At 72.0% G+C, this 227,669-nt stretch carries 207 protein-coding genes, 2 tRNA genes, 2 pseudogenes and 2 riboswitches (2 of these 213 running past the window's edge); of the genes and pseudogenes, 122 read left to right on the top strand and 89 right to left on the bottom strand.

Features of this window, described 5'->3' with window-relative positions; all coding sequences use genetic code 11:
• Positions 1–14, top strand: partial view of a hypothetical protein gene (locus ASC58_RS16275; RefSeq protein WP_056920034.1) — the end only. 445 nt of this gene lie to the left of the window's left edge; the window shows 14 of its 459 coding nt (coding positions 446–459); its start codon lies off the left edge, out of view; the stop codon is at positions 12–14.
• Positions 15–168: 154 nt separating this feature from the next.
• On the opposite strand, the gene ASC58_RS16270 is transcribed toward ASC58_RS16275, so the two are convergent.
• Entirely contained in the window at positions 169–1,248 is a 1,080-nt protein-coding gene (locus ASC58_RS16270) for a LacI family DNA-binding transcriptional regulator (protein WP_056920033.1), read from the bottom strand.
• Between the two features lie 79 nt (positions 1,249–1,327).
• Here ASC58_RS16270 and ASC58_RS16265 point away from each other — a divergent pair, with 79 nt between their 5' ends.
• The 4 genes from ASC58_RS16265 to ASC58_RS16250 all read left to right on the top strand — a co-directional run bounded on the left by ASC58_RS16265 (position 1,328) and on the right by ASC58_RS16250 (position 4,745).
• Positions 1,328–2,560 (top strand): MFS transporter, encoded by a 1,233-nt coding sequence (locus ASC58_RS16265; RefSeq protein WP_056920032.1) that lies wholly within the window; start codon positions 1,328–1,330, stop codon positions 2,558–2,560.
• A gap of 138 nt (positions 2,561–2,698) precedes the next feature.
• Positions 2,699–3,343 (top strand): ATP-dependent Clp protease proteolytic subunit, encoded by a 645-nt coding sequence (locus ASC58_RS16260; protein ID WP_056917765.1) that lies wholly within the window; start codon positions 2,699–2,701, stop codon positions 3,341–3,343.
• Between the two features lie 11 nt (positions 3,344–3,354).
• Complete coding sequence (locus tag ASC58_RS16255) at positions 3,355–4,020, top strand: ATP-dependent Clp protease proteolytic subunit (RefSeq protein ID WP_056917764.1); 666 nt, start codon at positions 3,355–3,357, stop codon at positions 4,018–4,020.
• 122 nt (positions 4,021–4,142) lie between these two features.
• On the top strand, positions 4,143–4,745 hold the full coding sequence (locus tag ASC58_RS16250; protein ID WP_056920031.1) for a hypothetical protein: 603 nt from the start codon (positions 4,143–4,145) through the stop codon (positions 4,743–4,745).
• Between the two features lie 10 nt (positions 4,746–4,755).
• On the opposite strand, the gene ASC58_RS16245 is transcribed toward ASC58_RS16250, so the two are convergent.
• Complete coding sequence (locus ASC58_RS16245) at positions 4,756–5,829, bottom strand: TerC family protein (protein ID WP_056920030.1); 1,074 nt, start codon at positions 5,827–5,829, stop codon at positions 4,756–4,758.
• Between the two features lie 306 nt (positions 5,830–6,135).
• Here ASC58_RS16245 and clpX point away from each other — a divergent pair, with 306 nt between their 5' ends.
• Positions 6,136–7,410, top strand: a complete 1,275-nt coding sequence (gene clpX / locus ASC58_RS16240) for an ATP-dependent Clp protease ATP-binding subunit ClpX (RefSeq protein ID WP_056917761.1) — start codon at positions 6,136–6,138, stop codon at positions 7,408–7,410.
• A gap of 69 nt (positions 7,411–7,479) precedes the next feature.
• On the opposite strand, the gene ASC58_RS16235 is transcribed toward clpX, so the two are convergent.
• The 5 genes from ASC58_RS16235 to ASC58_RS16215 are packed head-to-tail and all read right to left on the bottom strand — an operon-like array spanning position 7,480 to position 11,688.
• Positions 7,480–8,058 carry a hypothetical protein gene (locus tag ASC58_RS16235; RefSeq protein WP_056917760.1) on the bottom strand — a complete coding sequence of 193 codons (579 nt, stop codon included), beginning with the start codon at positions 8,056–8,058 and terminating at the stop codon, positions 7,480–7,482.
• Positions 8,055–9,440: a DUF58 domain-containing protein gene (locus ASC58_RS16230; protein WP_056920029.1), complete on the bottom strand. Its 1,386-nt coding sequence runs from the start codon at positions 9,438–9,440 to the stop codon at positions 8,055–8,057. The genes ASC58_RS16235 and ASC58_RS16230 overlap by 4 nt, the downstream gene beginning before the upstream one ends.
• Positions 9,437–10,453, bottom strand: coding sequence for a MoxR family ATPase (locus ASC58_RS16225; RefSeq protein WP_056920028.1), 1,017 nt, complete (start codon positions 10,451–10,453; stop codon positions 9,437–9,439). The genes ASC58_RS16230 and ASC58_RS16225 overlap by 4 nt, the downstream gene beginning before the upstream one ends.
• Complete coding sequence (locus ASC58_RS16220) at positions 10,454–10,942, bottom strand: hypothetical protein (RefSeq protein ID WP_056920027.1); 489 nt, start codon at positions 10,940–10,942, stop codon at positions 10,454–10,456.
• Positions 10,943–10,953: 11 nt separating this feature from the next.
• A complete protein-coding gene (locus tag ASC58_RS16215; protein WP_056920026.1) occupies positions 10,954–11,688 on the bottom strand; it encodes a DUF4129 domain-containing protein in 735 nt (244 codons plus the stop codon).
• 169 nt (positions 11,689–11,857) lie between these two features.
• Here ASC58_RS16215 and ASC58_RS16210 point away from each other — a divergent pair, with 169 nt between their 5' ends.
• Genes ASC58_RS16210 through ASC58_RS16200 form a run of 3 tightly spaced genes read left to right on the top strand, consistent with a single transcriptional unit; the run spans position 11,858 to position 14,234 of the window.
• The gene (locus tag ASC58_RS16210; protein ID WP_056920025.1) at positions 11,858–12,880 is read left to right on the top strand and encodes a sigma-70 family RNA polymerase sigma factor; all 1,023 of its coding nucleotides are present in this window, start codon (positions 11,858–11,860) and stop codon (positions 12,878–12,880) included.
• Between the two features lie 5 nt (positions 12,881–12,885).
• The gene (locus ASC58_RS16205) at positions 12,886–13,476 is read left to right on the top strand and encodes a TIGR03086 family metal-binding protein (RefSeq protein WP_056920024.1); all 591 of its coding nucleotides are present in this window, start codon (positions 12,886–12,888) and stop codon (positions 13,474–13,476) included.
• A gap of 56 nt (positions 13,477–13,532) precedes the next feature.
• Positions 13,533–14,234, top strand: coding sequence for a hypothetical protein (locus ASC58_RS16200; protein ID WP_235529279.1), 702 nt, complete (start codon positions 13,533–13,535; stop codon positions 14,232–14,234).
• On the opposite strand, the gene valS is transcribed toward ASC58_RS16200, so the two are convergent.
• The 5 genes from valS to eccD all read right to left on the bottom strand — a co-directional run bounded on the left by valS (position 14,165) and on the right by eccD (position 21,946).
• Positions 14,165–16,786, bottom strand: coding sequence for a valine--tRNA ligase (gene valS / locus ASC58_RS16195; protein ID WP_056920023.1), 2,622 nt, complete (start codon positions 16,784–16,786; stop codon positions 14,165–14,167). The two genes, ASC58_RS16200 and valS, sit on opposite strands and share 70 nt — an antisense overlap.
• A 71-nt stretch (positions 16,787–16,857) precedes the next feature.
• Positions 16,858–18,075: a S8 family serine peptidase gene (locus ASC58_RS16190; RefSeq protein ID WP_056920022.1), complete on the bottom strand. Its 1,218-nt coding sequence runs from the start codon at positions 18,073–18,075 to the stop codon at positions 16,858–16,860.
• Entirely contained in the window at positions 18,072–19,412 is a 1,341-nt protein-coding gene (eccB, locus tag ASC58_RS16185; protein ID WP_056920021.1) for a type VII secretion protein EccB, read from the bottom strand. Before eccB ends, ASC58_RS16190 begins: the two co-directional genes overlap by 4 nt.
• Positions 19,413–19,566: 154 nt before the next feature.
• Entirely contained in the window at positions 19,567–20,400 is an 834-nt protein-coding gene (locus ASC58_RS16180; protein ID WP_056920020.1) for a hypothetical protein, read from the bottom strand.
• A 202-nt stretch (positions 20,401–20,602) separates the two neighbouring features.
• Entirely contained in the window at positions 20,603–21,946 is a 1,344-nt protein-coding gene (gene eccD, locus ASC58_RS16175) for a type VII secretion integral membrane protein EccD (RefSeq protein ID WP_162246864.1), read from the bottom strand.
• 216 nt (positions 21,947–22,162) lie between these two features.
• Between eccD and ASC58_RS21160 the strand changes: the two genes are divergently transcribed.
• The 8 genes from ASC58_RS21160 (at position 22,163) to ASC58_RS16140 (ending at position 28,717) form a co-directional block, all read left to right on the top strand.
• Complete coding sequence (locus ASC58_RS21160) at positions 22,163–22,462, top strand: WXG100 family type VII secretion target (protein ID WP_235529278.1); 300 nt, start codon at positions 22,163–22,165, stop codon at positions 22,460–22,462.
• 3 nt (positions 22,463–22,465) lie between these two features.
• Positions 22,466–22,744, top strand: a complete 279-nt coding sequence (locus ASC58_RS21155; RefSeq protein ID WP_235529277.1) for a WXG100 family type VII secretion target — start codon at positions 22,466–22,468, stop codon at positions 22,742–22,744.
• Between the two features lie 97 nt (positions 22,745–22,841).
• Positions 22,842–23,465, top strand: coding sequence for a hypothetical protein (locus tag ASC58_RS16165; protein WP_056920018.1), 624 nt, complete (start codon positions 22,842–22,844; stop codon positions 23,463–23,465).
• A gap of 61 nt (positions 23,466–23,526) precedes the next feature.
• Positions 23,527–24,957, top strand: a complete 1,431-nt coding sequence (locus ASC58_RS16160; protein WP_056920017.1) for a S8 family serine peptidase — start codon at positions 23,527–23,529, stop codon at positions 24,955–24,957.
• Position 24,958: 1 nt separating this feature from the next.
• Positions 24,959–26,530 carry a WXG100 family type VII secretion target gene (locus tag ASC58_RS16155; RefSeq protein WP_056920016.1) on the top strand — a complete coding sequence of 524 codons (1,572 nt, stop codon included), beginning with the start codon at positions 24,959–24,961 and terminating at the stop codon, positions 26,528–26,530.
• A gap of 27 nt (positions 26,531–26,557) precedes the next feature.
• A complete protein-coding gene (locus ASC58_RS16150; protein WP_056920015.1) occupies positions 26,558–27,511 on the top strand; it encodes a hypothetical protein in 954 nt (317 codons plus the stop codon).
• Positions 27,508–28,254 carry a hypothetical protein gene (locus ASC58_RS16145; protein WP_157598549.1) on the top strand — a complete coding sequence of 249 codons (747 nt, stop codon included), beginning with the start codon at positions 27,508–27,510 and terminating at the stop codon, positions 28,252–28,254. Before ASC58_RS16150 ends, ASC58_RS16145 begins: the two co-directional genes overlap by 4 nt.
• A 4-nt stretch (positions 28,255–28,258) precedes the next feature.
• The gene (locus ASC58_RS16140; RefSeq protein WP_056917743.1) at positions 28,259–28,717 is read left to right on the top strand and encodes a hypothetical protein; all 459 of its coding nucleotides are present in this window, start codon (positions 28,259–28,261) and stop codon (positions 28,715–28,717) included.
• A gap of 6 nt (positions 28,718–28,723) precedes the next feature.
• On the opposite strand, the gene ASC58_RS16135 is transcribed toward ASC58_RS16140, so the two are convergent.
• Both ASC58_RS16135 and ASC58_RS16130 read right to left on the bottom strand, forming a co-directional pair.
• Positions 28,724–29,488 carry a hypothetical protein gene (locus ASC58_RS16135; protein WP_157598548.1) on the bottom strand — a complete coding sequence of 255 codons (765 nt, stop codon included), beginning with the start codon at positions 29,486–29,488 and terminating at the stop codon, positions 28,724–28,726.
• A 10-nt stretch (positions 29,489–29,498) separates the two neighbouring features.
• Positions 29,499–31,034, bottom strand: a complete 1,536-nt coding sequence (locus ASC58_RS16130; protein WP_056920012.1) for a hypothetical protein — start codon at positions 31,032–31,034, stop codon at positions 29,499–29,501.
• 225 nt (positions 31,035–31,259) lie between these two features.
• Here ASC58_RS16130 and eccCa point away from each other — a divergent pair, with 225 nt between their 5' ends.
• Together eccCa and ASC58_RS16120 are read left to right on the top strand one after the other, a co-directional pair.
• Positions 31,260–35,228 carry a type VII secretion protein EccCa gene (eccCa, locus tag ASC58_RS16125; RefSeq protein WP_056920011.1) on the top strand — a complete coding sequence of 1,323 codons (3,969 nt, stop codon included), beginning with the start codon at positions 31,260–31,262 and terminating at the stop codon, positions 35,226–35,228.
• Between the two features lie 37 nt (positions 35,229–35,265).
• Positions 35,266–36,027 carry a 1-acyl-sn-glycerol-3-phosphate acyltransferase gene (locus ASC58_RS16120; RefSeq protein WP_056917739.1) on the top strand — a complete coding sequence of 254 codons (762 nt, stop codon included), beginning with the start codon at positions 35,266–35,268 and terminating at the stop codon, positions 36,025–36,027.
• A gap of 6 nt (positions 36,028–36,033) precedes the next feature.
• Here ASC58_RS16120 and ASC58_RS16115 read toward each other — a convergent pair whose 3' ends face one another.
• The 7 genes from ASC58_RS16115 to ASC58_RS16085 are packed head-to-tail and all read right to left on the bottom strand — an operon-like array spanning position 36,034 to position 44,307.
• Positions 36,034–36,570 carry an NUDIX hydrolase family protein gene (locus tag ASC58_RS16115; protein WP_056917738.1) on the bottom strand — a complete coding sequence of 179 codons (537 nt, stop codon included), beginning with the start codon at positions 36,568–36,570 and terminating at the stop codon, positions 36,034–36,036.
• 58 nt (positions 36,571–36,628) lie between these two features.
• Positions 36,629–37,984: an FAD-binding oxidoreductase gene (locus ASC58_RS16110; RefSeq protein ID WP_056920010.1), complete on the bottom strand. Its 1,356-nt coding sequence runs from the start codon at positions 37,982–37,984 to the stop codon at positions 36,629–36,631.
• Positions 37,981–38,892 carry an ECF transporter S component gene (locus ASC58_RS16105; protein WP_082553381.1) on the bottom strand — a complete coding sequence of 304 codons (912 nt, stop codon included), beginning with the start codon at positions 38,890–38,892 and terminating at the stop codon, positions 37,981–37,983. Before ASC58_RS16105 ends, ASC58_RS16110 begins: the two co-directional genes overlap by 4 nt.
• On the bottom strand, positions 38,889–40,622 hold the full coding sequence (locus tag ASC58_RS16100) for an ABC transporter ATP-binding protein (protein WP_056920009.1): 1,734 nt from the start codon (positions 40,620–40,622) through the stop codon (positions 38,889–38,891). The genes ASC58_RS16105 and ASC58_RS16100 overlap by 4 nt, the downstream gene beginning before the upstream one ends.
• The gene (locus ASC58_RS16095) at positions 40,619–41,713 is read right to left on the bottom strand and encodes an energy-coupling factor transporter transmembrane component T (RefSeq protein ID WP_056917735.1); all 1,095 of its coding nucleotides are present in this window, start codon (positions 41,711–41,713) and stop codon (positions 40,619–40,621) included. The genes ASC58_RS16100 and ASC58_RS16095 overlap by 4 nt, the downstream gene beginning before the upstream one ends.
• A 3-nt stretch (positions 41,714–41,716) precedes the next feature.
• Positions 41,717–42,649: a hypothetical protein gene (locus ASC58_RS16090; RefSeq protein ID WP_056920008.1), complete on the bottom strand. Its 933-nt coding sequence runs from the start codon at positions 42,647–42,649 to the stop codon at positions 41,717–41,719.
• Positions 42,649–44,307, bottom strand: a complete 1,659-nt coding sequence (locus tag ASC58_RS16085; RefSeq protein WP_056920007.1) for a hypothetical protein — start codon at positions 44,305–44,307, stop codon at positions 42,649–42,651. Before ASC58_RS16085 ends, ASC58_RS16090 begins: the two co-directional genes overlap by 1 nt.
• 170 nt (positions 44,308–44,477) lie before the next feature.
• A riboswitch (cobalamin riboswitch) is annotated at positions 44,478–44,551 on the bottom strand.
• 348 nt (positions 44,552–44,899) lie between these two features.
• Here ASC58_RS16085 and ileS point away from each other — a divergent pair.
• The gene (gene ileS / locus ASC58_RS16080) at positions 44,900–48,220 is read left to right on the top strand and encodes an isoleucine--tRNA ligase (protein ID WP_056920006.1); all 3,321 of its coding nucleotides are present in this window, start codon (positions 44,900–44,902) and stop codon (positions 48,218–48,220) included.
• 120 nt (positions 48,221–48,340) lie between these two features.
• A complete protein-coding gene (locus ASC58_RS16075) occupies positions 48,341–49,726 on the top strand; it encodes a folylpolyglutamate synthase/dihydrofolate synthase family protein (protein ID WP_056920126.1) in 1,386 nt (461 codons plus the stop codon).
• Positions 49,727–49,790: 64 nt separating this feature from the next.
• On the opposite strand, the gene ASC58_RS21830 is transcribed toward ASC58_RS16075, so the two are convergent.
• Complete coding sequence (locus ASC58_RS21830) at positions 49,791–49,922, bottom strand: hypothetical protein (protein ID WP_255353307.1); 132 nt, start codon at positions 49,920–49,922, stop codon at positions 49,791–49,793.
• Between the two features lie 176 nt (positions 49,923–50,098).
• Here ASC58_RS21830 and ASC58_RS16070 point away from each other — a divergent pair, with 176 nt between their 5' ends.
• Positions 50,099–50,491 carry a DUF4233 domain-containing protein gene (locus tag ASC58_RS16070; RefSeq protein WP_235529276.1) on the top strand — a complete coding sequence of 131 codons (393 nt, stop codon included), beginning with the start codon at positions 50,099–50,101 and terminating at the stop codon, positions 50,489–50,491.
• Here ASC58_RS16070 and ASC58_RS16065 read toward each other — a convergent pair.
• Entirely contained in the window at positions 50,488–51,108 is a 621-nt protein-coding gene (locus ASC58_RS16065) for a DUF998 domain-containing protein (protein WP_056920005.1), read from the bottom strand. The genes ASC58_RS16070 and ASC58_RS16065 overlap by 4 nt on opposite strands.
• Before the next feature lie 43 nt (positions 51,109–51,151).
• On the opposite strand from ASC58_RS16065, the gene ndk reads away from it, so the two are divergent.
• Positions 51,152–51,580, top strand: a complete 429-nt coding sequence (gene ndk / locus ASC58_RS16060) for a nucleoside-diphosphate kinase (RefSeq protein WP_056917729.1) — start codon at positions 51,152–51,154, stop codon at positions 51,578–51,580.
• 42 nt (positions 51,581–51,622) lie between these two features.
• Here ndk and ASC58_RS16055 read toward each other — a convergent pair whose 3' ends face one another.
• Complete coding sequence (locus ASC58_RS16055) at positions 51,623–52,144, bottom strand: MarR family winged helix-turn-helix transcriptional regulator (protein ID WP_056917728.1); 522 nt, start codon at positions 52,142–52,144, stop codon at positions 51,623–51,625.
• Positions 52,145–52,226: 82 nt separating this feature from the next.
• Between ASC58_RS16055 and ASC58_RS16050 the strand changes: the two genes are divergently transcribed.
• The 15 genes from ASC58_RS16050 (at position 52,227) to ASC58_RS15980 (ending at position 69,413) form a co-directional block, all read left to right on the top strand.
• A complete protein-coding gene (locus ASC58_RS16050) occupies positions 52,227–53,492 on the top strand; it encodes an MFS transporter (protein ID WP_056920004.1) in 1,266 nt (421 codons plus the stop codon).
• Positions 53,493–53,569: 77 nt separating this feature from the next.
• On the top strand, positions 53,570–54,616 hold the full coding sequence (locus ASC58_RS16045) for a rod shape-determining protein (RefSeq protein ID WP_056920124.1): 1,047 nt from the start codon (positions 53,570–53,572) through the stop codon (positions 54,614–54,616).
• Between the two features lie 3 nt (positions 54,617–54,619).
• Positions 54,620–55,477, top strand: a complete 858-nt coding sequence (gene mreC, locus ASC58_RS16040) for a rod shape-determining protein MreC (protein ID WP_056920003.1) — start codon at positions 54,620–54,622, stop codon at positions 55,475–55,477.
• Entirely contained in the window at positions 55,478–55,987 is a 510-nt protein-coding gene (locus ASC58_RS16035; RefSeq protein ID WP_056920002.1) for a hypothetical protein, read from the top strand.
• The gene (mrdA, locus tag ASC58_RS16030; protein WP_056920001.1) at positions 55,984–57,978 is read left to right on the top strand and encodes a penicillin-binding protein 2; all 1,995 of its coding nucleotides are present in this window, start codon (positions 55,984–55,986) and stop codon (positions 57,976–57,978) included. Before ASC58_RS16035 ends, mrdA begins: the two co-directional genes overlap by 4 nt.
• Positions 57,979–58,044: 66 nt before the next feature.
• Positions 58,045–59,439: a dihydrolipoyl dehydrogenase gene (gene lpdA / locus ASC58_RS16025; protein WP_056920000.1), complete on the top strand. Its 1,395-nt coding sequence runs from the start codon at positions 58,045–58,047 to the stop codon at positions 59,437–59,439.
• A gap of 22 nt (positions 59,440–59,461) precedes the next feature.
• Complete coding sequence (locus tag ASC58_RS16020; protein ID WP_200947847.1) at positions 59,462–60,031, top strand: GNAT family N-acetyltransferase; 570 nt, start codon at positions 59,462–59,464, stop codon at positions 60,029–60,031.
• 260 nt (positions 60,032–60,291) lie between these two features.
• On the top strand, positions 60,292–60,828 hold the full coding sequence (locus ASC58_RS16015; protein ID WP_056919998.1) for a helix-turn-helix transcriptional regulator: 537 nt from the start codon (positions 60,292–60,294) through the stop codon (positions 60,826–60,828).
• Between the two features lie 121 nt (positions 60,829–60,949).
• Complete coding sequence (gene rpsO / locus ASC58_RS16010; RefSeq protein WP_056917719.1) at positions 60,950–61,219, top strand: 30S ribosomal protein S15; 270 nt, start codon at positions 60,950–60,952, stop codon at positions 61,217–61,219.
• A 166-nt stretch (positions 61,220–61,385) separates the two neighbouring features.
• The gene (locus tag ASC58_RS16005) at positions 61,386–63,791 is read left to right on the top strand and encodes a polyribonucleotide nucleotidyltransferase (RefSeq protein WP_056917718.1); all 2,406 of its coding nucleotides are present in this window, start codon (positions 61,386–61,388) and stop codon (positions 63,789–63,791) included.
• A 113-nt stretch (positions 63,792–63,904) separates the two neighbouring features.
• Positions 63,905–65,128 carry an NAD(P)/FAD-dependent oxidoreductase gene (locus ASC58_RS16000; protein ID WP_056917717.1) on the top strand — a complete coding sequence of 408 codons (1,224 nt, stop codon included), beginning with the start codon at positions 63,905–63,907 and terminating at the stop codon, positions 65,126–65,128.
• Between the two features lie 132 nt (positions 65,129–65,260).
• Positions 65,261–67,807, top strand: coding sequence for an ExeM/NucH family extracellular endonuclease (locus tag ASC58_RS15995; RefSeq protein ID WP_235529275.1), 2,547 nt, complete (start codon positions 65,261–65,263; stop codon positions 67,805–67,807).
• Positions 67,808–67,896: 89 nt separating this feature from the next.
• Positions 67,897–68,649, top strand: a complete 753-nt coding sequence (dapB, locus tag ASC58_RS15990; RefSeq protein ID WP_056917715.1) for a 4-hydroxy-tetrahydrodipicolinate reductase — start codon at positions 67,897–67,899, stop codon at positions 68,647–68,649.
• A complete protein-coding gene (locus tag ASC58_RS15985; protein ID WP_056919996.1) occupies positions 68,650–68,997 on the top strand; it encodes a hypothetical protein in 348 nt (115 codons plus the stop codon).
• 47 nt (positions 68,998–69,044) lie between these two features.
• Positions 69,045–69,413 carry a VOC family protein gene (locus tag ASC58_RS15980; protein ID WP_056919995.1) on the top strand — a complete coding sequence of 123 codons (369 nt, stop codon included), beginning with the start codon at positions 69,045–69,047 and terminating at the stop codon, positions 69,411–69,413.
• 19 nt (positions 69,414–69,432) lie between these two features.
• On the opposite strand, the gene ASC58_RS15975 is transcribed toward ASC58_RS15980, so the two are convergent.
• Genes ASC58_RS15975 through ASC58_RS15955 form a run of 5 tightly spaced genes read right to left on the bottom strand, consistent with a single transcriptional unit; the run spans position 69,433 to position 72,400 of the window.
• Complete coding sequence (locus tag ASC58_RS15975; RefSeq protein WP_056917712.1) at positions 69,433–69,747, bottom strand: AzlD domain-containing protein; 315 nt, start codon at positions 69,745–69,747, stop codon at positions 69,433–69,435.
• Positions 69,744–70,475, bottom strand: a complete 732-nt coding sequence (locus ASC58_RS15970) for an AzlC family ABC transporter permease (protein WP_056919994.1) — start codon at positions 70,473–70,475, stop codon at positions 69,744–69,746. The genes ASC58_RS15975 and ASC58_RS15970 overlap by 4 nt, the downstream gene beginning before the upstream one ends.
• Positions 70,472–71,077, bottom strand: coding sequence for a GNAT family N-acetyltransferase (locus ASC58_RS15965; RefSeq protein ID WP_056917710.1), 606 nt, complete (start codon positions 71,075–71,077; stop codon positions 70,472–70,474). Before ASC58_RS15965 ends, ASC58_RS15970 begins: the two co-directional genes overlap by 4 nt.
• A gap of 34 nt (positions 71,078–71,111) precedes the next feature.
• Complete coding sequence (locus ASC58_RS15960) at positions 71,112–71,579, bottom strand: dihydrofolate reductase (protein ID WP_056919993.1); 468 nt, start codon at positions 71,577–71,579, stop codon at positions 71,112–71,114.
• 29 nt (positions 71,580–71,608) lie between these two features.
• Positions 71,609–72,400, bottom strand: coding sequence for a thymidylate synthase (locus tag ASC58_RS15955; RefSeq protein WP_056917708.1), 792 nt, complete (start codon positions 72,398–72,400; stop codon positions 71,609–71,611).
• 157 nt (positions 72,401–72,557) lie between these two features.
• Here ASC58_RS15955 and dapA point away from each other — a divergent pair, with 157 nt between their 5' ends.
• Together dapA and ASC58_RS15945 are read left to right on the top strand one after the other, a co-directional pair.
• Entirely contained in the window at positions 72,558–73,448 is an 891-nt protein-coding gene (dapA, locus tag ASC58_RS15950) for a 4-hydroxy-tetrahydrodipicolinate synthase (RefSeq protein WP_056919992.1), read from the top strand.
• Positions 73,445–75,130, top strand: coding sequence for a ribonuclease J (locus tag ASC58_RS15945; RefSeq protein WP_056919991.1), 1,686 nt, complete (start codon positions 73,445–73,447; stop codon positions 75,128–75,130). Before dapA ends, ASC58_RS15945 begins: the two co-directional genes overlap by 4 nt.
• Before the next feature lie 60 nt (positions 75,131–75,190).
• Here ASC58_RS15945 and ASC58_RS15940 read toward each other — a convergent pair whose 3' ends face one another.
• Positions 75,191–76,684, bottom strand: coding sequence for an aminotransferase class V-fold PLP-dependent enzyme (locus ASC58_RS15940; RefSeq protein WP_082553379.1), 1,494 nt, complete (start codon positions 76,682–76,684; stop codon positions 75,191–75,193).
• A 42-nt stretch (positions 76,685–76,726) separates the two neighbouring features.
• Positions 76,727–76,839, bottom strand: a riboswitch (SAM riboswitch).
• A gap of 431 nt (positions 76,840–77,270) precedes the next feature.
• Here ASC58_RS15940 and ASC58_RS15935 point away from each other — a divergent pair.
• Both ASC58_RS15935 and ASC58_RS15930 read left to right on the top strand, forming a co-directional pair.
• Complete coding sequence (locus ASC58_RS15935; protein WP_082553378.1) at positions 77,271–80,042, top strand: DNA translocase FtsK; 2,772 nt, start codon at positions 77,271–77,273, stop codon at positions 80,040–80,042.
• 11 nt (positions 80,043–80,053) lie between these two features.
• On the top strand, positions 80,054–81,394 hold the full coding sequence (locus tag ASC58_RS15930; protein ID WP_235529274.1) for a multidrug effflux MFS transporter: 1,341 nt from the start codon (positions 80,054–80,056) through the stop codon (positions 81,392–81,394).
• Between the two features lie 66 nt (positions 81,395–81,460).
• Here the strand turns inward: ASC58_RS15930 and ASC58_RS15925 are convergent, their stop codons facing one another.
• From ASC58_RS15925 to kdpF, 7 genes are all read right to left on the bottom strand, one after another.
• Entirely contained in the window at positions 81,461–82,102 is a 642-nt protein-coding gene (locus ASC58_RS15925; RefSeq protein ID WP_157598547.1) for a hypothetical protein, read from the bottom strand.
• Positions 82,103–82,211: 109 nt separating this feature from the next.
• Positions 82,212–82,889, bottom strand: a complete 678-nt coding sequence (locus tag ASC58_RS15920) for a response regulator (RefSeq protein WP_056917704.1) — start codon at positions 82,887–82,889, stop codon at positions 82,212–82,214.
• Positions 82,886–85,396 (bottom strand): ATP-binding protein, encoded by a 2,511-nt coding sequence (locus tag ASC58_RS15915; RefSeq protein WP_056919989.1) that lies wholly within the window; start codon positions 85,394–85,396, stop codon positions 82,886–82,888. Before ASC58_RS15915 ends, ASC58_RS15920 begins: the two co-directional genes overlap by 4 nt.
• Positions 85,397–85,447: 51 nt before the next feature.
• The gene (gene kdpC / locus ASC58_RS15910; RefSeq protein WP_157581638.1) at positions 85,448–86,038 is read right to left on the bottom strand and encodes a potassium-transporting ATPase subunit KdpC; all 591 of its coding nucleotides are present in this window, start codon (positions 86,036–86,038) and stop codon (positions 85,448–85,450) included.
• A 5-nt stretch (positions 86,039–86,043) separates the two neighbouring features.
• Positions 86,044–88,071, bottom strand: coding sequence for a potassium-transporting ATPase subunit KdpB (gene kdpB / locus ASC58_RS15905; protein ID WP_056919988.1), 2,028 nt, complete (start codon positions 88,069–88,071; stop codon positions 86,044–86,046).
• A complete protein-coding gene (gene kdpA / locus ASC58_RS15900) occupies positions 88,068–89,717 on the bottom strand; it encodes a potassium-transporting ATPase subunit KdpA (RefSeq protein ID WP_056919987.1) in 1,650 nt (549 codons plus the stop codon). Before kdpA ends, kdpB begins: the two co-directional genes overlap by 4 nt.
• Complete coding sequence (kdpF, locus tag ASC58_RS21725; RefSeq protein WP_235529273.1) at positions 89,717–89,815, bottom strand: K(+)-transporting ATPase subunit F; 99 nt, start codon at positions 89,813–89,815, stop codon at positions 89,717–89,719. Before kdpF ends, kdpA begins: the two co-directional genes overlap by 1 nt.
• 88 nt (positions 89,816–89,903) lie before the next feature.
• On the opposite strand from kdpF, the gene ASC58_RS15890 reads away from it, so the two are divergent.
• Entirely contained in the window at positions 89,904–90,566 is a 663-nt protein-coding gene (locus ASC58_RS15890) for an ion channel (RefSeq protein ID WP_056920122.1), read from the top strand.
• Here the strand turns inward: ASC58_RS15890 and ASC58_RS15885 are convergent.
• Entirely contained in the window at positions 90,563–91,765 is a 1,203-nt protein-coding gene (locus tag ASC58_RS15885; RefSeq protein ID WP_056919986.1) for a dipeptidase, read from the bottom strand. The genes ASC58_RS15890 and ASC58_RS15885 overlap by 4 nt on opposite strands.
• Before the next feature lie 33 nt (positions 91,766–91,798).
• Between ASC58_RS15885 and rimO the strand changes: the two genes are divergently transcribed.
• From rimO to ASC58_RS21720, 5 genes and pseudogenes are all read left to right on the top strand, one after another.
• Positions 91,799–93,358, top strand: a complete 1,560-nt coding sequence (gene rimO, locus ASC58_RS15880; protein WP_056920121.1) for a 30S ribosomal protein S12 methylthiotransferase RimO — start codon at positions 91,799–91,801, stop codon at positions 93,356–93,358.
• Positions 93,355–94,017, top strand: coding sequence for a CDP-diacylglycerol--glycerol-3-phosphate 3-phosphatidyltransferase (pgsA, locus tag ASC58_RS15875; protein ID WP_235529272.1), 663 nt, complete (start codon positions 93,355–93,357; stop codon positions 94,015–94,017). The genes rimO and pgsA overlap by 4 nt, the downstream gene beginning before the upstream one ends.
• Before the next feature lie 8 nt (positions 94,018–94,025).
• On the top strand, positions 94,026–94,577 hold the full coding sequence (locus ASC58_RS15870; protein ID WP_369796246.1) for a CinA family protein: 552 nt from the start codon (positions 94,026–94,028) through the stop codon (positions 94,575–94,577).
• Positions 94,578–94,682: 105 nt separating this feature from the next.
• Positions 94,683–94,982 carry a helix-turn-helix domain-containing protein gene (locus ASC58_RS15865; protein WP_056917698.1) on the top strand — a complete coding sequence of 100 codons (300 nt, stop codon included), beginning with the start codon at positions 94,683–94,685 and terminating at the stop codon, positions 94,980–94,982.
• A 43-nt stretch (positions 94,983–95,025) separates the two neighbouring features.
• A pseudogene (locus ASC58_RS21720) lies at positions 95,026–95,397 on the top strand (GrpB family protein).
• A gap of 101 nt (positions 95,398–95,498) precedes the next feature.
• Here the strand turns inward: ASC58_RS21720 and ASC58_RS15855 are convergent.
• Both ASC58_RS15855 and ASC58_RS15850 read right to left on the bottom strand, forming a co-directional pair.
• Positions 95,499–96,365 carry an Fpg/Nei family DNA glycosylase gene (locus ASC58_RS15855; protein WP_056919984.1) on the bottom strand — a complete coding sequence of 289 codons (867 nt, stop codon included), beginning with the start codon at positions 96,363–96,365 and terminating at the stop codon, positions 95,499–95,501.
• 69 nt (positions 96,366–96,434) lie between these two features.
• A complete protein-coding gene (locus ASC58_RS15850; protein WP_056919983.1) occupies positions 96,435–101,222 on the bottom strand; it encodes an ATP-dependent helicase in 4,788 nt (1,595 codons plus the stop codon).
• Positions 101,223–101,331: 109 nt separating this feature from the next.
• Between ASC58_RS15850 and ASC58_RS20740 the strand changes: the two genes are divergently transcribed.
• Genes ASC58_RS20740 through ASC58_RS15815 form a run of 7 tightly spaced genes read left to right on the top strand, consistent with a single transcriptional unit; the run spans position 101,332 to position 107,753 of the window.
• Positions 101,332–103,281, top strand: coding sequence for a glycoside hydrolase family 3 N-terminal domain-containing protein (locus tag ASC58_RS20740; protein ID WP_082553374.1), 1,950 nt, complete (start codon positions 101,332–101,334; stop codon positions 103,279–103,281).
• Positions 103,282–103,306: 25 nt separating this feature from the next.
• Complete coding sequence (locus ASC58_RS15840) at positions 103,307–103,528, top strand: DUF3046 domain-containing protein (RefSeq protein WP_056917694.1); 222 nt, start codon at positions 103,307–103,309, stop codon at positions 103,526–103,528.
• Positions 103,525–104,565: a nitronate monooxygenase family protein gene (locus tag ASC58_RS15835; protein ID WP_235529271.1), complete on the top strand. Its 1,041-nt coding sequence runs from the start codon at positions 103,525–103,527 to the stop codon at positions 104,563–104,565. The genes ASC58_RS15840 and ASC58_RS15835 overlap by 4 nt, the downstream gene beginning before the upstream one ends.
• A 33-nt stretch (positions 104,566–104,598) precedes the next feature.
• Positions 104,599–105,534, top strand: coding sequence for an ABC transporter ATP-binding protein (locus tag ASC58_RS15830; RefSeq protein WP_056919982.1), 936 nt, complete (start codon positions 104,599–104,601; stop codon positions 105,532–105,534).
• Entirely contained in the window at positions 105,534–106,379 is an 846-nt protein-coding gene (locus ASC58_RS15825; protein ID WP_056919981.1) for an ABC transporter permease, read from the top strand. Before ASC58_RS15830 ends, ASC58_RS15825 begins: the two co-directional genes overlap by 1 nt.
• Positions 106,376–107,230 carry an ABC transporter permease gene (locus tag ASC58_RS15820; protein WP_056917691.1) on the top strand — a complete coding sequence of 285 codons (855 nt, stop codon included), beginning with the start codon at positions 106,376–106,378 and terminating at the stop codon, positions 107,228–107,230. The genes ASC58_RS15825 and ASC58_RS15820 overlap by 4 nt, the downstream gene beginning before the upstream one ends.
• Positions 107,231–107,285: 55 nt before the next feature.
• Positions 107,286–107,753 (top strand): GNAT family N-acetyltransferase, encoded by a 468-nt coding sequence (locus ASC58_RS15815; protein WP_056919980.1) that lies wholly within the window; start codon positions 107,286–107,288, stop codon positions 107,751–107,753.
• Here ASC58_RS15815 and ASC58_RS21415 read toward each other — a convergent pair.
• Both ASC58_RS21415 and ASC58_RS15805 read right to left on the bottom strand, forming a co-directional pair.
• Positions 107,750–110,209, bottom strand: coding sequence for a caspase family protein (locus ASC58_RS21415; RefSeq protein WP_056919979.1), 2,460 nt, complete (start codon positions 110,207–110,209; stop codon positions 107,750–107,752). The genes ASC58_RS15815 and ASC58_RS21415 overlap by 4 nt on opposite strands.
• Positions 110,185–110,592: a hypothetical protein gene (locus ASC58_RS15805; protein ID WP_056917688.1), complete on the bottom strand. Its 408-nt coding sequence runs from the start codon at positions 110,590–110,592 to the stop codon at positions 110,185–110,187. The genes ASC58_RS21415 and ASC58_RS15805 overlap by 25 nt, the downstream gene beginning before the upstream one ends.
• A gap of 271 nt (positions 110,593–110,863) precedes the next feature.
• On the opposite strand from ASC58_RS15805, the gene recA reads away from it, so the two are divergent.
• The 7 genes from recA to dapF all read left to right on the top strand — a co-directional run bounded on the left by recA (position 110,864) and on the right by dapF (position 117,498).
• Positions 110,864–111,925: a recombinase RecA gene (gene recA, locus ASC58_RS15800; protein WP_056917884.1), complete on the top strand. Its 1,062-nt coding sequence runs from the start codon at positions 110,864–110,866 to the stop codon at positions 111,923–111,925.
• A gap of 33 nt (positions 111,926–111,958) precedes the next feature.
• Entirely contained in the window at positions 111,959–112,606 is a 648-nt protein-coding gene (locus ASC58_RS15795) for a regulatory protein RecX (RefSeq protein WP_056919978.1), read from the top strand.
• 56 nt (positions 112,607–112,662) lie between these two features.
• Positions 112,663–113,451, top strand: coding sequence for a YoaK family protein (locus ASC58_RS15790; protein WP_235529270.1), 789 nt, complete (start codon positions 112,663–112,665; stop codon positions 113,449–113,451).
• 97 nt (positions 113,452–113,548) lie between these two features.
• Positions 113,549–115,072: a tRNA (N6-isopentenyl adenosine(37)-C2)-methylthiotransferase MiaB gene (gene miaB / locus ASC58_RS15785; protein ID WP_056919977.1), complete on the top strand. Its 1,524-nt coding sequence runs from the start codon at positions 113,549–113,551 to the stop codon at positions 115,070–115,072.
• 21 nt (positions 115,073–115,093) lie between these two features.
• Positions 115,094–115,690 carry a peptide deformylase gene (def, locus tag ASC58_RS15780; protein ID WP_056917685.1) on the top strand — a complete coding sequence of 199 codons (597 nt, stop codon included), beginning with the start codon at positions 115,094–115,096 and terminating at the stop codon, positions 115,688–115,690.
• Between the two features lie 10 nt (positions 115,691–115,700).
• Positions 115,701–116,642, top strand: coding sequence for a tRNA (adenosine(37)-N6)-dimethylallyltransferase MiaA (miaA, locus tag ASC58_RS15775; RefSeq protein ID WP_056919976.1), 942 nt, complete (start codon positions 115,701–115,703; stop codon positions 116,640–116,642).
• Positions 116,635–117,498 carry a diaminopimelate epimerase gene (dapF, locus tag ASC58_RS15770; protein WP_056920120.1) on the top strand — a complete coding sequence of 288 codons (864 nt, stop codon included), beginning with the start codon at positions 116,635–116,637 and terminating at the stop codon, positions 117,496–117,498. The genes miaA and dapF overlap by 8 nt, the downstream gene beginning before the upstream one ends.
• Positions 117,499–117,549: 51 nt before the next feature.
• Here dapF and ASC58_RS15765 read toward each other — a convergent pair whose 3' ends face one another.
• Positions 117,550–118,167: a class I SAM-dependent methyltransferase gene (locus ASC58_RS15765; protein WP_056919975.1), complete on the bottom strand. Its 618-nt coding sequence runs from the start codon at positions 118,165–118,167 to the stop codon at positions 117,550–117,552.
• A gap of 84 nt (positions 118,168–118,251) precedes the next feature.
• Here ASC58_RS15765 and hflX point away from each other — a divergent pair, with 84 nt between their 5' ends.
• Genes hflX through ASC58_RS15750 form a run of 3 tightly spaced genes read left to right on the top strand, consistent with a single transcriptional unit; the run spans position 118,252 to position 121,103 of the window.
• Positions 118,252–119,703, top strand: coding sequence for a GTPase HflX (gene hflX, locus ASC58_RS15760; protein ID WP_056917682.1), 1,452 nt, complete (start codon positions 118,252–118,254; stop codon positions 119,701–119,703).
• 13 nt (positions 119,704–119,716) lie between these two features.
• Entirely contained in the window at positions 119,717–120,205 is a 489-nt protein-coding gene (locus ASC58_RS15755) for a GNAT family N-acetyltransferase (RefSeq protein ID WP_056919974.1), read from the top strand.
• Positions 120,206–120,227: 22 nt separating this feature from the next.
• Complete coding sequence (locus tag ASC58_RS15750; RefSeq protein ID WP_056917680.1) at positions 120,228–121,103, top strand: SDR family oxidoreductase; 876 nt, start codon at positions 120,228–120,230, stop codon at positions 121,101–121,103.
• A gap of 96 nt (positions 121,104–121,199) precedes the next feature.
• Here ASC58_RS15750 and ASC58_RS15745 read toward each other — a convergent pair whose 3' ends face one another.
• Positions 121,200–123,827, bottom strand: coding sequence for an RNA helicase (locus ASC58_RS15745; protein ID WP_082553373.1), 2,628 nt, complete (start codon positions 123,825–123,827; stop codon positions 121,200–121,202).
• A 70-nt stretch (positions 123,828–123,897) separates the two neighbouring features.
• Between ASC58_RS15745 and ASC58_RS15740 the strand changes: the two genes are divergently transcribed.
• Positions 123,898–124,947, top strand: a complete 1,050-nt coding sequence (locus tag ASC58_RS15740; RefSeq protein WP_056919973.1) for a GNAT family N-acetyltransferase — start codon at positions 123,898–123,900, stop codon at positions 124,945–124,947.
• 57 nt (positions 124,948–125,004) lie between these two features.
• Positions 125,005–127,287, top strand: coding sequence for an ATP-dependent DNA helicase (locus tag ASC58_RS15735; RefSeq protein ID WP_056919972.1), 2,283 nt, complete (start codon positions 125,005–125,007; stop codon positions 127,285–127,287).
• Positions 127,288–127,311: 24 nt separating this feature from the next.
• Here ASC58_RS15735 and ASC58_RS15730 read toward each other — a convergent pair whose 3' ends face one another.
• A complete protein-coding gene (locus ASC58_RS15730; protein ID WP_056919971.1) occupies positions 127,312–127,662 on the bottom strand; it encodes a hypothetical protein in 351 nt (116 codons plus the stop codon).
• Positions 127,663–127,680: 18 nt separating this feature from the next.
• On the opposite strand from ASC58_RS15730, the gene ASC58_RS15725 reads away from it, so the two are divergent.
• From ASC58_RS15725 to rpsT, 3 genes are all read left to right on the top strand, one after another.
• The gene (locus ASC58_RS15725) at positions 127,681–128,160 is read left to right on the top strand and encodes an XdhC family protein (protein WP_056917677.1); all 480 of its coding nucleotides are present in this window, start codon (positions 127,681–127,683) and stop codon (positions 128,158–128,160) included.
• A gap of 31 nt (positions 128,161–128,191) precedes the next feature.
• Positions 128,192–129,163, top strand: coding sequence for a DNA polymerase III subunit delta (gene holA / locus ASC58_RS15720; RefSeq protein WP_082553372.1), 972 nt, complete (start codon positions 128,192–128,194; stop codon positions 129,161–129,163).
• Positions 129,164–129,361: 198 nt separating this feature from the next.
• The gene (gene rpsT / locus ASC58_RS15715) at positions 129,362–129,622 is read left to right on the top strand and encodes a 30S ribosomal protein S20 (RefSeq protein WP_056917676.1); all 261 of its coding nucleotides are present in this window, start codon (positions 129,362–129,364) and stop codon (positions 129,620–129,622) included.
• A 125-nt stretch (positions 129,623–129,747) separates the two neighbouring features.
• Here rpsT and ASC58_RS15710 read toward each other — a convergent pair whose 3' ends face one another.
• From ASC58_RS15710 to ASC58_RS15695, 4 genes are all read right to left on the bottom strand, one after another.
• The gene (locus ASC58_RS15710) at positions 129,748–130,614 is read right to left on the bottom strand and encodes a lysozyme (RefSeq protein WP_056919970.1); all 867 of its coding nucleotides are present in this window, start codon (positions 130,612–130,614) and stop codon (positions 129,748–129,750) included.
• 215 nt (positions 130,615–130,829) lie between these two features.
• Entirely contained in the window at positions 130,830–131,429 is a 600-nt protein-coding gene (locus ASC58_RS15705) for a type II toxin-antitoxin system PemK/MazF family toxin (protein WP_056919969.1), read from the bottom strand.
• A 30-nt stretch (positions 131,430–131,459) separates the two neighbouring features.
• A complete protein-coding gene (locus tag ASC58_RS15700; RefSeq protein WP_056919968.1) occupies positions 131,460–132,449 on the bottom strand; it encodes a phosphotransferase family protein in 990 nt (329 codons plus the stop codon).
• Complete coding sequence (locus ASC58_RS15695) at positions 132,446–133,381, bottom strand: M48 family metallopeptidase (RefSeq protein ID WP_056917672.1); 936 nt, start codon at positions 133,379–133,381, stop codon at positions 132,446–132,448. The genes ASC58_RS15700 and ASC58_RS15695 overlap by 4 nt, the downstream gene beginning before the upstream one ends.
• Positions 133,382–133,543: 162 nt before the next feature.
• Here ASC58_RS15695 and ASC58_RS15690 point away from each other — a divergent pair, with 162 nt between their 5' ends.
• The 3 genes from ASC58_RS15690 to ASC58_RS15680 all read left to right on the top strand — a co-directional run bounded on the left by ASC58_RS15690 (position 133,544) and on the right by ASC58_RS15680 (position 137,345).
• The gene (locus ASC58_RS15690) at positions 133,544–134,788 is read left to right on the top strand and encodes an MFS transporter (protein WP_056919967.1); all 1,245 of its coding nucleotides are present in this window, start codon (positions 133,544–133,546) and stop codon (positions 134,786–134,788) included.
• Positions 134,789–134,892: 104 nt separating this feature from the next.
• Positions 134,893–136,734, top strand: coding sequence for a translation elongation factor 4 (gene lepA, locus ASC58_RS15685; protein ID WP_056917671.1), 1,842 nt, complete (start codon positions 134,893–134,895; stop codon positions 136,732–136,734).
• 140 nt (positions 136,735–136,874) lie between these two features.
• Complete coding sequence (locus ASC58_RS15680; protein WP_056919966.1) at positions 136,875–137,345, top strand: hotdog fold domain-containing protein; 471 nt, start codon at positions 136,875–136,877, stop codon at positions 137,343–137,345.
• 166 nt (positions 137,346–137,511) lie between these two features.
• Here the strand turns inward: ASC58_RS15680 and ASC58_RS21990 are convergent.
• The 4 genes and pseudogenes from ASC58_RS21990 to ASC58_RS15660 all read right to left on the bottom strand — a co-directional run.
• Positions 137,512–137,676 (bottom strand): annotated as a pseudogene (locus ASC58_RS21990) (PH domain-containing protein); the annotation flags it as partial.
• Positions 137,677–138,028: 352 nt separating this feature from the next.
• Positions 138,029–138,574, bottom strand: coding sequence for an NUDIX hydrolase (locus ASC58_RS15670; RefSeq protein WP_056919964.1), 546 nt, complete (start codon positions 138,572–138,574; stop codon positions 138,029–138,031).
• The gene (locus ASC58_RS15665) at positions 138,571–139,368 is read right to left on the bottom strand and encodes a tyrosine-protein phosphatase (RefSeq protein ID WP_235529269.1); all 798 of its coding nucleotides are present in this window, start codon (positions 139,366–139,368) and stop codon (positions 138,571–138,573) included. The genes ASC58_RS15670 and ASC58_RS15665 overlap by 4 nt, the downstream gene beginning before the upstream one ends.
• A gap of 9 nt (positions 139,369–139,377) precedes the next feature.
• The gene (locus ASC58_RS15660) at positions 139,378–140,322 is read right to left on the bottom strand and encodes an ornithine cyclodeaminase (protein WP_056919963.1); all 945 of its coding nucleotides are present in this window, start codon (positions 140,320–140,322) and stop codon (positions 139,378–139,380) included.
• A gap of 41 nt (positions 140,323–140,363) precedes the next feature.
• On the opposite strand from ASC58_RS15660, the gene hemW reads away from it, so the two are divergent.
• Positions 140,364–141,596, top strand: coding sequence for a radical SAM family heme chaperone HemW (hemW, locus tag ASC58_RS15655; RefSeq protein ID WP_056919962.1), 1,233 nt, complete (start codon positions 140,364–140,366; stop codon positions 141,594–141,596).
• A gap of 7 nt (positions 141,597–141,603) precedes the next feature.
• On the opposite strand, the gene ASC58_RS15650 is transcribed toward hemW, so the two are convergent.
• A complete protein-coding gene (locus tag ASC58_RS15650; RefSeq protein WP_235529268.1) occupies positions 141,604–142,044 on the bottom strand; it encodes a DUF4870 domain-containing protein in 441 nt (146 codons plus the stop codon).
• 138 nt (positions 142,045–142,182) lie between these two features.
• Positions 142,183–143,058, bottom strand: coding sequence for a DUF3097 domain-containing protein (locus tag ASC58_RS15645; protein WP_056920117.1), 876 nt, complete (start codon positions 143,056–143,058; stop codon positions 142,183–142,185).
• Positions 143,059–143,267: 209 nt separating this feature from the next.
• On the opposite strand from ASC58_RS15645, the gene hrcA reads away from it, so the two are divergent.
• From hrcA to ASC58_RS15630, 3 genes are read left to right on the top strand one after another with little or no spacing between them, the layout of a single operon-like run.
• Positions 143,268–144,299: a heat-inducible transcriptional repressor HrcA gene (gene hrcA, locus ASC58_RS15640; protein ID WP_056917665.1), complete on the top strand. Its 1,032-nt coding sequence runs from the start codon at positions 143,268–143,270 to the stop codon at positions 144,297–144,299.
• A gap of 58 nt (positions 144,300–144,357) precedes the next feature.
• Positions 144,358–145,482 carry a molecular chaperone DnaJ gene (gene dnaJ, locus ASC58_RS15635; protein ID WP_056919961.1) on the top strand — a complete coding sequence of 375 codons (1,125 nt, stop codon included), beginning with the start codon at positions 144,358–144,360 and terminating at the stop codon, positions 145,480–145,482.
• A 33-nt stretch (positions 145,483–145,515) separates the two neighbouring features.
• Positions 145,516–146,259, top strand: coding sequence for a 16S rRNA (uracil(1498)-N(3))-methyltransferase (locus ASC58_RS15630; RefSeq protein WP_056919960.1), 744 nt, complete (start codon positions 145,516–145,518; stop codon positions 146,257–146,259).
• A gap of 15 nt (positions 146,260–146,274) precedes the next feature.
• Here the strand turns inward: ASC58_RS15630 and ASC58_RS21875 are convergent, their stop codons facing one another.
• Together ASC58_RS21875 and ASC58_RS15620 are read right to left on the bottom strand one after the other, a co-directional pair.
• The gene (locus ASC58_RS21875) at positions 146,275–147,435 is read right to left on the bottom strand and encodes a Gmad2 immunoglobulin-like domain-containing protein (protein ID WP_056919959.1); all 1,161 of its coding nucleotides are present in this window, start codon (positions 147,433–147,435) and stop codon (positions 146,275–146,277) included.
• Positions 147,432–148,040: a SigE family RNA polymerase sigma factor gene (locus ASC58_RS15620; RefSeq protein WP_235529267.1), complete on the bottom strand. Its 609-nt coding sequence runs from the start codon at positions 148,038–148,040 to the stop codon at positions 147,432–147,434. The genes ASC58_RS21875 and ASC58_RS15620 overlap by 4 nt, the downstream gene beginning before the upstream one ends.
• Before the next feature lie 70 nt (positions 148,041–148,110).
• Here ASC58_RS15620 and ASC58_RS15615 point away from each other — a divergent pair, with 70 nt between their 5' ends.
• From ASC58_RS15615 to ASC58_RS15585, 7 genes are all read left to right on the top strand, one after another.
• On the top strand, positions 148,111–148,491 hold the full coding sequence (locus tag ASC58_RS15615; protein ID WP_056919958.1) for a histidine triad nucleotide-binding protein: 381 nt from the start codon (positions 148,111–148,113) through the stop codon (positions 148,489–148,491).
• 24 nt (positions 148,492–148,515) lie between these two features.
• A complete protein-coding gene (locus tag ASC58_RS15610; RefSeq protein ID WP_082553370.1) occupies positions 148,516–149,589 on the top strand; it encodes a PhoH family protein in 1,074 nt (357 codons plus the stop codon).
• The gene (gene ybeY, locus ASC58_RS15605) at positions 149,567–150,034 is read left to right on the top strand and encodes an rRNA maturation RNase YbeY (RefSeq protein WP_056919957.1); all 468 of its coding nucleotides are present in this window, start codon (positions 149,567–149,569) and stop codon (positions 150,032–150,034) included. The genes ASC58_RS15610 and ybeY overlap by 23 nt, the downstream gene beginning before the upstream one ends.
• A 10-nt stretch (positions 150,035–150,044) precedes the next feature.
• The gene (locus tag ASC58_RS15600) at positions 150,045–151,367 is read left to right on the top strand and encodes a hemolysin family protein (RefSeq protein WP_056919956.1); all 1,323 of its coding nucleotides are present in this window, start codon (positions 150,045–150,047) and stop codon (positions 151,365–151,367) included.
• Complete coding sequence (gene era / locus ASC58_RS15595; RefSeq protein ID WP_056919955.1) at positions 151,364–152,335, top strand: GTPase Era; 972 nt, start codon at positions 151,364–151,366, stop codon at positions 152,333–152,335. Before ASC58_RS15600 ends, era begins: the two co-directional genes overlap by 4 nt.
• 227 nt (positions 152,336–152,562) lie before the next feature.
• Positions 152,563–154,392 (top strand): BCCT family transporter, encoded by a 1,830-nt coding sequence (locus ASC58_RS15590; RefSeq protein WP_056919954.1) that lies wholly within the window; start codon positions 152,563–152,565, stop codon positions 154,390–154,392.
• A 44-nt stretch (positions 154,393–154,436) separates the two neighbouring features.
• On the top strand, positions 154,437–155,471 hold the full coding sequence (locus ASC58_RS15585) for an aspartate-semialdehyde dehydrogenase (RefSeq protein WP_056917655.1): 1,035 nt from the start codon (positions 154,437–154,439) through the stop codon (positions 155,469–155,471).
• A 101-nt stretch (positions 155,472–155,572) separates the two neighbouring features.
• Here ASC58_RS15585 and ASC58_RS15580 read toward each other — a convergent pair whose 3' ends face one another.
• Positions 155,573–156,469 (bottom strand): GNAT family N-acetyltransferase, encoded by an 897-nt coding sequence (locus ASC58_RS15580; RefSeq protein WP_056919953.1) that lies wholly within the window; start codon positions 156,467–156,469, stop codon positions 155,573–155,575.
• Positions 156,470–156,574: 105 nt separating this feature from the next.
• Between ASC58_RS15580 and ASC58_RS15575 the strand changes: the two genes are divergently transcribed.
• From ASC58_RS15575 to leuA, 5 genes are all read left to right on the top strand, one after another.
• Positions 156,575–157,174 (top strand): helix-turn-helix transcriptional regulator, encoded by a 600-nt coding sequence (locus ASC58_RS15575; RefSeq protein ID WP_235529266.1) that lies wholly within the window; start codon positions 156,575–156,577, stop codon positions 157,172–157,174.
• Positions 157,171–158,433 carry an MFS transporter gene (locus ASC58_RS15570; protein WP_056919952.1) on the top strand — a complete coding sequence of 421 codons (1,263 nt, stop codon included), beginning with the start codon at positions 157,171–157,173 and terminating at the stop codon, positions 158,431–158,433. Before ASC58_RS15575 ends, ASC58_RS15570 begins: the two co-directional genes overlap by 4 nt.
• 32 nt (positions 158,434–158,465) lie before the next feature.
• Entirely contained in the window at positions 158,466–159,155 is a 690-nt protein-coding gene (locus ASC58_RS15565; protein WP_056919951.1) for a GntR family transcriptional regulator, read from the top strand.
• Positions 159,156–159,157: 2 nt separating this feature from the next.
• Positions 159,158–160,195: a 1-aminocyclopropane-1-carboxylate deaminase gene (locus ASC58_RS15560; protein WP_056919950.1), complete on the top strand. Its 1,038-nt coding sequence runs from the start codon at positions 159,158–159,160 to the stop codon at positions 160,193–160,195.
• A gap of 204 nt (positions 160,196–160,399) precedes the next feature.
• Positions 160,400–162,139, top strand: coding sequence for a 2-isopropylmalate synthase (leuA, locus tag ASC58_RS15555; RefSeq protein ID WP_056917650.1), 1,740 nt, complete (start codon positions 160,400–160,402; stop codon positions 162,137–162,139).
• Between the two features lie 119 nt (positions 162,140–162,258).
• On the opposite strand, the gene ASC58_RS15550 is transcribed toward leuA, so the two are convergent.
• The 3 genes from ASC58_RS15550 to ASC58_RS15540 form a co-directional block, all read right to left on the bottom strand.
• Positions 162,259–163,452, bottom strand: a complete 1,194-nt coding sequence (locus ASC58_RS15550) for a hypothetical protein (RefSeq protein WP_056919949.1) — start codon at positions 163,450–163,452, stop codon at positions 162,259–162,261.
• A 77-nt stretch (positions 163,453–163,529) separates the two neighbouring features.
• Positions 163,530–164,159: an alpha-ketoglutarate-dependent dioxygenase AlkB gene (locus ASC58_RS15545; RefSeq protein WP_056919948.1), complete on the bottom strand. Its 630-nt coding sequence runs from the start codon at positions 164,157–164,159 to the stop codon at positions 163,530–163,532.
• A 33-nt stretch (positions 164,160–164,192) separates the two neighbouring features.
• Complete coding sequence (locus ASC58_RS15540; protein ID WP_056919947.1) at positions 164,193–164,678, bottom strand: HIT family protein; 486 nt, start codon at positions 164,676–164,678, stop codon at positions 164,193–164,195.
• Positions 164,679–164,755: 77 nt separating this feature from the next.
• On the opposite strand from ASC58_RS15540, the gene recO reads away from it, so the two are divergent.
• A complete protein-coding gene (recO, locus tag ASC58_RS15535) occupies positions 164,756–165,637 on the top strand; it encodes a DNA repair protein RecO (protein ID WP_082553369.1) in 882 nt (293 codons plus the stop codon).
• Positions 165,634–166,416 carry an isoprenyl transferase gene (locus ASC58_RS15530; RefSeq protein ID WP_056919946.1) on the top strand — a complete coding sequence of 261 codons (783 nt, stop codon included), beginning with the start codon at positions 165,634–165,636 and terminating at the stop codon, positions 166,414–166,416. The genes recO and ASC58_RS15530 overlap by 4 nt, the downstream gene beginning before the upstream one ends.
• 46 nt (positions 166,417–166,462) lie before the next feature.
• On the opposite strand, the gene ASC58_RS15525 is transcribed toward ASC58_RS15530, so the two are convergent.
• The 5 genes from ASC58_RS15525 to ASC58_RS15505 all read right to left on the bottom strand — a co-directional run bounded on the left by ASC58_RS15525 (position 166,463) and on the right by ASC58_RS15505 (position 170,052).
• Entirely contained in the window at positions 166,463–166,894 is a 432-nt protein-coding gene (locus tag ASC58_RS15525) for a Fur family transcriptional regulator (RefSeq protein ID WP_056917645.1), read from the bottom strand.
• A complete protein-coding gene (locus ASC58_RS15520) occupies positions 166,891–167,931 on the bottom strand; it encodes a metal ABC transporter permease (protein WP_056919945.1) in 1,041 nt (346 codons plus the stop codon). Before ASC58_RS15520 ends, ASC58_RS15525 begins: the two co-directional genes overlap by 4 nt.
• Positions 167,928–168,752 (bottom strand): metal ABC transporter ATP-binding protein, encoded by an 825-nt coding sequence (locus ASC58_RS15515; RefSeq protein ID WP_082553399.1) that lies wholly within the window; start codon positions 168,750–168,752, stop codon positions 167,928–167,930. Before ASC58_RS15515 ends, ASC58_RS15520 begins: the two co-directional genes overlap by 4 nt.
• Positions 168,749–169,696, bottom strand: coding sequence for a metal ABC transporter substrate-binding protein (locus ASC58_RS15510; RefSeq protein ID WP_157598546.1), 948 nt, complete (start codon positions 169,694–169,696; stop codon positions 168,749–168,751). The genes ASC58_RS15515 and ASC58_RS15510 overlap by 4 nt, the downstream gene beginning before the upstream one ends.
• Before the next feature lie 71 nt (positions 169,697–169,767).
• A complete protein-coding gene (locus ASC58_RS15505) occupies positions 169,768–170,052 on the bottom strand; it encodes a DUF6703 family protein (protein WP_056917641.1) in 285 nt (94 codons plus the stop codon).
• Between the two features lie 96 nt (positions 170,053–170,148).
• On the opposite strand from ASC58_RS15505, the gene ASC58_RS15500 reads away from it, so the two are divergent.
• The 3 genes from ASC58_RS15500 (at position 170,149) to ASC58_RS15490 (ending at position 173,702) form a co-directional block, all read left to right on the top strand.
• Positions 170,149–171,540: a glycine--tRNA ligase gene (locus ASC58_RS15500; RefSeq protein WP_056917640.1), complete on the top strand. Its 1,392-nt coding sequence runs from the start codon at positions 170,149–170,151 to the stop codon at positions 171,538–171,540.
• A gap of 134 nt (positions 171,541–171,674) precedes the next feature.
• Complete coding sequence (locus ASC58_RS15495) at positions 171,675–173,345, top strand: sigma factor-like helix-turn-helix DNA-binding protein (protein WP_056919942.1); 1,671 nt, start codon at positions 171,675–171,677, stop codon at positions 173,343–173,345.
• 15 nt (positions 173,346–173,360) lie between these two features.
• The gene (locus tag ASC58_RS15490) at positions 173,361–173,702 is read left to right on the top strand and encodes a DUF2200 domain-containing protein (protein WP_056917638.1); all 342 of its coding nucleotides are present in this window, start codon (positions 173,361–173,363) and stop codon (positions 173,700–173,702) included.
• Positions 173,703–173,786: 84 nt separating this feature from the next.
• Here the strand turns inward: ASC58_RS15490 and ASC58_RS15485 are convergent, their stop codons facing one another.
• Positions 173,787–174,374, bottom strand: a complete 588-nt coding sequence (locus ASC58_RS15485) for a dihydrofolate reductase family protein (RefSeq protein WP_056919941.1) — start codon at positions 174,372–174,374, stop codon at positions 173,787–173,789.
• Positions 174,375–174,404: 30 nt separating this feature from the next.
• Entirely contained in the window at positions 174,405–175,634 is a 1,230-nt protein-coding gene (locus ASC58_RS15480) for a threonine synthase (protein WP_056919940.1), read from the bottom strand.
• Between the two features lie 377 nt (positions 175,635–176,011).
• Between ASC58_RS15480 and ASC58_RS15475 the strand changes: the two genes are divergently transcribed.
• From ASC58_RS15475 to ASC58_RS15460, 4 genes are read left to right on the top strand one after another with little or no spacing between them, the layout of a single operon-like run.
• Complete coding sequence (locus ASC58_RS15475; protein ID WP_056919939.1) at positions 176,012–176,962, top strand: ABC transporter ATP-binding protein; 951 nt, start codon at positions 176,012–176,014, stop codon at positions 176,960–176,962.
• On the top strand, positions 176,959–177,765 hold the full coding sequence (locus ASC58_RS15470) for an ABC transporter permease (RefSeq protein WP_056917633.1): 807 nt from the start codon (positions 176,959–176,961) through the stop codon (positions 177,763–177,765). Before ASC58_RS15475 ends, ASC58_RS15470 begins: the two co-directional genes overlap by 4 nt.
• A 50-nt stretch (positions 177,766–177,815) precedes the next feature.
• Positions 177,816–179,066 (top strand): sensor histidine kinase, encoded by a 1,251-nt coding sequence (locus tag ASC58_RS21710; protein WP_056919938.1) that lies wholly within the window; start codon positions 177,816–177,818, stop codon positions 179,064–179,066.
• On the top strand, positions 179,063–179,671 hold the full coding sequence (locus ASC58_RS15460; protein WP_056917631.1) for a response regulator transcription factor: 609 nt from the start codon (positions 179,063–179,065) through the stop codon (positions 179,669–179,671). Before ASC58_RS21710 ends, ASC58_RS15460 begins: the two co-directional genes overlap by 4 nt.
• A gap of 21 nt (positions 179,672–179,692) precedes the next feature.
• Here ASC58_RS15460 and ASC58_RS15455 read toward each other — a convergent pair whose 3' ends face one another.
• The gene (locus ASC58_RS15455; protein ID WP_056919937.1) at positions 179,693–180,538 is read right to left on the bottom strand and encodes a sulfurtransferase; all 846 of its coding nucleotides are present in this window, start codon (positions 180,536–180,538) and stop codon (positions 179,693–179,695) included.
• Between the two features lie 38 nt (positions 180,539–180,576).
• Between ASC58_RS15455 and dusB the strand changes: the two genes are divergently transcribed.
• Positions 180,577–181,815, top strand: coding sequence for a tRNA dihydrouridine synthase DusB (dusB, locus tag ASC58_RS15450; RefSeq protein WP_056919936.1), 1,239 nt, complete (start codon positions 180,577–180,579; stop codon positions 181,813–181,815).
• A 170-nt stretch (positions 181,816–181,985) separates the two neighbouring features.
• The gene (locus ASC58_RS15445) at positions 181,986–183,746 is read left to right on the top strand and encodes a S8 family serine peptidase (protein ID WP_200947843.1); all 1,761 of its coding nucleotides are present in this window, start codon (positions 181,986–181,988) and stop codon (positions 183,744–183,746) included.
• A gap of 94 nt (positions 183,747–183,840) precedes the next feature.
• Here the strand turns inward: ASC58_RS15445 and ASC58_RS15440 are convergent, their stop codons facing one another.
• Positions 183,841–184,401 (bottom strand): type 1 glutamine amidotransferase domain-containing protein, encoded by a 561-nt coding sequence (locus ASC58_RS15440; protein ID WP_056919934.1) that lies wholly within the window; start codon positions 184,399–184,401, stop codon positions 183,841–183,843.
• A gap of 133 nt (positions 184,402–184,534) precedes the next feature.
• Between ASC58_RS15440 and ASC58_RS15435 the strand changes: the two genes are divergently transcribed.
• Positions 184,535–185,236 (top strand): YdeI family protein, encoded by a 702-nt coding sequence (locus ASC58_RS15435; RefSeq protein WP_056919933.1) that lies wholly within the window; start codon positions 184,535–184,537, stop codon positions 185,234–185,236.
• A gap of 10 nt (positions 185,237–185,246) precedes the next feature.
• Positions 185,247–186,485, top strand: coding sequence for a deoxyguanosinetriphosphate triphosphohydrolase (locus ASC58_RS15430; RefSeq protein ID WP_056919932.1), 1,239 nt, complete (start codon positions 185,247–185,249; stop codon positions 186,483–186,485).
• A gap of 3 nt (positions 186,486–186,488) precedes the next feature.
• On the opposite strand, the gene ASC58_RS15425 is transcribed toward ASC58_RS15430, so the two are convergent.
• From ASC58_RS15425 to ASC58_RS15415, 3 genes are read right to left on the bottom strand one after another with little or no spacing between them, the layout of a single operon-like run.
• Positions 186,489–187,526 carry an ABC transporter ATP-binding protein gene (locus ASC58_RS15425; protein ID WP_056919931.1) on the bottom strand — a complete coding sequence of 346 codons (1,038 nt, stop codon included), beginning with the start codon at positions 187,524–187,526 and terminating at the stop codon, positions 186,489–186,491.
• Complete coding sequence (locus ASC58_RS15420; RefSeq protein ID WP_056919930.1) at positions 187,523–189,061, bottom strand: iron ABC transporter permease; 1,539 nt, start codon at positions 189,059–189,061, stop codon at positions 187,523–187,525. The genes ASC58_RS15425 and ASC58_RS15420 overlap by 4 nt, the downstream gene beginning before the upstream one ends.
• Positions 189,062–190,096 (bottom strand): iron ABC transporter substrate-binding protein, encoded by a 1,035-nt coding sequence (locus ASC58_RS15415; protein WP_056920115.1) that lies wholly within the window; start codon positions 190,094–190,096, stop codon positions 189,062–189,064.
• 214 nt (positions 190,097–190,310) lie between these two features.
• On the opposite strand from ASC58_RS15415, the gene dnaG reads away from it, so the two are divergent.
• The 3 genes from dnaG to ASC58_RS15400 all read left to right on the top strand — a co-directional run bounded on the left by dnaG (position 190,311) and on the right by ASC58_RS15400 (position 193,007).
• Positions 190,311–192,269 (top strand): DNA primase, encoded by a 1,959-nt coding sequence (dnaG, locus tag ASC58_RS15410; protein WP_056919929.1) that lies wholly within the window; start codon positions 190,311–190,313, stop codon positions 192,267–192,269.
• A complete protein-coding gene (locus ASC58_RS15405) occupies positions 192,269–192,817 on the top strand; it encodes a hypothetical protein (protein WP_056919928.1) in 549 nt (182 codons plus the stop codon). The genes dnaG and ASC58_RS15405 overlap by 1 nt, the downstream gene beginning before the upstream one ends.
• Positions 192,818–192,934: 117 nt before the next feature.
• Positions 192,935–193,007 (top strand) — tRNA-Asn (locus ASC58_RS15400).
• Positions 193,008–193,066: 59 nt separating this feature from the next.
• On the opposite strand, the gene ASC58_RS15395 is transcribed toward ASC58_RS15400, so the two are convergent.
• Positions 193,067–194,455 carry a flavin monoamine oxidase family protein gene (locus ASC58_RS15395; RefSeq protein WP_056919927.1) on the bottom strand — a complete coding sequence of 463 codons (1,389 nt, stop codon included), beginning with the start codon at positions 194,453–194,455 and terminating at the stop codon, positions 193,067–193,069.
• A gap of 272 nt (positions 194,456–194,727) precedes the next feature.
• Between ASC58_RS15395 and ASC58_RS15390 the strand changes: the two genes are divergently transcribed.
• Positions 194,728–195,567, top strand: a complete 840-nt coding sequence (locus ASC58_RS15390; RefSeq protein ID WP_056919926.1) for a hypothetical protein — start codon at positions 194,728–194,730, stop codon at positions 195,565–195,567.
• A 64-nt stretch (positions 195,568–195,631) separates the two neighbouring features.
• Here the strand turns inward: ASC58_RS15390 and ASC58_RS15385 are convergent, their stop codons facing one another.
• The 5 genes from ASC58_RS15385 to ASC58_RS15365 form a co-directional block, all read right to left on the bottom strand.
• Complete coding sequence (locus ASC58_RS15385; RefSeq protein WP_056919925.1) at positions 195,632–196,552, bottom strand: amino acid ABC transporter permease; 921 nt, start codon at positions 196,550–196,552, stop codon at positions 195,632–195,634.
• Positions 196,549–197,214 carry an amino acid ABC transporter permease gene (locus ASC58_RS15380; protein WP_056917615.1) on the bottom strand — a complete coding sequence of 222 codons (666 nt, stop codon included), beginning with the start codon at positions 197,212–197,214 and terminating at the stop codon, positions 196,549–196,551. The genes ASC58_RS15385 and ASC58_RS15380 overlap by 4 nt, the downstream gene beginning before the upstream one ends.
• Positions 197,215–197,334: 120 nt before the next feature.
• Entirely contained in the window at positions 197,335–198,177 is an 843-nt protein-coding gene (locus tag ASC58_RS15375) for a glutamate ABC transporter substrate-binding protein (protein WP_056917614.1), read from the bottom strand.
• 59 nt (positions 198,178–198,236) lie between these two features.
• Positions 198,237–198,977 (bottom strand): amino acid ABC transporter ATP-binding protein, encoded by a 741-nt coding sequence (locus ASC58_RS15370; RefSeq protein ID WP_157581634.1) that lies wholly within the window; start codon positions 198,975–198,977, stop codon positions 198,237–198,239.
• 53 nt (positions 198,978–199,030) lie between these two features.
• Entirely contained in the window at positions 199,031–199,975 is a 945-nt protein-coding gene (locus ASC58_RS15365) for a glycosyltransferase (protein ID WP_200947842.1), read from the bottom strand.
• A gap of 168 nt (positions 199,976–200,143) precedes the next feature.
• Between ASC58_RS15365 and ASC58_RS15360 the strand changes: the two genes are divergently transcribed.
• The 8 genes from ASC58_RS15360 (at position 200,144) to ASC58_RS15325 (ending at position 209,895) form a co-directional block, all read left to right on the top strand.
• Positions 200,144–201,058 (top strand): glycosyltransferase, encoded by a 915-nt coding sequence (locus ASC58_RS15360; protein ID WP_082553367.1) that lies wholly within the window; start codon positions 200,144–200,146, stop codon positions 201,056–201,058.
• Positions 201,055–202,302 carry a UDP-galactopyranose mutase gene (gene glf / locus ASC58_RS15355; RefSeq protein WP_082553366.1) on the top strand — a complete coding sequence of 416 codons (1,248 nt, stop codon included), beginning with the start codon at positions 201,055–201,057 and terminating at the stop codon, positions 202,300–202,302. The genes ASC58_RS15360 and glf overlap by 4 nt, the downstream gene beginning before the upstream one ends.
• Complete coding sequence (locus ASC58_RS15350; protein ID WP_056919924.1) at positions 202,299–204,254, top strand: glycosyltransferase; 1,956 nt, start codon at positions 202,299–202,301, stop codon at positions 204,252–204,254. The genes glf and ASC58_RS15350 overlap by 4 nt, the downstream gene beginning before the upstream one ends.
• A 2-nt stretch (positions 204,255–204,256) precedes the next feature.
• Positions 204,257–205,129, top strand: coding sequence for an ABC transporter permease (locus tag ASC58_RS15345; protein ID WP_235529264.1), 873 nt, complete (start codon positions 204,257–204,259; stop codon positions 205,127–205,129).
• On the top strand, positions 205,129–205,863 hold the full coding sequence (locus ASC58_RS15340) for an ABC transporter ATP-binding protein (protein ID WP_056919923.1): 735 nt from the start codon (positions 205,129–205,131) through the stop codon (positions 205,861–205,863). Before ASC58_RS15345 ends, ASC58_RS15340 begins: the two co-directional genes overlap by 1 nt.
• Positions 205,860–207,854 (top strand): DUF6541 family protein, encoded by a 1,995-nt coding sequence (locus ASC58_RS15335; RefSeq protein WP_056919922.1) that lies wholly within the window; start codon positions 205,860–205,862, stop codon positions 207,852–207,854. Before ASC58_RS15340 ends, ASC58_RS15335 begins: the two co-directional genes overlap by 4 nt.
• A 480-nt stretch (positions 207,855–208,334) precedes the next feature.
• Positions 208,335–209,108 (top strand): GAF and ANTAR domain-containing protein, encoded by a 774-nt coding sequence (locus ASC58_RS15330; protein ID WP_056919921.1) that lies wholly within the window; start codon positions 208,335–208,337, stop codon positions 209,106–209,108.
• Positions 209,109–209,154: 46 nt separating this feature from the next.
• Positions 209,155–209,895, top strand: coding sequence for a GAF and ANTAR domain-containing protein (locus ASC58_RS15325; protein ID WP_056919920.1), 741 nt, complete (start codon positions 209,155–209,157; stop codon positions 209,893–209,895).
• Positions 209,896–210,172: 277 nt separating this feature from the next.
• Here the strand turns inward: ASC58_RS15325 and ASC58_RS15320 are convergent.
• Positions 210,173–210,246, bottom strand: a tRNA-Ile gene (locus tag ASC58_RS15320).
• Between the two features lie 153 nt (positions 210,247–210,399).
• Here ASC58_RS15320 and ASC58_RS15315 point away from each other — a divergent pair.
• From ASC58_RS15315 to ASC58_RS15305, 3 genes are all read left to right on the top strand, one after another.
• The gene (locus ASC58_RS15315; protein WP_056919919.1) at positions 210,400–210,888 is read left to right on the top strand and encodes a hypothetical protein; all 489 of its coding nucleotides are present in this window, start codon (positions 210,400–210,402) and stop codon (positions 210,886–210,888) included.
• Between the two features lie 276 nt (positions 210,889–211,164).
• Positions 211,165–211,680 carry a DUF3145 domain-containing protein gene (locus tag ASC58_RS15310; RefSeq protein WP_082553364.1) on the top strand — a complete coding sequence of 172 codons (516 nt, stop codon included), beginning with the start codon at positions 211,165–211,167 and terminating at the stop codon, positions 211,678–211,680.
• A 176-nt stretch (positions 211,681–211,856) separates the two neighbouring features.
• The gene (locus ASC58_RS15305; protein WP_056919918.1) at positions 211,857–212,375 is read left to right on the top strand and encodes a hypothetical protein; all 519 of its coding nucleotides are present in this window, start codon (positions 211,857–211,859) and stop codon (positions 212,373–212,375) included.
• 57 nt (positions 212,376–212,432) lie between these two features.
• Here ASC58_RS15305 and ASC58_RS15300 read toward each other — a convergent pair whose 3' ends face one another.
• The 6 genes from ASC58_RS15300 to ASC58_RS15275 all read right to left on the bottom strand — a co-directional run bounded on the left by ASC58_RS15300 (position 212,433) and on the right by ASC58_RS15275 (position 218,173).
• Complete coding sequence (locus tag ASC58_RS15300; protein ID WP_056919917.1) at positions 212,433–213,059, bottom strand: hypothetical protein; 627 nt, start codon at positions 213,057–213,059, stop codon at positions 212,433–212,435.
• A gap of 122 nt (positions 213,060–213,181) precedes the next feature.
• Complete coding sequence (gene fabF / locus ASC58_RS15295; RefSeq protein ID WP_056919916.1) at positions 213,182–214,426, bottom strand: beta-ketoacyl-ACP synthase II; 1,245 nt, start codon at positions 214,424–214,426, stop codon at positions 213,182–213,184.
• Positions 214,427–214,561: 135 nt separating this feature from the next.
• Positions 214,562–214,810: an acyl carrier protein gene (locus ASC58_RS15290; protein ID WP_056919915.1), complete on the bottom strand. Its 249-nt coding sequence runs from the start codon at positions 214,808–214,810 to the stop codon at positions 214,562–214,564.
• A gap of 98 nt (positions 214,811–214,908) precedes the next feature.
• Entirely contained in the window at positions 214,909–215,928 is a 1,020-nt protein-coding gene (locus tag ASC58_RS15285) for a beta-ketoacyl-ACP synthase III (protein ID WP_056917601.1), read from the bottom strand.
• A gap of 1 nt (position 215,929) precedes the next feature.
• Positions 215,930–216,859 carry an ACP S-malonyltransferase gene (locus ASC58_RS15280; RefSeq protein ID WP_056917600.1) on the bottom strand — a complete coding sequence of 310 codons (930 nt, stop codon included), beginning with the start codon at positions 216,857–216,859 and terminating at the stop codon, positions 215,930–215,932.
• A 117-nt stretch (positions 216,860–216,976) separates the two neighbouring features.
• On the bottom strand, positions 216,977–218,173 hold the full coding sequence (locus ASC58_RS15275) for a CdaR family transcriptional regulator (RefSeq protein ID WP_056919914.1): 1,197 nt from the start codon (positions 218,171–218,173) through the stop codon (positions 216,977–216,979).
• Between the two features lie 126 nt (positions 218,174–218,299).
• Between ASC58_RS15275 and ASC58_RS15270 the strand changes: the two genes are divergently transcribed.
• Positions 218,300–219,481 carry a glycerophosphodiester phosphodiesterase gene (locus ASC58_RS15270; protein WP_056917598.1) on the top strand — a complete coding sequence of 394 codons (1,182 nt, stop codon included), beginning with the start codon at positions 218,300–218,302 and terminating at the stop codon, positions 219,479–219,481.
• 73 nt (positions 219,482–219,554) lie between these two features.
• On the opposite strand, the gene ASC58_RS15265 is transcribed toward ASC58_RS15270, so the two are convergent.
• The 3 genes from ASC58_RS15265 to fdhD form a co-directional block, all read right to left on the bottom strand.
• A complete protein-coding gene (locus ASC58_RS15265) occupies positions 219,555–220,439 on the bottom strand; it encodes an NAD(P)-dependent oxidoreductase (protein WP_056919913.1) in 885 nt (294 codons plus the stop codon).
• A gap of 102 nt (positions 220,440–220,541) precedes the next feature.
• Positions 220,542–223,307 carry a pyruvate dehydrogenase (acetyl-transferring), homodimeric type gene (gene aceE, locus ASC58_RS15260; protein WP_056919912.1) on the bottom strand — a complete coding sequence of 922 codons (2,766 nt, stop codon included), beginning with the start codon at positions 223,305–223,307 and terminating at the stop codon, positions 220,542–220,544.
• Between the two features lie 223 nt (positions 223,308–223,530).
• On the bottom strand, positions 223,531–224,370 hold the full coding sequence (gene fdhD / locus ASC58_RS15255) for a formate dehydrogenase accessory sulfurtransferase FdhD (RefSeq protein WP_056917595.1): 840 nt from the start codon (positions 224,368–224,370) through the stop codon (positions 223,531–223,533).
• Between the two features lie 201 nt (positions 224,371–224,571).
• Here fdhD and ASC58_RS15250 point away from each other — a divergent pair, with 201 nt between their 5' ends.
• The 4 genes in view from ASC58_RS15250 to ASC58_RS15240 are tightly spaced (at most 9 nt apart) and all read left to right on the top strand, a layout consistent with a single transcriptional unit that may run on beyond the window.
• Positions 224,572–225,987, top strand: a complete 1,416-nt coding sequence (locus tag ASC58_RS15250) for an OFA family MFS transporter (RefSeq protein ID WP_200947841.1) — start codon at positions 224,572–224,574, stop codon at positions 225,985–225,987.
• A complete protein-coding gene (locus tag ASC58_RS21135; protein ID WP_157598545.1) occupies positions 225,984–226,127 on the top strand; it encodes an oxalate:formate antiporter in 144 nt (47 codons plus the stop codon). The genes ASC58_RS15250 and ASC58_RS21135 overlap by 4 nt, the downstream gene beginning before the upstream one ends.
• A gap of 9 nt (positions 226,128–226,136) precedes the next feature.
• A complete protein-coding gene (locus ASC58_RS15245; RefSeq protein WP_235529263.1) occupies positions 226,137–226,679 on the top strand; it encodes a PH domain-containing protein in 543 nt (180 codons plus the stop codon).
• Positions 226,676–227,669, top strand: partial view of a PH domain-containing protein gene (locus ASC58_RS15240; RefSeq protein WP_056919910.1) — the 5' portion only. Its footprint extends 395 nt past the window's final position; the window shows 994 of its 1,389 coding nt (coding positions 1–994); its start codon is at positions 226,676–226,678; its stop codon lies beyond the right edge, outside the window. Before ASC58_RS15245 ends, ASC58_RS15240 begins: the two co-directional genes overlap by 4 nt.

Here is a 227,669-nt window from a genome sequence, read left to right as displayed (position 1 = left end):
CGATCGACGCCTGACCGACTGGCACGAGGGCGCCTCCCCGGCGCAGGTCGACCCCGGCCGTGCAGCGGTGCGTTCCTGCGAGCCGCCCGGCGCGGTCCTCGTGGCCGCCCCAGATCGCCGACCGGTCCATCCCCCCTGGACCGGTTCGTGCCCCCGCCCCCGTCCGCCTCAGGCGGGCGGGGGCGTCGTGGTGGTGCCCACGCGCAGCGTCACCGGGGCCACCTGGTCGTCGGGGCGTTCGCCGTCGAGCAGGCGGCGCAGCAGCTCGCCGAGGCTGCGTCCCTTGCGCTCGCCGTGCTGGTCCATCGTGGTGAGCGTGCCGGCGAACCAGGGGAGCTCCACCCCGTCGAAGCCGGTGACGCTCAGGTCCTCGGGGACGCGCAGGCCCAGCTCGTCGGCGGCGCGCACGGCGCCCATCGCCAGGAGGTCGGACTGGGCGACGACGGCCGTGGGACGCTGACCGACCGGCCGGTCGAGGAGCAGCCGGGCGGCGGCGGCCCCCTGCTCGACATCGGGCAGCGACGTGGCGGCGAGGAGGCCGGGTCGGCCGGCGAGGTCGTACACGTCGAGGAAGCCCAGGGCCCGGTCCCGGCTGTCGGTGAAGGTCGCCTCGCGCAGGGCGGACACGTCCACGAGGCCGGTCGTGGAGTCGGGGCGCAGGGGCATCATCAGGTGGGCCACCCGCTGGTGGCCGAGGTCGCGCACGTGTCGGGTGATGGTGGCGCTGGCCCCCCGGTTGTCGAGCGCGAGCTGGACCACGCGCGGGTCCGCCGGCGAGCCGTCCCCGAGCATGGGGATGCCGCGGGCCGCCAGGTGGTCGACCGCCGGGTTGTCGTCGGGGCCGCAGAGCGAGAAGACGACGGCGTCGAGCGCGGTCGCCCCGAGCTGGGGGACGGCCTTCTCCGGGTGCCCCGCGTGCTGGGCGATGAGGAGCATCCCGGCCGGGATCTCGTCCAGCACCTGGGACAGGCCGTCCAGCACGCTCACCGCGAACGGGTCGCGGAAGGCGTGCAGGAGCCGGCCCTCGACGATGACACCGACGACCCCGGAGCGACCGTTGCGCAGCGAGGAGGCGAGGGGGTCGGGTCCGGTGTAGCCCAGCTCGACCGCCGCGGCCCGCACCCGCTCCGCCGTCTCGGGCGCCACGGGTCCCTTGCCGCTGAAGGCGAGCGACGCCGTGGAGGTGGACACTCCGGCGGCCTGGGCCACGGCGCGGAGCGTCGCCCGAGGTTGACGGGGAGTGGTCATGCGGGACAGACTATCGAAACGATTCGATCGAATCGATTCGACCTCCGTACCAGACCCGCGCGTCGCGCAGGAAGCCACCGTGAACCACACCTCCCTCGACCGTGCCCGGGTCGTCTCCGCCCGCAACGCCGTCTTCATCGTCTTCGCCCTCGCCGGCGTCACCTTCGCGTCCTTCGCGTCCCGCATCGCCGACAGCAAGGCCGAGCTCGGCCTCAGCGCCGGCCAGCTCGGTCTCACCCTGTTCGCGGCGTCCGCGGGGTCGCTCACGGCGCTGCCGTCCGCAGGGCGGGTCGCCGGTCGGATCGGGGCCGCGCGCACGATCGTCGTCGGCATGGTGCTCGGGTTCGCCGGGCTGCTCGTCGTGGCCCTCGCGGTCGACGTCGCCCAGTCGCGCTGGCTGATGGCCGCCGGCCTGTACTTCGTCGGGATGGGTGTCGGTCTCTGGGACGTCGCCATGAACCTCGAGGGCGCCGCGGTGGAGCGGCTGCTCGGCAAGACGGTCATGCCGCACTTCCACGCGGCCTTCTCCGGGGGCACGGTGCTCAGCGCCCTCATCGGCGCCGGTATGTCGTGGGGGAGCGTGCCGCTGCTGGTGCACTTCGTCGCAGCCATCGTCGTCTCGGCCGCCCTGGGCCTGTGGGCCTTGAAGTCCTTCCTCCCCCGTGAGGTCGAGGTGAGCGACGAGTCGTCGACCGCCGAGGGCGGCGCCGTCGCGACCAAGCCGCGCTCGGCGTGGCTGGAGCCGCGCACCCTGATGATCGGGCTGGTCGTGCTGGCCGCGGCCTTCACCGAGGGCACCGCCAACGACTGGATCGCGGTCGGCTTCGTGGAGGGCCACGACCTCCCCGCCTGGGCCGGCGTGCTGGCCTTCGCCTCCTTCCTGTCCTTCATGACCGTCGGGCGCCTCGTCGGCACCCGCTTGCTCGACCAGTACGGCCGCGTCCCGGTGCTCCAGGTCACCTTCGCCATGGCTGCCGTCGGCTCGATCATGGTGATCTTCGGCAACGTCTGGGTGGCCTACCTCGGCACCGCCGTCTGGGGTGTGGGCGCCTCGCTGGGCTTCCCCGTCGGCATGAGCGCCTCGGCCGACGACCCGGCCCGCGCAGCCGCCCGCATGTCGGTCGTCGCCACCATCGGCTACACCGCCTTCATCGCCGGGCCCCCGCTGCTCGGATTCCTCGGCGACCACTTCACGGTGCTCAAGGCCCTCATGGCCGTCACGGTCATGGTCGCCGCCGCGATGCTCGTCATCCCGGCGACGCGCGAGCCCGAGGCCGCGGTCGTCGAGCGGGAGCCCGCAACCCGCTCCTGACGCAGGCGTGCGGCGCCCGGCGGCCGGGCGCCACACGCACGGCTGTGCGCTCAGGGCGAACATGCGGTGGATCGGGGACTTCCGCCCGCCACCTCCGCGTTAGGGTCACTGACAAGCACAACCCCGAGCGATGGAGACATGGTGAGCACACCACACGAGATCGTCGCCGCTGCCGAGCGGCCGCAGGGTGGTCTGGACGACCACATCTACAACCGTCTGCTCAAGGAGCGGATCATCTTCCTCGGCTCGGACGTCCGCGACGACAACGCGAACGCGATCTGCGCGCAGCTCCTGCTGCTCGCCGCCGAGGACCCCAGCAAGGACATCTGGCTGTACATCAACAGCCCCGGCGGATCGATCTCCGCGGGCATGGCGATCTACGACACGATGAAGTGGATCCCCAACGACGTGGCGACCGTGGCCATGGGCATGGCGGCCTCGATGGGCCAGTTCCTGCTCTCCGCCGGCACCCACGGCAAGCGCTACGCCACCCCGCACGCCCGCGTGATGATGCACCAGCCCTCGGGTGGCATCGGCGGCACCGCGTCGGACATCAAGATCCAGGCCGAGCAGATGCTCTACGTCAAGAAGCAGATGGCCGAGCTGATCGCCGAGCACACCGGCCAGTCGAAGGAACAGATCGAGAAGGACTCCGACCGCGACCGCTGGTTCAGTGCCGACGAGGCCAAGGAGTACGGCTTCGTCGACCACGTGTTCAGCAGTGCCGCCCAGGCCGGTGGTCGGGGCGCCAGCGACGACAACCCGGTCACCGGGGACAAGTGAGGGACGGACAGATGAACTACAACACCAACCCCGCCATGCACGGTGGGCTCCACGTCCCGGCTCCGTCGAGCCGCTACATCCTGCCGCAGTTCGAGGAGCGCACCTCCTACGGCATGAAGCGCCTCGACCCCTACACGAAGCTGTTCGAGGACCGCATCATCTTCCTCGGCGTGCAGGTCGACGACGCGTCCGCGGACGACGTCATCGCCCAGCTCATCGTGCTGGAGTCCCAGGACCCCGACCGCGACATCCTCATGTACATCAACAGCCCCGGTGGCTCGTTCACCGCGATGGCCGCGATCTACGACACGATGCAGTACATCCGCCCCGACGTGCAGACGTTCGTCATCGGGCAGGCGGCCTCGGCCGCCGCGGTGCTGCTGTCGGCCGGTGCCAAGGGCAAGCGGTTCGCCCTGCCGAACGCCCGGATCCTCATCCACCAGCCCGCCCTCGAGGGTGGCATGGGTGGCCAGGCGTCCGACATCGAGATCCAGGCCAACGAGGTGCTGCGCATGCGCACCTGGCTCGAGGAGACGTGGGCCCAGCACTCCGGTCGCACGCCGGAGCAGGTCCGCAACGACATCGAGCGCGACAAGATCCTGTCCGCGCAGGAGGCCAAGGAGTACGGCCTGATCGACGAGGTCCTCGCCTCGCGCAAGGGCACCTTGGACGACTGAGTCGCCCCGCACGTCCGGTATGCCGTCCGCTCACCGCCCACGCACCGCGTGGGACCCGGAGCGGGCGGCATACCTGTGCGTGGTGGCGGGAACGCCGATGGTGGCCGTCCCGTCCCAGCGTCATGAAACGCGCAGCGCTGCTCGTCCTGGTCCTCGCGGCTGCCCTGGTCGTCGTCCCCGGGACGGCCGCGTTCGCCTGCTCCTGTGCCGCTCCACCGGTGGCCGACCAGGTCACCAGAGCCGACCTCGTCGTCCGCGGGACGGTGGGAGAGCCGGCAGGCGACGGCACGGTCGTGACCTACCCTGTCGAGGTCACCGTGGCGTTCAAGGGGACGCCGCCGCGCACCGTCGAGGTGCGCAGCCCTCGTGACGGCGCGTCGTGCGGCCTCGAGGTGGTGCCGGGGCGCGAGTACCTGCTCTTCGCGACCGATCGGGGCGGCGCCCTCGAGGCCGGGCTCTGCGGCGGAACCGCGCCCGCGAGCGCCGAGCTCCAGGCCGGGGTGGTCGCCGTGACGGGGGCGGGGCACCCACCGGTGCGCACCCCGGGACCGCCGGCGTCGGGCACCGCGCCCTCGGCGAGGTCGAGCGGCCGGTCGGTGGGGGCCGCTCGTGCCCCGGGGCCTCTCAGGCAGCGCCTGGGCGCGGGGGTCCTTTCCCTCGCGGGGATCGGCACCCTGGCGGCTGCCGCCGCCGCGGTCCTGCTGGTGCGGCGGCGGCGGCTCTGACGGGTGGGGCTCAGCGCAGGGCGGCGCGCTCCGGCTCGGGGTCGGCCTGACCCCTCGAGCCGTCGTCCCCGTGGTCGGCCTGGTCGCCCCGCGTGGCGGCCAGGCTGGTGGCCGTCACCACGGCGAGGATGCCGACGATCACGCCCAACGAGGCCAGGGTGGGGATCTCCGGCGTCGAGGGCCACACGCCGTGCGCCCAGTGCAGGACGAGCTTGACGCCGATGAAGCCGAGGATGGCGGCGAGGCCGTAGCCCAGGTGCACCAGCCGCGACAACGCCCCCTCGAGGACGAAGTACAGGGCGCGCAGGCCCAGCAGCGCGAAGGCGTTGGTCGCGAACACGAGGTACGGGTCTCCGGTGATGCCGTAGACCGCGGGCACGGAGTCGACCGCGAACACGATGTCGGTGGCGAGGATGGCGACGGTCACGAGAGCCAGCGGGGTGAGGGCGCGACGGCCGTTCTCGCGGATCGTCATGGCGGTGGAGTGGTACTCGTCCTTGACGGGCATGACCTTCCGGAGCAGGCGGACCGTGCGCATCCGGTCGATGTCGATCTCGTGGTCGTTGCCCTGGACGGCGTCCTTGAGCAGCTTGAGCCCGGTGACCAGCAGCACCGCCCCGAAGAGCAGGAACGTCCAGTCGAACGTCTTGAGCATCTGGGCGCCCAGGGCGATGAACACCCCGCGCAGGGCCAGGGCCCCGACGACGCCGATGAGCAGCACCCGCTGCTGCAGCTCCTTGGGCACGGCGAAAGCCGCGAGCAGGAGCATGAAGACGAACAGGTTGTCGACCGACAGCGACTTCTCGACGAGGTAGCCGGTGTAGTACTCGACACCGATCGTGCTGCCGTGCTGCGACCAGATGTAGCCACCGAAGGCGACCGGGAGGCCGATGTAGAACGCCGACCAGCCGAGCGCCTCCTTCATGGAGACCTCGTGCGGGCGTCGGGTGAGCAGGAAGTCCATCACCACGAGGGCGACGACGGCGCCGATGCTGACCGCCCACAGGAGCGGGGTGCCGATGGAGTCACCGGTGGCGGGATCGGCCGCGGCGGTGAGGAGGGACGGGGAGGAGAACGAAGACATGGATGACCTCATGGCTAGTCGTCCGAGGTCTCCTTCACCGCCTGGGAAATGCGGCGCCGCCCGGAAGCACCATGGGGTGCTCGTACTGACCGGACGGACTGTGGGAAGTACTCCCCTCGTGCTCAAAGGATACCGGGGGTGCGGGAAGGTCACCAACTCGGAGGCTTGTCCGCCCTCAGCGGACAAGGGCGACGGGAGCCCGACTCGGCGGTTTCAATGGAGCCACGGAGGTATGCGGCGTTGTAGCGTCGGACCGTTGCTGCCCGCACTGGGCAGTGTTCGCACGGACAGACCGGAGGACCGCGAGTGGCACGCATGGGAGAGAGCGGCGACCTGCTGAAGTGCTCGTTCTGCGGCAAGAGCCAGAAGCAGGTCAAGAAGCTCATCGCCGGCCCCGGTGTCTACATCTGCGACGAGTGCATCGACCTCTGCAACGAGATCATCGAGGAGGAGCTCGCCGAGTCCTCCGAGCTGGGTCTGGACGAGCTGCCCAAGCCGAGGGAGATCTTCGACTTCCTGGAGAACTACGTCGTGGGACAGGACGTCGCCAAGAAGGCGCTGGCCGTCGCGGTCTACAACCACTACAAGCGCATCCAGGCCAGTGAGGCGACCGCGAAGAAGGACGTCGAGTCGGTCGACATCGCGAAGTCGAACATCCTGCTCATCGGCCCCACCGGGTCCGGCAAGACCTACCTCGCCCAGACCCTGGCCCGCATGCTCAACGTGCCCTTCGCCATCGCCGACGCGACGGCCCTGACCGAGGCCGGCTACGTCGGCGAGGACGTCGAGAACATCCTCCTCAAGCTCATCCAGGCCGCCGACTACGACGTCAAGAAGGCCGAGACGGGCATCATCTACATCGACGAGGTCGACAAGATCGCCCGCAAGAGCGAGAACCCCAGCATCACCCGCGACGTCTCCGGCGAGGGGGTCCAGCAGGCGCTGCTCAAGATCATCGAGGGCACGACCGCCTCGGTCCCGCCACAGGGCGGTCGCAAGCACCCGCACCAGGAGTTCATCCAGATCGACACGACGAACGTGCTGTTCATCGTCGGTGGCGCCTTTGCGGGCCTGGACAAGATCATCGAGGCGCGCTCGGGCACCAAGGGGCTCGGCTTCGGTGCGGCCCTGCACCTCCCGAAGGACGACGCGCAGAGCTTCGCCGACGTCATGCCCGAGGACCTGCTGAAGTACGGGCTCATCCCGGAGTTCATCGGCCGTGTCCCGGTCATCACCGCGCTCGAGGGACTCGACAAGCACGCGCTCGTCAAGATCCTCACCGAGCCCCGGAACGCGCTGGTGAAGCAGTACAAGAAGATGTTTGAGATCGACGGGGTCGAGCTCGAGTTCACCGAGGACGCCCTGACGGCCATCGCCGAGAAGGCCAACGAGCGCCGTACCGGTGCCCGCGGCCTGCGCGCGATCATGGAGGAGGTGCTCATGCCGGTCATGTTCGACGTGCCCAGCGATGACGGCATCGCCCGCGTGGTCGTCACCCGGGAGGTCGTCCAGGACAACGTCCTGCCGACGATCGTCCGCCGCGACGAGGAGCCCAAGCGCGCGCGCAAGCGTTCCGCCTGATCACGAACCACCCGTGAGGGGCCGCCCGGACTGTCCGGGCGGCCCCTCACGTCGTTGGCGAGTCCCCGGTCAGGGGCGCGGGTCGCGCGACAGCAGCCACACGGCCAGGGCGAGGATCGCCACGGCGGCGATCGCGGCATACGTCAGGGAGACCTGGCCGGCGACCACCTCGCGACCGGCCGTGGAGGACAGCGCCCACAGGGGCACGGTGCCCGCGGCGACGACCGCGGTCCGACGGGACCAGCGACGCAGGGATCGTGCCGGGACCGGGGCGCCCGGGGGCAGGCTCGCCGCGAGCGCGGCGGCGAGGTGGACCAGCAGGAGGAGCCACGCGGCGACGAGCAGCAGCAGCCACCCCTGCGTCGTGGCGGGGACGGGGACGGTGCCCACCCAGAACAGGGCCAGGGCGGCGACGAGCGCGGACGCCGCGGCGGACTCCGGGCGCCAGGCGGCCCACGACGCGAGGGCGACGAGCAGGATCGCGGCGGGGAGCAGTCCGTCCGGCGCGGCGACGAGCGTCGTCGCCACCAGTGCCACGGACGCGCCGAGCAGCACGCCGCGGACGGCGGCCTGCGACGCGGAGAGGCCAAGGATGCTGGTGCGGGAACCGGCCCGGGGCTGGTGCGGGGTGCCGGCTGACGCACTCATCGGCTGACCACCCGTGGCGACCGCGAACGTCGCCCGAGGTCGCGCAGCACGAGGTCGAGGGTGCCGGGACCGGCCCAGGGGACGATCGGCACACCCGCCTCACGGGCGCGGGCCATCTCTCGGTTGCGTTCGAGCAGCCGCAACCGCCATGCGAGACGGCTCTCCGCCGGGTGGTCGGCGCTCGTCGCGACGACCTCGGCCAGGCGTTCGAGCGGGATGTCGCCGGTGGCGAGGTGCGCCGGCAGCGTGTCGACCGTGACGACCGAGATGCCGCGTCGCGACAGCCCGACGGCGTGGGCGAGGACGTCGGGGGAGACGGCGGGCGTGAGGATGACGGCGAGGGTCCCGGCCGGGACGTGGTGCCGCAGCTGGGAGCGCAGGCGCTTCTCGTCGCTGACCGTGCCGTCGGCCACGGTGGTGCGCGCGAGGGCGTCGAGCAGGCGGCGCAGGTGGTGCGGTCCGGCCGCCGCCGTGACGGGTGGAAGGTCGCGGGCGCCCAGGACGATGAGGCCCACCCGGTCGCCGGCTCGCAGGTAGTGCTCGGCGATCGCGCCCGCGGCACGGACGGCGTTGTCGAGGCTGCTGCTGGACCCACCGAGACCCTCGCTCTGCCCGAGGTCGTTCATGGCGTCGACGAGCAGGAGGATCTCGCTGTCCTGGTCGGCGTGGGTGGCGGTGACGTGCAGCTCGCCGGTGCGGACCGAGACGGGCCAGTGGACCCGGCGCAGCCGGTCACCGAACCGGAAGGGCCTGACCTGGTCGAGCTCCCCGCCGTCACCGGGGTGGTGGGACCGGTTCTGGCCGACCAGCCCGTCGGGGCGGGGAACAGCGACCCGCGCGGTGAAGCTGTCCGGCAGCGGCACCGTCGGGATGGGCGCCAGCGAGACGGGCTCGGGCTCCCAGCGGAACGCCCCCAGGGGGCTGGTCAGCGCCACCGTGGCCGGACCGAGGGGCCTGCGTCCCCAACGGGTGCTGCGGCAGACCAGGGAGACCGTGGTCGGCTCCGTCCCGTCGGTGGTGGCCGACAGGGAGCGGGACGAAGGGGAGTAGGCGGTGTATGGCGTGGGGAGCAGGGTCAGGCCCACCTCCTCGACGTCCGGGTGCGGCTCCACCGTGGCCCGCCAGGTGGTGGCCTGCCCCTCGCGCAGGAGCGGGTGGCCGACCCGGGCGTGCACGGCGGGGTCGGTCGTCGGCCGCCGCGTGGTGGCCCACAGCGCCACGAGCAGCAGCGGCCCCCCGAGCACCACCGCGTCGGGACGGCGCAGGACGACCCCCGCGGCCACCAGCACCAGGCCGAGAGCCAGGGAGCGGACGTGCGCCGGGGTCGCCCGCCACCGGCCGGCCAGCACCCGGCCGCCGACCCCGGCCCGCAGGTCGCTCACGGGCGCTCGAAGCCCGTCCGGGCCGATCCGGCCACCGTGGCCGACGGTGTCGGCACCGAGGAGAGGACGGCCTCGACGACGCTCGCCGCCGACACGTCGTTCATCCACAGCTCTGGGCGCACGGTGACGCGGTGGTCGAGGCAGGCGTGGGCGACGGCCTTGACGTCCTCGGGGGTGACGTAGTCGCGGCCGCGCAGCACGGCATACGCCCGTGACGTCAGCAGCAGCGCGAGCGAGCCTCGCGGTGAGGCGCCCATGAGCAGGTTCTGGTGGGTGCGGGTCGCGGCGGCGAGGCGCACGCAGTACTGGCCCACGCCCTCGTCGACGGCGACGGTCTCGACGGCCGCCTGCATCTGCAGCAGGCCGGCCGCGTCGGTGACGCGGGTGACCTCCTGGGCCTCCTGCCGGCGGGCCATCCGGCGCTGCAGGACGTCCCACTCCTCGGCGGCCGTGGGGTAGCCGAAGCTGACCCGGAGCAGGAACCGGTCGAGCTGGGCCTCGGGCAACGGATAGGTGCCCTCGTACTCCACCGGGTTGGCCGTGGCCAGGACGTGGAAGGGGCGCGGGAGGGCGAACGTCTCGCCCTCGACGGTCACCTGCCCCTCCTGCATCGCCTCGAGCAGCGCCGACTGCGTCTTGGGGGGAGTGCGGTTGATCTCGTCGGCAAGCAGCAGCCCGGTGAACAGCGGCCCCTTGCGGAAGGCGAACTCGTGGGTGCGCTGGTCGTAGAGGAACGACCCGGTGAGGTCGCTCGGCAGCAGGTCCGGCGTGAACTGGGCCCGGGCGAAGTCGAGCCCCAGCGACTGCGCGAACGACCGCGCCGCCAGGGTCTTGCCCAGCCCGGGGAAGTCCTCCATGAGGACGTGGCCACCGGCCAGCACGCCCGCGAGGACGATCTCCAGGCTGCGGCGTTTGCCGACGACGGCACGCTCCACCTCGCTGAGGATGGCTTCGGCACGGGCCGAGACCTGGTCGAGGGTCAGGGTCACCGTTGGGGTCACGGGCTGGGTCACTTAGAGCTCCTCCAGGGTGGTGGTGAACGCCTCGAGGCGCGCGCCGGTCAGGCGCGACGGAGGCGGTTGGGTCAGGTATGCCGTGAGGTCGGGTCCGAGCGCCGCGTGGGCCTCGTCCGGGGCGTCGGCGAGCGAGATCCCCCGGCGCAGGCGCAGCTGGTCGGACGCGAGGGAGGTCAAGGTGTCGTGGAGGTGCTGCGCGGCGACGGGGTCGCTCCCCGAGGTCGTGGCCCGGATGTCGCCGGCGATGCGGGCGATGCGCAGGTCGGTGCCCCGGGCCGGCGTCGTGGAGGTGAACGTGTGCGTCCAGTCGGTCGACCCGCGGGACTGCCAGAGCCACTGCGCCAGCACGGCGATGGCCGCGACGAGGGAGGCGCAGGCGAGCAGCAGCCCGGGGCTGGCCAGGACCGGGACGGCGACCGTGACGGTCCCCACGGCCAGCGCCACCACGAGCGCGAGGACGAGCTGGCGGACAGGGCCCAGGGCCACGAGGCGCGCCCTCATCGTCTCCCGCCCGGACCGGCCGACGTCGAGGCGCCCGGGCGCTGGCCCTTGGGGACGGCGTTGCGCAGCTCCACCTGGACCTGCTGCAGCGCCTCGCGGGCGCTGGTACGCATCTCCTCGCCCACGGGGTGGGTCGAGAAGCGGGCTTCGCGGTACAGGGCCGCCAGCACGTCGAGCGGGGCACGGTCGACCGACCAGGAGCGCAGGACGGCGGTGACCAGCTCCTCCGAGGTGCGGGTCGTGTCGTCGCGCACGCCGATCGAGCGCGCTGCCGCCTCCAGCGCCACCCAGGCGGCGATCACGGCGTTCGCGGGCGTGCCGGTGGTCAGCAGCTCCTCGCCCTCGCGGGCACCGCGCAGGAGCACCTCGGGGACGACGACGTCGTCGGGGACCTGGGGCTCGGCACCGGTCCGGGTGTCCCACCACTGCCGCAGCTCGCGGACCGCCGCGACCAGGAGGGCCAGGACGATGACGGCGAGGACGATCTTGGCCGCCCAGGTCACGAGCCCCACCAGGAAGGGCTGGTCGGGGCCGGGCAGGACGTTCGAGCTCCGGCGCCCCTCGGACCCTGCGCTGCCGTCCACGCCGTAGTCGATGCCGGGGACCGGGACGGGCGCACGGGTGAGGTCCCGGCGCGCGAAGATGGCCACCGGGCCGGTGGCCGACACCCAGGCAGCGAGCAGGAGCGTCAGCCCGCCCCCGCCCAGCAGCACCCGCCCGCGTCCGGTCACGGTCCACGACCCTAGACAGCGGGGTGGCCCGTCGACGGGTACGGCGACAAATCGAGGGCGATTTGTTACCCGGGCGATGAGTTCTGGTCGGCGTGCGGGTCTGTCCCGGTACGACCCCCCTGTGCCTAGGGTGGGGCGAGCACCGCAGTGGCCGACCAGGAGGATCCCGATGACCCAGCTGAGCGACACCCAGGCCGGCACCGAGGTGCCGCAGACCGAGGCGTTCCCGGCGCTCGCCGACGGCTACCGGCGCGAGCTCACCGCCCACTGCTACCGGATGACCGGGTCGATCCACGACGCCGAGGACCTGGTCCAGGAGACCTACCTCCGTGCGTGGCGCGCCTACGGTGGCTTCGAGGGGAGGTCGTCGGTGCGGACGTGGCTCTACCGCATCGCGACGAACGTCTGCCTCACCGCGCTCGAGGGCAAGGACCGCAGGCCGCTGCCGACGGGGCTGGGGGCCCCGGCCAGCGAGCCCGGCGACGCCCTCGCGTCCTCGAACGAGATCTCCTGGCTGGAGCCGGCGCCGGACCCCTTGGTCGCCGGGGAGTCGAGCGACCCGGCGAGCATCGTCGGCCAGCGTGAGAGCATCCGCCTCGCCTTCATCGCCGCCCTCCAGCACCTCCCGGCCCGGCAGCGCGCGGTCCTCATCCTGCGCGACGTCCTGCGCTGGAAGGCCTCCGAGGTGGCAGCAGCCCTCGACACCACCGAGGCCGCCGTGAACAGCGCCCTCCAGCGCGCGCACGCCCAGCTGTCCAAGGCCGACCTCAGCCAGGACACCCTCGACACGACCCTCGACGCCGAGAAGCAGGCGATGCTCGACCGCTACGTGAAGGCGTTCTGGGACAAGGACATCACCGCGATCGTCGGCATGCTCACCGCCGACGCGGTGTGGGAGATGCCTCCGTTCACCGGGTGGTACTCGGGGGCCGAGGCGATCGGCCGGCTCATCGACACCCAGTGCCCCGGCGGGACCAACGACATGCCGATGGTGGCGACGATGGCGAACGGTCAGCCGGCGTTCGGCCTCTACATGCGCCAGCCCGACGGCACGTTCGCCCCGTTCCACCTGCAGGTGCTGACCCTGCGCGGCACGCAGGTGGAGCACGTCGCGGCCTTCTTCGACCTCGAGCTGTTCGCGAAGTTCGGCCTGCCGGCGACGCTGCCGGCCGACCACCTCGTCACCCGCTGACCACCATGTCCTTGCCAGGCTCCTCCCCACCGACCCCGAGCGCCGTCGAGCTGCTGGACCGGGCCGTCGGCTACACCCGCGGCTGCCTGGCCCACGTGACGCCCGAGTCCCTGCACCGGCCAACGCCCTGCGCGCGGTGGTCGTTGCTGGACCTGCTCCTGCACATGGACGACTCGCTGGCAGCGATGGCGGAGGCGGCCCGGTCCTCCTCGTTGGCCCTCGCCCCCGAGCCCGGCCCTGTGGATGCCGGGGCCCTGCTCGCCAGCATCCGGCAGCGGGCCTGCGGGCTCGTCGCCGCCTGGATCCCTCCCGCGGAGCCGATGGTGGTGCTCGGTCCGCTCGAGCTCGCCCGCGAGACGCTCGGTGCGGTCGGGGCGTTGGAGATCACGCTGCACGGCTGGGACGTGGCCACGGCCCTCGGGCTCGACCGGCCCATCCCCTCGACCCTGGCGATGGACCTGTGGCCCTGGGCGAGGGACCACATCACCGACGAAGACCGTCCCAGCCGGTTCGCGCCACCGCCCCAGGTCCCCGACTTCGCACCCCCGGCGACCCTGCTCCTGGCTCAGGCGGGTCGGCGCGCCACCGTGCGCTGAGGTCCGGTCCCCCGGGCGTGGTGGACGGGACCGGGCCGAGCGGACAGGATGGGCCCATGGCCATGGGGTACCGGTTGGGCAGCGGCGACGTGGGACCGGTGCAGCAGAGTCCGGTCACCTGCGGGTCGGCCTGTCTCACCGTGGCCCGGATGCTCGTCAACCCCGCCTTCGCGCGGTGGATCACCACGGGCCAGGAGCCGCGGGGTGACGCCCCTGCGGGCGCGACCGAGAAGGAGCGCTTCGCGGCATACGAGCGGGTGGTCATGGCACGCACCAACCGGTTGTTCGCCGGGGGACGCCGACTGAACCTCCCGTGGCCCCGGGCCCTCGGCACGCCCCCGTGGGGCGCCCGCAAGGAGCTGGAGTTCGGGGCCGCCCGCAAGGGCGCGAGCTACGAGCTGCGGGTGGTGCGCCCGCTCACCACCGCCGGGCTCCGCACCGCCCACGCCAGGTTGCTCGAGGTGGTGGCCGAGGGGGAGCCGGCACTGCTCTACATCGGCAGCACCACCCTGCCCCGGCACGTGACCCTCGTGCTGCCGGGTGATGGCGACCGGGTGCTCGACGTCTACGACCCGGCGACCGGGCAGGTCACCCTGCTCGACGAGGACCGGTTCGCGGGCCGGGCCCTGCGCCTGTCGGGCTGGGACGTCCCGTGGGTCGCCGTCCAGCCCGACGGGCTGCGCAGGGTTCAGGCCTTCGGCTTCTCCACCGGGATGAGCTCGGCGTCCCGGACCTCCGGGGTCTCTGCCTCGGCATAGGTCGGCGTCGCCGTGATGCGGCCGGCGGCGCGCAGGTCGGTCTCGGCGAGCTGGACCCGGGCCACCCACTCCGCGGGGCCGGCGAGGACGAGCGAGGCGACCTCGGCACGCATGCCGACCTTGGCCTCGGACTTGGCCTTCCGGACGCCGGCGAGGGCCTCGCCCACCGCGGTGAGGACGGCCGGGTCGCCACCGGCACCGACGGCCACGTCGTAGGTGGTCGGCCACGCGGCACGGTGGACCGAGCCCTCGTGCCACCAGGACCAGACCTCCTCGGTGACGTAGGGGAGGAACGGCGCGAGCAGCCGCAGCAGCACGTCGAGGGCGATGCGCAGGGCAGCGCGGGCCGACGCAGCGGCCTCGTCGCCCTGGCCGCCGTAGGCGCGGTCCTTGACCAGCTCGAGGTAGTCGTCGCAGAACGTCCAGAAGAACGTCTCGGTCGTCTCGAGCGCGCGGGTGTGGTCCCACGACTCGAACCCGGCCGTCGCCTTGCCCACGACGTCACGCAGCTCCGCGAGCATGGCGACGTCGAGCGGGTTCGTCACTGCCGCAGCAAGATCGCCCTCGACCTCCCCGAAGCTCAGGGCGAACTTGGTGGCGTTGAGGACCTTGATCGCCAGGCGCCTGCCGACCTTCATCTGCCCGGTGTCGTAGGCCGCGTCGGCCCCTAGTCGGCCGCTGGCCGCCCAGTAGCGGACCGCGTCGGCCGAGTGCTCCTTGACGACGTCCTCCGGCGTGACGACGTTGCCCTTGGACTTGCTCATCTTCTTGCGGTCGGGGTCGAGGATCCAGCCCGAGAGCGCGGCGTTGTGCCACGGCACCGAGTCGAACTCGAGGTGCGAGCGGACCATCGTCGAGAACAGCCAGGTCCGGATGATGTCGTGGCCCTGGGGGCGGACGTCCATGGGGAAGACGTCCGCGAACAGCTCCGGGTCGTCGCGCCAGCGACCGGCGATCTGCGGCGTGAGCGACGACGTCGCCCAGGTGTCCATGATGTCGGGGTCGCCGACGAACCCACCGGGCACGCCACGCTGCGACTCGTCGTACCCCGAGGGCGCCTGCGCCGCCGGGTCGACCGGCAGCTCGTCCTCAGAGGGCACCAGGGGCTTGTCGTATACCGGGTCGCCGGCGTCGTCGAGCGGGAACCAGACGGGGATCGGGACGCCGAAGAACCGTTGACGCGAGACGAGCCAGTCGCCGTTGAGACCGCTGACCCAGTTCTCGTACCGGGCGCGCATGAACGCCGGGTGGAACTCGACCTGGCGCCCACGCTCGATGAACTCGGCGTTGAGCTCGCGGTCGCGTCCACCGTTGCGGATGTACCACTGGCGGGAGGTGACGATCTCGAGCGGCTTCTCGCCGCGCTCGTAGAAGTTGGCCTTGCGCTGGGTGGCCTTGGGCTCGCCGTCGAGGTCACCGGACTCGCGCAGCGCGGCCACGATCGCCTCGCGGGCGCTGAAGGTCGTCTTGCCCGCGACGTCGTCGGCGAACAGTGCCTCGCCGGGACCGCCCGCGACCCAGTCGGGGACCTCGGCCTGGATCCGGCCGGAGCGGGTGATGATCGAGCGGGTCGGCAGCTGGAGCTCACGCCACCACAGCACGTCGGTGAGGTCGCCGAAGGTGCAGCACATGGCGATGCCGGCGCCCTTGTCGGGCTCGGCCGCCGGGTGGGCGACGACGGGGATCTCGACCCCGAACAACGGTGACGTGACCGTGGTGCCGAACAGCGCGGCATACCGCTCGTCGTCGGGGTGGGCGATCAGCGCCACCACGGCCGGGATCAGCTCGGGGCGGGTGGTCTCGATGTGGATCGGGCCGTCGGCGCCGTGGAAGGCGACGCGGTGGTAGGCGCCGGGGTAGTCACGGGCCTCGAGCTCGGCCTGGGCCACGGCGGTCTGGAAGGTGACGTCCCACAGGCCGGGAGCCTCGGACTGGTAGGCCTCGCCGCGGGCGAGGTTGCGCAGGAACGCCTGCTGGGCCGTGGCTCGGGAGTGGTCGTCGATGGTGCGGTAGGAGATGTCCCAGTCGAGCGAGAAGCCCATCCGGCGGAACAGGCTCTCGAACGCCTCCTCGTCCTTGACGGTCAGCTCGTCGCACAGCTCGATGAAGTTCTGCCGCGAGATCGGCATCGTGTCGGCGGCCTTGAGGCTCTTGGCGTCACCGCGGTGCGGCGGCTCGAAGTCCGGCGCGTAGGGGAGCGTCGCGTCGCCGCGGACGCCGTAGTAGTTCTGCACGCGCTTCTCGGTGGGCAGGCCGTTGTCGTCCCAGCCGATCGGGTAGAAGACCTCGAACCCGGCCATCCGCTTGTAGCGCGCCATGCAGTCGGTGTGCGTGTAGGAGAACACGTGCCCCATGTGCAGCGAACCCGACGCGGTCGGCGGCGGGGTGTCGATGGAGAAGACCGAGGACCGGCCGCGCTCGTGGGCGGACGCCCGGTCGAACGCGTAGGTGCCCTGCTCGCGCCATACCTGCGACCACGTGTCCTCGAGCCCGTCGATGGAGGGCCGGTCGGGGATGGTGGCAGCGCGGGGCGTGGAGGGTGCGTCGGTCATGGCGTGATCTTCCCATCCCGGCTCGTGCGCTGACCAACCGGTTGCCGCGGGGCAGTGCCCGCCGCGGACCCTCAGGTGGCGGCGCGGCGCCGGCCCGGGCGCAGGGCGCCACCCAGCGCGAGGGCGACCAGTGCACTGACCCCGAGCAGGGACCACCACGTGGCGGCGGTGCGTTCCGGTGCGCGGGGGTCCGACGCCGGGGTGAGGTCGAGCCGGGTGGCCGGCGCGGCGACCACGGGCGGCCTGGTGGCACCCGGTGCGACGGGACCGCTGACGCTCCCGTCGGTCAGCGCGGTGAGGGCCTCGTAGGGCTGGATCAGTCCCCAGCCCGCGGAGTCGTCGCGGGTGTCGCGCTGGTCGCGGGAGGCGGTGGCCTCGAGGCGGTGCTTCCACCCGGCCGGCCCCTCGCCCGGGAACCGTTCGGCGAGCATCGCCGCCGCGGCGCTCACGTATGCCGTCGCGAAGCTGGTCGACTCCGCCTCCTCCTCGAGGAGGCAGTCCCCGGCGGCGTAGAACGTGGTGAGGATGCGGGTGCCCGGTGCCGCGACGTCGACGTGGGGTCCGTGGATCGACCCCTCGCCGACCTGGTCCGCGGTGTCGACCGCGGCGACGGCGACGGCCTGGGGGTAGGCCGCGGGGTAGCGGGGCCCGTCGGACTTGTTCTCCGAGACGTTCCGGTTGCCGGCGGAGGCGACGACGAGCGAGCCCTTCTTCGTGGCGTACGCGACGCTGTCCCGCAACCGGCTGTCGTCCGAGGGGGTGCTCATCGAGACGTTGATGACCTTGGCGCCCTGGTCGGCGGCGTACCGGATGCCGGCCGCGATCCGGTCGGGTCGCGGCCCGACCCCGGCGCTGCGGGACTGTTCGTCGTCGGCGTAGAAGACGCGGACCGGCAGGATGCGTGCGTCGGGGGCGAGCCCGATGACCCCGGACCCCTTGACCGGCCGGGCCGCGATCTGCCCGGCGATGGCCGTGCCGTGGCCGACGGCGTCACCGCGGGCCCCGAGGTCAGGCACGAACGACCTGCCACCGACCAGGACCGGTCCGAGGTGGGCGTTCTTCGCCTCCACGCCGGAGTCGACCACGGCCACCGTGACTCCACGGCCGGTGGCCAGGGTCCAGGCGAAGCGCGCGTTGAGGCGTTGCAGTGCCTGCGGCTCCTCGTTGACATAGGTCGTCTTGTCCTTGTCGCAGCTCGCTGCGGCGGCCGGTGCCGCCGAGGTGGCCACCAGCCCCGCACCGCCGAGCAGGCCGGCGACCACACCGGCGGCCAGCCGGGCGCGGGTCATTTCTTCCCGGTGGTGACGGCCTGCTGGGCCGCCGCCACGCTGAGGGTGGGGCCGGAGCGGAACAGGTCCACCCACGCCTGGGGGACGGGGACGACGTCGGCTGCGGCGTACCCGAGTCGGCCCAGGGTGTCGTCACCGCCGTCGACGCTGTAGGCGGTGGCCGTCGGGTCGACGACGAAGACGGGGCCGCGGTTGACGATGTTGTCGCCGATGGCGCGGACCAGTGCCCCGGACCCGGCAGCCACCTCGGTCACGGTGCCGTCGGTCGCGCGCACGTCCTTCGACGTGCTGAGGGCCGTGGTGGGCAGCGTGCTCGGACCGGACGTGAGCGTCGCGCAGGCCTGCCCGTCGACCGGGGCGGGCAGCTCCTCGGGCCACTGGGACGGCACGATCGACCGGTCGGTGGTCTTGAGGGCGGCGATCTCGGCCGGGGTGACCTGCAGGTCCGCGCCCAGCGCCCGACCGGACCCGATCTGGTAGAGCGCGTAGGCGAACGGTGACAGCAGGGCCAGCTCGCCCGTGGGCGTCACGACGTAGCGACGGGGCGTCTCGCCCGAGTCCTTGACCGCGAGGACCGAGCCGACGACCGCACCCGGAGGGAGGTCGGGCAGGGCCTTGCCCGCCCCGTCCACCCGGAGGGGGCCGAGGGTCGGGCCCTGAGGGAAGAGGCCGGTCCAGGCTGCGGGCGCGGGCACGGGGGTGGCCGCGTCCAGGCGCAGCTGGCGCAGCACTGCCGCCGCGTCCTTGCCGGAGATCGGGAGCCGGTACCGGCCGGTGACGACGAACAGGCCGTCGGCGGTGCGCACCACCGTGGCGCGGCCCGTGGCCGGCGCGCTGGTGGAGCCCGGTCCGACGACCGTCCTGGTGGCACCGTCCTGGGCCAGGCAGGACACCCACCCGGTCCGCGCCAGCCGAGACGGCGGGGTCAGCGAGTCGGGGGCACCGAGGATCCCGATGGTCTGTCCGCGCGGGGTGGTCGCGATCTTGTCGTCGTCGACGGTGACCACGGAGAACGAGCCGGACGGGATGAGCAGTCGCGCGCTGGTCGTGTTGATGACCGGGTAGAGCGTCTTCTTGACGGCGACGTACCGGGCACCGCTCTTCTTGGCGATGACGAGGTGGTTGTCGTCCCAGCCGGTCGGCGGCGGCGGCTTCAGGGCGCCGGCGACCAGGCCCCCCACCCCGAGCAGGACGGTGACCGCGATCCCGCCGACGATGGCGCGCAGCGGGCGCTGAGGCTCGACCTCGCGTCCACCGGGGGCGCCGGCGACGAAGGCGGTGGTCAGCCGACGACGGCTGAAGGCCTGGGCCTCGACCAGATCCTTCTTGGTGGCCACGCCCGTTCCCTGCCTTTCGCGGTGGTTGGTCCGGCTGCGACCACCCTAGGTGCGTGGCCGTGCTGCGTGGGGTCGGGGCCACGAACCCGGCCGGTGTCGGCCCGGACCTGGTGGCCGGGGGCCGGTGGCCGGGCGGGGACGGACCCCACCCGGGTCAGTGGCGGCGGGCGTACCCCGGGGTGAGGCGCCTGCGGGCGGTGAGCAGCAGGGCGCCGCCGAGCAGCAGTCCGCCTGCCAGCGTGGTCATCGAGGGCAGCTCGGCGCCGGTCCTGGCCAGCGCACCCTGGCCGGCGGTGGCGGCCGGCACGGCGGCGTTCTGCTGGGTGCGCGAGCCGAGGGCGTCCAGGTAGGACTGGTCGGCGCACTGCAACCCGGTGCAGTCGCCGGCCCCCACGCTGCCCTCGACGTCGACCGGGGCGGTGCCGAGCGTGCCGGTGGGGGCGCTGGTGCCGCCACCGGTCCCGCCGCCGGTGCCGGTCCCACCACCGGGAGTGCCCGGCGCGGTGCTCGTCGAGCTGGAGGTCGTGGTCGCAGGCCCGCTGGTGGGGGGCTGCGAGGTCGTCGACGGCTCCGACGTCGTGGACGTGCTGCTCGTCGTGCTCGTGGTGGGCAGCGTCGGCAGGGTCGCCGTGGTGCTCGTCGTCGACGTCACGGTGTCGGTCGGCGGGTCGGTCGGGCCGGGGTCGGTCGTGGTCGTCGTGGTGCTGCTCGTCGTCTCGTCGGGGACGGTCGTCGTGGTGGTCTCGCAGAGCTGCGGGAGGATCTCGCAGACCGGCTCCGGCGGGTCGAGCGGCGCGCTGTCGTCGCGGGCGTCGATGCCGCAGGCGGCGGGGCCGGTCCCCGTCAGGTCGACCGAGACGGTCGCGCTGGTGGTCGTCACGCACGGCGTGGCCGTGTCGGCCGAGGCGGACTGCTGGCCCAGGAACATCAGGCCCGATCCGGCGATGACGGCGGTGGTGAGCGCGAGCGAGCGCCAAGTCGATGTCACGGTGTGTCCCCCTGGACGAGTCGAACGTCGTGTGGTCGCCCCGGTGCCGCTGCCCCCCTCATCCCTGGGTGCCGCGCCGGGCCGGTGCGATTCTAGGGGAAATGCCGCGCCACGCGTCAAAATCCCACGAATCCCACCGGATCGCTGCGGGTCTGCTCCGCCCGCGGTGTGGTGCCGCCCGGGAGCGGAGCTGCGGTGCCGTCTAGAACACGTGGGCCGCGGCAGCTGCGAGCGGCAGCAGCGCCACGAGGCAGACGCCGTCGACGGCGTCCGCGACGCGGCCGAGACGGACCCTCGAGCGCGGCGCCACCAGCGCCAGGCCCACGACGACCGCGGCGGCTCCGGCCAGGGCGACACCCAGCAGCGGTCGCCAGGACGGGTGCGCCAGGGCGGCGCTGACCCCGACCACCGACAGGCCGAGGATGCCCACGACCATGGCCACCAGGACGGTGGCGTGGGTGCGGCTGTGGCGGGTGCGCAGCAGGACCGCGGCGAAACCGACGGCACCCAGGACTGGTCCCAGCCAGCCGGTGCGCGCGACGAACGGCGCGGTGAGCAGCGCCACGAGCCCCGCGGCGATCCCGAGGCCGAGCATGAGGTCGTGGCCAGCGACCACCTGGCGGCGGACCGAGCGGCTGTCGACGGCTGGCGCGTCGGCGAAGATCTCCGCGTCCGTGCGAGGCGGGTGGGTCGTCAGCCGGCTCGACGACACGGCGAACCACGGGAACAGGTTCCCGGCGATGATCGCGACCGCGAAGACCACCGCGGCCACGCCGTCCACCGGGAAGCCGCCGTAGGCGACCAGGGCGCCGGCCACGGCCAGGACCAGCCCGACCACGGGGCCGACCAGCACCACCTGACGGTGCTCTCGGACGACCAGCACCCCGAGGGCCCCGACCACGGCGGCGCCGAGTCCGGCGACCATCAGCGGGCGTCCCCACACGGTCCCGTCCAGCGGCACGGCGAAGCCGGCCACGGCGGCATACGCGCTCGCGGCCAGGGCGAGGGCAGCACCGGACACGGACTGGCGGCGGGCCTGGGAAAGGACGGCGGCGGCGATGACGAGCAGGACGGCGACGGCACCGGCCATGCCCACTACGAGCACGCCGTTCGTGCGGGCGGTCACGAGCGCGACGGCGCCCGCGCCGAACAGGGCGACCGCGGCACCGAGGGCCGTCCGCGCAGAGTTCTCGGGCGTCCACGGTGCGAAGGAGGACTCCACGAGGTCGGCGACCGCCTCGACCACGTCGTCGTAGACCTTGAGCTCGACGGGGTCACCGGCCGGCTCCAGGGACAGGACGAACCCGTCCTCGACCCCCTGGGCGGCGAGGCTGCGGTCCGGCTCCACGGTGATCCCGTCGTGCCGCACGAGCCGGAACCCCCTGCTTGCCGTGGCGGGATCGAGCTGCCCCAGCTCGCGGGCCAGCTCGGGCACCAGCTCGGCGACGGGTATGCCGCCCGGCAGACCGAGGTCCGCGCGGCGCGTCCCCGCCGTGACCGACAGCCGGATGAGCGACGTGGTGGTGCCAGAACTGCCAGTGCTCACGGTCACGGGCCCCTCCCGGTGACGACGAAATGTCCTTCGGCCCCGGTGGGGCCAGACGCAGCATAAGGGGGAGTTCTCCCCATGTTGCGCTGTTGCAAACGTTGCTAGTCTCTCAAATCGGACCTCGGGGGATGGTGTTTCGGGGTCCGTCCCATGCGCACGCAGCTGGGATCAGCGCGCCCCCAGGGGGGCCAGAAATGGAAGTTGGGAGGCACCATGCTTGCTGCTGGAGATGGCGTACTCAATAAAGGCGCCGGCATCGTCAGCGACTACCGGGGACAGCTCGACAACGAGCTGAAGTCCCTCGAGGGCCGCTTGCAGGGTCTGCAGAGCCAGTGGAAGGGACAGGGAGCGGCCAGCTTCCAGGCCACCTTCACCCGCTGGAAGGAGGACTCCGCCAAGATCATCGCCGCGTTGTCCACGTTCGAGGAGAACCTGCGCACGACGCAGAACACCTTCACCGAGCGCGACGAGAACGCCGCGACCGCCATGAAGAACAAGTACGGGGGTATGTGAGACATGCTTGTCGACCACGGAGGACTGAGCGCTGCTGCCGGCGACATCGCCCAGGGCGCGTCGAAGATCGAGAACAAGCTCAACGACATGGACCAGGCGCTCTCTCCGCTGAAGAGCGAGTGGGACGGTTCTGCCAAGGAGGCCTACACCCAGGCCAAGCAGAAGTGGACCCAGGCCATCACGGACATGAAGCTCGTCCTGGCCGAGATCGGCAGCGCCGTCGAGACCAGCAACGAGGACTACCGGGACGGCGACAAGAAGTCCGCCGGGCTGTTCCAGTAGGAGCCAGTCGCCACGGTCGTGCCGGAGCCCGCAAGGGGTCCGGCACGTGCCGCGACCACTGGCACCAGGTCCACGACTAGACCCAGGGGGGAATCAGATGGCACTGCCCGACGAAGACCGACAGCAGGCGCAGGGGTACCGCTTCACCAACGGCAAGCTCAAGGCCGACTTCGAGATCATCCGCACGCTCGCGAACAACCGGGGTGCGGCGTGGACCGAGCGCGCCACCGGCAGCCGGTCCAAGGTCGTGGGGACGACCCTGGACGCCGACTCCTTCTCCGGCATCGACTCCTGCAAGGAGTTCGGTTCGGTCTACGCCACGGCCAAGCAGATCTACGAGGACACGCTCAAGGGTGTCGAGCAGGACGTCAAGGACTACCAGGAGAAGCTGCTCCAGGTGGCCACGCACCTCGAGGACAAGGACAACCGCGCCGGCGAGGTGTTCGCCACGCTCGCCGCACCCAAGGCGGCCGAGAACCTGCACAGCACCCAGCGCAACACCCGGGCCAACGAGACGCAGGAGGCCAGGGACGCCGAGAAGGTGCAGGAGCAGGCCCGCAAGGACGCCGTCGACGGCGGCACCGGCCAGGCCGGTGACCAGGGCACCGGACAGGGCACGGACCCGGCAGCCGGCCCCCAGCCCGCCACCGGCACGGACAACGTCATGGGTGCCCCGCCGGCGCCCGACGACGGCGACACGGCCGTCCAGGCCTCCCGCTGAGGCCGCGCACCGACCGACCGACCCACCGCTGTCGCACGAGTCCCGAGGAGGGCACCGTCCCGTGAACCGTCCCACCCGATCCGTCGTGCGGACGTCGTTGGTGGCCGTCGTGGCCGCTGCCCTCGTCGCCCTGCCCGGGCTCGCGGGGGCCGGTTCGCCCCTGGCGTCGTCGGCCGAGGCGGCCAACCCGACGCCGTGGTGGCCAGCGGCGATGGGCTTCGACGACCTCGCGGCGGCCGGCGCGAAGGGCAAGGGCGTGACCGTGGCGGTGATCGACGGGACCATCGACCCGGACGCCGCGGACGTCAAGGGCCGCATCGCCTCGGTGTTCACCCCGTGCACGGCACCGGCGACAGCCGCCGACGCCGACGCCGACCACGCGACGGAGATCGCCCAGGTGATCGTCGGCACGGGTGCGCGCTCCGGTGGCACGCCGGGCGTGCGCGGTATCGCCCCCGAGGTCACCCTGCGCCACTACAGCATCGGCACGGGGGAGAAGAACCTCTGCGGCGTGAAGGACGACGGCGACAAGCGCTCACCCCTGCTCATCGCGATGGAGAAGGCGCTCGCCGACGGGGCGAGGATCGTCAACCTCAGCTTCGGCTCGAGCAGCACCAGCGGCGACGAGAAGCGGGCCATCCTGCTCGCCCAGCACGCGGGCGCGATCGTCGTCGCGGCCACCGGTGACGGGGCCGTGAGCTTCCCCGCGGCATACAACGGCGTCGTCGCGGTGAACGCCTGCGACAGCAAGGCGCAGCTGGATCCCCGGGGCGCCAACGACATCGGGTACGGCATCGCGTTCTGCGCCCCCGGGGTCGGCCTCGTCCTGGGCGAGCACCGGGGCGGGACGTGGGTGGCCCAGGGCAAGCTGGTCGACGGGACGTCGTTCGCCGCGCCCCTGGTCGCCGGCGGCCTGGCGGCCTACTGGTCGAAGTACCCCGGGGCGACCGCGGACCAGGTCCTGCAGGCCGCCCTGAAGAACCCGGGCATGAAGCAGGGCACCAGCAACAGCGGCGCGAAGGGGTGGATCGCGGCCTACCGCAGGGTCGGGTCCGGCTTCCCCAAGATCCAGGACTCGACGAGGACGGGCTTCGGCTGGGGGATCTTCGCCCCCGCTGACGCCGTGCGGGTCGACCCGACGTCCTACCCGGACACCAACCCGTTGCTGCGCACCGCGAACGGCCTCGGCCCGACCGCCGAGGAGGTCGCCTCGGGGGTGCTGGCCGACGATGCCACGTCGTCGCCGTCGTCCACCGCCTCGCCGTCCTCGTCGGCGTCCTCGTCCACGTCTTCGTCCACGAGCTCGGCACCGGCAGGTACCTCCGGCAAGGACGGCTCCGCGACCGCGCAGCCGTCGGGTGACGGCGGCGGGGTCCCGGCCTGGGTGTGGGTCGTCGTGCTGGTGGTCGTGCTCGCCGCAGGAACCGCATTCGTCGTCAGTCGCAAGGGGGCCGCCCGTCCGGCGGCCGCACAACCAGGGGAGGGGAGCTGAGATGGGCGCCAAGGAGGCAGAGCTCAGGAAGATCCAGGCGGCCGCGGGCAACATCGCCGGCCAGGCGCAGCACTGGGAGGACGCTGCGGTCGAGATCGACCAGCTCGTGACGAGCATCAAGAACACCAAGAACGACCTGGCGGTGGACTGGGAGGGCGAGGGAGCCAAGGCGGCCTACACCGCCATGGACACGCTGACCGCCCAGCTGACCGCGCACGCCGCTGCGCTGCGCGAGGTCAAGTCCGCGCTGGTTCAGGCCGACACCGCCGTGTCCGCGGCCCAGACCGCGCTGGCGACGGACGTCGAGACGGTGGACCCCTCTCCGGACCGCCAGGCGTACATGCGCCAGGAGGGGATCGACAGCCCCGGACCGGTGGGGAAGAAGTTCGACCAGGGCGCGTACGACGCGGCCGTCGCCGACCGTGAGGCCCAGCGCGAGGCAGCCGCGGACAAGGCTCTCCGGGCCCTCAAGGTCGACATGGCCAGTGCCACGACCACGTTGCCCGTCGACGCCAAGGACGACTACAGCCGCGGCGGGGGCTCGCTGCCCAGTGGTGGCGGCGGGGGCGGCACGCCCAGCGGTGGCGGCAGTGGCGGCGGGTACTCCGGCGGCAACACCGGTGCGACCCCCACGATCTCGAACGCCGGCTGGGTCGGCTCACCGACGGTGACGGGCTACCAGGGGCTCCCCGGCGACCCGATGGTCCCCCAGATCATCCCCGAGGACGGGACGGGCGGTGGCGGCACCGACGGCACCGGCGGAACCGGCGTGGTCGGCACCGGTTACGACGGGCTCACCAGCGTCGACGGCACGGTGACCGGCTCGGTGCCGGTCGCCGGTGGCCTGCACGGCGCCACCGGCACCAGCGGCCTCGGCGGGTCCGGTTCCGGCTCGGGCGGCCTGGCCGGGACGGCGGGCACGATCGGCATGGTCGCCGGGGGTGCGGGTGGCCTCGGCGGGGCGATCCGCGGCGCCGCGGGGCGCGCCGGCAGCACGCTGTCGGGTGCGGCGAACGCCGCCGGCGGCGCGGCCCGCGGTGCGGGCGCCGGGCGGCTCGGCGGCAGCACCTCGGCCGTGCCCGGTTCCCGGGCCGGGGGCGGCACCAACATCGTCGCGTCAGGCGCCGGCGGTCGTGGCACCGGCATGGTGCCGGGCGGTGGCTCGGGCAGTGCCTCGGGCGCGCGCGGCTCGACCGTGAGCGGCGCCTCCGGGTCGGGCAAGTACGGCGTGCCCCGCCTCGACGGCGCCGGCGCAGGTGGGCGCGCAGGCACCTCCCTGGTGCCCGGCGGTGGTGGCCAGTCCGGCGCGGGCGCCGGTGGTCGCGGCACCTCCGGCGGTCGCTCAGGTGGCTCCGCGGGCTCCGGGACCTCGGGCTCGGGCGGCCGGGCGGGTGTGGCCGCGGGCGCTTCCGGGCGCGGTGGCCAGGGTGGACAGGGCGTCGTGGGGGCCCACGGCGGCGCGGCCCGCGGCGGCAGCTCCGAGCAGGAGCGCAAGGACCGCGAGCTGCTCACCCACGAGGACGAGGAGAACTGGTACGACGACGCGGAGGCGAGCGACTCCGTCTGGGAGTAGTCCGGCACGTCGGCGAAGGGGGAGAGCATGGCACCGAAGATCAAGGTCGAGATCGCCCAGATGGACCTCATCGGGCAGGTCCTGGACCGCCAGCAGGGGCACATGCAGGGGGTGGGGTCGTTCGTCCGCACCAACTGCAGCGCGAACGGCGCCTTCACCGGCGTCCTCGGGCTGCTCGAGGGCCACTACCGGGGCGCGTACGACGCGGGCTCGCAGGGGATGACCAACGGCGCCACCATCGCCCGCGTCGCCTCGGACAAGACCGCCGCCACCCGCGCCGACTTCATCGCCCGCGACCGGGCCGCCCACGAGCGGATCGCCGCGAAGCAGGGGGTCGACGCGCCGTACGAGGCGCCGCGGGGCGGCACCGTCCGGCCGGGGGCACCGATCGGACCGGGCAGCCGCGGTGGGTCGGGTCCGTTCGGGTTCCTCGACCAGCTCTCGTTCCTCAAGGGCAGCAAGGACGTCGTCAGCACGACGGACACCCTGACCAAGCCGCTGCGCCAGAACCCCAAGGACCTGTGGCGGGTTCACGAGCGCGCCGACGACCTCGCGGACCGCACCGACCCGAAGTACTGGGTGCAGCGTGGCCTGACCAAGCAGGTCAACGCCCTGCGCCAGAAGCTCGACGGGATGTCGCCGACCGAGCGGGGCACCTACCTGCGCAACCGCCAGCGCGACGCGTATGCAGGCGGGCAGGACTGGGCGCGGGACCACGTCCCGGGGCGGCAGGACGAGGACGGGTCACGCAGCCCGGCGGCAGGAGCCCTGAGCAACCCCGACTCCGAGCTGGTGGGCAAGGGCGCCAAGGCGCTGCAGGCGCCCGGGGCCGTGCTCAGCGAGACCCAGGGCGTCCTCGACGCCGGCCACCGCCTCGCCGACACCCTCGGCCAGACCGGCCGCACCGACGACGCCGTCGACGGCCCGGCCAACACCGAGGCGATCCGCTGGGCGAACAAGGACAAGGGGGGCACGTGGTGAGCGTCTACGAGAAGGTCGACCCGTCCGGCTACGACCAGTGCCTGGCCGTCGCACCCGACGACGACTTCATCGAGGAGTTCGAGTCGAGCTGCGGCTTCCTCATCGGCCACCTGCTGGGGTTCTGCCGACAGGCGTTCGGCACCGACCCGTTGGTGGAGCTCGTCAAGCCGCTGTGCGGCGACTGGGGCCTGATGGGTGTCGCCAAGCAGGGCTGGGCGGACGCCGGCCAGATGTGCAAGGGCGTCGGCGAGAACTTCACCGAGCTCGACGTCAACACCGTCGACGTCTGGGACGGCGAGGCCGCGGAGGCCTTCCGTTCGCGGATGGTGCAGCTCGGGCAGAACTACGCCACGTATGCCGAGGGGTGCGACCTCATCGGCGAGCTCACCGGGAGCCTGATCGAGGTGGCCAAGTCCGCGGCCCTCGGCATCGCGACGCTGGTGTCGTTCATCAGCGACATCCTCGAACGGCTCATCATCGAGGCGTCCGTCCCCGTGGTGGGCTGGCTCGTCGGGGCGGCTGACATCGCGATCCACATCAAGAGCTTCTGGGACCGGTTCGACAAGGCCGTCAAGCTGATCCGCCGCGTCCTGGACACCATCGACCGCTTCATCGACGCGATCTACGCGGTCGTCAACATCATGCACGTCATCAAGCTCACCCTGAACGGCATCTCCGGCGGCCTCGCGGCCTACAACGGGTCCCGGATGGACGAGGCCGCGCAGAACCAGTTCGGGGTGTGAGCGCATGAGCGACGCGGACCGGTCCATCGCCCAGGTGCGGGCCCTGCTCGGGGAGATGCGCGGCATCCGGGCCGACATCGACCGCCAGACCCGGGAGGCGATCGCGGAGCACGAGAAGTACCTCAGCACGGTCGAGGACAAGGACGAGGACCGCGCGAAGAAGGCGCGCTCGGGTGAGCTCGGACCCGACTGGCAGCGGTTGCAGCGCCGGATCGACCTGGGGGAGACGAGCCTGACGGCCATCGTGCACGGCCTCGACGACTCGGTCCCGGCCGAGAACGTCCGGCGCACGGCTGCCGAGAACGTGCGCGAGGTGGCCCGGGTCCAGGCTGAGGAGCTCGGCAGCCGCGAGGAGTCCGCCCAGGAGCTGCAGGTCTCGTTCACCGCGGCCCAGCAGCACCTGCGCGAGATGCACGCCCAGATGGAGCAGATCGCGGCCAAGCCGCTGCCCCGCGTGGACTGAGGGCGGCTAGGCGGCGGCCCGTCGCCTCCGACGTCGCCGGCCGGGGCGCCTGCGGTCGTCGACCGCCTGGACCTGGCTGCGGTGCCGCGTCAGGGCCGACGCGCTGACCAGCTCGAGCACGACGAGGGTGGCGGCGGTCACCGGTCCCCAGACGGCGGTGTCCGGACGAGCGGCGGAGTCGCGGTACCCGATCGGCTGGATCAGCGGCACGACGAGCCCGGTCGGGTCGGTGACCAGCTCGTAGTGTTCGCCGGTGCTGATGCGGGCGAAGGAGTACTCGTTGGTCCGGCGCTGCCCGATCGTGGACCAGGCGACCGTCTTCGGTCCCTGACCGCCGGCCGGACGGACCTCGACGCGGCTCGCGCCGTTCAGCAACCGGTCCACGCGGGTCACCTCGACCTGTCCGGTCGGGCGCATGACGTCGGTGGTCCACCAGCGTGCCCCGGCGTGCTGGAGGAAGAAGGTGCAGAACGGCACCAGCACGAACAGTCCGCACAGGACGGGGAACGGGATCCGCGACGAGACCTGGAGCAGCACGGCCCAGAAGAGGACGGCGGCGATGCCGGTCAGGAGCGGGTTGATCGCGCCGGGCGTCGCGTTGCCATCGCCAACCCTGGGGTGCCACGACCACCAGATCGCGAGCAGGAGGGCGAGGTGCGCCACGACGACGAGCAGGATCCTGGCCCAGAGCCGCATGCCGGCGTCCGTGGTGTCCCTGGCGTGCGGGGCGTCAGAGGTGGCTGCTGCGCGGCCGGCGTCTGCTGCGGTCACGGTCGTTCGGTCAGCTCGCGGCGATCCGGGCCATGGTCTCGAACCCTCCCGCGGCCAGCGCCGCCGCGGGCAGGCTCAGGACGACGGCCAGTCCCTCCAGCATGTCGGCGAGGCGCGAGAGCCGGGTCGAGTGCCACCCGCGCCCGAGGGCGACGGCAGCCGCGACGGCGACCAGGCCGAGCGCGACGGCGGTGCACGCCAGGGCCACCCCGATGCCCACCCCGACGAGCCGGCCCGCGGCATACGTGCCGAGGAGGGCGGCGAGGGCGGAGGTGGTGAGCAGCGCGTAGCGGGGGAGGCGGTCCCGCACCGTGCGGGACTGGAACCCGAGGGCGACCGTGATGCTGGCGCAGAGGCCGACCGTGCCCCACGTGGACCAGCCCGAGCGCCCCGGGGTCGCCACGACCACGACCAGGGCCACGGGGGCGAGCAGGCACCCCCACGCCGTGCCGGCGGCGACGGTCTCGCGGGCGGCGTGGAACCCCGTGTCGACCTCGGCGACGCGCAGCCGACGGAACCGGCGTCGACGTTGCTCGCGCGCGGTCCAGATGGTCGTCGACAGCCGGTCGACGTCGACCAGCTGCTCGTCGGGCACCTCGAAGCCCAAGGACGGCAGCAGCCGGACGGCACCGGGGACCAGCCCGGCGACCACGGCGGCGACGGCGAACGCCGGCCAGTCCAGCAGGACCCCCACGACGGCGAGGCCCCCCACCACGGCGAGGGCCGTCATCGCCGCGCGGGAGGCGCGGTCGAGGGGCCCGCCGGTGATCCGGGCGACCCCGGCGAGCGCGGTCGCCACCGTGCAGGCCGCGATCAGGGAGATGCGGCCGGCGCTGGGGGTCGCGGCCACGGGCAGGGACAGCCCTGCCGCGAATCCCAGCAGCGGCGCGGCGAGGCGCGAGAGGCGGGCCGCCGACGACGCGGCGTGGTCGGTCGCCAGGGCGAGCCCTGACAGGAGCAGGAGGGCGGCGGCAGCGCCGGCCACGAGGGGGTCGGGCGTCGCGTGGGCCCGGAACACCCCGGGGGCCAGCACGGTGACGGCCGCCACGGCGAGCCCGGCGCCGACCCAGCGCAGCAGCGTCGCCGTCGCCACGGGGACCGGCGACGTGGTGCGCACGACCGGTGCTGCCAGCCCCGCGTCGTCCACCGGTGCCGGCACGGCGAGGTCGTCGCGGCGGCGGGTCGCCTCGGCCAGCGCGCGTCGCGACACGGTGGCCTCCGACGCCTCGACCTGGCGGCCACCCTGGCCCTCGGGCGAGCGGGCACCACCGGCGACGGGGGACCGGTCGAAGTTGAGGACGTCGCGGGTCACCTCGTGGGTGGTCGCCCGGATGACGGTGAGCAGGGTGCCCTCCGGCACCGCGTCACCGAGCACCTCACCGAGGGCGATGACGCGCCCCGCAGGGGTGGCCACGGCATACGGGCTGTTGCGCGGGGCGATGCCGAGCGCGGCCAGGAGGTCGCCCACCTGGGCGTTGGCCGGGGCGACGAGGTCGTAGCGGCGGTCGTCGGCGAGCAGCGAGATGCGGTGCGAGTCCTCGCTCAACGCGGCACCTCCCCCTCTGCGAACCTGCTCCGGCGTCCGGACCACCGTGCCGTCGAGCTCCCGCCGGGAACCCTACAGCCTGTTTGTCCGGGAAGGACGAGACTGCACCGTTCGTCCACCACCACGCGATAGGTTGGCACCGCTGTGGGCGGACGCCTGCCGACCCGGGGGAGGCAGCGACGTCCGGCGGGACGGGCACGAACGCCGAGGAGGGCGCACACCACCATGTCAGTGACCTTGCGACGGGGACCTCGAGAAGAGGCGCCCGAGGTGCCGTCGGGCCGGATCGTCCTGCAGCCGCCGCCGGAGATCACGCCGAGCGAGGGCGTGAGCGGCCTGCTGCTCAACGCGGTGCCGATGCTCGGCAGCGTCGGCTCCATCGCGTTCGTGGCGCTGTCCTCGCCGGGGGTCAAGGGCTACATCGCCGGTGGCATGTTCCTCGTCGCCTCGCTCGGGTTCGTCGGGGTCAACGGGTACCGCCAGCGCCAGCAGCACACCGCAGGGGTGATCGAGGCCCGCCGCGAGTACCTCGCCTACCTCGGCGAGGTGCGCCAGACCGTCCGCGAGGCCGCCAACCGCCAACGGGCCGCAGCCCTCTGGAACAACCCGGCCCCCGAGGCGCTCGCCGCCCTCTGCGAGGAGCGCACCCGCGTCTGGGAACGCTCCGCCAGCGACGACGACTTCCTGCGGGTCCGGTTCGGTCGCACCAACCAGCCGCTGTGCATCACCCTGGAGGCGCCGGAGACCGCGCCGATGGCCCAGCTCGACCCCGTGGCCGCCTCGGCGCTGCACCGCCTGCTCGCCACCCACCGGGTGCAGCCGGACCTGCCCGCCTCGGTGTCGTTGTCCTACTTCTCGCGCATCGAGGTCACCGGCGACGCCGAACCCACGCGTGCCCTCGCCCGTGCCCTGGTCGCCGCCGCAGCGGCCCAGCACGCCCCCGACCAGCTCCAGATCGCCATCGTCTCCGGGGCCGACGCGCTGCCCGAGTGGGAGTGGGTCAAGTGGCTCCCGCACGCCCACAGCCAGCGTGAGCGGGACGGCGTCGGTCCGGCCCGGATGCTCGCGACGTCGTTGTCCGACCTCGAGCCGATGCTGCCCGCCGACCTCGCCGACCGGCCGCGGTTCGGCCCGGCCGAGCAGCCGACCATGCCGCACGTGCTCATCGTCGTCGACGGCGGCGAGGTGCCCCCGGGCAACGCGATCGTCACCGACGACGGGGTCATGGGCGTGACCGTGCTGCACCTGCCGGAGCGGTGGGACGAGCTGACCCAGGAGGGGCGGATGCGGCTCGCCCTCGGCAACGCGCAGCGCTCGGGTCCCTACGCCGGCCGGGTGCCGATGCAGATCATCACCCTCACCTCCGACCCCGCCCAGGGGTACGCCGACCAGCTCTCGCTGGTGCAGGCCGAGGCGGCCGCCCGCCGCCTCGCCCCCCTGTATGCCGGTGCCGAGCCCGAGCGGCGCGACGCCATGACCAGCTCCACCGAGCTCGTCGACCTGCTCGGCCTCGGCGACGTCCGCGACTACGACCCGGAGGCTGCCTGGCGGCCCCGCCTGCAGCGTGACCGGCTCCGCGTGCCGATCGGCCTGGGCTCCAACGGACAGGTCGTCTCGCTCGACATCAAGGAGTCCGCCCAGCAGGGCATGGGCCCGCACGGCCTGGTGATCGGTGCCACGGGTTCGGGCAAGTCCGAGGTGCTGCGCACCCTGGTGCTGGCGCTCGCCATGACGCACTCGTCGGAGTCCCTGAACTTCGTCCTGGTCGACTTCAAGGGTGGTGCGACGTTCGCGGGCATGGCGGACATGCCGCACGTCTCGGCCGTGATCACCAACCTCGGGCAGGAGCTGAGCCTGGTCGACCGCATGCAGGACGCCCTGCACGGTGAGATGGTCCGCCGCCAGGAGCTGCTGCGGTCGGCGGGCAACTTCGCCAACGTCACCGACTACGAGAAGGCCCGGGCCGCCGGCGCCGACCTCGAACCGCTGCCGGCGCTGGTCATCGTGGCCGACGAGTTCAGCGAGCTGCTCAACGCCCGGCCCGAGTTCGTCGAGCTCTTCGTGGCGATCGGACGGTTGGGGCGCTCGTTGTCGATGCACCTGCTGCTCGCGTCGCAGCGGCTGGAGGAGGGGCGCCTGCGCGGGCTCGAGTCGCACCTGTCCTACCGCCTCGGCCTGCGCACCTTCTCGGCGCAGGAGTCCCGCACCGTCATCGGCGTCCCCGATGCGTACGAGCTGCCCGCCGTCCCGGGCCTGGGGTATCTCAAGCCCGACCAGACGACGCTGGTCAAGTTCAAGGCCGCCTACGTCTCGGGCCCTCCGCCGGCCCGCCGCCGCGTGGCCAGCGACCGCACGGGCGCGACCAACGACATCGTGCCGTTCTCGGCCGCCCCGGTGCTGCGCCTCAACGACGCCCCGGAGCCCGTGGTCGTCGACTCCGGTCCGAAGGAGGACCGCGCGACGTTCGACATCGCGGTCGCCAAGATGCGCGGCAAGGGTCGTCCGGCGCACCAGGTCTGGCTGCCGCCGCTGGACGTGCCCGACTCCCTCGACACCCTGCTCGGCGACCTCGACGTCGACCCGCAGCTCGGCCTGGTGTCGCGTCGCTGGCGTGACGCCGGTTCGCTGGTCGTCCCGCTCGGCATCGTCGACCGGCCGCTCGAGCAGCGCCGCGACGTGATGAGCGTGGCGCTCGGTGGTGCCGCGGGCCACGTGGCGATCGTCGGTGGACCCCGCAGCGGCAAGAGCACCCTCGCGCGCACCCTCGTCGCGTCCCTGGCGCTGACGACGACGCCGCAGGAGACCCAGTTCTACGTCCTCGACTTCGGCGGCGGCACCTTCTCGCCGCTGGCCCGGCTCGCCCACGTCGCCGGCGTCGCCAGCCGCAACGAGCCCGACGTGGTCCGCCGGACGCTGGCCGAGGTCCGCGGCATCGTCGACCGCCGCGAGGCCTACTTCCGCGCTCAGGGCATCGACTCCATCGAGACCTACCGGCGCCGCCGCGCCGAGGGGCGCGCCGACGACGGGTTCGGCGACGTGTTCCTCGTCGTCGACGGCTGGCCCACGATCCGGGCCGAGTTCGACGAGCTGGAGATGCAGATCCAGGAGCTCGCCGGCCGTGGCCTCACGTTCGGCCTGCACCTGGCGGCGACCACCAACCGCTGGATGGACTTCCGCAGCGCGGTCAAGGACGTCTTCGGCACCCGGCTCGAGCTGCGCCTCGGTGACCCGAGCGACTCCGAGATCGACCGGAAGGTCGCGGCCAACGTGCCCAAGGGTCGTCCGGGCCGCGGGGTCGAGGCCACCCGTCACCACTTCCTCGCAGGGGTCCCGCGCATCGACGGCAGCGGCGACGCGGGCAGCCTCGGCGCCGGGGTCGACGACCTCGTCGAGCGCGTCAACGCCGCGTGGCAGGGGCCGACCGGTCCCAAGCTGCGGCTGCTGCCCGACGAGATCAGCCTCGACCGCGTCCGCGAGATGGCCGGTCCCGACGACCGCCGGATCCTGCTCGGCATCGACGAGAGCAACCTCGCGCCGATCGGGCTCGACGTGGCCGAGGAGCCGCACCTCTACCTGTTCGGTGACAGCGACTCCGGCAAGACCGGCATGCTGCGCACCGTCGCGCACGAGGTGATGCGCCTCTACACCCCCGAGCAGGCCCAGATCTTCGCGGTGGACTACCGGCGTTCGCTGCTCGGCGAGATCCCTGACGAGTACCTGCGGGACTACTTCACCACCGAGGAGCAGGCGCTCGAGAACATCCCCGAGCTGGCGGCATACCTGCGCTCCCGCCTGCCCGGACCGGACGTGACCCCGGAGCAGCTGCGCAACCGCACCTGGTGGTCCGGCGCCGAGGTCTTCGTCCTGGTGGACGACTACGACCTCGTCGTGACCTCGGCCGGCAGCCCGCTCGCGGCGCTGGCGCCGTTGCTGGCCCAGGCCGGTGACGTGGGCCTGCACCTGGTCGTCACCCGACGGTCCGGTGGCGCCGGGCGCGCGTCGTACGAGCAGGTCATGCAGACCCTGCGCGACCTCGCCTCGCCGGGGCTGCTGCTGTCCGGCAACCCGGATGAGGGACCCCTCATCGGCAACATCAAGGCCGTGCCGGCGGTGCCCGGTCGCGGTCGCCTGGTGTCCCGCGAGTCGGGCAACAACGTCATCCAGCTGGCCTGGACCCCGTCCCGGCACGGGTAGGTCGGTGGGTGGCGCGCGAGACCCCTAGTGTTGGCGCATGGAACCTGTCTACAGCAGCGTGATCGGGGTGGCCCGCACCCTCTTCGCGGCCCAGGGCCTGAAGATCCACATGCGCGGCCTGGAGAACGTGCCGCGCTCGGGTGGGGCCGTGATGGCCATCAACCACACCGGCTACTTCGACTTCACGTACGCCGGGCTGGTGGGCGTCAAGGTCGGTCGCCTCGTGCGGTTCATGGCGAAGAAGTCGATCTGGTCCAACCCGGTGGCAGGTCCGCTCATGACCGGGATGCACCACATCCCCGTGGACCGCGAGGCCGGGACCGAGTCGTTCGCTGCGGCCCTCAAGGCGCTGCGGGCCGGTGAGGTCGTGGGGGTGTTCCCCGAGGCGACCATCTCCCGGTCGTACGAGCTCAAGGACTTCAAGTCGGGGGCCGCCCGGCTCGCGCAGGACGCCGGGGTTCCCCTGCTGCCCGTGACGATCTGGGGCTCGCAGCGGGTCTGGACCAAGGGGCAGCCGAAGCGGATGGGGCGGCACGGGTTCCCCCTGCTCATCTCCGTGGGCGCCCCGATCACCGTCGCCCCGGGCGAGGACGTCACGGAGGTGACGGCCCGGATGAAGGCGGCCATGCAGGCCCTGCTCGACACCGACCAGGCCGTCTACCCGGCGTGGCCCGATGCCGAGAAGCACCTGCTGCCGCCGCGGCTCGGCGGCACCGCCCCGACGCTGGCCGAGGCCGACGAGCTGGACCGCGTGGAGCGGGCCGAGCGGGTCCGCGCGATGCGGCGCAAGAAGGCCTGACGAGCCTCAGACGGCGTGGCCGAGATGGCCGAGCGCCTGGCGCAGCAGCACCCCGTGGCCGTTGTCCATGTCGGCCAGCAGCGCCGGGTCCATCGCCTCCTGGGGCGTGAGCCAGGCCAGGTCCAGCGCGTCCTGCTGCGGCTGGCAGTCGCCCGCCACCGGGACGACGAACGCCAGCGACACGGCGTGCTGGCGCGGGTCGTGGAACGGCGTCACGCCGGGCGTGGGGAAGTACTCCGCCACGGTGAACGGCTGTGGGCTGGCCGGGATCTGCGGCAGCGCCATCGGGCCGAGGTCCTTCTCCAGGTGCCGGACGAGCGCGTCGCGCACCCGCTCGTGGTAGAGCACGCGGCCCGACACGAGCTCGCGGTTGATCTCGCCGTCCGAGGCCCGCAGCAGCAGGCCCACCGCCGTGAGGACCCCGCGGTCGTCGACCCGCACCGGCACGGCGTCCACGTAGAGGATCGGCAGCCGCTCGCGGGCGGCGTCGAGCTCCTCGCGGGACAGCCAGGACTCATTGCGGTCGAGTTCGAGGGGGCTCATGCCTCGTTTCTACCAGCCGGGTCGCAGCGGGGACGGGACCGCCCCGGGCGTGGACGGCTCAGGACCAGTAGACGCGGCCGGGGTTGAGGATGCCGCGCGGGTCGAAGAGCGCCTTGACCGCGCGCTGGCGCTGGATCGACGCGGCGCCGACCTCGTCGGGGAGCCACCGCGCCTTGAGCGACCCCACGCCGTGCTCGCCGGTGATGGTCCCGCCCATGCCGAGCGCCACCTTCACGAGGTCGCCGAACGCCTCCTCCGCCCGGTGCCGGCTGTCCTCGTCGTCGGCGTCGTAGAAGAACGACGGGTGCAGGTTCCCGTCGCCACCGTGCCCCGACATCGTGATCTCCACCCCGGTGCGCGCGGAGATCTCGTGCCCTGCGGTGATGAGCGCGGTCAGCCGGCGCACCGGGACGCAGACGTCCTCGATGAAGTGGGTGCCCTTGGCGACGAGGGCGTGGTGCAGTGCGCGTCGGCCCGCGAGCAGCGCGTCGCTCTCCTGCACGTCGTCGGCGACCGCGACCTCGGTCGCCCCCGCCTCCTCCAGGAGCGCGGCATACCGCTGCACGTCCTCGCCCGCGTGACCCGGGCGGTCGGCCTGGACGATGAGGACGGCGGCGCAGCCGGTGGGGAAGCCGTAGTCGGCGAGGGCCTGCACCGCGGCGAGGGTGGGTTCGTCGAGCAGCTCGAGCAGGCTCGGCCGGTGGCGCTCGCGCCGCAGCGCCACGATGGCGTCGCTCGCGGCGGACAGGCTGTCGAACGTCGCCAGCGCGGTCAGCGCGGGGTCCGGCGCCGGGACGAGCTTGGTGACGACCTCGGTGACGACGCCGAGCGTGCCCTCGGACCCGACGAACAACCCGGTCAGGTCGAGCCCCGCGACGCCCTTGGCCGTGCGGTGGCCGGTACGGATGACCTCACCGCCGGCGAGGACCACCTCGAGACCGCGCACGTAGTCGGCCGTGACGCCGTACTTCACGCAGCACAGCCCGCCGGCGTTCGTGGCGACGTTGCCACCGATCGAGCAGAACGCCGACGATGCCGGGTCCGGCGGGTAGAAGAGGCCCTCGGCCGCGGCCGCCGCCTTGAGGTCGGCGTTGATGACGCCGGGCTGCACCACGGCGATGCCCTCCACCGCATCGAGCTCGGTGATCGCCGTCAGCCCCTCCAGGCTCAGGACGATCCCCCCGTCGAGCGCCACCGAGCCACCGGCCAACCCGCTGCGCGCGCCCTGCGGCACCACGGGCGTGCCCGTCGCCTGCGCGTGCGCGAGGACGTCGACGACATCCCCGAGGTCACGGGCGCGGACCACCTCGAAGCGGTCGGGGGCGAGCGCACCGATGGACTCGTCGATGCCGTAGGTCGCCTTGACGTCGGGGTCAGTGACGGCGCGGGAGAGGAGCGATGCGGGCAGGGTCACCCGGACAGGGTATGCCGCGTGCCCGGCTCGGGCCCGGGCGCGACCGGGGCGTCGAAGGTGTCCTCGGCGTCGAACGCGGCGCGGCGCGAGGCCCGGCGCAGGGTGCCCAGGACGGCCCGACCGGTGACGAGGATCAGGACGACGTTGGTGATCGCCCGTCCCAGGTCCCACCACGCCGACGTCGCGAGGGAGAAGACGGCGAACCGGTGCAGGTTGTCCCAGGCAGGGGCACCCGCGACGAAGGAGAGGTCGCCGCCCAGCCCGGTGGCGAAGGGCCAGAAGGAGAAGTTGAGGGCCAGCCCGTAGAGCAGGCCGGCCACGGCGCCATACGCCGCGAGCAGGGCGAGCTCCCACCGCGGGGGCACTCGGGGGAGCAGGCCGGCACCGAGGCCGACCCAGGCCGCCCCGACCATCTGGTACGGCAGCCAGGGGCCCACGCCGCCGGTCACGAGGGCCGAGGCGAACAGGGTCGTCGAGCCCAGCACGAAGCCGAACCCCGGCCCGAAGACCCGCCCCCCGAGGACGAGCAGGAAGAAGACGGTCTCGAGGCCCGCGGTGCCCGCGCCGAGGGGCCGCAGCGCGGCGCCGACGGCGGACAGGACGCCCAGCATCGCCACGGCCTTGACGTCGAGTCCGCCCTCGCTGATCTCGAAGAGCACGACGGCCAGCAGGAGCGGCAGGAGCAGGGCGAAGACGAGGGGGGCGTCGGCGTTCTGGCCGAGGCGTGAGTCGGCCGAGGCGAACAGTGGCCACAGGAACGCCAGCAGCCCGGCCACGGAGACGAGCGCGAGCGCGGCCGTGGAGCGTGGCCGTAGCGCCACGGCACTGCGTCGTCCCGGGTGCGCGGGCCCGGACGGGACGGGGTGCTCGTGGGACGGTCGAGCGCTGCCGGGGGCCTGGATGGTCATCGCGCTCCTCCCACGGTGACCGGGACCCCCGGGAGGGCGCGGCGCACGTCGTCGACGGTGAGCAGCCGGGTCGGCGCGAGCACCTTGGCGACCTGCGGCGCGAACGCCGGGGAGTCGCACAGCACGTCGACGGCGGGTCCGTCGGCGACGACCCGACCCCGGGCGAGGACGACGACCCGGTCAGCGACGCCGGCTGCGAACTCGACGTCGTGGGTCGCCACGAGCACGGCGCCGCCGGCAGCGGCCAGGTCGCGCAGCAGGCTGCTCAGTGCGGCCTTGGCGGGGTAGTCCAGGCCCCGGGTGGGCTCGTCCAGCAGCAGGGTCGCGGGCGCAGCCGTCAGCTGGATGGCCACGACCAGCGCGAGCCGCTGACCCTCGGACAGGTCACGAGGGTGCGCGGCTCCGTCGATGCCGGGGGCAAGGCGGTCGAGGTGCTCACGGGCCGTGCCCGGTGCGGCCCCGGCCTCGGTGTCGGCCTGGTGGCACTCGTCGTCGACGCTGGGCAGGTAGAGCAGGTCGGCGGCGCTCTGCGGCACGAGCCCCACGTGCCGACGGCGTACCCCCGGCGACACCCGGGCCGGGTCGACGGTGGACGCACCACCGGCGCCCGGGGCGGAGGCCGCCGCACCCGTGGTGGCGGCGGGCCCGGCGGCCACGGTGACGTCCCCGCCGTGGCGGTGCCCCGAGCCGTGCAGCGCCCACAGGAGGGAGGACTTCCCGGACCCGTTGCGCCCCATCAGGGCGACGACCTCGCCCGGGGCCAGGGACAGGTCGACGCCGTCCACCGCGACGAGGTCGCCGTGGTGCACCTCGACAGCCGTCCCCGCGAGCAGGGGAGCCGGGACGGACGCGGGGGAGGTGTCCTGCGGGGCGGCGTGGTGGGCCGCGACGACCTGCTCGGTCGAGGGACCGAGGGCCGCCCGCAGGTCGCGGGCCGCGCGTCGGGCGTCGCGCACGGTGAGAGGCAACGGCTGCCACCCGGCCCAGCGGCCGAGGTGGACGACGGGCGGTGCCAGCGGCGACTGCGCCATCAGGTCGGACGGTGCGCCGTGGCTCACCGTGCCGTCCTCGGCCACCAGCACCAGGCGGTCGGCGAGTCCCACGATCCGCTCGAGCCGGTGCTCGGAGACCAGCACCGTGAGGCCGAGGTCATGGACCAGCCGGGACAGCGTCGCCAGCACCTCCTCGGCACCGGTGGGGTCGAGCGCCGACGTGGGCTCGTCGAGGACGAGGACCCTGGGGTTGGCGGTGAGGACCGAGCCGATCGCGACGCGCTGCTGCTGCCCGCCGGACAGGTCGTGCAGGGGCGCGTCGCGCAGGTCGGCGATGCCGAGGACGTCCAGCACCTCCTCGACCCGCCGGCGCATGGCGGAGGGTTCCACGCCGAGCTGCTCGAGGGTGTAGGCGAGCTCCTCCTCGACGGTGTCGGTGACGAACCCGGCCAGCGGGTCCTGGCTGACGACCCCCACGACGCCGGCGAGGTCGCGCGGACGGTGCGTGCGGGTGTCGAGGCCGGCGACGGTGACCCGTCCGGAAAGGTGCCCACCGGTGAAGTGGGGGACGGTGCCGTTGACGGCGCCCAACAGGGTCGACTTCCCGGCGCCGGTCCGACCGACGACGACGGCGAGCTCGCCCTCCTCGACCACGACGGACGCGTCGCGCAGCGTGGGCCGGGGCGACCCGGCATACCTGACGCTGACCCGGTCGAGGACGACGACGGGGGCGCTCACGTGCGACTCCCGCGTCGGGGCGGCTCGGGGGCGGCGAAGGCGGGCACGGCGGCGAGGAGCAGGCCGACGACCGCGAGCAGGGGCAGGGCCGGTGGAGCCAGCGGTTCCAGGGGCAGGACGAACGCGGTGGGGTCCGCCCGGGCAGCCACGACGACGAGGACCGCGGCGGCGACGCCCGATCCGGCGACGAGCCACTCGGGGGTGGCCCACGGGTCGGGGCGGTAGGCGGTCCGCTGCACGGCCCGGCCACCCACGCGGAGGCCCGCGACGCACAGCAGCAGCCCGGCGACGAGCATCGGGAGCCCGACCGCGGCGGGGGCGGTGGCGTCCAGCACGCCGTAGGTGCCGACCGCAGCGCCGAGCAGCCCGGTGAGGGTCAGGGCGCCGGTGAGGTGGCGCACCCGGGGCGACTGCTCCGGCCGCCGGCCGTACCCGCGCGAGTCCATCGCCGAGGCGAGCAGGAGCGACCGGTCGAGGGTGTCCTGCAGGACCGGCAGCGCCACCCGCCCGACGGACCGCAGCCCCGACCCGCCCTCGCCCCGCAGGACACGCGCCCGCCGGACCCGCTGCACGCTCTCGGCGAGCTGGGGGGCGACGGTGACCGAGATGACGACGGCCGTGCCGATCTCGTGCAGGGCGCTGGGCATGGCCCGCAGCAGCCGCTTGGGGTTGGCCAGGGCGTTCGCCGCGCCGATGCAGGCGATGAGGGACGCGAGGCGCAGACCCTCGACCGCGGCCGCGAGGACCCCCTCGAGGTAGACCGGTCCGAGGATCGTGATGCCGGGCAGGTCGATGCTCGGCAGGGTGTACAGCCGGGTCTGCCCGAACTTGAACCCCACCAGCAGGTGCAGCAGCACGCGCAGGACCACGATCGAGGCGCCCAGGACGAGGTACAGCCGGAACGCCCGCGCCCACGGCGAGCTGCCCCGCCGCGCCGCCACGACCAGCGCCGCGACGCTCACCGCGAGCAGGAGCAGGAGCGGGTTGGTCGTGCGCGAGCACGCCACGGCCAGCCCGATCGCCCACACCCACCACGCCACCGGGTGCAGGTGGCGGGGGAGCGGGCGACGGACCGGTCGTGGAGCGGGCATCGATCAGCCGTGCGAGCGGCGGCGGTGCGTGAGGTATGCCGCGGCGGCACCGACCACGCCGACGAGCCCGATCCCCGCGAAGAGCGTGGTCGACGACCCCTGGTCGGGGGTCGTGCCCGAGGCGAGGGCGCTGGGCCCCGGGTCCGTGCCGGTGCCCGATGCCGCCGGTGTCCCGGACGTGGTCGCCGAGGTGGGCGCAGCAGGGGCCGATGCGGTGCCCGAGGTGGTGGCGCTGCGGCGGGGGGTCGTGGCGGACGGCGTGGTGCGGCCGGCCGACGGCGTCGTGCCGGCCGTCGCCTTGCCAGTGCTCGTGCCCTTCGCCGACGTGCCCCTCGACGTCGTGCCGCCGGGGGTCGAGCTGCTGTGCGCCGGGGTGGAGGAGCTCGTCCGCGGGGTGCTGGACGGCTTCGGCGTGGGCGTGGGCGTCGAGGACGAGCTGGGCTTCGGGGTGCTCGTCCTGGCTGGTGGCGCCGAGCTGGGCTGTCCGCCGGAGCCGAACGCGAACCCGATGACCGTCCCCGGGGCCGGGTCGTAGCTGGCCACGCCGGACTGGCTGTAGGTCCACGCGCCGCCGCGCGGAGCGTGGAAGAACGCCCAGTAGGCGCTGGCCGGCGGCATCTGGATGCACGGGTCCTTGGCGGGCGTCCCGTTGATCCGGCAGACGACCGTCCCCGGGTAGCGCTGCGGCGACACCACGGTGGCCACCGCCTTGAGCGCGCTCATGGCCGAGGTGGGGTCACCGGAGACGCACGAGGTGGTGGTGCTGGCGCCGTAGTCGATGACGACGGTGACCCCGGTGGTGCCGGAGCAGGCCGCCGCCTGGGCGGCCCCACCCGGGAGGGTGAGGCCGCCGACGGCGACGAGGGCGGCGGCTGCGACGAGGCGGCCGACACGACGGGTGATCGGGCCGGTGATCGGGCGGGGAACGAGGCGCATCAGGCGTGGACGCCCTTGCGACGAGCCAGGACCAGGGCGCCTGCACCCAGGAGGAGCAGCAGGAGGCCGGCGATCACGAAGGCGCTGACGTCCGCACCGGTGAACGCCAGCGAACCGGGCGTGGCCGAGGCGGGGTCCCCCGAGCCGTTGCCCGAACCGCCGCCCGACCCGGCCGTCGCCGAACCGCTGCCGGCGTCGGTGGAGCTGGAGGTGGCCGAGGACGTGCCGGACGAGGTCGTCGAGGTGGTGCTCGTCGGGCTCGTCGTCGTGGACGTGGTGGGTGCCGCGCAGGTGAGGTCGGGCGCGGTGGCGTCCGCGCCGGTGCCGGACACGGCATACAGCGGGGTGCCGGCGAGGGCGAGGAGGGCCTGGCTGGTCGCCCGGCGGTCCTGGTCCTGCACGGTCGCGCCCTTGGTCGCGGCGGCCGTCATGGCAGCCCGGTCGTAGGCGATGCCGCCACGGAACGCGGCGGGGAGGTCGCAGCCGTACTGCAGCGCGCGCAGGTAGCCCTGGGCGGCGCGCGCCTGGGCGGTGCGCCCGCCCGCGAGGAAGGCCTGACCGGCGAGGCCGGTCGAGTTCGCGTTGTGTGCTGCCGTCGGGCCGGCGCCACCGACACCGCCGTCGGTGCCCTGGATGCCCGCGAGGTAGTCCAGACCCTTACCGGCGTCGGCGTCACCGGCACCGCCCACCGCGAGGAGGGCCTGCACGGCGAAGGCGGTGACGTCGGGGTCGCTCACGCACGGCGTCGCGCCGAAGCTGAGGCTGAAGCCGCCGTCGCTGCACTGGTTGTCGCGGATGATCGTGACGGACGCGGGCGAGGTCGTCTCCCCGGCCCGGCGCAGCGACATGACCGCCAGCGACTGGCCGATCAGGTTGGAGTAGTCGGCGCCACCGGCCGAGTGGTCGGAGAACCGGCCGCTGGGGGTCTCCAGGCCCTCCAGCGTGGCGACGAGGTCGACGCCGCCGAACGCGGTGGGGTCGACGCCCTGGGCCACGGCGACGAGCAGGGACTTGGCCGTGGCGCCGGCGTACAGCTCGGTCGGGCCGAAGTCGGTCCCGATGTACTGGCCGACGTTGTCGGCGACGAACTTCGTCGCCGCGGCGGCCTCGGTCTGACCCGCGCCCGCGGCGTCGAGGGCGAGCACCGCGTCGAGGGTGACGCCGTAGTCGGCGTAGTCGACCCCGTCGAAGCTCACGGACAGGTGGTGACCACCGGCGGCGAGCTCGCGCTCGAGGAAGCCGGCACCGACCAGCGTCGGGTCGGTCGAGGTGGCGGGCAGGGCCGAGGGGGCCGCGAGGCCGTAGCGCGCCGCGTCGCCGCCGCGCACGAGGCCGCCGGTGGCCGGCCCGGACGTCGTGGACGAGGTGGACGGGGCCGTGGTGGGCGCCGTCGCCGTCGTGGAGGGGGCGGGCTGCGTCGTGGTGGGGGCCGTCGTCGTGGACGGAGCCGAGGTGGTCGAACCGGTCCCGGTCGACGAGGTCGAGGAGCCGGTCGACGTGGTCGGCGCGGTCGTCGTGGCGGGAGCGGTGGTGCTCGTGACGGAACCGGTCGTGGGCGTGGTGGTGCTCGCCGACGCAAGACCCGGCGTCACGAGCGTGGCGGCGACCGCCAGGGCGAGTGCGGCAGCCGGACGGGCGCTGCGGATGGAGTGGTGCATGGTGCCTCTCAGTGCGAGCGGTGTCGCGACGGTGGCACCGGTGCACCCGGGTGGAAAGACAAAACCCCCGTTCGTCGTTCTCACGACAAAACAGGGGGTGGCCTCGGACCTGGTGGGTGTCCGGGCTCCACCCCGCGTACCTCGACGGATTTGGAGCCGCTTCGCGTTCCAGGCATTCCGGCTCGCCACCCTCGCGGGCGGCCTACGGTTGCGGGTCAGCGCCGGACTTGGACCGGCTTCCCCTGTGGCGCGTCGTGGTGTCACCCGAGGGCGACGGCCCGACTCTACACCCGGGAGCGGGGGCGGTCGGAAACCCGGACGAGCCGTGGGCCACGGCCCGCTAGACTGGGTGGACAGGCGTCGACCCGGCCATCACCGGTGAGCCTCCGGAAGAACAGGGCCACCCCGGTGGGCGGCCCCCACTAGACCCGGACGGATGGGCCCGTCAGCGCCTGGAGCAAGAGCGGTCGTATGCCGTGTGGTCACCACCCGGCGTACGGCAAGCGAGGTGGTACCGCGGTGCCGCCGGGACAGCCCGGCGTCGTCGTCCTCGTGCGACACGCACGAACGATGACGAAGGACCGCCGACACCATGGCCTATCCCAAGGTCTCCAGCGCAGCCCCCGACGACGCCGTGACCACCACCGGTTCGACCCAGGGGGTGCCCGCCTCTCCCCGGTTCCCGGAGATCGAGGAGCGCATCCTCAGGTACTGGGACGAGGACGGCACCTTCATCGCCTCGGTCGAGAACCGCTCCGCCGGCCAGGACGGCGACAACGAGTTCGTCTTCTACGACGGCCCGCCCTTCGCGAACGGCCTGCCGCACTACGGCCACCTGCTGACCGGCTACGTCAAGGACCTCATCCCGCGCTACCAGACGATGCGGGGGCGCCGGGTCGAGCGGCGGTTCGGCTGGGACACGCACGGCCTGCCCGCCGAGCTCGAGGCGATGAGCCAGCTCGGGATCAAGACCAAGGACGAGATCCTCGAGCTGGGCATCGAGAAGTTCAACGCCAAGTGCCGCGAGTCGGTCCTGAAGTACACCGACGACTGGCGGGAGTACGTCACGCGCCAGGCCCGGTGGGTCGACTTCGACAACGACTACAAGACGCTCGAGCCCGACTACATGGAGTCGGTCATCTGGGCGTTCAAGCAGCTGCACGACAAGGGCTTGGTCTACGAGGGCTTCCGCGTGCTGCCCTACTGCTGGAACGACCAGACGCCGCTGTCCAACCACGAGCTGCGCATGGACGACGACGTCTACCAGAACCGCCAGGACCCGGCCGTCACCGTCGGCCTGCGCCTCGAGACCGGTGAGCTGGCGCTGGTCTGGACGACGACGCCGTGGACCCTCCCGGCCAACCTCGGGATCATGGTCGGGCCCGACATCGACTACGTCGTGGTCGAGTCCGACGTGACCGGCACGACCCAGCGCTACGTCATCGGCGAGGCGCGGCTCGCGGCCTACGCCAAGGACCTGTTCGGCGCCGACGAGCAGGACCCGGCGTCGCGCATCGTGGAGCGGCTCAAGGGCAGCGACCTCGTCGGGCGCTCCTTCACGCCGCCGTTCGACTACTACCTGGGCCACGACAAGGCGCATCGCGTCTTCCCGGCGGACTTCGTCACCACCGAGGACGGCACCGGGCTCGTCCACACCGCCGGCGCCTTCGGTGAGGAGGACAAGATCGTCACCGACGCGGCCGGGATCGAGCCGGTCATCCCCGTCGGTCCCGACGGCTGCTTCACCTACCCGGTCACCGACTACGAGGGCGTCCAGGTCTTCGACGCCAACCCGATGGTCATCGAGCACCTCAAGAACCGCACCCGCGGTGAGGGCGAGACCGGCGCGGTCACCGAGGGCACGGTGCTGCTGCGCCGCGAGACGTACGACCACTCCTACCCGCACTGCTGGCGCTGCCGCCAGCCGCTGATCTACATGGCTGTGTCGAGCTGGTTCGTCGAGGTCACCAAGATCAAGGCGCGCATGCTCGAGCTCAACGAGCAGATCGACTGGACGCCGGAGCACATCAAGCACGGCCAGTTCGGCAAGTGGCTGGAGAACGCCCGCGACTGGTCGATCTCGCGGAACCGCTTCTGGGGCAGCCCGATCCCCGTCTGGAAGTCCGACAACCCGGAGTACCCGCGCCTCGACGTCTACGGGTCGTTCGCCGAGCTCGAGGCCGACTTCGGTGTCGAGGTCAAGGACCTGCACCGGCCCTTCATCGACGACCTGACCCGGCCCAACCCCGACGACCCGACGGGGCGGTCGACCATGCGTCGTGTCGAGGACGTCCTCGACGTGTGGTTCGACTCCGGCTCGATGTCGTTCGCGCAGGTGCACTACCCGTTCGAGAACGAGCAGTGGTTCGACCACCACTTCCCGGGTGACTTCATCGTCGAGTACATCGGGCAGACGCGTGGCTGGTTCTACACCCTCCACGTCCTGGCGACGGCCCTGTTCGACCGGCCGGCGTTCTCGTCCTGCGTCAGCCACGGGATCGTCCTGGGCTCGGACGGGCAGAAGATGTCCAAGTCGCTGCGCAACTACCCCGATGTGCGCGAGGTCTTCGACCGTGACGGTGCCGACGCCATGCGCTGGTTCCTCATGAGCAGCCCGATCCTGCGCGGCGGCAACCTCGTCGTCACCGAGCAGGGGATCCGCGACGGCGTCCGCCAGGTGCTCATCCCGCTGTGGAACACCTGGTACTTCTTCTCGTTGTACGCCAACGCCTTCCGCTCGGGTCCCGACAGCGACCACGGGTATGAGGCGAAGTGGTCGACCGCATCGACGGACCCGCTCGACCGCTACCTGCTGGCCAAGCTCGGGCAGTACGTGCAGACGATGCAGGACCAGCTCGACCGGTACGAGGTCGCCAACGCGTGCGAGACGACGCGGGGCTTCCTCGACGTGCTGACCAACTGGTACGTCCGTCGCTCGCGCGAGCGGTTCTGGGACACCGGCGCCGGTCAGGACGGCAGCCAGACCGAGCAGGCCTTCGACACGCTCTACACGGCGCTCGAGGTCGTCTGCCGGGTGGCGGCGCCGCTGCTGCCCCTGACGACGGAGGAGATCTGGCGCGGCCTGACCGGGGGGCGCTCGGTGCACCTCACCGACTGGCCGGACGCGACCGACCTGCCGCACGACGCGGCGCTCGTCGCGGGCATGGACCGTGCGCGCGAGGTCTGCTCCGTGGCGTCGTCGCTGCGCAAGGCCAGCGGCCTGCGGGTGCGGCTGCCGCTGCAGGACCTCACGGTCGTCGTGCCGGACGCGTCGGCGCTCGAGGACTTCGGAGCCATCGTGGCCGACGAGGTCAACGTCCGCACGGTCACCCTGCGTGACATCGGCGAGGCGAGCCAGTCCGACTTCGGGATCACCCAGCGCCTCACCGTCAACGCCCGCGCGGCAGGTCCGCGGCTGGGTCGCGACGTGCAGCTGGCGATCAAGGGCAGCAAGTCCGGCGACTGGTCGGTGGCCGAGGACGGCACCGTGACGTCCGGTGGTCTGGCCCTGGTCGAGGGGGAGTACACCCTCGAGACCGTGGTCGACGCCGGGGCCCAGGGCCACTCGCAGGCGACCGCGATGCTTCCCGGCGGCGGGTTCGTCGTCCTCGACACCGAGGTCACCCCGGAGCTCGCCGCCGAGGGCCTGGCCCGCGACGTCGTCCGCGCGGTCCAGCAGGCCCGCCGTGACGCCGGCCTCGAGGTCGGTGACCGGATCTCGCTGACGGTCACCGGCAGCCAGGCGGTGTGGGAGGCCACGGTCACCCACCAGGCGCTCATCGTCGAGGAGACCCTGGCCACGCAGTTCGGGAGCGCACCGCAGCTCGAGGCCCTGCCCGAGCGGGCCGACGTCGCCCAGGCGACCGTCGGCGACGGGGAGCCCATCCGCATCAAGGTCATGAAGCTGTCCTGACGCACGCGCCATACCGGGGTCCTCGAGCGATCCGGCGGACCAGGACCCGTCGGATCGCTCGAGGACCGGGGCGTGCGGGGCGTGATCATCGAGCACGTGCGGGTGCGCGATGATGGGGGCATGCCTGCACCCGACTCAGCCCAGCGCGAGGCCGCGCGCAACCTCGAGCTCGTGCGGCGGATGCGCGAGGTTGAGGACGCGATCCTCGCCCGCGCCCCCGAGCACGACCTCCAGCCCAGCCTCGACCGCATCGCCGCGGTCATGGAGCTGCTCGGCGACCCGCAGCGCAGCTACCCCGTCATCCACCTCACCGGCACGAACGGCAAGACCTCGACGACCCGCGTCATCGACACGCTGCTGACCGAGATGGGGCTGCGGACGGGTCGGTTCACCTCGCCGCACCTGCACAGCGTCCGCGAGCGGATCGCCCTGGCGGGCGAACCGATCAGCCGCGAGAAGTTCCTCGCCGCCTACGACGACGTCATCCCCTTCATCGAGATGGTGGACGTGAAGTCGGTCGGCGAGGGTGGCCCGCGGATGACCTACTTCGAGGTGCTCGTCGCGATCGCGTATGCCGCGTTCGCCGACGCGCCCGTGGACGTCGCCATCGTCGAGGTCGGCCTCGGCGGGAGCTGGGACGCGACGAACGTCGCCGACGGCGCGGTGGCCGTGGTCACGCCGATCTCGCTCGACCACCAGCACTTCCTGGGCAACGACGTCGTCGACATCGCCACCGAGAAGTCGGGGATCATCAAGGCCGACGCGGTCGCCGTCATCGGGACGCAGGAGCCCGACGTCGCGCAGGTCCTCGTCGAGCGCGGTGAGGAGGTCGGGGCGCGGATGACGTTCGAGGGCAACGACTTCGGGCTCCTGACGCGCGAGGTCGCCGTCGGCGGCCAGCAGATCTCGATCCGTGGTCTGGGGGGCGACTACGAGGACCTCTTCCTCCCGCTGCACGGTGCCCACCAGGCGCACAACGCCACCCTCGCGCTCGTCGCGGTCGAGGCGTTCCTCGGTGGCGGCGAGCAGCGGCTCGAACCCGACGTCGTGCGCGCCGGGTTGGCCCGGGCCGCCTCGCCGGGTCGCCTGGAGATCGTCCGCAGGTCTCCCACGGTCATCGTCGACTCGGCGCACAACCCGGCGGGCGCGCTGGCCCTGCGGCAGGCGCTCGAGGACTCGTTCACCTTCGCCAAGGTCGTCGGCGTCATCGCGATCCTCAAGGACAAGGACGCCACGGAGATGCTCGAGGCGCTCGAACCCGTCCTCGACCACGTCGTCGTCTCGCGGACCACGTCGCCGCGGGCGATGCGGCCGGACGACCTCGGTGAGCTGGCGGTCGACATCTTCGGCGAGGACCGCGTCACCGTCGTCCAGGACCTGCCGGACGCGCTCGACGTGGCCGCGGGACTCGCGGACGAGGGCGGCATGAGCGGAGGCGTCGTGGCCACCGGTTCGGTGACGACGGCGGCCGAGGTCCGGATGCTCGTCGGCACGACCGACGTCTGAGCCGGATCCTCGGGTCGAGAGGCTCGGGGTGGGAGCTGCCGCGCGCCCACCCCGAGGCGGTCGGCTACTTCTTGCCGATCGAACCCACGTCGCTGTGGGTCTTGGCGTCCGCCTTGGCGTGCTTCTCGGCGCGCTTCTCCTTGATGGACTTGCTCGCCTTCTTGGCCAGGTTCTGTCTCGGTGACTTGTCGGCCATGGCTGTGCTCCCAGCGCTAGGAAGCCTGAGTGGCTCCGTGCACTGACAGTACGCCCGTGCGGGACGCCTTAGGCTCGTCCCATGCACCCCCTCGCCAAGCTGGTCCTCCTGGTGGCCGTGGTCGCCGTGGCGTTCTGGCTGCTGACCAAGTTCCGCGACAACGGGAGGAACCGCCGGTGAAGGGGATCGTCCTCTACGGCGCGCTGGGCAAGTTCACCTGGCGGATGCTGGCGACGGTGCTGGCCGGCCAGGGCATCGTCGTGTTCCTCGGGGCCCTCGTCGCCCGCGGCATCGCGGTGGCCGACGGTGACGACGCCGGGTCCACCTGGCTCTGGGTGGGCACCGGTCTGGCCGTCCTCTGCTTCGTGGCCGCCGGCATGATGCGCCGCCCCTACGGCGTCACCGTCGGCTGGCTCATCCAGGTGGCGACCTTCGCCGCGGCGTTCGTCGTGCCCGCGATGCTCATCGTGGGCTTCATCTTCCTGCTGCTGTGGGTCGGCTCGCTGGTGGTCTGCCACCGCGTCGAGCAGGACCAGGCGCGTCGCCAGCAGGAGGCTGCCTCGACCTAGCGGCTGCGGCCGCCGACGCGACCCAGGGTGAGGGCGGCGAGCGGGAGCCAGAGCTTGGCCGGCCAGATGGCCAGCCGTTCCGCCGCGCCGGACCCCGCATCCGCCCCCAGCAGTGCACCGAAGGACACGGCACCCGCCAGGGCGGCCACCCCCAGCGCCGTGCCGGCCACACGGACCCTACCGGTCGTGAGCCAGCGGGCGTGCAGGAGCAGGGCCAGCGGCTGTGCCACGAAGACCGGCAGGGCCACGAGGGCGTGCAGTGTCGGGTGCACGTCGACCGGGGCGAGCCCGACGCCGACCGAGAACACCCCTGCGAGGACCCAGAGGCCGCCGACGACCCGTTCGCGCGCGCTCGCCCCGCGCACCAGCGGGATGGCGCCGACCGCCTGGAGGAGGCCGAATCCGATGAACACGAGGTTCATGGCCCACGCGGCCGACGAGCAGCCGGTCGCGTCGAGGGAGTCGCAGGTCGTGCCGAGGGCGCTGATCGTGTCGTCGGCGAGGGAGTAGCCGACGCCGGCGCACAGGGCGAGCAGCACCTCGGCGGCGAGGTAGGCAGGCTGGGCCAGCCACGCGGCATACGGGATCGTCCTGGTGGCCCCGCCGGTCGCTCGCACACCGCGACGGTAGTGCCACCGCAGGCTGGGTAGGCTGGCGGGCGTGACGACGCAGATCGAACGTTCCCTGGTCCTGGTCAAGCCCGACGGTTTCGCCCGCGGCCTCTCCGGCGAGGTCCTGCGCCGCATCGAGGCGAAGGGCTACACCCTCGCCGCGCTCGCGGTGACGACCCCCACCCGCGAGCAGCTCGCCGAGCACTACGCCGAGCACGAGGGCAAGCCCTTCTACGAGCCGCTCGTGGAGTTCATGTCGAGCGGCCAGGTGACGGCGATCGTCATCGAGGGCCACCGCTGCATCGAGGGCTTCCGCGCCCTTGCCGGTGCCACCGACCCGACCGCTGCGCTGCCCGGCACCATCCGCGGCGACCTCGGCCGCGACTGGGGCAAGAAGGTCCAGGAGAACATCGTGCACGGCTCGGACTCCCCGGAGTCGGCCGCCCGCGAGATCGCGATCTGGTTCCCGCACCTCTGACCTGACCACCCGTGTGCCGGTCCGGCCGGCGACACGACCGACCTAGGCGGTCTCGATCTCGTCGAGCCCGCTGATCACCACCTCGAGGAGCGCGGCCAGCCGGTCGCGCTCCTCGCGCTTGAGGCCCGCCAGCACGTCCGACTCGACGACGTTGGCCTCGCGCACCGCGGCCTCGAACAGCTCCCAGCCCTGGGTGGTCAGCTCGACGAGCACCCGCGTGCGGTTCTCGGGGTCGGGGGAGCGGCGGACCAGCCCGCGCTCCGTCATCTTGTCGAGCCGGTGCGTCATCGACGAGGCCGCAACGTTGCTCGCGTCGGCCAGCTGCGACGGCGTGACCGGCCGTCCCTCGGACGTCGCGAGGACAGCGACGACCGACCACTCGCCGTGCGACAGGTCGAGGTCGGCGAGCTGCCGGGTGTACCACTGGTCGAGCTTGCGGCTGAGCGAGTTCACCGCCGTGATGACGCGCTGCACCGACTCGTCGCCACCCGCGGCGACGTAGCTGGCGACCGCTTCCCGGTACTGCTCCTGGACGGTGCGTCCGGCCTTCTTCCTCGCTGCCATGGGGTCATCCTCGCACGGCGTTCTTCGGATGCTAAGATTTCGATATCGAAATATTCTACGTCGAAGAACTGTTGAAGACACCATGCGCGCAAAGCTCCTGATCCTCGCCTCCGCCATCGCCATGCTCGGCTGGGGCACCGTCCTGCCCTACCAGTACGCCTACGCCGCCACCACGCGTGGCTGGGGTGCGCTGCTGGCTGCCGCGGCGTCGAGCCTGTTCTCGGTCGGCGCGCTGCTGGCCGCCCCCGTCGGCGGTCGCCTCGCCGACCGCGTCTCCCCGGTGCTGGTCGCCGTCGGTGCCAAGGTCATCGCCGCCGCGGGTGCCGCGTCCCTGATCTGGGCCGACGGCCCGGTCACCTTCCTCGTCGGCATGTTCGTCTTCGGCCTCGGCATCACTGCCGCCAACCCCGCCCAGTCCGTCCTCGTGCTGCGCTGGGTCGGTGGCCACGACCGCCGCCGCGTCTTCGCCTGGCAGTTCACCGGACAGGCCCTGGGCATGGCCGTCGGCGCGTTCGCCGCCGGGTACGTCGTCGACCTGGACCGCACCGACGGCATGTGGCCGGCCTTCGCCACCGCCGCCGTCGGGTTCCTGGCCTCCGCCGCCCTGCTCCTCGTCGCCGGTATGCCGCGCTGGGGCACCGCACCGGGGGCGACCGCGGACGCGACCGACGGCTCCGGGGCCCCCGAGCCCGTCCGGTCGGCCGGCCCGCGCGAGGCACTGCGAGCCATCTGGGCCATCCCCGCGCTGCGGTGGACCGCCCTCATCACGGTCACGCTGGCGCTGGGCTTCTACGCGCAGTTCGAGTCCGGACTGCCCGCCTACGCGCTCACCGTCCTGCACGTCGACGAGACCACCATCGGCCTCGCGGCGGCGGTCAACTGCGTCGTCATCATCGCCCTGCAGATGCTCGTCGTCCGCCTCACGGCGAAGCGCAGCGGCGCCACCCTGCTCATGGGGGTCGGCCTGATCTGGACCATCTCCTGGCTGGTGCTCGCTGCCGCGTCACTGGCCCCGGAGCTCGCGGCGGTCCTGTTCGTGACCACGTTCGGCATCTTCGCCGTCGGCGAGACGATGTACGCCCCCGTGCTCAACCCGCTCACCGCCAGCCTCGCCCCGTCGGGCCTGGTCGGCACCACGCTGGGGATGTTCACGGCCCTGCAGACCGGGTTCTCGGCGGTCGGCCCGCTGGTGGCCGGGGTCATCCTGGGCGCCGGGATGGGCAGCCTGTTCATCGGCCTGCACATCGCGATCAGCCTGCTGGCCGTGTTCGGCGCCTGGCGCCTGCGCGCCACCCTCAGGGCCCCGGTCCCCGCGCCCCGCGCGGTGGAGGCCGAGCTGGTCGCCTGACCCGGGCGCCATACCCGACCTGACCCGCCCGGCGCGGCTGCCGGGTGGGTCGGAACGCCACGCGTAGCATCGCGCTCGTGAGTGGCACGGGTGGTGGGTCGAGGGGCTGGACGGGCTGGGGCAGGGACCTCGCCATCGACCTCGGAACCGCCAACACCCTCGTCTACGAACGCGGTCGCGGGGTCGTCCTGGACGAGCCCTCGGTGGTCGCGATCGAGGCGGGCACCTCCACGTTGCTGGCCGCCGGGACGCGGGCCAAGGAGATGCTCGGCCGCACGCCCGGCCACGTGCGCGCCGTGCGGCCGCTCGCCGACGGCGTGATCTCGGACGCCGACATCACCGAGCGCATGCTGCGCTACTTCGTCGACCAGGTCCGTCCGTCGCGGCTGTTCCGTCCGCGGATGGTCGTCTGCGTCCCGAGCGAGGTGACCGGGGTCGAGCGACGCGCCCTCGAGGACGCCGCCGTCCGGGCCGGGGCCCGCCGGGTCTACGTCATCGAGGAGCCGATGGCTGCCGCGATCGGCGCCGACCTTCCGGTCAACGACACCGCGGCCTCGATGGTCGTCGACATCGGCGGCGGGACGACCGATGTCGCCGTGATCAGCCTCGGCGGCATCGTCACGTCCCGGTCGCTGCGCGTCGGGGGAGACGAGCTCGACGAGGCGATCATCGCCCACGTGAAGAGCGAGTACTCGCTGCTGCTGGGAGAGCGCAGCGCCGAGGACATCAAGATCGCGGCGGGTTCGGCGTTCCCGCTGCGCGAGGAGACCAGCACCCGGGTCCGGGGGCGGGACCTCGTCACCGGCCTGCCCAAGACCGTGACGATCTCCAGCCCCGAGGTCCGCCGCGCCATCGAGGCGCCCCTGCTGCAGATCGTCGAGCTGGTGCGGGCGACGCTCGACGTCTGCCCGCCCGAGCTCGCCGGCGACGTCCTCGACCGCGGGGTCACCCTCACCGGCGGAGGCGCGTTGCTGCCCGGGCTCGACGAGCGGCTGCGCCACGAGCTGGGCGTGCCGGTGCGGGTCGCCGACGACCCGCTGCGTGCGGTCGTGCGCGGTTCGGGACGGTGCATCGAGGAGTTCGGGACGCTCGAACGCGTCCTGGTCGACACACGTCGCTTCTGACCCATGCCCCGACCCCGCCGTTCGCCCCGCACCGCCGCTCGCCCCCTGCGCAGCGACCGGTCGCGCCGACTGCTCACCACCCTCCTGCTCGCCACGATCGTGGTGCTCGTCGCCGACCTCGCCGGGGCGCCGGGGACGGGCGCGGTCCGCACCGCTGCGGGTGTGGTGCTCAGGCCGGTCGAGGGGCTGCTGCGGCCGGAGGTCGGCCGGGACGACCCCGGCGTTCGCGGGACCCGGGCGGCCACCGCCGCCGACACCGTGGCCGCGCAGGCGACCGAGGCCGCGGCGTTCCAGCGGTTGCTGCGGGCCCCCGAGACCAGGGGCCGGGCGTTCGTCCCCGCCAGGGTCGTCGCCGTCGGCCGCGCCGGGTCGGCCGGCCCCGAACGTGTCACCATCGACGCAGGCTCCCGGGACGGGGTGCGGATCGACCGTGCCGTGGTCAACGCGGACGGGCTCGTCGGACGCGTCGTCGCCGTGTCGCCGTGGACCGCGGACGTGCAGCTCGTCGGGGCCGCCGACCTCACCATCTCCGTGCGGGCGGGCGCCGGGGTGCTCGGCTCGGTCGGCAGCGGCGCGACCGGCCCGCGTCGGCAGGCGCCGGGGGAGCTCACCCTCACCCCCGTGCAGCGGGGGACGCTCTCGCACGGCGACGTGGTGACCACGTTGGGGAGCCTCGACGGCACGCCGTACCTCCCCGGGCTCCGGGTGGGCACGGTCACCGAGGTGGACGGCGACCCGGCCGCCCTCGTGCCGACCGCCGGTGTCAGGCCAGCCGTGGACGTCACCACCCTCGACGTGGTCGGGGTGCTCGTCCCTGAGGGCCGGACCGTCCCACGCGCGCCGTCCACGGGGGGTGGCTAGGTGACGACCACCGCTCACCTCGCTGCCGGTGCTGGCCGGGTCCGCCTCGTCCGGGGTGCCGCGCTGGTGGTGCTCGCCGTGCTCGCGGTCGCGGTCGGTGCCCGCACGCCCCTGTTGCTCCCTGACCTCGTCCTGCCCCTGGTCGTCGCCGGCGCCCTCGTCGGTGGCCCCACCCGGGGGGCCCTCCTCGGCCTCGGCGCCGGGTGGGTGGTCGACCTGGTCCCGCCCGGGTCCGCCCTACTCGGCACCGCCGCCCTGACGTATGCCGTGTGCGGCCTGCTCGCGGGGGCCGGGCGCCGTGAGGGGCTGGCGTCCTGGCGCTGGGTGGCCGTCGTGGGAGTGCTGTGCTCCACGGTCCTGCTCGGCGGCGGGGCGATCGTGGCGCTCCTGGCCGGTTCCGCGCTGTCGCCGGCCGACACGGTCGTGCGGCTCGTCCTCACCGCGCTGCTGTGTGCGCTCACCGTCCCCGCGCTCGTCCGGGCCGAGCAGCAGCTGCGAGCCCGGTCGTGAACCGCCCCCGGCCGCGCCTCGCCCGGATCTGGGTCTTCGGACTGGTGGCGCTCAGCCTGGTCGGCACGCTGGTGGCCCGGCTCGGGCAGGTCCAGATCGGTGATCACGCCCAGTACGAGCGCGCCGCCGCCACGCTCAACACCCGGACGGTGACCGAACCCGCCGTCCGCGGGCGCATCCTCGACCGCAACGGCCTCCCGCTCGCCGACAACTCCACCCGCACCGTGGTGTCGGTCTCCCGCGGGGTGCTGGCCGACGCCGGCGACGGCGGGCGCGCGCTGGTGCAACGGATCGCCACGGCGTTGCAGGTCCCGTTCGACGAGCTCTGGGGGCGCACCCAGCTCTGTGGCGCGAAGGGCGCCCCGCCGCAGCCGGTGTGCTGGGCCGGGTCGCCGTACGTCCCGGTCCCGCTGGTGTCCGGTGCCGACCCGGCCAGGGCCTTGGGGCTGCTGGAGCACCCCGACACGTTCCCGGGGGTGACGGTCGGCGCCCAGCCCGTGCGCGACTACCCGCAGTCGACGGTCAACGCGGCGCACGTGCTCGGGTACCTCGGGCAGGCCTCGGGGAGCGACGTCGCCTCCTCCCGGGGCGCGGTCACCGGGTTGGACCTGGTCGGCCGGGCGGGGCTGGAACAGCAGTACGACGCACAGCTGCGCGGGGTCCCCGGGTCGGACACGGTGTCGCTGGACCCCCGCGGCGTCGTCGACGGCCAGGTGTCGAGCACGGCGCCGGTGCCGGGCGAGGACCTCGTCACCAACCTCGACGCGCGGGTCCAGTCGGCGGCCGAGTCGGCCCTCCGCTCGGCGGCGACCTCGGCCCGCACCCGTGGGTTCCGGGCCGACTCGGGGGCAGCCGTGGTCCTCGACGTGACGAACGGTGCCGTCGTCGCTGCCGCCAGCTACCCGACGTACGACCCGGCCGTCTGGACCGGCGGCATCTCGACCAAGGCGCTCGCCGCGCTCACCGACGTGAGCGCTGGGACGCCGCTCGTCTCGCGGGTCACCGCCGGCGCCTACCCGCCCGCCTCCACGTTCAAGGTCGTGAGCATCCCCGCCGCCGTCGAGGCCGGGAACGACCTGCGCGGCACCTACCAGTGCGGTTCGAGCTACACGATCGGCAACCGCAGGTTCGCCAACTACGAGTCCCGGGCCTACGGACCCATCGACCTGCGCCGGGCGATCGTCGTCTCCTGCGACACGATCTTCTACGACTTCGCCTACCGGTCCTGGCTGGCCCAGGGCGGCCTGGACGCAAAGAGCGACGCGGCGGACCCGTTCGTGGCGATGGCCAAGGAGCTCGGGCTCGGGGCCGCGACCGGTGTCGACCTGCCGGGGGAGCAGGCGGGACGGATCCCCGACCGGGCGTGGAAGCAGGCCACCTGGGCAGCGACCAAGACCGATACCTGCGCCCGCGCGCGCACCGGCTACCCGGAGGTCGCGGCCACGGACCCCGGCCGCGCGGCATACCTGAGGTCCTTGGCGGTCGAGAACTGCCGCACCGGTTTCCAGTTCCGGGCCGGTGACGCCGCGAACTTCGCCATCGGACAGGGGGACACGACCGCCACCCCGCTCCAGATGGCGCGGGTGTATGCCGCGATCGCCAACGGCGGGACGCTCTGGACACCTCAGGTGGCCAAGGGGTTCGAGGCGCCCGGAGGTGGCCTCGAGCCGGTCCCCCCGAAGGCCGCGGGCAAGGTCACCTTCCCTGCCGGGACGCTGGCCTTCCTGCAGGACGCGCTCGTGGGCGTGGTGCGCCAGGGGACCGGCGTGGGGGCCTTCCGAGGGTTCCCGCTCGACCAGTGGCCGGTGGCCGGGAAGACCGGGACGGCGGAGGCGTTCGGGAAGCAGGACACGGCCTGGTTCGTGTCGTACGCCCCGGCCGACAAGCCGCGGTACGCGGTGGCGGTGGTCGTGTCGCAGGGAGGCACCGGTGGGGCGACGGCGGCGCCCGCCGCCCGACGGATCTACGACGTGCTCCGCACGCTGCCCTGACAGCTTTGCCCGCCGTCGCGGGACCACCGGTGGGGGACCGCGCCCGCACTCAGTAGGCTTGCCGTCATGGCTGACTTCGATGTGGTGGTGCTCGGTGCTGGTCCCGGTGGGTACGTCGCGGCGATCCGCGCGTCCCAGCTCGGTCTGAAGGCCGCGGTGGTCGAGTCGAAGTACTGGGGTGGTGTCTGCCTCAACGTCGGGTGCATCCCGTCGAAGGCTCTCCTGCGCAACGCGGAGCTGTCGCACATCCTCCAGCACGAGAAGGACAAGTTCGGCATCGAGGGCGACGCCACGATGTCCTACGGACCCACGCACGCACGCTCGCGCTCGGTCTCCGCGGGCATCGTCAAGGGCGTCCACTTCCTCATGAAGAAGAACAAGATCACCGAGATCGACGGCTGGGGCACGCTGACCAGCCCGACGTCGATGGATGTGGCCCTCAACTCCGGTGAGAAGCAGTCGATCACCTTCGACAAGCTGATCATCGCCACCGGTGCGACGACCCGGCTCATCCCCGGCACCTCACTGTCCGACCGCGTCGTGACGTACGAGGAGCAGATCCTCACCGACCAGCTGCCCGGCTCGATCGTCATCGCCGGCTCCGGTGCCATCGGTGTCGAGTTCGCCTACGTCCTGAAGAACTTCGGCGTCGACGTGACGATCGTGGAGTTCCTCGACCGGATGGTGCCGACCGAGGACGCCGAGGTGTCCAAGGAGCTGCTCAAGCACTACAAGAAGCTCGGCATCACGATCATGCTCTCGACCAAGGTCGAGTCGATCGACGACAGCGGCGAGAAGGTCAAGGTCACGGTCTCACCGGCCGCCGGTGGCGAGTCGACGGTCATCGAGACCGACAAGGTGATGCAGGCGATCGGCTTCGCCCCGCGCGTCGAGGGCTACGGCCTGGAGAACCTCGGTGTCGCCACGGAGCGCGGCGCCATCGTCATCGACGACCACTGCCGCACCAACGTCGAGAACGTCTACGCGATCGGTGACGTCACGGGCAAGCTCATGCTCGCGCACACCGCGGAGGCGCAGGGTGTCGTGGCGGCCGAGACGATGGCCGGCGCCGAGACGATGCCGGTCGAGTACGACTTCATCCCGCGCGCGACCTACTGCCAGCCGCAGATCGCCTCCTTCGGCTACACGGAGGCGCAGGCCAAGGAGAAGGGCTACGACGTCAAGGTCGCCAAGTTCCCGTTCTCCGCCAACGGCAAGGCCATGGGGCTCGGCGACGCCGTCGGTTTCGTCAAGGTCATCGCCGACGCGACGCACAACGAGATCATCGGCGCCCACCTCATCGGGCCCGACGTCACCGAGCTGCTGCCCGCGCTGACCCTCGCGCAGAAGTGGGACCTCACCGCCGACGAGGTCGCTCGCAACGTGTTCGCTCACCCGACGCTGTCCGAGGCCGTCAAGGAGGCCGTCGAGGGCATCGCCGGCCACATGATCAACCTCTGACGGAGGCACTCGTATGGCGCGCGTGAGCCTGCCGATCACCACCGAGCGGCTGACGCTGCGCAGCTTCCGACCCGGTGACGAGGACGACGTCTTCGCCTACCGGTCGGTGCCCTCGGTGATCCGTTACATCCCGGGCGAGCCCAAGACGCGGGACCAGGTCGCCGACCTGGTCTCCGAACGGGCCACAGCCGGCCGGATCGACCCGACGTCGCCGAACCTCACCCTCGCGGTGGAGCTCGACGGCCGGGTCATCGGTGACGTGCTCATCCTCCTCGAGGGCCCCGACGGCGCGGACGGCAGGCAGGCGGAGATCGGCTGGGTGTTCGCGCCCGACGTCGCCGGGCAGGGGTACGCGACCGAGGCCGCGAGGGCGATCATCGAGGCGGCCTTCCGGGAGGTCGGGGTGCACCGTGTCTGGGCGCAGCTCGAGCCCGAGAACACGGCGTCGTCGCGCGTCTGCGAACGGCTCGGCATGCGCCTCGAAGCCGTCTTCGTCAAGGGCTCGTGGTTCAAGGAGCGCTGGACGGACCTGGCCGTCTACGCCCTCCTCGCCGACGAGTGGCCCCCGGCCGCACCGCCCTCGACCGCCTGACCCGCCCTCACCTGCCCTCAGCCGACTCGCCGCCTCCCGACCAGACCACCCGCGATGCTGCCAGGAGCAGGGGGTGTGGCAACGCGACCACGTCACTGATCACGATCCGCCGTCAGTGACGTAGTCACTCCACCACCCCGGGTCCCCACTGGCGGGATCGGAGCGGGGCTCCATCGAACGCCGCCGTTGTCACACCCGTCCGCGACCCTGTTCCTCAGGCGTCGGTCGTCCAGGGGGAACGGCCGGCCGGGGGAGGACGCATGGACGAGTTCGATGGTGTGGGGTACCTGCTGAGGGCACGACGCCGGGCGCAGCTGAGCCAGCGCGAGATGGCCGGCAGCATCGGCGTGGCGCAGGCGACGCTCTCCGCATACGAGGGAGGCCGGCGCAAGCTGCCGGAACCCGTCCTGGTCGCGGCCCTTCGCGTGGCAGGGCTGCGGCTGGTGGTGGTCGACGAGAAGGGTCAGGAGGTGACGCCCTTCCCGGCTGACGCGGTGCGGGACAATGCCGGCCGACTTTTCCCCGCCCACCTCGAGGTGCAGCCGCCGGACCAGCTGCCGAGGGAGGCGCTCCGGGCGCCACGGTACGACCGCCGGCCACCTCGGGCGTGGTACCACCTGAGGGGATCGGACGAGGTGACCACGGGGTGCGGTGCCGGCGACCACCCGACGGACCTGGAGCTCGCGGTGCGGCGGCGCGGCCTGTGGACCGCCGGCGCCAGGAGGCTCAGCGCCCTTCGCGAGGCGGACGGCGCGCGCGTGGATCGTGCTCGGGAGGAGCGATCCGACGGCGATTAGGGTGCACCTCGGCCCGCTGGTAACCTTGCAACCGCCGTAGACCGGCCGCGGATCCAGAGCGCCCAGGTGAACCAGCCCTGAGGCACCGCGCAACGATTCCACGAAGGAGCAGTGTCGACCCATGCCGTTGAGCACCGAAGTCAAGCAGAAGATCATGTCCGAGCACGCCACGCACGAGGGCGACACCGGTTCCCCCGAGGTCCAGATCGCCCTGCTCACGCAGCGCATCCTCGACCTGACCGAGCACTCGCGCCAGCACAAGCACGACCACCACAGCCGCCGCGGCCTGCTGCTGCTGGTCGGCCAGCGTCGCCGCCTGCTGCGCTACCTCGAGAGCGTCGACGTGGAGCGTTACCGCGCGCTGATCAAGCGCCTCGGCCTGCGCCGCTGAACATCCGACAGGGACGGTCCTCCACGAGGGCCGTCCCTGTCGCATGGGGCCCGGCACTCCTGCCGGACACCCGCACCACCGCAGTACCAGCACGACCAGCACGACCAGAAGAAGCCCGTGCACAACGACGATGCACGTGGATGTAGACACCCAGAAGGAGGGCCCAATGGAGGGTCCAGAGATCCAGTTCGCCGAAGCCACCATCGACAACGGCTCGTTCGGCACCCGCACGGTCCGGTTCGAGACCGGACGCCTGGCCAAGCAGGCCGGTGGCGCTGTCGCCGCCTACCTGGACGAGGACACGATGCTCCTCTCCACCACCACCGCCGGGAAGCACCCGCGCGAGGGATTCGACTTCTTCCCCCTGACGGTCGACGTCGAGGAGCGGATGTATGCCGCGGGCAAGATCCCCGGCTCGTTCTTCCGTCGTGAGGGCCGTCCCTCGACCGACGCGATCCTCACCTGCCGCCTGATCGACCGCCCGCTGCGCCCGACCTTCACCAAGGGTCTGCGCAACGAGGTCCAGGTCGTCATCACGGTGCTCGCGCTCAACCCCGACCACCAGTACGACGTGCTCGCCATCAACGCGGCCAGCGCCTCCACGCAGATCTCGGGTCTGCCCTTCTCCGGTCCGATCGGTGGCGTCCGCGTCTCCCTGATCGACGGCCAGTGGGTCGCCTTCCCGAACTTCTCCGACATCGAGCGCTCGACCTTCGACATGGTCGTCGCCGGTCGTGTCGCCGGTGACGACGTCGCGATCATGATGGTCGAGGCCGAGTCCACCGAGCAGACGTGGGACCTGGTCAAGAACGAGGGCAAGCAGGCCCCGACCGAAGAGGTCGTCGCCGAGGGCCTCGAGGCTGCCAAGAAGTTCATCAAGGTCCTGTGCGAGGCCCAGGCCGAGCTGGCGAGCAAGTCCGCCAAGCCCGTCCAGGAGTTCCCGATCTTCCTCGACTACGAGGACGACGCCTATGCCGCCGTCGAGGCTGCGACCTCGGACGACCTGACGCAGGCGCTGACCATCGCCGGGAAGCAGGAGCGCGAGGAGCGCATCGACGAGATCAAGGACGCCGTCAAGGCCTCCCTCGCCGGTGAGGGCCAGCAGTTCGCCGGCCGCGAGAAGGAGATCTCCGCGGCCTACAAGTCGGTGCAGAAGAAGCTGATCCGTCAGCGCATCCTGCGCGACAAGGTCCGCATCGACGGCCGTGGCCTCGCCGACATCCGCGCCCTCGGCGCCGAGGTCGAGGTCCTGCCGCGCGTGCACGGCTCGGCCCTGTTCGAGCGCGGCGAGACCCAGATCATGGGCGTCACCACGCTGAACATGCTCCGCATGGAGCAGCAGCTCGACACGTTGTCGCCGGTGACGCGCAAGCGCTACATGCACAACTACAACTTCCCCCCCTACTCCACCGGTGAGACCGGTCGGGTGGGTTCGCCGAAGCGCCGCGAGATCGGCCACGGCGCGCTGGCGGAGCGGGCGCTCATGCCCGTCCTGCCGACGCGTGAGGAGTTCCCCTACGCGATCCGCCAGGTGTCCGAGGCCCTCGGTTCCAACGGCTCGACGTCCATGGGCTCGGTCTGCGCCTCGACCCTGTCGATGCTCAACGCCGGTGTGCCGCTGCGCGCGCCGGTCGCCGGCATCGCCATGGGCCTGGTGTCCGACGAGGTCGACGGCCAGACGCAGTACGCCGCGCTGACCGACATCCTCGGCGCCGAGGACGCGTTCGGTGACATGGACTTCAAGGTCGCCGGCACGCGTGAGTTCGTCACGGCCATCCAGCTCGACACCAAGCTCGACGGCATCCCCGCGTCGGTCCTGGCTGGCGCGCTGACCCAGGCCCGCGACGCGCGCCTGCACATCCTCGACGTCATGAACGAGGCCATCGACGTGCCGGACGAGATGAGCCCCTTCGCTCCTCGCGTCATCTCGGTGCAGGTCCCCGTCGACAAGATCGGCGAGGTCATCGGGCCGAAGGGCAAGATGATCAACCAGATCCAGGACGAGACCGGCGCCCAGATCTCCATCGAGGACGACGGCACCGTCTACATCGGCGCGACCGACGGTCCGTCGGCCGAGGCGGCCCGCGCGATGGTCAACGCCATCGCGAACCCGCAGATGCCGGAGGTCGGCGAGCGCTTCCTGGGCACCGTGGTCAAGACCACGACGTTCGGTGCGTTCATCTCCCTGCTGCCCGGCAAGGACGGCCTGCTGCACATCTCCGAGGTGCGCAAGCTCGTCGGTGGCAAGCGGATCGACAACGTCGACGACGTCCTCGCCGTCGGCCAGAAGGTCCAGGTCGAGCTCAAGGAGGTCGACCCGCGCGGCAAGCTGTCGCTGGCCGCCGTCCTGCCCGAGGGTGAGGGCGACTCCGCCCCCGCCGCGGACGCCGACGTCGCCGGTTCCGACGAGGCGCCCGAGTCCAACGACTCGAGCGACTCGAACGAGTCGAACGACTCGAACGACTCCGGTGAGGAGCGCGGCGACCGTCGCGATGGTGGGCGCAGCCGCAACCGCCGTCGTCGCGGTGGCGAGCGTTCCGAGCGTGGCGAGTCCTCCGAGGACGCCGGCTGACGTTCGACCCCAGCACGTCCCGAACGGGTCGGCCCACCTCACGGTGGGTCGGCCCGTTCGTCGTCCACGGACCGAGGGTTGCGCTGGGGGGCGAAGCGACCAAAGGTGGGGACATGGCTGATGAGCGGACGTTCGTGGTGGTCGGTGGCGGGCTCGCGGGAGCGAAGTCGGTGGAGGCGTTGCGCGACAAGGGTTTCGAGGGTCGCCTCGTCCTCCTCGCGGGCGAGGACCACCTGCCGTACGAACGCCCACCGCTGTCCAAGGACTACCTCAAGACCGGCGAGGGGCTCGACGACGCCTTCGTCCACGACCAGGACTGGTATGCCGCCCACGACGTCGAGGTGCGCACCGGCACCGTGGTGACGGCGGTCGATCGTGACGCCCACGAGGTGGTGACCGCGGCGGGGGAGCGGATCGGCTGGAACCGGCTGCTGCTCGCCACCGGCAGCTCACCGCGACACCTCGACCTCCCGGGGGCCGACCTCGACGGGGTGCTCTCGTTGCGCACCATCGAGGACAGCGACCGCCTGAGGGGGGCGTTGCAGCCCGGGCGCAGGGTCGTCCTCGTCGGTGGCGGGTGGATCGGGCTCGAGGTCGCGGCGGCCGCACGGGAGGCCGGTGCCACCGTCACCGTGCTGGAGTCGCTCGACCTGCCGCTCGTGCGCGTGCTCGGGCCCACCGTCGCCCAGGTGTTCGCCGACCTGCACCGCGAGCACGGGGTGGACCTGCGCACCGGCGTGCAGGTGGAGGAGCTCGTGGGTGAGGGCGGTTCGGTCACCGGGGTGCGTCTGGCGGACGGCTCCACCGTCCCTGCCGACCTCGTCGTCGTGGGCATCGGGGCCGCCCCCAACACGGGTCTGGCCGCGGACGCCGGCCTCGAGGTCGACAACGGGATCGTCGCCGACGCAGTGGGGCGCACGAGCGACCCCGAGGTCTTCGTCGTCGGTGACGTCGCCAACGTGGAGCACCCGTTCCTGGGGCGGCGGGTGCGCGTGGAGCACTGGGCCAACGCCCTCAACCAGCCGACCATCGTGGCGGCGGGGATGCTCGAGCAGTCCGCCCCCGAGGCCGAGCTGCCGTACTTCTTCACCGACCAGTACGACCTGGGCATGGAGTACCACGGGCTCGGCGCTCCCGACGACGAGGTGGTCGTCCGCGGCGACCTGACCGGCCGTGAGTTCGTCGCGTTCTGGCTGCGCGACGGGGCCGTCACGGCAGGGATGAACGTCAACGTGTGGGACGTCGGCGACGCCGTCAAGGGCTTGATCCGCTCGCGCGCGAGCGTCGACCGGGCGAAACTTGCCGACCCGGGCGTGCCCCTGGAGAACCTGACCTGACCTTTACCTTCTGGACGCCTTCCATACCTCGTATGGGGCATCTGTCCATGTTTGACTGCACCCTTGGCGCCGGGCCCGCATCCCTGGGCGGCGCGACTTTCTTCGAGAACAACTCGGGTGTGGAGGACTGCTGTGCGCGAACGTCGCAAGCAACTGATGGGGGCGGCCGGCGCGATAGCGCTGACCGCCGGTGTGGTCTCCGTGGCGACGAGTGCGCAGGCCGCACCGCCGCCCACGGCTGGTGTGGTCATCAACGAGGTCTACGGCGGTGGGGGCAACTCCGGCGCACCGTACAAGTACGACTTCATCGAGCTGGCGAACACGGGCAGCGCCTCGGTGAGCCTGGCCGGGTGGTCGGTGCAGTACGCGTCGGCGACCGGCGCCGGCTGGGCGACGACTCCCTTGACGGGCACGCTGCCCGTGGGTACGACGTACGTGGTCAAGGAGGCTGCAGGGACCGGCGGCGGCTCCGACGTGCCGGCTGACGCCACCGGGACGATCGCCATGTCCGGCACGGCGGGCAAGGTCGCGCTCGTCAACAGCACCACGGCCTTGACCGGGTGCGCTGCCACCTGCTCGGCCTCGGCGCAGGTCATCGACTTCGTCGGGTACGGCACGACCGCGAACGACTACGCGGGCACCGGCCCGACGGTCGCACCGAGCAACACGACCTCGGTCAGCCGCAACGCGACCCACGCCAACACGGCGAACAACAGCGCCGACTTCAAGGCAGGGGCCCCGACCCCGACCGGCCTGGAGACCCCGCCCCCGCCGCCGGCGCCGGTCGAGAAGACCATCGCCGAGGTGCAGGGTCCCGGCGCGACCTCCCCGCTCGCGGGTGAGACCGTCGTGGTCAAGGGCGTCGTGACGGCCGCCTACCCGACCGGCGGCTTCAACGGCTTCTTCCTCCAGACGCAGGGCACCGGCCCCGAGCCGCGCGCCGACGGCGCCTCCGACGGCGTCTACGTCTTCCAGCCCGGGACGCTCTCGCCCGAGGCGGTCGTGGGCAACTTCGTCCAGGTGACCGGCAAGGTCAGCGAGTTCGGTGGCCTCACCGAGATCACGACCACGGCTGCCGACGTCGTCGACGCCGGGGTCGCGTTCACCCCCGTCCAGCCGCTCGTCACCGGCTGGCCGACCACGGACGCGAAGCGTGAGTCCATCGAGGGGATGCTGTTCCAGCCCACCGGCGCCTACACGGTGACCAACACCTTCGGGACCAACCAGTACGGCGAGGTCGGCCTCGCGGTCGGCACCACCCCGCTGCTGCAGAACACCGAGGTCGCCAAGCCCGGGACGCCCGAGGCCGACGCCGTCGTGGCGGACAACGCGAAGCGCCTGGTCACCCTCGACGACGGCTCGTCGACGAACTTCACGGCCAGCAGCTACTCGACCGCGACCTGCGGCGCCCGTCCCGTCCCGTGCCTGCTCAACGCCGACAAGACCCCCGCCTACGTCTCGACGACGAAGCCGGTCCGGGTCGGGGCCCCGGCGACCTTCACCGCGCCGGTCGTCGTGGACTACCGCTTCAACCTCTGGCGGTTCCAGCCCACCTCCCAGGTCGTGGGCCCGGACAACGCGACGTCGCCGGTGACCTTCACCAACACCCGCACGCCGGCTCCCGACGAGCGGGACCTGAGCCAGCGCGGGACGCCGGACCTCAAGGTCGCCTCCTTCAACGTGCTCAACTACTTCACCGACCTCGGTGACGCGGACCCGAGCTGCACCGCCTACTACGACCGCGACAGCAGCGGCGACACGGTGCGCGACGGCTGCGACAACCGTGGGGCGTGGGACGCCGCCGACCTGGCCCGCCAGACGGAGAAGGAGGTGTCGGCGATCAACGCGCTCGACGCCGACGTCGTCGGCCTCATGGAGGTCGAGAACTCCGCTCAGTTCGGACACAGCCGCGACGAGACCCTCAGCCGCCTCGTGGCCGCGCTCAACGCCAGGGCCGGCGCCGGGACGTGGGCCTTCGTGCCTTCGTCGACGGACCTGCCGCCCGTGTCGCAGCAGGACTTCATCACCACGGCGATGATCTACAGGCCGGCGACGGTCATGCGCGTCGACCGCTCCCGTGCCCTGGGCGACCAGAGCGGTGAGGGCCAGGCCTTCGTCAACGCCCGTGAGCCGATCGCCCAGACCTTCAAGAAGAAGAAGGGCAAGGGCGACAAGTTCCTCTTCGTCGTCAACCACTTCAAGTCCAAGGGCTCGGCCGGTCCGTTCCCCGGTGACGCCGACTCCGGAGACGGGCAGGGTGCCTCGGTGACCAGCCGTGTCCTGCAGGCCCAGGCGCTGCGCGACTGGGTCCCCGGGGTGGCCGCCGAGTACGGCGCCAAGGCCATCGTCATGGCCGGTGACTACAACTCCTACACGATGGAGGACCCGCTCGACGTCCTCTACCGGGCGGGGTACACCGACGTGGGCTCGACGTTCGACCCGGGCCAGTACTCCTACTCGTTCTCGGGGACCTCGGGTTCGCTCGACCACATCCTCGTGAACGCGGCGGGTCTGAAGATGTCCACCGGCGCGGACCACTGGAACATCAACTCGGGTGAGTCCGTGGCGCTGGAGTACAGCCGCTACAACTACCACTCGACCGACTTCCACGACCCCGGCCCCTACCGGTCCTCGGACCACGACCCCGTGGTTCTGGGCCTCAAGGCCTTCGTCAAGTAGGGCCGGGACCAGCCGCACCACCCACGCAGGACCGCGTATGGCGGGTCCGCCCCCTCGGGGGTGGGCCCGCCATCGCTACGCTGGCGGGCATGAGCGAGTCGACCCGCGTGGCCGTGATCGGTGCAGCCGGACGGATGGGCGCCGAGGTGTGCCGCGCCGTCGAGTCGGCGGACGGCCTCGAGCTGGTCGGGCGGTTCGACCAGGGGGACGAGCTCGGCGACCTCGCCGGTGCCGGGGTCGTCGTCGAGTTCTCCGTCCCCGACGCCTCGCCCGCGAACGTGCGCCACTGCGTCGAGCAGGGTGTCCACGTCGTCGTCGGCACGACCGGTTGGGACGAGCCCCGTCTGGCGGCCCTGCGTGAGACGCTGGCCGAGCACCCCGAGGTGGGTGTGCTCATCGCCCCCAACTTCGCGATCGGCGCCATCCTCATGATGCGCTTCGCGCAGGAGGCGGCCCGGTTCTACGAGTCCGTCGAGGTCATCGAGCTGCACCACCCCGCCAAGGTGGACGCCCCCTCGGGGACCGCGGCCCGGACGGCCTCCCTCATCGCCGCGGCTCGGGCCGAGGCCGGGATCGGCGACGTCCCTGACGCGACCACGCAGGACCCGGACGGCGCCCGCGGCGCGCGGGTCGACGGCATACCCGTGCACTCGGTGCGCCTGCGCGGCCTCGTGGCGCACCAGGAGGTGCTGCTCGGTGGCGTGGGGGAGATGCTCACGCTGCGCCACGACTCCTTCGACCGCACGTCGTTCATGCCCGGTGTCCTGGCCGGGGTGCGCGCCGTCGGCGACCACCCCGGGCTCACGGTGGGTCTCGAGCACGTCCTCGGTCTGGACGACTGAGTGCGCGAGAAGGTCACCGCACTCATCACGATCCTCGTGCTGGTGTTCTACTCGGCGACGATCGGCTGGCGCGGGGTCGCCCTCATCGCCGACGGCCGGCCGGCCTCGATCCTGCTCGGCCTCGGCGTCGTGCTCATCCCGGTCGTCGCGCTCGTGGCGATCGCGCCGCTGGTCCTCCTGGCGCGCGACGGTTCGCGGATGATGGCGCAGGCCAACGAGTCCGGGGCGCAGGGGACGTGGGCGACCGAGCTCGAGCAGGCGGAGGCGTGCCGGGTCGCCCGGGACCGCAAGGGGGAGCAGGCGCACTACCGCGCCGCGGTGCGGGCCTGGCGGGCCACCCAGGACTGAGCAGTCCGACCCTCCCGCCCCCTTCCGGTCGGTCCTACGGTGGAGGCATGCACCGTTCACGCATCGGCATCGTCCTCATCGACCATGGCGCGGAGCACTTCGACCAGAGCGTGGCGTTCTGGTCGGGCGTGCAGGGCATCCGACCGACCCAGGAGGGGCCGTACGCCTCGGTCGGGGAGGTCGGCGGCCTCAACCTCGAGGTCCAGCGCCTCGGGCAAGGGGGCCCGAGGGTCCACCTCGACATCGAGTCGGACGACATCCCCGCCGAGGTGGCCCGGCTGACCGCCCTTGGTGCCACGGTGGTCGAGCAGCGCGACGGGTACGTGGTCATGGCCGACCCCGGCGGTGTCGTGTTCTGCGTGGTCGGGATCCAGACGGGGGACCGGTTCGTCGAGGACGCCCTCGAGTGGCCGTGACGCGGGTCGGACCCGGTCGCTAGGGGAGGCCCAGCGCGCGCAGCCCCGCCGCGACGGCAGCGGCGAGCACGACGACCACGATGAACGGCGCGCGCAGCAGCAGGGCCACGATGGCCACCCCCACCGCCGCGGCACGGGAGTCGACCACGACCCCGCCCGACCTGGTCGTCAGGGTCTGCACCCCCACGAGGGCCGCGAGGAGCGCGATCGGCAGGGCCGAGGTGATGCGGGTAGTGCGTTCCCCGTCGAGCCAGCTCGCCGGGACGAGGTGACCGAGGTACTTCAGGGCGAAGGCCAGCGCGGACGCCAGCAGGACGGCGGTCCAGGTGGTCACGTCGGTTCCCCCTCGCCGTCCCAGTGGTGCGGTGGCGGCGGGTCCCGGTGCGCCCGGCGCCACAGGCCGGCGGCGAGGGCGGTCGTCGCAGCGACCAGCACCGGCACCCCGGCGGGGGCGTGCGGGGCCAGCAGGACCGCGACCACCGCGCTGGCCGCGGCGATCGCGAACGCGTCGGCCGACCTGAGCCGGGGCCACAGCAGCGCGCAGAACGCGGCAGCCGCGGCAGCGTCGAGACCGTAGGTGCGCGGATCACCCATCGCGTCGCCCGCCAGTGCGCCGACGAGGGTGGCGAGGTTCCAGAGGACGAAGACACCGATGCCGGTGGCCCAGAAGCCGATCCGGCCCGCCGGGGCCTCGGGTTGGGCGACGCCGACCGCGGTCGACTCGTCAATCGTGAGGTGGGCGGCGGCGACGCGGCGGGCTCCGCGGACCCCGAGCAGGCGGGAGACCTGCAGGCCGTACAACCCGTTGCGCACCCCCAGCAGGGTCGAGGTCGCGATCGCCGCCGGCGCACCGGCCGGACCCGCTGCCAGGACGCCGACGAACGCGAACTGCGACCCACCGGAGAACAGCAGCAGCGACAGGGCCTGCGTCTGGAGGATGGTCAGCCCCGCCGCCACCGACAGGGCGCCGAAGCTGATGCCGTACGCCCCGGTGGCCACCGCCACGGACAGCGACTGGCGCAGCACGGCCCGGCGTCGCCCGGGCGCGAGGGCCGCCGTCACGGGCCGTCGGGCTCCCCGTCGGGCCGGATGTCGGCGACGAGGCGCACCTCACGGGCGGTGTCACCCTCGGGCGAGACCACCCGGTCGCGGAAGGCGCCGTCGGGGTGCAGGCCCGAGGCGGACAGGAACGCCCGGGTCGCCTCGTCGGTGGCCAGCACCCAGGTGTGCAGGGTGTCGGCACCAGCACCCCGGAGGGTGTCCACCGCGGCGTTGAGCAGGCGTGAGCCGTGCCCGGCGCGACGAGCCTGTGGGTGGACGGCGAGGGCCGAGACCTCGCCCGTCGCACCTCCGGCGTCGGGGTCCTGGCTCGGACCGATGGAGGCGAACCCGACGACCTGGTCACCGGCGCAGGCCGCGAGCAGGCGGTAGACGCCCTGCGGTGGCGAGGCGAGCGACTGGCGCCACGCGCTGGCGAAGGCGTTGGGCTCGAAGGCCTCGAGCACCTCGGCCGGGACCACGTCGGCATACGCCTCGCGCCACACCACGGCCTGGACGAAACCCACGGCAGGCGCGTCGGTCTCCCGAGCGGTGCGCACGCTCGCGTCGGCCAGCGGCCCCGGGGTCTGGTCGTGCTGGTGGGAGTGGTCGTGCGGGTGGCTCATGCCGGCCATCCTCGCACCCCGTCGACGCGCTCCCTCAGCCGCGCTCATAGGTGACCCAGCTGAAGCCGTCACGGTCCTCGCGCGCGGTCTCCTGCCAGTGCGTCGGGTCGATCTCGGGGAACCGGACGTCGCCCTCGGGGGACTGGTCCACCTCGGTGATGAGCAGCCGGTGCGCCCACGGCATCGCCTCGGCGTAGACCTGCCCGCCACCGCAGACGAACACCTCGTTCACCGGCCCTGCCAGCGACAGCGCCTCGCTGAGCGAGTGGGCCGTCTCGACGTCGGCGTGCGACCAGTCCGCCTGGCGGGTGACGACGATGGTGCGGCGACCTGGCAGCACCCGCCCGATCGAGTCGAACGTCTTGCGCCCCATGACCATCGGGTGCCCCATCGTGGAGCGTTTGAAGAAGGCGAAGTCCTCGGGCAGGTGCCAGGGCATGTCGTTGTCGGCACCGATGACGCCGTTGCGCCCGACCGCCGCGATGAGGGTCACGTTCGTCATGCCGACAGGGTATGCCGTGGGGTGACCGCTCAGACGGCGATGGGCGCCTTGATCGAGGGGTGCGCCTCGTACCCGACCAGCTCGAAGTCACCGAGGTCGAACTCGTCGATCTGCTTGCCCTTCGCGATGACCATGCGGGGCAGGGGGAGCGGCTCACGGGTGAGCTGCAGCTTCGCCTGCTCCACGTGGTTGGAGTACAGGTGCGCGTCGCCGAGGGTGTGCACGAAGTCGCCGGGCTCGAGGTCGCAGATCTGGGCGACCATCATCGTGAGCAGGGCGTACGACGCGATGTTGAAGGGCACGCCGAGGAAGATGTCTGCGGAGCGCTGGTAGAGCTGGCAGGAGAGCCGGCCGTCGGCGACGTAGAACTGGAACATCGTGTGACAGGGCGGCAGGGCCATCGAGTCGACGTCGGCGACGTTCCACGCCGAGACGATGTGGCGGCGCGAGTCGGGGTTGGTCCGGATGGCGTCGATGACCTTGGCGATCTGGTCGACGTGGCCGCCGTCGGGCGTCGGCCAGGAGCGCCACTGGTAGCCGTAGACGGGCCCGAGGTCGCCGTTCTCGTCGGCCCACTCGTCCCAGATCGAGATGCCGCGCTCCTGCAGCCAGCGGACGTTCGAGTCGCCGCGCAGGAACCACAGCAGCTCACCGATGATCGACTTGAGGTGCAGCTTCTTGGTCGTCAGGACCGGGAAGCCCTCGGAGAGGTCGAACCGCATCTGGTAGCCGAAGACCGAGCGCGTGCCCGTCCCCGTCCGGTCGGACTTGTCCGTCCCGGTCGTCATCACGTGGTCGAGGAGGTCCAGGTACTGCTGCACGACGGCAACCTAACACCGCGCGGCGACGGGACCCGGCGCCATACCGACAGGCGGTCCCGGCGATGATCCGGTCGCGCAGCACAGGGATCCCGCCAATGTCGGTGTCGCGGCACGAGCAGGGCGCTGGGCCGCCGCCGCGGAGCGATAGCCTGCGGGTATGAGCACAGCGTCTCCGTTCGGTCGCCTCCTGACAGCCATGATCACGCCGATGCGGCCCGACGGGAGCGTCGACGCCGAAGGTGCCAAGCGGGTCGCCCAGCACCTCGTGGACACCGGGCACGACGGCATCGTCGTCAACGGCACCACCGGTGAGTCCGCCACCCTCACCGACGACGAGAGCCTCGAGATGGTCAGCCTCGTCGCCGAGGCCGTCGGTGGCCGGGCCGCCGTCGTCGCGGGCGTCGGTTCGAACGCCACCGCGCACAGCGTCGAGATGGCCGGGCGCGCGCAGCATGCCGGCGCGACCGGGCTGCTGCTCGTCACGCCCTACTACAACAAGCCCACCCAGGCCGGGGTCGTCGCGCACTGCCGCGCGGTCGCCGGGGTGACCGACCTGCCCGTCATGCTCTACGACATCCCCGGACGCACGGCCATCCCGTTCACCCCGGAGACCCTTGCCGAGCTGGCCACCGTGCCGAGCATCGTGGCCGTCAAGGACGCCAAGGGCGAGGCGTGGTCGACGACCAAGGTCATGGCCTCGACCGACCTGCTGTACTACTCGGGCGAGGACGCGACCACGCTGCCGTGGCTGGCCATGGGCGCCATCGGCACGGTGAGCGTCGTCGGCCACGTCGCCGGACGCGAGTATGCCGCGATGATCGAGGCCGTCGACCGCGGCGACCTCGCGGCGGCCCGAGTCATCCACCAGCGCCTCATCCCGGCGGTCGACGCGATCATGAGCACGTCGCAGGGCGCGATCATGGCCAAGGCGGCGCTCGTCGAGCTGGGCGTGATCGAGCACGCGACGGTGCGCCTGCCGCTGGTCGAGTCCCCTCCGGAGCACCTCGAGCTGCTGAGGGCGGGCCTGAAGGAGTCGGGTCTGCTGTGAGCCACCCGCACCCCGAGCTGACCTCACCGCCCCAGCTCGACCCGAACGGCGTCCGCGTCGTCGCCCTCGGTGGCCTCGGCGAGGTGGGTCGCAACATGGCCGTCATCGAGCACGCCGGCCAGCTGCTGATCATCGACTGCGGCGTCCTGTTCCCCGAGGACCACCACCCGGGCGTCGACCTGATCCTGCCCGACTTCGAGTACATCGAGGACCGCCTCGACCAGGTCCAGGCCATCGTCCTCACGCACGGCCACGAGGACCACATCGGTGCCGTGCCCTACCTGCTCAAGCTCAAGAAGGACATCCCGGTCGTCGGCTCGATGCTGACCCTGGCGCTGGTCGAGGCCAAGCTCAAGGAGCACCGGATCACCCCGTACGCGCTCGGGGTGAAGGAGGGGATGCGCGAGAAGCTCGGGGTGTTCGACTGCGAGTTCGTCGCCGTCAACCACTCCATCCCCGATGCGCTCGCGGTGTTCGTCCGGACCCCGGCCGGGACGATCCTGCACACGGGCGACTTCAAGATGGACCAGCTGCCGCTCGACGGCAGGCTCACCGACCTGCGCGCGTTCGCCCGTCTCGGTGAAGAGGGCGTCGACCTCTTCATGACCGACTCGACCAACGCCGAGGTGCCGGGGTTCACCACCCCGGAGAAGGACATCGCGCCGGCCATCGACAAGGTCTTCCGCGACGCCGAGCGCCGGATCATCGTCGCCTGCTTCTCCTCGCACGTGCACCGCGTCCAGCAGGTGCTCGACGCCGCGGAGAAGGCCGGGCGCAAGGTCGCCATGGTCGGTCGCTCCATGGTGCGCAACATGGGGATCGCGGCCGAGCTCGGTTACCTGCACGTCCCCGACGGGGTGCTCGTCGACGTCAAGAAGCTCGACAACTTCCCCGACCACCAGGTCGTCCTCATCTGCACGGGTTCGCAGGGAGAGCCGATGGCGGCCCTCTCCCGCATGGCCAACCGCGACCACCGCATCGACGTGGGGCCCGGCGACACCGTCCTCATGGCGTCCTCGCTCATCCCCGGCAACGAGAACGCCGTCTACCGCGTCATCAACGGCCTGATGCGCCTGGGCGCCGCCGTCGTCCACAAGGGCAACGCGAAGGTCCACGTCTCGGGTCACGCCAGCGCCGGCGAGCTCCTCTACTGCTACAACATCGTCAAGCCGCGCAACGTCATGCCGGTGCACGGCGAGTGGCGCCACCTCGTGGCGAACGCCGAGCTCGCGGTGCAGACCGGGGTGCCGCGTGAGCGCGTGGTCCTGGCCGAGGACGGGGTGGTTGTCGACCTCGTCGACGGCGTCGCGAAGGTGGTCGGCGCCGTGGACTGCGGGTACGTCTACGTCGACGGTTCGTCGGTGGGCGAGTTCGACGAGGCCCTGCTCAAGGACCGCCGCATCCTGCGCGACGAGGGGTTCATCTCGGTGATCGTCGTCATGGACTCCGCCACGGGCAAGGTCGCCGCGGGCCCGGAGATCCAGGCCCGGGGCTTCGCCGAGGACGACGAGATCTTCAACCAGGTGCGCCCCAAGATCGAGCAGGCGCTCGCCGAGGCGACCGGCAAGGGCATCACCGACCCCCACCAGCTCGAGCAGGTCATGCGTCGTGCGATCGGCAGCTGGGTCGGCGGCAAGATCCGTCGCCGCCCGATGATCATCCCGGTGGTCATCCAGGCCTGAGCCGCGTCCCCGCCAGGGGCGCGTCCCCGCAGGGACGCGTGTCCCACCAGGGGCGAGCTGCTACCAGGGGCGGGCGGGGGACAGGTCGCGGGTGTCCTCCACCGGGAGCCACCCCTGCGGCGTGACCTCGTAGGCCGCCCGTGGTCCGTTCGCAGCCAGGTCGGCCACCGCGGCGAGCAGGCGCTCGACGTGCTCGGCCGTGGTGCCCAGACCGACGCTGGCCCGGATCGCGGTGCCGGACCCTGCGCCATACGGGTCGTCGAGGAGGGTGTCGACGCACAGGTGCGCGCAGAACTTCCCGTCGCGGACCCCGATCCCGTGCTCGGCGGACAGCGCCGCCGACACCAGCGAGCTGTCGAGCCCGTCGATCGTGAAGGTGGCGACCGCGACGCGCTCGTGGTCGTCGCCGAAGAGCGAGTAGGTCTCGACGCCGTCGATGGCGCGCAGGCCCTCGAGGAGGGCGGTGCCGAGGGCGTCTTCGTGCGCCTCGACCGCAGCGGCGCCGGTGCGGAGGGCGTGGCAGGCCGCGGCGAGGGCGACCGCGCCGATGACGTTGGGGCTCCCGGCCTCGTGGCGGGCCGAGCCGGTGTGCCAGGCGACGCCGTCCTCGGTGACGGCCCTGGTCGCTCCGCCCCCGGCGAGGTAGGGCGTCGCCGCGTCGAGCCAGTCGGAGCGGCCCGCGAGGACACCGGCGCCGAACGGCGCGTAGAGCTTGTGACCGGACAGGACGACGTAGTCGACGCCGAGCTCGGCGAGGTCCACGCGGCGGTGCGGGGCGTACTGCGCCGCGTCGAGGACGACCCGGGCACCGGCCTTGCGGGCGATCGCGGCGAGCTCGCGGACCGGCCAGACCTCGCCGGTGACGTTGGAGGCGCCGGTCAGGACGACGAGGCGGTGGCGGCCGTGGCGGTTCTTCAGCGCCGTGCGCAGCAGGACCGCGGCGTCGGCGGCGCTTCCGGGGACGGGCAGGCGGGTGGTCTGGCGCGCCTTCCACGGGAGCAGGGCGGCGTGGTGCTCGGTCTCGAAGACGAAGACCTGGGTGTCGCGCGGCAGGGCGCGGGCCAGCAGGTTGAACGAGTCGGTGCTGTTGCGGGTGAAGACCACCTCGTCGCCGGGCCGGGCCCCGACGAAGGTCGCGACCTCCTCACGGGCCTGCTCGTACCAGGCGCTGGTCACCTTGGAGGCGTACCCGTTGCCGCGGTGCACGGAGGAGTAGGTGCGCAGGGCGCTGTCGACGGCGGCCTTGACGCTGACGAGCGACGGCGTCGAGGCGGCGTGGTCGAAGTTCGCGTAGTCGACCGGGCCGTTCAGCGTGGGCACCACCAGCCCGGCCGAGACCACGGCGGGCAGGTCGGCGGACCGGTGGACGGGCAGCTCGGCCGGCAGGGGCTCGACCGCACCGCCCAGCGGCAGCGAGGCCGGCGCGACCAGAGGCGGAACGGCCCGGAGGTGCTCACGGGCGTTCTCCCGGGCGTGGGCGAGGGGAGCGGTGCGGCGGAACGCGTGGTCCGGCGTGCTCTCGGGAGTGGTCGGTGGGGTGCTCGCGATCGACATGGAGGTCAGCTCCTGGGTCCGGTGGGACCCGGGCTGTGCTCGGGTCCGCGCTTGCCGGCTGCGGGTGCAGTCGACCCGGTCGTCACCCGGAGCACCCCACCGCGGTGGAGGGTTGCTGGTCAGCAAGCCGGGGCTGTGCGCTGACACTCATGACCTTGACGACGAAGGTAGCGGCGGTCCGGCCGTCCCTCCACCAGCCGGACGGACCTTCTCGCCATCTGAGACCTCGGGGGAGGTCGGGCCGGAAACGGTGGTGCAGGTGATCTGGCGGGACCGGCGCACCCCCTGCCCCCGATGTCCTGGTACGCCTGCACCGGCGACCTCCCCGAGGGGTGGTCGCCGGTGCGGGCCCCGCCAGACGCAGGCTCAGCGTGGCAGGGCTGCACCCGTCGCGTCGGGTGGACCGGCCCCTGCTGCCCGAACCGGGGGGACCCCTCCACCTGTTCGGGTGAGCGGATCCGCCCCGAACGGCGCGGGTGACGGCTCCGGGTCGGCTCCAGGTCGGCTCAGGGTCGGCGTCAGATCCGCCCACGTGGAACGCGTGTGACGCGTGTGTCCGGTGTGACCTTCGCGTAGCCTGCGGACCATGGCCACACGTCCGTCCACCCCGACGCGCATCTCCTCGGCTGGGCAGGCGCGCAAGGGCACCGCCACCCGCCCCGCCAACCGTCGCACCACCACGCCCCGCAAGAGCCCCGCCCGGGGGTCCCGCGGCAAGGCCAGCGGTGGCGGCCTGCCCCTGCCGTTGCGTGCGGTCCGCGGCACGTGGATGGGTATGGCGCACGTAGCCGGTGGCGCGGTCCGCCGCGTCGGCAACGGGGCCCGCGACCTCGAGCCCGAACACCGTCGCGACGGCGTCGGCTTCCTCCTCCTCGGCCTGGCCATCGTCGTGGCCGCCCGCGAGTGGTGGGCCCTCGAGGGCCCGGTCGGCGACGTCATCCACGCCGTCGTGGCCGGCACCTTCGGCCGGGTCGCGTACGCCGTGCCGCTCGCGCTGCTCTACCTCGGCGTCCGGCTGCTGCGCGCCCCCCAGGACGACGGCGCCAACTCGCGCATCGGGGTCGGCCTCGGCGCGCTCGCGTTCGCGGCGTCGGGCCTGGCCCACGTGGCGGCCGGCATCCCCACCCCGCCGGCGGGTGCCGAGGGCATGCGCGACGGCGGCGGCATCATCGGCTTCCTCGCCTCCAGCCCGCTCAAGGCGGCGGTCTCCGTCTACGGCACCGTGCCGATCCTGCTCATGCTCGGCTTCTTCGGTCTCCTCGTGATGACCGCGACCCCGGTCCACATGATCCCCGAGCGCCTCGCCGAGCTGCGCGACCACCTCCTGCACCGCGGGGTCGACGTCGACGAGCCGGCCGCCGAGGAGGCCGAGAAGCCCCGGCGCCGCCGCCGGGTGATCGAGCCCGAGGGGCCGTTCGACGGTGACGAGGCGTTCGAGAAGGCTGCGGTCGTCGTGCCCGAGGGCAAGGACGGCCTGCGTCCCGGGCAGAAGCGCCCGACCGCCCCGGGCGTCCTCGCCCCCGGTGCCACCGGGGCCACCAGTTCCACCAGCGCCGGCGCCTCGGGCGCCCCACCGGTGGTTCCCGCCCGCCAGGTCGCCGAGAAGGTCGCCCTCGAGGCGCCGCCGACGACCCCCCTGCCGCAGCGGGTGGAGCAGCTCGCCCTCGCCGGCGACATCACCTACACGCTGCCCGACAACGCCCTGCTCGAGCCCGGCTCGCCGCACAAGGCCCGTAGTGCCGCGAACGACCGCGTCGTCGAGTCCCTCACCCAGGTGCTCGACCAGTTCGACATCGACGCACAGGTGACCGGCTTCAGCCGCGGCCCGACGGTCACGCGGTACGAGGTCGAGCTCGGTCCCGGCATCAAGGTCGAGCGGGTCACCGCCCTCTCGAAGAACATCGCGTACGCCGTCGCCTCGGCCGACGTCCGGATCCTCTCCCCGATCCCCGGCAAGTCCGCCATCGGCATCGAGATCCCCAACACCGACCGCGAGAAGGTCAGCCTCGGCGACGTCCTGCGCAGCCAGGCCGCCCGCGGCAACGACCACCCGATGGTCATGGGGGTCGGCAAGGACGTCGAGGGCGGCTACGTCATCGCCAACCTCGCCAAGATGCCCCACCTGCTCGTCGCGGGGGCCACCGGCGCCGGCAAGTCGAGCTTCGTCAACTCCATGATCACCTCGATCCTCATGCGTTCGACGCCCGACGAGGTCCGCATGGTGCTGGTGGACCCCAAGCGGGTGGAGCTCACGGCATACGAGGGGATCCCGCACCTCATCACCCCGATCATCACGAACCCCAAGAAGGCCGCCGAGGCCCTCCAGTGGGTCGTGCGGGAGATGGACACGCGCTACGACGACCTCGCCCAGTTCGGCTTCAAGCACGTCGACGACTTCAACAAGGCGGTCAAGGCCGGCAAGGTCAAGCCGCTGCCGGGCAGCCAGCGGGTCATCCACCCGTACCCGTACCTGCTCGTCATCGTCGACGAGCTCGCCGACCTGATGATGGTCGCCCCGCGTGACGTGGAGGAGTCGATCGTCCGCATCACCCAGCTCGCCCGGGCCGCCGGCATCCACCTCGTGCTGGCGACGCAGCGTCCGTCGGTCGACGTCGTGACCGGCCTGATCAAGGCCAACGTCCCGTCGCGGATGGCGTTCGCGACGTCGTCGCTCGCCGACAGCCGGGTCGTCCTCGACCAGCCCGGCGCCGAGAAGCTCATCGGCCAGGGCGACGCGCTGTTCCTGCCGATGGGCTCGAGCAAGACGATGCGCGTCCAGGGCGCCTGGGTCACCGAGTCCGAGATCCAGAACGTCGTCAAGGCTGTCACCGACCAGCTCAAGCCGAACTACCGCGACGACGTCACCGTCGTCGCCGCCAAGAAGCACGTCGACGACGACATCGGTGACGACCTCGACCTGCTGCTGCAGGCGACCGAGCTCGTCGTCACGACGCAGTTCGGGTCGACGTCGATGCTCCAGCGCAAGCTGCGCGTCGGGTTCGCCAAGGCCGGTCGCCTCATGGACCTGCTCGAGTCACGCGGCGTCGTCGGACCGTCCGAGGGTTCCAAGGCCCGCGACGTGCTGGTCAAGCCGGACGACCTGCCCACGACGCTCGCCCTCATGCGCGGCGACGAGGTCCCGGACGCCGAGCCGGTCTTCGACGGCCAGGCCCTGGCCGACGAGGCCGGGGGAGTGGAGCACACCGACGAGGTGCCGGTCGGCGCACCGGCGCCGTCGTACCGGCCCGGCTACGCCCCCGACGACCGCTACGACAACGACCCGGTGGCCGCGCAGTTCGCGGGCCGCGAGGAGGTCGAGGAGTCCGGCGACGCCTGGGAGCTCACCGGGCGCGACTGAGGTCCGTCGGAATGGATCCGGGGTGGGCCGGTGTTGCCCTCCTCGTGACCGCCGCGCCCCAGACCGTGACCGACGACCGTACCCAGACGCTTCCCCAGACCTCCGTCGACTCCTCCCGCTCCTCCGACGAGGCCATGCCCCCCGCCCCGACGGGTCGCGCCTACGTGCGGTTCGTCCTCGTCCTCGGCGCCCTCATCGCCATCGGGCCGCTGACCATCGACACCTACCTGCCGGCCCTGCCCTCGATCACGCGTGACCTCGCCGCGTCCGAGTCGGCCGTCCAGTTCACCCTCACCGGCATCCTGCTCGGTATGGGGCTCGGCCAGCTCCTCGTCGGCCCCCTCGCCGACGCGGTGGGCCGCCGCCGCCCCCTCATCGCCGGGCTCGCGCTGCACATCGCCGCGTCGATCTTCTGTGCGTTCGCGCCGAGCATCGAGCTACTGACCGTGGGTCGTGTCCTCCAGGGCCTCGGCAACGCCGCGGTGGCCGTGGTCTCCATGGCCATGGTGCGCGACCAGTTCGCCGGCTCCGCCGCCGCGACGATGCTCTCGCGCCTGATGCTGGTCATGGGCCTCGCGCCGGTGCTCGCACCGACCCTCGGTGGCTTCATCCTCCAGCTCACCTCGTGGCGCGGGGTGTTCGTCCTGCTCGCGATCGCCGGGACGATGATGGTGACGCTGGCGTCGTTCGCCCTGCGCGAGACGCTGCCACCGGCGCGTCGCCGCAAGCTCGCGTTCAAGCCCGTCGTGGCGACCTACGGTTCGCTGCTCAAGGACCGCACCTTCGTCGGGCTCGTCCTGATCAGCGGCCTGATGTTCGCCACGCTGTTCTCCTACATCGGTGGCTCGTCGTTCGTGCTGCAGGACATCTACGGCCTGAGCGTCGCGCAGTTCGGCCTGGTCTTCGGGATGAACTCGCTGGGCTTCCTGACCGGTTCGCAGCTCAACCCGTTCCTGCTCAAGCGGTTCGAGCCCCGCGTGCTGGTGCGTGCCGGGGTCACCATCGGTGCAGTGGCCGCCCTGCTGACGCTCGCGTCGGCCGCCACCGGCTTCGGGGGCCTGACCCTGATCCTCGTGCCGCTCTGGTTCATCCTGTTCGCCTGCGGCCTGACCCTGCCGAACACCCCGGCGCTGGCGCTCACCCGCCACGGCGAGGCGGCGGGCACGGCGGCTGCGCTGCTCGGTGCCTCGCAGTTCGTCATCGGTGGAGCCGCGGCTCCCCTGATCGGCGCCATGGGTTCGGGCTCGGCCGTGCCGATGACCCTGGTGATGGCCCTGACGGCCTCCCTGGCGCTGGTCGTCGCGACCCTGACCCTGCGCGGGCGGCTGGCTCCGGTGGACGCCACCGCCTGACCGGCGGCACCGCGCACAGCGCGCCCCACCTCGAGCGCTCGACCCCGTCCTCATCGGGTCGAGCGCTCAGGGTTCGGTGGAGAAGGGCCGGACCGCTGGGCCCGGCTCGTCGTCCGCGGCAGCCGCCGCGATGTGGGCCACCAGCGCAGCGAGCGGAGGCGGGACCTGTTCCGCTGTCGTCGCCGCGGCCAGGGCCTGCGCGACGAGCGCCTTGCGCCCCGACGTCGTCCCGGAGAACCGGCGCAGCTGGTCGGTGACCGGCCGACCCTCCCACGTGGGCTGGCGCCGGAACGTCACGAAGCGGTCCAAGAGCCGGAGCCGGTCGAGCACTTCGATGACCCGCTCGACCCCCAGCGCCCGGATCAGCTCGTCCTCGAGGTCCTGGTCGCAGACGTGGAAGCCGAGGGCGGCCATGTCGTCGGCCGAGCCCACCGGGTGACCGATCGACGCCAGTGCACGGGCGAAGTAGCCGGCCTCCCCGACGTCGCAGAGCCCGAGGACGCGCAGCCGGGCAGGGGCGTCACCGTTGGCGTGCGCACTCTGCGCAACGAGGTCGGCGAGGTGGCGTCGGATGTTGGTGACGCCACCCATGTCGACGAGGTCGAGCCGGTCCGGCTGCACGGTGACCGGCCGCACGCCCAGCAACGCGCGCACGGCAGCGACGTCGCTCTGGCCCTCGAGCAGGACCACCACCCGGTGCCCGGACATGGCCGCCAGCATGCCAGCGCCGGGTCGAGGCCGCCGCCCGGTTCGGGCCCGGGTCCCCGGCGGTCCGGCACCCGCGGGCCCGGACATGGCCGCGCGCGGCGACCCCGCGTCATACCTCGAGGCGGTAGCCCTGACCGGGGTCGGTGACGAGGTAGCGCGGGTGGGTGGGGTCGGGTTCGAGCTTGCGCCGCAGCTGGTTGGCGTAGACGCGCAGGTAGTTGGACTCGCGGCCGTACCCGGGACCCCACACCTCGTGCAGCAGGTCCTTCTGCGAGACGAGGTGTCCCGGACGGCGGGCGAGGACCGCGAGCAGCCGCCACTCGGTCGGCGTGAGGCGCACGACGTCGCCGCCGATCGTGGCCGTGCGCTCGGCGAAGTCGAGGGCGAAGTGCTCGGTGCGCAGGGCGGGCGGGTGGTTCTCGCTCTCGCCGGCCCTCCGCAGGGCGGCGCGGACCCGCGCCTGGAACTCCTCCATGCCGAACGGCTTGGTGACGTAGTCGTCGGCGCCGACGTCGAGCGCCTCGACCTTGTCGGCGGAGTCGGTGCGGGCGGAGAGCACGATGACGGGAACGCTCGAGGTGGCCCGCAGCCGGCGCAGGACGTCGATGCCGTCGAGGTCGGGCAGGCCGAGGTCGAGGACGACGACGTCGGGGGAGCGTTCGGCGATCGACTGGAGGGCGGAACGGCCGTCGCCGACGGTCTCGACCTCGTACCCACGCGCCCGCAGGCTGATCGCCAGGGTGCGGCGCAGGTGGGGTTCGTCGTCGACGACCAGGACCACGCTCATGCGGGCATCCTGCCATCGGCGCGGGGGAGCTCGAGGACGATCGTCAGGCCGCCACCGGGGGTGTCCTCCGCGGCGATGGTGCCGTCCATGGTCTCCATGAGGCCACGGGCGACCGCCAGCCCGAGTCCGACGCCGGACCCGCGCGGTGCGTCATCGAGGCGCTGGAACGGGGCGAAGATCGCCGCCTTCGAGGAGTCCGGGACGCCGGAACCCCGGTCGACGACCCTCACCTGGAGGTGGTGACCGGTGGCGTACGCCTTGACGACGACCTCCTGGCGGCCGCCCGAGTGGTGCAGGGCGTTCTCCACGACGTTGGCCACGACGCGGTCGAGGAGGACCTCGTCGTAGAGGGCCAGCGGGAGGTCGTCGGCGGCCAGGACCCGGACGCGGTCCGGTGCCGACACCGTCGACACGGTGCGCCGGATGGTCTCCACCACGGCGCCCTCGCTGACCTGCGCGGCGACCACGCCGCTCTGCAGCCGGGAGATGTCGAGGAGGTTGGCGACCAGGGTGGTGAGCCGGTCGGAGGACTCCTCGATCGTCTCGAGCAGGTCGGCCTCGTCCTGGGCGTCGAACGCCGCACCGGGCTGGCGCAACGTCGAGACCGCTGCCTTGATGCCGGCCAACGGGGTCCGCAGGTCGTGCGACACGGCGCTGAGCAGGGCGGTGCGGGCCCGGTTGTCGCGGGCCAGGGCTCCGGCCCGGCGGGCCTGCTCGGCGAGGTCGGCCCGACGCAGGACGGCCTCGGCGTGCGCGGCGAACGCGGAGACGAGGCGGCGTTCGTCGGCGGCCAGGACCGGCCCGAACAGGGCCAGGGTCGTCGTGTCGTCGACCGGTGCCAGCACCGCGGCCCGGTCCAGCTGGTCCACGTCGAACCCCGGCAGCGCCGCGACCACCTGCCACGGCGCCCGCACCGAGGGTCGTCGCACGAGTCCGGCCGTCGTCAGGTGGAACAGGTCGGCGACCTGCTCGAGCAGCGCGGTGAGCGGGTCCTGCTCGCCCAGCAGCGTCTGCGCCGAACGCTCGAGCGCGAGCGACTCGCGCTGGGCGAGGCGCGCGGCGGCGGCCCGGCGGTCGCTGAGGTGGACCGCGGAGGCCACCGAGACGGCGACGACGAGGAAGACGACGACGGCAGCAGCGTTCTGGGGGTTGGTGATGGTCAACGTCCCCACCGGGTCGGTGAAGAACCAGTTGAGGCTGAGCGACCCCAGCAGGGCGGACACGACGGCCGGCCCGAGCCCTCCCGCCAGGGCGCAGCCGACGGTCAGGGCGAGGAACAGCAGCACCTCCAGCGGCAGGTCGTGCGACTCCCGGGTCGCGATGAGCAGGGCCGTCAGCACCACCGTGCCGAGGGTCGCGAGCAGCCAGCCCGCCAGCCGCCTGCGCCCCGCGAGCGCCCCACGGCCGCGCCGGGACTGGCCGCGGTGGGCCTGCTCGTGGGTGACGATGACCGTGTCGATGTCGCCCCCCGCGCCCTCGACCACGTGGCTGCCGACCCCGCGGCCGCGCAGCGCCTGCCACCAGGTCCGTCGGGAGGCGCCGAGGACCACCTGGCGTGCGTTGACCCCTCGCGCGAAGTCGAGGATCGCGGCCGCCGCGTCGTCGCCGGCCACGGTGTGGAAGGTGCCGCCCAGCTCGGCGACCAGCGTCCGGATCTCGCCGATGCTCTCCAGCCGGGCGTCGATGAGGCCGTCGGCAGGGGTGACGTGGGCGACCACGAGCTCCCCGCCGGCGCCCCGCGCGGCGATCTGGGCGCCGCGCCGGACCAGCGCCGCCGACTCGGGCCCCCCGGTCACGGCGACGACGACGCGCTCGCGGGCCGGCCACGACGACGTGATCCCCTGGTCGCGCCGGTAGCGCTCGAGGCCCTCGTCGACGCGGTCGGCCAGCCAGAGCAGCGAGAGCTCGCGCAGGGCGGTGAGGTTCCCCTCGCGGAAGTAGTTGGCCAGCGCGGCGTCCACCCGGTCGGGGCCGTAGATGTTGCCGTGGGCCATCCGTCGGCGCAAGGCGTGCGGCGACATGTCGACGAGCTCGATCTGGTCGGCCGTCCGCACCACCTCGTCCGGGACGGTCTCCTGCTGACGGATCCCCGTGATCGCCTCGACGACGTCGTTGAGCGACTCGAGGTGCTGGACGTTGACGGTGGAGACGACGTCGATGCCTGCGGCGAGCAGGTCGCGGACGTCCTCCCAGCGCTTGGCGTGCCGGCTGCCGGGGGCGTTGGTGTGCGCGAGCTCGTCGACGAGGACCACCTCGGGCCGGCGCTCGAGGACGGCATCGACGTCCATCTCGCGCAGCGTGCTGCCGCGGTGCACCACCTCGCGGGTCGGCACCACCTCGAGCCCGCCCAGGGCCTGGGCCGTGTGGGCGCGACCGTGCGTCTCGACCAGCCCCACCACGACGTCGGTGCCGCGTTCGGCCCGCCGGTGCCCCTCGGACAGCATCGCGACGGTCTTGCCCACCCCGGGGGCCGCGCCGAGGTAGATGCGCAGCCGGCCGGGGGTCATGACGACATTCTCGCGTCAACGGGGGGTCGAAGGGCCATCGCCGTGCCGTTCCTAGCCGGCGGCGCGGGCCAGCGCGAGGTTGAGCTCGAGGACGTTGACCCGTGGCTCGCCTAGGTACCCGAGGGTGCGCCCCTGGGTGTGCTTCGCCACCAGTGACGCCACCAGGTCCGTGCCCAGCCCGGTCGCCCTGGCGACGCGCGGCACCTGGAGCGCGGCGTACTCGGGCGAGATGTGGGGGTCGAGCCCGCTCGCCGAGGCGGTCAGGGCGTCGGCCGGTATGCCGCCTGCGCCCCGCGAGGTGCCCGCGCCACCGTCCGCCTGCGCCACCGTCGCTCGGCGTTCGGCGACCGCCTTGGCCTGGGCGTCGCTCGAGGCGGCGAGGTTGGAGCCGCCGCTGGTGTCGCCGGAGTAGTCGCTGGTGGACGGACGACCGTGGAACCACCGGTCGCCGGTGAAGGACTGTCCCAGCAGGGACGAGCCGACGACCTTCCCGTCGTGCTCGACGAGGGAGCCGTCCGCCCGGGCGCTCAGGCCGAGTCGGCCGACGCCGAACACGACGGCGGGGTAGACCACCCCGAGCAGGACGGTGAGGGCGAGCAGGAGCCGCAGCGCGGCGGCGTACTGGCGCGTGAGTGAGGTCATGCTGGTCAGCTCAATCCGGGGAGTTGGGACACGAGGAGGTCGATCACCTTGATGCCGACGAACGGTGCGACGACGCCGCCCAGGCCGTAGACGAGCAGGTTGCGGCGCAGCAGGTCGGCCGCGCCGCCGGGGCGGTAGTGCACGCCGCGCAGGGCGAGCGGCACGAGCGCGACGATGACCAGCGCGTTGAAGATGACGGCCGAGAGCATGGCCGACTGCGGCGACCCGAGACGCATGATGTTGAGGGCGTCGAGCCCGGGGAACAGCACGACGAACATGGCCGGGATGATCGCGAAGTACTTGGCGATGTCGTTGGCGATCGAGAACGTCGTCAGCGCTCCGCGCGTGATCAGCAGCTGCTTCCCGATGGCGACGACCTCGATGAGCTTGGTCGGGTCCGAGTCGAGGTCGACCATGTTGCCGGCCTCCTTGGCCGCCGACGTGCCCGTGTTCATGGCCAGTCCGACGTCGGCCTGGGCGAGGGCAGGCGCGTCGTTGGTGCCGTCGCCCGTCATCGCGACGAGCCGACCGCCCTCCTGCTCCTTGACGATGAGGGCCATCTTGTCCTCGGGTGTGGCCTCGGCGAGGAAGTCGTCGACCCCCGCCTCCGTGGCGATCGCCGCCGCAGTGAGCTTGTTGTCGCCGGTGATCATGACGGTGCGGATCCCCATGCGCCGCAACACCTCGAAGCGTTCGGACATGCCTGGCTTCACGACGTCCTTGAGCCGGACGAGGCCGAGGACCCGTGGCGCCCGGCCGGCGGCAGCCAGGGCCACCACCAGCGGCGTGGCACCGTCCCCGGCGATGGCGTCGGCGAGCCGTCCGGTCTCGTCCGGAACTTCGCCACCCTCCTGGGTGACCCACGCGGTGACTGCCGACGCCGCGCCCTTGCGGATGCGCGTCCCGTCGGGGAGGTCCACGCCGGACATGCGCGTCTGCGCCGTGAACTCCACGAACTCCGCTCCCTGCGAGGCGAGCACGTCCGCCGACGTCACACCCCCGAAGTGCTCCAGGGAGGTGGCCAGCTCGACGATGGAGCGACCCTCGGGCGTCCCGTCCGCGAGCGACGACAGGTATGCCGCCTGTGCCAGTTCGCCGTCCGCCGCACCGCTGACCGGGGTGAGCTCGCTGGCGCGCCGGTTGCCCAGCGTGATCGTGCCGGTCTTGTCGAGCAGCAGCGTCGACACGTCGCCCGCCGCCTCGACGGCCCGGCCGGACATGGCCAGGACGTTGCGCTGGACGAGCCGGTCCATGCCGGCGATGCCGATGGCGGAGAGCAGGGCGCCGATCGTCGTCGGGATGAGGCAGACGAGCAGGGCGACCAGGACGATGACCTGTTGCAACCCGCCCGAGTACGACGCCAGCGGCTGGATCGCCATGACGGTGACGAGGAAGAGGATCGTCAAGGTGGTCAGCAGGACCGTGAGCGCGATCTCGTTGGGGGTCTTCTGCCGCGAGGCGCCCTCGACGAGCGCGATCATCCGGTCGATGAAGGTCTCCCCGGGACGGGACGTGATCCGCACGATGATGGCGTCGGAGAGCACCGTCGTGCCACCGGTGACGGCGCACCGGTCGCCACCGGACTCACGGACCACCGGGGCGGACTCGCCCGTGATCGCCGACTCGTCGACCGTGGCGACGCCCTCGACGACGTCCCCGTCGCCCGGGATCACCTCACCGGCGACGACGCGCACCCGGTCGCCGATCCGCAGCGCCGTGCCGGGAACGGTCTCCGTGCCGCCATCGTCCCTGAGCCGGACCGCCAGGGTCTCCGTCCGCGTGGCCCGCAGGGTCGCGGCCTGAGCCCGGCCACGGCCCTCGGCGATGGCCTCCGCGGCGTTCGCGAACAGCACGGTGGCCCAGAGCCAGAAGGCGACGCCCCAGCCGAAGACCGAGGGGTCCAGGACCGCCAGGACCGTCGTGAGGACCGAGCCGATCCACACCACGAAGATCACCGGGGTCCGGACCAGGTGGCGGGGGTCGAGCTTGGTCACGGCCTGGGGGAGGGCCGCGAGGATGGTGGTGCGGTTCATGACAGGGCCTCCGCGAGGGGTCCGAGGGCGAGGGCGGGGAAGAAGGTCAGGCCGGCGAGGACCAGGGCGATGCCGACGAGCAGGCCGGTGAAGAGAGGTGTGTGGGTCGGCATGGTGCCGGCGGTCTCGGGCCGACGCCGTTGCGCTGCAAGGGAACCCGCCAGGCCGAGCACCAGCATCATCGGGACGAACCGACCGACGGCCATGCAGAAGGCGAGCGTCACGTTGAACCAGGGGTTGTCGGCGCTGAGGCCGGCGAAGGCGCTGCCGTTGTTGTTCGCGGCCGACGCATACGCGTAGAGCACCTCGGTCAACCCGTGCGGCCCGCTCGCGAGCATGGTGCTCCGGGGGCCGTCCATGGACAGGGCCGCGCCGGTGAACCCGAGGACGAGGACGGGCATCACGAGCGAGTACAGCGCTGCCATCGTGATCTCGCGCCGGCCGATGGTCTTGCCCAGGTACTCGGGGGTACGACCCACCATGAGCCCTGCGACGAACACGGACAGGATCGCGATGACGACGATGCCGTAGAGGCCCGAGCCGACTCCGCCGGGCGAGACCTCGCCGAGCAGCATGTTGGTGAGGACCACCCCTCCGCCGAGCGGGCTGTAGGACTCGTGCAGCGAGTTGACCGCACCGGTGGAGGTGCTCGTCGTCGCCGCGCCGAACAGGGCCGAGGCCCAGACGCCGAACCGCTGCTCCTTGCCCTCCATCGAACCCGTCGACGCGGAGGCGGCAGCGACCTCGGCCCAGGTGGTCAGGCCGACGCCCGCGCCGAACAGCACTGAGGCGAAGCCGAGCAGGGCGCGTCCCTGTCGGCGGTCGCCCACCATGATCCCGAACGCGCGGGGGAGGGCGAACGGCACGACGAGCAGGAGGAAGACCTCGAAGAGGTTGGTGAAGGGGTTGGGGTTCTCGAACGGGTGGGCGGAGTTGGCGTTGAAGTACCCGCCACCGTTGGTCCCGAGCTCCTTGATGGCTTCCTGCGAGGCGACCAGGCCTCCGCGGATGACCTGCTCCGCGCCGGAGAGGCCGGTCACGGTGGACGGCGCTGCCAGGTTCTGGACGACCCCGCCGACGAGGAGGACGACGGCGGCGAGCACGGCGCCGGGCAGGAGGACGCGGACCGTGCCGCGCACCAGGTCGACCCAGAAGTTGCCGATGCGCCCCGTCCCGTCGCGCAGCAGCGCCCGGGTCAGGGCGATGCAGACCGCGAGGCCCACGGCGGCGGACACGAAGTTCTGGATGGTGAGCCCGAGCGTCTGCACGAGGGGCGTCACACCCGCCTCACCGGCGTAGCTCTGCCAGTTCGTGTTGGTCACGAAGGACACCGCGGTGTTGACGGCGGTCGTCACCCCCATGCCGTCCGATCCCTGGCGCAGGGGCAGTGAGGTCTGCAGGAGGATCAGGCCGAGCAGGAGGACGAAGCCCACCACGCTCACGGCACCCACGCTCACGGCATACGCGCGCCATCCCTGCTCGCGTTCGGGGTCCACTCCGGCGACGCGGTAGAGCACCCGCTCCACCCGCCAGTGCCGCGTGTCGGTGAACACCTTCGCGATCCACGTCCCGAGCGGGACGCAGACCACGACGAGGGCGACCACCAGGGTCAGGAGGGACAGCAGCCCGGCTGCTGCCTCGGACATCAGAACCGCTCCGGGCGGACGAGCGCGTAGACCAGGTAGGCCAGCAGCGCGAGGCCGAGCAGGGCGGCGACGAGGTTCTCGATCACGGTGTCAGTCAAGGTCGCCCGACCGGGGCACCTCCTCGCGTTGACGGCGCCTTGACTGGCGTTGACGCGATCTTGACGGGCGGACCCTAGGGTGGTCGCCATGCGCGACTGGTTGAACGCCGTCAAGAGCCACCCGAGCGGGGTCCTGCTCGCGGCGCAGCTCCTCGAGGTGCTCGCCTACCCGTTCGCCGGCGACACCCCGCTCGGCCGGACCGTCATCGGCCTCTTCGGCGTCCTCGTCCTGGCCGTGGCCGTGTATGCCGTGCGCGCCACGCCGGCGCTCACCTGGGTGGCCGTGGTGCTCGGCGTGCCCGTCGTCGCACTGACGATCGCCGAGGGGTTCGTCCCGGGGAACCAGCAGGTGGTCCTGTGGTCCTCCCTGCTGCACGCGGCGTTCTACGGCTACACGGGGTACGGGCTGATCCGCTACCTGTTCGACGACTCGTGGGTCACCCGCGACGAGATCTTCGCCGTCGGAGCCAACTTCACCGTCGTGTCGTGGATGTTCGCCTACCTGTTCATGGCCGTGCAGGTCGTCTGGCCGGGGTCCTTCATCGCCTTCCAGGGCGAGGGCCACCGGACCTTCCTGGAGCTGCTCTACCTGTCGTTCGCCAACCTCACGAGCGTCGGGCTGTCCGACGTCACCGCGGTCCTGCCCCACGCCCGCTCGGTCGTCATCATCGAGCAGGTCGCGGGCGTCATGTACGTCGCGCTGATCATCGCCCGGGTCGTCGGGCTGACCATCACCCGCTGGCGCAACTAGGCGCGGACCCCGTCGAGCTCGGCGATGGTGGCCAGGCTCGGGCCGCGCTCCGCCTGCAACCGCCGAGCGCCTTCCTCCGCCTCGCCCAGCACCCGGACGATGTTGCCGCTCGTGAGCTTTCCGAGGTCGTCGTCGGACCACCCGCGGTCCGCGAGGGCCTCGAGGAGGGCGGGGTAGCAGCTGACGTCCTCGAGGCCGTCAGGCAACTGACCGACGCCGTCGTAGTCGCCACCGACCCCGACGTGGTCGACGCCTGCCACCTCGCGGATGTGCTCGCAGTGGCGCACGACGTCCTGGAGGGTGGCCCCCGGCGCGGGTGACGTCCGTCGGACGTAGTCCTTGCCCCAGGCCTCGAAGGCCGGACCATCGGCCTGGGTGACGCCTGCCTCCGCCGCCGCGGCGACGGCTTCGGCCTGCCAGGCCGCGGCGTCGGGGTTCACGAACTTGGGCACGAAGGTGACCATGCAGACCCCGCGGTTGTCGCGCAGCGACTCCAGCACGTCGTCGGGGGCGTTGCGCGGGCTGTCGGCCACCGCCCTGGCGGAGGAGTGGCTGAAGATCGCCGGCACCTCGGCGACCCGGAGGGCGTCGCGCATCGTGCCGGGGGACACGTGGGAGAGGTCGACGAGCATGCCGATGCGGTTCATCTCGCGCACCACCTCGACCCCGAACGCCGACAGGCCCCCGAGGACGGGTGCGTCCGTGGCCGAGTCGGCCCAGGGCACGTTGCTGTTGTGCGTCAGCGTCATGTAGCGCACCCCCAGGACGTGCAGCATCCGCAGCGTCGCCAGCGAGCTGTTGATCGAGTGACCGCCCTCGGCGCCGAGCAGCGAGGCGATCCGCCCGGACCCCCAGGCGGCCGTGATGTCGTCCGCGGTCCGGGCGAAGGCGAGGTCGGCGCCATACCGGGCCACCATCTGGTGACCCGCGTCGATCTGCTCCAGCGTGGCGCTCACGGCGTCGTCTCCCGAGAGCTCGGCGGGCACGAACACCGACCAGAACTGGCCGCCCACCCCACCGGCCCGTAGGCGGGGCAGGTCGGTGTGGGTCGGCGTGCCGCCGGCAGCGAGGTCGAGGCGGTCGAAGTCGTAGCCCACCTGCTCGCGGGCCTCCCACAGGAGGTCGTTGTGCCCGTCGATGACGGGGTGCTGTCGCAGCACGGCGGCGACGCGGTCGGCGGTGGTCGTCACGGCGGTCATGGCGCCCACGCTACTCACCGTAGAGTGGGCGCCATGAGTTCGACCGAGCAGCGCAGCGTGGCCCTGGTGACCCTGGGGTGCACCCGCAACGAGGTCGACTCGGAGGAGCTGGCCGGCCGGCTCGCCGCCGAGGGGTGGCTCCTCGTCGACGACGCGGACGACGCCGACGTCGCAGTGGTGAACACCTGCGGGTTCGTCGAGCAGGCCAAGAAGGACTCCATCGACGTGCTCCTCGAGGCCTCTGCGCGCAAGGGCCACTCGAAGACCCAGAAGGTCGTCGCGGTCGGGTGCCTGGCCGAGCGGTACGGCAAGCAGCTGGCGGCCGAGCTGCCCGAGGCCGACGCGGTGCTCGGCTTCGACTCCTACGCCGACATGTCCAGCCACCTGCGCGCGATCCTCGACGGCAACGCCCCCGAGTCGCACACCCCCGGTGACCGCCGACGCCTGCTGCCCCTGTCGCCCGTGCAGCGCCAGGCCGGTTCGGTCGGAGTCGCGCTGCCCGGTCACGGTGGGCCCTCCGGCCCTGCCGTGCCCACCGCTGCTGCCGTGCCGTCCCAGGACGGCACGTCGCCCGAGCAGGTCGCCCCCAGCGAACCGGTCGACGTCACCATCGAGGGTCCGGTGCCGGCCTCCGGCCCGCGCGTCATCCGCGCCCGCCTCGACGGCCGCCCGTGGGCGCCGCTGAAGATCGCGAGCGGTTGCGACCGGCGCTGCGCGTTCTGCGCCATCCCGTCGTTCCGTGGGGCCTTCGTCTCGCGCCGACCGATGGACATCGTGGCGGAGGCCCGCTGGCTGGGGGAGCGCGGCGTCAAGGAGCTCTTCCTCGTCAGCGAGAACTCCACGTCCTACGGCAAGGACCTCGGCGACATCGGCCTGCTCGAGAAGCTGCTCCCCGAGCTCACCGCCGTGCCCGGCATCGAGCGGGTCCGTGTGTCCTACCTCCAGCCCGCCGAGATCCGTCCCGACCTGCTCGACGCGATGGCGTCGATCCCCGGCGTGGTCCCGTACTTCGACATCAGCTTCCAGCACGCCTCGGCCACCCTCCTGCGCTCGATGCGCCGGTTCGGTGGGCGGGAGGCGTTCCTCGGCCTGATCGACGAGGTCCGCGCGCGGGCGCCGAAGGCCGGCATCCGCAGCAACGTCATCGTCGGGTTCCCGGGTGAGACCGAGGCCGACCTCGACGAGCTCGAGGCGTTCCTGGTGGCCGCGCGGCTCGACGTCGTCGGTGTGTTCGGCTACTCCGACGAGGATGGCACCGAGGCGGAGACCTACGGCGACAAGCTGCCCGAGCACGTCGTCGCCGAGCGCGTGTCACGGTTCACCGCCCTGATCGAGGAGCTCAACCTCCAGCGCGCCGAGGAGCGGATCGGTGAGACGGTCGACGTGCTCGTCGAGTCGGTCCCGAGCGGAGACCTCGGCGACGGTGACGACGACGAGCCGATGGTGGTCGGTCGCGCGGTGCACCAGGGTCCGGACGTGGACGGCGTCACCCTGCTCGCGCCGGAGGACTGGCCCGGCCTGGCCGTCGGCGACATCGTGCACGCGGTGGTGGTGGCAACCGAGGGCATCGACCTCGTGGCAGAGCCGGCATGAGCGAGTCGGCCCCGCTGCCGGACCCGATGACCGAGCCGGTCTCGACGCCGACACCGAGCGCCTGGAACATCGCGAACGCCCTGACGGTCTCGCGGATCCTGCTCGTGCCCGTCTACGGCTGGCTGCTGCTCGCCGGCAGCGGCCACAACCCGACGATGAGGTGGTGGGCGGCTGCCGTGTTCGTCATCGCCACGGCGACCGATCGGGTGGACGGCGACATCGCCCGCAGCCGGGGGCTCATCACCAACTTCGGCAAGATCGCCGACCCCATCGCCGACAAGGCGCTGATGAGCATGGCGTTCATCGGCCTCGCCTCCCTCGGTGACCTCCCGTGGTGGATGACCCTGGTCGTGCTGGTCCGCGAGTGGGGCGTCACCGCGATGCGCTTCGTCGTGATCCGCCACGGGGTCATGCCCGCCGGGCGCGGCGGCAAGGTCAAGACGGCCCTGCAGAGCCTGGGCCTGACCCTGTTCACGCTGCCGCTGTCCACGTTCCCCGGCTCCGACGTCTGGCACCTCGTGGCCTGGCTGGTGCTGGGCCTGGCCGTGCTCGTCACCGTCGTCACCGGGCTCGACATCGCCTACAAGGCCCACCGCCTGCGCCAGACCAGCGAACGTGCCGCCATGAAGCGCGCCGCCCGGGCCGCCCGACGCCGATGACCGGGGCCGTGTCGGCCGCGGACGTCGTCGCTGCGCTGCGCGCGGCCGGGACGACGGTCGCCACCGCCGAGTCGCTCACCGGCGGCCTGGTCGCCGCGGCCCTCACCGACGTGCCCGGAGCCTCCGCCGTGGTCCGCGGCGGGGTGGTGAGCTACGCGACCGACGTCAAGGCGTCCGTGCTGGGTGTCGACCCGGCCGTCCTCGCCGAGGGTGGCGCCGTCCAGGACAGGGTGGCCCGCGAGATGGCGCTGGGTGCCGCCCGCGTGTGTGGCGCCGACCTCGGCGTCGCGACGACCGGCGTGGCCGGACCCGATCCGCAGGACGGCCGCCCGGTGGGGACGGTCTTCGTCGCGGTCGCCCGGGCCGGTCAGGAGCTCGACCGCGTCGAGGTCCGCGAGCTCGCCCTGACGGGCGACCGTGCGGCGATCAGGGCTGCGACCGTCGCCGCCGCCCTCGCCCTCGTGAGCGAGATCATGGGCAGGTCGGCGGACGTGGACGGCGCGTCGGGGTGGACGCGTGGGGTCGGTGGGGCGGAAGATTCCGGCCGTGCCCGTCGTTGACCCGTGCGAACCTCGTGATTCCCGAATCCTGCGCGCGCAGCGTCAGGGCTGCGGGGTACCGTGGTCCCGTACCCGTCCCGGTGACGACCAGCTGAAGGAGGCGTCATGATCCTGCTCCGTCGCGAACTCGGTGACGTCCTCCGTGAGCAGCGCCAGTCCCAGGGCCGCACGCTCCGCGAGGTGTCTGCCGCGGCCTCGGTGTCGCTGGGGTACCTCAGCGAGGTCGAGCGCGGTGAGAAGGAAGCCTCGTCCGAGCTGTTGTCGTCGATCTGTGGCGCCCTGCACCTCCCCCTGTCCGAGGTCCTCGGCCAGGTCTCCGAGCGGGTCGCCGAGACCGAGGCGCTGACCGCTCCGGTGTCGCTGCCGCTGCCGGCCACCGCGCTGGTCTCGGCCTCCGCCGCCTGACGCACCTGTCCGCGGGGACGACGAGCGGCCGCCTCCCGAGGTCGTGGTGGGTGCTCTCTGCCTGTCCGTCGAGCACGTCGGCTCCACGTCGGTTCCGGGGCTGTCCGCCAAGCCCGTCATCGACATCCTGCTGCTCGGACCCGATTCGGACGAGTGAGCCCCCGTGCCGGTCCTCGAGGCGTTGGGTTGCATGCTGCGCATCCGCGAGCCCGACTGGCAGGAGCACCGGGTCCTCTACCGTCGTCGTGAGAGCGGGGCCCCGTTCGACGTGAACCTGTACATCTTCTCGCCCGGGGCAGCCGACGCGGAGGTCGCCCGGATGCGCCGCTTCCGGGACTGGCTGCGCACCCACCCCGACGACCGTAAGCGGTATGCCGCGACCAAGCGCGATCCGGCGACCCGCCGGTGGCGGTAGGTCCAGGACTACGCCGACGTGAAGACGGAGGTCGTCGAGTCGATCCTGCGCCGCGCGGGCGCGCCCGAGGCTCCCCTGAGGGCCTCTGCCCGCCAGGAGGATCAGGCGCGGCGGTACGGCGTGGCCCGACCACCCGACGACCCCATGGGGCGTTGCGGTCGCCCGTCGTCCGTCGGTCCGAGGCCGCCCTGACAGCTCGGGCAGTAGAACATCGTGCGCTCCTGCGGCGCCTGTCCGATCATCGCGACCCGGATGCCGGTGCCGCAGCGTCGGCAGGGCCGTCCGGACCGGGCGTGGACGAAGCTCTCCTCGCCCCGCCGCCGGACCCCGGTGCTCGACTGCACGGCGTGGTGGCGGGCGGTGTCAAGGAGCCGGTGGGCCCGGTCCACGAGACGTTCGACGACGTCGGCCTCCAGGTCGGCGGCCGCGGTCCACGGATGCACCTTCTCCATGAACAGGCTCTCCGAGGCCCACAGCGTGCCGACCCCGGCGAGGTTGCGCTGGTCGAGCAGGGCGGCCCCGATGGTGGTGGGGGAGGAGCGCAGGTTCGAGACCGCCACGACGGCGTCCCAGTCCGGCCCCAGGACATCGGGCCCCAGGTGGCCCACGACGTCCGACTCACGACTGGTGGGCAGCAGCTCGAGCACACCGAGACGCAGCCCCAGTGCCGTCCACTCGTGCGTGCCGACGGCAGCCCGCAGGTCGGCCCTGCGCAGCCAGCGTCCGTTGTCCCCGGGCGCCTCGACGCGCCACTGTCCCTCCATGCGCAGGTGCGAGTGCATCGTGACGCCGTTGTCGAGCCGGTGCAAGACGTGCTTGCCACGGCTGACCACCTCGGTGGTCGTCGCGCCACGGAAGTCGGTCGTGGCGATCTCCGGGAACCGCACGTCCCAGAGCGTGATCTCCTGACCCGCCACGGCCCGGTGCAATCGCGTCGCCGTGCGCCAGACCGTGTCGCCCTCAGGCACGCACGGACCCGTTCACGAGAGCGGTGGCCAAGGAGGTGACGACGCCGATGCGCCCACCAGCGGAACGGCTCATCGCCGCAACCGCAGCCCGCGAGGGGTGGCGTGGAAGCCGGCGTTGGCCAGGGCCGCCACGAGCGGGTGCTCGGACCCCAGCAGGGCCCCGCCGTCGGCCTTCTCGACCGTCAGCCGGCCGAGGGCTCCTTCCCGTACCGCGAGGGCCAGCGCGTCGGCTGCTCCCTGGAGGCGCATCGGGTCGTCGGTCCAGGACAGGAGCGTCTTGCCACCGCGCTCGACGTAGAGCACCAGCTCGCCGTCGACGAGCACCACCAGGGCTCCGGCCTTGCGACCGGGCTGGTGGCCCTTGCGGCCTCCGGCTGACCCGCGGGCGGCCTTGCCCGCCTCGCTGTCGGCCGGGTCGTCCTCGTCCCGGGTGACGCGGTCGGGCCATGGGAGGGCAGCGCCGTAGGCGTTGGCAGGGTCGGTCGCAGCGAGCACCAGGGCGGGACCCTGCTGCTCGTCGGGGTCGCCGCCCGGCTGCCGTGCACCCGCACGGATCCGGTCGATGGCCCCGGTCGTCGAGAACTGGGCCGCACCGAGGAACTCGACGAAGTACCCGCGCCGCACCCGCCCGGACTCCTCTGCAGCAGCCAGCACCCGGTAGACCCCGGCGAACCCGCCGGGGACGTCCTCGGCGACGACCGAACCCCGGGTGACCACGCCGTACCGGTCGAGGAGCACCTCGGCGGTGGCGTAGGCCCGCACCGTCGCATCGCCCTCGGTCTCGGGGAGCAGCGACCAGCGCCCGGCGCCGGCCGGTGGGCCGGAACGGGCCGGCAGGGACGGACGACCCAGGCCGCGTCGTCCCGACAGGGTGCCCAGCGAACCCTGCCGCCCGGCATACCGCGAGGAACGGGGACCGGACGTGCTGCGGCGGTGGGCCGTGCGGCCGCCGGAGAGCAGCGCCCGGAGCGGGGCGATGGTGTCACCGCTCAGGCGCCCCGCCCAGACCAGCGCCCAGAGGTCGGTGAGCACCTGCTCGTCGTCGGTGCTGCCGACGGCGTCGGAGAGGGTGCGGAAGAAGTAGGCGCCGCCCCCAGACAGCGCCTCGACCATGGCCTGCTGCGACTCGCTCAGGGTCTCGTCCGCCGGCGGGGGCATCGTGAGGTGCGCCGTGTCGGCGAGGTGGAGGGAGACCCAGCCGTCGTCGCCGGGGAGCGACCCGTGGCCGCGCCACAGCACCTCGCCGCTGCTGGTCAGCTCGTCGAGCAGGGCCGCGGTGTACCCGGCCACGCGGGTCGGCAGGACGAGGGTCTCCAGTGCGCTCGCCGGGAGCACCGCACCGGCGAGCTGCTCCACGGCGCGGATGAGTCCGTCGCGACCGCGCAACCCACCACCGACGCCCTGCCACTGCGGCAGGAACCGCGCGAGCTCGACCGTCGCGACCGGCTCGACCTCGGCGCGCAGCGCTGCCAGCGACCGCCGGCGCAGCATCCGCAGCACCTCGGCGTCGCAGTAGTCCAGGCCGTGCCGGCCGCCGCCGTTCTCCAGCGGGAGCAGCTCACCCTCGACGACGCGGCCGGAGGCCACGAGCCGGCGCAGGGTGTCGAGCGCGACGGCTGGTCCCACGCCCCACCACGCGGCGACCGTGGACACCGGGAACGGGCCGTGGGTGCGGGCGAACCGGGCGACGAGGTCACCGAGCGGGTCGGGGACGGGCTCGAGGAAGGCCTGGGGGACGCCCACGGGCAGCGAGGCGCCGAGGGCGTCGCGAAGTCGACCGGCGTCCTCGATGGCGGCCCAGCGCTCCTCGCCGGCAACACGGACCCGGATCAGGCGGCGCGCACCCTCGAGGTCGACGAGCCAGCCGCCGATGTCCTTGTGGGACAGGGCCTCCTGCGACCGACGCTGGATCTCGGACAACGACAGGGGACCGAGCACGCGGAGCAGGTCGGCGATGTCCTCGGCGTCCCGGCAGGCGCGCTCGGGCACGAGGCGCTGGAGCTCGTTCTCGGTGCGGGTGACCTGCTCGGGGTCGAGCAGGTCGCGCAGCGACAGGCCCTCACCCCGCCCGAGCAGCTCGGCGAGCAGGGTGGGGTCGAGGGACAGGGCGGCTGCGCGCTTCTCCGCCAGGGGCGAGTCACCCTCGTAGAGGAACTGCGCGACGTACCCGAACATCAGGGACCGTGCGAACGGCGAGGGCTGGCGCGACTCGACGTCGACGAGGGTGACCTCGCGCGACTCGACGGCCTTCATCAGGGTCTCGAGCCCGGGCACGTCGAACACGTCCTGGACGCACTCGCGCACGGTCTCGAGGATGATCGGGAACGAGGCGTACTGGCTGGCGACCTCGAGCAGCTGGGCGGCTCGTTGACGCTGCTGCCACAACGGTTGGCGGCGGTCGGGGCGACGTCGGGGGAGCAGCAGGGCACGCGACGCGCACTCGCGGAACCGGGCGGCGAACAGGGCCGACCCGCCGATCTCCGAGGTGACGCGGTCGTGCACCTCGTCAGGGTCGAGGCGCACCAGCTCCATCAGCTCGGCGCCGACCCCGCGCCCGTCCTCGAACTCCAGGTCGGGCAGCCGGAACACGATCCCGTCGTCACCGTGCATCGCCTGCACGTCGACGCCGAACCGCTCACGCATCCGCGCCGAGACGCACAGCGCCCACGGAGCGTGCACCTGGCCGCCGAACGGCGAGTGGACCGCGACCCGCCAGTCGCCGATCTCGTCGCGGAAGCGCTCGACGACGATCGTGCGGTCGTCGGGGACGTGGCCGGTGGCCTCCTTCTGCTCACGCAGGTAGGCGAGCAGGTTGTCGGTGGCCCATTCGTCGAGGCCGGCCGCGGTGACGCGCTCCCTGGCCTTGGCGTCGCTCAGGCCCACCACCTCGCGGACGAACGCCCCCACGGCCCGACCGAGCTCGGCCGGACGACCGAGCTGGTCGCCCTTCCAGAACGGGAGCTTGCCCGGCATCCCGGGGGCCGGGGTGACGAGCACCCGGTCGTGGGTGATGTCCTCGATCCGCCAGGTGGACGTGCCGAGGGTGAAGACGTCGCCGACGCGCGACTCGTACACCATCTCCTCGTCGAGCTCGCCCACGCGCCGACCGGCACCCTCGGACGAGGCGAGGAACACGGCATACAGGCCGCGGTCGGGGATGGTGCCGCCGGAGGTGACGGCGAGGCGCTGGGCGCCGGGGCGCCCGCTGAGGACACCGGTGACGCGGTCCCAGACGATGCGCGGTCGCAGCTCGGCGAACTCGTCGCTGGGGTAGCGGCCGGACAGCATGTCGAGGACCGACTCGAGGATCGAGCGCGGCAGCGACGAGAACGGTGTGGCTCCGCGCACGACCTTCTCGAGGTCGTCGACGGTCCAGTCGTCGAGGGCGCACATGGCCACGATCTGCTGGGCCAGGACGTCGACGGGGTTCGCCGGGACGCGCAGGGACTCGATGGCGCCCGCCCGCATGCGTTCCACGACGACCGCCGTCTGGACCAGGTCGCCGCGGAACTTCGGGAACAACACGCCCCGGGAGACCGCTCCGACCTGGTGACCGGCCCGGCCCACGCGTTGCAGCCCGCTGGCCACCGACGGTGGGGACTCGACCTGCACGACGAGGTCGACCGCACCCATGTCGATGCCGAGCTCGAGGCTCGAGGTCGCCACGACGGCCGGGAGGCGACCCGCCTTGAGGTCCTCCTCGATGAGCGCCCGGTGCTCCTTGCTCACCGACCCGTGGTGGGCGCGGGCGAGCACGGCCGGCGCCCCGTTCGTCGAACCGGCCTGGGCCATCATCTGGGCCGGGGTGCGGGACCCGGCAGCCCCTCGACGCTGCTCCGCCGCCGACGGGGCGGTGGTCGCAGCGCCCGTGAGCTCGCTCCCCGACTCCTCGGCCTCCGCGCGCTCCGCGGCGACCTTCTCGAGGCGTTCCTCCCAGATCTCGTTGAGGCGGCTGGTGAGCCGCTCGGCGAGGCGGCGCGAGTTGGAGAACACCAGGGTCGAGCGGTGCGAGGCGATGAGGTCGACGATCCGCTCCTCGACGTGCGGCCAGATCGAGGCGCGGCGCTCGCCACCCGCCGCGGGCCCGGAGAGGTCGTCCTCGATCACCTCGCCCAGGCTGGACATGTCGGCGATGGGCACGACGACGTCGAGGTCCCACTCCTTGGTTGACGGCGGTCGCACGATCTCCACCGGCCGGCCACCGGCGAGGTAACGGGCGACCTCCTCGACGGGCTCGACCGTGGCGGACAGCCCGATCCGCTGGGCGGGTGCGTCCAGGAGGGCGTCGAGCCGCTCGAGGGTCAGGGCGAGGTGGGCGCCGCGCTTGGTGCCCGCGACGGCGTGCACCTCGTCGAGGATCACCGTCTCCACACCGGCGAGGGCCTCGCGCGCCTGCGAGGTGAGGATGAGGAACAACGACTCGGGCGTCGTGATGAGCACGTCGCTCGGGGTGCGGGCGAACGCGCGCCGCTCGTTGGCCGGGGTGTCGCCGGAGCGCACCGCCACCGTGATCTCGGGCTGCGGGAGGCCGAGCCGGGTGGCCGCGTGACCGATGCCGACCAGGGGTGAGCGCAGGTTGCGCTCGACGTCGACGGCGAGGGCCTTCATGGGGGAGATGTAGAGGACGCGGCAGCGCTTGAGCTTCTCCGGCGGCGGCGGGGTGCTCGCCAGCCGGTCCAGCGCCCACAGGAACGCCGACAACGTCTTGCCCGAACCGGTGGGGGCCACGACGAGGGCGTGCTGCCCCGAGCTGATCGCCTCCCAGGCCCCGGCCTGCGCCGCGGTGGGCTCGCTGAAGGAACCGCGGAACCACTCCGCGGTGGCGGGGGAGAAGCGCTCGAGGACGTCGGAAGCCATGTGCTGGACAGCCTGCCACGGGCCACCGACACCTGCTGCCGGCCGGCCCGCGGGACAACCCTCGCCGCCCCCGCGGCGTCCTACTGTGTATGGCGAGCGGTCGCCATACGTGACCGAGGACGAGGGGGACGGCATGCGGGTGCGGCGCACGGCGACGGTGCTGGTTGCGGGTGTGGTGAGCGGCGTGGTGGCGCTGGCGGGAAGCGGTCCGGCCACGGCTGCGACGGTGCCGACGCGCTCGGCACCGGCCCAGGAGGTCTTCGCCCGGATGACCACGGCCCAACGGGTGGGTCAGCTGTTCATGGTCGGGACGCCCGCCACGGGGGTCAGCTCGGCAGTCTCCTCGGCCATCGCGAACCAGCACGTGGGCTCGGTCATCCTCACCGGGCGCAGCACGGCCGGCGTCACGGCCACGAGGTCCGTCACCAACGCCCTGCAGTCGCGGGCCACCGCTGCAGCCACGGCCGGGGTTCCGCTCGCCGTCGCCACCGACCAGGAGGGCGGTCTCGTGCAGGTGCTCAAGGGCACCGGGTTCTCCGCGATGCCCAGCGCCCTGGACCAGGGCCGCTCGACCGCGACGGCTCTCAAGGCCTCGGCGACGACCTGGGGGCGGCAGCTCGCCTCGGCAGGCGTCAACGTGAACCTGGGGCCGGTCGCCGACACGGTCCCGAGCGCGGCGTTCGCCCCGCACAACGCCCCCATCGGCGCGTTCGACCGCGAGTACGGCTACACCCCGGCGACGGTGGGCTCCCACGCGGCCGCGTTCGCAGCGGGGATGCGTGCTGCCGGGGTGATGCCGACGGCGAAGCACTTCCCCGGTCTCGGCCGGGTCACCGCCAACACGGACACGACCGCGAACGTGAAGGACACGACGACGACACGCACCGATCCGTACGTCGCGCCGTTCCGCACCACCGCCGCGGGTGGGGCCGAGTTCCTCATGACCTCCTCGGCGATCTACACCAGGATCGACGCCAGCCGGCCCGCGGTGTTCTCGCCCACGGTCGTCACGGGCATGGTGCGCCACGACCTGGGATTCGAGGGCGTCGTGATCTCCGACGACCTCGGGCACGCCCAGGCGGTGGGTGCCTGGACCCTGGGGCAGCGGGCGGTCGACTTCATCCTGGCCGGCGGCGACATGGTGCTCACCATCGATGCCGCCCAGGCCCCCGCGATGGTGTCGGCGGTGCTGGCCAGGACGTCGTCGGACGCCTCCTTCCGGGCACTGGTGGACACGGCGGCACTGAGGGTCCTCACGGTCAAGCAGCGGATGGGCCTGCTGCGCCCCACCGGGGCGGTCCGGGCGACCGACGTCGACGAGGACGCCGGCTCGGACGTCGTCGGGCGGGCCACGGACGGCTCGCTGCGCCTGCTCCGCGGCGACGACCGTGGGGGCTGGAAGGCCGTGACGGCACCGGCCGCGCCGTCGTTCGCCGCCGCCGACCTCGTGCTGAGCGCGGGTGACCTCGACGGCGACGGCCACACCGACCTGCTGGCACGGCGTTCGTCCGACGGTGCACTCCTGTTCCACCGGGGCACGGGACGGGGCGGCTTCGGCTCCGGCACGGTCATCGGCACGGGGTGGAGCAGCCTCACGGCGATCGTCGCGCCCGGTGACGTCAGTGGCGACGGCCGTCCCGACCTGCTGGCCCGCGACGTCTCCGGCGCCCTGCGCCTCTATCGCTTCGGTACGGGCGCCAGGTTCCTGCCCGGGACCACCGTCATCGGCACGGGGTGGGGCGGCCTGGACCGCATCCTCGCCGTGGGTGACTTCGACCGTGACGGCCACGCCGACCTCGTGGCACGGCTCGCCTCCGACGGCGGCCTCCGGCTCTACCGGGGGACAGGGGCGAGCGGGTTCCACTCCGCGGTGACCATCGGCAGCGGCTGGGGTGGCTTCGACACCGTCGTCGGTCCCGGGGACCTCGACGGGGACGGCCTCTCCGACATGCTCGCACGCCGGCCCTCGGGCGCCCTCAGCCTCTACCGCGGCACGAGGTCGGGACTGCGGCCGGGCACGCCGGCAGGGACCGCCGCGGGGCTGGCCCTCTTCGGCTGACGGCGGGGGTGCCTAGACTCGCGACGTGCGACTGAGCAAGTTCTGGGACCTGATGAACGACGAGTTCGGCGAGGGCTACGCCAGCTCCCTCGCCCGGCACCACGTGCTGGGCGTGCTCGGTGACCGCACGGCGCTCGAGGCGATCGAGGCGGGCGAGAGCCCGCGCAACGTCTGGGCGGCGATCTGCGACGCCATGGACGTGCCCGAGGCGCGTCGCCTCGGGGTGGAGCGGAAGCCCGCGCGGTGACGTCCGGGCGCACCGCGGTCGGGCCGCTCGTCCTCGCCCCCATGGCGGGCGGGCCGAGCACGGTGGCCCTCGCCGCGGCCGCCGCAGAGGGCGGCGTGTTCCCGTTCCTCGCCGGGGCCTACCTCGCTCCCGACCGCCTCGCCACCGACCTCGACGAGCTGCGCGACGCGTCGCCGCACCCGTTCGGGGTCAACGTCTTCGCGCCGTCCCCCGACCATCCCTCGATGCTCGAGGACGCCCACCGGTATGCCGCGCTGCTCGCTCCGTGGGCCGCCTCCGCCGGGGTGCGGCTGGGGGTGCCGCGGTACGACGACGACGCCTTCGCGGCGAAGGTCGACCTCCTCGTCGAGGCGGCCCCGGCGGTCGTGAGCTTCGCGTTCGGGTGGCCACCGGCCGAGGTGGTCGAGCGGCTGCAGGCGGTCGGCACGTTGGTGTGGGTGACCGTGAACGACCCCGCCGAGGCGGACTGGGCCCGCGAGCTCGGGGTCGACGGCCTCGTCGCGCAGGGCTGGGAGGCCGGGGGCCACCGAGGTGGGCCGGTCGACACCGGCGAGCCGCAGCCCCCGGTCCGCGACCTCGTGACAGCCCTGGTGGCCCGGACCGACCTGCCCGTCGTCGCGACGGGAGGGGTGGTCGACGGCCGCGGCGCGGCCGACCTGCTGGCCCTGGGCGCATCCGCGGTGGCCCTGGGCACTGCGTTCCTCGCCTGCCCGGAAGCGGGTACGGCGCCGGTTCATGTGCACGCCCTGACCCACCGCGACGGCACCGTGGTCACGCGGGCGTTCACCGGTCGCAGCGCACGGGCCCTCGCCACCACGTGGACGGACCTGTTCACCGAGGCCGCCCCCGCGGCATACCCGCACGTGCACCACGTGACCGCACCGTTGCGGGCGCACGGGAAGGCGACGGGGGAGGCGGAGCTCGTCCACCTGTGGGCGGGCACCGGGCACCGGCAGGTCCGGCCGCTGCCGGCGGCCGAGCTGGCTCGCACCCTCGTCGCCGAGCTCGAAGGGGCGCGCGACCCGAAAACCCGGTGAGCGGTGTCGGGGGACCTCGCTAGGTTGGGGCGAGTGAGTGGTGACGACGAGATCCTGCTGCGGGCGCGAGGGCTGACCAAGACGTTCGGGGACTTCACGGCGGTCGACGGGATCGACTTCGCGGTGCGCAAGGGGGAGTGCTTCGGGTTCCTCGGCCCGAACGGTGCCGGCAAGAGCTCGACGATGCGCATGGTCGGCTGCGTCTCGCCGGTGACCAGCGGTGAGCTGAGGCTGTTCGACCTCGACCCGGCCACGGACGGTCCGGCGATCCGCGCTCGCCTCGGCAGCTGCCCGCAGCGCGACACCCTCGACGAGGAGCTCACCGTCCAGGAGAACCTCTGGATCTACGGGCGGTACTTCGGCCTGTCCCGCAAGGAGGTCCGGTCTCGCGCGACCGAGCTGCTCGACTTCGCCCAGCTCACCGAGCGGGCCGGTGACAAGGTCGAACCGCTCTCCGGCGGCATGAAGCGCCGACTCACCATCGCGCGCTCCCTCATCAACTCACCCGAGATCCTGCTGCTCGACGAGCCGACCACCGGGCTCGATCCCCAGGCCCGACACGTGTTGTGGGACAGGCTGTTCCGGCTCAAGCGGTCGGGGGTGACGCTCGTCCTCACGACCCACTACATGGACGAAGCGGAGCAGCTGTGCGACCGCCTCGTCGTCATGGACCACGGTCGGATCGTCGCCGAGGGGTCGCCGCGCCAGCTCATCGACCAGCACTCGACCCGCGAGGTGCTCGAGCTGCGGTTCGACGCCGACGACCACCACGGCCACGCCGACGCGGTCGCGGGGATCGGCGACCGGGTCGAGGTGCTGCCCGACCGGTTGCTCGTCTACGCCGACGACGGTGATGCCGCTGCCGCCCAGGTGCACGCCCGCGGCGTCCAGCCGCTCTCGTCCCTGGTCCGGCGCTCGACCCTCGAGGACGTGTTCCTCACCCTGACCGGGCGGACGCTGGTGGACTGATGGCACTCGACGACCCGGTGACCCGTGACGACGCGCTCAGCCGCTCCACCCGCGGCCTGCGCGAACCCCTGTCGGCGACCGAGCGCGTCCTCGCCGTCGTCGGCTACCACGCGACCGTCTACTCGCGGACGTGGCGCGGCAGCATCATCTCCCGGCTCCTGTCGCCCGTGCTCTTCATGCTGTCCATGGGCATCGGTCTGGGCGCGCTGGTCGACGACCGGGCCGGGGGCATCGACGGCCACCCCTACCTGCACTTCGTCGTCCCGGGCATCGTCGCCACGCAGACGATGTGGGTGGCGTGGAGCGAGTCGAGCTACCAGGTCCTCGGCTACATCAAGTGGAACATGGGGTACCACGCGCAGCTGGCGACGCCGCTGCGCGTGCGTGACGTCCTGGCCGGCCACTTCCTCGCGATCACCGGTCACCTGGTGGTGGCGACGACGCTGTTCATGGCGGTGGCCGCGCTGTTCGGCGGGTTCGACTCCTGGTGGGCGGTGGGGTGCCTGCCGATCGGGGTGCTCACCGGGTTGGCCTTCACGACACCGATCTTCGCGTTCACGGCGACCCAGGAGGGTGACAACGGCTTCAACATCCTCTACCGCTGGATCATCACCCCCCTCATGCTCTTCTCCGGCACGTTCTTCCCCGTCGACCAGCTCCCGGGGTGGATGCAGCCGGTCGCCTGGGTGACGCCGCTGTGGCACGGCGTCGAGGCCTGCCGGGCGGTGGCCGGGGGCTCGGTCGCGGTCCTGCCGTTCGTGGGCCACCTGCTCGTGCTGCTCGCGTATGCCGCCGCGGGCTGGCTCCTCGCCGAACGCACCTTCACGCGGAGGTTGGCCTCATGACGACGACGCGCACGACCCGACCCGCGCGACCCGGCGGCCGTCCCGGAGGTGTCGGGCGGCTGGCCCGCGCGCTGCCCATGCCCGCGGGTGCGGGACTCGCGCGGATGCTCGTCGAGCGCAACATCACCTCGTTCCGACACGGTTGGATCGCGCTCGTCACCGGCTTCGCCGAGCCCGTGTTCTACCTGTTCTCCCTCGGCATCGGCATCGGCGCCCTGGTCCGCACCGTGACGACCGACTCGGGGATGACCGTCACCTACCCGCAGTTCGTCGCCCCGGCCCTGCTGGCCGCCTCGGCGATGAACGGAGCGGTCATGGACTCGACGTTCAACGTCTTCTTCAAGCTCAAGTACGCCAAGCTCTACGACGCAGTCCTCGCCACGCCCATGGGGCCGCGGGACGTCGCCGTGGGCGAGATCAGCTGGTCGCTCATCCGCGGCGGGATGTACTCCGCCGCGTTCCTCGTCGTGGCCCTCCTCGCCGGTGCGGTGCGGTCGTGGTGGGCCCTGCTCGCCCTGCCGGCCGCGATCTTCATCGGCTTCGCGTTCGCGGCCGTGGGGATGTTCGCGACGACGTTCATGCGCTCGTGGGTCGACTTCGACTACATCACCCTGGCGATCCAGCCGATGTTCCTGTTCTCGGCGACCTTCTTCCCCCTGTCGACCTATCCCGACGCCCTGCAGTGGTTCGTGCGCCTCACCCCGCTCTACCACGGGGTCGCGCTGGAGCGCGCCCTCATGCTGGGCGACGTCGGCTGGGGCGTGCTGGCCCACGTCGGCTACCTCGTGGTCCTCGGGGTCCTCGGTGTCGTGGGGGCCTCCCGGCGGCTCGAGCGCCTGCTGCTGTCCTGAGCTCGTCACGGGAGGGCGGCCTCGCGGGGCCGACCTCGACGCCTAGCATCGGCGCATGGACGAACCCGTGGACCAGGCCTCGGACGTGGTGCGTTCGGCGCCCTTCGCCGACCTCGACCCGCTGACGGCCTACGGGCTGTGGGCCCTGCGCTCGGAGGTCTTCGTCGTCGAGCAGGACTGTCCCTACCTCGACCTCGACGGCCGCGACCTCGCGCCCCGCACGCGTCACCTCTGGATCGACCGGGCCGGTGCACCGGTGGCGACCCTGCGGGTGCTCGACGACGAGGCCGACGGTGGCGCCCTGCGCATCGGCAGGGTGGCGACGGCCCGCGCCTGGCGCGGCCGCGGCCTCGCCGCCCGTCTCGTCACTGCAGTCCTGGACGGGGCGGGGGAGCGGGACGTGGTGCTCGACGCCCAGTCCCACCTCGTCGACTGGTATGCCGCCTTCGGGTTCGTGCCGAGCGGGCGAGGGTTCGTCGAGGACGGCATCCCGCACACGCCGATGCGGCGGGTCGGCGGCTAGTCCGGAGGTCGGTCCTGCTCGTGGTTCTCGACCGGACGGTCTTCGCCTCCCGGGCGGACGGCCACCGCGATGACCACGAAGGCGGCGAGGGCGAGCAGGGCGTACGGCACCCCATACAGCGGGAAGCCCCCGCGCCTGAGCAGGCGCCAGTAGGCGACGACCGTGCCGGCGGCCGCGAACGACCAGCCGACCAGCAGGAGGCGGCCCAGCACGCTGGGCCGCACCACGGTGGTCAGCAGTGGGGCGAGCACGACGAGGACGGTCATCTCGATGTCGTGGGCGGCGTTCCCCGGCTGGGAGCTGCCCACGTTCGCCGCGGCCACCCGCACGAAGGGGACGGCTGCGAGGAGCCCGACCACCCCCGTCAGGGCGGCGCTGCTCCACGCGGGCGGCGCCACCACCAGGGAGTGCTCGCGGCGGAGGATGACGAGGGCCCCGGCCCCGACGACCACGAGGCCGATGAGGCCGCCGAACTCGAGGAAGAACCCTGCACCGAGGTTGGCGGTGCCCTCGGCGTGCCAGATGCGAGGCAGGTCCCACACGCCCCAGAGGGCAGCCGTCGCCGCCCCGGTGACCAGGGCAGGTCCGACGTGTGTCCACCGGTGCAGCCGCAGGGTGAGGATGCCGCCGGCCAGGCCGACGAAGCCGGGGAACAACCAGGCCCACACGAGGTCGGGCTCCACCAGGGCCTGCGTACCACCAGTGAACCGCACCGCGAAGGTCGCGACGATGGCGCTCCCCGAGCTCACGACCGCTGCGCGTCCGACGGCCCGAGCCCGCGGCGACGCGGCAGCCGGGGACGGCCCCGTTCCTGCGCTGTCAGGGGCGCGGAGTCGACCCAGGAGCGCCGTCACCCCCGCGGCCAGGGTCGTCAGGCAGCCCGCGAGGGCGACCCAGATCCCGACGTCGACCTCGCTCGACCCCAGGTCGGAGGACGCGTCGAGGATCATCACCAGGGTGACCCCCGCAGCAACCGCTGCGGCTGACACCACCCAGCGCCAGGGCGCGAAGAGTGCGCGGAGGTACAGGGTGCCGAGCGCCACGACGACGCAGACAGCGCCCACGACCAGGAGGACCGTGGACAGCCGCGGGTCGAACGCGTGCGCGTCGTCGCCACGGACGAAGTACGGCAGGAGGGCGGAGAGCAGCGTCAGGGCGCCACCGGTGAGGGTCGTCCGACCGGCCGAGACCCGCTGGCGGGCCGCGCGTGGGTCGTGCGCCGCCGACCCCGACGACTCCGCGACCGACCCGGTGACCACTGGCGTGACCGACCCGGTGACCACTGGCGTGGCGGACGGGGTGGCCAAGGGGGCGGGCGACGGGGTGGCCCGGGCGGTGGCGGTGCGCCCCTCCGTCCGTGGAGCGGCGGGGGCCCGTGCCGGGGTGGCCGGGGGCGCGGTGTCCTCGGGTCGGGAGTCGTCCCGCGGCGGGGGCTCAGCCACGGTCTCGGTCACAGGCGTCGGCACCGTCGGGTGACCCGGGTCGAGCGCGGCGCGGGCCGCGTCGGCCACGTAGGACGTGTCGGAGCGCGCGATGTCCTCCAGCGCCTCGCGCGCACCCAGGGAGACCCCCGGGTCGACGTTCGCGAGGCGCGCCCGCAGCTCACCGACCGCTCCCAGCCGGGTGTACATGTTGTCGTCCTCCACGGCCGCCCGGAGGTCTGGTGGCAGCGGGACCGCCCGGACCCGCTTGCGCCGGCTCCTCGCGACGTAGAGCTCGCCCTGGAGCTCGATGTCCCGGCTGGGCGTCTGGTTCGGGTTCTGCGCTCGGACCTGGTCGAACACGTAGTCGTAGAGCTCGTTCAGCGAGACCAGACCGTCCTCGTCCCGGTCGGCGGCACCGGTGCTGAGGCCCTGGACCAGCGCGGCGGTGAACACCGACGGCTGGACCTGGTCGTCGGTGGCCAGCGCGCTGCCCTCGAAGGCGTACTCCATCGCGCTGGACGCGGTGATGACCGCGCGGCCGCGGCCGCCGCCCAGCTTCCCGGCGGGGAAGCTGTCGAGCACGTTCGCCGGGCCGGCGGCCCGGACCGCGACCCCTTCCCCGAAGGCGCCGCCGTAGCAGCAGTCGAGGAACAGCACGATGCTGCGAGCCCTGGATCCCCGCATGCACCGCTGGACGAAGTCGGCGGAGACGGCGGTGGACGCCAGCCGGTCCGGGCGGGTGTTGGTGGCGGCGAGGAACAGCTCCCCGGAGTCGCTCTTGAGTCCGTGGCCGGAGAAGTGCAGGAGGAGCAGGTCCTCGGGCCGTCCTTCCGCGAACAGGTCCTCCACCCGGGCCTGCACGGTGTGGGAGGGCGCGTTGTGCACGACGCGGACCTCGAACCCCCCGACCTGGGGATCGCCCAGCACGGCGGCCAGCGCCTCCGCGTCCGCCGCGGGGGCCTGCAACCGGCTCAGCCCGGTGTGCTCGAACTCGTCGCTCGCGACGATCAGGGCGGTGCGTCGGCCGTCCACGACGGCGCCTTCCCTGCGTGGCGGGCCAGGAAGAGGGAGACCAGCCGGTCGTTCTCGGCCGGGGTCGCACCGGACAGCTCGAGGACGTCACCCTCGAGCTCGAGGTGGATGCTGCGCGGCGCCTCGTGACCGCGGTCGAGCCAGGCCCGGACCGCCGCGACCAGGGCGGTGAGGCCGCCGGACCCCATGAGGGCCACGACGAGGGTGCTCACGGTGGGGGCGTCGACACCGCGGGCGCCGGGAGGAGCGTGCTGCGACGGGCCGGGGCGCACGTCCGCGCCGTCGAGCTGCCCGAGCTCGTCACGCAGCAGCCGGGCGAGCTGGTCGAGACGGGTCCGGTCGGACCCGGCTTCGGCCAGCGTCAGGTGCACCGTGGGCTCCATCGGCCCGCCTCCTGGCTCGTGTTCCCTGCACCACCGATGCTACTGCTGCCGACCCGCGGCGTGTCGCGCGTGTCGTGTCGGACTTCGAACAGATGTTCGGTATGTTCGTCCACAGGTGGAACCCCCGCAGGACCACCGTCCACAGGCCGCAGACCGGCCCGGGACGGCTGTCGGTGGAGACACCTAGCGTCTGACCCGACAGCAGCTGACAGCGACCGGGTCGAAGGCAGGCGCGCCCGACTCGACATGGAAAGAAGGAACGGTGGCCAAGATGTCCGGTGGCAACACTGCAACAGTGGACCAGAAGGCGAAGTCGCTCGACTCCGTCATGGGGCAGATCGAGAAGAACTTCGGCAAGGGCGCCGTGATGCGCCTCGGTGACGACGTCCGTCCGCCCATCGACGTGATCCCCACGGGGTCGATCGCGCTCGACGTGGCCCTCGGTATCGGCGGGCTCCCGCGCGGTCGGGTCGTGGAGATCTACGGGCCGGAGTCCTCCGGCAAGACGACCGTCGCCCTGCACGCCGTGGCCAGTGCCCAGCGAGCCGGTGGCATCGCGGCGTTCATCGACGCCGAGCACGCCCTCGACCCCGACTACGCCAAGAAGCTCGGTGTCGACACCGACGCCCTCCTCGTCAGCCAGCCCGACACGGGCGAGCAGGCGCTCGAGATCGCCGACATGCTGATCCGCTCCGGCGCCATCGACATCATCGTCATCGACTCGGTCGCAGCCCTCGTGCCGCGCGCCGAGATCGAGGGCGAGATGGGCGACAGCCACGTGGGCCTGCAGGCGCGCCTGATGTCCCAGGCCCTGCGCAAGCTCACCGGTGCCCTGAACACCACCGGCACCACGGCGATCTTCATCAACCAGCTCCGCGAGAAGATCGGCGTCATGTTCGGCTCGCCCGAGACGACCACGGGTGGCAAGGCGCTGAAGTTCTACGCCTCGGTCCGCCTGGACGTCCGTCGCATCGAGACGCTCAAGGACGGCAGCGAGCCCGTCGGCAACCGCACCCGCGTCAAGGTCGTCAAGAACAAGGTGGCCCCGCCGTTCAAGCAGGCCGAGTTCGACATCCTCTACGGGCAGGGCATCTCCCGCGAGGGTGGCCTCATCGACATGGGTGTCGAGCACGGCTTCGTCCGCAAGGCCGGCGCCTGGTACACCTACGAGGGCGACCAGCTCGGCCAGGGCAAGGAGAACGCGCGCCAGTTCCTCAAGGACAACCCCGACCTCGGCAACGAGATCGAGAAGAAGGTCAAGGAGAAGCTCGGCATCGGACCGCAGGTCGACAAGCCTGCCGACGCGATCCCCGAGGTCCCGGTCGAGTTCTGAGCCGCGGCTCACCCGACCGACGACTGAACCCGCATGACTGATCGACACGCTGCGGCAAGGGCTGCCCTCGAGGCCGCCCTTGCCGCAGCGTCGTCCGGCCCGGCAGCACCCGAGCCCGCCCGCCGCCCGCGCCGCTCGAAGGCCTGGCAACCCATCCCCGGTGACCCCGAGAGCGACCTGCAGACACGCGACTCCGAGCCGGATGCCCACGACGTCGCCCGCCAGATCGTGCTGCGGCAGCTGGCCATGGCGCCACGGAGCCGCAAGCAGCTGCGCGACAAGCTCAAGCAGCGGGAGTGCCCCGACGACGTCGCCGAGGCCGTGCTCGACCGGATGACCGAGGTCGGCCTGATCGACGACGAGGCGTTCGCAGGCATGCTGGTGCGGTCGCAGCAGGCCGGTCGTGGACTGGCCAAGCGCGCCCTGGCCCGCGAGCTGCGGACCAAGGGAGTCGACGACGAGACCGCCCGAGCCACGCTCGACGCGATCGACCCGAATGCCGAACGCGACCAGGCCGAGCGCCTCGTCGCCAAGAAGCTGCGCTCCATGCACGGGCTCGACGTGCTCGTGCAGAAGCGCCGGCTGGCCGGGATGCTGGCCCGCAAGGGGTACCCGGCCGACCTGTCGATGGCCGTCATCCGCGACGCCCTGGCGCAGGCGCAGGAGCACCAACGCGACTGAGTGACCAGGTCCTGCGAGTGGGCGGACAGGTCCGCGCACGCACCTAGGCTGCAGTCGTGGAGCCCCTGCCGCACGTCCGGCCGAGCCAAGCTCGGTCGAGCCTGGCTCGGCGTGCCCGGGCCCACCTGGTCGGGGCCGCCGACGCCGCGCGTTCCGAGCAGGCCAACCGCCACCTGGCCAACCTGCTCGCCCTCATCGCGGGCACGCTGAACTCCGTCGGCTTCGTCGCGGTCTCGGTCTACACCTCGCACATGACCGGGCTCACCGCATCGGTGGCGGACCACCTCGTGCTCGGGGCCTACTCGGTGGTCGGGGTGGGGCTGTTGGCGATCGGGTCGTTCGTCCTCGGGGCGATGGCCTGCGCCGTCCTGTTCAACTGGGGCCGTCGTCGCGGGTTGCGGGGGAGGTACGCGAACGTCCTGGTCGTCGAGGCTCTGCTCGTGCTCGTCTTCGGTGGCGCGGCCGACCTGCTGGTGTGGCGCCACCGCACCATGGTGTTCGTGGCCGTGCTCTGCTTCACCATGGGCCTGCAGAACGCCATCATCACCAAGATCTCGCAGGCCCAGATCCGGACCACGCACGTGACCGGCATGGTCACCGACATCGGGATCGAGCTCGGCAAGCTCGTCTACCGCAGCCGGCGCGCCGGGCTGGAGCCGGTGCGGGCCGACCTGTCGAAGCTGTCGATGCTCTCGGTGCTCGTCGGACTGTTCTTCGTCGGCGGGCTCGTCGGTGCAGCGGGCTACCTCGCGATCGGCTTTCCCGTGCTGCTCGTCCCGGCCGTGGTGCTGCTCGCGGTGGCCCTGCCACCCGTCCTGGCCGACCTGCGCCGCATCCGCAGCTGACCGCCCGTCGTCAACCGGCCACCCGGGGAGCCCACGCCGTGGACATGGGGGAGCGCGACGCCCGGGAACGCCGGCACCACGTACCCTTGCCGGTGCGATGACCACACAGACGACGCAGAAGACCTACGACGTGCGCACCCACGGGTGCCAGATGAACGTGCACGACTCCGAGCGCCTCGCCGGCCTGCTCGAGACGGCCGGGTACGTCGACGTCAACAGCGTGCCCGCGGGCGACCGCCCCTCCGCCGCGGACGTGGTCGTGTTCAACACCTGCGCCGTGCGCGAGAACGCCGACAACAAGCTGTACGGCAACCTCGGCCAGCTGCGACCCGAGAAGACCGCGAACCCCGACATGCAGATCGCGGTCGGTGGGTGCATGGCCCAGAAGGACCGCGCCACCATCGTCGAGCGGGCGCCCTGGGTGGACGTCGTGTTCGGCACCCACAACATCGGCAGCCTCCCGGCGCTGCTCGAGCGGGCCCGCCACAACCGCGAGGCGCAGGTCGAGATCCTCGAGAGCCTCGAGGTCTTCCCGTCGACGCTGCCGACGCGGCGTGACTCCGCCTACGCCGGCTGGGTCTCGATCTCGGTGGGCTGCAACAACACCTGCACGTTCTGCATCGTCCCGAGCCTGCGCGGCAAGGAGGCCGACCGCCGTCCGGGCGACGTCCTCGCCGAGGTGAAGGCGCTCGTCGAGCAGGGCGTCGTCGAGGTGACCCTGCTCGGCCAGAACGTCAACACCTACGGCGTGGAGTTCGGCGACCGGCTGGCGTTCGGCAAGCTCCTGCGGGCCTGTGGCGAGATCGAGGGCCTGGAGCGGGTGCGCTTCACCAGCCCTCACCCGGCTGCGTTCACCGACGACGTCATCGCCGCGATGGCCGAGACCCCCAACGTCATGCCCAGCCTGCACATGCCCCTGCAGTCGGGGTCCGACCGCGTCCTCAAGGAGATGCGCCGCTCCTACCGCAGCGCCAAGTTCCTCGGCATCCTGGACAAGGTCCGCGCGCAGATCCCGGACGCCGCGATCACCACCGACATCATCGTCGGCTTCCCGGGCGAGACCGAGGCCGACTTCGAGGAGACCCTGCGCGTCGTGCGCGAGTCACGGTTCTCGAGCGCGTTCACGTTCCAGTACTCCATCCGCCCCGGCACACCGGCCGCGACCATGCCCGACCAGCTGCCGAAGGCCGTGGTGCAGGAGCGCTACATGCGCCTGCTCGCCGTGCAGGAGGAGGTCTCCTGGGCGGAGAACCGTCGCCTCGAGGGCCGTGAGGTCGAGGTGCTCGTGGCGACCGGCGAAGGTCGCAAGGACACCGCGACCCACCGCCTCTCCGGCCGTGCACGCGACAACCGCTTGGTCCACTTCGCCGTGCCCGAGGGTGCCGAGCGCCCCCGCCCGGGCGACCTGGTCACCGTCGGGGTCACGTATGGCGCCCCGCACCACCTCGTCGCCGACGCCGCCCTGGAGGGGGGCGCCTGGTCGGTGCGCCGCACCGCCGGTGGCGACGCGTGGGCCGCGCTGCAGGACTCCCCGGTGCCCGGGAAGCCGGCGGTCTCGCTCGGCATGCCCGGCGTCGGCCGACCCGCCGCGGCACCCGCACCCGCACCCGCCTGCGGCTGACGATCTGGAAGACTCCTCCGCATGACGATCCGGCCCATCGTGATCCTCGGGGAGCCCGTGCTCCACCGACGTGCCGAACCCGTGACGGCGTTCGACGCAGACCTCGCCGAGCTCATCTCCGACATGTTCGAGACCATGGACGCCGCGAACGGTGTCGGCCTCGCGGCTCCGCAGATCGGAGTCGGGCTGCGGGTGTTCACCTGGCAGATGGACAACGACGACGACGTCCCGACGCGGGGCGTGATCGTCAACCCGTTCGTCAGCCCGAGCAAGCCGGCCCAGGAGGACCCCGACCCGCACGAGGAGGTGGAGGGCTGCCTCTCGGTACCGGGGGAGAGCTTCCCGCTCAAGCGGGGTGAGCTCGCCACGGTGACCGGGTTCGACGGCGAGGGCAACGAGATCGCGTTCGAGGCCTCGGGATGGTTCGCGCGGTGCATGCAGCACGAGTACGACCACCTCAACGGTTTCCTCTACGTCGACCGGCTCAACGACAAGTGGGGCAAGAAGGCGCGCAAGGCCACGAAGAAGGCCGGCTGGGGCAAGCCCGGCAGCAGCTGGATGCCCGGGGTCGATCCGGACCCCTTCGGCCACGACGCACCCGACGACCACGACCTGTGACGTCGTACCGGTGACGCGACCCCTGGTCGTCGCTGTCGTCGGCGCCACGGCGACCGGCAAGTCCGACCTCGGCCTCGACCTGGCCGAAGCCCTCGGCGGCGAGGTCGTCAACGCGGACGCCAGCCAGCTCTACCGGGGGATGGACATCGGCACGGCCAAGCTGGCTCCGACCGAGCGGCGCGGCATACCCCACCACCAGCTGGACGTCCTCGAGGTGACCGACGAGGCCTCGGTGGCGGCGTACCAGGCGTCGGCGCGCGAGGACCTCGCCGCGATCCAGTCGCGTAGCCACCACCCGGTCGTCGTCGGCGGGTCGGGGCTGTACGTCCGGGCGGCGCTCGACGTCCTCGAGATCCCTCCGACCGATCCGGCAGTGCGCGCGCGGCTCGAGGCGCAAGCGGCAGAGCTCGGTGCCGCCGCGATGGCCGAGCGGCTGCGTGCCGTGGATCCCGTGGCGATGCGACAGATCGAGCCCAACAACGTCCGCCGTATGGTGCGCGCGCTCGAGGTCGTGGAGCTCACCGGACGGCCGTTCTCGGCGACGATGCCGCGGCGTGAGTTCGTGCAGCCCACCGTGGTCGTGGGGCTGAGGGTGGCCCGTCCCGAGCTCGACGCCCGCATCGCCACGCGCGTGGACGCCATGTGGGAGCACGGTCTGCTCGACGAGGTGCGGGACCTCGCCCGGGTCGGGCTCCGGGAGGGTCGGACCGCGTCACGGGCCCTGGGGTACGCCCAGGCCCTCGCCGAGCTCGACGGCCGGCTCGACGGCGCCCAGGCGAGGGAGGAGACCGTCACGCTCACCCGCCGGTTCGCGCGCCGCCAGGAGTCGTGGTTCGGTCCGGACCACCGGATCCACTGGCTCGACGCCGGGATCGCGGACCGCGAGGACCTCACGGCGCGGGCGCTGGCCGCGGTACGGGCGGCGATCAGGGACAATGGTGGGCATGGCTGACCAGACCCCCTTCACCAAGGGACACGGGACCGAGAACGACTTCGTCCTGGTGCCCGACCTCGAGGGGGCCCGCCCGATCACCGCCGAGCAGGCCGCCCGGCTCGCCGACCGCCGCGCCGGCATCGGTGGCGACGGGGTCATCCGGGTGGTCCCGACGTCGTTCGCCTCCGAACCCGAGGTGCTCGAGCAGGCGAGTGCCGCCCGGTGGTTCATGGACTACCGCAACGCCGACGGCAGCATCGCCGAGATGTGCGGCAACGGCACCCGCGTGTTCGCCGCCTACCTGCGTCGCGAAGGCCTGGAGACGGCTGACGAGTTCGCCATCGCGACCCGTGCCGGGGTGAAGGTCGTCCGGTTCGAGCGACCCGACCTCATCGCCGTCGACCTCGGCACGTGGCGCCTCGCCCAGCCGCAGATCGCGGACGCCGAGGGGTTCGACGCCCTGGTGCACCTCGACGGACACGAACCGCTGTCGGCCCTGACGCTCGACCTCGGCAACCCGCACACCGTCGTGGCCCTGCCCGAGGCGGTCGACCTCGACGCGCTCGACCTGTTCCACGGGCCCGTGGTCAACCCGGAGCCGGAGCACGGCACGAACATCGAGTTCGTCCGGCCCATGGGAGCCGGGCACATCCGGATGCGGGTGCATGAGCGCGGGGTCGGGGAGACCCGCTCGTGCGGCACCGGCGCGGCGGCAGCAGCCCTCGCGACCCGTTTCTGGGCCGGCGACCGGGGCGACTCGTGGACGGTCGACGTCCCCGGCGGCCGCCTCCAGGTGCGGATGCTGCCGGACCATCACGTCGAGCTCGCCGGACCGGCGCTGCTCGTGGCCGACGGCACCACCTCACTCGTCTAGCCTCGCCGCTCGGGCAGCCGCGGCCCTGATCGCGTCCGGCGACGGGTGTTCTCAGGCGGTGCGGCGGACCTCGAGGACCCGGAAGCCCTTGTCGAGGGCGAAGCGCCCCACCACATACGCGTCGGCAGGGAGCTGCTCACCGAGCCACTTCTGGAGCGAGTCCGAGCCGAGGTTCTTCTGCACGACGAGGTAGGCGGCGCCGCCCACCGCCAGGCGGGGGAGCCACGTGAGCAGCATGTCGTGCAGGACGGCCTTGCCCACCCGGATCGGTGGGTTGGACCAGATCGCGGCGAACTCCAGGTCGGCGGGCACGTCCCCGGGCCGGCAGGCGTGCACCGAACCGAGGTCCAGCGACGCCGCGGTGGTGCGGAGCAGGTCCAGGGCCCGCTCGTTGACGTCGACGCCGTACACGGTCGCCCCGGGCGACCGCAGGGCCAGGGTCAGGGTGATCGGGCCCCAGCCGCAGCCGAGGTCGAGCAGCGCCCCGGTCGGGGGCGGGGCCGGTGCCTCCCGCAGGAGGACAGCGGTACCCTTGTCGATCCCGTCGGGGCTGAAGATGCCTGCCGCGGTGCGCACGGTGACCTCGCGCCCGGCGAGCTCGACGGTCGTGGAGCGCTGCTGCGCCGCGCTGACCGGCTCGGCGGTGAAGTAGTGGTCGTGGTCGTTCATCGGGGCCAACGCTAGGGCCACCGAGGGGGTGGGGACATAAACGGGTCGCCGCTGCCGTTGAATCGGTGAGACCCTGAGGGAGACATGACACCACGTTCTGACATCTTCGACTTCCGCGCCACCGCGCTCTCCGACGAGGACGACACGCTCGTCACCGGTGAGGAGCACGGCTTCGACGGCGACCAGTACGACCGAGAGGACCGCGCGGCCCTGCGCCGCGTCGCCGGGCTGTCCACCGAGCTCGAGGACGTCACCGAGGTCGAGTACCGCCAGCTGCGCCTCGAGCGCGTCGTGCTCGCCGCCGTGTGGACCGAGGGCTCCGCCGAGGACGCCGACAACTCGTTGCGCGAGCTCGCCGCCCTGGCCGAGACCGCCGGGTCGACGGTGCTCGCCGGCCTCGTCCAGCGCCGCTCCAAGCCCGACACCGGCACCTACCTCGGTTCGGGCAAGGCGATCGAGCTGCGCGACATCGTCATCGCCGAGGGCGCCGACACGGTCATCTGCGACACCGAGCTGACGCCGTCGCAGCGGCGTGCGCTGGAGGACGTGGTCAAGGTCAAGGTCATCGACCGGACGGCCCTGATCCTCGACATCTTCGCCCAGCACGCCAAGTCCAAGGAGGGCAAGGCGCAGGTCGAGCTGGCCCAGCTGCAGTACCTCCTGCCGCGCCTGCGTGGCTGGGGTGAGTCGATGTCCCGCCAGGCCGGTGGCCAGGCGGCAGGCGGCCAGGGCATGGGTTCGCGCGGTCCGGGTGAGACGAAGATCGAGCTCGACCGTCGCCGGATCAACACGCGGATGGCCAAGCTGCGCCGCGAGATCAAGGAGATGAAGACCAGTCGCGACACGCGCCGCCTGAGCCGCAAGGCCCACGAGGTGTCCAGCGTCGCCATCGCCGGGTACACCAACGCCGGCAAGTCCTCGCTGCTCAACCGCCTCACGGGGGCCGGCGTCCTCGTCGAGAACCAGCTGTTCGCCACCCTCGACCCGACGGTCCGTCGTGCCGAGACCGAGGACGGTCGCCTCTACACCCTCGCCGACACGGTGGGCTTCGTCCGGCAGCTGCCGACGCAGCTGGTCGAGGCGTTCCGGTCGACGCTCGAGGAGGTGGCCGATGCCGACCTGCTGCTGCACGTCGTCGACGGCTCGCACCCCGACCCCGAGGGCCAGATCAGCGCCGTGCGGGCGGTCCTCGCCGACGTCGACGCCGCGGACGTCAAGGAGGTCATCGTCGTCAACAAGGCCGATGCCGCCGACCCGGAGGTGCTCGACCGGCTCCGTCGCCACGAGAAGCACTGCATCGTCGTCTCGGCCCGCACGGGTGCCGGGCTCGCCGAGCTGCGTGCCCTCATCGCCGACGAGCTGCCCCGGCCCGACATCGACGTCGAGGTGCTGCTGCCGTACGACCGCGGTGACCTGGTGAGCCGCCTCCACGAGGAGGCCGAGGTGCTCTCCAGCGAGCACACCGAACGCGGCACGCACGTCAAGGCGCGCGTCCACCCCGAGCTCGCGTCCGAGCTCGCGGACTTCGCCGCCTGACGGGGAGCGCGTCGTGCAGGTGCGTGCGGGTGGTCTGGACACCCCGCAGGTGGCGGCGCTGCTCGCTGCCCACGTCGAGGACATGCGGCGATACTCCCCGCCCGAGAGCGTGCACACCCTCGACCTCGACCGCCTGCGCACCCCGGACCTCAGCTTCTGGAGCGTCTGGGAGGGCGACGAGGTGCTCGCGTGCGGGGCGCTGCGCGAGCTCGACCCCCGTCACGGGGAGCTCAAGTCGATGCGGACCGCCCCGGCGCACCGGGGTCGGGGCATCGGTGCCCACGTCCTCGACCACCTCGTTGGTGAGGCCACGGCCCGCGGCTACACCCGGCTCAGTCTCGAGACCGGCTCACCGGAGGAGTTCGCCCCCGCCCGGCGCCTCTACGCCCGCCGCGGTTTCGTCGAGTGCGGCCCGTTCGGCCCGTATGCCGCGGACGACTTCAGCGTGTTCATGACCCTCGACCTGGCTGCCGAGCAGCACCGCTCACCGGACCGCCCCTGATCTGGCGGTCTACGCTCGGGCCATGGCCGACGAGCGATCGCAGCACCCGGAACCGACAGCCGCCGGACGCCTCGGGATCACCGGGGTGACCGGAGCGCTGGGTGGGGCGGTGCTCCAGCGGCTGGCCGGGCAGGGAGAGCGCCTCGTCCTGCTGGCCAGGCGCCCTGACGCAGCCCCCTCCGTGCCGGGCGCCGAGGTCCGTCAGGTGGACTACGCCGACACCCCCGCGGTCCGGGAAGCGCTGTCCGGCATCGACACCCTGCTCATGGTCTCGGCCTCGGAGGACGTCGACCGGCTCGGCCAGCACCGCGCATTCGTCGACGCGGCCGCTGCCGCCGGGGTCCGGCACGTCGTCTACACGTCGTTCCAGGGTGCCGCCGCCGACTGCACCTTCACGCTCGGGCGCGACCACTTCGCGACCGAGGAGGCGATCCGGGCCTCGGGCATGGAGTTCACGTTCCTGCGGGACAGCTTCTACGCCGACTTCCTGCCGCTGATGGCCACCGACGGCGTCATCCGTGGCCCGGCCGGTGACGGACGCGTGGCTGCGGTGGCGCGGGAGGACGTCGCGGACGCAGCCGCCGCGGTGCTGGCAGACCCGACGGCCCACGCGGGCGAGACCTACGACCTCACCGGCCCGGAGGCACTCAGCCTGGCCGAGGCCGCCGAGATCGTCACCGAGGTGACCGGCAACCCCACGCGCTACGTGGACGAGACCATCCCCGAGGCCTACGCGTCGCGCGCGTCCTACGGTGCGCCGGACTGGCAGGTCGACGCCTGGGTGTCGACGTACACCGCGATCGCCCGCGGCGAGGTCGAACAGGTCAGCGACGCGGTCGAACGACTCACCGGGCGGCCGGCGACGAGCCTGCGCGAGCTCCTCACGCGCAGCGGCTGATCCATGCGCCGGTGACCCCGGGTCTGTGAGCGATCCCACGGGTCAGGGCGCGTCGGATCGGTCGAAGGCCGGGGTCGGCGTGGCTGCCGTGTTTCGTCAGAGGCGGCGGAGGGCGGTGGTCAGGACGACCGGTTCGCCGGCCTCGTCCGAGGCGTCGAGGTCGACGGTCGCCTCGATCACCCAGTCGTGGTCGCCCTCGGGGTCCTCGAGCGTCTGGCGGGCCAGCCACAGGCGGTGGTCGCCCTCGGGCTCGTTCTCGCCGGGCGCCGGACCCGTGGCCGGGGAGAGGTGCAGCAGTGCCGGGCCGCGGGCCGCGCCGTCGGTGCCGATGGTGTCGTGCTCGGCGTAGTAGGCGCCCAGCGCCTCGTCCCACGCAGCCTCGTCCATGATCGCGTGACGCGGCGGCTCGGGGATCGACGCCGCAGCCTCTTCCAGGGCGGCGAGGTCGCGGAACCGGTCGCGGGATGCGAGCTCGACGCGGCGGAACATGGCGTTGCGCACCATGACCCGGAAAGCCTTCTCGTTGAACGTGATCGGGCGACTGGCCCGTGTTCCACCATGCGCCGCGAGGCGTTCGAGCTCGTCGAGCCGAGCGTTCGCGTCGGGGTCGGTGAGCGCCTCCCACTCGTCGAGCAGAGAGGAGTCGGTCTGTCGGACGGTCTCACCCAGCCACTCGTGCAGATCCTCGAAGGCCTCGCTGCGGTGTGCCTCGGGGACCGTCTGGCGCAGGGTCCGGTAGGCGTCGGTGAGGTAGCGCAGGACCAGGCCCTCGGACCGGGCGAGCTGGTAGAACGCCACGAACTCCGTGAACGTCATCGCACGCTCGTACATGTCGCGCACGATCGACTTCGGTGACAGCGCCGACTCGGAGACCCACGGGTGGCTCTGCCGGAAGATCTCGAACGTGGCGTCGAGCAGCTCGGCCAGCGGCTTGGGCCACGACACGTCCTCGAGCAGCTGCATCCGCTCCTCGTACTCGACGCCGTCGGCCTTCATCTCACCGACGGCCTCGCCCCGGGCCTTGTACTGCTGCTGCATCAGGATCTGCCGCGGGTCGTCGAGGATCGCCTCGATGACCGACACGATGTCGAGCGCGTGGGTCGGCGACTCGGGGTCGAGGACGTCGAGCGCGGCCAGGGCGAGCGGCGCCAACGGCTGGTTGAGGGCGAAGTCGTCGGCAAGCTCCTCCCGGACGGCGATGGTGCGCCCGTCGGGACCGGGCGGGTCGACGCGGTGGAGCACACCGGTGTCGAGCAGGCTGCGGCCCAACGTGATGGCTCGCCGCGCGAGACGCGCCTGGTTCCGCGGGGACTCGTGGTTGTCGCGGAGCAGCCGGGCGAGGGCCGTGATCGGGTCGCCCGGCCGCTGCACGAGGTTGAGGATCATCGAGTGGTCGACCCGCATGCGGGACACGAGCGGCTCGGGCTCCGCGGCGACGAGCTTGTCGTACGTCTGCTCGGTCCACGACACCTCGCCGTCGGCAGGCTTGCGACGCTGCACCTTGCGTCGCTTCTTGGGGTCGTCGCCGGCCTTGGCGAGGTTCTTCTCGTTCTCGATCACGTGCTCGGGCGCCTGGATGACCACCGATCCACTCGTGTCGAAGCCGGCCCGTCCTGCTCGGCCGGCGATCTGGTGGAACTCGCGCGCCTTGAGGATCCGCTGGCGGGACCCGTCGAACTTCACCAGCCCGGTGAACAGCACGGTCCGGATCGGCACGTTGATGCCGACACCGAGGGTGTCCGTGCCGCAGATGACCTTGAGCAGGCCGTCCTGGGCCAGCTGCTCGACGAGCCGCCGGTACCGCGGCAGCATCCCTGCGTGGTGGACGCCGATCCCCGCGCGGACGAGGCGGGACAGGGTCTTCCCGAACCCCGCCGTGAACCGGAACCCGGCGATCCTCTCGGCGATCGCCTCCTTGTCGGCCTTGAGCGAGGACTTCATCCCGACGAGGGCCTGGGCCTGCTCCAGGGCCGACACCTGGGTGAAGTGGACGATGTAGACCGGCGCCTGGTGGGTGGTCAGGAGCTCCTCGATCGTCTCCGGCAGGGAGGTCATCGCCCAGGAGAAGCTCAGCGGGATGGGCCGCTCGGTCCCGGTGACCAGGGCGGTGGGACGACCGTTGCGCCGCGTCAGGTCCTCGGCGAGCTCGGTCATGTCGCCGAGGGTCGCCGACATGAGCAGGAACTGCGCCTGCGGGAGCTCGAGCAGCGGCACCTGCCAGGCCCAGCCCCGGTCCGGCTCGGCGTAGTAGTGGAACTCGTCCATGACGACCAGGCCGACATCGGCGTCCTTGCCCTCGCGCAGCGCGATGTTGGCGAGGATCTCGGCGGTGCAGCAGATGATGGGGGCGTCGGGGTTCACCGAGGCGTCGCCGGTGAGCATGCCCACCTCGGACGCGCCGAACACCTCGCACAGGGCGAAGAACTTCTCGCTCACCAGGGCCTTGATCGGAGCCGTGTAGAAGCTCACCCGGTCGCCGGCGAGCGCGGCGAAGTGCGCGCCCGTCGCGACGAGCGACTTGCCCGAGCCGGTGGGCGTCGACAGCACGACGTTCTCCCCGGCGAGCAGGGCGATCAGCGCCTCGTCCTGGTGGGGGTAGAGCGGGAGGCCCCGCTGCGTCGCCCACGCCGAGAACGCGTCATACGCCTCGTCGGGGCCGGCTGCGGCGCCATCGAGCAGGTCAGGCAGGGACGGGGTGGTGGCGGCTGCCTGGTCGGTGCTCATCGCCACCATCCTCTCAGGGGGCGCCGCCGGTCGTCCCCACCGTGTCGGGGGCGCGTGCTTGGCTGGACCCATGGCCTTCGAGACGACGACGGCGCGCCTGCACCTGCGGCGCCCGACCGAGGCGGACCGCGACTTCCACTCCACCGTGCACAGCGACCCGCGCCTCTACGCGCACGCCCCGCACGTGCTCGGGACGCCCGCGACCAACGCCGCCTTCTTCGAGGCGATCCTCGCGCACTGGGCGGAGCACGGGTTCGGCTACTGGGTCGCCCAGGACCGCGACTCCGGTATGCCGTTGGGCTGGGTCGGCGTGAAGCAGCAGGACGGGTACCTCAACCTCTACTACCGGTTCGTGCCCGAGGCACAGGGACGTGGCCTGGCCCGGGAGGCAGCCCGGGCCGCCGTCGCGATGGCGACCGAGTGGCACCCGCAAGACCCGGTCCGTGCGGTCGTCAAGGACCACAACCCCGCCTCGGTCCGGACGGCCGAGTCCGCGGGACTCGTCCGCACCGGTGCCCGGATGGTGCTGGCCGACGACCTCCCGGACGAGCCCGACTCGGCGGTGTTCGAGGCGCCGCGGGTGTCCCGGCTCGAGGCGCTCGACGACGGTGTGCGGGCGGAGGTGCTGGCCCTGTGGACGGCGGTGAACGACGCCGGGGGAGCGGTCGGCTTCCTGCCCGGCGCCCCGTCCGAGCGGGTGGCGAGCGCACTGGCTGCCCACGAGGAGCAGATGGCGGCCGGCGCCGCCGTGGCCGGGGCGCTGCGTGAACCAGACGGCACGTTGGTCGGCTGGGCCTGGTGGGTGCGGACCGCCAACCCCCTCCTGCACCACGGGCGCTGGCTCTACCGCGTCATGGTGGACCCGACCCGGCAGCGCCGTGGGCTGGGCCTCTCGCTCATGGCGGGGATGCACCGGATCGCGCGCGAGGACGGCGTCGAGCTGCTCCAGCTCGGGGTGCGCAGCGGGTCGGGGGCGAGCGGGTTCTACGCTCGGTGCGGCTACACCGAGGTCGGCCGCATCCCGGGTGCGATCCGGGTGGCACCGGGCGACGACCGCGACGACGTGACCATGGCCAGGCGGGTCGACGGCCGCCCCCTCGTGCCGCACGGTGGAGCCTGACCAGGACGCTGGGAACGCCTGGCACGAGTCGTCGGTGACACGGCATACCCTGTCCGGGTGGCTTCCCTCGACGACCTCCTGCATGCTGCCGTCCAGGGAGTCGGGGGAGTCGAACGCCCCGGCCAGGTCGAGATGGCCCATGCGGTCGCGGACGCGATCGAGAAGGACGAGCACCTGCTCGTGCAGGCGGGCACCGGCACCGGGAAGTCCCTCGCCTACCTGATCCCGGCGGTGATGCACGCCCAGAAGACCGGCAAGCCCGCGGTCATCGCGACGGCCACCCTGGCGCTGCAGGCCCAGATCGTCGACCGCGACATGCCCCGCCTTGCCGAGGCCATCGCCCCGATCCTCGGTCGCCAGCCCACCTACGGCCTGGTCAAGGGCCGCCGCAACTACCTGTGCGCCCACAAGCTCGAGGGCGGCTTCCCCGACGAGGACGAGGGGCTGTTCGGGGTCGGCGAGGTGGACAAGGCCGCTTCCCGCCTCGGGCAGGAGGTCGTCCGGCTGCGCGAGTGGGCCGACACGACCGAGTCCGGCGACCGCGACGAGCTCGTCCCCGGCGTGAGTGAACGGGCCTGGCGACAGGTGTCGGTCAGCGCGCACGAGTGCATGGGCAGCAAGTGCCCCGCCCTGGCCGACTGCTTCGTCGAGCGCTCGCGGGAGGCGGCCAAGGAGTGCGACGTCATCGTCACGAACCACTCGTTCATGGCGATCGACTCCTTCGAGGGGCGGCAGATGCTGCCCGAGCACGACGTCCTCGTCGTCGACGAGGGCCACGAGCTCGTCGACCGCGTCACCTCGACGATCACCGACGAGATCACCGGCCCGATGGTGGCAGCGGCCGCCAAGCGCGCCGGTCGGATGGCCGACTCGGCCGAGACCGTCGACGACGCGGCCGACTACCTCGCCGGGGTCCTCGACGAGCTGCCCGAGGGCAAGCTCGGCGGCATACCGGACTCGCTGGCCATGGCCCTCGCCCGGGTGCGCGACACCTCACGGCAGGTGATGACCGAGCTGAAGCCCGAGAAGGGGGTGGAGGCCGACGGGGCCCGCAAGGTCGCGCAGGCCGCGATCGAGGAGGTGTTCGAGAACTCCTCCCGCATCCTCGAGGAGCGGGACCTCGACGTCGTCTGGCTCAACCGCGACCCGCGCCGCGGATCGATCCTTCGGGTGGCGCCCATGAGCGTGGCGATGTTGTTGCGCGACAAGGTCTTCGGTGACCGCACCGTCGTCATGACGTCGGCGACGCTCGAGCTCGGCGGCACGTTCGACGCGGTGGCCGGGACGATGGGCCTGCGGGGCGAGGGGGCGCCCGAGTGGCGTGGTCTCGACGTCGGCAGCCCGTTCGACTACCCCCAGCAGGCCATTGCCTACGTCGCCCAGCACCTCCCCGCGCCGGGGCGCGACGGCATCAGCGAGCAGACCCTCGACGAGATCGAGGCGCTCATCCGCGCCTCCGGCGGCAGGGCGCTCGGCCTGTTCTCGTCGATGCGCGCGGCCCGTGACGCGACCGAGGCGATGCGCGAGCGCTTCGACGGGGAGATCGGGTTCCTCTGCCAGGGCGAGGACCAGATCACCACGCTGGTGCGGCAGTTCGCCCGCGACCCGAAAACCTGCCTCTTCGGCACCCTGACGTTGTGGCAGGGCGTCGACGTCCCCGGGTCGTCGTGCCAGCTCGTCATCATCGACCGCATCCCGTTCCCGCGACCCGACGACCCGTTGTCCTCGGCGCGATCCCAGGCGATCGCGCGCATGGGTGGCAACGGGTTCATGGCCGTCTCGGCGACGCATGCCGCCCTGCGCCTCGCCCAGGGGGCCGGTCGCCTCATCCGCCGCGCCGACGACCGTGGGGTCGTCGCCTTCCTCGACTCCCGCATGATCACGGCGCGGTATGCCGGGTTCCTCCAGAAGTCGCTGCCCCCGTTCTGGCCGACGACCGACCGCGACCGGGTGCTGGCCGCCCTCAAGCGCCTCGACGAGACGGCGGCCGCACCGCTGACCGTGCACGAGCCGGCCTTGCGCGGCGTCACCGGCGCGGTCGCCGGGACGACGATGGGCCGCACGGGTGAGGACGCGGCAGAGCACCCGCGTCCGGCCGAGCCGGCACCCGATCCGCGCCCGGTCGCGCAGGACCCGCCACCCGCCGACACGTCCCGGACCGCGGTGACCCAGGGCTTCGCCTGGACGCCGGAGTCCGACGAGGAGCTGCGCGACGGGGTCGAGCTGGGCCTGGACCTCGCCGAGCTCGCCGAGAGCCTCGAGCTGCCCGAGGACGTCATCGCCGCCCGGCTCAAGGGGCTCGGCCTCGAGACCGGCGCTGCCGCGATGAAGTTCGACTGACCCGAGCACGGGCTCGGACCCGGCTCAGCGGGAGGTGCGGTCGAGGAGCTGCAGGAGGTCGTGGGCCGCGAGCTCGACGTCCTTGTGCCGCCACTCCGAGGCGCGGTACACGCAGGCGATCAGCGCGCTGCGGTGCACCCGTCGGAAGTCGCCTGCCACGAACGCGTAGCGCGCCTTCGTCTCGTCGTTCGCGCCCTCGGTGAGCCCGAGGTGCCAGGCGCCGTAGGCCTCCCAGTCGTGCTTCTCGAGGTAGGCGTTCTGGGCCTCGGCGTCGGGCTGGACGTCCCCCCAGTTGCTGTCGAGGACGTACTGCCGGGCCTCGATCAGGCGGGTCACGTGGTCGACGGCCGCGGAGTTCACCGTGTACTTCGCCATACGGGTGATACTGGCCCCATGGACGACACCCCGCACCTGCTGCTCGTCGGAGACGGACCGGTCGTCGAGGCCCTGACCGCCCTGTGCGTGCCGATGGGTTGGACCACCACGGTGTCGGCCGAGCAGGTGGCCGTAGGACCCGAGCACGATGCCGTCGTGGTCACCAGTCACCACGAAGGAGTGGACGGACCGGTCCTGCGGGACGCGCTCGCAGCCGGCACGGCATACGTGGGGGCGATGGGGTCGCGGAAGACCCAGGCGCGGCGCAGGGAGTGGTTGCTCGCCCACGACGTGTCCGAGGACTCGTTGGCGACCCTGCACGCCCCCATCGGCCTCGACATCGGCGCGCAGGCGCCGGGGGAGATCGCCGTGGCGATCCTCGCGGAGGTCGTGGCGGTACGCCGCGGCGCGGGCACGGCGGTCACGTCGGTGGCCGACCGGGACGGGGCCATCCACCCCGAGCTCGCACCCGGCGAGGCGTACTGCCCGGGCGGCTGAGGCTGTCCCCGGGCCGTGGCAGGCTGACCCCGTGACCACCACCGCGACGTCCGTGCCGCCGTTCGTGCTCATCACCGGCCCGGAGCAGGTGATCGCCGACCGCGCGCTCGCCTCGACCCTCGACGAGCTCCGCCAGGGCGACCCGGACCTCGAGGTCGTGCGTCTCTACGCCGCCACCTACGAGGCAGGCTCGCTGGGCATGCATGCGAGCCCATCGCTGTTCGGCGGGTCGAAGGCGATCGTCGTGCACGACCTCGACGAGGCCCCGGACGAGCTGCAGGAGGACCTCCTCGCCTTCCTCGCCGCCCCGGAGGCGGACGTGACGCTGGTGGTCACCCACAAGACGGGTCAGCGCGGCAAGAAGGTGCTCGACACGATCAAGAAGTCGCAGTCCCGGGTGGTCGAGGCTCCGGCCATCAAGTCCGACCGCGACAAGACCGACTTCGCGATGCACGAGTTCCGCCGGGCAGGCCGCAAGGCCACGCCCGATGCCGTGCGGGCGCTCATCGAGGCCGTGGGCAAGGACGTCCGCGAGCTCGCTGCCGCCTGCTCGCAGCTCGTCGCCGACACCACGGGAACCATCGACGACCAGCTCGTCGCCAAGTACCACGGTGGCAAGGTCGAGGCGAGCGGCTTCCGCGTCGCCGACGCCGCGGTGGCCGGCAACGCGGGGGAGGCCCTGCGCCTGCTGCGCCACGCCATCGCCACCGGCGTCGACCCCGTCCCGATCGTGGCGGTCCTCGCCCAGCAGCTGCGCCAGCTGGTCAAGGTCGGCGCCGCCGGCCGCGGGCGCTCCGCCGACGTCGCGCGCGACCTCGGTATGGCGCCGTGGCAGGTCGACAAGGCCCGCCGGGGACTGTCCGGCTGGGGTCCGGAGGGCCTGGCCGACTCGATCCAGGCCGTCGCGCTGGCGGACTTCGAGGTCAAGGGCGGCGGTCGTGACCCCGTCTACGCCGTCGAGCGCGCCATCCTCACCATCACCTCCGCGCGGAACGGCCGCTGACCTGCGGGTCCGTCGGGCCGAGGGACGTTTTGGGGGTGGAGGCTCCTCGCTGGTAGATTTACCCGTCGCGTGCGCGCATGGTCGTGTGCGCATGCAAGCACCACCCAGAGCGTCTCAACCACGGGTGCCCCACGCCCGGTCCCGAGATGCTTCTGCCGCCCTCTAACGGCAACCACCGACCAACCAAGAGAGACACACGTGGCAAACATCAAGTCCCAGCTCAAGCGGATCAAGACGAACCGCACGGCGACCGAGCGCAACAAGGCCGTCAAGAGCGAGCTCAAGACCTTCATCCGCAAGTTCCAGACGGCCGCTGCTGCGGGCGACAAGGACGCGGCAGCGGAGGCGCTCAAGGCTGCCTCGACCAAGCTCGACAAGGCCGTGAGCAAGGGCGTCATCCACGCCAACCAGGCCGCCAACAAGAAGTCGGCCATGGCGAAGAAGGCCAACTCGATCTGATCGAGTCCCTGACATCACGAAGGGGCCCGGTCACCACATGGTGACCGGGCCCCTTCGTCGTCCCTGCCGGAGTGCCCAGCCGACGGGACGACCGGCTGGGCACCCAACCGGAGCGGAGTTCCGGCTCAGCCGAGTGCCAGCCTCTGCAGGCCGGCGAGGTCGCCGTTGAAGTAGTCCTGGTCGACCGGGGTGTCGCTGTACTGCCAGAACGTGTAGTAGGACCAGCCGGCCGGGAGCGTCCCGACGGTGGTGTTGTACCGCGCGATCCACAGCGGGTTCGTCGACGCGAACTGGCTCGTGTTGCCCGTGCAGGTGCTCCACCAGCTCGTGGTCGAGTAGATGACCGCGTCCCGTCCGGTCCGTGCCTTGTAGCGCGAGGTGAAGGCGGCGATCCAGCTGTTCATCGAGGCCTGGCTCAGCCCGTAGCAGGTGGCGCCGTAGGGGTTGTACTCGATGTCGAGCACGCCCGGGAGCGTCTTCCCGTCGCCGGACCAGGCTCCGCCGTGGTCGACGAACCAGTCCGCCTGGGCCGTGCCTGAGGAGTTGTCCGGCAGGGCGAAGTGGTAGGACCCGCGGACCATCCCGACGCCGTAGGACCCGTTGTACTGCTGGGCGAAGTACGGGTTCTGGTACGTCGTGCCCTCGGTGGCCTTGATGTAGGCGAACTTCTTCCCCTGGCCCCAGTAGCTCGCCCAGTCGACGTTGCCCTGCCACTTGGACACGTCGATGCCGGGCGTCTGGGTGGCGGCCGCCAGGCTCGAGGCCCGGGCAGCCTGCTGCGCGGTGGGCTCGGTCCTGCCCGTGGAGTCCTGCGACCACCCCATGTACGCGTCACCGCCGCGCGCGATGCCGGCTCCCTTGGCGTGGTCGGTGGGCCGCGGCGTGCTGGTCGGGCTGGCCGACGACGGTGAGGCCGTGGCGGCGGTGGCCGCGACCAGCGCAGCAGCCGCGGCAGCCAGGGCGATGGCTCGGTGCCGGCGAAGACGCTTCATGGGGTTCCCCTCGGTGGCAGGTGGACGAACACCGCAAAAGGTACAAACGTCAGTGCTCCGACGGGGTCAAGGAAGCGTGAGGGGTTCCCCCGGTGCAGGTCAGGACTCGCCCAAGGTGGGCCGCGCCGGCCCCCGGGCGGCCGGGCGCGGGGTGACCGAGCCCGGGGTGACCGAGCCCGGGTGGGCGGCGAAAGGGGTTCGGCGGTGCTCCGGGCTCAGCCGAGGGCGCGCACGGCGGCGGCCACGGCGTCGAACCTGGCGCGGTCCAGGGTGGCGCCTTCGCGACGCACGGCGGCGGGGTCGACCCGGATGACGCGGTCGAGCCGCACCTCGCTGGGGCGACCGGCCCGGTCCCACGCTCCGCTGCCGATGTCCTGCCAGTGCCGACCCCGGCGTGACTCCTGGGCGGCGTCACGATCGTGGTCCTTGCTCGTGAGCATCAGGGCGAGCAGCCACCCGCCGTCACGGCCGACGAGCAGCACCGGACGGTCCTTGCCCTGGCTGTGGTCCTCCTCGTAGGGCACCCACGTCCACACGATCTCACCCGGGTCCGGTCGGCCATCGGGGTTGGCGGCATACCTCAGGTCGGGGACGCCACCGAAGTCCCCGGGGTAGGACCCGCCCGCGGCGGGGACGGTGCCTCCGCGGGCCGTGCCGCCCCCGGGCGTGCGGCGGGCGGGGGTACGACCAGTGGTGCCGCGGCCGGGGGTGCTGCTCCTGGATCCCGTGCGGCTCCGCAGCCAGCTGCGGGCGCCGTCGCCGACCGCCCGCCCGAGGATCTGTGCCAGCTGTTCGCCGAGCCCGCGTCGTGCCATGGCCGTCACGCTACCGGGACGGGCGCTCGGTCAGCCCGCCCAGCCGCGCCGCTGCGCGAGCAAGTCGAGGCACAGCCGCCCCAGCAACCGCTGGTGGTCGCGGATCGCGTTGAGGGTGGCGGGTGGGGCAGGGTTCCCGGCGTGGCTCAGGAGGTATCCGGCCAGCACGGCCAGGAACGCGTCGATGGCCTCGGGTTCGGTGTCCTGGGTGAGCGGTGATTCCCGGCAGAGCCGGTCCACGTCGATGCCGTCCCTGGCCATCAGCGGCCAGAGGCTCACGAAGTCGGTCCACGCGGGACCGCGCGTGACCCAGTTCCAGTCGACGATGCGCACCTGCCCTGCGGTGTCCAGCAGCAGGTTGTCGGGACGCAGGTCGCAGTGGACGAGCCGGTCGCCCTCGAGCAGCCGGCGGGCGAGGTGCCCGAGCCGGGCCACCTCGCGCATCAGCTCGGGCCGAACCGGCGGCACGGACTCGGGCCAGTCCCGCCTGCCGGCGGCGAGCTCGTCGAGCGTGGTGAGGGCCACCTCGTCACCTCCGACGTCGGCGGCCAGGGACGACGGGGTGAGGGCGGCGACGTCCTCGGGCGGGACGGCGGCCAGGCGCAGGCAGGCGTCGTGGACGACGTCGACCTCGGCGTCGGTCCAGGGCACGCCCGGCATCCGCCCGTCGATGGCCTCGACGACCACGACCTGCCAGTCCTCCAGACCGGCAGCACCGACGAGGGCCGGTGCGGTCAGACGTCCCTCGAAGCGTTCGAGCCGGCCCAGCACCAGGGCCTCCTGCGGGATGGCCACACGCGCGTGCGGTGCCGCCGGCCCGGCCGCCTTGGCGAACACCCGTCGGCCGTCGGCGAGGTCGAGCAGGGCGGCGAACGCCCCGGTGAAGCCCGAGGTCACACTGGGCCGCGCCGACGCGACCGGTGACCCGGCCACCTCGGCGAGCAGGGCCCGGACGTCTGCGGGGAGGTCGGCGAACTGGGGGCGACGGGAGGTGTGCAGGTAGTCGACCTCCACCGTCACGCGTTGCTCCTCGGGCGCCACAGCAGCCGACCCGGGCGACGGCGGTCCCGCAACGCGTGCGAGCGCCAGACGAGGACGGGGTGGCTGGCCAGGGCGTTGACCAGCCAGACGAAGAAGCCCTTCTCCGTGGTCGCGCGGTCGGCGAAGGCGTTCACGTCGACGGTGCGGTTGAGGTACTTGCCGGCGGCGAGGGTCGACATCGCACCGGCGCTGCCCTGCGGCACGAGGGAGTAGCCGAAGTTGTCCGCGGTGTACTCCTGGCTGCGGCTCAGCGTCGACCCGAGGAACGGCACCCACTGCGCGCCGCTGATCGCGACGACCCGCCAGTAGCTGGTGTGACCTGCGGCGATGTGGCCGACCTCGTGGCCGATGATGAAGCGCAAGGCGTCGGGCTGCCGGGCCTCGCCACCGATCTCGAACAGGTCGCTGTACAGGAAGATGAACCGCTTGAACCCGTGTCCCGAGGCCGCGGCGTTGATCATGCCGTTGCCCAGCACGACGTAGGCGTCCGGGACCTTTGGCAGGCCGTAGTGGGCGCAGGCGTCGAGGAGCATTCGGTGCGCCTCGGGGTACTGGGTCTCACTGATCTTCACGCCGGTCAGCCGCTGCTGGGCGTAGAGCTGGCCACGGAGGAAGTAGACGAGGACCGGCGCGGCGAGGAGGAGCACGGCATACGGGTCGGGGCTCCGGCGGTCGATGATCGCCGAGGAGATCTCGTAGGCGCAGAACGACCAGACGACGACCGAACCGATGATGACCAGCACCAGGCAGAGGTTCTCCAGCGGGTGGCGCAGGTGGGAGCGCACCCGACGGCGGAACCCCGGGGGAGCGAACGGTCCCGCTGGGCCGGTGGGACCGGCGGGTGACCCGAACTGGTCCAGCGGGTGCGGCTGGCTCGGCTGCGGCTGTGGTGCGTGGGTCTGCTCGGCCATGGTCCCCTCGATGTGTGGTCGGCGTCGGGGTCGATGCTATGTCTCGACCGCTGACGGCTCGCGTCGAGGCGGGTACAGGTCGTGGGACAGTCGGGGAATGCACCACGACGCACGATCCGTTGCACCGCTGTGACCGAGTCCGCTCCGCCCGCGCCCGCTGCAATGCCCACCGAGCCGAGCGACCCGGTGGGTCCCGCCGTCCGCTCGAGCCACACCAACCTGGCGCTGCTCGCGCTCGCCATCGGCGGGTTCGCCATCGGGACGACCGAGTTCGTCACGATGGGTCTTCTCCCCGAGGTCGCCGACGGGGTGGGCATCTCCATCCCGACGGCCGGTCACGTCGTCTCCGCGTATGCCGCCGGCGTGGTCGTCGGCGCCCCGGTCCTGGCGACCCTGGGCTCGAAGATGCCGCGCAAGCGCCTGCTGCTCTGGCTGATGGGCGGCTTCGCCGTCGCGAACGGCCTGTCCGCGCTTGCCAGCAGCTACGGCCTCCTCATGGGGGCGCGGTTCCTCTCCGGCCTGCCGCACGGCGCCTACTTCGGCGTGGGTTCGCTCGTGGCCGCCTCGCTGGTGCCTGCGCACCGCCGCACGTGGGCGGTCTCGATGATGATCACCGGACTCACCGTGGCCAACATCGTGGGGGTCCCGCTCACCACCCGCCTCGGCCAGTCCTACGGCTGGCAGTGGCCGTATGCCGCGGTGTCCGTCCTCGCGGCCGTCACCGTGCTCGCGGTCTGGCGCTGGGTGCCCTTCTGCCCACCCGACGGGGGAGCGACGATGCGCTCGGAGTTCTCCGCCCTGCGTCGGCCCCAGGTGTGGTTCGCGCTCGCCATCGGCACGGTCGGCTTCGGGGGCATGTTCGCCACGTTCTCCTACATCGCGCCGACGATGACCGAGCTGGGTGGCTTCAGCAAGGGGGCGATCCCCCTCATCCTCGCCGTCTACGGCGTGGGGATGACCGCCGGGGCGGTGGCCTCGGGGCCGGTCTCGAAGCTGGGGCTGCTGCGCGGGATCTGCGTCCTCATGTGGACGATCGCCGTGATGCTGGCGCTCTTCGGTCCTGCCGTCCACCAGGCCAAGTGGCTGGCCATCGTCGCCGTCTTCATGCTCGGCCTGCTGCCGAGCGCGCTGGTGCCGATGCTGCAGACCCGGCTCATGGACGTCGCGCACGAGGGACAGTCCCTCGCGGCGGCGCTCAACCACTCCACGCTCAACCTGGCCAACGCGCTCGGCGCCTGGCTCGGCTCGATCGTGCTGTCCGCGGGCCTGGGGTACGAATGGCCCTCGAGGGTCGGCGCCATACTCGCCGTGCTGGGGGTGGGGATCGCGCTGGCCTCAGGGCTGGCGCAACGGCGCACGACCCGACGCTCGCGCGGCGACGTCTCGTCGGCGGTGGCGACCGCCTGACCTCGGGGACCGCGCACGTCGCGTCACGGACAGTGGCGCGGTCGTGGGAGGATGAACCGTTCCCCGCCGTCCCACCCGTGAGGTCGAGTACACCCGTGTCCCCGATGGCCCGCACCGCGCTGCAGCCGCACGCAACGCCGCCGGACCTGATCCGGAACTTCAGCATCATCGCCCACATCGACCACGGCAAGTCGACCCTGGCCGACCGGATGCTGCAGGTCACCGGGGTCGTGGACGGCCGGGCGATGCGCGCACAGTACCTCGACAAGATGGACATCGAGCGCGAGCGCGGCATCACCATCAAGAGCCAGGCCGTGCGCATGCCGTGGGAGCTCGACGGGATCACGTACGCGCTGAACATGATCGACACCCCCGGGCACGTCGACTTCACCTACGAGGTCTCGCGCTCGCTGGCGGCCTGTGAAGGCGCCGTCCTGCTCGTCGACGCCGCCCAGGGCATCGAGGCGCAGACGTTGGCGAACCTCTACCTCGCCATGGAGAACGACCTCACGATCATCCCGGTCCTCAACAAGATCGACCTGCCTGCGGCCCAGCCTGAGAAGTTCGCCGAGGAGCTGGCCGGCCTGATCGGCTGCGAGCCCGAGGACTGCCTGCGGGTGTCCGGCAAGACCGGTGAGGGCGTCGAGCCGCTGCTCAACCAGATCGTGCGGCAGCTGCCGCCCCCGGTCGGTGACCCGGACGCCCCGGCCCGCGCGATGATCTTCGACTCCGTCTACGACACCTACCGCGGCGTGGTGACCTACGTCCGCGTGATCGACGGCAACCTCAACCCGCGCGAGAAGATCGCGATGATGTCGACCCGTGCGACGCACGAGCTGCTCGAGATCGGCGTGAGCTCGCCCGAGCCCACACCGGCCAAGGGCCTGGGCGTCGGCGAGGTGGGTTACCTCATCACCGGCGTGAAGGACGTGCGCCAGTCCAAGGTCGGCGACACCGTCACCAACGCGGCCAAGCCGGCCAAGGAGGCCCTCGGCGGCTACCGCGACCCCAAGCCGATGGTGTTCTCGGGGCTGTACCCGATCGACGGCTCGGACTACCCCGACCTGCGCGACGCGCTCGACAAGCTCAAGCTCAACGACGCGGCCCTGGTCTACGAACCGGAGACGTCCGCAGCCCTCGGGTTCGGTTTCCGCATCGGGTTCCTCGGGATGCTCCACCTCGAGATCGTCCGCGAGCGCCTCGAGCGCGAGTTCGACCTCGACCTCATCTCGACCCTGCCCAACGTCGTCTACGACGTGACGATGGACGACGGCAAGGTCCTGACGGTCACCAACCCGAGCGAGTACCCCTACGGCAAGGTCTCCTCGGTCACCGAGCCGGTCGTCCGCGCGACGATCCTCGTGCCCAGCGAGTTCATCGGTGCGGTCATGGAGCTGTGCCAGCAGAAGCGCGGCAGCCTCCGCGGCATGGACTACCTGTCCGAGGAGCGCGTGGAGATGCGCTACACGCTGCCCCTGGCGGAGATCGTGTTCGACTTCTTCGACCAGCTGAAGTCCCGGACCCGCGGCTACGCCTCGCTCGACTACGAACCCGACGGCGACCAGGTGGCCGACCTGGTCAAGGTCGACATCCTGCTGCAGGGCGAGACGGTGGACGCGTTCTCCTCGATCGTCCACAAGGACAAGGCCTACGCGTATGGCGTGATGATGGCCAGCAAGCTCAAGGACCTCATCCCGCGCCAGCAGTTCGAGGTGCCGATCCAGGCCGCCATCGGGGCGCGCATCATCGCCCGCGAGAACATCCGCGCCATCCGCAAGGACGTGCTCGCCAAGTGCTACGGCGGCGACATCAGCCGCAAGCGCAAGCTGCTCGAGAAGCAGAAGGCCGGCAAGAAGCGCATGAAGAACATCGGTTCCGTCGAGGTCCCGCCCGAGGCCTTCATCGCAGCCCTGTCCAACGACGAGCCGGGCGCGACCAAGAAGTAGCCCCCCTCCTCTCCCGCTTTGGGCGCCCAGACGGTCGGCTCAAGTTTTGGGTGCCCAGACGGTCGGATTTCCGACCGTCTGGGCACCCAAAGCGGAGGTGCGGCAGCCTCCCGGTGGTTACCGGTGGGTAATATCGCGCCATGGTCGACACCTACGCGCTCTACCGACGCCTGTCGCGACTGCCTCACGGTCGCACCGTGTTCTCGCTCGTCTTCGAGCAGGCGGCGCCGTACTTCCGCACCGCGCGCCCGCGTTTCGTCGAGCTCGGGCCGAACCGCGCCGAGCTGACGATCCGCAAGCGGCGACGGGTGCAGAACCACCTCGGGACCGTTCACGTCATCGCGATCTGCAACGGGCTCGAGGCAGCGATGGGTGCGCTGGCCGAGGCGACGATCCCGGCGCACCGGCGCTGGATCCCTCGCGGGATGGAGGTCGACTACGCAGCCAAGGCGACGACCGACATCACGTGCGTGGCCACCACCGACCCGGCCGACTGGGCGCGGACCGGTGACGTCGACGTGCCCGTGCACGTGGTTGCCACCCGTGCCGACGGCACCGCCGTGGTCGAGGGCACCATCCGACTCTGGGTGACCGACAAGCCCGCCCGCTGAGCGCAGGAGACGGGCTTGCGGTCGCCGACCTCCCCGGTGGCGCCGGCCGAGGTCCTCGGCCGGCGGCTCGACGCCCCCGTGACCGTGCGTCCCGGGGGACGCCGCGGGACGCCGCGTAGTCGCTGAACTCGGCACGGCGGGATCCGGGGAGGTCCAGGGCGACTGGCTCACCGTGCTGGGTGATGACCCCGACGACGTCATCCCACGTCCACCGACCCGCCTCGGCCACGGCGGCGATGTCTTCCCACGGCAACACGCGCCACCTCAGCCACCGCCTGGTCCGGATTCCCTCGGGGGAGACGACGGTTCGGTTCCACCACCGCAGGACCATCGGTAGGCCGAAGAGCACTCCGGTGAGCAGCGCCCCCCAGTCGAGGTCGGTCACGGCCACCAGCACGACACCAACGCCGATCATGGACAGCGGTGCGACCACGGCCGTCCACACGAGGGCCGGCGGTCGGTGCATGCCCTCGATCTCGGTACCCGCGCGGTCGTTCGCCATCCGTTTCTCCCCGTCGATCCGGACCCTGATCGTGGCCCCGCCAGCGAACGTGGCCAGAGTACGGCTCGTCGCGGGCAAAGGGGCCCTGACCTTGTCCGGGTGACGTGGGTATGGAGCGCAGATGCGGCCTGACTCGCCCGTGCTTCGCGGAGGTGCGCAACCGGCGCCGGACCGTGGCCGGTCAGACGGGGACTGTCGACTCCTCGACGGTGCCGAGGTCGCGCGGTGGAGTCGTGGCACCGGAGGCGAAGTCGTCCGCCAGCGACCAGAGCTCGAGCACGGTGCGCGGCCAGACCTCTTCGTCGGTGGCCTCGAGCTCGGCCCGGCTCCACCACCGGTGGTCGGTCATCGTCAGCAGCTCCTGCTCGGTGTGCCCGGCGGTGCTCACCTCGAAGGCGGGCACCCGGACGTACCAGAACGCCTCGTCCTGGGTCGTCACCACGTCGCTGTAGCCGTGGACGACGACCCGGGTGGCCAACGGACCGACCAGGTCCTGCGCCGGGACCTGCACGCCGGTCTCCTCGAACACCTCGCGCAGCGCAGCCTCGACATCCGACTCGTCGGGCTCGACGCCGCCGCCGGGGGTGATCCACCAGCGGGGCACGGGCGCCATACCGGGGTCGCTGTCGCGGAAGAGCAGCAGGCGGTCACGGTCGTCGACGAGGAGCACGCGCATGGCGCGCCGTCGCCCGCGCGGGCGACGGTCTGCGTCGTCGGCGGAGGTCATGCGCGCAGGTGGCCGCGGAGCGCCTCGACCTGGTCGACGCTCCAGCCCTGCTCCTGCAGCCAACCACCCGCGCCACCGTGGCGCTCGCGGAGCACCGTGAGGATGCGGGTCATCGTCTCGGGCTTGGGGCGGTGGTGGTCCATCGGCTGGTCCTTGAGCACCTCGCCGTACGCGGGTCTCGCCATGAGCCGGCCCACGATCTGCTCGATGCGTTCACCGGTCGCGACGTAGTCGGCGACGACGTCCTCGTCGGAGACGCCGGCGACCGACAGGGCCAGGCCCACGACGGTGCCGGTGCGGTCCTTGCCGGCCGCGCAGTGCACGACCGTGGCTCCCTGCGCTAGGGAGATGACCTCCAGGGCTCCGAGGATCGAGTCCGGCCGGTCGACGAGGTAGCCGAGGTAGTGGCTGGCCCAGTAGTCGTCATCGAGCCGGGGACGGGCGTCGGCCTCCTTCTGGTTCTTCTTCGACCACGGCACGACCAGGGCGTCCCCGGCGGTGATCTCGCGCTCGTCGTCGCGGAAGAGGGAGTACCGGTGGTGCGTCGCCAGTCCGCGCACCTGCAGTGGTGCCGGGCCCTCGATGTGGACCTCGACGTTGCTGCGCAGGTCGACGATGTCGCTGACCCCGACGACCTCGACGAGGTGGTCGATGTCGGCGTCGCTGAGGTCCTGCAGGTTGTCCGAACGCAACAGCCGTCCAGTGGCGACGGTGCCTCGGTCGGTGGTGGGCAGCCCGCCCACGTCACGCATGTTGACGACACCGTCGAGGTCGATCCAGCGGGAGGTGCTCACCCTTGGACCCTACGCGGACCCGGTGTCCACCAGGTGTCCGGCACCCTGCGCCTCGGCGGCGTCGGCCACCGCTGCGGCGACGACCAGGTCACTGAGGCCGTTGCCGAGGTTCTGGCAGACGATGCGTCCGTCGGGTCGCGCCTGGTCGAGCAGCGAGCCGGTCCACGTCGTCGTCGCCGGGTACTCACCGAGCGTGCCGGCGACCCGCACCGCCTCGAACTGCGGGACGTGGTCGGCCGCAAGCACCGAGGCTCGCGCCAGCGCCGGACCCACCGAGGTGGCGTAGTCCAGCGGCAGGACCAGCGCGTCCGGTGCGATCCACGACGGGTCGAGCTCGGCGCCGGTCAGCCCGATCGACAGTCCGGTGACCACGACCGGGCGTCCCAGGACGGCTTCCCGCGCGTCGTCGGTGACGCGAAGCCGTACCCGGGGGACGTGCTCCTCCGCCCACGCCATCAGCTCAGCCCGGGCGTCGGCGCGCCGCGCGTACACGGTGACGTCGAGGTGACCCAGCGCCTCCAGCACGCGCAGGTGCGAACGTGCCTGCAGGCCGGCACCGGTGAAGCCCGCGGGCGCACCGGTCGCGGCGAGCGCAGCGATGCAGGCACCCGAGACCGCGGCCGTCCGGGCTGCCGTCAGGGCGCCGGCGGACATGACGGCCCGGGGAGCTCCGGTCCTACCGTCGTTGACGACCATGAGCCCGCTGACGGTCGGGAGCCCGTGCGACGGGTTGTCCGGGAAGATGCTTATCCACTTGCACCCCAACAGGTTTCGGGCCGGGTATGCCGCGGGCATGGCATTCGCGAACGCTCCGCCGGGTGCGTGGACGGTCGGCTTCGGCGGCACCTCGGCCTCACCGCGGGACAGGGCGACGAGCGCGTCGTGCACGAGGCGCACTGCCTCGGCCGGCGGGGGGAGCAGGGCCTCGACGTCCGCGTCGGAGAGGTGGCGCATCCGACGACGGTAGCTGCGCGGCAGGCTGAGAGGATGGCCACATGCCCAGCGCCCTGCCCGACGGCGACCCCGCGCCCGCGGACGGTCTCCTGCCCGAGTCGGCCCTGGCGACCCTGCCGTCCCGGCCGTTCGGGATCTACCTGCACGTGCCGTTCTGCTCGGTGCGCTGCGGCTACTGCGACTTCAACACCTACACGCTGACCGAGCTCGGCAACGACGGTGCGAGCGTGGCGACGTTCGCGGGTGCGGCGGTCCGGGAGCTCGACCTCGCCGCCTCGGTCCTTGGTGACCGGGCACCCGAGGTGCAGACCGTGTTCGTCGGCGGCGGGACGCCGACGATGCTGGCCGCCGCCGACCTCGCGAGCATGCTGCACGGCATACGGGACCGGTTCGGGCTGGCCGGTGATGCCGAGGTGACGACTGAGGCGAACCCCGACTCCGTGACTCCCGAGGGCCTTCGCGTGCTGGCCGATGCCGGGTTCACCCGGGTGTCGCTCGGCATGCAGTCCGCGGTGCCGCACGTGCTGCGCACCCTCGAACGCACCCATGACCCGGCCAACGTCGCCCGCGCCGTCGACGCGGCCCGGTCCGCGGGCCTGCAGGTGAGCCTCGACCTCATCTACGGAACGCCGGGGGAGAGCCTCGACGACTGGCGCACCAGCCTGCGCACCGCGACCGACCTCGCACCCGACCACGTCTCGGCCTACGCCCTCGTCGTCGAGGACGGCACCAAGCTGGCCGCCCAGGTCCGTCGTGGGCAGGTGCCGGCGCCGGAGGACGACGACGAGGCGGCGAAGTACGAGATCGCCGACGAGCACCTCACCGCCGCAGGCTTCGGCTGGTACGAGGTGAGCAACTGGGCCACCCGCGAGGACGCCCGCTGCCGCCACAACGACGGCTACTGGGCCGACGGCAACTGGTGGGGGATCGGCCCCGGCGCGCACAGCCATGTCGGCGGCGTGCGGTGGTGGAACGTCAAGCACCCCAACGCGTATGCCGCCCGCGTCGCCTCACCCGGCACGAGCCCGGCCCACGGCCGCGAGACGCTCACCGACGAGCAGCGCTACGACGAGCGCGTGCTGCTCGGGGTACGCCTGGTCGAGGGACTGCCGATCGACGACCTCCAGCCGGAAGGGCGGACGGCTGTCGCAGGTCTCATCGCCGACGAGCTCGTGGACGCGGCAGCGGCCCTGCGCCGTCAGCGGGTCGTGCTGACGAGGCAGGGCCGCCTGCTGGCCGACACCGTGGTGCGGCGGCTGCTCGGGCTGCGTTAGCCCGAGGTCACTTCACCAGCTCGGGCGTGAACGGGTAGCGGTACCACTCACCGTTGTTGGCCTTGATCGCCGCGATGATCGGCAGGACGATCCAGGCGATCCCCGTGGCGATCACGAACGGGATCCCGATGAGCACGAACGACAGCAGTCCGAAGACCCACAGCGCGATGGTGGTGATGATCTGGAAGTTCAACGCCTGGGCAGCGTGGGCCCGCACGAACGGCCCACGGTCCTTGAGGAGCAGGAAGACGATCAGTGGTCCCAGGAACGGCAGCCCGACGAGGGCGGCGGCGAAGGGTGCCAGGTGGGCCAGGGTCGCCCAGGTCTTCTCGTCCTGCTGCGACATCGGCTTCGGGCCGGAGCCGTAGACCGGGGGCGGTCCGGACGGACCGGGGGGCGGCGGCACCGGCTGGGAGCCGGGGGCCTGGGGCTGCGGTTGTTCGGTCATGGTGTTCCTCCGTGGTGGTGTCTTCCACCAGTGAAACGCATGACGACCCGTGCAGACAGGACTTTCGGGGTCTGGCGAGGGGCGGGTCAGGGGTGCGTCAGGGTCGACCCCGACCGTGCCCCGGTTCAGTGCCCCGGTTCAGTGCCCCGGCTCGGTCACGAAGTCGATGAGCTCCTCGACACTGGCCAGCAGGGTGGGCTCGAGGTCGGCGTACGACCGCACCGTGCCGAGGATCTGCTTCCACGCCCGGGCGATGTCGGCCTGGCTGTCGGCCTGCCAGCCGAGGTGACGGCAGATCCCGTGCTTCCACGACTGGCCCCGTGGGATGACGGGCCACTGCTGCAGGCCCAGTCGCTCCGGGCGCACCGACTGCCAGACGTCGACGTACGGGTGGCCCAGGATCTTGACGTGCGCGGCATGCGGGCCCCTGCGGCACGCCTGGACGACCTTGTCCTCCTTGGTGCCGGGCAGGAGGTGGTCGACGAGGACCCCCATCCGCTGGCCGGGGCCGGGACGGAAGTCACGGATGGCCCCGGCGAGGTCGTCCACGCCGTCGAGCATCTCGACGACGACTCCCTCGATGCGCAGGTCGTCCCCCCAGACCTTCTCGACGAGCTCGGCGTCGTGGCGGCCCTCGACGAAGATCCGTGAGCCGCTCGCGACCCGCGCCTTGGCGCCCTCGACCGCCCTCGACCCGGACGCCGTCCGCGCAGTCGCCGCCTTCGCCTCGGCGAGCTTCGCGCGGGCGGCAGCGGTCGGCGGCGTGAGGATCACCGGGGCCCCGTCGAGCAGGAAACCGGGCCCCATCGGGAACCCCTTGGTGCGGCCGCGGCGGTCCTCGAGGTGCACCACGCGCATGCCGCCGGCCTTCTCGACGCGCACGACGGCGCCGCACCACCCGGTGTCGACGTCCTCGACGACCAGGCCGGTCTCGGCCTCCACCTCGCGGGAGCGTCCCCTCGGGGGAACCTTCCAGTCGCCGGAGAGGACATCGGAGCCATAGCGGTCGGACACCGACGCAGGGTATGCCGCGTGGCCGACGCCACCGGAGAGGACGCGCCGCCGGTGCGGCCCCGGACCCGGGAACACCGTAGACTTGGCACTCGCTGAGCATGAGTGCCAGCAGCCCCGTCGTCGCCGCCCGACCCGGACCCGCCTGCTGCCACCCGTCGCCAGCGCCGACTCAAGTCCCGTCTCCAGTCCGACCGCAAAGGAGGTGTCCGATGAGTGAGGAACGCCGTCTCGCCGTGCTGCGCGCGATCGTGCAGGACTACGTCGAGACCTCCGAACCCGTGGGGTCCAAGGCCCTCCTCGAGCGCCATCACCTCGGGGTCTCCGCCGCCACCGTCCGCAACGACATGGCCGCCCTCGAGGAGGAGGGGCTGATCGCAGCCCCCCACACGAGCGCCGGGCGCGTGCCCACGGATGCCGGCTACCGCTTGTTCGTCGACCGCCTGAGCTCGGTGAAGCCGATGTCGCCGGCCGAGCGCTCCGCCATCGCCCAGTTCCTCGAGGGGGCGGTCGACCTCGACGACGTCGTGGCCCGCACCGTGCGGCTGCTGTCCTCGCTGACGCGGCAGGTCGCGGTCATGCAGTACCCCTCGTTGACCCGTTCGTCGGTGCGGCACATCGAGTTCGTGCCGATGGGCGCGACCAGGCTGATGGTGGTGCTCATCGTCAACACCGGCCGCGTCGAGCAGAGGGTCATCGAGACGACCCACGACCTGTCCACGACCGAGGGCGAGGCCACCCTGGGGCTGGTGCGAGCGAAGATCAACGCCAGCGCCGTGGGCCAGCGCCTGGTCGACGCAGCCGCTTCCCTCGAGTCGCTGCCGGAGGAGTTCGAGCCGGCCGACCGCGACCTCGTCCGGGCCGTCGTCCGCTCCCTGGAGGACGCCCTGGTCGAGGAGCGCGAGGAGCGCGTCGTGCTGGCAGGCACGTCGAACCTCGCGCGCGTCGGCACCGACTTCCCCCTCAGCATCGGCCCGGTGCTCGAGGCGCTCGAGCAGCACGTCGTGCTGCTCAAGCTGCTCGGCACCGCCAGGGAGACCAGCGACGCCGTCTCGGTCCGCATCGGGCACGAGAACCCGTTCGCCGGACTGCAGTCGACCTCGGTCGTCGCCACCGAGTACGGCAGCGGCTCCGACCTGGTCGCGGGCCTCGGCGTCCTCGGCCCCACCCGCATGGACTACCCCACGACGATGGCGTCGGTGCGGGCAGTCGCCACGTACGTCTCCCGGATCCTGGCGCAGTGACGCCTGTGCCCGACCGGGCTCACCGATCCACCCCTCGCACCACTGACAAGGACTCTCGTTGAACGACTACTACCAGGACCTGGGCGTCTCCAAGGACGCGTCGCCGGAGGAGATCAAGCGGGCCTACCGCAAGATGGCCCGGCGGTTGCACCCGGACGTCAACCCCAGCCCCGAGGCGGAAGAGCAGTTCAAGAAGGTCTCCCAGGCCTACGACGTGCTCTCCGACGCGGAGAAGAAGCGCTCCTACGACCAGGGCGCCGACCCGTATGCCGCCGGTGCCGCGGGGTTCGGCCAGGGCTTCTCCTTCAGCGACATCATGGACGCCTTCTTCGGCGCCGGTGCCGGTCAGGCCCAGCGCGGCCCCCGGTCGCGCCAGCGCCGCGGCCAGGACGCCCTGATCCGGCTCGACCTCGACCTCGCCGACGCCGTCTTCGGTGGCGAGCAGGAGCTCACCGTCGAGACCGCGGTCGTCTGCTCCACCTGCCACGGTGACGGGGCCCAGCCGGGCACGTCCCGCCGGACCTGTGACGTCTGCGGCGGTCGCGGCGAGATCCAGCAGGTGCAGCGCTCGTTCCTCGGGCAGGTCATGACGACCCGTCCCTGCATGACCTGCCAGGGGTACGGCGAGGTCCTCGTCAGCCCCTGCTTCGAGTGCTCGGGCGACGGACGCGTCCGCACCCGTCGCACCCTGAAGATCAAGGTTCCCGCAGGCGTCGACACCGGCACCCGCATCCAGCTCACGGGGGAGGGCGAGGTCGGCCAGGGTGGCGGTCCCGCCGGGGACCTCTACGTCGAGGTCGCCGTCCGTCCGCACCAGACCTTCCAGCGCCGTGGCGACGACCTGCACTGCACGGTCGAGCTGCCGATGACGGCAGGTGCGCTCGGGACGACCCTCAAGCTCGACACCTTCGACGGTGTCAACGAGCTCGAGATCAAGCCCGGCACGCAGTCCGGTGACGCCATGACCCTCCGTGGCCTCGGTGTCACCCACCTGCGCGGTGGTGGTCGTGGGGACCTCATCGTCCACGCGACGATCCTGACCCCGACGAAGCTGGACGAGCAGCAGGAGGAGCTCCTGCGCCAGCTCGCCGCCCTGCGCGGCGAGGAGCGCCCCGAGGGTCGTATGACGCCCGCCCACCCGGGCCTGTTCGGCAAGCTCCGCGACGCGTTCAAGGCCAAGTAGCGGGGCCCGCCCGCACCGCCCCAGGCTGCTCCCATGACCCTCCCGCTCTTCCTCGTCGACCCGGCGCTGCTCGCAGGAGCGGTCCCCGGGGCGAAGGTGGTCCTCGACGGGCCGGAGGGGCGGCACGCCGCGACGGTGCGCCGCATCGCCGCGGGGGAGCGGGTGCTCCTGGCTGACGGGCTGGGGCTGCGCGCGACGTGCGACGTCGTGGCAGCCGGGAAGGCCGAGCTCGACCTGGTCGTCGCCGAGCTGGCCATCGAGCCCGAGGGCGAGCCAAGGTTCGTCCTCGTCCAGGCCCTCGCGAAGGGCGACCGCGACGACCAGGCCGTCGAGGCGGCGACCGAGTTCGGGGTCGACGAGGTCGTCCCGTGGCAGGCGTCGCGCTGCATCGTCCAGTGGCGTGGGGAGCGGGGCGACAAGGCCCGTCGCAAGTGGGAGTCGGCCGTGGTCGCCGCTGCCAAGCAGTCGCGCCGGTCTCGCGTCCCGGTCGTCGCGGAGCTGGCCACGACGAAGACCCTGGCGGCGCGTGTGGGCGCCGCGGCGGCGGCATACGTGCTGCACGAGGACGCCACCCAGAGCCTTGCGGCGCAACGGGTTCCGGACTCCGGCGAGGTGCTCGTGGTCGTGGGGCCCGAGGGAGGCATCACCCCTGAGGAGGTGGCCGCGCTCGAGGCTGCTGGCGCGGTGACGGTGCGACTCGGGCCGACGGTGCTGCGTTCGTCGAGCGCCGGACCGGCTGCCCTCGCGGTGCTCAGCGCCGCGGCGCGCTGGCGCTGAGCCCGTCCGCGAGGGCTACTTCACCGTGAAGGTGACCGAGTCCTCGGCTGCGATCGACCCGTCCTTGGCGCTGGCCTCATAGACCTTCACCGTGTAGGTGCCGGGCGCGAGGGTGCCGAGCGAGAAGGAGTAGGTGCCCCGGCTGGGCGCACCGATGGTCGCCATGGCGTTGCCGGTCTTCACGGAGGTCGTGCCTCGGGTGAGCTCCCAGCCCACGGTGGCCTCGAACACGCTCGCCTCACCCTTGACCGTGACGGGTGACGCCGACGGCAGCACCTGGTCGCGCGACGGTGCGGTGACCCAGATCGGCGCGAGGTCCTTCCAGGACTCGTCCGCCGAGGGCCGGGTGAAGGACTGGTCCGTCGAGATCGACCCGAACAGCTTCGTCGCGCCTCCCTCGATCTCGAACCTGACCGGGAGCGGGCCCCGACCGACTGCTGCCTCCGCGGTCCACACGAGCTGCTGCACCGCGAGTCGCTGGACCTCGGGGGTGAAACCCTCGGCGCCGGGACCGCTCAGCCGCACCTCGATGACGTCGTTCGCCACCGTCGCCGCGGTCACGGTGGTGCCCGACCACGGCTGGAGGTAGCCGTCGGTGTTCGAGTAGGGCTGGGCGTTCATGGCCAGGGTCAGCGCGACCGTCACCTTGTCCGCCGGAGTGGGGTCGGCTGCCACCTCTTGGCGGATGAACTCCCTGAACAGCTTGTACGTGGGTGTGGAGCCTCCGACAGGCCCGACGAAGTAGGCCGGGAACGTCATGACGACACCGGGCCCGCTGTTCGGGGACGTGGTCGGGCTCGAGGTCTGGGTGGGGGCGGTGGTGGGCTGGTCGGTGGCCGAGGGGCCGGTGGCGGTGGGTGCCGGGACGGTCGCCGACGGGCTGCCCGCGGGGGGCCCGGGGGTCGCCGTGGGGTCCTGGTTGGACAGCCACACGCCGCCGGCGATGGCGGCCACCACGGCGGCCGCGGCGGCGGGCGCGAGCCAACGACGCATCCCCGTCCCGCCGGTCGCCGTGACCGGACCGGCGCGGTGGGCCTCGTGCAGGATCGTGTCGAGCCGGTCCGTGGGGCGCATCCGGCCCGACTCCTGGGTCAGCGAACGCCGCAGCTCGCGCTCGATGCGGTCGAACTCGCCCGGCTCGAAGTCGGGGTGCAGGAACTCGGTGCGGTCGCTCATGACGAGGTCTCCATCCGGTCGCGCAGGGCGGCGAGGCCGCGGTGGGCGTGGGCCTTGACCGATCCGGCGGAGATGCCGAGGGCGTCGGCGATCTCGGCCTCGCTCAGGTCGAGGTAGTAGCGCATCGTCAGGACCTCTCTCTGGCGCTGGGGCAACCGCCCGAGCGCCGTGACCATGGAGCTGGTGGCTTCGGCGTCGAGGGCGCGGTCCTCCGCGCTCACCTCGGTGCGTCGTGCGTATGCCGTGGGCTCACCCTGCTCGCGCGTCAGGTACCGCTCCTCGACGCCCCGGTGGCGCAGGCCGGACCGGGCGCCGTTCACCACGGCGCGGCGCAGGTAGGCGGCCGCGCTCTCGTGGCTGCGCAACGAGTCCCATCGCCGGTGGACGGCGATGAAGGCGTCCTGGACGACCTCCTCGGCGGCGAGGTCGTCCCGCAGGAGGAGCCAGGCGAGGCGGACCAGACCGGTCCAGTGCGCGGCATACAGCTCGGTGATGGCGACGTCGGCGCTCGGCACGTCGGCGCCCGGGGTCCTGGCGCCGGCCCCACCGGTGCCCGCACCGCCCCGCCGTCCCCGGGTGTCCCCACCGGGGTCGCGCTCTGCCACGCTCAACAGTCTCACGCTCCCTTGACGCGCAACCAGCGTCCGAGGTTGACGCGCCGATACCCTCGCCTGCATGACCGATCCGACCCGCTCGACGGAGCGCAGCACCGACCCCGACTGCCTCTTCTGCAAGATCGTGGCGGGGCAGATCCCGGCCACGGTGGTGCACGAGGACGAGGCGACGGTGGCGTTCCGCGACCTCGAACCCCAGGCCCCGACCCACGTCCTGGTCATCCCGCGCCACCACGTGCGGACGGCGGCCGCTCTCGCCGCCGAGCGGCCCGAGGACGCGGCCGCCCTGCTGGCCGCGGTGGCCCGGGTCGCCGAGCAGGAGGGCATCGCCGAGAGCGGCTACCGCACGGTGTTCAACACGGGTGCCGACGCCCAGCAGAGCGTCTTCCACGCCCACCTGCACGTGCTGGGTGGGCGGGCAATGACGTGGCCGCCCGGCTGAGCGGCACCGTAGACTGGGCGGACCATGCCTGAAGCAGATCAACCGACCACGCCGGGGGGCACGCCCGAGGGCGCGCACTCCCTGCCCACCCACACCGTCGAGATCCCTCCGCAGGTCCAGATGGTCACCCTTCTCGGACCCCGCGACGAGCTGCTCCGCACGATGGAGCGAGCGTTCCCGCAGCTGGAGATCCACGTCCGCGGCAACGAGTTCCACCTGTCCGGCCCGAGTGCCGAGGTGGCCCTCGCAGAGCGGACCATCGACGAGCTGCTGCTCGTGATCGAGGGCGGCCAGCCGCTGAACCGCGATGCCGTCGAGCGCTCGATCAGCATGCTGCGCGCCCAGACGACCGAACGGCCCGCCGACGTCCTGACGATGAACATCGTCTCCTCGCGCGGCCGCACGATCCGTCCCAAGACACTGAACCAGAAGCACTACGTCGACGCGATCGACAAGCACACCGTCGTGTTCGGCATCGGTCCCGCCGGCACGGGCAAGACCTACCTCGCGATGGCGAAGGCGGTCCAGGCCCTGCAGGCCAAGCAGGTCAACCGGATCATCCTGACCCGTCCTGCGGTCGAGGCCGGCGAGCGGCTCGGCTTCCTGCCCGGCACGCTCAACGACAAGATCGACCCCTACCTGCGTCCCCTGTACGACGCGCTGCACGACATGGTCGACCCCGAGTCGATCCCGCGCCTGATGGCTGCCGGGACGATCGAGGTGGCCCCGCTGGCCTACATGCGTGGCCGCACGCTCAACGACGCGTTCATCATCCTCGACGAGGCGCAGAACACCTCGCCCGAGCAGATGAAGATGTTCCTCACCCGTCTCGGGTTCGGCTCCAAGATGGTCGTGACCGGTGACGTGACCCAGGTTGACCTCCCGGACGGGTCGCGCTCCGGCCTGCGGGTGGTCCGCGACATCCTCACCGGTGTCGACGACATCCACTTCTCGGTCCTCAGCCCCCAGGACGTCGTCCGTCACCGCCTCGTGGGTGCGATCGTCGACGCCTACGGCCGCTGGGACGACCTGCAGGGCGAGACGCACGGACAGCAGCAGGGAGGGCGGGCACAGCGTGAGCGTCGACGTTCTCAATGAGACCGACCACCAGCTCGACGAGCTCGAGCTGGTGGCCCTGAGCAGGTACGTCCTGGGCGAGATGCGGGTGCACCCCGGTGCGGACCTCTGCCTGCGCCTCGTCGACGAGGCGGCCATGGAGGTGCTCCACGTGCAGTGGATGGACCTGCCGGGTCCGACCGACGTGATGTCGTTCCCGATGGACGAGCTGCGCCCGGGACGGGTGGGCGAGGAGCCCGAGGAGGGTGTCCTCGGCGACATCGTGCTCTGCCCGTCCGTGGCGGCGAAGCAGGCGGCCGAGGCCGGCCATGCCACGGAGGAGGAGCTGCTGCTCCTCACGACCCACGGCATCCTGCACCTGCTGGGCTACGACCACGCCGAGCCCGAGGAGGAGCGCGAGATGTTCGAGCTCCAGCGCCAGCTGCTGCTGACGTTCCTCGCGGGCCGTGGTCGACCCGCCGGCTGATGGTGCTCCGATGACCCGTCTCGTCCTGGCCGCGTTGTTCAGCATCGCGGTCGCCTTCCTCCTCTCGGCCGCGGAAGCAGCCCTGTGGCGGATGTCCCGGGTGCGCGCCCACGAGCTGCTCGAGGAGAAGCGACCCGGGTCGGCGTCGCTCATGCGCATCGTCGGCGACAGCGCGGCATACCTGTCCGTCACGGCGTTCCTGCGCGTCATCGCCGAGGCGACGACAGCCGTGCTCATCACACTGGGCGCCGTCGACCTCGTCGACGGGTTCTGGAAACCGCTGCTCATCGCCATCGGGGTGATGGCGCTGGTGTCGTTCGTCGTCGTCGGGGTCTCGCCGCGCACGCTCGGACGGCAGAACTCCGACGCCGTCGCCCTCATCGCCTCACCGGTCATCGTGTGGCTCCGTGCGCTGCTGGGCCCGGTCGCCCGTGTCCTCATCGCGCTCGGCAACGCCGTGACCCCCGGTCGTGGCTACCGTGACGGCCCGTTCCAGAGCGAGTCCGAGCTGCGCGACCTCGTCGACCTCGCCGGAGAGAGCGCCGTCATCGAGGCCGGGGAGCGGGAGATGATCCACTCCGTCTTCGAGCTCGGTGACACGGTGGCCCGCGAGGTCATGGTCCCGCGCACCGACATGGTCACCGTCGACAGCGAGAAGACCCTGCGCTCGGCGATGTCGCTGTTCCTGCGGTCGGGGTTCTCGCGCATCCCCGTCGTCGGCGACGGCTCGGACGACATCCTCGGCCTGCTCTACTTCAAGGACGTAGCGCGGCGGGTCAACGCCGACCACGAGGCCGGGTCGCTGCCCGTGACGACGCAGATGCGACCGATGCACTACGTCCCGGAGAGCAAGCCGGTCGACGACCTGCTGCGCGAGATGCAGCGCGACCAGAGCCACTTCGCCGTCGTGGTGGACGAGTACGGCGGCACCGCCGGACTGGTCACCATCGAGGACATCATCGAGGAGATCGTGGGCGAGATCGCCGACGAGTACGACCGGGAGGCACCGGGGGTCGAGGACCTCGGCGACGGCACGTTCCGGGTGCCGGCGACGATGGACATCGACGACCTCGCCGACGAGTTCGACGTCGAGATCGAGGAGGACGAGGTCGACACCGTCGGTGGGCTCATCGGCAAGAGCATCGGCCGGGTGCCCATCGTCGGGTCGCGCGCAGAGGTCGCCGGGCTGGCCCTCACGGCCGAGCGGATGGCTGGTCGCCGGCACCGGATCGCCTCCGTCATCGTGTCGCGCCTGCCGGAGCGGCACGAGGGTGGCGACGAGGGGGTGCCCGAGCGCACTACGGTGGAGCCCGAGCGCGAGGGAGTGTCATGACTGAGAGCGGAACCGGACCGACCGAGGGGTATGCCGCGGGGTCACCGTCGGAGGAGAAGCCGTACCTCGCCGGGTTCGCCTGCCTCGTCGGGCGCCCGAACGCCGGCAAGTCGACGCTGACGAACGCCATGGTCGGCCACAAGGTCGCCATCACGTCCTCGAAGCCGCAGACGACCCGCCACACCATCCGCGGGATCGTCACCAACGAGCGGGCGCAGCTCGTCCTGGTCGACACACCGGGCCTGCACAAGCCCCGGACGCTGCTGGGGGAGCGGCTCAACGACGTCGTCCGCGAGACGCTGCTCGAGGTCGACGTCATCGGGTTCTGTCTCCCGGCGGACCAGAAGATCGGCCCCGGCGACGGGTTCATCGCCCGCGAGCTCAAGGAGATCCAGCAGGGCAAGCGTCGTCCGGTCGTGGCCATCGCCACCAAGACCGACCGCGTCGACCGCCAGCGCCTGGCCGAGCACCTCATCTCCATCGACCAGCTCGGCTCGTGGGACGCGATCGTCCCCTGCTCCGCCGTGGACGGGTCACAGGTGGGTGAGGTGACCGAGGTGCTGTCGAGCTACCTGCCCACGTCGCCCGGCCCGCTGTACCCGGAGGGCGTCCTCACCGACGAGCCGCAGATGGTCATGATCGCCGAGCTCGTCCGGGAGGCCGCCCTCGAGGGCGTCCGCGACGAGCTGCCGCACTCCCTGGCGGTCGTCGTCGACGAGATGGTCCAGCGTGAGGGCCGTCCCGCGGACAAGCCCCTGCTGGACGTGCGGGTCAACGTGTTCGTCGAGCGGTCGTCGCAGAAGGCCATCATCATCGGTCGTGGCGGGTCGCGGCTGCGCGAGGTCGGCACGAACGCCCGTCAGGGCATCGAGGAGCTCCTCGGCCAGAAGGTCTACCTGGACCTGCACGTGAAGATCGCCAAGGACTGGCAGCGCGACCCCAAGCAGCTCCAGCGCCTGGGTTTCTGACCCGCTCGCGACGATCCCGGCCCACCGTGGCGAGGCTCACGACATACGTGGGATCGATTGTGCTGCAACGGTTTTGGGCAGGTGCGCGGGAAGTTCCCGGCATCCGCGATTTGAGATGTGCCGTGCTTCTCGGCACAGTGGGCGGTCGACCAACGACGGTTTTGATACGCAACCAATCCAGAACAGCGAAGGAGCGGCGCCCTCCCCAACGAGGGCGCCTACACCACGTGGACTCGACACTGACCAAGACAGGCCCGGCCGCACCGGCCCAGGCCACGGGCGAGAACGAAGCCCTCGACACGCCCCACCCCGCCCTCGACCCCGTCATCGAGGAGCACCCTGCCGAGGAGCCGCAGAAGGTCGACACCATCGTGTTCGGCGTCACCGCGGCGATCGCGATCGCGTTCGTGCTGTGGGGATTCCTCAGCACCGACACGCTGAGCTCGGCGTCCGGCGCGGGGCTCGGGTGGGTCGTGCACAACATGGGCTGGCTGTTCTCGCTGGTCGCCTCCGGGTTCGTGCTGTTCGTCATCTGGCTCGCCGCCAGCAAGTACGGGCGCATCCCGCTCGGGCGCGACGACGAGGAGCCGGAGTTCAAGACGGTCTCGTGGATCGCGATGATGTTCTCCGCCGGCATGGGGATCGGCCTGATGTTCTACGGGGTCTCCGAGCCGCTGTCGCACTTCGTCAAGCCGCCGCCCGGGACCGGTGCCGCCGGCAACCCGCAGGCCGTGCAGAACGCCATGGCCACGACGCTCTTCCACTGGACGCTCCACCCGTGGGCCATCTACGCGGTCGTCGGGCTCGCCGTCGCGTACGGCGTCTTCCGCAAGGGGCGTTCGCTGCTCATCAGCTCGGCGTTCGCGCCGCTGCTCGGCGAGAAGCGCGCCGCCGGCCCCGCCGGTCGGGTCATCGACATGCTCGCGATCTTCGCGACGCTGTTCGGTTCGGCCGCCTCGCTGGGCTTGGGCGCGCTCCAGATCGGTTCGGGCCTGCAGATCGTCGGCGGGCTCGGGAAGACCGGCAACATGGTGCTCGTCGGCATCATCGCCGTCCTGACCGTCTGCTTCATCCTGTCGGCCGTCTCCGGGCTGGCCAAGGGCATCCAGTGGCTGTCCAACATCAACATGGTGCTGGCGCTGGCCCTCGCGGTCTTCGTCTTCGTCGTCGGCCCGACCGTCTTCATCCTCAACCTCGTCCCCACCGAGATCGGTTCGTACTTCCAGAACCTGGCCATGATGTCCGCGCGCACCGACGCGGCCGGGGGCGACGCCATGAAGACCTGGCTCTCCGGTTGGACGATCTTCTACTGGGCCTGGTGGGTCAGCTGGACGCCCTTCGTCGGCATGTTCATCGCGCGCATCTCGCGCGGTCGCACCATCCGCCAGTTCGTCACCGGGGTGCTGCTGGTGCCGAGCGTCGTCTCGCTCGTGTGGTTCGCGATCTTCGGTGGCGCGGGCATCGACCTGCAGCGCAGCGGCACCGACCTCGCCGGAGCCGGATCCACCGAGGGCACCCTCTTCGAGATGCTCTCGCACATGCCGTTGTCGACCGTCACGTCGGTGCTCGTCATGGTCCTCGTCGCGATCTTCTTCGTGTCGGGCGCCGACGCCGCCTCGATCGTCATGGGCACGCTCTCCGAGCGCGGCACCCTGGCCCCGAGCCGCAAGACGGTGATCTTCTGGGGCGCCGCAACCGGTGCCGTCGCCGCCGTCATGCTCCTCGTGGGTGGCGAGGACGCCCTGTCCGGCCTGCAGAACATCACCATCGTGGCGGCCCTGCCGTTCCTCATCGTGATGATCGGCCTGGCCGTCGCCCTGGTGAAGGACCTCAGCAATGACCCGCTCATCGTGCGTCGCGCGTATGCCGTGGCTGCCGTCGAGCAGGCCGTCGTCGCGGGCGTCACCGAGCACGGTGACGACTTCACCCTGACGTTCGAGGAGTCCGCTCCCGGTGAGGGCGTCGGCGACCTGGTGCCGACCGCGCCCGTGACCGGCAGCGGTCCGGAGGACGAGCTCGAGACTGCCGATGTGCGCGCAGGTTCTGCCACATCGTGAGCCGCTGAACCGTTGCACGACCGAGCCGACCTATCCTTGGTCCCATGAGAATTGGTGTCTTCGGGGCCACCGGGCAGGTCGGCTCGGTCATGCGTGCACTCCTCGCCGAACGGGCGTTCCCGGTCGACGAGATCCGCTTCTTCGCGTCGGCGCGCTCTGCCGGCACGACGCTGCCGTGGGCCGGTGGCGAGGTCACCGTCGAGGACTCGGCGACCGCTGACTTCTCCGGCATCGACATCGCGTTGTTCTCCAACGGGGGAGCGGCCTCCAAGGAGCTCGCACCCAAGGTCGCCGCTGCCGGCGCGATCGTCGTCGACAACTCCTCCGCCTGGCGCAAGGACCCCGAGGTCCCGCTGGTCGTGAGCGAGGTCAACGCCGACGACCTGGACACCATCCCCAAGGGGATCGTCGCGAACCCCAACTGCACCACGATGGCGGCCATGCCGGTCCTCAAGCCGCTGCACGACGAGGCGGGTCTGGTGCGGCTCACCGTCGCGTCATACCAAGCCGTCTCCGGCTCGGGAGGCAAGGGCGTGCAGGAGCTCGACGGCCAGCTGCGTGGCGGGTATGCCGCGGGCGAGCCCGCCGACCTCGCGCTCGACGGGCGTTCGGTCCAGATCCCCGCGCCGAACGTGTACGCCGTGCCCGTCGGGTTCAACGTGATCCCGCTGGCCGGGTCGATCGTCGACGACGGTTCGCTGGAGACCGACGAGGAGCAGAAGCTCCGCAACGAGTCGCGCAAGATCCTGCACATCGACGACCTGCTCGTCTCGGGCACCTGCGTCCGGGTGCCCGTCTTCACCGGCCACTCGCTGGCGATCCACGCCGAGTTCGACCGCGAGATCAGCCCCGAACGAGCGTTGGAGCTGCTGGCCAAGGCGCCCGGCGTCGTGGTGTCCGAGGTGCCCAACCCGCTCGAGGCGGCTGGGCGCGACGACGTCTACGTCGGGCGGGTCCGTGCCGACCAGGCCGCGCCGGCCGGCAAGGGCCTGGTGCTGTTCGTCGTCGGCGACAACCTGCGCAAGGGTGCCGCCCTCAACGCCGTGCAGATCGCCGAGGAGCTGCTCAAGCGCCGCTGACGCCGGTGACCACCGCGAAGGGTGGCGATCTGCCGTTTCAGGCCCGTCCGAGGCGGCAGATCGCCACCCTTCGTCGTGCCCTCGCGCCGGAGGGCTGACCGTCAGACGTCGGTCATCCAGTGCTGGTAGCTCTGGCTGACCTGCATCCCGACGTGCTCGTACAGCGGGAGGGCGCCGGTCCGTGAGTCGGTCGACAGCTCGCTGCGGGCGGCGCCGTGCTCGCGTGCGCGAGCGAAGGCGTCGACGAGCAGCGCCCGGGCCAGGCCCTTCCCGCGCTGGTCACTGCGGACGGCCAGCTGGTCGACGTACCCGCACCCCTCGGTCACGATCAGGAACGCGACCCCGACGGCGGTGCCGCGGTCGTCCACGGCGAACCGGATCTGCCACGGCTCGAACCCCGGCCGGCGCACCGTGCTCGCGGCCCAGTCGTCGAACGTGCTGGGCTGTCGGTCGGGCCATTCGTTGAACGCGTCCTCGACGAGCCGGTAGGCCGTCTCCTCGTCCTCGCCGACGACGAGGTCGCGCAGCACGTACCCGCGGGGGAGCGGCTGGGGCTCGATCGCCGCGCCCTCGGGGACGACCAGCACCCAGGCCCGCCAACCCTCGCGGTAGCCGAGCGACTGGTAGAGCCTCTCCGCGGAGCCGCCCACCGGCACGCTCTGGCCGACGAGACTGCCCCCACGCCGCCGCGAGCAGTCCTCGACCCAGCGGGCGAGCCAGGTACCGATGCCGCGGCCGCGATGGTCAGGGTGGACGGTGGCCTCGGCGCGACGGGTCTTGTAGACCTCGCCGGCCGCGACGAGGGTCCCGTTCTCGAACACCCCGATGCTCTCCTGCTCGAGGTCGAAGCTGGGTCGCTGCCAGCCACCCTCGATGTCCTCGAGCTCGACGGCGACCTCACCGGTGTCGGCGAGCTCGGCTGCGGCGAAGAGCGCGTGGACCGCCGAGGCGTCGGACATCACGAGGGGGCGGGCCACGAGACCCGGTGGCAGGTTCATGCCGCCATCGTGGCGGGCGGGGTGAGGTGTGCGCACGTGGATTTCCGCTCTGGCCTGCTCGTGCAATTCGTGAGAGAGTCCTCTCGAAACAGTTCTCTCACATCAGTGGCACAGCCTCCGGGAGGTCCGGTGTCCAACCCGTACGACGACGTCGAGCTCACGCCCAGGGGCATGCGCGCCCTGGCCCACCCGACCCGGCTGGCCATCCTCAGCCGGCTCCAGAAGGACGGTCCCAGCACCGCGACGGCACTCGCCCCCGAGGTGGGCGCGACGCCCTCGGTCACCAGCTGGCACCTGCGGCACCTCGCCGAGCACGGCCTGGTCCGCGACGCCGAGGTGGAGTCCGACGGGCGGCAGCGCTGGTGGGAGGCGGTGGGTCGGGGGTTCCGGTTCACGCCGCCGGCTGACGAGGCCGGCCGCGACGCGGCCACGCTGCTGTCCCGCGTCCTGTTCGAGCAGGCCCAGGACCTGCCCGCGCGCTGGGTCCGCGAGACCGAGCCCCTGCTCGAGGACGGGTGGCGCCGGTCGGCCGGCCTGTCCAACACGACGGTCGTCGTGACCGCGGACGAGCTCGACACGATCGAGGCCGCCATCGAACAGGTCCTCGCGCCATACGTGTTGCGCTCGAAGGGGTCCGCGCCGGAACCGGGCGCACGCCCGGTCCGGATGCTGCGCTACGTCCTCCCCGAAGCGCCGGCGTCGTGACACGGCCGCTGTGGCGGGACCACCGGTTCGGGCGCTACTGGGTGGGTCAGGGGATCTCGCAGTTCGGCGACCGGATCACCGACCTCGCGCTCCCACTGATCGCCGTGACGACCCTGCACGCGAGTGCCCCGACGGTGGGGCTGCTCACCGCCGCCGTGTGGACCCCGAACCTCCTGTCCCTCCTCGTCGGCACCTGGGTCGACCACCACGAGCGGAAGCGGCGGCTGCTGGTCCTCGCCGACCTGCTCCGGTGCGCGGTCCTGCTCAGCCTGCCCGTGGCCCACTGGTTCGGGCTGGTGACGATGGCCCAGCTCTTCGTCGTGGCCCTGGTCGCCGGGCTCGGACAGGTGCTCTACCAGACCGCCTACCCCAGCTTCTTCGTCGCCCTGGTGCGTCGTGACCAGTACGTCGAGGCCAACAGCCTGCTGAGCACGACGCGCTCCTTCTCGTTCGTCGCGGGCCCGGCTGCGGCCGGTGGCCTGATCCAGCTGCTGACGGCCCCGGTCGCGATGTTCGTCGACGCCGTCACCTTCGCGGCATCCGCGGTGCTCATCGGGGGAGTGGACGTGCAGGACCCGCCGGTGGACCGCGAGGGCGCCGCCCCGCTCCTGCGCAGGGCCCGAGAGGGTATGGCGCTCGTGCTGCGCCACCCGTACCTGCGGGTCTCCTTGGCCTTCGCCACCACCGTGAACTTCTTCAACTTCGTGGTGGCGGCCCTGCTGGTGCTGTTCGCCAGCCGCCAGCTGGGACTCTCGGCCGGAGGCATCGGTCTCGCCCTCGGGGTCGGGGCCAGCGGTGGGTTGCTCGGCGCCGTGCTGTCCCGCAGGGCGACCGCAGTCCTCGGGATGGGGCGGACCATCATGGTGGGGGGCGTCCTGTTCTCTGCGCCGGTCGCCCTGCTGCCGCTGGCCGGTGGGCCCCTGTGGCTGCGGGCCGGCGTGCTCGCCCTGGTCGAGTTCGTCACCGGTCTCGGCGTCATGTGGCTCGACGTGCCCCTCAACGCGATGCAGACCGCGGTCGTCCCGGACGAGATCCGCAGCCGGGTGGCGGGAGCCTTCTCGACCGTGAACTACGGCGTCCGCCCGCTGGGTGCGGTGCTCGGCGGGTTCCTGGGGGAGTGGATCGGCATCGCCCCGACGCTGTACCTGGCTGCGGCCGGTGGGACCCTCGCGGTGCTGTGGCTCGTGGGGTCGCCCATCGGCCGGACCCGGACCATCGAGGATCTCGACGGCGTCGCGGAGTCCGCACGCGGGACTTGACCGCAGGAGCCGAGTGATATGCAATATATCGCGTGCCTGTCCCCGAGTCCTCGATCGCGCCGCGGGCGCTGCTGCGTGACGACGTCTACCTCCGCCTGAGGGACTCCATCGTCGACGGCACGCTCCAGCCGGGCGAGCAGCTGCGCGACCAGGAGCTCGCGGCGTGGCTCGGGGTGAGCCGGACCCCGGTGCGGGAGGCCCTGCTCCGGCTCCAGCAGGCCGGCCTGGTGAGCGCGCTCCCCGGCCGCTCGACGACGGTCGCGTCCCTCGACGCCCGAGCCGTCCGCGATGCCCAGGCGGTGGTGGCTGCCATGCACGAGCTCGCCGTGCGCGAGGCCGTGCCCCAGCTGACGAGCTCGGACGTCGAGCGCATGCGTCGGGCCAACCTCCGCTTCGCGACCGCACTCGAGGCCGGGGACGCGGACGCGGCGCTCGAGGCGGACGACGAGCTGCACGGCATACCGGTCGCGGCTGCGGGCAACGCGGCGGTGTCCGCCGTCCTCGAGCAGTACACACCCGTGCTGCGGCGCGTCGAGCGTCTCCGGTTCGCCTCCCTGGCGGGTCGGGGCTCGGTCGTGCTGCACGCGCGCCTCGTCGACCTCTGTGAACAGGGCGATGTCGACGCAGCCGCGCGGGTGTCCTTCGAGACCTGGCAGACCCTCGAGCCGCTCCTGGACTCCCTGGCCCACGATGCTGCAACCGTTGCAGAACAAGGAGATTGACCGTGTCCATCCATGACTTCCCTCGCCACCCTCTGACCTTCGGCCCGAGCCCGGTCCACCGGCTGGCCCGCCTGACCGAGCACCTCGGTGGGGCGCAGGTGTGGGCCAAGCGGGAGGACGTCAACAGCGGTCTCGCCTTCGGTGGCAACAAGACCCGCAAGCTGGAGTACATCGTCCCCGACGTCCTCGCGTCGGGCGCCGACACGCTCGTCTCGATCGGCGGCTACCAGTCGAACCACACCCGGCAGGTCGCGGCCGTCGCCGCGCACCTCGGGCTCAAGTGCCGGCTGGTGCAGGAGAAGTGGGTGGACTGGGACGACCCGGTCAACGACAAGGTGGGCAACCTCCTGCTGTCGCGCATCATGGGTGCCGACTCCCGGCTCGACCCGCACGGTTTCGACATCGGCATCCGCTCCTCGTGGGAGGACGCACTGCGCGAGGTCGAGGAATCCGGCGGGACGCCCTACGGCATCCCGGCCGGGGCCAGTGAGCACCGCCTCGGCGGACTGGGTTTCGCGAACTGGGCCTACGAGGTCGCCGAGCAGGAGGAGGCGCTCGGCGTCTTCTTCGACACGATCGTCGTCTGCACCGTCACCGGTTCGACGCACGCCGGCATGATCGCCGGGTTCGCCGCGCTCGAGGACGCGGGAGGTCGGCCGCGACGCGTCCTCGGCATCGACGCCTCGGCGACGATCGACAAGACGCGTGGTCAGGTGCGTCGCATCGCCCAGCACACCGCGGACCTCATCGGCCTCGGGCGTGAGCTGCGCGAGGACGAGGTCAGCGTCCTCGAGGGGTGGGCCGGGGACCTCTACGGCATCCCCGTCCAGTCGACGATCGACGCCATCCGGCTCAGCGGGAGCCTCGAGGGCATGATCATCGACCCGGTCTACGAGGGGAAGTCCATGGCAGGGCTGGTCGACCTCGTCACCTCGGGTGAGATCCCTCGGGACTCCACGGTCCTCTACGCCCACCTCGGCGGGCAGCCCGCCCTCAACGCGTACTCCGGCATCTTCGAGGAGGGGTGGGCCGGCGCGTGAGGCGTCCGGATCGTGGGCCGTGCCCACGTGACGATGGACGTATGCCGCGCGGGCGGCATACCCTCAACAGGTGCGTCTCTCGCGCCTCCTTCTTCGCCGCCGCGGCGGGGCCTGATCGATCAGCCGCCCCTCGTCGCGGAGTAGCGTTGCCCAGGCTGAGGTTCTGTCGGAACCACCCAGCAACGAATCGATAGGCGAGAGAACATGATTCATCCCCAGCAGCCGTCAGGCATGCCGGTAGCGAAGTACCTGCCCTTCCAGGAGCAGATCGCGGTCGATCTGCCCGACCGCACCTGGCCGACCAAGGTGCTCGAGTCCGCACCCCGCTGGTGCGCGGTCGACCTCCGCGACGGCAACCAGGCCCTCATCGACCCGATGAGCCCGGACCGCAAGAAGCGGATGTTCGAGCTGCTGGTGCGGATGGGCTACAAGGAGATCGAGGTCGGGTTCCCCTCGGCGAGCCAGACCGACTTCGACTTCGTGCGCATGCTCATCGAGGACGACATGATCCCCGACGACGTGACGATCCAGGTGCTGACGCAGTGCCGCGACCACCTCATCGAGCGGACGTTCGACTCGATCCGTGGTGCCAAGCAGGCCATCGTCCACTTCTACAACTCGACCTCGGTGCTCCAGCGTCGCGTCGTGTTCGGGCTGGACCAGGACGGCATCGTCGACATCGCGCTGCAGGCCGCCCGCCTGTGCCGCAAGCTCGAGGAGACCATCCCGGACACGGTCGTCTACTACGAGTACAGCCCAGAGTCCTACACCGGCACCGAGCTGGAGTTCGCGGTCCGCATCTGCAACGAGGTCGCCGACGTCATCGACCCGACGCCGGACCACAAGATGATCATCAACCTGCCCGCGACCGTGGAGATGGCGACGCCCAACGTCTACGCCGACTCGATCGAGTGGATGATCCGCCACCTCGAGCGGCGCGACTCCATCGTCGTCAGCCTCCACCCGCACAACGACCGTGGCACGGGTGTCGCGGCCGCCGAGCTGGGCTACCTCGCGGGAGCCGACCGTATCGAGGGGTGCTTGTTCGGCAACGGTGAGCGCACGGGCAACGTCGACCTGGTCACCCTCGGCATGAACCTGTTCAGCCAGGGCATCGACCCGCAGATCGACTTCTCCGACCTCGACGAGATCCGGCGCACGGTCGAGCACTGCAACCAGCTGCCCGTCGCCGAGCGCCACCCGTGGGGCGGTGACCTCGTCTTCACGGCGTTCTCCGGCTCGCACCAGGACGCGATCAAGAAGGGCTTCGAGGACATGGAGCGCCAGGTGGCCTCCTCCGGCAAGTCGATCAACGAGCTGGTGTGGGGTGTGCCCTACCTGCCCATCGACCCGCACGACGTCGGCCGGTCCTACGAGGCAGTGGTCCGCGTCAACAGCCAGTCCGGCAAGGGCGGGGTCGCCTACATCCTCAAGGCCGAGCACCAGCTCGACCTCCCGCGTCGCCTGCAGATCGAGTTCAGCGGCGTCGTCCAGGCCAAGACCGACAGCGAGGGCGGCGAGGTCAGCCCGGCCGAGCTGTGGAGCGTCTTCCAGGACGAGTACCTGCCCGCGGTCGACGGCGAGGCCAACGCCTGGGGGCGGTTCACGCCGATCAGCCACGCGCTCGAGAGCCAGGCCGGGGGTGCCGACCGCATCGTCGCGACGATGCTGGACAACGGTGTCGAGGTCTCCATCGAGGGCACCGGCAACGGCCCGATCGCCGCGTTCATCGACGCCCTGTCGACCGTCGGCGTGGACGTCCGCGTCCTCGACTACGCCGAGCACGCGCTGTCCTCGGGTGGGGACGCCCGGGCGGCCGCCTACGTCGAGTGCGCCGTCGGGGACCGGGTCCTGTGGGGCGTCGGGCTGCACAGCTCGATCGTCAAGGCGTCACTCACCGCCGTGCTGTCCGCGGTCAACCGCGCCCTGCGCGACCAGGACTGACCACGACGACGTGCAGTGGCGGCCCGCCGCCGGGAGCTCCTACCGGACGCCCGCGTTGAACGGCGCCACTGCACGTCGTTGCGTCAGCGGACGCCGTGGGGCCGCCGTCGGGTCGGACCTCAGCGCGCTGCGGGGAGCAGCCGTTTGCTCCACAGGCGGATGCCGTCCTCCCCACGGATGGTCACGTAGGTGGTGTCCTCGACCGTCTCGGCGTCGAGGATGGTGCCTGCCGGCAACGGCGCCGAGCTCCAGGTCCCACTGTCGGGCCTGATCCAGACCTGTGGTCCGTCGGCGGTCTGCACGGCCAGGACGAGGCCGTCGTCGAGGAACGAGGTCCGGGCGAGCAGGACCGTGGGCCGCTCTGGATCCAGCTCGGCGACCGGTAGCGGGACCGAGACGAGGCCTCGGCTCGTCGACCTGGTGGTGATGACCACCGGTCGACCGTGGGTGCTCCCGGCCAGCCAGTGGTCGAGGGTCTGGCCCTGCGCGTCGCTGACGCGCTCCATCGCCCTCGGGAGGGGAACGTCCTGCCACTCCCAGCTCCCCTCGGGCGCCGAGTCGTCCGAGGACCCCCACCACGCGTGGACGGTGAAGGGCTCGGTGCTGGAGGCGCCGCGCACCTCCGCGGCGACGAGGATGTCCGGGTCGGTGCCGGCGGCCACCACGGCGCTGCCCGGTCGCACCTCGCAGCACAGCGCTCCACCGGGAGCAGCGATGCCCTGCACCGTGTCGGTCACCGACCAGACCTGCAGCCGCTGCGTGGCGCCGGCCGGGACGGTTCCAGCCACGACGGGGAAGTAGGAGTCGTCGTCGATGGCCGCCGCCGTGATCCGTGCGTCCGCCGGGAGCGAACCATTCACCGGCACGTGCTGCCCTTCGGCAGCATCGGCGTCGGGAGCCCGGACGTATGCGGTGTCCGCGGTCCAGGTGCGTGGTGCGTTCCCCGAGGCGCCTGTCGCCGCGAGCATCCACTCACCGTGGCCGGCAAGAGCCGTGACCGGTCCGTTCGTGTCGAGCATCGTCCTGCACTGGAGGCTCGTGCCCGGCGTCATCTCCAGAAGGCACGGGTGGCCGCCCCGCAGCCCGGCCGCGAGCAGGTACCCCAGGCCCTCACGGCTGAGCGGACCCGAGAGCTCGTAGGCGCTCTGCACCTGTGACCAGCCCTCGGAGGTCGCTCCGGCCCCTGACGCCTGACGCACCCCACCGACCGCATCCCTCAGGTCGGTGTCGATGCGAGCCAGGACGCCGGGAGCGAGGAACGCCAGCGCCGCGACCACGACCAGCGCCAGGAGGACGTCGCGTGCTCTGCTCATCACTCCTGCTCGGACGGGGGTCGGATCCGAGTCAGTGTGGACCAGGTCGCAGGTCGGTGTGCGGCTTTTCGCCGAGGTCAGCGGACGCCGCGGGGGCGGAACTGGATCGAGATGCGCGGACCGACGGCGTGGCTCGTCTTGGGGATGCAGTGGTCCCAGGTCCGTTGGCAGGATCCGCCCATGACCACGAGGTCGCCGTGGCCGAGGGAGAACCCGATGGACTCGCCGCCGCCGCGGGGTCGCAGCATGAGGGACCTGGCCGACCCGATCGACAGGATGGCCACCATCGTGTCGTGCTCCTTGGACCGGCCGATCCGGTCGCCGTGCCACGCGACCGAGTCGCGTCCGTCCCGGTAGAGGCACATGCCGGCGCTGACGAATCGCTCACCCAGCTCCGCGGCATACCAGTCGCTGAGCTGCTCACGGGCGTCGGTGAGCACGGGGTGGGGGAGGCCCTCGCCCTCGGAGTAGAACTTGAGCAGGCGCGGGACATCGACGACGCGCTCGTACATCTCGCGCTTCTCGGCGTACCAGGGGACGTCGTGGTGCAGCGCGTCGAAGAGCTGTTCGGCGCCCCCGAGCCAGCCGGGTCGGTAGTCCACCCAGGCGCCGCGGGTGAGCTGCGTGCGCGTCAGGCGTGAGTCGAGTCCGTGCAGCTCGATCTCGTCGGCGGTGTCGAGGAGGGACCCTTGGAGTGCCATGGCCATGACCCGAGCATAACCCGGATTCGAACACCTGTTCTAGTGTTCGGCGCTGCCGAGTCTGTCCAGCTCGGCGACGAGCTCGGCCCTGAGGGCGTCGTGCCGCGGACCGAGGACCGTCTCCGGCTCCGGTGCCCGCCACCGCTCGATCGGGTGCAGGGCGACCGGTCGCCAGGTGTGGTCCGGCCCCTCCCACTCGTACCGCGGCCACACGTGGGCGTGCAGGAACGCGTCGTGGTTGCCTTGGATCTCGAGGTTGATCCTGCGGAACGCCGGGTCGCGGTCGGCGCACACGCCCTGGACCGCCTCGCCGAGCAGCTCCATGTCGGCCAGGAACTCGAGGCGGCGCGCACGCGGGAGGTCGGTGAGCCGGTCGACCCCGGGGGTGTCGGTGATGAGCACGCAGTAACCGGGCAGGAACTGCACGTCCCCCATCACCGCGAAGCCGGCTGCCAACCGCCTCAGTACCGTGGGGTTCTCGTCGCGCAGGGCGGCGCCCACGCGGTCCCGTCGCCAGTCCGTCATGGGCCCGGAGAGTAGTGGACGCGGTGAGCACGGCACCGCCTCCCTGCGTCCTGCCGCCCGTGGGAGACAATGGGGCCATGCCCCTGTACCGCGACGAAGGCATCGTCCTGCGCACCCAGAAGCTGGGCGAGGCCGATCGCATCGTCACCCTCCTGACCCGCGGGCTGGGCAAGGTGCGCGTGGTGGGCAAGGGGGTGCGTCGCACCAAGAGCCGCTTCGGGGCGCGGCTCGAGCCGGCGATGATGGTGGACGTCCAGTGCTACGAGGGCCGCAACCTCGACACCGTGACCCAGGCCGAGTCCCTCGCCTCCTGGGGGGACGTGCTCGCCCGCGACTACACGACCTACACCGCGGCGGCGGCGATGCTCGAGACCGCCGACAGGCTCACCGAGGAGCGTGAGCCCAACCTCCAGCAGTACCTCCTCCTCCAGGGCGCGCTCCGCTCGATGGCCGAAGGCGTCCACGACCCGGGCCTCGTCCTGGACGCCTACCTCTTGCGCGCGCTCGCCGTCGCCGGCTGGGCGCCGAGCTTCCACGACTGCGCACGGTGCGGCGCGGAGGGTCCGCACCGCGCGTTCAACCTGGCCTCTGGAGGCACCGTGTGCTCGGTGTGCCGCCCGCCCGGCTCCGCCGCGCCGGCTCCGGAGACCCTGTCCCTCCTCGCGGCGCTGCTCGCCGGCGACTGGTCGATCGCCGACGCGTCGAGCGGACGGCACCGCCGGGAGGGCAGCACGCTGGCGAGCGCGTTCCTCCAGTGGCACCTCGAGCGGGGTGTGCGATCGTTGCGCCTCGTGGACCGACGAGACCCCGACGCCCTGAACCCGTCCAGCTCCCGCGTCACGTGGTCAGCAGTCCCGCTGACGGCGACCGAACCGGTCGACGAGCGCTTCGCTGACGCATTCGCGGCCGTGACGAAGGTCGAGCAGGCGCACGCCGCAGCCCGGGCGGCCCAGGCGTGAGCGCGTCATACGCGAAGCCGTTTGCCCACCCCAGCGGAGCCCAACCGCCATCTCTGCCAAGGGAGCTCGTGCCCAACCACGTGGCCGTGGTCATGGACGGCAACGGCCGCTGGGCCAACCAGCGCGGGCTGGCCCGCACCAAGGGCCACGAAGCCGGTGAGGCGGCGCTGCTCGACGTCGTCGCAGGGGCCATCGACATCGGTGTGACCCACCTGTCGGCCTACGCGTTCTCGACGGAGAACTGGAAGCGCAGCCCGGACGAGGTGCGCTTCCTCATGGGGTTCAACCGCGACGTCATCCGTCGTCGCCGTGACCAGCTGCACGAGTGGGGCGTTCGGATGCGCTGGGTCGGCCGACGTCCGCGGCTGTGGGGCTCGGTCATCAAGGAGCTCGAGACCGCGCAGGAGCTGACCAAGGACAACACGGGGCTGACCCTGTACTTCTGCGTCAACTACGGCGGTCGCGCGGAGATCGCCGACGCCGTGCAGAAGATCGCCGAGCAGGTCCAGCGGGGCAAGCTCAGGCCGGGGTCGATCGACGAGAAGACCATCGCGCGCCACCTGCCCGAGCCGGACATGCCGGACGTCGACCTGTTCGTGCGGAGCTCGGGGGAGCAGCGGACGAGCAACTTCCTGCTGTGGCAGAGCGCGTACGCCGAGATGGTCTTCCAGGACACGCTGTGGCCGGACTACGACCGGCGCCACCTCTGGGCCGCGATCCAGACGTACGCCGAGCGTGACCGCCGGTACGGGGGCGCCGTCGACGTCCCCAGCAGCTAGCCGTCAGCCGGCACCGAACCCGCCGTCGCAGTGGACGGTTGTCGGATCAGCGCGAGCAGTCGGCGCAGGTGCCGAAGATCTCCAGCGTGTGGTGGACGTCGGTGAAGCCGTGCTGGGAGCTGACCTTCGTCGCCCATGCCTCCACCGTCGGGCCCTCGACCTCGACCGTGCGTCCGCACACCCGGCACACGAGGTGGTGGTGGTGCCCGGTCGAGCAGGCGCGGTAGACGGCCTCGCCCTCGTCGGTGCGCAGCATGTCGATCTCGCCGTCGGCGGCCATGGCCTGGAGGTTCCGGTAGACCGTGGCGAGCCCGACCTTGTCGCCGGCCTCGCGCAGCAGCGCGTGCAGCTCCTGGGCCGACCGGAACTCGCCGGTGTCGGCGAGCACCGCGGCCACGGCCGCGCGCTGGCGGGTGGGGCGACGGGCGCCTTCGCCGGGTTCGGTGAGTGCGGTCGGGCGTTCCTGGACTCCGGTCATCGCGGTGCCGTCTCCTTCGGTGCGAGGTCGCCGTGGCCCCGGCCGTCGTGGCCGTCGTGGTGGCCGTGTGCGTCGGGGGCGTGCTCGTCGTAGTGGCCCTCGTGCGGCGCGTGACGGTGCCCGTCATGGACGTAGTCGACGTGGTCGTCGTGAGCCACCGCCGCGTGTCCGCAGCCCGGACCGTGCTCGTGGTCGTGGCGTTCGGCCAACCGGTGCCGCGCGGCACGGGCCCTGGCGCCGAGCGCGCTGACCGTGGCCACCACGACGAACGCGCCGATCGCGAGCAGCACGATCGTCCCGCCTGACGGGGTCTCCGCGTAGTACGAGGCGATGACACCCCCGACGCTGGAGAGCACGCCGACCAGGACCGCCCAGCGGACCGAGGCGCGGAAGCTGCGTCCGAGCAGCTGGGCCGTGGCGTTGGGGATGATCATCAGGGCGCTGATGAGCAGCAGCCCGACGACCCGCATCGACACCACGACGGTGACCGCGGTGAGGATGGCGAGGGCGATGTTGAGGGCCGTGACGGGCAGGCCGCTGGCCCGGGCGTACTCCTCGTCGTTGGCGACCGCGAACAGCCAGGGCCGCAGCAGCCACGTGGTGAACAGGACGACCGCGGCGAGCCCGGCGAACACCCAGAGGTCGTTCTGGTCCGCCGTGGTGATCGCCCCGAAGAGGTATGCCGTGAGGTTGGCGGGGCTGCTGCTGGGCGACTTCGCGATGATCACGACGCCGGCGGCGATGCCTCCGTAGAACATCACGGCCAGCGCGATGTCGCCGCTCGTGCGTCCTCGGCCCCGGATCACCTCGATCGCGATGGCCGCGGCGACGGCGAAGAGCAGGGCGGTGAGGACGGGGGCCTGGCCGGTGAGCAGGCCGACGGCGACACCGGCAAGGGCGACGTGCCCCATGCCGTCACCGATGAGGGACAGCCGCCGCTGCACGAGGAAGACCCCGACGAGGGGGGCGGCGATGCCGACCAAGAGGGCGGCCAGCAGGGCCTGCCGCATGAAGTCCAGGGCGAGGATCTCGCTCATCGACGCGCTCCTTGCCGGGGGTCGAGGGGTCCGGCGGACGGTGCCCCGGGGAGGTGCGGCGCCGACGGGTCGACCTCGTCGTCGTGGTGATGGTGGTCGTGGTCGTGCGCGAAACCGCTTCCGTGGGCGGCGAACTGCTCCGGCGTCCCGTCGAAGGCGATGCGACCGCCCTGCACCAGGACGATGCGGGTCACGATGCCGGCCAGGGCGGCGAGCTCGTGGGTGACGATGACCATCGTCGTGCCGCGGTCCGCAAGCCGGGCCAGCACCGTCGACAGGACGTGCTGGTTCGCGGCGTCGACGCCGGCGGTCGGCTCGTCCATGAGGAGCACGTCGGGGTCGGACGCCAGGGCGCGCGCGATGAGCACCCGCCGCTGCTGCCCGCCGGAGAGAGTCGAGACGTCGGCGGTCGCGCGGTCGGACAGCCCGACGACGTCGAGCGCCTTGTCGAGGATGGCGATGTCCTGCGCGCTCCGCACGACCGGTCGCCACCACCGGTGGTGCGACAGGCGGCCGACCGCGACGATCTCCTCGACGGTGGCGCGCACGGACGCCGACAGCGTGTGGCGTTGCGGGACGTACCCGAGGCGTGCGTGGTCGTGGAACGAGTCCCGCGGCTGGCCGAAGAGGCGCACCTCGCCGCCGAGCTGGTCGTTGAGCCCGAGCAGGCCGCGGACGAGCGTGGACTTGCCCGAACCGTTCGGGCCGAGCACGGCCACCACCTCACCGGCGTGCACCGTGAGGTCGGCGGCCTGGACGATGGTCTGGTCGGCGTAGCCGAACGAGGCGCGCCGGAGCTCGATGATCGGGTCGTCGGTCACGAACACTCCTGTCCTGCCTTGAGGGTGGCCAGGTTGGCGCGCATGACGCCGGGGTAGTCCTGGGCCGCCGACTTCGTGGTGATGCCCTCGATGGGATCGAGCACGGCCAGTGTGGCACCGGTCTCGCGGGCGAGGGTCTTGGCCACGTCCTCGCTCACGAGCGTCTCGGCATACACGGTCGTCGCACCGCTCTCGCGGATGTGCTGGGTGAGGTCGGCGAGGGCGGCGGGGCTCGGCTCGCTGTCAGGCGTCAGGCCGGTGATGCTCTCCTGGGTGAGCCCGTACGCCTTCGAGAGGTAGCCGAACGCGGCGTGCGAGGTGACCAGGTCCTTGATCCTGCAGGACCGCAGCCCGGTGCGGAACTCCCCGTCGAGCGTGGTCAGCTGCGCGCGGAACGCCGTCGCGTTCGCCGTGTATGCCGCGGCGTTGGCCGGGTCCCGTCGGCCCAGCTCGGCAGCGATCGCGTCGCCGACGTCGGCGTAGCGCATCGGGTCGAGCCAGAAGTGTGGGTCCTTCGCGCCGGTGGCGTGGTCGGAGTGCTGCTGCTCCGTCTCGCCGGCGTGGTCGTGACCCTCCTCGTTAGCAGCGAGGTCGAGCCGAGCGGCGGGGGAGACGTCGAAGCCGGTGCCCTTCGCCTCGCTCTTCACCGCGTCGTCGACGGCGGGCTGGAAGCCCTTCTCGTAGACGACGAGGTCGGCCTGGGCGACCTCACCGACCTGCTTGGGGTTGAGCTCGAGGTCGTGTGGCTCGGCCCCCGGCTTGGTCAGCGCCTGGACGTCGACGTGGTCGCCGCCGATCTGCGAGACGGCGTACTCCAGGGGGTAGAAGGCGGCTGCGACGGTCACCGTGCCGTCCGTGGAGCCCGACCCCCCGGTCGCCCCGCAGGCGGAGACCATGGCGATGGCGATTGCGGCGGCGGGCCAACCGAGGTGTCGGGACTTCATGACAACCATTCTCATCTGAAATGAGAACCATTGTCAAAAGCCTCACCCCGGTGGCAGTGGTCGGTGGGAGGTCAGGTGCGGGGAAACGCCTGCGTCACCGTGATCGCTGCAGCGATGAGCACGATGGTGATGCGCATCAAGCGCTGCGTGGAGTCCATCGCCGGCCAGGCGAGGTACAGGGTCCAGAGCAGGAACAGGACGACCAGCAGCAGCAGGACCCAGCCCCAGCCGGGCACGAAGAGCCCGGCGAGCATCAGGGCGAGGATCGCCACGAACGGCACGAAGCGGGGGAGGGCGTTCAACCGCTCGACGGCGGGAAGGCTGGCTCGCTGGATCGACTCACGCAGGGAAGGCACGCAGGAAACCCTAGATGGTGGCCGGCGAACACCGTTGCGGCGGCCGGGCGGCATACCCCCTCCGGTGGCGGGGAAGGGCACAGTAACCTTGCGCGCATGGCTGCGCCCTCCACCGTCGACACCGTTGTCTCCCTCTGCAAGCGCCGGGGGTTCGTGTTCCCCTGCGGCGAGATCTACGGAGGGACGAGGTCGGCCTGGGACTACGGCCCGCTCGGTGTCGAGCTCAAGGAGAACATCAAGCGGCAGTGGTGGAAGAGCACCGTCACCAGCCGTGACGACGTCGTCGGCCTCGACTCCTCGGTGATCCTGCCGCGCCAGACGTGGGAGGCCTCCGGCCACGTGGCGACGTTCTCCGACCCGCTGGTCGAGTGCCTGTCCTGCCACAAGCGCTTCCGCGCCGACCACCTCCAGGAGGCCGTCGCCGAGAAGAAGAAGCTCGACAACCCGGACGACGTCCCGCTGTCGGAGATCGCCTGCGCCAACTGCGGCACCCGCGGCCAGTGGACCGAGCCGCGCCAGTTCTCCGGCCTGCTCAAGACCTACCTCGGCGTGGTGGAGGACGAGTCCGGCCTGCACTACCTGCGGCCCGAGACGGCGCAGGGCATCTTCCTCAACTTCCTCAACGTCATGCAGTCGGCGCGCAAGAAGCCGCCGTTCGGCATCGCCCAGACCGGCAAGAGCTTCCGCAACGAGATCACGCCGGGCAACTTCATCTTCCGGACCCGCGAGTTCGAGCAGATGGAGATGGAGTTCTTCGTCCAGCCGGGTGAGGACGAGACCTGGCACCAGTACTGGATCGACGAGCGCACCAAGTGGTACACCGACCTCGGCATCAACCCCGACAACCTGCGCCACTTCGAGCACGCCCAGGAGAAGCTGAGCCACTACTCCAAGCGCACCGTCGACATCGAGTACCGCTTCAACTTCGCCGGCAGCGAGTGGGGCGAGCTCGAGGGCATCGCCAACCGCACCGACTTCGACCTCAAGACGCACAGCGAGCACTCGGGCACCGACCTCGTCTACTTCGACCAGGCCAGCGGAGAGAAGTACACGCCCTACGTCATCGAGCCGGCGGCCGGCCTGTCGCGCTCGCTGATGACCTTCCTCGTCGACGCCTACACCGAGGACGAGGCCCCCAACACCAAGGGTGGCGTCGACAAGCGCGTCGTCCTCAAGCTCGACAAGCGCCTCGCGCCGGTCAAGGCCGCCGTGCTCCCGCTGTCGCGCAACGCCGACCTGTCGCCCAAGGCCCGCGACCTCGCGGCCACGCTGCGCCAGCACTGGAACATCGACTTCGACGACGCCGGCGCCATCGGCCGCCGGTACCGCCGCCAGGACGAGATCGGCACGCCGTTCTGCATCACCGTGGACTTCGACACCCTCGACGACCACGCGGTGACGATCCGTGAGCGCGACACCATGGCGCAGGAGCGCGTGGCCCTCGACCAGGTCGAGTCCTACCTCGGGGCGCGCCTGCTCGGCTGCTGACGCTCGGCTGGCGACCTCCGGCTCGTCCGCCCTGCCTGTCCCACTTCACCCTGCCCACGATGCGTCGTGGGCAGAGTGCTGTTTGATGGGCAGAGCGTCGCGTACGGCGCGCCGGGGCCAGCGAGGGAGGTGGCATGCAGCACGAGGTGGATGCGGACTTCGCCCGCTACGTCCGTGCGCGCCAGCACCGGCTGCTGCGGGCGGCCTACCTCGTCTGTGGTGACGCGCGGCAGGCGGTGGAGGTCCTCGAGGAGGGCCTGGCCGACGTCGCTGCACGCTGGGGAGCGGTGCGGGAGTACCCGGACACCGTGGTGCGGCAGCACGTGTACCGCCGGGCCGTCGCCGCCCTGAAGCGTGCTCGGCGCGATCCGCAGACACGGTCGCTGGCCGATGAGGTGGGCGACGTGTTCGAGGGGGACGGCACGAGGACCCCGGACGTCCGCAGTGCCCTTGACGCCCTCTCGCCCCGGCAGCGGGCGCTGCTCGTGCTGCGGTACTTCGACGAGCGCAGCGACAAGGACGTCGCCGAGGTGATGGGCGAGTCGCGAGCCCGCGTCGTGGCCGACACGCAGGCAGCGGCCGAACGCGTGGCGCAGCAGGTGGTCGGTGGTGGCGACCTCGTGGACCTGTTCGACGTGGCCGCTCAACAGGTGGTCGAGGTGGACGTGGCCGACCGCGCCTGGGCCCTTGCCCTGACCCGACGGCGCACACGTCGTCAGCGGGTGCTCGGCGCCGTGGTCAGCTTCGCGGCGGTGGGAGTGGTGGTCGGCGTGGCACAGGGGGCCGAGCGCGGAGGGGGCACGCCTTCTCCGGCACCGTCGACGACGGTCACCGCTCCGGTGAAGCGGCTCTCGGACGGCACGCTGTACGCGTCGATGCCGCTGGAGGGGGACGAGGACCAGCTGCCCGACTACGACGCGGGGCTGCCCTCGCAGATCGACCCGACCGGGCCCGCCGTGAAGCTGTCGTCCTCGAAGGTGCCGCCGACCGACGTCGTCGCGGTCTACCTGCGACGTGCCGGCGCCCACTACCGGGCGGTGCTCGTGCCCAAGGGCCGCACCCAGGTCGTGGTCGACTCGCTCGACCTGCTGCCGACGCGCGACGCCGACGGCAACGAGGGAGTTCCCCTGGGGCCCAAGGCGGTCAGCGCCGACGGGCGATGGGTCGTGTTCGCCCAACCCGGTGCCGTGGTGCGGCTCGACCTGCGGACCGGCAGGACCCAGCGGTATGCCGTGCCGGCCTCCGACCTCGAGGTGGCCGGGTGGGGAGATGGCCTCGAGGTCGTGGCTCGCTCCGCCGGTCGGGCGTGGACCCTCGACCTCGGTCAGCAAGGGGCTGCCAGCGGTGGTGGCGCACCGCCGGCTGTCGCGGCTGACGTGCCCGTCCCGATCAACTCCGGTCTGGGCGTCCCGGTCACGGACCTTGCGGGCGAGACGGTCTCTGCCGGTCAGTGGTCGGCGAGCGGGGCCTACTTCGACCAGGACGTCACGTCGCCGGTGATCGTCCGCGGCAACGGGCCGATCTACCAGGGACTGCTGGCCGTCGACTTCGAGGCGCACTCGGGCCGCGTGCTGCTCGCTCCGGAGTCTCCTGACGGCAGGACCGGGCGGTTCAAGGGGTGCTGCACGGTCCTCGCGTGGGCCGACGCCTCGACCGTGCTGTTCCGGTCCACCGGGTACGACGGTTCCTGGGTCCTCGCGTGGAACGTGCAGACCGGCCGGGTGTACGACGTGACCCGGCTGGACGAGGGCGGGGGAGTCGACTACCCGCAGGCCCTCGCGCTCGCCGTGGGCAGCCGGGGCTAGGGATATCCTCGCGACGTGAGCAGGATCTTCACCGTCAGCGTCGCGTCCGTCTACCCGCACTACGTGGCCAAGGTCGAGCGCAAGGGCCGTACCAAGGCCGAGCTGGACGAGGTCATCACGTGGCTGACGGGGTTCGACGAGTCGGAGCTGGACCAGCACCTGGCCGGGGGCACGACCTTCGAGGACTTCTTCGGCCAGGCCGAGCTCAACCCGAACGCGTCCCTGATCACGGGGACGGTGTGCGGCATCCGGGTCGAGGACGTCGAGGACCCGCTCATGCAGAAGATCCGTTACCTCGACAAGCTGGTCGACGAGCTCGCCAAGGGCAAGGCGATGGCGAAGGTGCTGCGGGCCTGAGCGGCCCGCCCCGCGTTCGGTTCAGCGGACGTGTGGCTCGTGAGGCCCCCCGTGCCGCTCGGACCGTGGGCGGTCGGCGCCTCCCTAGCGGCGCACGGCATACCGCAGGTGGAGCACCCGGTCGCCCTGGATGACGATGTCAGGGTCGTCGAGCAGCAGCTGCGAGTCCACCTGCCCGAAGTACCTCTTGCCCTTGCCGAACACCACCGGGACGACGTCCATGGCCACCTCGTCGACCAGACCCAGCGCCAGCGCCTGGCCACCGACGTCCCCGGCGCAGATCGCGACGACCCCGTCACCGGCCCGACGCTTCGCCTCCTCGACCGCGGCCGCGACGTCGTCGAAGAACGGGACGTCGGCCTCGGGGTGCCAGCCTTCCGGCTTGGGCCGGTGCGAGACGACGACGAGGTGGTCCCCGGCAGGTGGCTGGGCGTCCCACCCGTTCGTCAGGTCGAACAGGTGCCGTCCCTGGATGGTGGCGCCGTTGCCGGCCCAGAGCGAGCTGACGTACCCGTGCGACGCCGCACCGACCCGGAACGGGCCTTGGCGGGCCTCGTCGGTGATGGGCCGGTCGCCGTTGAAGTACCAGTCGAAGAGCGGACCGACGCCGTCGTCCTCGTCGGCGATGAAGCCGTCCACGGACACCACTGCATGCATGATCACGGTTGCCATGTCAGGACAGACCGGTCGGCGCGGCGGAACTCATCGCAGCACGTCACCGGCGTCGGGGACGCGACCACCGATGGGGAGCAGGGGTGCTCTGACCTCGACGGTGTCGGGGTACTTGATCCCGGTGCCGGTGTTGATGACGAGCATGTGCTCGTCCTCGCCGATCCAGCCGGACTCGCGCAGGTCCCTGGCCGCGGCGAGGCAGGCCGCGCCCTCGGGGCAGATGAACGCCCCGTCGGACGAGGCCAGCCGACGCTGTTCTGCCAAGAGGTCTTCGTCGGTGACCTCGACCGCGCACCCGTCGGTCTCCCGGATCGCGTCGAGGACGAGGAAGTCGCCGAGCGCCTTGGGCACGGTGATCCCGAAGGCGACGGTGCGGGCGTCCGGGAACGGCTCGCTCTCACGGGCCCCCGCGGCATACGCACGCACGATGGGGGCGCACCCGGTGGCCTGGACGGCGACCCACCGCGGCAACGGTCCACTGATCCAGCCCAGCTCGCGCATCTCGAGGAGGGCCTTGTGGATGCCGATGAGGCCGACCCCACCGCCGGTCGGGTAGAGGATCACGTCGGGAAGTCGCCACCCGAGCTGCTCGGCGAGCTCGTACCCCATGGTCTTCTTGCCCTCGAGCCGGTAGGGCTCCTTGAGGGTGGACACCTCCTGCCACCCGGGGCGCCGGCCGATGGCCTCGTGCACGATGGCGCCGGCGTCCCCGATCAGTCCGTCGACGAGGTACAGCTCGGCTCCGGCCGCCGCACACTCGACCCGGGTGATCTCCGGTGCGCCCTCGGGCATGATGATCAGCGAGGGGAGTCCGGCGCGGGCGGCGTACGTCGCCCAGGCCGAACCCGCGTTGCCGTTGGTCGGCATCCCGATGCCACGGACACCGAGCTCGGCCGCGCGGGACACCCCGACGGACGCGCCACGGGCCTTGAACGTGCCCGTGGGGATGAGTCCTTCGTCCTTCATCGCCAGCCGCGGCAACCCCACCGACCGCCCGTATGCCGGGAGGTCGACGATCGGTGTCCACCCCTCTCCCAGCGTGGTCACGAAGCGCTCGTCCCGGACCGGGAGCACCTCGTGGTAGCGCCACAGCGTTGCCGCGCGCGTGGCCAGCTCGGCCTTGTCGAGGGTGGCGGCGACGCGCTCGAGGTCGTACCTGGCCAGGAGGGGTGCGCCGGCCGTGCTGACGCCCTGGACGAGGTCGGCGTCGTGTCGCTCGCCGGTCCGGGAGCATTCGAGGTGGCTGAGGTGGGAGTACACGGTTCCTTCCCGACTGGCGGGTCTGGGCTCGGGTGCGGGTGCCTTTGACCGTAACGCGCGATGGTGTGCCGAACCGTGCTGGACCACGTCGAGCTCGCCGGTTCCGGTTTCTGACGAAGTGCGGACGTCTCGTACCGTCACGGTCTGCAGCTGGGCACCCAACGAGTCGGCGGCACCCTGAAGCTGTCGACGCCCGGGGGTTAGACACCGGGCGATCCTGCCCACGGGGTGTGGTCTCGCGAGCTCCGACGTCGGGCGGGGACGGTTGCCCGCCGCCCCGCTGGCACGGTCCACCTGAAGGGAACCTGACAGACGTCACGGCGAGGTCGTGACGAGCGTCGCGGGTCCTGAGGGGACACCACGGGCACGGTGGGGACATGTCATCGACGCAGACCGTACGACGGCCCAGCGGGGGAGCCGCCGTCCACACCGTTACCGCGATCGAGCTCATGGGGCTCACCAAGAGCTTCGGCAACGTCCACGCCGTCCGGGGCATCGACCTCACCGTGGCACCGGGCGAGGTGGTCGCCCTCCTCGGTCCCAACGGCGCCGGGAAGACGACCACCATCGACCTCCTCCTCGGTCTCGCCAGGCCCGATGCCGGTGAGGTCAGGGTCCACGGGCTCGACCCGACCACTGCCGTGCGCCAAGGGCTGATCAGTGCCGTGATGCAGACTGGCGGACTGCTCAAGGACCTCACCGTCAAGGAGACCCTGCAGCTCACGGCGAGCCTGTTCGCCGGCACCCGACCGGTGGACGAGGTCCTCACCCGCGCCGGGATCAGCGACATCGGCGACCGCCGCGTGGGCAAGTGCTCGGGCGGCCAGCAGCAGCGGCTCCGGTTCGCCATGGCCCTGCTGCCCGACCCGGAGCTGCTGATCCTCGACGAACCCACGACAGGCATGGACGTCACCGGCCGTCGCGACTTCTGGAACGCGATCCACGAGGACGCCGCCCGGGGTCGGACGGTGGTGTTCGCCACGCACTACCTCGAGGAGGCCGACGCCTACGCAGACCGCATCGTCCTCGTCAGCCACGGCAAGGTCGTCGCGGACGGAACGGCGTCCGAGGTCAAGTCGCTCGTCTCTGGGCGCACCATCCGGGCCACCCTCAGCGACGCGGATCCCGTTGTCGTGCAACAGCTCAGGGACATGGACACGGCCGAGTCCGTCGAGCTCCGTGGCGACACCCTGCTCGTCACCTCGACCGACAGCGACGCCGTAGCCCGCCACCTGCTCACCACCACCGACGCCCGGGACCTCGAGATCACCACCCGCGGCCTCGAGGACGCATTCATCAGCCTGACCTCCGACGGAGCCGAGTCATGACCACCACGACGCAGACCACCTCGACCACCACCGAAGCCACCGGCCGTCGCGTTCCCCCCATGGGCGGACTGAACGCCACTCTCCTGAAGCTCGAGGTCCGACGGCTGCTGCGCAACCGCCGCACGCTGATCTTCGCCGTGATCATGCCGGTGGCGTTCTTCTTCCTCTTCGGGACCGGGCAGTCCTACTCGAACGAGGACGCTGGTCACGGCAACGTCGCCGCGTTCATCATGATCAGCATGGCCCTCTACGGCGCCATGCTCTCGACCACCAGTGCCGGGGCGATGGTCTCCGTCGAACGCAACCAGGGCTGGAGCCGGCAGCTGCGGCTCACCCCCCTGACGTCCGCGGCATACATCACGGTCAAGGTCATCGTCGCGATGCTCCTCGGCGCGGTCTCCGTCGCCGTCACCTATGGTGCCGGCGCGGTCGGCGGTGCCCACGCGGATGCGCTGGTGTGGGTGGAGACGGGCCTGGCGGTCTGGTTCGGGTCGCTCGTCTTCGCAGCGTTCGGGGTGTTCATGGGCTACCTGCTGCCGAGCGAGAACGTCATGCAGATCCTCGGCCCCGTGCTCGCGCTGTTCGCCTTCCTCGGTGGCCTGTTCGTGCCGCTGGACCAGCTCGGGCACGTGTTCCAGGAGGTGGCGAAGGTGACGCCCATGTACGGCCTGAACCAGCTCGTCCACGCACCCCTGACGGGCGACGCGCCCGGGTGGGGCGCCGTCGTGAACGTCGCCGTCTGGCTTGCGATCTTCGTGGGAGGAGCCGTATGGCGCTTCGGCCGGGACACCGCGCGGGTCTGAGGGCGGTCCTTGCCGCCGCTTCGGCGGTGGACTCTGAGAGGCTGGGTGCCGTGAGTGCACCCGGGCAGAAGGACGGCTTCGCCGAGCCGCGTCCCCGGCTGTTCGCGGCAGAGCAGGACCAGGGCTGGCAGGGACGGGTGCTGGGGCTCGGGCTCGCCGCGATCTGGCTGGTCTTCCTGTCCGACGCCTTCTCCGCAGCCTGGCGGCACCGCCTCGAGCTCCGCGGCGACACGGCGCTCGTCGTCCTCGTCCTGTTCGTGACGGTCTACGTCGCCCACTTCAGCCACCTGCGTTCGTCCGTCTGGGGGGAGTCGACGCCCACCTCGCACCGCTGGTTCGTGACGCGGACCGGCGTCGTCGGCTGGGTCGGCCTCGCGGTCCTGGCCGCCCTGTCCACGATCACGGTCGGCCAGGAGGGGGCCAGCACGTGGGTGTTCCTGGCCGTCTCGGGACTCTGGACGTTCCGGTTGCGGCTGGGGCTCGCAATCGGGCTCGGGCTCGTGGTGCTCTACGAGCTGCTCACGTTCCACGTCGACGGGTGGGCGCACGACGCCAGCATCACCATGTCGATGGTGCTCGCCATGGCCGCCGTGACCGGGGGGATGGTCGCGTCCCAGCGCCAGCGCGCCCTGGCCGACGCGCGGCAGGAGAACGCCCGCCTCGCCATCCAGGAGGAGCGCAACCGGATGGCGCGCGACGTGCACGACATCCTCGGTCACAGCCTGACGGTGATCACCGTCAAGGCGGAGCTCGCGGCACGACTGCTGGAGGTGAGCCCCGAGCGTGCCCGCGCCGAGGTCGCCGACCTCGAACGGCTCGCCCGCGATGCCCTGTCGGACGTGCGCCAGGCCGTGGCGGGGTTCCGCGAGATGTCACTGCCCGCCGAGCTCGCCAGGGCGCGGTCCTCACTCGCGGCCGCGGGGATCGAGGCCGACCTGCCGACCGCTGCCGACGCCGTGCCCACGGACCTGCGTGAGCTCTGCGCCTGGACCCTGCGCGAGGGGGTCACGAACGTCATCCGGCACAGTGGCGCCACCGCGTGCCGGGTCACCCTCGACGACCACGGGATCACCGTGTCGGACAACGGGTCGACGAGCCCGCGCGACCACGGCGACCGTGGTGACGTGACGACCCACGCCGAGGCCGGCACCGGGCTGATCGGCCTGCGTGAACGCGCCGAGGCCGCCGGTGCGCAGCTGCGCACGATCGTGCTCAACCCGCACGGCTTCGAGCTGTCGGTCCGGTCGGCAGGCCGGCCGGTGACCGGCGGGTTCGGCGCAGGAGAGAGGGTGGACGCATGACGATCAAGCTGTTGCTCGCCGACGACCAAGCCCTGGTGCGCGGCGCACTGGCGACGCTGCTCGGGCTCGAGGCCGACATGGAGGTCGTCGCCGAGGTCGGGCGCGGTGACGAAGTGGTTGCCGCTGCACGGCGGACCTCACCGGACGTGGCGCTGGTCGACGTCGAGATGCCGGGGCTCGACGGGATCGCCGCCACCGCGGCCCTGCACGAGGCGCTGCCCGCGGTGCGGGTGCTCATCGTCACGACCTTCGGCCGCCCGGGGTTCCTGCGGCGGGCCCTGCAGGCGGGAGCCAGTGGCTTCGTCGTCAAGGACACCCCTGCGCGCCAGCTCGCGGAGGCGGTGCGCAGGGTGCACGCAGGGCTCCGGGTCGTGGACCCGGCGCTGGCGGCAGACTCCCTGTCCGGCGGCGAGTCGCCCCTCACCGCCCGCGAGACCGAGGTGCTCATCGCGGCCCGGGACGGCGGATCCGTGTCCGACATCGCGCGCCACGTGAGCCTGTCCGAGGGAACCGTCCGGAACCACCTGTCGTCGGCGATCGGCAAGACCATGGCTCGCAACCGCGCCGACGCCGTCCGCATCGCCGACGAGTTCGGCTGGCTCTGACGCCGTCGGCCGTGCGTCGGATCAGCTCGTCGCGACCGGTCGGCTCGGATCGCTGATCCAGTCGCTCCACGACCCGGCGTACAACGTCGCCTCGATGCCGGCCTCGTGCAGGGCAAGGAGCTCGTGGGCCGCGGTCACCCCGGAGCCGCAGTAGACGCCTACAGGAGCGGTGTCGACCCGGATCCCCAGCGAGGAGAACCGTTCCCGCAGCTCGGACGGCGGCAGGAGGCGCCCGTCCGGCCCCGCGTTCCCCGTGGTCGGCGCGTTGACGGCACCGGGGATGTGGCCCGCCACTGGGTCGATCGGCTCGGTCTCCCCGGCGAATCGTTCGGCTGCCCGGGCGTCGACCAGGAGGCCGTCGCGTGCGACCTCGGCGGCCGCGTCGGCGTCGAGGACCGGCAGCGAGCCGGCCTGCGCGACGAAGGAGCCCGGGCTCGGGTCGGGCACGTCAGCCGACGTCGCGCCACCGGCCGCCGTCCAGGCCGTGAGCCCGCCGTCGAGCACCCGCACGTCTGCGAGGCCGGCCCACCGCAGGACCCACCAGGCGCGAGCCGCCGCGAACCCCGGACCCTGGTCGTAGACGACGACCCTGCCGTCCTGGTCGACACCGGCCCTGCGCAGGGCCGACTCGACCACCGCCACCTCGGGCAGGGGGTGACGGCCGCCGACCCCCGCGGGACCGATGGGTCCGGCGAGCTCGGTGTCCAGGTCGACGAACGTCGCGCCGGGAAGGTGCTCGACGGCATACCGCTCGGGACCTGCCGGACCGGCGGCCCCGGTGAGGATCCACTGGACGTCCAGGACCACGGGTGGGGCGGGGGAGGCGAGCTCGGCTCGCAGGTCGGCGGCGCTGACGAGGGCACTCATTCGGCCAGTCAAGCAGCAGATGGGACAATGGTGGCGCCATGACCGCCGCCACCGCCCCCCAGACGCGCCCGACGCAGGCCAGCCCCGGCACGACCCCCGTGCTGCCGCCCCTGCAGATCGGGCGCCACACCATCGAGTCACCGGTCGTCCTCGCGCCGATGGCCGGAATCACCAACCGCGCCTTCCGACGGCTCTGCCGCGAGTACGGCCGCGACGGCCTGGAGGCCGGAGGTGCCAGCGGCGCGACCTCCTTGTACGTGAGCGAGATGATCACCTCGCGGGCGCTGGTCGAGCGCACCCCGGAGAGCATGCGGCTCATCGAGCACGACCCCGACGAGTCGCCGCGGTCCATCCAGCTGTACGGCGTGGACCCCGCCACCGTCGGTGCGGCCGTGCGGATGCTCGTCACCGAGGACCGTGCGGACCACATCGACCTCAACTTCGGCTGTCCCGTCCCCAAGGTCACGCGCAAGGGCGGCGGTGCCGCGCTGCCGTGGAAGCGGGACCTCTTCACCGCCATCGTCACGACCGCGGTCCGTGAGGCGAGCCCGTATGACGTGCCCGTCACCGTGAAGATGCGCAAGGGCGTCGACGACGACCACCTGACGTACCTCGAGGCCGGACTGACGGCAGAGCGCGCCGGGGTGGCTGCAGTGGCGCTGCACGGGCGGACCGCGTCGCAGGCCTACTCCGGGCAGGCCGACTGGAGGGCCATCGCCCGGCTCAAGGAGACGGTGAAGACCATCCCGGTGCTGGGCAACGGCGACATCTGGTCAGCCGAGGACGCGCTGCGCATGGCCACCGAGACCGGCTGCGACGGGGTCGTCGTCGGCCGTGGGTGCCTGGGGAGGCCGTGGCTCTTCACGGACCTCGCCGCGGCGTTCGCCGGGACGACCGCCCGCGCCGAGCCGACCCTCGGAGAGGTGACGGCGACGATGCGTCGGCACACCGAGTACCTCGTCGACTTCTACGGCGACGAGTACAAGGCCTGCCGCGACATCCGCAAGCACATCGCCTGGTACCTCAAGGGATTCCCGGCCGGCTCGACGGTGCGGCACTCGCTCGCGCTGGTGGACTCGCTCGATGCGCTCGACACCCTCATCGCGACGATGGAGGCAGACGCCCCGTGGCCGGGTGAGGCTGCCGAGGGGCAACGAGGACGCGCCGGTTCGCCGCGCCACGTTGCCCTGCCGGACGGCTGGCTGGACTCCCGCGAGCTCAACGACGCCGCGCGCGAGGCGGTCTCCCAGGCCGAGCTCTCCGTCTCCGGAGGCTGACCGCCCTCCTGGGTCGGTCGAGGGGTCGACGCGCCGGGGCCGCGCAGTCCCGACACGTCGCGAACCGCCCGGATTGGGGCAGTTTTCGGACCTGTCGCGCCATGGGGCCGAGGCCTACGGTGAGCGATGGGTCATCACGCCGTGACCCATCCCTATGGAGGAGTTGACTGATGCGACGATCTCGCATGGTCGCCGTCACCGGAGCAGTGGCCCTGGCCACGACCGCTCTGGCGGGGACGACGGCTTCAGCGGCAGTACGAACCACGCACACGACGGCCGTGTCCAGCGCAGGTGCTGACACGAGCTATGTCGTCCTCGCCGACCGAGCGGCCGATGCGGACGGCCTCGCGGCCGACCTGCGCCGAGCCGGCGGCCAGGTCACCACGGTCAACCGGGCCATCGGCCTGGTCACCGTCAGGTCGAGCTCGTCCGGCTTCCTGGCTCGCGCCCGTCACGTCGCCGGTGTCGCCGGTGCGGCCCGGGACAGCGTCGTCGGGCGCGCGCCCGATGCAGGCGCCGTCAAGGACCGCGTCCTCAAGGAGCACCAGTCGTCCTCGGGCGGCTCGGCGAGCCGAGATGCCCACTCGGAGAAGGGAAAGAAGGGCAAGGGCAAGGCAGACCCCCTCGACTCGCTCCTGTGGGGGATGGACATGATCAACGCCCCCGCGGCCCACCGGACAGAGCTGGGTGACAAGCGGGTCAAGGTCGGCATCATGGACACCGGGGTCGACGCGACCCACCCCGACCTGGCAGCCAACTTCGACCGACGGCTGTCGCGCAACTTCACCACGGACCTTCCGGAGATCGACGGGCCGTGCGAGCACGTCGGCTGCGTCGACCCGGCGACCGAGGACGACGACGGACACGGCACGCACGTCGCCGGCACGATCGGGGCGGCCCTGAACGGCATGGGGGTCTCGGGGGTGGCCCCGGACGTGGACATCGTCAACGTGCGCGCGGGGCAGGACAGCGGCTTCTTCTTCCTCGGAGCCACGGCCAACGCCCTGACCTACTCCGGCGACGTCGGCATCGACGTCGTCAACATGTCCTTCTACGTCGACCCGTGGCTGTACAACTGCCGCGGTGGCGCGCCCGAGGACACCCCGGAGCAGGCCGCCGAGCAGGACATGATCATCGCGACGATGAACAGGGCCCTCGAGTACGCCCACCACAAGGGCGTCACGCTCGTGGCCGCACTCGGCAACGAGCACGACAACGTCTCGAACCCACGCACGGACACCACCAGCCCGGACTTCCCCCTGGGCACGGAGCACCCCCGGACCATCGACAACGCCAATTGCGTCAACCTCCCGCTCGAGGGTCCGCACGTCATCGGTGTCTCGGCGCTGGGCCCGTCGCAGCGCAAGGCCGACTACTCCAACTACGCGAACGACCTCGGCTCGGGTGAGCTCGAGGTGTCCGCGCCGGGTGGCTGGTTCCGTGACGGTCTCGGCACCGACACCTTCCGCACCAACGGAAACCTCATCCTCTCGACGGCGCCGCTGAACGTCATGGTCGAGGAGGGGCAGGTCGACGCGAACGGCGACATCACCCCGCTCGGAGCATCGCTCGGCACCATGAAGAGCTGCACGACGCATCCGGCCAGGAGCGCGACCGCCTGCGGCTACTACCAGTACCTCCAGGGCACCTCGATGGCGTCACCGCACGCCGCCGGCGTGGCCGCACTGGCGGTCTCGGCCCACGGGAGGTCCACCGGGCACGGTGGGTTCGGCCTCGCACCCGACCGCGTCCGGCGCCTGCTCATGCGGACTGCCACCGACCACGCGTGCCCGACCCCGGCGCTGCAGACGTACACCGACGTCGGTCGCTCGGCCGAGTTCGACGCCCTGTGCGTCGGCGGGACCGACGTCAACAGCTTCTACGGCGACGGCATCGTCAACGCCGCGGCGGTGGTGCGCAAGCACGACTGAGTGTTCTCGGACCTGACGGTCACCACGGTGCGACGTGGGCACGTCGAGGGATCCCTCGACGTGCCCACCTCGGCCAGGAGCTTCAGAGACTCGCTCAGGCCTCCTGCGCGGCAGCGCCGTGCGCGATGGACTCGAGCAGCTGGCTGTTGAACGCCGGCAGGTCGTCGGGGTTGCGGCTCGTGATGAGGTTGCCGTCGACGACGACCTCCTGGTCGACCCAGGTGGCGCCGGCGTTGCGCAGGTCGGTCTGCAGGCTCGGCCACGACGTCAGGGTGCGGCCCTTGAGCACGTCGGCCTCGATGAGGGTCCACGGGGCGTGGCAGATGGCCGCAACCGGCTTGCCGGAGGCGACGAAGTCACGGACGAAGTCGACAGCGTCCTCGTCGGTGCGCAGCGCGTCAGGATTGGCGACGCCGCCCGGCAGGACGAGGGCGTCGTAGTCGTCCACGGAGGCGGACTTCACGGTCTTGTCGACGGGACGCGTCTCCGCCTTGTCGAGGTGGTCGAACGTCTGCACGTCGCCCTCTTCGGGCGACAGCAGCACCGGGGTGGCCCCGGCGTCGGTGACGGCCTGCCAGGGGTCGGTCAGCTCGACGCGCTCGATGCCCTCGGCGGCGACGAGGAAGGCGATGGTCTTTCCACTCAGATGGCTCATGTCTCCACCCTGCGACGTGCTGCGGGGCCCCGCAATCCGCAGGGGCGGCCTGTGGCTGTGGGGAAGGCCACCGTTTGGAACGGGTCGGACGGGGAACGCCCCCGGCGTCAGACCGTCGTGGCAGGCTGCCCCCATGATCGGGACACCGGGTGGGACCCCGGAGCGGCCGGCGACGTTCTTCGCGAGCCCGGAGGAGTTCGGGCAGTGGCTGGCCGCCCACCACGACAGCGAGACCGAGCTCTGGATGGGTCTGTACAAGAAGCACGTCCCCGAGCGCGGCCTGACCTGGGAGGCGGCCGTGGTCGAGGCGCTCTGCTGGGGCTGGATCGACTCTGTCGCCCAGCGCGTCGACGAGGACGCCGTGCGCCAGCGGTGGACACCCCGCAAGGCGCAGAGCAACTGGAGCAGCGTCAACATCGCCACCGTCGAGCGGCTCAAGGCCGAGGGGCGGATGCAGCCCTCGGGCGTGGCCGCCTACGAACGCCGCACGCCGGAGCGTTCCGGCATCTACGCCTACGAGACGCGTGAGCTCGAGCTCCCGGAGGCGTATGCCGCCCAGCTCGCCGCCGATCCGCGCGTCGCCGCCTTCTGGGCGGTGGCCACGCCGTCGTACCGGAAGATCGCCGTCAACTGGGTGCTCACCGCCAAGCAGGAGGCCACGCGCGAGAAGCGGCTCGCCCAGCTCCTCGACGACTGTGCGCACGGGCGGCTGATCCCGTCCCAGCGGTACGGCAACGCGCCGCGCTGGCTCGAGCGGGCGGCCGAGGCGGCTGCAGCGGCTGGTGGGGACGAGGCGGCCGAGACTGCCGCGACCGAGGGCGCCGGCGACGCCTAGAGTTCCCCGCGTGGGGTACACCGAGGTCGACCGGGAGCGCTGGGTCCGCGAGGACCCGGTCCTCAAGCGTGCGGACCGGGACGACTTCGCCCGTGACCGCGCCCGCCTCGTCCACTCGGCGTCGTTGCGACGGCTGTCGGCCAAGACCCAGGTGGTCCAGCCCGGCGACGACGACTTCGTCCGCAACCGGCTGACCCACTCCCTCGAGGTGGCGCAGATCGGGCGCGAGTTCGGGGCTGCCCTGGGCTGCAGCGCCGACGTCGTCGACACGGCGTGCCTGGCCCATGACCTCGGGCACCCACCGTTCGGCCACAACGGCGAGCAGGCGCTCGATGCCGTCGCCGCCGAGATCGGGGGCTTCGAGGGCAACGCCCAGACGCTGCGCCTCCTGTCGCGGCTGGAGCCCAAGCGCATCCACCCGGACGGCCGGCCGGCCGGCCTCAACCTGACCCGCGCCAGCCTCGACGCAGCCACCAAGTACCCCTGGGCGCGCGGTGTAGCGCCGGTGGAGGTCGGACCGACGGCCAAGTTCGGGGTGTACGAGGACGACCTGCCGGTGTTCGAGTGGTTCCGTGACGGACGCCGTCCCGGCCAGCGCTGCCTCGAGGCCGACGTCATGGACTGGTCCGACGACGTGGCCTACTCGGTGCACGACGTCGAGGACGCGATCGCCTCGGGTCGCCTCGACGTCCGCCGCCTGCGCGATGCCTCCGACGTGGACAGCGTCCTCGCCGTCGCCACCGGCCTGTACGCCGCCGACCTCGGCACCGACGCGCTCGGTGCCGCCCTGGAACGGGTGCTGGCCAGTGGAGCCGTGCCGGCGGCATACGACGGGACGCGGACCGACCGGGCAGCGTTGAAGGACATGACCTCCCGGCTGATCGGCAGGTTCGTCCTGGCGGTGGAGGTGGCGACCCGCGAACGCCACGGGACCGGCACCCTCACCCGGTATGCCGCGGACCTCGTCGTCCCCGACGACACCCGGGCGGAGTGTGCCGTCCTCAAGGCCGTCGCCGCGCACTTCGTCATGCACGCGCAGGAACGGGTGACCGTGATGGCCGGCCAGCGGCAGGTGGTGCGTTCGCTCGTCGAGGCGTACCAGGCAGATCCGCCCGGCCGGCTCGACCCCGACCTGCTCGCCGACTGGAAGGCCGCCGACAGCGACGCCGCAGCCCTGCGGGTCCTCGTCGACCAGGTCGCCTCGCTCACCGACGTGCGCGCCCTCGCGCTGCACCAGCGCTGGTGCTGAGGCTCAGGCGGGGCTGAAGGCGCGGGCCTCGCCGACGACGCTCAGGCCGACGATCGAGCCCGTCGCAGGGACGTCGGTGCCGTGGATGCGCGCGGTGACCACGGTGTGGTCGGCCTGCAGTCGCAGGGCGACGAGCGCGTCGTGGCCGAAGTACGTCGTGGAGAGCACCTCGGCGCAGGGGCGGCCCTCGGCCACGGTGCCGAGCTGGATCTGCTCGGGGCGCAGGAGGACGTCGACGGTGCCGGGAGGGGCGGGCTGGTGCACCGGGATCGTGCCCAGCGACGTGGCGACGGAGGTGCCCTCGGCCCGGCCGCGCAGGAAGACGGCGTCACCGAGGAAGGCTGCCGCGTGGCGGTCCGCCGGCGTCGCGTAGACCTCGGTCGGCGCACCGACCTGGGCGAACCGACCCTCGTGCATGATCGCGACCTCGTCGGCGAAGGACAGGGCCTCGGACTGGTCGTGGGTGACGAGGACGACGGTGACGCCCTCGTGGGCCAGGGCGTCGGCCACGGCCTGGCGGGTCGAGGCGCGCAGACCGGCGTCGAGGGAGGAGAAGGGTTCGTCGAGCAGCACCACCGACGGCCGACGGGCGAGGGCGCGTGCCAGCGCGACGCGCTGCTGCTGGCCGCCGCTGAGCTGGTCGGGGCGCCGGGTCGCCAGGTCAGGTGACAGGCCCACGAGCTCGAGCAGCTCTCCGACGCGGTGACCGGACCGGCGCGATGCCCGGGGGAGCCCGTACGACACGTTGTGCCCCACCGACAGGTGGGGGAAGAGGTTGCCCTCCTGCGGGACGTACCCGATGCCACGGCGCTCGGGGGCGACCCACGTGCCGGGTCCCACGACCGTCTGCTCACCCAGCTGCACCGTCCCGGCATCAGGCGTCTGGAACCCCGCCACGACCCGCAGCAGGGTCGTCTTGCCGCAGCCCGACGGCCCGAGGATCGCCGTCGTCGTGCCCGACGGGACGACGAGGTCGATGCCGTGCAGCACCGGTCGCGGTCCGTGGGAGGCGTCGACACCGCTGACGCGCAGGGTGGTCACAGGGCAGGCTCCTCGTCGGGGGATCGCAGCAGCAGGTAGGTCAGGGGCGCGGACACGAGCACCATGGCGGCGGCATACGGAGCCGCGCCCGCGTAGTCGATGCTCTCACTCGCGCTCCAGAAGGCGGTGGCCAGTGTCTGCGTCCCGGTCGGGGCGAGCAGCAACGTCGCCGTGAGCTCGGTCGAGACGGCGATGAACACCATCGCGAAACCCGCCAGGGTGCCCGGCAGGGTCAGGGGCAGCAGGACGCGGACGAACGCGCGAAAGGGACTGTCCCCCAACGCGCGAGCCGCGTCGGTGAGCTCCTCCGGCGCGTGCGCCATGGCCGCCCGGATGCTCACCATGGCCCGCGGGATGAAGAGGATCGCGTAGGCCGCGACGAGGACGATGCTGGTCTGGTAGACGGCGTTGGCGTACCGGACCGAGAGGGTGACCAGCGCCAGGGCGATCACCACGCCGGGAAGCGACGACGCGACGTAGGTGGCCCGCTCGACGAGCACCGAGAGCCAGCTGCGGCGGCGCGCGATCAGCCAGGCGATCGGGAAGGCGGCCACGACGGTGATCACGCCGGCGCCGAGGCCGAGACCGAGCGTGCTGCCGAGCGTCTGGAGCAGCTCGGGCACGTCGGGCTCGGCGTTCCCTGCGGCGAACCAGTAGACGAGGCTGCCGAGCGGGACACCGAGCGAGAGGACCGTGAGCAGGGTGAGCCCGAGCAGGGACGGGACGGTCCACCGACCGAGCCGGGCCGGGAGCGCACGCCGTGCGGCGCCGCGCCCGAAGCGCGAGTGCCGCATCGTCCCGCGCAGCAGCAGCTCGACGGTGAGCAGGCCCAGGCACAGGCCGATGAGGACCAGGGCGAGGACGCTGCCGGCGCTGTTGCTGAACGCCACCTGGAACTGCTCGAGGATGGCGGTCGTGAACGTCGGGAAGCGCAGCATGGCCAGCACGCCGAACTCCGACAGCAGGTGCAGCGACACGAGCAGCATGCCGCCGAGCGCTGCCGGCCTCAGCTGGGGGAGCACCGCCCGGAAGAACGTCGGCCACGGCCCGAGGCCGAGCGAGCGGGAGGAGTCCTCCATGCTCTGGTCGAGCCCACGCAGGACCGCGGCCACGGGCAGGAACACGAACGGGAAGTAGGACAGGGTGGTCACGAGGACCGCGCCGGTCAGCCCCTCGAGGTCGGGGCGGACGGTGGTCCACGCGTAGCTGTTGACGAACGCCGGGACCGCCAGCGGGGCGACGAGCAGCACCCGCCAGAACCGCGCGCCGGGCAGCGACGTCCGCTCGACCAGCCAGGCGGCGGCGATGCCGATGACGGTCGTCAGGGCCACGGTGACGACGACGAGCGAGGCGGTGTTGCGCAGGAGCTCGCCGACCCGCGGCCGCCACAGCAGGTCCCAGGCGGCCCCCGCGCCGGTGTCGAACGCCGTGAAGGCGACGACGAGCAGCGGCAGCACGCACAGCGCCGCCACGGCCAGGCTCGCCGTGACGACTGCTGCCGGTGCGGAGGGGGCGCCTCCCCGGGGTCGGCCCACCTAGAGGATGCCTGCCGCGGTCATCATCTCGATGACCTTGGGACCGTTGAGCGTGTAGGGGTCGACCTTGGGTGCCTGGAGGGTGTCCAGCGGCTCGAGAGCCGCGTCGGACGCGACACCCTTGCCGACGGCGTACTCCTTGGCGTCACTGGTCGCGAGCATCTTCTGGCCCTCGGCACTGGTGACGAAGGCGAGGAACTTCTGGGCGTTGTCGGCGTGCTTGCTCGACTTCAGCACCGCGCCACCGGAGACGCTCACGAACGCACCGGGGTCCTGGTTGCGGAAGTACAGGAGCTTGGTGTTGCCGCTGCCGGCCTTGGTCAGCGCCTGGTCGCGGTACCAGTAGTAGTGGTACATGATCCCGACCGGGACCTGACCGGCGTTGACGGCCTTCATCACGGCGATGTTGTTCTGGTAGATCTTCGCGCCGTCCTTGAGGCCCTTGAGCCAGGTGGCGGTCTTCTCCTCGCCCTGGGTCGCGAGGATCGCGCTGACGATCGCCTGGAAGTCTGCGCCACCCGCGGCGGCGCCCCACTTGCCGGCCCACTTGGGGTCCTGCAGGTCCATGATCGACTTCGGCAGCTCGGCCTCGGTGATCTTGCCGGGGTTGTAGACCAGCACGGTGGAGCGTGCGGCGATACCGACCCACTCCTTGCTCGACGGCGCGTAGGTCTCGCCGACCTGCGCGATGGTGCTCGCGTCGACCGGGGCCAGGAGCTTGGCGTTCTGGACCGTCGTCATGGCGGGGGAGTTCTCGGTGAGGAAGACGTCCGCCGGCGACTTGGCGCCCTCCTGGACGATCTGCGCGCCCATCGAGGAGTCGCTGCCGTACCGGATCTGCACCTTGATGCCGGTGTCGTCCTGGAACTTCTTCGCCCACGCCTCGGTGAGGTTCTCGTGCTGCGCGCTGTAGATCGTCAGCTTGTCGGGGTCGAGGTTCTTCCCCGCCTCGAGGGTGCCGTTGCCACAGCCGGTGAGGGCGAGGGTGGCGCTCGCGGCCAGGGCGACGAGGACGGTCCGTCGGCGGATCACGATCGGGTTCTCCTGTGCGGGGTGGGGGGGTGAAGGCAAGCCTTACCTTACTGCTCACCTCCCGGCCGCTGAAATCGCGGGGTCGGCCACGAGCCGACCGGGAGGTATGGGGCCGGCCGGCGGCGCGGCCACGGGACCCCGCGTGGTCGGTGGTCGTGGGGGAGCCCCCACGGCGTCCGAGCCACCACCTAGACTCGGCCGCGACAAGGAGGGCCAGTTGCCGGGTCGGATCAAGGCCGAGGACGTCGCGCTCGTCAAGGAGCGCTCGTCCATCGAGGACGTCGTGCGCGAGCACGTCACGCTGCGCCCCGCGGGTCCGGGCTCGATGAAGGGGCTCTGCCCGTTCCACGACGAGAAGACCCCGTCGTTCAACATCCGCTCGACCGTCGGTGCCTGGCACTGCTTCGGGTGCGGTGAGGGCGGCGACGTCATCTCGTTCGTCCAGAAGGTCGAGCACCTCACGTTCAGCGAGGCCGTCGAGCGGCTGGCGCAGAAGCTCGGCATGGAGCTGCACTACGAGGAGGGCGGCCGCCCCGGCACGGGTGAGTCGCTCGGGCGGCGCTCGCGGCTGGTCGAGGCCCACCGGGTGGCGCAGGAGTTCTACCACCACGCCCTGCTCAACTCGCCCGAGGCGAGGATCGGCCGCGACTTCCTGCGCGAGCGCGGGTTCGACAGCGAGGCGGCCAAGCGGTTCGGCGTCGGGTTCGCCCCCCGGGGCGGCGAGGAGCTGTCGCGCCACCTGCGCGGCAAGGGGTTCACCGACGAGGAGCTGACGCTGGGGGGCCTGTCCGGCCGCGGGAGCCGCGGTCTCTACGACCGCTTCCGTGGGCGCCTGGTCTGGCCGATCCGCGACATCACGGGCGACACGGTCGGGTTCGGGGCACGACGGCTCTACGAGGACGACCGCATCGCCGCCAAGTACCTCAACACCTCCGAGACGCCGATCTACAAGAAGTCGACGGTCCTCTACGGCCTCGACGCGGCGAAGAAGTCGATCGCGGGGGATCGCAAGGCCGTCATCGTCGAGGGCTACACCGACGTCATGGCCTGCCACCTCGCCGGCATCGAGGGTGCCGTCGCCACGTGTGGCACGTCGTTCGGCGTCGACCACATCAAGATGCTGCGGCGGATCATGCGCGACGAGGCCGACCTCGCGCCGGCCAAGGTCGTCTTCACGTTCGACGGCGACGCCGCCGGGCAGAAGGCGGCGATGCGTGCGTTCGGCGAGGACCAGCGCTGGGCCTCGCAGTCGTTCGTCGCCGTGGCCGAGGGCGGCATGGACCCGTGCGAGCTGCGCATCGCCAAGGGCGACGACGCGGTGCGCCACCTCATCGAGGACGCGGTGCCGATGTTCGAGTTCGCGGTGCGGACCACGATCGACCGGTTCGACCTGTCCACCGCCGAGGGCCGCGTGCAGGGAATGCGTGCCGCGGCACCGATCGTCAACAGCATCCGTGACAGCTCCATGCGGCCCGAGTACATCCGCACCGTCTCCGGCTGGATCGGCGTCGAGGTGGAGCAGGTGCAGGCCGAGGTCTCGCGCGCCCAGCGGATGGCCGCTCGCGACGCCAAGGCCGAGGCAGACGCCCCGGGCTCGCAGAACGGCCGGGGCAGCCAGCGCCCCGATGCCGACGTCGTCCCCGAGCCGTCGCCCGAGGAGGTGCGCTCGTCGCTGCCGGCGCCGGACCTGCGGGACCCCGTGGTCTTCGCCGAGCGACAGCTCCTGCAGACGTTGCTGCAGTACCCCGACAGCTTCGACGAGGCCGACATCGACGGCGTCAGCCCCGACGCGTTCACTGCTCCCGCCCACCGCGCCGTGTTCGACGGGGTGCGCAGTGTCGGTGGTCCGCAGCGCGGGATGTCCACCCAGGCCTGGGGCGACGCGGTCGCCGAAGCCGCGCCGCTCTCGGTCCGCACCCTGGTCTCCGAGCTGTCGGTGGCCCCGCTGCCCACGCGGTTCGACAAGGCGACGGGCCTGCCCGAACGCCGTTACATCGACTCGCTGCTCGTGCGGGTCCAGGAGGTCACCTTGACGAGGAAGATCGGGGACGCCATGTCGGCGATGCGCCGGATGGCGGCCGACCCGCACAGCGACCCGGCAGCGTCCCGGACGCTCAGCGGTCAGCTGCAGGACCTGCAGCGCGAGCTCGCGCAGCTGCGCGACCGGGCCAGCTGATGGCGCTCTCGCTGCGTCGCGCGCCCAGACTCCCTGCCGACGTCCGGGCCGCCGTCGGCCTCGGTCCGGGGGAGCGCGTGCTCACCTGGGCGCCGGTGCTCGTCGGCGCCGGCCCGGGGGTGGCAGGGGAGCCCAGCGGCACCACCCTCGTCGCGACCAACCACGCCCTGTATGCCGTCGGCGCTGCCGGCGAGCCCACCCTCACCCGCCCGTGGCACGAGGTGGACTCCGGGTCGTGGTCGGCCGAGCTCACCCAGCTGACCGTGACGTGGATCGACGGGACCAGACCGAGCCAGTGGGTCCTCGGTGACACGACGCTCCTGCCGGAGACGCTGCGGGAGCGGGTGCAGGCCAGCGTCGTGCTGACCCAGAAGATCGAGCTCGGCCCCCGCCGCACCGCCCGCGCCGTCATCCGCCAGGACCTCGGCCGTGGCGGCCTCGTCGAGCAGGTCGTCCTCGGGCGTGGCGTGCGGGCGGACGACCCCGAGGTGGCCGCCGCGACGGCTGCAGCCCTGGCCTACCTGCGGGAGCAGGTCGGGCTCTCCTGAGCACGGTTCGCGACCCGGCCCAGGAGCCGACCCGCGCGGCGGGTCCCGTTTTCTGGTCGACGCGCATCCTTTGCTATGGTTGCGCAGCGCGAACGGCGGGTCACCGCCGAAGCACTTTCCCCTGTAGCTCAATTGGCAGAGCAGCCGACTGTTAATCGGCAGGTTGTTGGTTCGAGTCCAACCGGGGGAGCCCGCCGCGAAGGCCCCGGACCACCAGGTCCGGGGCCTTCGTCGTGAGCGGGCGACCGATCAGCTGGACCCGTCGATGGCCCTGGCTGCACGGAGGCCGGACTCGATGGCTCCTTCGATCCAGGCATGGTGCACCGAGGCGTGCTCGCCGGCGAAATGGATACGGCCGTGCGCGCTCACGATGTCCTCGTGGAGGGCTGTCTCCTGACCGGGTTCGAACAGGGCGAACGCACCTCCGGCCCACGGGTCGTTCTGCCAGACGTGGGAGGTACCGCCCTCCACCTCGTCCACGATCTGGGGGTGGATCTTCGCCACGTCCTTGATGGCGAGGCTGATCCGCTCGTCGGGTCCCAGGGCGCCCCAGCGTGCCGCGTCCTGACCCCACGTGTAGCTCGCCAGCAGGACGGCTCGCTCGTCCTCGGGGTCGGAGTGGGACGGGTAGACCATCCGTCGGATCGGGAGGTCCGTGGTCGTGGTGCCACCCACGATCCCGTCTGCGGACTCCCAGAACCTGTGGCGCACCTGGAGGAAGATCTTCGTGGAGGCGTTGTAGTTGAGCTGCCGGATGGCGCGGTACTTCGCGCGGGGCAGCGGGGGTTGGAAGTCGAGGTGCCTCAGCAGCCCGAGCGGCACGGTGCAGACCACGTGGTCCGCGGTCTCCGAGAAGACCCCGGCGCGGGTCCGGTAGTGCACCGTGACCGACCCAGGGTCCTGGGTCACGGCCTGCACCTGCGCCCCGAAGCGGACGCGGCTCCGCAGCTGGCGGTAGATCGCTCGGGGCAGCTGGTCCATGCCGCCGACGACTTCTTGCATGTCCTCGAAGGCGTGCCCGACGATCTCCCTGAACTGCTCGATCACGGCCGCGTTCATGTTGGCCTCGCGAAAGCTCATCAGGCCGTAGAGCTCAAGGGCGCCCTCCGAGAAGCCCCGCCGGAGCAGGAAGTCCCGGATGGAGTCGTGGCTGTACTCCTTGCCGATGCCCGCCAGCGCGGTCGGCCCTTCGCGCGCGTAGCGGTCCCTGATCTCCGTGGTCGCCTCGAGCCACAGGTCCTCGTACGTCCGTCCCCGCTCCCGTTCGTGCAGGTCGAAGCCGAGCAGGTCCGGCTCGCGGTTGACCTGTTCGTAGGTCCACCGCTTCCCGGCGATGTAGACCAGCGCGTTGGGGTTCTCCATGACGAAGGGGCGCAGCCCGAGCCCGAACCGCCGGCAGTACTCCAGCGTCAGCTGGTGGACCCGGGCGATCCGCATCGCGCCCGCCTCGGCGTGGAGGCCGGGGGCGAAGTCGCGCAGGGTGAGGATGCGCCCGCCCACCCGGGACTGACCTTCGAGGATGACCGGGTCGTAGCCCAGGTCGACGAGTTCGAGGCAGGCGACCAGGCCCGCCATACCGGCACCGATGACGATCACCCGCGGGCCGCTGCCGCTGGTCGAACGCGCCGGGGACGTCATCGACCCACCGCACCACGGTCCGGACCAAGCACCATGCCGCGCCTCCGCATCCGTCGTCCCCACACGCTAGCAAGGCCCGGACGCGGGGGATCTGGAATACCGGGAATCGTCGCGACCACGGCCCTACAGTGACTCGTAGCCAGAAGGAGTGCGGTCCGTCAGCGGTCTGCATCATCCGGCAGCGGAGAGGCGACGATGCGCAGGTCCCGGCGGCGCAGGCGGATCTCGGTGGGACGGTGACGCGCGGGGCGAGCCGGTCCGCTCCCCGCGACGTGGATGACGAGCAGCTCCACCGACTCCTGGCGCTCTGCGCCGGCGCCTCCGCGGGTCCGTGGGTGCTGAGCCAGGACCCCGAGCACGAGGCCTTCGACGCGATCTACTCCCGGTCCGGCTGCGTGCTCGAGCTCGACCACCACTACTTCGGTGGCCCGGCGGCCGAGCTGATCTGTGCTGCACCGGAGCTCGTCCCGGCCCTGGTGCGGGAGGTGCTGCGTCTGCGCTCGACCGGGACCGAACGCGCCCGGCGCGACCGGGAGGAGCTCGCCCGGCTCCAGGACCTCTGGGCCGCCCTCGGGTCCGACAGGGCTCTGCGCCAAGCGGTGGCATCGCTGGACCTCAGCCCGTGGGTGGGAGGGCCACGGGCAGGGATGTGGCTCGGACGGCGCCAGCTGAAGGCCCTCGAGGCCCTGGCCACCTCGGCGCCGCCCGCGCCGTGGCACTGGCGGTACTCTGCCGACGGAGTCCCCCGCTCCCTCCGGCACGGTGCAGTTGCCGTGGCCGATGTCGCCGGGATCCCCCCGTCGCCCGCGGATGCAGCGCTGATCCTTGCGGCGAGGGAGCATCTCCAGGTCCTGGTCGACCGCGTGCTCGGTGCGCGCAGGCTGTCCCGGCGCACAGCGCGCCCGGCTCTGCGGGTCCTTCGACGGGCGGCGTCGCCCGGGCGGTCGGGTCAGCCCGGGCGAGGTGCCGAGCGGGAGATCAGGAGGGCCCGCCGGCTCATCGACGACTTCTCCCGCTCGCTCAACCAGCTGGGTGACGTCAAGGGACCCAGCGAGTACCGGGGCTCGAGGCCGCTGCTGGACCGGAAGGACAGGCGGCCGCCCGGCATGTGATGCCCTGGCGCCGAGGTGTTGGCGGCGGGGTCACCGCGCTCACCCCGGCACCGACGACACGACCTCAGGGGCCCCCTTGCGTCCCGTCGGTGTTGACCACACCCTGGCCACCCAGCGTGGATGCCTCGGGGACGGCGCCGACCACGGCCCCGACGGCCACGACGTTGGCCCGGCCGCGCCGGGACAGGCGACGCTGGACCCGGGAGGCGAGCACGGTGAGCAGGTAGTTGACGATGATGAAGAGCACCGCCGCCACGAGGTAGGCCTGCAGCACGTTGGCGAAGGCCGATCCGAGGGTCTTGGACCAGTTGAGCAGCTCCAGGTAGGTGATCGCGTACCCCAGGGCGGAGTCCTTGAGGATGACCACGAACTGCCCGATGAGCGCGGGCAGCATGGCGGTGAGCGCCTGGGGCAGCTGGATCGACCGCAGCGTCTGCGCCGGGGTGAGGCCCACGCTGAGCCCGGCCTCGGACTGGCCCTTCGGCAGCGAGTGCACGCCGGAGCGGACGAGCTCGGCGATGACCGACCCGTTGTAGAGGGTCAGCCCCGTCACGACACCCGCCAGGGGAGCGGTCTCGGGTGAGAACACGCCGCTGCGGGAGTAGAGGCCGTAGCTGGCGATCATCATGATGAGGACCGGGACGGCGCGGAAGAACTCGACGACGACACTGCTGGCCCACCGGATCGGCGCGATCCCCGAGAGCCTTCCCACCCCGAGCAGCAGCCCGAAGACACCGGCCAGCGCGATCGAGAGGACCGCCGCCTTGAAGGTGCCCAGCAGCCCCGGGAGCAGGTAGTCGCGCCAGACGGAGCGGTCGACGACGAACGGCTTCCACTGCTCGACCTCGAGCTGGCCGGCGTCGCCCAGCTTGCGGACCACGAGGTAGACCAGCCCGACGACGAGGGCGGCACCGAGGACGGACAGGATCGCGTGACGCCGCCGGGCGCGGGGACCCGGTGCGTCGAACAGGACGTTGGAGCTCATCGCTTCACCGCCAGGCGCCGCGACAGGCTCGTGAAGGCCAGGCCCAGCGGCAGCGTCAGGATGACGAACCCGATGGCGAACACGAGGAACACGACCAGTCCGCCCGTCTCGTTCTCGATGATGACCGCCATGAGGTTGGCGGCCTCGGCGACGCCGACGACCGCGGCCACGGTGGTGTTCTTGATCAGCGCGATGAGCGTCGATCCGAGCGGTGCGATGGCGCCGCGAAAAGCCTGTGGCAGCAAGACTTCTCGCATGCTCTGCCCGAACGTCAACCCGATGGCGCGAGCCGCCTCCGCCTGCCCTGCCGGGATGGTGTTGACGCCGGACCGCAACGCCTCGCACACGAATGACGCGTGGTAGATCGACAGCATGACGATGGCCCAACGGCTCGCGTTGCCGGTGATCGACGAGGGGTCCAGGTTGAGGCCGAGGATGTACGTCAGGCCCAGGACGCTCAGCACCACGAGCAGGGTGAGCGGGGTGTTGCGGAAGATGTTGACGTACCCCGTCCCGAGCAGTCGCAGCACCCGCACCGGCGACAGGCGCATGATGCCGACGACGGTGCCCAGGAGCAGCGAGCCGATGGCCGAGAAGAACGCGAGGTACACGGTCATGCCGAAGGCGCCGAGGACGTCGTACTTGCTCAGGATGTCACCCATGCAGGGAACCTTCCGTTGCGGTGGGGGGACGTGCAGGACCTCCCGGTATGCCGCCCACGACGTGGGCCCCGCGCGCTGCGCAGGTCGGCGGACGGCATACCGGAGCCGTGGTCTGCACGGTCAGGAGCAGGCGTCCTGCTTGGGCGGGTTGGTGGCCGAGTCGACCTTGAACCCGGCCGGGCCGAGGTTGGCGTCGACGGCCTTCTGCCACTCGCCGGAGGAGATCATCTTCGCGATGGCGGTGTTGACCTTCTCGCAGGTGGCGGTGTCCCCCTTCTTGAGGCCGATGCCGTAGCGCTCCTCGGAGAAGGTCTGGCCGACGACCTTGAGCTTGCCCTTGTACTGCGCCTGGGCGGCGTAGCCCGCGAGGATGGTGTTGTCGGTGGTCAGGGCGTCGACACCCTTGGACGCGAGGGCCGTCACGCACTCGGAGTAGGTGCCGAACTCCTGGAGCTGGACCCCGGGGTACTTGTCCTTGACCTTCTGCGCCGAGGTGGACCCGGTCACCGAGCAGAGCTTCTTGCCCGTGAGGGAGTCGGGACCCGTGATGGAGCTGTCGTCGGCGCGGACGAGGAGGTCCTGGCCGGCGACGAAGTACGGGCCTGCGAAGGAGATCTTCTCCTTGCGGGCGTCGGTGATCGAGTAGGTGGCGACGACCATGTCGACCTGACCGGTGGAGATGAGGGTCTCCCGCTGGGCGGAGGGCGCCTGGACCCACTGGATGTCTGCGGCGTCGTGGCCGAGCTCCTTGGCGACGTAGGTCGCGACGTCGACGTCGAACCCGGTGTACTTCGTGCCCTCCTTGAGCCCGAGCCCCGGCTGGTCGAACTTGATGCCGACCTTGAACGCCTTGCCGCCGCCACCACCGCCGGCGCCGCCGTCGGACGCGCTGTCGCTGCACGCGGTCAGGCTGAGCGCGAGCACCGATGCGGCGGCGACGGCTCCGATCTGACGAACCTTCATTGTTTCCTCCTGGTTGTTGATCGCAGCACCGGTGCGCTGCGGTCGAGCAGGTCAGTTGGTCAGTGGGTGAGGATCTTCCCGAGGAAGTCCTTGGCGCGGTCGGACTTCGGTGCGGTGAAGAAGGCCTCCGGCTCCTGCTCCTCGACGATCGCCCCGTCGGCCATGAACACCACGCGGTTGGCAGCCTTGCGGGCGAAGCCCATCTCGTGGGTGACGACGACCATCGTCATGCCGTCCTTGGCGAGGGCCACCATGACGTCGAGGACCTCGTTGATCATCTCGGGGTCGAGCGCGGAGGTGGGTTCGTCGAAGAGCATGACCTTGGGGTCCATGGCGAGCGAGCGGGCGATCGCCACCCGCTGCTGCTGGCCGCCGGACAGCTGCGCGGGGAGCTTCTGCGCCTGGTGGGCGACCCCCACGCGCTCGAGGAGCTCCATCGCGCGCTTCTCGGCCTCGGCCTTGGGCGTCCTGCGCGCCTTGATCGGGCCGAGGGTGACGTTGTCGAGGATCGACTTGTGCGAGAACAGGTTGAACGACTGGAAGACCATGCCGACGTCGGCACGCAGCTGGGCCAGCTCCTTGCCCTCCTCGGGCAGCGCCTGTCCGTCGATCGTGATCGAGCCGCTCTCGATGGTCTCGAGCCGGTTGATCGTGCGGCACAGCGTCGACTTGCCCGACCCGGACGGGCCGATGACCACGACGACCTCGCCCTTGCCGATGGACAGGTTGATGTCACGCAGCACGTGCAGGTCGCCGAAGTGCTTGTTGACGTCCTTGAGGACGACGAGGGGCTCCGTCATGTCCGGCAACCTACCGGTTTGCCCCCATCAGGGGACCACCCCGGCCCGGACTGTCACGCAATGGCAACCTGGCGGGCGGGTGCGCGCTCGGGTGCTGCTTCGAAGATCTCGTGCCGTCCGGCACGGCTCAGTCGCCGCCACCGGGCCCACCCCGAGACGTCGCGCTGCTGGCCGAGGAAGTACCAGGCGTAACGGATCTCGTCCGGCCAGCGCCGCCAGCGGAGGCCGGGTTGGGCCGTGAGGTAGCCCAGGTTGCGGAACGTGCGGTCGCGCCTGACCGGGTCCTGCGGCACCAGCACGGTGAGGCGACCGCCGAGCAGCGGCTTCCAGTCGTGGTGGCCCTGCGGGTGGAGGTAGGTCGCGGGGGAGCAGGTGCCGAACCGCAGCTCGCTGCGGCGCAGCCGGCGGTGGACCTCCACCTCGTCGCCCCGCACGAACAGGCGCGGGTCGGGGACGCCGACGACGTCGAGGGCCCGGGCGGAGAAGAGGGCGCCGTTGAAGAGGTTCGCGACGTTCGGCACGAGGACCTCGGGACCGAGCTCGTCGCGGCGCCGGACCCACCGCAGCCCGCGACGCAGCGGGAAGGCCAGCCGGTCGGGGTCGTCCTGGTCGACCACGAGCGGCGAGACGACGTCGAGCCGGTGGTCGGCCGCGCAGGCCAGGAGCCGGCCCAGCGTCCACGGTGATCCGGGCAGCCCGTCGTCGTCAGCGAGCCACACCCAGTCGGCACCGAGCGCGCGTGCGGTCAACACGCCGTACGCGTATCCGCCGGCGCCGCCGAGGTTGGTCTCGCTGGTGAGCAGGGTGTGCGGGATCCCCGTCGCAGCAAGCGATTCCGCCGCACCGGGTTCCTGGCCGTTGTCGACGACGACGAGGTGGTCCGGACGGTGGTGCTGTGCCGCCACCGACTCGAGGCAGCGACGCAGCAGGCGCGCCCGGTCGCACGTCACGATGACGCACACCACGAGGGGCTCGCGGTGCTGCTGGGGGAGGCTCACGGCCGGAACGCTAGGCGGCCCAGGTGGTGTCCGGGCGGGTTCCCGGTGAACGTCCGGTGCACCGACGGTGTCGACTCGCGCACCGAACCGTGTCCTTGGCCGTCGGTCCACCTCGAGGACGCGGCGTGTTCACCGTCCCGTGGGGCGGCGTGCCTAGCGTCGTCGTTCGTGAGCACCCCCTTCTCCCTGCTCCTGCCCGTGTACCGCGGCGACCGCGCCGACTACCTGGCCAGGGCCTTCCAGAGCACCGTGAGCGAGCAGCTCGTGCGACCCTCCGAGGTGGTGGTCGTCCAGGACGGCCAGATCGGACCAGAGCTGGCGTCCGCCCTCGAGCGCGCCGAGTCCTCGAGCCCGGTGCCGGTGCGCCGCCTCCGGCTCAAGCACAACGTCGGCCTGGCGCAGGCGCTCCAGTGCGGACTGTCGGCCTGCTCCCACGAGGTCGTCGCGCGCATGGACGCCGACGACATCAGCCTGCCGCACCGGTTCGCCGTGCAGCTGCCCATGATCGAGGCAGGGGCCGACCTCGTCGGCGCCGGCATGCGCGAGTTCGGCGAGACGACGCCGACGGGGGGCCTGCTGCGCATCCCGCCGACCGACCCGGCACTCATCGCCGCCGAGGCGCGCCTGCGCAGCCCCTTCAACCACCCGACGGTCGTCTACCGTCGCTCCGCCGTCCTCCAGGCGGGGGGCTACCGCGAGCTGCCGCTGCTCGAGGACTACTGGCTCTTCACGCGGATGATCGAGTCCGGGTCCGTGGTGGCCAACGTGCCGGAGCCGCTCGTCCTCTACCGCGTCGATGCCGGCTCCTACCAGCGACGCGGGGGACTGCGGCTGCTGCGCTCCGAGCTCGGGCTCCAGCGCCGACTGCGGCGTGAGGGGTTCACGACCTCGGGCCAGATGCTGCGCAACGTCGCGGTGCGCGGGGGCTATCGCGTGATCCCCGTCGGTCTGCGGACCTCGTTGTACCGCAACAAGTTCACGACCTCCGTCGGTGACGCGGGGGAGGTCCTCGGCCGGGAGGCAGGCGGTGGCCCCGGGGTCGCGCCGTCGCAGCGGAAGCGCCACGAGAGGAGCGGGGCATGAGGGCCGACCTCGTCGTCGTCGGGGCGGGCCTGTTCGGCCTCACCGTCGCGGAGCAGGCGGCCGAGCGCGGGCTGGACGTCGCTGTCGTGGACCGTCGTGACCACCCCGGTGGGAACGCCTGGAGCGAGACCGACCCCGACACCGGGATCGAGGTGCACCGCTACGGCGCCCACCTGTTCCACACCTCCAACGAGCGGGTCTGGGAGTACGTCAACCGCTTCACCGACTTCACGGCATACCGGCACCGGGTCTGGACCGTCCACGGTGGTGAGGTCTTCCCGCTGCCGATCAACCTGGGCACGCTGAACCAGTTCTTCCGCTCCAACCACGGCCCGGACGCCGCGCGGGCGCTGGTCGCCGAGCAGGCGGCCGAGCTCGCAGGGGAGCCCCGCAACCTCGAGGAGAAGGCGGTGTCGCTCATCGGGCGCCCGCTCTACGAGGCCTTCATCCGCGACTACACGGCCAAGCAGTGGCAGACCGACCCGCGCGACCTGCCTGCGGAGGTCATCAGCCGGCTTCCTGTCCGCTACACCTACGACAACCGCTACTTCAACGACCGCTACGAGGGCCTTCCCGTCGACGGGTATGCCGCGTGGCTGAGCCGGATGGCCGACCACCCGAGGATCTCGGTGCACCTCGAGACCGACTTCCTCGAAGCCGGGCACGCGCTGTCCCGGGACGCCGTGAGGGGGCAGGTGCCGGTCGTCTACACGGGTCCGGTGGACCGCTACTTCGGCGATGAGCACGGACCGCTCGGCTGGCGGACGCTCGACTTCGAGCGTGAGGTGCTGCCGGTCGGCGACTTCCAGGGCGCGCCGGTGATGAACTACGCGGACGGCGACGTGGACTTCACCCGGATCCTGGAGTTCCGCCACTTCCACCCCGAGCGGGACTACCGCACCGACCGGACCGTGATCGTCCGAGAGCGGTCCCGCACGGCGGGGGCCGGCGACGAGCCGTACTACCCGGTGAACACCCCGCAGCACCGCAGTCGCCTGCTGGCCTACCGCGAGCTCGTGGAGCAGGAGCGGGAACTCGGTGTCGCGTTCGGGGGACGGCTGGGCACGTACCAGTACCTCGACATGCACATGGCGATCGCCTCCGCGCTGCGCCTCGTCGACGACCTCGACGAGCTGGTGCACGGCCGCGGCGCAGCCATGCGACCGGGCTCCGGCAACCGGGGTCGTGCCGCCCTCGCACCGGCCCTCGCACCGGCAGGCGCGACGGCTGGAGCGACCACGTGAGCACCGAGCCCCGCGTCCTCGCGCGCGTCGTCTTCCCGACCGACGGCGACCTGGACGTCCTGCCCCTCTACGTCGACGGACAGCAGGTTCCCGGGGCCGTGGAGGACGGCGAGACCGTCCTGCCGGTCGCCTACGACCAGAACCCCGACCAGGTGCTCGGCCGTCGTTCGTACCAGCTCGGCCACGGGCAGCGGGCCTCCTTCGCCACCTACTTCAACGCCTTCCCGGCGGGGTACTGGCGCCGGTGGAGCACCCTGGCGGGCGTCCGGCTCCGGGTGCGGACCAGCGGGGCCGGCACCCTCGTCGTCTACCGCTCGTCCGCCCGCGGGTCGGTGGCCCGCGTGACCTCGCGGTCGCTCGCGGGGTCGTCGGACGAGGGGGTGTCGTTGCCGCTGAACGCGTTCGGCGACGGCGGCTGGTACTGGTTCGACCTGGTGGCCGGCAGCAGCGACCTGGTCCTCGAGTCGGCCGAGTGGCTGTCCGGCGACCTGCGCCCCGAGGCGCAGGAGCCGCCCCGCGGTTCGGTCACCATCGGGATCGCGACGTTCAACCGCCCCGCCTACTGCGCGGCACTGCTGGGGCAGCTGGGGGCGGCCGAGGAGCTGCGCGACGTCGTCGACGAGGTGCTGGTCGTCGACCAGGGCACCCAGGCCGTCCGGCAGGCCCCGGGCTTCGACGACGCGGCCACGGCTCTCGGCCGGAGGCTGCGGGTCCTGGAGCAGGGCAACCTCGGGGGTTCGGGTGGGTTCGCCCGCGCCATGCTCGAGACGCTCGACGTGGGCCGCAGCGACCACGTGCTGCTCCTCGACGACGACGTCGTCTGCGAACCCGAGGGCATCGCCCGTGCGGTGACCTTCGCCGACTTCGCGCGGACGCCCACCGTCGTGGGTGGCCACATGTTCTCGATGTACGAGCGGTCGGTGCTGCACGCCTTCGCCGAGCGCGTGGCGCCGTGGCAGTTCCGGTGGGCCCCCGCCGCCGCCACCGAGCACGACCACGACCTGTCGTCGTCCAACCTGCGGTCCACCCCGTGGCTGCACCGCCGCGCCGCCGCCGACTACAACGGCTGGTGGATGTGCCTCATCCCCACGACGGTCCTGCGTGACGTCGGGCTGTCGCTGCCCGTCTTCATCAAGTGGGACGACGCGGAGTTCGGCCTGCGTGCCGCGGCGGCCGGCTACCCCACGGTCTCCCTGCCCGGTGCGGCCGTCTGGCACGTGCCGTGGACCGACAAGGACGACTCCGTGGACTGGCAGGCCTACTTCCACGCCCGCAACCGGTTCGTCGCGGCGCTGCTGCACTCGCCCTTCGAGCACGGTGGGCGGATGGTCCGGGAGAGCCTGGCCATCCAGCTCAAGCACCTCGTCGCGATGCAGTACTCGGCAGCCCACCTGCGCGAGCGTGCCCTGCTCGACGTCCTCGAGGGGCCTGCGGCCCTGCACGGCAGCCTGGCCACGACGCTCGGCGAGGTCCGGACCGCCCGGGCGGATTTCGACGACGCCCGCGTCGCCGCCGACCCCCACGAGTTCGCCGCCGTCCGGCCGGCCAAGCCGCGCCGGCGCGACCCCAGCACGGGCAAGCCGACCAGCCAGGCCGCGACGGTGGTCACCGCCCTGCTCGGTATGGCGCGCCAGCTCACCCCGGTGCCCGCCGCGTCGCGCGAGCGTCCCGAGCGCGAGGTGCCGGCCGTCGACGCAGGTTGGTGGACGCTCTCGCGCCTGGACTCCGCGCTGGTGTCGACCACGGACGGGACCGGCGTCTCGTGGCACCGCCGCGACCGCGCCGCGGCCCTTGCCGCGACGCGGCGCGCCACCGCCGTCCACCAACGGCTCCTGCGGGAGTGGCCGCGCCTGGCTGCCGAGTACCGCGCGGCGCTGCCCGACCTCGTGGGTGCCGATGCATGGCGCAAGACGCTCGACCTCCCGCTCCCGGACCGGGGGGACGGGCAGTGACGGTGTCGCTGCCGACGACCGGCGAGGCGCCGCTGGTGGTCCAGGGACGCAGCGGGGGCCTGCGGGAGGTGGCCGGACGGCGCTTCCTGCTCAGCCTCCTCGTCCGCAAGGAGCTCCGCGTCCGGTACCGCGCGTCGGTCCTCGGCCTGGGCTGGTCCTACGTCAAGCCGGCGGTGCAGTTCGGCGTCTACTTCGTCGGGCTCGGACTCGTCCTGCGGCAGAACGCGATCGGCGACTACGCCGTGTACCTCTTCGGTGGGTTGGTGGTCATGACGGTCTTCGGCGAGGCCGTCGGCAACGCGACGCGCTCGGTGGTGGCCAACGCCGACCTGGTCCGCAAGATCTACCTCCCGCGTGAGCTCTTCCCGGTCTCCAGCCTCTGCGTCGCCGGGGTGCACCTCGGCCCGCAGCTGCTCGTCCTCGTGATCGGGGCCCTGGTCGCCGGGTGGTCGCCGGACCCTGTCGGCCTGCTGGCCCTGCTGGGAGCTCTGGTGCTCGTCGGGGTGCTGGCCCTCGGCCTCGGGCTGCTGCTGGCGGCCGTGAACGTGCTGTTCCGGGACGTCGAGAACGTCGTCGACCTCGTCCTCATGGTCGTCGTCTGGACGAGCCCGGTCCTGTACCCCTGGCAACGCGTCGCAGACCTGCTCGGCCACGGCTCGACGCTCCTGGCGATCTACCAGTCGAACCCGCTCACGGTCGCCGTCGAGCTCGTGCACCGCGGCACCTGGGCGCACGCCTCACCGGGGAACGCCGCTGCCCTGCCGGGTGACCTGGGGGTGCGCGTGGCCAGCTCCTTCGCCATCGCCCTGGCGCTGCTCGCCCTGGGGCAGTGGGTGTTCCGCTCGCTGTCGGGCCGCTTCGCGCAGGAGCTGTGATGGTCGCCCCCGTGTCCGCCGTGGAGCTCGACGGCATCTCCAAGCACTTCAGCCTGCGGCACACGCACTCGCTCAAGGAGAGCGTCGTGTGGGCCCTGCAGGGTCGCGCCCGCCGTGACGAGTTCACCGCGTTGCACCCGGTCGAGCTCACCATCGGCCGTGGTGAGTCCGTGGCGCTGTTGGGGCGCAACGGATCCGGCAAGTCCACCCTCCTCAAGCTCGTCGCCGGCGTCATGGCCCCGGACACGGGCGAGGTCCGCGTGCGGGGACGGCTGGCCGGGCTGCTCGAGGTCGGCGCGGGCTTCCACCCCGACCTCACCGGGCGCGAGAACGTCTACCTCAACGCCTCGATCCTCGGTGTCGAGAGAGCCCGGATCGAGGAACGCTTCGACGACATCGTGGCGTTCGCCGACATCGGGCCGTTCCTCGACACCCAGGTGCGGTTCTACTCCTCGGGCATGTTCCTTCGCCTCGCCTTCGCGGTCGCGGTCCACACCGAACCGGACGTCTTCCTCGTCGACGAGATCCTCGCCGTGGGTGACGAGGCCTTCCGTGCCAAGTGCCTCGACCGCATCGAGCTCCTCCGCGCCCAGGGCCGCACCCTCGTCGTCGTCAGCCACGACCTGCCGCTGGTCGAACGGCTCTGCGACCGCGGGGTCGTCCTGGACCGGGGCCACCTCGTCGCCGACGCCCCCATCGGCGCGGCCGTCGCGGCCATGCGGGTGGCAGGTTGAGCGCCTGGTGTGCCGCGTGGCCGGCCCTCGTCGCCGCGTGCGGCGTCCTGGTCCTCCCGGGACTGGTCGTCGCCCTGGCAGCCGGGCTGCGCGGCATACCCGCCCTGGGTCTGGCGCCGGCACTGTCGGTGACGACGGTGTCCGTCACCGCCGTGGTCGCGGGGCGGCTCGGCGTGCCGTTCGGGATGGGTGTGGTGGCCCTCGGTGCCGTGGTCCTGTCCGCGGCGATGGTGGGGGTGCTCGCGCTGGCCCGTTCCCTGGGGCTGCGGTGCCCCGAGGCGCGAACGGTCGGGCACCTCCCGGACCTGGCCGGGCTCGGCGGGGCCGCAGTCGGGGGCGTGTGCGCCGCCGTGGCCGTCGCCCGCGGGATCGGCCGGCCCGACGTGTTCCCCCAGACGTTCGACGCGATGTTCCACCTCAACGCCGTGTGGACCGCCCTGCGCAGTGGCGACGCCTCGTCGTTGACCCTCGGCACGGTCGCCGCCCCGGAGCGCGCTGCAGGCTTCTACCCCGCCGCCTGGCACGGCGTGACCGTCCTCGTCGCCCAGCTCAGCGGTGCGGGGGTCATCGTGTCGGCGAGCGCGGTGTCGGTGGCGATCGCCGGGGTCGTCTGGCCCCTGGGCTGCGTGTTCCTCGTGCGGCAGACCGTGGGCGTCCGTCCCGGCGTCCTGCTGGCCGGTGGCGTCCTCGCCGCGGCCTTCGGCGCGACGCCCCACCTGCTCCTGTCGTACGGGACCTTGTGGCCGAACGCCCTCGCCACGGTCCTGCTCCCCGCCGTGCTGGCGTGTGCGGTGACGGTGCTGCGGGTCCCCGAGGGCGGGATCGGTCACGGCGGTCCCATCGAAGCCCCCGCGAGCTGGCGGACCGACGAGCTCCGCGCGGCGGACCTGTCGTTGGGCCGGTTCCGGGCGGGTCTGGTCGCCGTGGCGGTCGTCCCCGGGATGGCACTGGCGCACCCGAACGCGGTGCTGAGCGCCGTCCTGCTCGTCACCGTCGTCGCCCTCGTGTCCGGGTGGCAGTGGGTGGCGAGACCCCGGACCTCCACCGCCCGGCGGGTCGCGGTCGGCGTCGCGGCCCTGCTGCTGGTGTCGACCGAGCTCTGGGTGGTCGCGCAGTCCCCGGTGTTCGCGGCGACCCGACGGACGAGCTGGCCGGCCCGCCAGGGACTCGCGCAGGCCGCGGGGGAGTGGGCGCTGTCGGCACCGGTGCGCACCCCCGTGCCGTGGCTCGCGGCAGCGCTGGTGCTGGTCGGGTGCGTGACCGCGTGGAGGCGACCCTCGTGGCGCTGGTTGGTGCTGGCGCACGCTGCGGCCGGCGCCGCGTTCGTGGTCGTGGCCGGCAGCGACGGACCGGTCTCCCGCACGCTGAGCGGGCCCTGGTACGACGACCCGTTCCGCCTCGCCGCCCTTCTCGGGGTGACGGCTGTCCCCCTGGCGACCGTGGGTCTGGCCCACCTCGCCGACGGGGTGGGTGACCGAGCAGCGGCGTCGCGCTGGCCGGAGCGTCTCGTCGCCGCCGCGGCGATCGGGTTCGTCGTCGTGACCGGCGGCGTCTACACCGGCTCCAACACCCGGGTCGTGGCCACGTGGTACGCCGGCCAGGGCATGGTCGGCTCCGGGGAGGAGTCGCTCCTGCGCCGCCTGCCCGAGCTCGTCCCGGCCGGGAGCACCGTGGCCGGGAACCCGTGGAACGGCTCGGTCCTGAGCGCGCCGCTCGGCGACCGGGCTGCGCTGTTCCCGCACCTTCAGGGCAGCTGGGGGCCGGACCGTGCCCTGGTGGCCGCGGACCTGTCCGCTGCCGCCAGCGACCCCGACGTCTGCCCGGCCGTGCGTCGCCTGCGGCTGGGGTACGTGCTGTCGGGCCCGGTCTCGTTCTGGAAGGGCGACTGGCGTCAGGCGGCCTACCGGGGACTCGACGTCTCCCAGGCGCCCGGGTTCGTCCCCGTGGCCAGCGGCGGGCGGCTCACGCTCTACCGCATCACGGCCTGCTGACGCGGCGGCCGGGTCAGCTGCCGCCGCAGACGTCCCGACGACCTGGAGCCCGAGGCTCCGGGAACGCGAAAGCGCCTCCGCCGTCCCAGAGCGGGAGCTGGCGGAGGCGCTGGACGTGCGGCCTACCCCTGATTGTCGGCCGCAGTCGGGGCCCGCGGCGGATGAAACCGGGACCTTCGACGCTGTCGGTGGGCTTCGCCGCTGGAGTGGGGGTGCGCTTGGCCGTCCCGACACGTCGACGGTACGCCTCGGAAGTGCGCGAGCGGCAGGGGCTTGACCGGACCTTTGCCCTCCGTGGGCCAAGTCCATACCCCGGAGCCCGTCAATCCGCCCCATATCTCGCATGCTGGGCTCTGCCGGAGCGGGCCCAGCTGCTCGGGTGCCCGTAGGCTGGTGAACCGACCACGGACACCACTGACTGCGGCAGAGAGCAGGACCGAGAGCCATGCCTGGGTTTGCCGGAGCGCGACGGTCACGCGGGTGAGCGAGGCACCCGACCGACTGCACCGACTGCAGGCACTCGTCGAGGTCGAGGCCCCGGCCGATGCCGCGAGCGACCTGGCCGGGAGGCTGGACCGGATCTGCCGTGCGTCCGTGCAGATCCTGGCCGTGGCCGGTGTCGGGGTCTCGGTCATGGACAGGGCGGCGCGTCCGCTCGGCACGATCGCTGCGTCCAGCCCGTTCGTCCGTCGCCTGGAGGAGGTGCAGTTCACGCTCGGTGAGGGCCCGAGCGTGGAGGCGTCCTCGGCACGGAGCCCGGTCCTCGAGGACGACCTGACCGGTTCCGGGGCACGTCGGTGGCCCGCGTATGCCGCGTCAGCAGAGGAGCAGGGAGTGGCCGCCGTCTTCGCCTTCCCGATCCAGATCGGCGCGGCCCGCCTGGGAGCACTGGTTCTGTACCGGAAGGAGCGTGGCCCGCTGGCCCACGAGGTCGTCCTCGACGCCCTGGGGCTCGCCCGGATCTGCCTGAACACCATGCTGAGCGTGCCGGCGGCCGCACTGAGCCGGGATGCGGACGGGCTCGGCGACGCGGACGGGCTCGGCGACGGCGACAGGTTGGGCGACGGCGACGGGCTCGGCCTCAACTCGGAGGTGTACCAGGCCCAAGGGGTCCTCACGGTGCAGCTGGGAGTTCCCCTGACCGAGGCCATGCTGCGGCTCCGGGCTCGTGCCTACGCCACCGAACGTCCGCTGGACGAGGTCGCCCGGGACGTCCTCGCCGGTAGGATCGACCTCACCCGGGATGACCTGTGATTACGAGCATGGCCCGTCCACGAGACCGGGTCGACGGGAGCACACCATGAGCACCATCTCCAGCGCACGTCTGGCGGAGACCTTCGTCCAGGTCGCGGACACCCTGGTCGACGACTTCGACCTCATCGACTTCCTCACCCTGGTGACCGAGCGCGCCGTCGAGCTCGCGGGGTCCTCGGCGTCGGGCCTGCTCCTCAGCGACGAGCACGGACGGCTGCAGTTCATGGCCGCCTCGACGGAGTCGGCCAGGCTCATCGAGCTCTTCCAGGTCCAGCGTGAAGAGGGTCCGTGCCAGGACTGCTTCCGGACCGGGGTGGCGATCTCGGAGTCGGCTCTCGAGGAGAGCTCGGGGCGATGGCCGAGCTTCGCACCCCGCGCCGTCGAGGCCGGCTTCCGGTCCGTGCACGCCTTCCCGCTGCGGCACCAGCAAACGCTGATCGGCGCCCTGAACCTCTTCGACTCGGTCCCGCGGGAGTTCTCAGGCACCGACGCGAACCTGCTGCAGTCCCTGGCCGACGTGGCGACGATCGGCATCCTCCAGGAGCGCGCCATCAGGCGCGGCGAGCTGCTCACCGAGCAGCTGCAGCGGGCCCTCAACAGCCGCATCACCATCGAGCAGGCGAAGGGGGCCCTGTCGCAGCTGCACGGGACCACCCCGGACGCGGCCTTCGAGATGCTTCGCTCCTACAGTCGCGGGCGCCACCTTCGGCTCACCGACGTCGCCGACGCGGTGCTGCACGACCCCACGAGCCATCCGGACCTGACCTCGGCGCAGCGCCAAGGGTGATCAGGCGGGAGACGCGAGCGCGCCCCCTCGACCAGAGGCGGTGGGGGGTTGCCTCGGGAGGGGGCACGCTGTGACCTGCCCCGGCGCCGATCCCCCCACGGAAGCATGCTCCAGAGGACCGAGTCCATGGTCTGGGGCAGCACCTCCACCATAGAACTCATCTGCCGCCACCGACAGCCCTGGGCATGGCTACTTTCCCGCTCCGCGAGTCCCTGGCGCAGACGAGCGCCAGCACCGCGCAGTGGGTGTCATGCATCCGTCGAAGTCGTACAGGAGGTGGGGCAGGTCGGGCTTGAACCGACGACCGACGGATTATGAGTCCGCTGCTCTGACCGACTGAGCTACTGCCCCGGCACCAGCTCGGCTGTCACCGGCTGGGCGCGGTGAGCCTACCGGCAGCCCTCACAGGGAGTCACAGGCACCGACAGCCCCGGCACTCCTCCCGCAGTGCACCGGCACAGACGCCGGTCGCACTGTGGAGCTCCACCAACCAAGGAGCACCCCGTGAAGATCACCATCGTCCCCGTCGCCGCCGGTCTCGCGCTCGCCACCGGCATCGCCATCACCGGCGCGTCCCTGGCCAGCGCCGACCAGGTCACGTCGTCCACCGCCACGTCGTCGTACCCGCCGTCGACCGGGTCCGGCGCGGCCGCCGACCCCAGCAAGGCCATGCGCTCGGACGAGAAGCTCCTGACCGGAGACGTGGCCGCGAAGGTCACCGCGGCCGCCAAGGCCAAGGAGCCCACCGCGACGATCGAACGGGTCGAGACCGACTCCGACGGAGTGTTCGAGGCCCACATGGTCCGCGCCGACGGCACCCACATCATCGTCCAGATCGGGAAGGACTACGCCGTGACAGCGGTTCAGGAGGGCGGCCAGGGCGATGGGCAGGGCGGTGGGCCGGGCGGTGGGCCGTCCGCTGGGCAAGGAGCCGGGGGAGCAGCGCCCACCCAGGGCGAGGCGCCGGCAGCCACCTCCAGCTCGACGACCTGACCGCACCATCCTCCCGTCGCACCCACCTCGCACCAGCATGGGCGGGGTGGGCGCGGCAGACCGGTATGGCGCGCGGCCGGGCGCTGCTCACCGCCCGCCATACCCGTCGGTGAACATGTGCTGGACGGGACTCGTGATAACGCTGGTGCCGAAGTGGTGCGTGGTGCACAATGGTCGCCAGCAGGTCCCAACTGAAGATCGCGGCAACACGCCGGTGACCCGAGATGTGCGCAGGTTCGTGGGGAAGACGTCCCTCGCACACCCAAGGAGGCCCGGATGTCTGTCGCGATGCCGCGTGTCACGACTCGCGGGGTGGTGTTCATTCACTCCACCCCCAAAGCGCTGTGCCCGCACATCACCTGGGCGCTCGAGTCAGCCCTCGACCGCCCGCTGGCCATCGACTGGACCCCGCAACCGGCCGGGGCCGGACTGGTGCGCGCCGAGCTCGCGTGGACGGGTGTGCAGGGCACCGGCGCCAAGCTCGCCTCGACGCTGCGCGGGTGGGACAACCTGCGCTACGAGGTGACCGAGGAGCCGAGTCCCGGCGCCGACGGGTCACGCTGGTCGCACACGCCGGCCCTGGGCATCCACCACACCTGGACCTCGGCTGCGGGAGACGCCGTGGTCAACGAGGACCGGCTGCGGGAGGTCCTGCGGTTGTCGCAGGGTTCCCCGGAGGCGATGTCCGACATGCTCGAGGAGCTCCTCGGGTCGGACTGGGACGCGGAGCTCGAGCCGTTCCGCTACGCCGGTGACGGCGCGCCCGTGCGATGGCTCCACAAGGTCGGCTGACCCAGGTCAGCAAGGCAGGGACGAGCCGGCGAGGCCTCCGGGGGGAGGCTCACCGGCTCGTCTGCGTGCCGGGCCGCAGCCGGCCGGAGAGAGATCCCCGCTGACCTGCGGGATTCCCGGGTCCGGGACGGGTTTCGGTAGCGTGTCGCGCTGATCGTCCGACCCTGGAGGTATCTGTGACCCGCCCCAAGGCCAGTCCGCTGGTGTTCGTGGGGGTGCTGGCCACGGCTGGTGCGGGGATCCTGCTGTGGTGCGCCTGGCTCGTCCTGACCGCCCCGCTGCCCGGCGACGCAGCGGCCGCAGCCTGGGCCCTCTGGCTGCTCGCCGTGGCCGCGTTCGCCACGCTCATCGCCTACCTGCGCGAGCTGGTCCGGCACGGCGCACTGGCCCGTCGCGGCAGCTGGAAGCCGCGGCCGGGGCTGCTGCTGCTCTGGGTCGCCGGTCTCACGGCCCTGCTGGCGTTCCCGTTCGTCCTGCCCGAGCGGTCCGGCGCGACCCGGTCCGACCGACCCGCCACCCAGGACCGGTCGGCGCCCGATACGTCGCCGCCAGGGGGAGCGACGCCGGACGGCACCACGGCCTCAGCCGGCTCCGCGGCGACCGGCGCCTCGCGGTCCTCGACCGCCACGCGAGCGCCCTCCCCGGCCGCCGACCACCTCCACGGTCGTCACCGGGTACGCCCATCCGCGGCGTGACCCTGCCCCAGCCCCGCGCTGAACCGGGTCTGGACGGAGTCGGCGAGACGCCCGCCGTCAGCGGACGATGCGGCCGGCCCGCCCGGCCCGCGCCTGGACCACCGCGTGCTGCCCGACCTCGAGCGGCTGCTCGATGGTGCCGGCAGAGGGCAGGAAGGTGCGCCCGGCGCGGGCGCGGATGACGCTCAGCTCGTGGACCTCGAACAGCTCCAGGGGCAGCGTCCAGAACGACGGGCTGTGCTCGATGACGACCACGTCGCCGTACTGGTGCACCCCGGTGATCAGCGAGTAGCCGTACTCCACGGACGAGTCGTGGTCCCGGACCCGCAGGCTCTCCTGCCCCACGGTGACGGCGATGAACCGTCCCGGGACCACCTCACGGGCCAGCCACGCCTCGTTGCGGCCCATGGTCATCAGGACGATGGCGCCATATGCGGCGAGGGCCACCGCGGCGAGCCCACCCATCAGCCACCAGGTCAGCTCGGCGGCCCCCCCGGGGTGCCGCCAGGCACAGAACAGGGCCGTCAGGGCCGCCACGGCGAGGACGGGCGCGAGCTGGCGCAGGACGAGGGGGCTGCGGAGGGTGTGCGACCACAGGGCTGCCCGGAACCGTCGGGGCAGGCGGTCGTCGACGACCTGGATGCGTTCGACGCCCCAGCCCCGCGCTCCCGATGCACCAACCACCCGCGACCTCCCTGATCGGACTCACGGCCGCAAACTGGCCGCGACTCGATGATCACGAAGACATCACGGGACGACCACCCTCCGAACGGCTGACTTGCCGTTAACTCAGGCAACCGCAGGGGTCACACTGAAGTGAAAACCACCGCCACGTTGTGGCCACCGAACCCGAACGAGTTGTTCAGTGCGGCGATGTCGCCGGCGGGAAGCTTGCGTGCCTCGCCGTGCACGACGTCGAGCTTGATCGCCGGGTCGAAGTCGTCGAGGTTGATGGTGGCGGGGGCGAGGCGGTGGTGCAGGGCGAGGATCGTCAGGACGCCCTCGAGCGCACCGGCGGCACCGAGCAAGTGCCCCGTCATCGACTTGGTCGCACTGACGGGCATGCCGTCCGCGTCGTCGCCGAAGGCCCGGCGGATCGCGTTGGACTCGGCCACGTCGCCGACCGGCGTCGACGTCGCGTGGGCGTTGACGTGGACGATGTCCTTGGGCGTCAGGCCGGCGCGCTGGACGGCCTCGACCATGGCTCGGGACGCACCGGCGCCCTCGGGCTCGGGCGCCGCGATGTGGTGGGAGTCCGCAGACATGCCCACGCCGCCGACCTCGGCGTAGATCTTGGCACCGCGGGCCTTCGCCGCCTCGTACTCCTCGAGCACCACCACGGCCGCACCCTCACCGAGGACGAAGCCGTCGCGCCCGGTGTCGTAGGGGCGCGAGGCTCGCTCGGGGTCGTCGTTGCGGGTCGAGAGGGCCTGCATCGCGGCGAACCCCGCGATGGGCAGCGCGTGCACGGCACCCTCGGTGCCACCGGCGACGGCGATGTCCGCACGACCGTTCCGGATCATGTCGTACGCGTAGCCCATCGCCTCGAGGCCGGAGGCGCAGGCGGAGACGGGGGTGTGGGCGCCGGCGCGGGCCCCGATCTCGAGCGAGACCGCGGCCGACGAGGCGTTGGGCATCAGCATGGGGACGGCAAGGGGGAAGACGCGGCGCGGGCCCTTCTCGCGCAGGTTGTCCCACTGCGACAGCAGCGTCCACACCCCACCGATGCCGGTGCCGATGCAGGCCGCCAGGCGCTCGGGGTCGCCCTCGGGCGACCCGGCGTCGGCCCAGGCCTCACGCGCGGCGATGAGGGCGTACTGCGCGCTCGGGTCCATGCGGCGGACCTCGACCTTGCTCAGCACCTCCTCGGCAGGGGTCTTCAGCGTCGCGGCGAACTTCACGGGGAGGTCGTACTGCTCCACCCACTCGTAGGGCATGGTCCGGGCACCGGACCGGCCGGCGAGGATGGCGTCCCACGTGTCGGGGACGTTGCCGCCCACGGGGGTGGTGGCTCCGAGGCCCGTGACGACGACGCGTCGTTCGGCGGTCATGTCTGGGTGCTCCTTCGTGAGGGGTGCTGCGGTGGAGGGTGGTGCGTGGTGCTGCTGCGGGGTGGCGGCCGGCGAGCCGGGTATGGCGCGGGCGCGCCACCCCGCTTGTGGTGCGGGTGCGGCGTCAGCCGCAGGTCAGCTCTGGCTCTTCGAGATGAAGGACACGGCGTCGCCGACGGTCTTGAGGTTCTTGACCTCGTCGTCGGGGATGCGCACGCCGAACTTCTCCTCGGCGTTGACCACGATGGTCATCATCGACAGCGAGTCGATGTCGAGGTCGTCGGTGAAGGACTTGTCGGACTGCACCGAGTCGGTGTCCAGACCGGTCTCCTCGTTGACGATCTCGGCCAGTCCCTCGAGGATCTCCTGCTCGCTCTGTGCCATGTGCTTGCGCTCCTTGGTTGTCCGACGGGTGTCGGTGTGGTTGGTCGTTGGTCGGCCCGGTCGTGCACCCCGCGGGCCCGCGGGAGTCGTGGGTGCCGCTAGGGCAGGACGATGACCTGCGCGGCATACACCAGGCCGGCACCGAAGCCGATCTGGAGGGCGAGGCCGCCCCGGGGTGCCTCACCCTCGCGCAGCATGCGCTCGGTGGCGAGGGGGACGGAGGCGGCGGAGGTGTTGGCGGTGTCGGCGATGTCGCGGGCCACGGCGATGTCGCTGGGCAGCTTGAGCTGCTTGATCATCGCGTCGATGATCCGCATGTTCGCCTGGTGGGGGATGAACGCGTCGAGGTCCTCGGGGCGCACCCCGGCGGCGTCGAGCGCCTTGAGCGCGACGGGGGCCATGCCCCAGACGGCCCAGCGGAACACGGTCTGGCCGGCCATCCCGATCGCCGGCCAGCCGAGGTCCTGGTCGCGGACGTCGACCCAGGAGTCGCGCTGCGAGATGGCCTTCCACTGCGCGCCGTCCGAACCCCACACGGTTGGGCCGATGGCCGGGGTGTCGGACGGCCCGACGATGGCCGCGCCGGCGCCGTCGCCGAAGATGAAGGCGGACCCACGGTCGTTGAGGTCGGTGAAGTCGGAGAGCTTCTCGACGCCGATGACGAGGACGTGGCGGGCGCTGCCGCCACGCACCATGTCGCTCGCGAGGCTGATGGCGTGGCAGTAGCCGGCGCACGCGGCCGAGATGTCGAACGCAGCGGCCTGGATGCCGAGCCGGTCGGCGACGATCGGCGCCGCGGCCGGCGTCTGGAACGGGTGGGTCACGGTCGCGACGATGACGGCGTCGATGGCGGAGGCCTCGAGCCCCGCCATGGCCAGGGCCTCGTGCGAGGCGGCGACGGACATGTCGACGACGGACTCGTCCTTGGCGGCGAAGCGGCGGCTCTTGATGCCCGAGCGCTCCTGGATCCACTCGTCGGAGGAGTCGATCGCCTCGACGAGCTCGGCGTTCCACACGACCCGCTCGGGGCGGTAGCCGCCGACGCCGAGGATCCGCGAGAACGTGGCTCCGGCGGGAGCGGTGATGGTGCCGGTGCCCTTGGGGGCGGGTGTGGTCATGTCAGGCCTCTTGCGCGTCGTCGGAGATGAGCTGCTGGGCCGCCGCGAGGTCGTCGGGCGTCTTCACGGCCAGGGTGGTGACCCCGGGCATCCCGCGCTTGGCGAGCCCCACGAGGGTGCCGGCCGGGCTGAGCTCGATGAGCGTGGTGACGCCCTGCTCGACCATCGTCTGCATGCACAGGTCCCAGCGCACCGGGTTGCTCACCTGCTGGACCAGGCGGGTCAGGACCTCAGCGCCCGAGCCGACCGCGGCGCCGTCGCGGTTGGACAGCAGGGTGACGCCGGGATCGCTGACGTCGAAGCCCTGGGCGAGCTCGCCGAGCGCCTCGACGGCGGGGGCCATGTGGGTGGTGTGGAACGCGCCCGCCACCTGCAGCGGGATGACGCGCGCCTTGGCCGGCGGGTCGGCGAGCAGCGCTGCCAGCTGGTCGAGGGTGCCGGCGGCGACGGTCTGGCCGGCGCCGTTGGCGTTGGCCGCCGTGAGGCCGTGGCGTTCGAGGACGGCGGCCACCTCCGCGGGGTCGCCACCGAGGACGGCGCTCATCCCGGTGGGCGTGGTGGCGCTGGCGGCTGCCATGCCGGCGCCGCGCTCGCGGACGAACACCATCGCGTCGTGGTCGGACAGCACCCCCGCCAGGGCCGCCGCGGTGATCTCGCCGACGGAGTGGCCGGCGGTGACGCCGACGGTGCCCGCCGGGCCGCTCGGCAGCAGCACCGCGGCGGTGGCCAGGCCCGCGCCGACGATGAGGGGCTGGGCGACCGCCGTGTCCTTGATCGTCTCGGCGTCCGAGGTCGTGCCGTGCGCCACGAGGTCGAGACCGGCGACGTCGGAGAGCGACTCGAGCCGCTCGCGGAAGGCAGGCAGCTCGAGCCAGGGCGCGAGGAAGCCGGGGGTCTGGGAGCCCTGTCCGGGGCAGACGATTGCGAGCACGATCCCAGCCTTGCGGTCCCCACCCGACGGAGGCGTGACCGTTCCGCACGAACATCCCGGGCCCGTTTTGGAGGTTTCCTCCAATTGATCTCCGCCGGCGTGACCGGTGCCACGTCGTCAGCCGGCGGGCGTGTAGCGCACCGCGGAGGGGCCGGGGCGGCTCAGCCGACCCAGGGCCAGGGCGATCCGCACCGTGTGGGCGTCGTGGGGATCGGTCAGCTGGTAGCCGGTGAGGTCGGCGATCTTGCCCAGGCGGTAGCGCACGGTGTTGGGGTGCACGAAGAGCAGCCGGGCCGTGCCCTCGAGGCCGCCCCCGGTCTCGAGGTAGGACGCCGCGGTCTCGAGCAGGGCACCCCCGCTCGAGGAGAGCGGGTGCCAGATCCGGTCGAGCATGAGCGCGCGGGCAGGGGCGTCGCCGATGAGGACGCGCTCGGCCAGGAGGTCGTCCGCAGCCACCGGTCGGGGTGCTTCGGGCCAGGCCTGCGCGCACGAGTGGCCGGCGAGCGCCGCCCGCGCGGAGCGGCCGGCGGCGAACAGGTGCGGCACCGTCGGACCGACGACCACGGGGCCCTCGCCGAACTGGTCGCCCACCTCACGCGCCGCCACCATGGCGTCGTCGACGTTGCCGATGATGCAGACCAGGCGGCGTCCCTGGACCGCGGCGAGGGTGTCCACTCCCACGCGCTCAGCCGCCCTGCGCAGGCCGTCGACCACTCCGGCCGAGCTCCCGGGAGGCGTGCTCCCGGCGATGACGGCCACGCGGGTGGTCGAACCCCAGCCCAGCGCGGCGGCCCTCGACTGCATGGAGTCGTCGGCCTCACCACGCAGGACTGCATCGACCACGAGCCCCTCGAGCCGCGCGTCCCACGCCCCGCGGGCCTCGGCCGCGTGCGCGTAGACCTCGGCCGCTGCGAACGCGATCTCGCGCGAGTACCGCAGCACCGACTCGCGCAGGGCCTGCTCCTCACCGGGCTCCGCGAGGGCCGTGGCGTCCTGCTCCACGACGTCGACCACCGAGCGCACGAGGTCGAGGGTCTGCCTCAGCGTGATCGACCGGGTGAGCTCACGGGGTGCGGTGCCGAAGACGTCCGCCGTGACGGGGATGTGGTCGCCGCCCTCGCGCAGCCACGCGATGAAGGCCGCGATGCCGGCCTGGGCGACCAGCCCGACCCATGACCGGTCCTCCGCCGACAGGGCGCGGTACCAGTCGTGCGCGGTCTCCATCCGCCGGGTCGCGCCGCTGGACAGCTCCCCGGCGGCACGCTCCACCCGTTGCAGGGTGGCGGGGGAGGTCGTGACCGTCGCGGGCGCCATACGGGGAGTCTATTTGTATGACGCCCACAACCACCGGGGGAGCGGCCCCAACGGTTCGACGCACCTTCACCTGACCGACACCGCAGGGTCGCCCACGGCCGAGGGCGGGTTCCTAGCGTCGCGGGCATGACCAGAACCCTCCCCGCCCTGGCCGTCACCGGTGCCCTCGTCCTGGGTGCCACCGTTGCCCTCGCCGGGCCGTCCGCGGCTGCACCCTCGGGCCGCACGACCACCTCCTCCGCCACCGACCGGGCGGACCGCACCGCCACCACCGACCGGGTCCGCAAGACCACCGGGCCCCTCGTCATCGCGCACCGCGGTGCCTCCGGCTACCGGCCCGAGCACACCACCGGTGCCTACGAGCTCGCGGTCGCGCTCGGTGCCGACTACATCGAGCCCGACCTCGTCATGACCAAGGACGGGGTCCTCGTCGACCGGCACGAGCCCGAGATCTCCGGGACGACCGATGTCGCCGACCACCCGGAGTTCGCCTCGCGTCGCACGACCAAGAACCTCGACGGTGTCGCGACGACCGGGTGGTTCACCGAGGACTTCACCCTCGCCGAGCTGCGCACGCTGCGGGCCAAGGAGCGGCTGCCCCAGATCCGCCAGGAGAACACGCTCTACGACGGTCGGTACAGGGTGCCGACGTTCGAGGAGGTGCTGGCGCTGCGCGAGAAGCTGTCCAAGGAGTACGGCCGGAAGATCGGCATCATCCCGGAGATCAAGCACTCGACGTACTTCCACGCCAAGGGGCTCAACCCCGAGGCTGCGCTCATCAAGGCCGTCCGCAAGCACCGGCTCGACACGCCGAAGGCGCCACTGTGGGTCCAGTCCTTCGAGCTCACCAACCTCGTGGAGCTGCGGACGACCTACGGCTACCGCGCCAACGAGGTCTTCCTCGCAGGCGCCACCGGGGCGCCGTACGACCTCGTCAGCAAGGGCGACCCGCGCACGTACGCCGACCTGCTGGCGCCGGCCAGCCTGAAGCGGCTGTCCCGGACCATCGACGGCATCGGTCCCGACAAGAACCTCGTGATCGGCCGCCGCGCCGACGGGACGCTCGCCTCTCCGACCGGTCTGGTCGCTGCCGCCCACGCTGCCGGCCTCAAGGTGACGCCGTACACCTTCCGTGCGGAGAACACCTTCCTGCCGACGGACTACCGCGTCGGGTCCGACCCCGCCGACTTCGGACGGGCGGTCGACGAGGTGGTGGAGTTCATGAAGGCCGGTGTGGACGGCGTCTTCTGCGACCAGCCCGACATCTGCGTCACCGCGCGCAAGGACTTCCTCGGGCAGAGCGAGTGAGCGAACCCGTTCCGACGACGAACGCCCGGTCCCTCGGGGGCCGGGCGTTCGTCGTGCGTCAGGTCGACGGAGCTCAGACGTGGTCGCGCCACGAGTGCTGCGGGTCGTAGCCCAGGACCCGACGCGCCTTGTCGATGCCCAGCAGCGTCTCGTGCTCGCCGAGCTCCTTGCGCACCTCGACACCGGGGAACACCTCGGCCACCAGCTCGGCGCTCGACCGGCTCATCACGGTGTCGGCGTTCGCGATGACGAACACCTCGACGCCGGGCTCGGTCCGCTCGAGGCCCAGGCGCACGGCCTGGGCGCCGTCGCGGGCGTCGATGTACCCCCAGAGGTTCCACTTGCGCAGGGTCGCGTCGGCGTCGAACGACGGGAACGCCTGGTAGTCCTCGGGATCCATCACGTTGGAGAAGCGCAGCCCGACCATGGTGAGCTCGGGGTCCCAGCGGCAGAAGTGGGCCGCCATCTCCTCCTCGAGCGCCTTGTTGAGCGAGTAGGTGCTCTCGGGGCGGGGGTGGTACTCCTCGTCGACCGGGACGTACGGCGGTGGAGTGTCGAAGGGCAGGCCGAGGACCGTCTCGCTCGAGGCCCAGACGATGCTGCGGATCCCCAGCGCCCGGGCGGCGGCGAACACGTTGTAGGTGGCCGCCGAGTTGTTCGCGAAGGTCGCCGCGTTCGTCGTCAGCCCGGGGGCCGGGATCGCCGCGAGGTGCACGACGGCGTCCACCGGCCCGGTGTGCTCGTCCACCCCGCCGGAGAACGCCTCGAGGACCTGGCCGTAGTCGGTGAGGTCCACGGCGACGAACGGGGTCTGCGGCGACTCGGGCCGGGTGCGGTCGAGGGCGAGGACGTCGTAGCCGCTCTCGGCGAGGTGGGCGACGACGGTGCGGCCGAGCTTGCCGGAGGAGCCGGTCACGGCGACGCGGCGCCGCGGGTTCTGGGGGGATGGGGAGGTCATGTCCCCATCCTCTCCCAGACTGCGCCGGCCCACAGAACAGGTATGCCGCCTGCTCACGGTGAGCAGGCGGCATACCTGTTGTGCGACAAGCGAATCAGGCGGTCAGCTGTCGCCGCCCGCGTTGCCGGAGGTGCCGGCGGTGACGTCGAGCAGGCGGTAGCGGGCCGCCGCCTCACGCGGGACGTTGCCGTCGATCTCGCCACGGGCGGCCAGCATCTGCAGCGCGCGCACCGCGACCGAGGGGCCGTCGATGTGGAAGTAGCGACGCGCAGCCGGTCGGGTGTCGGAGAACCCGAACCCGTCGGCGCCGAGCGACGCGAAGTCTCCGGGCACCCACTGCTGGATCTGGTCCTGCACCTGGCGCATGTAGTCCGACACCGCGACGACCGGGCCGCGGGTGTCCTGCAGGCGCTGGGTGACGTAGGGGACCCGGCGCTCCTCGTCGGGGTGCAGGAACGCCTGCTCGTCGCAGGCGAGCCCGTCACGACGCAGCTCGTTCCACGAGGTCACCGACCACACGTCGGCGACGACGCCCCAGTCGTTGCGCAGCAGCTCCTGGGCCTCGAGCACCCACGGCACGCCGACACCCGACGCGAGCAGCTGCACGCGCGGGGCCTCGTCGCCCAGGCCGTCGGTGATGCCGGGGGCGAAGAGGTACATCCCCTTGAGGATGCCCTCGCTGTCCACGTTCTCCGGCTCGGCGGGCTGGCTCATCGGCTCGTTGTAGAGCGTCACGTAGTAGATGACGTTCTCCGGGTTGTCGCCGTACATCCGGCGCAGCCCGTCCTGCATGATGTGGCCGATCTCGAAGGCGAACGCCGGGTCGTAGGACACGACCGCGGGGTTGGTCGCCGCGAGGATGTGGCTGTGGCCGTCGGCGTGCTGCAGTCCCTCACCGGTGAGGGTCGTGCGGCCGGCGGTGGCACCCATGAGGAAGCCGCGCGTCATCTGGTCAGCAGCCGCCCAGATCGAGTCTGCGGTCCGCTGGAACCCGAACATCGAGTAGAAGACGTAGATCGGGACCATGGGCTCGCCGTGCGTGGCGTAGGACGTGCCGGCGGCGGTGAAGGCCGCGATCGAGCCTGCCTCGTTGATGCCGAGGTGGAGGATCTGCCCGTCCTTGGCCTCCTTGTAGGCCAGCATGAGCTCGGCGTCGACGGAGGTGTAGTTCTGCCCGTGCGGGTTGTAGATCTTGATCGTCGGGAAGAACGAGTCCATGCCGAACGTGCGGGCCTCGTCGGGGATGATCGGCACGACGCGCTTGCCGAACTCCTTGTCGCGCATGAGCTCCTTGAGCAGCCGGACGAACGCCATCGTCGTGGCGACCTGCTGCTTGCCGGTGCCCTTCTTGACGATGTCGTAGGCCGACGAGTCGGGCAGCTTCAGCGGCTCGTGCTCCACGCGGCGCAACGGCAGCGAGCCGCCGAGCTTCTCGCGGCGCTCGCGCAGGTACTGGATCGTCGGGTCGTCGGCTCCCGGGTGGAAGTAGGGCGGACGGTACGGGTCCTTCTCGAGCTGCTCGTCGCTGATCGGGATCTTCAGGCTGTCGCGCAGGCCCTTGAGGTCGTCGAGGGTGAACTTCTTCATCTGGTGCGTGGCGTTGCGGCCGGCGAAGTGGCTGCCGAGCCCGTAGCCCTTGATCGTCTTCGCGAGGATGACGGTCGGCTGGCCGGTGTGGTTCATGGCGGCCTGGTAGGCGGCGAAGACCTTGCGGTAGTCGTGGCCACCGCGCTTGAGCTTCCACCAGACGTCCTCGTCGGACCAGTCCTTGACCATCTCGCGCGTGCGCGGGTCCTTGCCGAAGAAGTGCTCGCGGACGTACTTGCCGTCGTTGGCGCGGAACGTCTGGTAGTCGCCGTCGCTCGTGGTGTTCATGATGTGCGCGAGGGCACCGTCACGGTCGGCCGCGAGCAGGGGGTCCCAGCCACGGCCCCAGACGACCTTGATGACGTTCCAGCCCGCACCACGGAAGAACGACTCGAGCTCCTGGATGATCTTGCCGTTGCCGCGGACCGGGCCGTCGAGGCGCTGCAGGTTGCAGTTGATGACGAAGGTGAGGTTGTCGAGCTCCTCGCCGGCCGCCAGCTGCAGCAGGCCGCGCGACTCCGGCTCGTCCATCTCGCCGTCGCCGAGGAATGCCCAGACGTGCTGCTGGCTGGTGTCCTTGACGCCACGGTTGTGCAGGTACTTGTTGAACTGCGCCTGGTAGATCGCGTTCATCGGGCCGATGCCCATCGACACGGTCGGGAACTGCCAGAAGTCCGGCATGAGGCGCGGGTGCGGGTACGACGGCAGCGCGAGCGGCTTGCCGGCCACGACGTGGCTGTGCTCCTGGCGGAACCCGTCGAGCTGGTCCTCGGAGAGGCGGCCCTCGAGGTATGCGCGGGCGTACATGCCGGGGGAGGCGTGGCCCTGGAAGAAGACCTGGTCGCCGCCGCCGGGGTGGTCGGCGCCGCGCCAGAAGTGGTTGAAGCCGACCTCGTAGAGGGTCGCTGCGGAGGCGTACGTGGAGATGTGGCCGCCGACTCCGATGCCCGGGGCCTGGGCGCGGTGCACCATGACGCCGGCGTTCCAGCGCAGGTAGGCGCGGTAGCGGCGCTCGACCTCCTCGTCACCGGGGAACCACGGCTCTGCCTCGGGGCTGATCGTGTTGATGTAGTCGGTCGCCGTCAGCGACGGCACCCCGACCTGCATCTCCCGAGCGCGCTCGAGCAGCTTGAGCATGACGTAGCGGGCTCGCTGGCGACCGCCCTCCTCGATGACTCCGTCGAGGGAGTCGAGCCACTCCTGGGTCTCATCGGGGTCGATGTCCGGGAGCTGGCTGGGGATGCCGTTGAGAATGGGTCCGGCTTCCTCGCGTGCGGCCACGGTGGTGAGTCCTTTCTCGCGCCACGGTCGCGGGGTTGCCTGCGACCAGCCCCTATCTTCCCCCCTCGGGAGGCGTCGGTCACAACCCGGTCGGGGCTACTGGCCAGTATCCGGATCAGGCGCCCACATATATGTGCCGCGGTGGTGGGGCCGGGCGCCGCGACGACGCCGTGGCGACGCGACGGTGAGGCGGTGGCGACGCGGTGGCGACCCGACGACCGGGTCAGTCGAGGTCGAGCCGGTGCTCGCCGGAGTAGACCGTGAGCCGCGGGGCCCGGGCGAAGCCGACCAGGGTCAGCCCCGCCTCGCGGGCCAGCCCGACCGCCAGCGACGACGGCGCGGAGACCGCGACCAGGGCAGGGATCCCGGCCATGACGGCCTTCTGCACCAGCTCGAAGCTGGCCCGGCCGCTCACGACGAGGACGTGTCCGCTCAGGGGGAGCCGTCCTTCGCGGCCGGCCCAGCCGATCACCTTGTCGACCGCGTTGTGGCGGCCGACGTCCTCGCGGACCACCAGGGGCTCGCCCTCGGGGGTGAACAACCCTGCCGCGTGCAGGCCGCCGGTCTTGTCGAACACCTTCTGCTGCGTCCGCAGGACGTCGGGCAACCCCGCCAGGACGGCGGGGGCGAGGCGAACGGCGTCGGAGTCGACGGCATACGGGCGGTGGGTGGTGATGGCCTCGATGCTCGTCTTGCCGCACACGCCGCACGCGCTGGTCGTGTACTGGTTCCGCTCGCTGCGCGAGAGGTCCACGGTCACGTCGGGGGCGAGCGTCACGTCGACGACGTTGTAGGTGGGGGAGCCGTTCTCGTCCTCGTCGAGGCAGTGCATCATCTGCGCGACGTCGCTGCCGTGGCGCAGGACGCCCTCGGTGAGCAGGTAGCCCAGGGTGAGGTCGAAGTCGTCGCCGGGCGTGCGCATGGTCACCGAGATCGAGGTGCCGTCGACGCGCATCTCCAGCGGCTCCTCGACGGCGACCGTGTCGGGGCGCGACCGCGACACCACTCCCTCGGGGGTCACCTCGAGCCGGATCGCCGGAGTCCGCTGCGTCACCCTGCCCATGACGCAACGGTATGCGGCGCGGCCGCGCGCCGCTCGCCCGGCCCGGTCCGCAGCCGTCCTCGTGTCCCGCGCTCGTGCCTCGTCCTCGTGCCCGAGACCAGTTGCCGCGCGGTTGTTCGCGACCCGGGGTAGCGTCAACCGCGGCTCCTGCCCCGCTTCGTCCTGCTGTGGGGGCATTGCCGCGTACAAGGAGGTATGTGCATGTCGATCCTCGACCGCAGCCGCTCGGTCGCCCGTCCGGGCTACAGCAAGTGGCTCATCCCGCCGGCCGCGCTCGCGGTGCACCTGTCGATCGGTCAGGTCTACGCGTTCAGCGTCTTCAAGACCTCCCTCGTCGACCACTTCGGCACCTCGCAGACCCCGGTCGCGGCGATCTTCTCGATCGCGATCGTCATGCTCGGCCTGTCCGCCGCGGTGCTCGGCACCTGGGTGGAGCGGGAAGGGCCGCGCAAGGCCATGGTCGCCGCGGCCCTCTGCTGGGGGATCGGCTTCATGGTGGGCTCGCTCGGCATCGCGACCAGCCAGCTCTGGCTGCTGTACCTGGGGTACGGCGTCATCGGCGGCATCGGGCTGGGCATCGGCTACATCTCCCCGGTCTCGACGCTGATGAAGTGGTTCCCGGACCGCCCCGGCCTCGCGACGGGCATGGCCATCATGGGCTTCGGTGGCGGTGCGCTGATCGCCTCGCCGCTGTCCAACAAGCTGCTCGGCACCTTCGACTCCGGCTTCGACGGCAAGACCGGCTCGGTCGCCGACGGCCACGCCCTGACGATGACGTTCCTCGTCCTGGGCGTCGCGTACCTCGTCTTCATGCTGTTCGGCGCCTCGCTCATCCGGGTGCCCCCGGAGTCGACCGACGCCGCGGGCACGAAGACCCCGGCGGGCCAGATGACCGGCCGCAACGGCGCCATGGTTCGCGCGTCGGAAGCCATTCGCACCAAGCAGTTCTGGCTGCTCTGGGTCGTGCTCTTCTGCAACGTCACCGCGGGCATCGGCATCCTCGAGCAGGCTGCGCCGATGATCCAGGACTTCTTCCGCGACGGGAAGACCTCGACCGTCACGGCGGCCGCCGCCGGCGGCTTCGTCGGGGTGCTGTCGCTGGCCAACATGGCGGGTCGGTTCGTCTGGTCGAGCACGTCCGACCTCATCGGGCGCAAGCCGATCTACATGATCTACCTCGGCGTCGGCATCGTGACCTACCTCCTGCTCGCCACCGTCGGCCACACCTCGACCGGGCTGTTCGTCCTGCTGGCGGCCGTCATCCTGTCCTTCTACGGCGGCGGGTTCGCGACGATCCCGGCCTACCTCAAGGACCTGTTCGGCACGTTGGAGGTCGGCGCCATCCACGGCCGGCTGCTCACCGCCTGGTCGGCCGCCGGAGTGGCCGGACCCCTGATCGTCAACGGGTTCCTCGACGCTGCGGGCAAGCCCGGCAGCCTGACCAACGGCGACTACCGCCCGGCGCTGTTCACGATGGTCGGTGTCCTCGTCGTCGGGTTCGTCGCCAACCTCCTGGTGACCGACGTCAGCCGGGACCACTTCGACGCCGGCGCCACGAGCGAGTCCGCTCCTGACGCCCGCGCCTCAGACACCGTCGACGAAGGAGCCCTTCGATGAGCGACACCCGAGCCACCGCCACTGCGGCCTCGACCACCAACCCCCTCGTCGTCACGGCCGCCTGGCTGGTCGTGGGCACGCCGCTCGCGTACGGCCTGTGGCAGACGATCCTCAAGGCTGCCAAGCTCTTCGGCGGCTAGGTTGGGGGCGTGACCGACGCGCCCCACCTGTACCCACCGGACCCCAGCGCCGCCCCGACCGGGCTGGCGTCGGTGCGGCTCTACGACGACGGCGGTATGCCGTGGCAGCCGGTGTCGCAGCGGCTCGCCACGGCGCGCCACCTGGTCCTCGGGATCGTGCTGGTCCCGGTCCTGGTGGTCCTCGTCGTCCTCGCGGTCTTCGTCTGGTCGTGGACCTGGGTGCCCGTGGCTGTCGTGGCCGTTGCCGGAGGCTGGGCGTGGTGGGTGGTCGGCCGGCAGGTGTCGGCGATCAGCTGGGCGGAGGGCGCGGAGGAGCTGGTCGTCCGTCGCGGCCGGTTGTTCCGGTCGGTCGTGTCGGTGCCGTACGGCCGCCTGCAGTACGTCGACGTGCAGTCCGGGCCGCTGGAGCGGCGTTTCGACATGGCGACGGTCGAGCTGCACACGGCCTCGCCCGAGAGCGGTGGCCAGATCCCCGGTCTCCCGACCGCCGAGGCGGAGCGGCTGCGGGAGCGGCTCGCCGCCCGCGGGGAGTCGCAGCGGGCCGGCCTGTGAGCGAGCCGCACCCCGACGCGGTCGAGCGGCCGTGGCAGCACCTGCACCCGTTGTCGCCGCTGCTCCGCGGTGGTCTGGCGTTCGCCGCCGTCGTGGCCTACGTCGTCTCCCAGCAGCTCGACACGCTCTTCGGCGCGGCCGCCGACGACCCGACGCGGGGACACCTCGGCTGGGCTGCGCTGGCCGTCCTGGGAGTCCTGGTGGCGATCATCGCGGGGTCGTGGCTGTCCTGGCGGTTCTCGCGCTACCGCCTCGGCGCCACCCTCATCGAGCTGCGCACCGGGTTCCTGTTCCGCCAGCACCGTCAGGTGCGCTTCGACCGGATCCAGGCCGTGGACGTGGGCCGACCCCTGTTGGCCCGTCTCACGGGGTTGTCCGAGGTGGTGGTGCAGTCGGCCGGGGGCAAGGACTCCCAGCTCAAGCTGTCCTTCCTCGCCGACACGCGCGCCCAGGAGGTCCGCGAACAGCTCATGTCGCTGGCCGGCACCGCCGACACGCCCACGCCCGGCTCGGCCGTCGCCCCTGGCGACGTACCCACCGACGCCGCCGCACCACTCGGACGCCGCGTCGTCCTCGTGCCCAACTCCAGGGTCGTCCAGTCCGTGCTCTACACCGGCCAGAGCCTCTTCCTGGTCCTCGCCGTCCCCGGGTTGGTGGGGTCGCTCATCGCCGGGATCGGGGGCATGGTCGCGTGGCTCGGCCCGGCCACGTTGGCGGTGGGCAGCGGGCAGCTCAAGCGACTGCTGCAGGAGGGCAACTTCGAGCTGCTCCACGGCGGCGACCGGCTGCGGATCCGGCACGGCCTGACCGACCTGCGCGCGACCACGGTGCCGCTGCACCGGATCCAGGCGGTGCAGGCCAGCCAGCCGCTGCCGTGGCGGCTGACGGGGTGGTGGCGGCTGCAGATGAACGTCGCCGGCGCGGGCCGGGGCGAGGACTCGACCGAGACCGTCCTGCTGCCGGTCGGCACCCTCGCGGAGGTCCTCGAGG

The organism is Phycicoccus sp. Root101 (assembly GCF_001426245.1).
Lineage (GTDB): Bacteria > Actinomycetota > Actinomycetes > Actinomycetales > Dermatophilaceae > Pedococcus.
Note: the sequence above shows the minus strand (reverse complement) of the source record. Positions and strands in the feature narration are given on the sequence as shown.

Bases quoted from the DNA above. Each gene is read 5' to 3' on its own strand.
- ASC58_RS16270 (WP_056920033.1), bottom strand. From the start codon at position 1,248: ATGACCACTCCCCGTCAACCTCGGGCGACGCTCCGCGCCGTGGCCCAG.
- ASC58_RS16260 (WP_056917765.1), top strand. From the start codon at position 2,699: ATGGTGAGCACACCACACGAGATCGTCGCCGCTGCCGAGCGGCCGCAG.
- ASC58_RS16255 (WP_056917764.1), top strand. From the start codon at position 3,355: ATGAACTACAACACCAACCCCGCCATGCACGGTGGGCTCCACGTCCCG.
- ASC58_RS16250 (WP_056920031.1), top strand. From the start codon at position 4,143: ATGAAACGCGCAGCGCTGCTCGTCCTGGTCCTCGCGGCTGCCCTGGTC.
- ASC58_RS16245 (WP_056920030.1), bottom strand. From the start codon at position 5,829: ATGTCTTCGTTCTCCTCCCCGTCCCTCCTCACCGCCGCGGCCGATCCC.
- ASC58_RS16235 (WP_056917760.1), bottom strand. From the start codon at position 8,058: ATGAGTGCGTCAGCCGGCACCCCGCACCAGCCCCGGGCCGGTTCCCGC.
- ASC58_RS16210 (WP_056920025.1), top strand. From the start codon at position 11,858: ATGACCCAGCTGAGCGACACCCAGGCCGGCACCGAGGTGCCGCAGACC.
- ASC58_RS16205 (WP_056920024.1), top strand. From the start codon at position 12,886: ATGTCCTTGCCAGGCTCCTCCCCACCGACCCCGAGCGCCGTCGAGCTG.
- ASC58_RS16200 (WP_235529279.1), top strand. From the start codon at position 13,533: ATGGCCATGGGGTACCGGTTGGGCAGCGGCGACGTGGGACCGGTGCAG.
- valS (WP_056920023.1), bottom strand. From the start codon at position 16,786: ATGACCGACGCACCCTCCACGCCCCGCGCTGCCACCATCCCCGACCGG.
- ASC58_RS16190 (WP_056920022.1), bottom strand. From the start codon at position 18,075: ATGACCCGCGCCCGGCTGGCCGCCGGTGTGGTCGCCGGCCTGCTCGGC.
- ASC58_RS21160 (WP_235529278.1), top strand. From the start codon at position 22,163: ATGCTTGCTGCTGGAGATGGCGTACTCAATAAAGGCGCCGGCATCGTC.
- ASC58_RS21155 (WP_235529277.1), top strand. From the start codon at position 22,466: ATGCTTGTCGACCACGGAGGACTGAGCGCTGCTGCCGGCGACATCGCC.
- ASC58_RS16165 (WP_056920018.1), top strand. From the start codon at position 22,842: ATGGCACTGCCCGACGAAGACCGACAGCAGGCGCAGGGGTACCGCTTC.
- ASC58_RS16155 (WP_056920016.1), top strand. From the start codon at position 24,959: ATGGGCGCCAAGGAGGCAGAGCTCAGGAAGATCCAGGCGGCCGCGGGC.
- ASC58_RS16150 (WP_056920015.1), top strand. From the start codon at position 26,558: ATGGCACCGAAGATCAAGGTCGAGATCGCCCAGATGGACCTCATCGGG.
- ASC58_RS16140 (WP_056917743.1), top strand. From the start codon at position 28,259: ATGAGCGACGCGGACCGGTCCATCGCCCAGGTGCGGGCCCTGCTCGGG.
- eccCa (WP_056920011.1), top strand. From the start codon at position 31,260: ATGTCAGTGACCTTGCGACGGGGACCTCGAGAAGAGGCGCCCGAGGTG.
- ASC58_RS16120 (WP_056917739.1), top strand. From the start codon at position 35,266: ATGGAACCTGTCTACAGCAGCGTGATCGGGGTGGCCCGCACCCTCTTC.
- ASC58_RS16115 (WP_056917738.1), bottom strand. From the start codon at position 36,570: ATGAGCCCCCTCGAACTCGACCGCAATGAGTCCTGGCTGTCCCGCGAG.
- ASC58_RS16105 (WP_082553381.1), bottom strand. From the start codon at position 38,892: ATGACCATCCAGGCCCCCGGCAGCGCTCGACCGTCCCACGAGCACCCC.
- ASC58_RS16095 (WP_056917735.1), bottom strand. From the start codon at position 41,713: ATGCCCGCTCCACGACCGGTCCGTCGCCCGCTCCCCCGCCACCTGCAC.
- ASC58_RS16090 (WP_056920008.1), bottom strand. From the start codon at position 42,649: ATGCGCCTCGTTCCCCGCCCGATCACCGGCCCGATCACCCGTCGTGTC.
- ASC58_RS16085 (WP_056920007.1), bottom strand. From the start codon at position 44,307: ATGCACCACTCCATCCGCAGCGCCCGTCCGGCTGCCGCACTCGCCCTG.
- ileS (WP_056920006.1), top strand. From the start codon at position 44,900: ATGGCCTATCCCAAGGTCTCCAGCGCAGCCCCCGACGACGCCGTGACC.
- ASC58_RS16075 (WP_056920126.1), top strand. From the start codon at position 48,341: ATGCCTGCACCCGACTCAGCCCAGCGCGAGGCCGCGCGCAACCTCGAG.
- ASC58_RS21830 (WP_255353307.1), bottom strand. From the start codon at position 49,922: ATGGCCGACAAGTCACCGAGACAGAACCTGGCCAAGAAGGCGAGCAAG.
- ASC58_RS16055 (WP_056917728.1), bottom strand. From the start codon at position 52,144: ATGGCAGCGAGGAAGAAGGCCGGACGCACCGTCCAGGAGCAGTACCGG.
- ASC58_RS16050 (WP_056920004.1), top strand. From the start codon at position 52,227: ATGCGCGCAAAGCTCCTGATCCTCGCCTCCGCCATCGCCATGCTCGGC.
- mreC (WP_056920003.1), top strand. From the start codon at position 54,620: ATGCCCCGACCCCGCCGTTCGCCCCGCACCGCCGCTCGCCCCCTGCGC.
- lpdA (WP_056920000.1), top strand. From the start codon at position 58,045: ATGGCTGACTTCGATGTGGTGGTGCTCGGTGCTGGTCCCGGTGGGTAC.
- ASC58_RS16015 (WP_056919998.1), top strand. From the start codon at position 60,292: ATGGACGAGTTCGATGGTGTGGGGTACCTGCTGAGGGCACGACGCCGG.
- rpsO (WP_056917719.1), top strand. From the start codon at position 60,950: ATGCCGTTGAGCACCGAAGTCAAGCAGAAGATCATGTCCGAGCACGCC.
- ASC58_RS16005 (WP_056917718.1), top strand. From the start codon at position 61,386: ATGGAGGGTCCAGAGATCCAGTTCGCCGAAGCCACCATCGACAACGGC.
- ASC58_RS16000 (WP_056917717.1), top strand. From the start codon at position 63,905: ATGGCTGATGAGCGGACGTTCGTGGTGGTCGGTGGCGGGCTCGCGGGA.
- dapB (WP_056917715.1), top strand. From the start codon at position 67,897: ATGAGCGAGTCGACCCGCGTGGCCGTGATCGGTGCAGCCGGACGGATG.
- ASC58_RS15980 (WP_056919995.1), top strand. From the start codon at position 69,045: ATGCACCGTTCACGCATCGGCATCGTCCTCATCGACCATGGCGCGGAG.
- ASC58_RS15965 (WP_056917710.1), bottom strand. From the start codon at position 71,077: ATGAGCCACCCGCACGACCACTCCCACCAGCACGACCAGACCCCGGGG.
- ASC58_RS15960 (WP_056919993.1), bottom strand. From the start codon at position 71,579: ATGACGAACGTGACCCTCATCGCGGCGGTCGGGCGCAACGGCGTCATC.
- dapA (WP_056919992.1), top strand. From the start codon at position 72,558: ATGAGCACAGCGTCTCCGTTCGGTCGCCTCCTGACAGCCATGATCACG.
- ASC58_RS15940 (WP_082553379.1), bottom strand. From the start codon at position 76,684: ATGTCGATCGCGAGCACCCCACCGACCACTCCCGAGAGCACGCCGGAC.
- ASC58_RS15935 (WP_082553378.1), top strand. From the start codon at position 77,271: ATGGCCACACGTCCGTCCACCCCGACGCGCATCTCCTCGGCTGGGCAG.
- ASC58_RS15930 (WP_235529274.1), top strand. From the start codon at position 80,054: ATGGATCCGGGGTGGGCCGGTGTTGCCCTCCTCGTGACCGCCGCGCCC.
- ASC58_RS15925 (WP_157598547.1), bottom strand. From the start codon at position 82,102: ATGTCCGGGCACCGGGTGGTGGTCCTGCTCGAGGGCCAGAGCGACGTC.
- ASC58_RS15920 (WP_056917704.1), bottom strand. From the start codon at position 82,889: ATGAGCGTGGTCCTGGTCGTCGACGACGAACCCCACCTGCGCCGCACC.
- ASC58_RS15915 (WP_056919989.1), bottom strand. From the start codon at position 85,396: ATGACCCCCGGCCGGCTGCGCATCTACCTCGGCGCGGCCCCCGGGGTG.
- kdpC (WP_157581638.1), bottom strand. From the start codon at position 86,038: ATGACCTCACTCACGCGCCAGTACGCCGCCGCGCTGCGGCTCCTGCTC.
- kdpB (WP_056919988.1), bottom strand. From the start codon at position 88,071: ATGAACCGCACCACCATCCTCGCGGCCCTCCCCCAGGCCGTGACCAAG.
- kdpA (WP_056919987.1), bottom strand. From the start codon at position 89,717: ATGTCCGAGGCAGCAGCCGGGCTGCTGTCCCTCCTGACCCTGGTGGTC.
- ASC58_RS15890 (WP_056920122.1), top strand. From the start codon at position 89,904: ATGCGCGACTGGTTGAACGCCGTCAAGAGCCACCCGAGCGGGGTCCTG.
- ASC58_RS15885 (WP_056919986.1), bottom strand. From the start codon at position 91,765: ATGACCGCCGTGACGACCACCGCCGACCGCGTCGCCGCCGTGCTGCGA.
- rimO (WP_056920121.1), top strand. From the start codon at position 91,799: ATGAGTTCGACCGAGCAGCGCAGCGTGGCCCTGGTGACCCTGGGGTGC.
- pgsA (WP_235529272.1), top strand. From the start codon at position 93,355: ATGAGCGAGTCGGCCCCGCTGCCGGACCCGATGACCGAGCCGGTCTCG.
- ASC58_RS15865 (WP_056917698.1), top strand. From the start codon at position 94,683: ATGATCCTGCTCCGTCGCGAACTCGGTGACGTCCTCCGTGAGCAGCGC.
- ASC58_RS15850 (WP_056919983.1), bottom strand. From the start codon at position 101,222: ATGGCTTCCGACGTCCTCGAGCGCTTCTCCCCCGCCACCGCGGAGTGG.
- ASC58_RS15825 (WP_056919981.1), top strand. From the start codon at position 105,534: ATGGCACTCGACGACCCGGTGACCCGTGACGACGCGCTCAGCCGCTCC.
- ASC58_RS15820 (WP_056917691.1), top strand. From the start codon at position 106,376: ATGACGACGACGCGCACGACCCGACCCGCGCGACCCGGCGGCCGTCCC.
- ASC58_RS15815 (WP_056919980.1), top strand. From the start codon at position 107,286: ATGGACGAACCCGTGGACCAGGCCTCGGACGTGGTGCGTTCGGCGCCC.
- ASC58_RS15805 (WP_056917688.1), bottom strand. From the start codon at position 110,592: ATGGAGCCCACGGTGCACCTGACGCTGGCCGAAGCCGGGTCCGACCGG.
- recA (WP_056917884.1), top strand. From the start codon at position 110,864: ATGTCCGGTGGCAACACTGCAACAGTGGACCAGAAGGCGAAGTCGCTC.
- ASC58_RS15795 (WP_056919978.1), top strand. From the start codon at position 111,959: ATGACTGATCGACACGCTGCGGCAAGGGCTGCCCTCGAGGCCGCCCTT.
- miaB (WP_056919977.1), top strand. From the start codon at position 113,549: ATGACCACACAGACGACGCAGAAGACCTACGACGTGCGCACCCACGGG.
- def (WP_056917685.1), top strand. From the start codon at position 115,094: ATGACGATCCGGCCCATCGTGATCCTCGGGGAGCCCGTGCTCCACCGA.
- dapF (WP_056920120.1), top strand. From the start codon at position 116,635: ATGGCTGACCAGACCCCCTTCACCAAGGGACACGGGACCGAGAACGAC.
- ASC58_RS15765 (WP_056919975.1), bottom strand. From the start codon at position 118,167: ATGAACGACCACGACCACTACTTCACCGCCGAGCCGGTCAGCGCGGCG.
- hflX (WP_056917682.1), top strand. From the start codon at position 118,252: ATGACACCACGTTCTGACATCTTCGACTTCCGCGCCACCGCGCTCTCC.
- ASC58_RS15750 (WP_056917680.1), top strand. From the start codon at position 120,228: ATGGCCGACGAGCGATCGCAGCACCCGGAACCGACAGCCGCCGGACGC.
- ASC58_RS15745 (WP_082553373.1), bottom strand. From the start codon at position 123,827: ATGAGCACCGACCAGGCAGCCGCCACCACCCCGTCCCTGCCTGACCTG.
- ASC58_RS15740 (WP_056919973.1), top strand. From the start codon at position 123,898: ATGGCCTTCGAGACGACGACGGCGCGCCTGCACCTGCGGCGCCCGACC.
- ASC58_RS15730 (WP_056919971.1), bottom strand. From the start codon at position 127,662: ATGGCGAAGTACACGGTGAACTCCGCGGCCGTCGACCACGTGACCCGC.
- ASC58_RS15725 (WP_056917677.1), top strand. From the start codon at position 127,681: ATGGACGACACCCCGCACCTGCTGCTCGTCGGAGACGGACCGGTCGTC.
- ASC58_RS15710 (WP_056919970.1), bottom strand. From the start codon at position 130,614: ATGAAGCGTCTTCGCCGGCACCGAGCCATCGCCCTGGCTGCCGCGGCT.
- ASC58_RS15705 (WP_056919969.1), bottom strand. From the start codon at position 131,429: ATGGCACGACGCGGGCTCGGCGAACAGCTGGCACAGATCCTCGGGCGG.
- ASC58_RS15695 (WP_056917672.1), bottom strand. From the start codon at position 133,381: ATGGCCGAGCAGACCCACGCACCACAGCCGCAGCCGAGCCAGCCGCAC.
- ASC58_RS15690 (WP_056919967.1), top strand. From the start codon at position 133,544: ATGCCCACCGAGCCGAGCGACCCGGTGGGTCCCGCCGTCCGCTCGAGC.
- lepA (WP_056917671.1), top strand. From the start codon at position 134,893: ATGGCCCGCACCGCGCTGCAGCCGCACGCAACGCCGCCGGACCTGATC.
- ASC58_RS15680 (WP_056919966.1), top strand. From the start codon at position 136,875: ATGGTCGACACCTACGCGCTCTACCGACGCCTGTCGCGACTGCCTCAC.
- ASC58_RS15670 (WP_056919964.1), bottom strand. From the start codon at position 138,574: ATGACCTCCGCCGACGACGCAGACCGTCGCCCGCGCGGGCGACGGCGC.
- ASC58_RS15660 (WP_056919963.1), bottom strand. From the start codon at position 140,322: ATGCGCCACCTCTCCGACGCGGACGTCGAGGCCCTGCTCCCCCCGCCG.
- hemW (WP_056919962.1), top strand. From the start codon at position 140,364: ATGCCCAGCGCCCTGCCCGACGGCGACCCCGCGCCCGCGGACGGTCTC.
- ASC58_RS15650 (WP_235529268.1), bottom strand. From the start codon at position 142,044: ATGACCGAACAACCGCAGCCCCAGGCCCCCGGCTCCCAGCCGGTGCCG.
- hrcA (WP_056917665.1), top strand. From the start codon at position 143,268: ATGAGTGAGGAACGCCGTCTCGCCGTGCTGCGCGCGATCGTGCAGGAC.
- ASC58_RS15630 (WP_056919960.1), top strand. From the start codon at position 145,516: ATGACCCTCCCGCTCTTCCTCGTCGACCCGGCGCTGCTCGCAGGAGCG.
- ASC58_RS21875 (WP_056919959.1), bottom strand. From the start codon at position 147,435: ATGAGCGACCGCACCGAGTTCCTGCACCCCGACTTCGAGCCGGGCGAG.
- ASC58_RS15615 (WP_056919958.1), top strand. From the start codon at position 148,111: ATGACCGATCCGACCCGCTCGACGGAGCGCAGCACCGACCCCGACTGC.
- ASC58_RS15610 (WP_082553370.1), top strand. From the start codon at position 148,516: ATGCCTGAAGCAGATCAACCGACCACGCCGGGGGGCACGCCCGAGGGC.
- ASC58_RS15600 (WP_056919956.1), top strand. From the start codon at position 150,045: ATGACCCGTCTCGTCCTGGCCGCGTTGTTCAGCATCGCGGTCGCCTTC.
- era (WP_056919955.1), top strand. From the start codon at position 151,364: ATGACTGAGAGCGGAACCGGACCGACCGAGGGGTATGCCGCGGGGTCA.
- ASC58_RS15585 (WP_056917655.1), top strand. From the start codon at position 154,437: ATGAGAATTGGTGTCTTCGGGGCCACCGGGCAGGTCGGCTCGGTCATG.
- ASC58_RS15580 (WP_056919953.1), bottom strand. From the start codon at position 156,469: ATGAACCTGCCACCGGGTCTCGTGGCCCGCCCCCTCGTGATGTCCGAC.
- leuA (WP_056917650.1), top strand. From the start codon at position 160,400: ATGATTCATCCCCAGCAGCCGTCAGGCATGCCGGTAGCGAAGTACCTG.
- ASC58_RS15550 (WP_056919949.1), bottom strand. From the start codon at position 163,452: ATGAGCAGAGCACGCGACGTCCTCCTGGCGCTGGTCGTGGTCGCGGCG.
- ASC58_RS15545 (WP_056919948.1), bottom strand. From the start codon at position 164,159: ATGGCCATGGCACTCCAAGGGTCCCTCCTCGACACCGCCGACGAGATC.
- ASC58_RS15540 (WP_056919947.1), bottom strand. From the start codon at position 164,678: ATGACGGACTGGCGACGGGACCGCGTGGGCGCCGCCCTGCGCGACGAG.
- recO (WP_082553369.1), top strand. From the start codon at position 164,756: ATGCCCCTGTACCGCGACGAAGGCATCGTCCTGCGCACCCAGAAGCTG.
- ASC58_RS15525 (WP_056917645.1), bottom strand. From the start codon at position 166,894: ATGACCGGAGTCCAGGAACGCCCGACCGCACTCACCGAACCCGGCGAA.
- ASC58_RS15520 (WP_056919945.1), bottom strand. From the start codon at position 167,931: ATGAGCGAGATCCTCGCCCTGGACTTCATGCGGCAGGCCCTGCTGGCC.
- ASC58_RS15510 (WP_157598546.1), bottom strand. From the start codon at position 169,696: ATGAAGTCCCGACACCTCGGTTGGCCCGCCGCCGCAATCGCCATCGCC.
- ASC58_RS15500 (WP_056917640.1), top strand. From the start codon at position 170,149: ATGGCTGCGCCCTCCACCGTCGACACCGTTGTCTCCCTCTGCAAGCGC.
- ASC58_RS15495 (WP_056919942.1), top strand. From the start codon at position 171,675: ATGCAGCACGAGGTGGATGCGGACTTCGCCCGCTACGTCCGTGCGCGC.
- ASC58_RS15485 (WP_056919941.1), bottom strand. From the start codon at position 174,374: ATGGCAACCGTGATCATGCATGCAGTGGTGTCCGTGGACGGCTTCATC.
- ASC58_RS15475 (WP_056919939.1), top strand. From the start codon at position 176,012: ATGTCATCGACGCAGACCGTACGACGGCCCAGCGGGGGAGCCGCCGTC.
- ASC58_RS15470 (WP_056917633.1), top strand. From the start codon at position 176,959: ATGACCACCACGACGCAGACCACCTCGACCACCACCGAAGCCACCGGC.
- ASC58_RS15460 (WP_056917631.1), top strand. From the start codon at position 179,063: ATGACGATCAAGCTGTTGCTCGCCGACGACCAAGCCCTGGTGCGCGGC.
- ASC58_RS15455 (WP_056919937.1), bottom strand. From the start codon at position 180,538: ATGAGTGCCCTCGTCAGCGCCGCCGACCTGCGAGCCGAGCTCGCCTCC.
- dusB (WP_056919936.1), top strand. From the start codon at position 180,577: ATGACCGCCGCCACCGCCCCCCAGACGCGCCCGACGCAGGCCAGCCCC.
- ASC58_RS15445 (WP_200947843.1), top strand. From the start codon at position 181,986: ATGCGACGATCTCGCATGGTCGCCGTCACCGGAGCAGTGGCCCTGGCC.
- ASC58_RS15440 (WP_056919934.1), bottom strand. From the start codon at position 184,401: ATGAGCCATCTGAGTGGAAAGACCATCGCCTTCCTCGTCGCCGCCGAG.
- ASC58_RS15435 (WP_056919933.1), top strand. From the start codon at position 184,535: ATGATCGGGACACCGGGTGGGACCCCGGAGCGGCCGGCGACGTTCTTC.
- ASC58_RS15405 (WP_056919928.1), top strand. From the start codon at position 192,269: ATGGCGCTCTCGCTGCGTCGCGCGCCCAGACTCCCTGCCGACGTCCGG.
- ASC58_RS15395 (WP_056919927.1), bottom strand. From the start codon at position 194,455: ATGACGTCCCCGGCGCGTTCGACCAGCGGCAGCGGCCCGCGGGTGATC.
- ASC58_RS15385 (WP_056919925.1), bottom strand. From the start codon at position 196,552: ATGAGCTCCAACGTCCTGTTCGACGCACCGGGTCCCCGCGCCCGGCGG.
- ASC58_RS15380 (WP_056917615.1), bottom strand. From the start codon at position 197,214: ATGGGTGACATCCTGAGCAAGTACGACGTCCTCGGCGCCTTCGGCATG.
- ASC58_RS15375 (WP_056917614.1), bottom strand. From the start codon at position 198,177: ATGAAGGTTCGTCAGATCGGAGCCGTCGCCGCCGCATCGGTGCTCGCG.
- ASC58_RS15370 (WP_157581634.1), bottom strand. From the start codon at position 198,977: ATGACGGAGCCCCTCGTCGTCCTCAAGGACGTCAACAAGCACTTCGGC.
- glf (WP_082553366.1), top strand. From the start codon at position 201,055: ATGAGGGCCGACCTCGTCGTCGTCGGGGCGGGCCTGTTCGGCCTCACC.
- ASC58_RS15340 (WP_056919923.1), top strand. From the start codon at position 205,129: ATGGTCGCCCCCGTGTCCGCCGTGGAGCTCGACGGCATCTCCAAGCAC.
- ASC58_RS15325 (WP_056919920.1), top strand. From the start codon at position 209,155: ATGAGCACCATCTCCAGCGCACGTCTGGCGGAGACCTTCGTCCAGGTC.
- ASC58_RS15310 (WP_082553364.1), top strand. From the start codon at position 211,165: ATGTCTGTCGCGATGCCGCGTGTCACGACTCGCGGGGTGGTGTTCATT.
- fabF (WP_056919916.1), bottom strand. From the start codon at position 214,426: ATGACCGCCGAACGACGCGTCGTCGTCACGGGCCTCGGAGCCACCACC.
- ASC58_RS15290 (WP_056919915.1), bottom strand. From the start codon at position 214,810: ATGGCACAGAGCGAGCAGGAGATCCTCGAGGGACTGGCCGAGATCGTC.
- ASC58_RS15285 (WP_056917601.1), bottom strand. From the start codon at position 215,928: ATGACCACACCCGCCCCCAAGGGCACCGGCACCATCACCGCTCCCGCC.
- ASC58_RS15275 (WP_056919914.1), bottom strand. From the start codon at position 218,173: ATGGCGCCCGCGACGGTCACGACCTCCCCCGCCACCCTGCAACGGGTG.
- ASC58_RS15270 (WP_056917598.1), top strand. From the start codon at position 218,300: ATGACCAGAACCCTCCCCGCCCTGGCCGTCACCGGTGCCCTCGTCCTG.
- ASC58_RS15265 (WP_056919913.1), bottom strand. From the start codon at position 220,439: ATGACCTCCCCATCCCCCCAGAACCCGCGGCGCCGCGTCGCCGTGACC.
- fdhD (WP_056917595.1), bottom strand. From the start codon at position 224,370: ATGGGCAGGGTGACGCAGCGGACTCCGGCGATCCGGCTCGAGGTGACC.
- ASC58_RS15250 (WP_200947841.1), top strand. From the start codon at position 224,572: ATGTCGATCCTCGACCGCAGCCGCTCGGTCGCCCGTCCGGGCTACAGC.
- ASC58_RS21135 (WP_157598545.1), top strand. From the start codon at position 225,984: ATGAGCGACACCCGAGCCACCGCCACTGCGGCCTCGACCACCAACCCC.